A 228,680-nucleotide genomic window follows, 5' to 3' on the forward strand; every position below is an offset into this window, starting at 1 on the left:
CGCCGACCGACTCAACGCACTCATCACCCAAGCAGCAGCATGAACCCCGAATGTTGCACCAACCACTTGACTTCGAAGCGCGATAGATGTGCGGGTAACCCACGTTCGCCGGGGAGAGATGGTCCCGGCCAGTCATGTCGGTGGCTCTGCCTAGACTGGCGTCGTGCTCATCGGTTCGCACGTCCACGGTGACGACCCCCTGGCCGCGGCGGAAGCTGACGGCGCCGACGTGGTGCAGTTCTTCCTCGGCAACCCGCAGAGCTGGAAGAAACCCAAACCGCGAGACGACGCCGAGACGCTCAAGGCGTCCAGCGTTCCGCTCTACGTCCACGCGCCGTACCTGATCAACGTCGCGTCGGCCAACAACCGGGTGCGTATCCCGTCGCGCAAGATCCTGCAGGACACCTGCGACGCGGCGGCGGAGATCAACGCTACGGCGGTCATCGTGCACGGCGGTCACGCCGACGACAAAGACTGGGAAGCCGGTTTCGAACGCTGGGTCAAGGCGCTGGATTACCTCGAGACCGATGTGCCCGTCTACCTGGAGAACACCGCGGGCGGCGACCACGCGATGGCCCGCCACTTCGACGTCATCGCCCGGTTGTGGGACCACATCGGCGATAAGGGAATCGGCTTCTGCCTGGACACCTGCCACGCGTGGGCCGCGGGGGAGAAGCTGATCGACGCCGTCGACCGGATCAAAGCCATCACCGGACGCATCGATTTGGTGCACTGCAACGACTCGCGCGATGCGGCCGGGTCGGGCGCCGACCGGCACGCCAACTTCGGCACCGGCCAGATCGATCCGCAGTTGCTGGTCGCGGTGGTGCAGGCCGCCGGCGCACCCGTCATCTGCGAAACCGCAGACGAGGGTCGCAAAGACGACATCGCCTTCCTGCGCGAGCACATCACGACCTGATAACCGAACCGCAGTCGAACGCGCGGCAACTGCGGGGTGAACTAGATTCAACTAAGTGTCTGCGGTCGACGAGTCGTCAGTTGCGTCGCAGCGCGCCCCCGAGACAGCCCAGACGCGGGACCGCCGGCTCAAGTACGTGCGCAGGATCGCCGTCGCGATATGGGCTGCGGTCATCGTGTACCGCACAGTCACCGAGGGTTTCGCCTTCAACCGTGAGCTGGTGCTGCTCTACATCGCCACCGGCCTGCTGGCTGCGAGCATCGGTCAGGTCCGCCGCATGCTCTATGTCATTCGCGACTGGCTTCCGTTCGCGCTGATCCTGCTCGCCTACGACCTGAGCAGGGGCGCCGCGGACATGATCGGGCGACCGACGCTGTGGGATTGGCCCGTCGAGGCCGATCGCTGGCTTTTCTTCGGCACCGTGCCGACGGTGTGGCTTCAGGAGCAGCTCAAGCAGGGACAACCACCGTGGTGGGAAGTCGTCCTGAGCTGCGTCTACATGTCGTTTTTCATCCTGCCGTACGTGGTGGCCGGGGCGCTGTGGCTGCGTGATCGCGCGGAGTGGAAGGCGTTTGTGCGCCTGTTCGTCGGTTTGAACTTCGCGGGCTTGGCCATCTACGCGCTGGTTCCGGCAGCGCCGCCGTGGGCCGCGGCCCGCTGCACCCCTGCCGACGTCGAGGGCGGACCGGCGTACGCGCCCTGCATGTTCCGCTCGGCGCGAGGAGTGCCCGACGGCGGTGTGCTCGGGGCGATGCAATCCAGTCAGGACGGGGCGAATCCGTGGATCGAGCGGATTGTCGGACGCGGCTGGGGCAACCTGAACATGCATACCGCCAGCGCGCTGCTCGATGCCGGCCAGGCCAGTGTCAACCTGGTGGCGGCGATACCGTCCCTGCACGCCGGCATGACGGCAGCGGTCGCGGCCTTCCTGTGGCATCGCGTACACGGAGCGTGGCGTCCAGTGCTCGCGGCTTATGTGCTCCTGATGGCTTTCACGCTGGTATACACCGCCGAGCACTACGTCATCGACATCCTGCTCGGCTGGGCGCTGGCCGCCGCGGTCATCGTCGTCCTCCACCGTTACGGGAAGTGGCGACGAGCGAGGGCGTCGCGCGCTGTGGAGCGCTCCGTCGAGATGGTTCCGTTCTACGAGCGACCGGACGCCCCCGAGCCCTCGGCCGAGCCGGAGCCCGCGGCTGCGCCGGAGCCCGTGGCGAAGCCGGAGCCTGTAATGAAACCAGAGCGGCTCCGCCGAGACGTCGTCGCCGAACTCGACAGCCGCTGACCCATCCGCCGCGGCTAGAGAGGGGAGGCTCAAGCCATGAAAACCGACCTGCTGCTCACCTCTGTGGGCGTTCTCGGTGTCATCGTCGCCGCGCTGTCGGCGAAGATGCGCCGGCTGCCGGTCTCCGAACCTCTGCTGGGGCTCGCGGCGGGAGCGCTGATCGGCTCACAGCTGCTCGACGTGTTCCACACGGCGCCACTGACCACTGAGCATTCGCTGCTTCACGAGGTGAGCCGGGTGCTGCTTGCGGTGTCGGTGATGGCGGTGGCCCTGCGGTATCCGTTCGCCGACGTGAGGCGCTGCTGGCGTCCCGTGACAGTCCTGGTACTGGTGGCGATGCCGGTGATGGCGGTGGTGACCGCCGCGTTGGGCTGGCTCTTTCTGTCTATACCGGTCGCGACGGCGGCGTTGCTCGGTGCTGCGGTATGTCCTACCGACCCGGTGCTGGCCTCGAGCGTGGTAACCGGTGAGGACGCCGAACGAGACATCCCAGCCCGCAACCGCCAGTTGCTGTCCCTGGAGTCCGGTGCCAACGACGGGTTGGCGTTACCGCTCGTGTTGGCGGCTATTGCGCTGGCGGGAGGGACGGGGATCGGCGCGGCGGTTCTCGAGTCACTGTGGCAAGTCTTCGGCGCGGTCGCGATCGGCACGGCGTTGGGCTGGGCCGGCGGAAAGGCGCTCAAATTGGGCGACGAACACGGTGCCGCCGACCCGGCGCCGGCATTGTTCTTCACCGTCGTGTTGGCTCTCGGCATTCTTGGGGTTGGGGGACTTCTGCAGACGGACGGCATTCTCGCGGTCTTCGTCGGTGGGCTCGTCTTCAATGCGGTGGGCACCGGCAGAGAGCGGGCGGCGGAGGTGTCGATCGACGAGGCGGTCAACCGGTTCGCCGTGCTGCCGCTGTTCGTACTATTCGGGGCGACGCTACCGTGGCAGTCCTGGCTCGACCTGGGCTGGCGCGGGGTCGCCCTGGCGCTGGCCGTTCTGCTGCTGCGACGCATTCCCATCCTGCTGGTGCTGGGCCGTCCGCTGGGACTGAAGATTCGGGACTCGCTCTACCTGGGCTGGTTCGGCCCGGTCGGCGTGTCGGCGCTGTTCTATCTCACGCTGGAGGCCGACCGCATGGGTGTCGACGAGACGGTGCTGGCTGCCGGGTCGCTCGTGCTGGTGGTCAGCACGGTCGCCTTCGGGTTGAGCGGGGCGGGCGGGCGCAAACTCTATGCCGGGTCGGCAGAGTCCTCGCCTCGTCAGGACCAGCCCTCGGCGTGACCACCCGCTATTACGACTATTGTGCAGCTGTTCGTAGAAGTGTAATAGTGGTCTCATGCCAGATACGCATGTCGTCACCAACCAGGTCCCCCCGCTGGAGGACTACAACCCGGCGACCTCGCCCGTTCTCACCGAGGCGCTGATCCGCGAGGGCGGCGAATGGGGCCTCGACGAGGTCACTGAGTTGGGTGCGCTGTCGGGCTCGAGGCAGGCGCAGCGCTGGGGCGAGCTGGCCGACCGCAACCAGCCGATTCTGCGTACTCACGACCGCTACGGCCATCGCGTCGACGAGGTCGAATACGATCCCGCCTACCACTCGCTGATGAGCGTGGCCATCAAGCACGGCTTGCACGCCGCACCGTGGGCCGACGACCGGCCCGGAGCACACGTCGTGCGCGCCGCCAAGACCTCGGTGTGGACGCCCGAACCCGGTCACATCTGCCCGATTTCGATGACCTACGCCGTGGTGCCTGCACTGCGCCACAACCCCGAACTGGCGGCGGTGTACGAACCGCTGCTGGTCAGTCGCGAGTACGACCCCGATCTCAAGGTGCCCACCACCAAGGCCGGTATCACCGCAGGCATGTCGATGACCGAGAAGCAGGGCGGCTCCGATGTGCGGGCCGGCACCACCGAGGCGACCCCCAACGGCGACGGCAGCTACTTGCTGCGCGGGCACAAGTGGTTCACCTCGGCGCCGATGTGCGACATCTTCCTGGTGCTCGCCCAAGCGCCCGGCGGGCTCTCGTGTTTCCTGTTGCCGCGAGTTCTGCCCGACGGCAGCCGCAACCGGATGTTTCTTCAACGGCTCAAAGACAAGCTCGGCAACCACGCCAACGCGTCGTCGGAGGTGGAATACGACGGCGCGGTCGCCTGGCTCGTCGGCGAAGAGGGCCGCGGCGTGCCGACCATCATCGAGATGGTCAACCTGACACGTTTGGACTGCACGCTCGGCAGCGCGACAAGCATGCGCAACGGGCTGGCCCGCGCGATCCATCACACCCAGCACCGAAAGGCGTTCGGCGAGTATCTGATTGATCAGCCGCTGATGCGCAATGTGCTGGCCGACCTCGCGGTCGAGGCTGAGGCGGCCACGGTCCTGGCGATGCGCATGGCCGGCGCGACCGATGCCGCGGTGCGCGGCGACACCCGCGAGACTCTGCTGCGGCGCATCGGCCTGGCGGCCGGCAAGTACTGGGTGTGCAAACGCGCCACCCCGCACGCGGCCGAGGCGATGGAGTGCCTGGGCGGCAACGGTTATGTCGAGGAGTCGGGCATGCCGCGGCTGTACCGGGAAGCGCCGCTGATGGGCATCTGGGAGGGGTCTGGCAACGTCAGCGCGCTGGATACGTTGCGCGCCATGGCGACTCGCCCGGAGTGCATCGACGTGCTGTTCGACGAACTTGGTCGGACCGCGGGTGCGGATGCGCGACTCGATGCCCACGTCGAGGCCTTACGGCCGGCCCTGGGTGACCTCGAGACCATTCAGTACCGCGCCCGCAAGGTCGCCGAGGACATCAGCCTCGCGCTGCAGGGTTCGCTGTTGGTGCGCCACGGGCATCCCGCCGTCGCGGAGGCGTTCTTGGCCACCCGGATGGGTGGCGCCTGGGGCGGTGCGTTCGGAACCCTGCCCACCGGACTCGATCTCGCGCCGATCATCGAACGTGCTTTGGTCAAGGGATGACCCACGCGATCAGGCCGGTCGACTTCGACGACCTGAAGACGATGACCTACGAGGTCACGGACCGGGTCGCCCGCATCACGTTCAACCGGCCGGAGAAGGGCAACGCGATCGTCGCGGACACACCGCTGGAGTTGTCCGCGCTCGTGGAACGCGCCGACCTCGACCCGAACGTGCACGTGATTCTGGTTTCCGGTCGGGGCGAAGGGTTCTGCGCCGGATTCGATCTTTCCGCCTACGCCGAGGGATCGTCGTCTGCCGGTGGCGGTAGCCCCTACCGCGACACCGTACTGTCGGGCAGGACGCAGGCCGTCAACCACCTGCCGGATCAGCCGTGGGACCCGATGATCGACTACCAGATGATGAGTAGGTTCGTCCGCGGCTTCTCCAGCCTGATGCACTGTGACAAGCCGACGGTGGTCAAGATCCACGGTTACTGTGTCGCCGGCGGCACCGACATCGCGCTGCACGCCGATCAGGTGATCGCCGCTTCAGACGCCAAGATCGGCTACCCGCCGACCCGCGTGTGGGGGGTGCCCGCGGCCGGGATGTGGGCCCACCGGCTCGGCGATCAGCGCGCTAAACGTCTTCTGCTGACCGGGGATTCGATAACGGGTGCGCAGGCCGCCGAATGGGGGTTGGCGGTCGAGGCGCCGTCGCCCGAGGAGCTGGACGCGCGCACCGAACGGTTGGTGGAGCGGATCTCCCGCGTACCGATCAACCAGCTGATCATGGTCAAGCTGGCGATGAACTCCGCGCTGTATTCGCAGGGGACGGCCAACAGCGCGATGGTCTCCACCGTCTTCGACGGCATCGCCCGCCACACACCAGAAGGGCACGCATTCGTCGCGCAGTCACGCGAACACGGCTTCCGGGAAGCGGTCCGGCAGCGCGACGAGCCGTTCGGCGACCACGGCCGCCGGGCTTCGGAAGTCTGATGAAGTCGCTCTCGCGGATGACGGCCCGCTCCGTCGTGCTGAGCGTCCTGTTGGGGGCGCACCCGGCATGGGCGACCGCGAGCGAACTGGTCAAGCTCACAGCAGATTTCGGCATCAGGGAGTCGACGGTGCGGGTCGCGTTGACGCGGATGGTCGGCGCAGGCGATCTGGTTCGTTCCGAGGACGGCTACCGGTTGTCCGACCGCTTGCTGGCGCGGCAACGACGGCAGGACGACGCCATCAACCCCCGGACGCGGCCGTGGCGCGGTGACTGGACCACGGTGGTGATCACCAGCATCGGGTCCGACCCCCGCGCCAGGGCCGGTTTGCGAAGCACCTTGCAGGACGGCCGATTCGCCGAACTGCGCGAGGGGGTGTGGCTGCGACCGGACAACCTGGACACCGCGCTGCCAGCCGAGGTGATGCAACGAGTGCGGCTGTTGGTTTCCCGTGACGCCGAACCCGCCGAGTTGGTATGCCTGCTGTGGGATCTGCCGGCCTGGGCGCGGGAGGGCCAGTCGTTGCTCGACGAGATCGACTCGGCGCCCGAGGTTCCCGACCGGTTCGTCGCTGCGACCGCAATCGTGCGTCACCTGCTCACCGATCCGGTGTTGCCAGAAGAACTGCTGCCCGACGACTGGCCGGGCGCGGCGCTGCGCCAGGCCTACAACGACTTCGCCGCGGAGTTGTCTGCGCGGCGCGACAACACTGGATTGTCGCTCACGCGACGCGACCAATTGATGGAGGCGAGATGACGGGCGGAGTGCGGGTCGAGAAGAACGGCGCCGTGACGACGGTGATCATGAATCGACCCGAGGCGCGCAACGCCGTCAACGGTCCGGCCGCCGCCGGGCTGTACGCCGCTTTCGACGAGTTCGACAAGGACGACTCGGCTTCCGTCGCGGTGTTGTGGGGCGACAACGGAACGTTCTGTGCCGGAGCCGATTTGAAGGCATTCGGAACGCCCGATGCCAACCCGGTACACCGCACCGGCCCCGGTCCGATGGGTCCGAGTCGAATGGTGTTGTCCAAACCGGTGATCGCGGCGGTCAGCGGCTACGCTGTTGCCGGCGGTCTGGAGCTGGCGTTGTGGTGCGATATGCGCGTCGTCGAGGAGGACGCGATCATGGGGGTCTTCTGCCGGCGTTGGGGTGTCCCGCTGATCGACGGTGGGACCGTGCGGTTACCGCGGTTGATCGGCCACAGCCGGGCGATGGACCTCATCCTCACCGGCCGCGCTGTCGACGCGGCCGAGGCCTTGGCGATGGGTTTGGCCAACCGGGTGGTGCCCACCGGTGAAGCGCGACAGCGGGCGGAGCAACTCGCAGCGGAACTGGCCCAGCTGCCGCAGCAGTGCATGCGCGCCGATCGTCTGTCGGCTCTGAGCCAATGGGGCCGCTCGGAGCCCGAGGCGATGGACTTCGAGTTCGGCAGCATGTCGCGCGTCGCCGCCGAATCCCTTCAGGGGGCAGCCCGTTTCGCGGCCGGTGCGGGCAGGCACGGCGCCAACGCCTAGCGCAGCCTGCGGACCGTCGACCCGGCGCGAGCGACCGAAAAGTGCCGCAGATCCGCGGCGTGCCTTGTGCAGACACGGTCTCTCGCGCAGAAGAGAGCGGTTTCAGCCCTTGGTGATCGTGTTGTTGTTGCCGGTGTCGTTGATCTTCGGATCACCGTCTTTGTAGGTCACCGTGTTGTTGAGGCCGACGACGCTGATCTCCTTGTCGACCCGCTCGAAGCTGACTTTGTTGTCGGCGCCGCCGATGTTCACATTCGCACAGGTGCCCTTCACCGTGAGGGTGTTGTTCGACCCGCCGATGTTGAGCGATTTGCCGTCGGCGCAGTCGATGTCGGCGGTCGTGCCGAATGAGCCGTAGTTGATCGTGTTGCCGACCTCGACCTGGGCGCCGGACGTGCCCGCCGTCGCGGTGGGGGTGTTGGTGTCTGAGCTTTCGGATCCGCAGCCGGTGAACAGAAACGCGGCGGCGGCCGCACCGATGAGGGGATAGACGATGGAGGTGGCTCGCATGCTCATGCGGGTACCCGGTTGATGCGGTTGGTCATTCCCAGTTCACGTCCGCGGTCCAAGACGATCGGGTTGCCGTTCTTGTACAACACGGTCTGGTCCCACCCGTAGACCGTGATGTCGTTGATCACGTTGTCGGCGACGACGACATTGCCGTTGCCCTGCATCGTCACCGCCCAGCAGGTGCCCAGCGTGGTGATCTGATTGTTCGCGCCGTTGACGAGCAGCGTGGAGTTGGCGCAGTCGATCGTCTCGACGACACCGATACCGGTGATGGTGGTGTCGGTTCCCTGATGGCGACCGACGACGCTGTTGTCGGCACACTCCCGCGCCAACGGGTTGCAGACCACCGGTTCCGCCTGCGCCACGGGAGCGGCAAGGATCAGCGGGAACACCACGGCGGATGCCGTCAGTGACCGAGTCACAGCTGTCCACATCATGGAGGAAGCGTACGTCGCGACCGGCGAGATCCACAGACGTTCACCCGAGTCGCTATTAACGGTCGCGCTGGGTAGCGTGAGCGGCGATGCGTTGGCGGTTTCCGATTGCTGTCGCGGCGGTCGTGGTGATGGTGACGGTGGCGGGGTGTGCTGAGACCGTCAACGGAACCGCGCAGCGAGCCACGCCGGCCGTACCGGATCCCGAACGGAACTACGGTTACGTCGACGACCGCTGCGCCCTGCTCGACGACGACACCGTCCAGGAGATCCTGGGCGCCGACAGTGTCGTGCGGCCCTACAGCGGAGCGGTCTGCCAGTACGTGGCGTTCCGCGGCGACGTGACGATCGACGCGACGTTCTCCTGGTTCCAGACTGGAAACCTCGATCGCGAACGCGCGTTGGCCACCGAGCGCGGCGCGAAGATCACCGAGACCGTCGTGGAACGCCATCCGGCGTTCGTCGCGCGCCGCGACATCACGGGCGCGGCGTGCTCGGTCACCGCCGCAGCGGGCAGCGGGGTGCTGAGTTGGTGGGTGCAGTTTCGCGATCAGCGCGCCGGCGATCCGTGCCAGGAAGCGCAGGATCTCCTCTCGGCCACCCTGAAGTCGGAGATGTGACCCGTGCCCGCCCGCTGGACTCGCCGACTCGTCGCGCTCGCCGCCTGCGCCGCCGTGCTGACGGCCTGCGGATCGTCCGATGACGCGCCGGCCTCTCCGGCGCCTGCGAACCCGGACGGCGGATTCCGCAGCGTGGACTGCAACGGCATCACCGACGCCGACATCGCGGCGGCCGCCGGGACGGACGGGTTCACCAAGACGGTCGTCAGCGACGCGGGCTGCTTCTGGCAGGAGAACACCATGTTCGGCACCGTCGGCGCGGGGATGGGCATTTCGACCTGGTGGTACCGCGGCAGCGATATGGACACCGAGCGGTCGCTGGAACAACAGGCCGGTCGCACCTTGACCGAACTCTCCGTCGACGGCAACAAAGGGTTCAAGGCGTTCGACGGAAATGCGTGCAGCTTCTATGTCGCCAAGGGCGGCGACGTCATCACCTGGTCCATCCAGACCATGAACCCCGCGACGCTGCCCGATCTGTGCTCGATCACCGAACAACTCGCCGAGCTCAGTCAGGAGCGCGTCAACTGACTGCGAGGGAACTAGAGGTGTTAGTTTTCTCCGGGTATCAACTTGGACAGATGAGACGGCAGGGGGCGAAGCGCGCATGGCACAGCCCCCGAGCACGTCCACCAGGAAAGCCCCCCGGCTCAGTCGCGAGACGATCGTCAACGCCGCGCTGACCTTCCTGGATCGCGAAGGCTGGGATGCGCTGACCATCAACGCGCTCGCCACCCAGCTCGGCACCAAGGGCCCATCGCTCTACAACCATGTCAACAGCCTCGAGGACCTGCGCAGAACAGTGCGGATGCGCGTCGTCGGCGACCTCATCGGCATGCTCACCAACGTCGCGGAGGGCCGCACCCGCGACGATGCGGTGACCGCGATGGCCAGTGCTTACCGCAGCTATGCACATCACCATCCGGGACGGTATTCGGCCTTCACCAGGATGCCGCTCGGTGGCGACGACCCGGAGTTCACCGAAGCCACCCGGGCGGCCGCCGCACCCGTCATCGCGGTCCTGGGCTCCTACGGTCTCGAGGGTGAGAACGCGTTCTATGCGGCGTTGGAATTCTGGTCGGCGATGCACGGTTTCGTCCTGCTGGAGATGACCGGGGCGATGGACGGTATCGACACCGACGCGGTGTACAGCGATATGGTGATGCGATTGGCCTCCGGAATGGAGCGTCGTTAACCACATACGCCACAGGCATCCGGAGAATGTCATCTGACCTGCGGTTAGGGCACGATCGACGGGTTTGGAGCGCTGCCCCTGTCCTGGTATTGTGGACGATCGTGCCTGGCAGATAAGGCGCTTCGCGGGCCCGTGTACGAAAAGGACCTGCTAAGCGTGCCTGCACGCCGGGCCAATTCGCATGTCGCCATGCTCCGAGAATTGAGGCAATGCCTTCGAATTGCTTCGGACGGGCGCGTGCGACACACCCGGTCGCGGGGTACGTGCCCGGGGCAAAAGCGCAGTACACAGACTTGACCAGAACTTAAGAAGCAGCAACACAGAAAGCCGGTAGATGCCAACCATCCAGCAGCTGGTCCGCAAGGGTCGCCACGACAAGCCCGCCAAGGCGAAGACCGCGGCCCTCAAGGGCAGCCCGCAGCGCCGCGGAGTGTGCACCCGCGTGTACACGACCACCCCGAAGAAGCCGAACTCGGCGCTTCGGAAGGTCGCGCGCGTCAAGCTGACCAGCGCGGTTGAGGTCACCGCCTACATCCCGGGCGAGGGCCACAACCTGCAGGAGCACTCGATGGTGTTGGTGCGCGGCGGCCGCGTGAAGGACCTGCCCGGCGTGCGCTACAAGATCATTCGCGGCTCTCTGGACACCCAGGGCGTGAAGAACCGCAAGCAGGCGCGCAGCCGCTACGGCGCCAAGAAGGAGAAGAGCTGATGCCGCGCAAGGGACCGGCGCCCAAGCGTCCGTTGGTCAACGACCCGGTGTACGGGTCGCAGCTGGTGACTCAGCTGGTCAACAAGGTTCTGATGGACGGGAAGAAATCGTTGGCCGAGCGCATTGTTTATGGTGCGCTCGAACAGGCCCGCGACAAGACCGGCACCGATCCGGTGGTCACCCTCAAGCGCGCTCTGGACAACGTCAAGCCGGCACTCGAGGTTCGCAGCCGTCGCGTCGGCGGCGCCACCTACCAGGTTCCCGTGGAGGTGCGTCCGGACCGCTCGGTCACGCTGGCACTTCGTTGGCTGGTCAGCTTCTCCAAGGCCCGTCGCGAGAAGACGATGATCGAGCGTCTGGCGAACGAGATCCTCGACGCCAGCAATGGTCTGGGTGCCGCCGTCAAGCGGCGTGAGGACACCCACAAGATGGCCGAGGCAAACCGCGCGTTCGCGCACTACCGCTGGTGATGTGACGCCCCGGAGTCGCGGGCGCGACATGGCACAGAGCGGTGTCGCCGGGGCGAAATGACAACAGCAACTACCAAGCGAAAGAGAAGACTTCTGTGGCACAGAAGGACGTGCTTACCGACCTGAACAAGGTCCGCAACATCGGCATCATGGCGCACATCGATGCTGGTAAGACCACGACGACCGAACGCATCCTGTACTACACCGGTGTCAACTACAAGATCGGTGAGACGCACGACGGCGCTTCGACCACCGACTGGATGGAGCAGGAGCAGGAGCGCGGAATCACCATCACCTCCGCGGCTGTCACCTGTTTCTGGAATGACAACCAGATCAACATCATCGACACCCCGGGCCACGTCGACTTCACCGTCGAGGTGGAGCGCAGCCTGCGTGTGCTCGACGGCGCCGTCGCGGTGTTCGACGGTAAAGAGGGCGTGGAGCCGCAGTCCGAGCAGGTGTGGCGCCAGGCCGACAAGTACGACGTGCCGCGCATCTGCTTCGTCAACAAGATGGACAAGCTGGGCGCGGACTTCTACTTCACCGTGCGCACCATCGAGGAGCGCCTCGGCGCCACGCCGCTGGTGATTCAGCTGCCGATCGGCGCGGAGAACGACTTCATCGGCGTGGTCGACCTGGTCGAGATGCGCGCCAAGGTGTGGCGCGGCGAGACCGCCCTCGGGGAGAAGTACGAGGTCGAGGACATCCCCGCCGACTTGGCCGAGAAGGCCGAGGAGTACCGCACCAAGCTGCTCGAGGCGATCGCCGAGACCGACGAGGAGCTGCTGGACAAGTACGTCGGCGGCGAGGAGATCTCGGTCGACGAGATCAAGGCCGCGATCCGCAAGCTGACCGTCAACTCGGAGCTGTACCCGGTGCTGTGCGGCAGCGCGTTCAAGAACAAGGGTGTGCAGCCCATGCTCGACGCGGTCATCGACTACCTGCCGTCGCCGCTGGACGTCGAGTCCGTGCAGGGTCACGTGCCCGGCAAAGAAGACGAGGCCATCAGCCGCAAGCCGTCGACCGACGAGCCGTTCTCGGCGCTCGCGTTCAAGATCGCGGTGCACCCGTTCTTCGGCAAGCTGACCTACGTTCGCGTCTACTCCGGCACCGTCGAGTCCGGTTCGCAGGTCATCAACTCCACCAAGGGCAAGAAGGAGCGGCTGGGCAAGCTGTTTCAGATGCACGCCAACAAGGAGAACCCTGTTGAACGGGCCTCCGCGGGGCACATCTACGCGGTGATCGGTCTCAAGGACACCACCACCGGTGACACGCTGTCGGACGCCAACGAGCAGATTGTGCTCGAGTCGATGACGTTCCCGGACCCGGTCATCGAGGTGGCCATCGAGCCCAAGACCAAGAGCGACCAGGAGAAGCTCGGTACGGCGATCCAGAAGCTGGCCGAAGAGGACCCGACGTTCAAGGTCCACCTGGACCAGGAGACCGGCCAGACCGTCATCGGCGGGATGGGCGAGCTTCACCTCGACATCCTCGTCGACCGGATGAAGCGTGAGTTCAAGGTCGAGGCCAACGTCGGTAAGCCGCAGGTGGCCTACCGCGAGACCATCAAGCGCAAGGTCGAGAAGGTCGAGTTCACCCACAAGAAGCAGACGGGTGGTTCTGGCCAGTTCGCCAAGGTCATCATCGACCTCGAGCCGTTCACCGGCGAGGACGGGGCGACCTACGAGTTCGAGAACAAGGTCACCGGCGGCCGTATCCCTCGTGAGTACATCCCGTCGGTCGACGCCGGCGCCCAGGACGCCATGCAGTACGGCGTGCTGGCCGGCTACCCGCTGGTCAACCTCAAGGTCACGCTGCTCGACGGCGCCTACCACGAGGTGGACTCGTCGGAAATGGCCTTCAAGGTCGCAGGTTCGCAGGTGCTGAAGAAAGCGGCACAGGCTGCGCAGCCGGTGATCCTCGAGCCGATCATGGCGGTCGAAGTGACCACACCCGAGGACTACATGGGTGAAGTGATCGGTGACCTGAACTCCCGCCGTGGTCAGATCCAGGCCATGGAGGAGCGATCGGGTGCCCGCGTCGTCAAGGCGCTGGTACCGCTGTCGGAGATGTTCGGCTACGTCGGCGACCTTCGGTCGAAGACCCAGGGCCGGGCTAACTACTCCATGGTGTTCGACTCGTACGCCGAAGTTCCGGCGGCCGTGTCGAAGGAGATCATCGCGAAGGCGACCGGGCAGTAACCCCGGTTGGTTCGCGGCGAGAAACAACTGCAAAGATCAACACTGCTTTAGACAAGCACTAACAGTCCAGGAGGACCACACAGTGGCGAAGGCGAAGTTCGAGCGGACGAAGCCGCACGTCAACATCGGGACCATCGGTCACGTTGACCACGGCAAGACGACGCTGACCGCAGCAATCACCAAGGTGCTGCACGACAAGTTCCCGGAGTTGAACGAGTCGCGCGCATTCGACCAGATCGACAATGCGCCTGAGGAGCGTCAGCGCGGCATCACGATCAACATCTCCCACGTGGAGTACCAGACCGACAAGCGCCACTACGCGCACGTCGATGCCCCCGGTCACGCCGACTACATCAAGAACATGATCACCGGTGCCGCCCAGATGGACGGCGCGATCCTGGTGGTTGCGGCGACCGACGGCCCGATGCCGCAGACGCGTGAGCACGTGCTGCTCGCCCGTCAGGTCGGCGTGCCCTACATCCTGGTCGCGTTGAACAAGGCTGACGCGGTCGACGACGAGGAGCTCATCGAGCTCGTCGAGATGGAGGTCCGCGAACTGCTGGCCGCCCAGGACTTCGACGAGGAGGCCCCCGTCATCCGCGTGTCGGCGCTCAAGGCGCTCGAGGGCGACGAGAAGTGGGTCAAGTCGGTCGAGGAGCTCATGGAGGCCGTCGACGAGTCGATCCCGGACCCTGTCCGCGAGACCGACAAGCCGTTCCTGATGCCCGTCGAGGACGTCTTCACCATCACCGGCCGCGGCACCGTGGTCACCGGTCGCGTCGAGCGTGGCGTGATCAACGTCAACGAGGAAGTCGAGATCGTCGGCATCCGCCCCGACACCACCAAGACCACGGTCACCGGTGTCGAGATGTTCCGCAAGCTGCTCGACCAGGGCCAGGCCGGCGACAACGTCGGTCTGCTGCTGCGCGGCATCAAGCGTGAGGACGTCGAGCGCGGTCAGGTCGTCGTGAAGCCCGGCACCACCACGCCGCACACCGAGTTCGAGGGCCAGGTCTACATCCTGTCCAAGGACGAGGGCGGCCGGCACACGCCGTTCTTCAACAACTACCGTCCGCAGTTCTACTTCCGCACCACGGACGTGACCGGCGTCGTGACGCTGCCGGAGGGCACCGAGATGGTGATGCCCGGCGACAACACCGACATCTCGGTCAAGCTGATCCAGCCCGTCGCCATGGACGAGGGTCTGCGCTTCGCGATTCGCGAGGGCGGTCGTACCGTCGGTGCCGGCCGGGTCACCAAGATCGTCAAGTGATCTGAAGCCAGTCGCAAAGCGGCGCTCACCTTTCCGGTGGGCGCCGCTTTCGTTTGTGTGCTTCGCGAGACGTACAAGGGGGCTGCGATTCTTCGACGATCGCGACCCTTGTGTACGTCTCGCGAATGTGGGGAGTAACGGCGGCGGACGCGGCGACGATGTACTTCGCGTATGCCCTGGTCGGGGTGAAGAAGGGTAAGGGTTCATGTTCGGTCGTCTCACCACGCTCGTCAGCGCCGCCGCGATCGCGGGCGCCGCATTCGCAGGGCTTTCCACGGCTTCGGCTCAAGCCGCACCCGGGTGCCCCGATGTGCACTGGTTCGGCGCCGCGGGGTCCGGACAGCGTGACGGCGACCTGAGCTCGAATGCCGGAATGGGCGACGACATCTACCAGTCCTACCTCGACGTGCAGCAGCTGGTGACCGCCGACGGGCGGACGATGACGGCCGAGGCCGTCGCATACCCGGCGATCGCGGTGCCCGACGACGACGGCGGCGTCGGCGAGTGGCTCGGCTTCATGGGCAGCGTCGACACCGGCGCAGCCGCTCTCGAGTCGCAGTACACGGCGTTCATCCAGCGTTGCCCGGAGTCGAAGGTGGTGCTCGCCGGCTATTCGCAGGGCGCGATGGTGGTGCACCGCAATCTGCACGCCGCCGGGACGAACCCGAACGTGGTGGCCGCGTTGCTGATCGCCGACGGTGACCGCCTGCCCGCCGACCCGACCATCAACATCGGCTCGGTTACCAGCGTGCCCGGCGCAGGCAAGGGAGTCGCGCAGGACTGGCCGATTCTCGCCCACGCACCCAAGCCGCTTCCGCCGGCCATCGGCGCACGCACAATCAGCGTGTGTGAGCTCGGCGACGCGGTATGCGACTACGACCCCGACGCCGACGCCGTGTCGAAGGTCGCGACCCTCATCCACACCAGCTATACGAAGTCTTCCGGTGGATACCGCTGGACTCAGCCGCTGTACCAACTCATCGGCCCCGGCCCTGTCACACCTGATGCGCCCGAGGCCCTTCCGGTCATCCCGCTGGCCGCGGCGACACCGATGGCTGCGACGGCGCCGAGCGCGTAACCGATCGTCGGGCGGTCCACAGCACGACCGCGCCTGCGGCCAGGAGTAGCACTCCGAGCACGGCAAGTACGACGTCGATTGCACGTGCCGCTGGTATTCCGTTGCGCTGCAACATCTCCAGTACGGTCGACGACGCCGCGACACCGACACCGGCCAGCGATACCAATACCGTCAGCGTGACCCCGGCGGCCTCTCCGGCCCGTTCGGGACGCACCACCGCCTGCGTCGCGACAGTCGTGAACGCATAGACCAGTCCGAGAGTCAGACCGCACGCGCTGAGCGCGAGCAGATAGAGCGTCCACCCGCGGGATCCGGCGAGCGCGCAGAGGCTCAGGGCGGCGACGACCGTCGTCGCACCCATCACCAATAGTGGTGCGCGACGGGTGGCGAGCCTGCCGGCGAGCACGCCGCCGACGGCGGCACCCGCCGACGGGCCGAGGAAAACCAGCCCGGCGGTCAACGGGCCCAGTCCACGAACGTCCTGCAGGGACACGGTCGACAGGAAAATGGTCACCGCGTACGCGATGTTCGCGACCGCGCCGGCCATCACCAGAATCGCGAATCTCGCGTTGCGGACCAGCGACAGATCGACCAGCGGCCACCGGACTCTGTTCTCGACGACGACGAAGGCGGCCAGCGCAAGCAGTGATCCGGAGAACGCGATCAGCGTCGTCACCGACAGCCACCCCCAGCCGGGTGCGCGGTCAAAGGTCAAGGTGAACAATCCGATTCCGGTGCTGATGAGAGCCAGCCCGGCCACGTCGATGCGTCGTGGCGCCGATTCATCGAAAGACTCGGTGATGACACGGGCCCCGATCGCGAGCGACACCAGGGTCAGAGGCAGGTTGAGCCAGAAGATCCACCGCCAGCCGATGGTAGCGGTGAACAGCCCGCCGATAAGTGGGCCTGCCGCGTTCCCCAAAGCCGCTATGCCATAGGCCAATCCGATCGCGTGGCTGGCCTTGCCGCTCTGGTAGGCGTTGGTCAGCACGCTGACGGACACAGGGAAGATCAAGGCTGCGCCGATCCCTTGCGCCACCCGGAAGGCAATCAGCACGCCCGCAGACGGCGCCAGCGCACAGGCCACCGAAGCCGCCCCGAACAACGCGACGCCCGTCAGCAGCGCCCTTCGTCGGCCGAAGATGTCGCCGATACGGCCCGCGGGCACCATGAAGGCGCCCAGAGCGAGCATGTACACGCTGATGATCCACTGCAGGTCCGATGTGCTGGTGCCGAACTCGTCGGCCATCCGGGGAAGGGCGAGATTCATCGCGAAGTAGTCGATCTGCACACAGAACAGTGCCATCGCGACGGCCGTCAGGGTCCACCGCGACCGGGTGTCTGCTCCCGACGGCATCGCCCGACGATACGGCTCCCAGGCGGTCGATTGGCGTTAATCTGACACGCAGGCCGCGGACGACGGGAGCGTGACAGGCGATGTTGTGGCGTTACATCAAGGTCCAAGCCTTCGTGCTGCTGTGCGGGATCGTCGGGCCGATCTTCCTGGTGATCTACTTCGCCACGGGCAGCGACCCGATGCTGAAGTGGATGTTCTGGACGGGCTTGCTGATCACCGCCGCCGACGTGCTGATCGCGCTGGCGATCACCGCCGGGGGAGTCCGATCGGCCGCCAGGACCGCCGAACTCGAGCAGACGGGAGTGCTGGCACTCGCCCAAGTCACCGGTATTCACGAAACCGGAACGCGGATCAACGAACAACCGTTGGTGAAGTTGGACCTACAGATCGCCGGGCCCGGCATCGTGCCGTTCGCCAGCCAGGATCGGGTGATCGCCTCGATCGCGAGGCTGCCGATGATCACCAACCGGAAACTGGTCGCGCTGGTCGACCCGATGACGAGCGAGTATCAGATCGATTGGGAGCGAAGCGGCTTGGTCAGCGGGATGATGCCCGCCACTTTCACCATCGCCGAGGACAACCGGACATACGACCTGACGGGTCAAGCCGAGCCGCTGATGGAGATTCTGCAAATTCTCAAGGCCAACAACATCGGTCTCAACAACATGATCGATCTACGATCGAATCCCGCTGCGCGCCAACAGGTTCAGGAAGTGGTGCGCCGGGCAGCCGCTCACCAGGCGCCGGCCGCCGCGGCGCCGCCACCTGCCGCCGCACGGTCAGCGGCGGACTCCATCGCGCCCCCTCAACCGTCGACCGCGCAGCGCTTGCAGGAACTCGAGACACTGCGCGCGATGGGGTCGATCTCCGAGGACGAGTACTCGGCGAAGCGCCAGCAGATAATCGCCGACCTCTAGCCTCGGCCCGAAGTCACGCGGGCTTCTAGAACACGTTTCAGTTCGGCTGTTAGCCTGTCGGAGGGCTCTCACCTCCGGCGAGCGACCGCGAATGTCCGCGCCGGGGCGGCGTGTCGCGGACAGACACGGTCGCTCGCATGGGGCGGGTCCTGGAAGGAGCAGCGGTGACGGCGATCAACCGACCACTGGAAGGCCGAGTGGCCTTCATCACCGGGGCCGCACGCGGCCAGGGCCGGGCGCACGCGGTCCGTCTGGCCGGCGAAGGCGCCGACATCATCGCGATCGACATCTGCGCCCCGATATCGGAGTCCATCACCTACCCGATGGGGACCTCCGAAGAACTGGCCGAGACGGTGCGCGCGGTGGAGGCGACAGGCCGCAAAGTGCTCGCCCGCGAGGTCGACATTCGGGACCTGGCCGCGCTGCAGCAGGTCGTGGCCGACGGCGTCGAACAGTTCGGCAGGCTCGACATCCTGGTCGCCAACGCGGGTGTGCTCAGCTGGGGCCGCATCTGGGAGATGTCGGAAGAGCAGTGGGACACCGTCATCGACGTCAATCTGAACGGGACGTGGCGCACCATCCGGGCGACGCTGCCCGCGATGATCGCGGCGGGTAACGGCGGATCGGTCATCATCGTCAGTTCGTCGGCCGGGCTGAAGGCGACCCCGGGCAACGCGCATTACGCGGCGTCCAAGCACGGTCTGACCGCGCTCACCAACTCGTTGGCGATCGAGGCCGGCGAGTTCGGAATCCGGGTGAACTCGATCCATCCGTACTCCATCGAGACGCCGATGGTCGAGAAGGACGCGATGATGGCGATCTTCGCCAAGCATCCGAGCTATCTGCACAGCTTCGCGCCGATGCCGTACCACCCGCTCGACGAGGAGAACAAGGGTCTTCAGGGCTTCATGGAACCCGAGGAAGTGGCCGACGTCGTCGCGTGGCTCGCCGGTGACGGATCGAAAACGCTTTCCGGCAGCCAGATCGCCGTCGACCGCGGCGCGATGAAGCACTGAAGCTAGTTCGCTAGAACGGCCGCGAACTGGTCGACGGCCCAGTCGATCTCGTCGTCGGTGATCACCAGTGGAGGAGCGAACCGCAGGGTCGAACCATGGGTGTCCTTGACGAGGACGCCGTGGCACGCCAAGCGTACGCTGACATCTTTGGCCGTACCCGAGCCCGGATCGATGTCGACGCCGGCCCACAGACCCTTGCCGCGGACCGCGGTGACACCCCGGCCGATCAACTGCTGCAATCTCTGGTGCATGTGCGCGCCGAGTTCCGCTGAGCGGCACTGGAACTGGCCACGCTGCAACATCGCCACCACCGTGGAGCCGATCGCGGCGGCCAGCGGATTTCCACCGAACGTGGAGCCGTGCTCGCCGGGATGCAGTACACCGAGAATGCCGGAGTCGGCCACCACCGCCGACAATGGCAGCACGCCTCCGCCGAGCGCCTTTCCGAGTAGGTAGACGTCGGGAACCACGCCCCAGTGCTCACAGGCGAACGTCTTTCCGGTGCGGGCCAGGCCGGACTGGATCTCGTCGACGATCAGCAGGACGTTGCGCTGTGAGCACAGCGACCGCAGGCGCGGCAGGAAGTCGTCGGGCGGAACGATGATTCCCGCCTCACCCTGGATCGGTTCGATCAGCACGGCGACGGTGTTGTCGTCGATCGCATCGGTGAAGGCATCGGCGTCACCGAACGGCACGGCGCGGAATCCGGGGGTGTAGGGGCCGAAGCCGCGCCGGGCCGTCTCGTCGTCGGAGAAGCTGACGATGGTGGTGGTCCGTCCATGGAAGTTGTTGTGCGCTACCACAATATTTGCCGCATTGGCGGGCACGCCCTTGACGTCGGTGCCCCATTTGCGGGCCACCTTGATCCCACTCTCGACCGCTTCGGCACCGCTGTTCATCGGCAGCACCATGTTCTTGCCGCAGATCTCGGCCAGGGCCGCACAGAAGGGCGCGAGCCGGTCGGAGTGGAACGCGCGGCTGACCAATGTCACGGTGTCCAGTTGCGCGTGTGCGACCGCGGTGATCTCCGGATTGCGGTGGCCGAAGTTGACCGCCGAGTATGCGGCCAGGCAGTCCAGGTAGCGACGGCCCTGAACATCGGTGATCCACGCGCCCTCGGCGCTGGCGGCCACCACCGGTAGCGGGTCGTAGTTATGCGCCACACAGTGGTCGTCGATCGGGATCGCGGCACCCGTCGCTTCCAACGTGGTCACGAATGCACCTCCAACGTGCAGCATTTGATCGATCCGCCGCCCTTGAGCAGTTCGGAGAGGTCGACGCCGACGGGGTTGAACCCGGCGTCGCGCAGTTGGGCGGCAAAGCCGGTCGCCGCGGTCGGCAGCACGACGTTGCGCCCGTCGGACACCACGTTGAGGCCGAAGGCGTAGGCGTCGGAACTGGTCACCTCGATCGCGTCGGGGAACAGCGTTCGCAGGCTTACCCGCGAGGCGTTGCTGAACGCGGGCGGGTAGTACGCCACCGTGGTGTCGTCGAGCACCGCGAGGGCGGTATCGAGGTGGTAGAACCGAGGATCGACCAACTCGAAGCTGTACGTCGGTCGCCCGACCAACTGCGCGATCTCGCCGTGTGCACGTCGATCCGTCCGAAATCCGTATCCGGCCAACAGGATCGAACCGGCGACGAGAAGGTCGCCCTGACCTTCGTTGGTGTGGCGCGTCTGTACGGGTTCGTATCCATGGCGGACCATCCAATCGCCGTACGCAACCGCCTCGCCAGCGCGCTGCGGGTAGGCGAAGTTCGCGACCACCGCTGTAGCGCCGACCACCAGGCCGCCGTTGGCGGCGTACACCATGTCGGGCAGTCCGGAGACCGGCTCGACGAGGTCGACGACGTGCCCGAGTTCTCGGTACGTGCGCCTCAACGTCTCCCACTGGGTGAGGGCCAGCGCGGTGTCGACGGGCGTCTCGATGTCCATCCACGGGTTGATCGAGTACTCGACAGCGAAGTGTGTCGGCGCGGTCATGACGTAGTGGCGCGCTCGGGCTTCACGCCTGCGGTGGCGACCCGACCGCGAAGGCGTCGCGACACTGAAAGATGTCATGAATCAACGGTAGAGACGGTTTCTGCTGCAATCCATTGTTGTTCATTGCGTGTCTAGTAGTGATTTGTTGTGTACAGTCACGCCAAACGGCGTTTTATTGTGCGGAGGTGACCGTGGACCGCCTCGACGCGACCGACGAGCAGATCCTCGCGGCGCTGACCGATGACGCCCGCGCGACCTACGCCGAGATCGGGGAGCAGGTCAACCTGTCCGCGCCCGCGGTCAAACGCCGCGTCGACCGCATGCTCGACAACGGCGTCATCCGCGGCTTCACGACCGTTGTCGACCGGGCCGCCCTGGGCTGGACCACCGAGGCGTACGTGCAGGTCTTCCGTCACGGAACCATTGCCCCAGAACAATTGCGGGCGGCGTGGATCGACATCCCCGAAGTCATCAGCGCAGCCACCGTCACCGGCACCGCCGACGCGATCCTGCACATCGTGGCGCGCGACATGCGCCACCTCGAAGAAGCGTTGGAGCGCATCCGTTCGGCCGCCCACGTCGAGCGCAGCGAGAGCGTCGTCGTGTTGACCAACGTCATCGACCGCGATCGCGGCTGAGCGCCATTGCCCGGGGTGGCGGACCAAAGGCAGTAGGGATCGTGTAAGAAACTGCCCATGACCACATCAGCGGGCATCGTCATCGTCGGCGGCGGACTCGCGGCCGCCCGCACCGCCGAACAGTTGCGCCGGTCGGAATACAGCGGTCCGGTCACGATCGTCAGCGACGAGGACCATCTGCCCTACGATCGGCCTCCGCTGTCGAAGGAGGTGCTGCGCTCCGAGACCGACGACGTCAGCCTCAAGCCCGCGGAGTTCTACGAGGAGAACGACATCACCGTGCTGCTGGGCAACGGCGCGCGGTCCGTCGACACGGCCACCCAGACGTTGACGCTCGCCGACGGCACCGAACTGCCCTACGACGAACTCATCATCGCTACGGGCCTGGTGCCCAAGCGCATTCCGTCCTTCCCCGACCTCGCGGGGATCCACGTGCTGCGCAACTACGACGAGAGCGTGGCCCTCCGGCAGGAGGCCGGTTCGGCTCGTCGCGCCGTCGTCGTCGGAGCCGGGTTCATCGGCTGCGAGGTGGCGGCGAGCCTACGCAAGCTCGGCGTCGAGGTCGCGTTGGTGGAGCCGCAACCGGCGCCCCTGGCGTCGGTACTCGGCGAGCAGATCGGTGAGTTGGTGGCCCGGGTGCACCGCGCCGAGGGTGTCGACGTCCGCTGCGGCGTCGGCGTTTCGGAAGTGCGGGGCTCGGATCGCGTCGAGACGGTGGTGCTCAGCGACGGCACCGAACTCGAAGCGGATCTGGTGGTCGTCGGCATCGGATCGCGCCCGTCGACCGACTGGCTCGAAGGCAGCGGCCTCAAGCTCGACAACGGGGTGGTCTGCGACGACCACGGCCGCGCCAGCGCGCCGCATGTCTGGGCCATCGGTGACGTTGCGTCATGGCGACACAACCTCGGTCACCAAGTGCGCGTTGAGCATTGGAGCAACGTCGCCGACCAAGCGCGCGTCCTGGTGCCGGCGATGCTGGGGCAGGAGCCGCCGACCGCGGTCTCGGTGCCGTACTTCTGGAGCGACCAGTACGACGTCAAGATCCAATGCCTCGGCGAACCGGAAGCCGAAGACGTCGTCCACGTCGTCGAGGACGACGGTCGCAAGTTCCTCGCCTACTACGAGCGTGACGGCGTCGTGGCCGGAGTCGTCGGCGGTGGCATGCCGGGCAAGGTGATGAAGGTGCGCGCCAAGATCGCGGCGCGCGCACCCATCGCCGACCTCCTCGGCTGACCGGCCCTAGAGCTCGCCGAGGTAGAAGCGGGTGCTTTGGTCGTCGGTGCACAGCGCGGACTTCCCGTAGGACTGCTGCGACGGCTCGTCGATGACGGTGCCACCCGCCTCCCGCACGCGCGCCACCGCGGCATCGATGTCGTCGACCGTCCACATCGGCACGGTCACCGCATCGGTGGTGCCGCCTGCGACGCCGGACATCGGATGCGTCTCGCGCACCCCCCAGCCATCGTCGACGCGCCCCGGCTCGAATGTCCAGAACAGCACCCTGCTGTAGAACGCCTTGAACGCCGCGGAGTCCGGCACCTGATAGGTGATGTATGAAAGTTCCCCCGGCCCAGTGCCGTTGAGGGCTGGACGCGGTGTGCCCGGCGCCGGCCGGAAGACCGCGAACGCCATCCCGCTGGGGTCGGTGGCGTCGAGAACGGTCCCGAAGTCGAGTTCCTGGGTCCGGCCCACCGTGCCGCCGCCGTCGATGATCGACTGCCGCGCACCGTCGAGGTCGGTGACCGCGTAGCAGCAGAGCATGCCCTGCGGCCTGTCGACGCTGAAGATGCCGATCCGCTGGTCGGTGTTGGTCACCTGCTGGGTCACGGGGTCATAGGTCCAGCCGAGCACATGACCGTAGAACCGCGCCGCCGCCTCGGCATCTGGCACCCACACCGACACGTAGCCGACGTCACCGTGCTGGATCGGCACGGCCGCAGCCGTCACGGGCCCGGTGAGCATCCAGCGGTGACCGAACGGATCGACGATCGCTGCGCTGCGCGCGCCGTAGTTCTCGTACGGCTCGCGCTGCACCTCGGCGCCGTGCCTGCGAGCCCGTTCGAGCACCGCGTCCGTATCGGCGACACGCAGCATCAAGCTCACTGAAACAGACTGCCGTGCAGGAGCTCTCAGCCCGATCTCGGGATACTCGTCGGCCAGGTAGAGCGCGCCGTCGCCGATCGCCAACTCGGCATGGCCGATGCGGCCGTCATCCATCTCGAAGGGTTCACCGACCACCGTGGCGTCGAATGTGTCGACGTACCACGCGATCGCATCGCGAGCATTGCGGACCGTCAGGTATGGAAGTGCCGCCGACCGGGGGACCGTCGGCGCGACGGTCGGCTCGGACAGTTCGGCGATGGCGGTATCGGTTCCACTCATGACGACCTCCTCGGTTCGATTCGGTAGAGAAAGCGCCGACTCCAGTCGGGCGCGGAGCCCGGCGGCGAAAGCCGGGTCGGGGGCGACCGGAAGTTCGCCGCCGCGCAGCACGGCCAGCGGATCGTGGCTGTTGTTCACGACTGCCTCCCTTCCGGTTCCGGGTAGTGAGCGCGAAACGCCTTGCGGGCCCGCACCAGAAGCGCCTCTGTCGCGTGCACCGTGCGGCCGATGAGCTCGGCGCACTCGGGCACCGAGCAGTCGTCCATGTAGCGCAGTGCCAGAACCGTGCGGTGCTGCTCGGGCAGCTTGGCGAGCACACTCTCGGCGACGATGCGGTCGAGTTCGGCGTCCCAGTCGTCGGGCGGCTCGACGGGTTCGGGCAGCTCGGCGACCGGCGTGGTGAACCGGTCGTGGCGGCGCCGGTAGTGGTCGGCCAACTTGTGGCGCGCCACCCCGAGCAACCACGGCACGGTGATCGTTGGCGGAGCGGCTTTTCTCGCGGCGTCCATCGCCGCCAGAAAGGTTTCCGACGTCAGGTCTTCGGCGGTTCCACGGTCACCACAACGTCGGACGAAGTATCCGTACACCACCGGTAAGGATTCGTCGTACAGCGCGAGCAGCTCCCGTGGAGCGTCGGTGCCATTCGGTTCGGCGCTCACACCCATATCGTCGCCGTTGCGCGCCGAACTCCGACGGTTCCGGCGGAACTTTTTTGCGAGCGCCCACTGGTGTCCAGGCGACCAGGGGTGCAGGGGGGGTCAGCCCCGGTATCCGGGAGTCCACCGCACGTCGGTGATCCGCTGCGCCAGCTCGTCGGGATTGCGGCTGGGTGCGACGCCGTCGGCGACGGCTTGTGTCGCGACCGCCTGCGCAATGCGTAGGGCCACATCGGGGATGTCCGACCATGCGGGCAACAACGGTGCCCCGGCATCGGCGAGGGCGGGAGACGCGTCGCCGAGCGCCGCGGCCGCGGCCCGCATCATCTCGTCGGTCACCCGTGTCGCCTGCGCCGCGGTGACGGCCAGGCCCATCGCGGGGAAGATGTAGGCGTTGTTGCATTGGGCGATCGGCCGCTGCACCCCGTCGCGTTCCAGCGGCGCGAACGGCGAACCCGTCGCCACCAACGCGCGTCCGCCGGTCCAGGTGTCCAGTTCGGCTGGGTGGGCCTCGGCCCGGCTGGTCGGGTTCGACAGCGGAAAGATGATCGGGCGATCGACCTTGGCGGCCATCTCCCGCACGATGTCCTCAGTGAATGCCCCTGTGGCGGTCGACAATCCGAGCAACACGCCGGCATCGACGTGATGGATGACGTCGGCGAGCTGAGCCGGCCCGGACAAGCTCCAGCTCGCCACCCGCCCGGCGGGTTGGGCGAACGCCCGCTGGCCGGGGGACAGATCGCTGCGGTCGTCGGTGAGCAGACCGTTGATGTCGACCACCCAGATCTGTGTCGACGCTTGCTGAGCCGACAGGCCCTCGCTGACCATCTGACGGTGCACCATCTCGAGCACCCCGATGCCTGCCGAGCCGGCGCCCAGCATCACCACCTGCTGCTGTGACAGCGGGCGCCCCACCACCCCGGCCGCCCCGTGCAGCGCGCCCAACGTCACCGCGGCGGTGCCTTGAATGTCGTCGTTGAAAGTGAGCAGCTTGTCGCGATAGCGCTGCAGGATCGGCAGCGCGTGCGCGGTGGCGAAGTCCTCCCACTGCAGAAGGACGTCGGGCAGCTCGTCGCGCACCGTGGTGACGAAATCGTCGATGAACGAGTAATACTCGTCGTCACCGATGCGGCGGTGCCGCCAGCCGAGGTACTGCGGGTCCTCGAGCAGCTCGACGTTGTCGGTACCCACGTCCAGCAGCACGGGCAGCGTGCGGGCCGGGTCGATGCCGCCGATCAGCGTGTACAGCGAGAGCTTTCCGATGGGAATACCCATGCCGCCGATGCCCTGATCGCCCAGACCCAAGATGCGCTGCCCGTCGGTGACGACGATGACGTCGACCTCCCGTCGCGGGCGGTTGCGCAGCATTTCGCGCAGGAACTCGCGGTCAGGGTAGGAGACGAACAGCCCGCGCGGGCGCCGGTAGATCTCGCTGAAGCGCTGGCACGCCTCGCCGACGGTCGGTGTGTAGACGATCGGCATGGTTTCGGCGATATGGTCGCGCAGCACCCGGTAGAACAGTGTCTCGTTGCGGTCCTGCAGGTTTCGAAGATAGATGTGCCTGTCCAGCGGCTCGCGGCGCCTGCTGAACTCGCGCCATGAATGTTCGGTCTGCTGCTCGAGGCTCTTCTCGGCCGAAGGAAGCAGCCCCAGCAGCCCGAATCGGCGGCGTTCTGCGTGGCTGAAAGCCGTGCCCTTCGTCCACAGGGAGTCGTAGAGCAGATCGTGACCCGTCTTGTGCTCGGCGCTGCGCTCGGCCATCGGCGTCCTTTCGCGACCGCCCCAAGCTATCGCGGTGGCCGAGTGCGCCGAGGTGATTCAGCGATCGAGTGCCCACAGCCCGTCGGCCACGGTGTCGAACGCCGCACCGAGCGCCTGAGCCAGCGAAACCTTCTCGTCGGCCAGCCAGTGTTCGTACGCCGAGAGCGCGACGCCGAGCATCGTCCACGCCACCGTCTGCGGTATCAGGTCGCCTGCGGTGGCGTCGAGGCGTTTGGCGACGAACTCGGCGACCACGGCGCGCCAGCCGGCGTACATGGTCATCGAGTAGGCCTGCAGCGCGGCGGTCTCCAGGATCACCCGCATGCGCATCCGGTGGCGCGCCGTCTCGGCGGCATCGAAGCTGTTGAACGCCAGCAACGCGGTGCGCAGCGCCTCGCCGATGGGCACCTCAGGATCGAGATCGGCCAACAGGTTTCGCATGTGGGCCAGATGAGCGTCGAAATCGCCCCAGGGCAGGGCATTCTTGGACGGGTAATAGCGGAACAGCGTGCGCCGCGCGATTCCCGCGGCTTCGGCGATGTCGTCCACGCTGACGTCGTCGAACCCTTGCGTGGCAAAGAGGTCGATGGCCACGTTGCTGATGTGGTCCCACGTCGTCGAGCGCCGGCGGCCCACCCGGTGCTGGTCCGGCCCCATAGGGGGTCCCCTTTCCATTTAGGCACTCGATGCCATATTATTGCGACCTCGATCACAGTTGTCGAGAACCGGTGATATCGAAAGGCGCAGCCATGGAGGGCCAAATGGAACCGCAGCAGCAGGACCAGACCGACGAGCTGGTTACCGAGACGCTCGTCGAAGAGGTGTCGATCGACGGGATGTGCGGGGTCTACTGATCGTGACCTCGTCGTCGGCGGTGCCCGAGGAAGGCATCGCATTCGACCCGGAGCTCGGCTGGCGGCTGCACCACCAGGTGGCGGTGCGGCCGGAGCCGTTCGGGGCGCTGCTCTACCACTTCGGGACGCGCAAGCTCTCATTCCTGAAGAACCGGACCATCGTCGACGTCGTCAACACTCTGTCCGACCATCCCGACGTCCGATCCGCCTGCCGTGCCGTCGGTATCGACGACGCGCAGCAGGCGCCGTACCTGCAGGCACTCGGCGTGCTTGCTCGATCGAAAATGCTGGTGCCGCAATGACATCGACCGAAGCCGTACGTGTGCCCAAGCTGGTCGAGCAGTTCGAGCACGGACTCGACGCCCCGATCTGCCTGACCTGGGAACTGACCTACGCCTGCAACCTCGCGTGCGTGCACTGCCTGTCGTCGTCGGGTAAGCGCGACCCGCGCGAGCTGACCACTGCGCAGTGCAAGGACATCATCGACGAGCTCGAGCGCATGCAGGTCTTCTACGTCAACATCGGCGGCGGCGAGCCGACCGTGCGTTCGGACTTCTGGGAGCTGGTCGATTACGCCACCGCCCACCACGTCGGGGTGAAGTTCTCCACCAACGGTGTGCGCATCACGCCTGAGGTCGCGGCTCGACTGGCGGCCAGCGACTACGTCGACGTGCAGATCTCCCTCGACGGCGCGACCGCGGAGATCAACGACGCCGTCCGCGGGGCGGGCTCGTTCGCGATGGCGACCAGGGCCCTGCAGAACCTGGCCGACGCCGGTTTCAAGGACGCCAAGATCTCGGTGGTGGTGACCCGCCACAATGTCGACCAGCTCGACGACTTCGCCGCTCTCGCAGCGCAATACGGCGCAACGCTGCGGATCACACGGCTGCGGCCGTCGGGTCGGGGCGCCGATGTCTGGGACGACCTGCACCCCACCGCCGACCAGCAGGTCCAGCTCTACAACTGGCTGGTCGCCAAGGGTGACCGGGTGCTCACCGGCGACTCGTTCTTCCACCTCGCCGGGTTGGGTGAACCCGGCGCGCTCGCCGGGCTGAACCTGTGCGGGGCGGGCCGCGTCGTGTGTCTGATCGATCCCGTCGGCGACGTCTACGCGTGCCCGTTCGCCATTCATGACCGGTTCCACGCCGGAAACATCCTGTCCGACGGCGGTTTTCGGAATGTCTGGCAGAACGCGCCGCTCTTCCGTGAGCTGCGCGAACCGCAGTCGGCCGGTGCGTGCGGCAGTTGTGGGCACTATGACAGCTGCCGCGGCGGGTGCATGGCCGCCAAGTTCTTCACCGGGCTGCCGATGGACGGCCCGGACCCTGAGTGCGTGGAGGGCTACGGCGCTCCCGCCCTGGCTCAAGAACGGGTCAAGCCGAAGTCCAGCGTCGACCACTCGCGATCGGGTCCGGTGATGCTGAAGCTGCTCACGACGCCTCCCCGGCCCGATGTCGGCGCCGGGGCGCCTCCCCGGTCGAATGTCGGCGCCGGAGCGCCTCCGAAACGTCTCTGCAACGAAAGTCCGGTGTGATCATGGCCGACACCTGGTTCGAAACGGTCGCCGCCGCTCAAGAGCGTGCCAGGCGCCGGCTTCCCAAGCCGGTGTACTCGGCGCTCGTCGCCGCCAGCGAGAAGGGCGTGACGGTCTCCGACAACGTCGAGGCGTTCGCCGAGTTGGGCTTCGCGCCGCACGTCGTCGGTGCGACGGAGAAGCGCGATCTCGCGACCACCGTGATGGGACAAGAGATTTCGCTGCCGGTGCTGATCTCGCCGACAGGTGTGCAGGCGGTCCACCCGGACGGCGAGGTCGCGGTCGCACGCGCGGCCGCCGCGCGCGGCACCGCGATGGGCCTGTCGTCGTTCGCCAGCAAGCCGATCGAAGAGGTGATCGCGGCCAACCCCAAGCTCTTCTTCCAGGTGTACTGGCTGGGCGGGCGGGATGCGATCGCCGCCCGGGTCGAGCGCGCGCGGCAGGCGGGTGCGGTCGGTCTGATCGTCACCACGGACTGGAGCTTCTCGCACGGCCGCGACTGGGGCAGCCCGAAGATCCCCGAGCAGATGGACCTGCGCACCACGGTGCGCATGCTCCCGACGGGGCTGACCAAACCGCGCTGGATGTGGCAGTGGGGTAAGACCCTGCGGCCGCCGAACCTGCGGGTTCCCAATCAGGCCGCGCGAGGCGAGGAGGGCCCGCCGTTCTTCGCCGCGTACGGCGAGTGGATGGGCACCCCGCCGCCGACCTGGGAGGACATCGCCTGGCTACGCGAGCTGTGGGGCGGTCCTTTCATGCTCAAGGGCGTGATGCGCGTCGATGACGCGAAACGTGCTGTGGATGCCGGTGTTTCAGCGATCTCGGTGTCCAATCACGGCGGTAACAACCTGGACGGGACGCCGGCCTCGATTCGCGCCCTGCCGCCGATCGTCGAGGCGGTCGGTGACGACATCGAGGTGGTGCTCGACGGAGGTATCCGGCGAGGCAGCGACGTCGTGAAGGCGGTCGCGCTCGGTGCCCGCGCGGTCATGATCGGGCGGGCATACCTGTGGGGTCTGGCGGCCAACGGGCAGGCCGGTGTCGAGAACGTGCTCGACGTCCTGCGGGGAGGCATCGATTCTGCATTGATGGGGCTGGGTCGCGCCTCGGTACATGATCTTGGACCCGACGACGTCCTGGTCCCTCCCGGGTTCATCCGGGAGCTCGGCGTGCCCGGAGGTTCGGCCACCTGACGGCGAGCCCCGCGTTCGGGAACGTGCTGGTACAGGCGGGGCGCAGGGGACTGGGGGGACGACGCCGGCGCCGGCGGCGAGAAATTCGGTGAATCAATTGCTGCGCATGCTTCAACAATTGGCGCACGACAGGTGAATTCGGCCTACCATCGGCGGGTGCCGTCTGTCAGCTTGCTCGCGAATGCGACGTCGAAGCAGCTGCAGAGCAAGCCGTCAGCCCTCCTCGTGCCCGTCGGATCCACCGAGCAGCACGGCCCTCATCTCCCGCTGGACACCGACACCCGCATCGCGACGGCCGTTTGTGGGGCGGTTGCTGACCGGCTCGCCGAAACCGACGGCGTGAATTGGATGGTCGCCCCCGCCATCGGCTACGGCGCGAGCGGCGAGCACGAGGAGTTCAGCGGCACCGTTTCAATCGGGACATCCGCGCTGAGGCTGTTGCTGGTGGAGTACGGCCGGTCGGCATCCCGGTGGGCGTCACGGCTGGTCTTCGTCAACGGCCATGGCGGCAACGTCGAAGCGCTGGCCGCCGCGACCGCTTTGCTGCGCTACGAGGGCCGGGAGGCGGGATGGTGCTCGTGCACGGTGGCGGGTGCCGACGCGCACGCGGGCCATACCGAAACGTCTGTATTGCTACATATTTCGCCGCAGGACGTCCGTATCGACGAGCGGGTGCCCGGCAACACGGCGCCCCTTCGCGAGTTGATCCCCGAACTGCGGCGGGGCGGAGTGGCCGCGGTCAGTGAGGTCGGTGTGCTCGGCGATCCCACCACCGCGACCGTGGAGGACGGCGCCCGCATTTTTCCCGATATGGTCCAAACATGCCTTCGGCGGATCACGCGCTGGGCGCCCGACCGCGACGGGATGCTGACATGACGGGACCGCGACTGCCCGACGGTTTCGCCGTGCAGGTGGATCGCCGGGTGAAGGTGCTCGGCGACGGGTCGGCCCTACTCGGCGGCTCCCCGACCCGCCTCCTTCGTTTGGCGCCGGCGGCGCAGACCATGCTCAGCGGCGGCAGGCTCGAAGTGCACGACGCCGTCAGCGCCCAGTTGGCCCGGACCCTGCTCGACGCGACCGTCGCGCACCCCCGTCCCGCCAGCGGCCCTTCGCACCGGGACGTGACGGTCGTGATACCGGTGCGCGACAACGCTTCTGGCGTCCGCCGACTGCTCACCGCCGTGCGCGGTCTGCGGGCGGTGGTCGTCGACGACGGCTCTGAGACACCACTCGAGGCGTCCGACTTCGCCGACGTCCACGCCGGGGTACAGGTGGTGCGACACGAGCGCAGCCGCGGACCCGCGGCCGCCCGCAACACCGGTCTGGCCGCGTGCACGACCGACTTCGTGGCTTTCCTGGACAGCGACGTCGTACCACGGCGCGGCTGGCTGGAGGCGCTGCTGGGCCACTTCTGTGACCCCGCCGTGGCCCTGGTCGCACCGCGCATCGTCGGCCTCCGCGAGCCGGACAATGTGGTCGCCCGCTACGAAGCGGTGCGCTCCTCGTTGGACCTGGGTCTGCGGGAGGCCCCGGTCATGCCCTACGGCACGGTGTCCTATGTACCCAGTGCCGCGATCATCGGCCGGCGGGCCATGCTGGGGGAGGTCGGCGGCTTCGACGAGACGCTGACCTCCGGTGAGGATGTCGATCTGTGCTGGCGACTCATCGAATCCGGTGCGCGTCTACGCTACGAGCCCATCGCGCTGGTGGCGCACGACCATCGGACCCAACTGCGAGAGTGGTTCTCGCGCAGGTCTTTCTACGGCGAGGCCGCCGCACCGCTGTCGGTGCGTCATCCCGGTAAGACCGCTCCGCTGGTGATCTCGGGCTGGACGCTGGTGGCCTGGATGCTGATGGCGATGGGTTCGTCGATCGGATATCTGGCCTCGATCGTCGTCGCAACCATCACCGGCAGGCGCATAGCCAAGTCCCTGTCGAGTGTGGAGCCCGAACCCAAAGACGTCGCGGTCGTGGCCGCACACGGACTGTGGTCCGCAGCGATGCAGCTGGCATCGGCGATCTGCCGGCACTACTGGCCGGTCGCGCTCGTCGCGGCGCTCTTGTCCCGACGATGCCGGCAGGTCGTGCTCGTGGCCGCGGTGGTGGAAGGGGTCGTCGACTGGCTGACCCGCAGCCGGAACACCGAAGACGACACCCAACGGGTCGGCCTGCTCACCTATATCGCCCTCAAGCGCCTCGACGACATCGCCTACGGGGCAGGTCTGTGGACGGGTGTTGTCCGTGAGCGTCATCTCGGTGCGCTCAAGCCCCAGATCCGGACCTGAGACGACCCTGCCGCGTGCGCAGTGCTCCAATTGCTCCTCGCCGCAGTGACGTCCTGATCGTCGGTGCCGGCAGCGCCGGATCTGTTCTGGCCGAGCGGCTCTCCGCCGACCCGGCATGCACCGTCACCGTCGTCGAATCGGGTCCAGGGCCTTCCGACCCTCGGGTCTCGGCGCAGATCAACGACGGACTGCGGCTGCCCATCGGCACTGCGAGTTCAGTGGTGCGGCGCTACCCGACCACCTTGACCGTCGATCCGCTGCGTCATGCGATGCTCATGCGCGGCGAGGTGGTCGGAGGATCGGGCGCCGTCAACGGCGGCTACTTCTGCCGTGGGCTTCCGTCGGATTTCGACGACTGGCGCCTGCCCGGCTGGGCATGGTCGGATGTGCTCCCGCACTTCCGGGCCATCGAAACCGACCTCGACTTCGATAATGCGATACACGGCTCGGAAGGGCCGATACGAATTCAGCGTGTTGCCGAATTCGACGGCTGCACAGCATCATTCGTGGCGGCGGCCACCGACGCCGGGCATCCGTGGGTAGTCGATCTGAACGGTTCGACCGTCGAGGCGCCGGTGGGGGCCGGAGTGGGCGCGGTGCCGCTGAACATCCACCAGGGTGCCCGCATGGGTCCCGGTGGGGCCTTCCTGCAACCGGCTTTGGACCGTGCGAACCTCACCTTGCTCACCAATACCCGGGTGCACCGCATCCGCATCACCGCCGGGCACGCGGTCGGCGTGGAGTGTGCAAGCCAGGACGGTGCCACTTATCTCGAGGCGGACCGGATAGTGCTGTGCGCCGGAGCAATCGGGTCGGCACACCTTCTGATGCTCTCGGGCATCGGCCCACCCGAAACCCTCGAGCGGGTGGGAATACCGGTGGCGGCGAATCTGCCGGTGGGAGTGGTGATGTCGGACCACCCCGAGTGGGTGCTGCCGGTGAACTGGACGGAAACACACGGACTCCCACCTCTCGAGGCCGTGCTCACCACCGACGACTGGCTCGAAATCAGGCCGTACACAGCCGGTTTCGGAGCTATGGTGAGCGGTCAGCGCGACGATCCCGGCGACCATCCCCATATCGGGGTGACGTTGATGCGGCCGAAGTCACGAGGGGCCGTCAGGGTGGTGAGCGCCGACCCCGATGTGCCTCCGGTCATCGAGCACCGCTACGACAGCGAGCCCGACGACGTCGAGAAGCTGCGCGCCGGGGTCGCGTTGTCCCGCGAACTCGTCGGCGCAGCCGAGGTCGGGCCGGCATCATGGTCGACGTCGCAGCATCTCTCGGGGACTGCGCCGATGGGCGACGATGATGACGACGTCGCGGTGGTGGACCCGCGGTGCCGGGTGCGCGGGGTCGAGGGGCTCTGGCTCGTCGACGGGTCGGTGCTACCGGTGATCCCCAGCCGCGGCCCGCACGCCACCATCGTCATGGTCGGGCACCGAGCGGCCGAGTTCATCGTCTGACCGCGAGACGATCCTCTCGATGAAGCGAAACTGCCTTCCGTCTCGGCCAGGTGCCCACAGTGCGATGAACACCGCGGCAACCGCGCAAAGGCCCCCGAGGGCGATCAGGGAGATGTGCATGGCGTCCATGAACGCCAGCTGCGCGGCCTGTGACAGGTCGGCACCCTGTGGGCCCAGCCGTTCGGCCACCTCGAGCGCCTCGGCCAGCGAGTTCGACGCGGCCGTGCGGAGCGATTCGGGTAGGCCGCGCAAATAGGGCGCAAGGCTATCGCCGTACTGGGCGGCGAGCACCGAGCCCGCCACCGCGATGCCCAGTGCGGCGCCGATCTCGCGGGTGGAGTCGTTGACCGCCGACGCGACGCCCTGCTTCTCGTCCGGCACCGCACCCATGATCGCCGAAGTCGCTGGCGCCGTACACAAACCGATGCCCGTCGACATGACGAGTAGCGGCAGCGCGAGGTCCAGGTAAGGCGAGTCCACTTCGAGCGTTTGCATATAGAACAGCCCGCCCGCAATCAGCGCCAGGCCGGTGGAAAGGACGATCCGCAGACCCAGTCGTGGCAGATACCACGGTGTTGCAAGGCTGAGGACCAGAAGAGGGGCAACCAGCGGCGCCAATGCGAAAGCCGTCTGCAGGGGGGTGTAGCCGAGCAACAGCTGCATGTATTGCATCGAGACGAAGAAGAACCCGAAGTTCGCGAGGAAGAAGAACGTCACCACGATGGCACCGGTGGTGAAGTCGGCCTTGGCGAACAGCCGGACGTCGAGCAGTGGGTGCGCGCTGCGCAGTTCCCACACCGCGAAGACGGCCGCCATGACAACGCCGGCAGCCATGCACCCGTATACGAGGGGATGTGTCCAGCCGTGGGCGGGCGCCTCGAGCACGCCGTAGACGAACACCGCGACGGCCCCGCCGATCAGTACCGCTCCTGGCCAGTCGAGCGGTGTGGCTTGCTGATCGCGAGACGAGGCCACCGTGCAGGCCAGCCCGAACAGGCCCGCACCGGAGAGCGTGAACGCCCAGAAGATCGACTGCCACGACCAGAAGTGGAGTAGCACACCGGATCCCAGAAAGCCGACCACCGCACTCGAGCCCGCGACGCCCGCCCAGATGCCGACGGCCTTGTTGCGCTCGGCTTTCGGGTATGCGGCCGTCAACAGCGACAGGGTGGCGGGCATGACGAACGCCGCGCCCACACCGGCCACGGCGCGGGCGATGATCAATGCGAGTGGGCCGTCGAAGATCAACGGCGCCGCCGAGGCGAGCGTGAAGATACCGAGACCCGCGAGCAGAGCACCGCGGCGGCCGTACCGGTCGCCGATCGCGCCGGCAGGCAGCAACAGACACGCCAGCACCAGGGTGTAACCGTCGACCACCCACGTCAGCTGGGCCTGGGTGGCCGTGGTTTCCACCGCGATGTCGGGCAGGGCGGCGTTGAGGGCGACCATCGAGCTGATCACCAGGGCGACGCCCATGCAGGCGACGGTGAGTAGCCAGACGCGCGCACGGGAGGACAGGTCTGCGACGCTCGCGCCGATATCCTGGTCCGACCGGCTGAGGGTGTCGACCATACGTCGCTCTCTTCCGCAGTAGATTTTCGAGACTAACAGTCTCGGTGTGAGACCGATAGTCTTGTTCCCGGCGAGGAAGTGGGTTAAACGATGAGCGGGGCGAGTACCGACCCGAGGCCGGCCCGGTCCCGTGCCCGCCTGCTCGAGGCGGCTACGACGCTGCTGCGGGCAGGCGGCCCGAGTGCGGTCACCATCGACGCGGTCACGAGAACCGCCAACGTCGCGCGCGCCACGCTGTATCGCCACTTTCCGAGCGCCAACGACCTGATGGCGGCGGCGTTCTTGAGCCTGCTCAATCCGGCGCCGATGCCGCCCGCCGAGGGCAGCCTGCGCGACCGATTGATTGCGGTCGTCGTGGGATGGGCGGAGTCGATCGCCGAGGCGTCCGCAATGATCACCGCCATGACATGGATGGCCTCCGGTCCCGATGTGGGGACGTACTCCGAGGTGCAGCAGTCGGATTCGGATGCCGTGGGGACCCTGAGGTCACGCATCATCGCGCTGTATTCGGCGCCCTTCGACGCGATCCTCGACGGCGCTCAGGCGGCCGAGGAACTCGACGAGGTTGACCGGATCCAGACGATCGCACTTCTCATCGGCCCGTTGATTCTCGGGAAGCTGTCGACGGTGGCCGACTTCGACTACCGCGCGTGCGCGGAGGCCTCCGTCGACGGATATTTGGCCACCCACGCGAAGATGCCGAGCGAGATCACCTCAGCGAGTAGCGAATCGGAAGATGCTTGAGCCCTCCGACGAACACTGTCGCGGCTAGTTCGGGTTCCCCGGCCAGCTCGATCGAGTCCAGCCTCGGCAGCAGTTCGGTGAACAGGCTGTTCATCTCCATGCGCGCCAACGCGGCACCGAGACAGAAGTGCACGCCGTAGCCGAACGAGAGATGCTTGTTGGGATCGCGACCGACGTCGAATTTGAACGGTTCGTCGAAGATGTCTTCGTCGCGGTTCGCGGATGCGTAAGCGAGATAAACGGATTCACCCTTGGCGATCGGTACGCCACGGACCTCGGTGTCTTCGGCGGCGGTCCGCATGAACTCCTTGACCGGGGTGGTCCAGCGGATCATCTCCTCGACCGCGGTGCCCATCAATTCCGGTTGTGCCTGAAGCCGTGCGAGTTGGTCGGGGTTGTCGATCAGCGCGCGAAGACCGCCGGAGATCGCGTCCTTGGTGGTGTCGTGGCCTGCGGTGGCCACGATGACGTAGTACGACGCGGTGTCGACCTCGCTCAGCGGCTCACCGTTGATGGTTCCGTTGGCGATCGCCGATGCGAGATCATCGGTCGGGTTCGCCCGTCGTGAAGCGGTCAGTTCGCCGAAGTAGGCGAAGAATTCGACCACCGTCTGCAGTTTCTCCTCGGGGGTGGTCCCGCGCTGGTACTCCTCGTCGTCACCGCCGAAGATCTCCTGGGTGAGCTTGAGCATGCGCGGGAAGTCCTCCTCGGGCAGCCCGAGCAGCGAAAGGATCACATAGAGCGGGTAGTGCACCGCGATGTCCTCGACGAAGTCGCATTCGGGGCCGATGTCGCGCATCTTGTCGACGTAGCGCTTGGCCAGTTCGTCCACCCGAACCTTCAATTCGCGCATCGCCTTGGGGCGGAACCAATCCGCGCCGATCTTGCGGACATCGCGATGATGCGGGTCGTCCATGTGGATCAGCGTTCGCAGTCCCATGCCCGCTTCCAACTGTGCCCTTGCCAGGTCGTCGGCTTCGGCGGTCGCAAGCAGTGGCCGCGGCTCGCTCAGCCACAGGTTGTTGTCGCGTTCGATCGCCATGATGTCGGCGTGCTTGGTGATCGCGTAGAAGGGCCGGTACGGCGGGTGGTCCACATAGGGCACCGGGTTGTGGGCCCGCAGATGAGCAAAGGCGGCGTGCAGCCGATCGTCGTCGGCATACGCCTTGGGATCGGCGAAGACCTGCGCGGCTTCCTGTGATTTCTGGTCCATCGTCGGCGTGCTCATGAAGCTCCTCGGGAAAGACTTGACGGGTGTCAAGCACAGTCTATGTGACCGACACCACTTCACGCCGCGAGGTGGCTCCCATCACGCCGACGGGTTCGACTTCAGCGCAGCGAGTATCTGATCGGCAGGTGTTTGAGCCCACCGACGAAGATCGTCGCGATGAACTCCGGGTCGCCGGCCAACTCGATCGAATCCAGCCGTGGTACCAGCTCGGTGAAGAAGCTGTTGATCTCCATGCGTGCCAGAGCGGCGCCGAGACAGAAGTGCACGCCGTAACCGAATGACAGGTGCTTGTTGGGGTCACGGCCGACGTCGAAGCGGAAGGGCTCGTCGAAGATATCCTCGTCGCGGTTGGCCGAAACATAGGACAGCAGCACCGATTCGCCCTGCTTGATCGGTACACCGCGCACCTCGGTATCGGCCGTGGCGGTGCGCATGAACTCCTTGACCGGAGTGGTCCAGCGGATCATCTCCTCGACCGCGGTGCCCATCAGCTCCGGGTGGGCTTTCAGCCGGGCGAGCTGGTCCTGGTTCTCGATCAGCGCCAGCAGACCACCCGAGATCGCCGCGCTCGTGGTGTCGTGGCCTGCGCTGGCGACGATGACGTAATAGGACAGGCAGTCGACGTCGTTGAGATATTCGCCGTCGATCTTGGCATTGGCGATCGCCGAGGCCAGGTCGTCGGTGGGGTTGGTCCGGCGTTCAGCGGTCAGCGCGGTGAAGTAGCGGAAGAAGTCGGTGATGACCTCGTGCAGTTCCTGCGCGCTCTTACCACGGGTGAACTCGTCGTCGTCGCCGCCGAACATCTCCTGGGTGAGCTTGAGCATGCGGCCGAAGTCGGATTCGGGCAGCCCGAGCAGCGACAGGATCACGTAAAGCGGGAAGTTCACGGCGACCTCTTGGACGAAGTCGCATTCGGGACCCTTTTCGACCATCTTGTCCACATAGATCTTGGCCAGCTCGTCGACGCGGGCCTTCAACGCGCGCATCGCCTTGGGCCGGAACCAGTCCGCCCCGATCTTGCGGATGTCGCGGTGCAGCGGGTCGTCCATATGAATCAGAGTGCGCAGCCCGCCACCGGCGGCGAGGTTGGCCTGCGACAGATCGTCGGTGGCGGCCGTAACCAGCATCGGGCGCGGCGCATTGATCCAGAGCTCGTTGTCGCGCTCGATCGCCATGATGTCGGCGTGCTTGGTGACGGCCCAGAACGGCCGATAATCGGGCACGTCGACGTAGGACACCGGGGCGTTCTCGCGCAGGTGGGTCAATGCGGCGTGCAGGCCCGCCTCGTTGGTGTAGGCCTTCGGATCGGCCAGCACCTTGGCGGCGTCTGCGATGATCGGCGTGCTCATAGGTTCCCTCGCTCAGGGTCATTCTTGACAGCTGTCAAGTATGCACTCTAAGCGATGGTCCTGCGGGGGGACCACGACGCGTCAGTACGCTCGCGAGGTGGCGAGTGGAAGGCGCGGCCGACCTGTCCGGGGCGGTGTCTGTCGCGTGGCGGCGGCGCTCGTACTGCTGGCCGCCGCGGTCTCCGGTTGCGCCGAGGGCCAGACCGCCGCGGTGAAGGTGCCCGACGACCCCGGGGTGGTGCGAACCGCCGCGGGAGCGGTCCGCGGGACCGTCGCCGACGATCATCGGTACTTCGCTGGAATCCCTTACGCCGCACCGCCTCTCGGTGCGTTGCGCTGGCAGTCGCCCGCGCCGGTCGAGTCGTGGGCGGGATTCCGGGATGCGACTCGCCCCGGTGCGCGCTGCATCCAGGACACCAGCTCCGACGTCGACCGACGCCCGCCCAGCGAGGATTGCCTGACCCTCAACGTCTGGACGCCGCCGCCGTCGGACGAACCGCGGCCGGTGATGGTGTGGGTCCACGGTGGCAGCTTCCTGAACGGCAGCGGCGACATCTACCCCGCGCGGCGGTTGGCTGGTCGCGGCGTAGTCGTCGTCACTATCAACTATCGCCTCGGGGCGCTGGGCTTCCTCGCTCATCCCGCATGGGGTTCCGGCGGCGACGTCGGCAACTACGGCCTGGCCGACCAGCAGGCCGCGCTGCGATGGGTTCGCGACAACATCGCCGGGTTCGGCGGAGATCCGGACCGGGTCACGATCGCTGGCGAATCGGCGGGCGGGATGGCGGTGTGCGACCACCTCGTCGCGCCCGGGTCCCAGGGCTTGTTCAGCGCGGCGATCATCCAGAGCGCGCCATGTCAGGCGCAGTACGACCTGCCGGCCGCCCAGGAGGCCAGCACCGCGTACGCAGCCGATGTCGGATGCGCCGATCCGCGCGTCGCCGCGGACTGCTTACGGGCTCTGCCCGCCGATCGGTTGGCGGCCCCGCTGACGTACGCCCGGTTCGGGGCCGACCGCCTCAGTGGTCCGGTGGCGGGCACCGAGGCGCTACCCGAGAAGTCGTTCACCGCGATCACCGGCGGTAGGGCTGCCCGGGTGCCGGTGATGATCGGCACCACGCAAGACGAACACACGCTGTTCGCGGCGCTGCAGGCGTTGCGCGGTCGGTCATTCGATGCGGCGAGCTACCCGGAACTGCTGGCCGAGGCGTTCGGGTCGCACGCGTCCGCCGTGGCGGCGCGGTATCCGCCCGAACGGTACGGCGGAAACGTCGCACTGGCGTATTCGGCGGCGGTGACGGCGGCCGAATACGCCTGCGTGGCCGACCGGATGGCCGACGCCCTTTCCGACCAGCCCGTCTACGCCTACGAATTCGGGGACCGCGAGGCACCCGCACCCGAACCCCTGCTCGAGGCGCCGTTCCCGGTCGGGGCGGCGCATTCCCTGGAGCTTCGGTACCTGTTCGACGTCGGCGGTGCGCCACCGCTGGACCCTGCCCAACAGCGGTTGTCCGAGGAGATGGTCGACTACTGGGCGCGGTTCGTCGCGGCCGGCTCACCAGGACCCGGTTGGCCGGAGCTGACCAGCGGGCCCGCGGGTGAGCGGATGTGGCTGGAACCGGATGGCAGCCGCGTCATCACCGATTTCGAGCAGAAACACCAGTGCGCGTTCTGGGCCGGCCTGGGAAGCTGATCCCGGACCGGACGCGGACTCGACGGCACCGCTGCAGTCACGGGTACGGTGGCCCTACGGGCCCGGCGCCAGGGCCAGCGGGTATCTCGTGGCCAGGGATTTGGAGCGTGCCGTTTTCTAGGGCATACTGTTCGGGTTGCCTTGAGCCGGGACGGTGCCTGTTCGGACCGCGTGGCCGGGGCATACGACCGGCGCCCAACCGGGCGCATCCGGTGCCAATCTCGATCGCGAAGATTTTCGAGCGGACGAGTGCGTGTGCGGGCGACACACCCGACCGCGGGGGCCGGTGGACCACAGACAGAAGAACAGCGGCGGCATGCAGCGTGACTGCGCCGGTGAGGGCGGCCCGATTTCGGGCCCAGTATGAGTGAGGTAGGAGAAGCGTGGCGGGACAGAAGATCCGCATCAGGCTCAAGGCCTACGACCACGAGGCGATCGACGCCTCGGCGCGCAAGATCGTGGAAACGGTCACCAGAACCGGCGCCAGCGTGGTTGGTCCTGTGCCGCTGCCGACTGAGAAGAACGTGTACTGCGTCATCCGGTCCCCGCACAAGTACAAGGACTCGCGGGAGCACTTCGAGATGCGTACTCACAAGCGGCTGATCGACATCCTCGACCCCACGCCGAAGACCGTTGACGCCTTGATGCGCATCGATCTGCCGGCCAGCGTCGACGTCAACATCCAGTAGGAGAGACCAGAACATGGCTAGCGGTAATAAATCCGCCGCCCCGCGGCGAGGCATTCTGGGCACCAAACTGGGCATGACGCAGGTGTTCGACGAGAACAACCGGGTCGTGCCGGTGACGGTCGTCAAGGCCGGGCCCAATGTGGTGACGCGTATCCGTACGCCGGAGCGCGACGGCTACAGCGCGGTGCAGTTGGCCTACGGCGAGATCAGCCCGCGCAAGGTCAATAAGCCTGTCACGGGCCAATATTCGGCCGCCGGGGTCAACCCGCGCCGGCATCTGGCTGAGCTGCGGCTCGATGACGAGTCCGCCGCCGCCGAATACGAGGTGGGCCAGGAGCTGACCGCCGAGATCTTCGCCGACGGCAACTACGTCGACGTCACCGGCACCAGCAAGGGCAAGGGTTTCGCAGGCACGATGAAGCGGCACGGTTTTCGCGGTCAGGGCGCCAGCCACGGTGCACAGGCCGTGCACCGCCGCCCCGGTTCGATCGGTGGCTGCGCCACACCCGGCCGCGTGTTCAAGGGCACGCGCATGTCGGGCCGCATGGGCAACGACCGCGTGACGACGCTGAACCTGGTGGTGCACAAGGTCGATGCCGAGAACGGCGTGCTGTTGATCAAGGGCGCAATCCCCGGCCGTAACGGCGGGCTCGTGATGGTCCGCAGCGCAATCAAGAGGAGCGAGTAATGGCTCTCAAAGTTGATGTCCACACCCCGGCGGGGGCGAAAGACGGCTCCGTCGAGCTGCCCGCCGAGCTGTTCGACGTCGAGGTGAACATCGCGTTGATGCACCAGGTGGTCACCGCGCAGCTGGCCGCGGCGCGGCAGGGCACGCACTCCACCAAGTCGCGCGGTGAAGTTCGCGGCGGCGGCAAGAAGCCGTACCGGCAGAAGGGCACCGGCCGCGCGCGCCAGGGCTCGATTCGGGCGCCGCAGTTCACCGGCGGAGGCATCGTGCACGGCCCCAAGCCGCGCGACTACAGCGAGCGGACCCCGAAGAAGATGATTCGGGCCGCTCTGCGCGGTGCGCTGTCCGACCGGGCGCGCAACGACCGGATTCACGCGGTCACCGAGATCGTCGCGGGCCAGACGCCGTCGACCAAGAGCGCCAAGGCGTTCCTGGCCACACTCGTCGCCGACCGCAAGCTCGAGAAGAACAAGGTGCTCGTGGTGATCGGCCGCGCCGACGAGGTCAGCGCCAAGAGCGTGCGCAATCTCCCGGGCGTGCACGTGATCTCGCCCGACCAGCTGAACACGTACGACGTGCTGAACGCTGACGACGTGATCTTCAGCGTGGAGGCGCTCAACGCCTACATCAGCGCCAACCAGACTGCGAAAGAGGAGGTGTCGGCCTGATGGCGACCGTCACTGACCCCCGCGACATCATCCTGTCGCCGGTCATCTCCGAGAAGTCGTACGGGCTGATCGAGGACAACGTCTACACGTTCATCGTGCATCCCGACTCGAACAAAACGCAGATCAAGATCGCGATCGAGAAGATCTTCGGCGTCAAGGTCGACTCGGTGAACACCGCCAACCGGCAGGGCAAGCGCAAGCGCACCCGCACCGGATACGGGAAGCGCAAGAGCACCAAGCGCGCCATCGTCACGCTGGCCGCGGGTAGCAAGCCCATCGACCTGTTCGGAGCACCGGCTTGATTTCGTCAAGCCGGCGACGGAGGAAGACCTAGAGAATCATGGCAATTCGCAAGTACAAGCCGACGACCCCCGGTCGCCGCGGTGCCAGTGTCTCCGACTTCGCTGAGATCACTCGCGACCACCCGGAGAAGTCGCTGGTTCGACCGCTGCACGGCAAGGGCGGTCGAAACGCGCACGGCCGCATCACCACCCGGCACAAGGGCGGTGGACACAAGCGTGCCTACCGGGTGATCGACTTCCGTCGCCACGACAAGGACGGCGTCAACGCCAAGGTCGCGCACATCGAGTACGACCCCAACCGCACGGCCAACATCGCACTGCTGCACTACTTCGACGGGGAGAAGCGCTACATCATCGCCCCCGAAGGTCTCAAGCAGGGCACCGTCGTCGAGTCGGGTCCCAACGCCGACATCAAACCGGGTAACAACCTGCCGCTGCGCAACATCCCCGCGGGCACCCTGGTGCATGCGGTGGAACTGCGGCCAGGCGGCGGCGCCAAGCTCGCGCGCTCGGCCGGCGCCAGCATCCAGTTGCTGGGCAAGGAGGGCACCTATGCGTCGCTGCGTATGCCCTCGGGTGAGATCCGCCGCGTCGACGTGCGCTGCCGCGCCACCGTCGGCGAGGTGGGCAACGCCGAGCAGGCGAACATCAACTGGGGCAAGGCCGGCCGCATGCGGTGGAAGGGCAAGCGCCCCTCCGTCCGTGGCGTCGTGATGAACCCGGTCGATCACCCCCACGGCGGTGGTGAAGGCAAGACCTCCGGTGGTCGTCACCCGGTGAGCCCGTGGGGCAAGCCCGAAGGCCGCACCCGCAAGCCGAACAAAGCGAGCAACAAGCTCATCGTCCGTCGCCGGCGCACCGGCAAGAAGCGCTGAGAGTAGGCAGGTACAAGGAATATGCCACGCAGCCTGAAGAAGGGTCCGTTCGTCGACGACCATCTGTTGAAGAAGGTCGACGCGCAGAACGAGAAGAACACCAAGCAGGTCATCAAGACCTGGTCGCGTCGGTCGACCATCATCCCCGACTTCATCGGGCACACCTTTGCGGTGCATGACGGCCGCAAGCATGTCCCGGTGTTCGTCACCGAGGCGATGGTCGGGCACAAGCTCGGCGAGTTCGCCCCCACCCGCACCTTCAAGGGTCACATCAAGGATGACCGGAAGGCGAAGAGGCGCTAATGACTACAGCGATTGAATATCCGTCCGCGACGGCGAAGGCGCGCTTCGTGCGCGTATCGCCGACGAAGGCGCGCCGCGTCATCGACCTGGTGCGCGGTAAGTCGGTGTCCGAAGCGCTGGACATCCTGCGGTGGGCTCCGCAGGCGGCCAGCGAGCCGGTCGCCAAGGTCATCGCGAGCGCGGCGGCCAACGCGCAGAACAACGAGGGCCTCGACCCGTCCACTCTCGTGGTCGCGACCGTCTACGCCGACGAGGGGCCAACCGCCAAGCGCATCCGGCCACGCGCGCAGGGCCGTGCCTTCCGGATTCGCAAGCGCACCAGCCACATCACGGTGATCGTGGAGAGCAGAGTGAGCCAGGAGCAGCGTGGCGGCGGCCAGTCGGCCAGCGCGGCTCGTTCGCGTCGCGCTCAGGGCAGTAAGGCCAAGAGCGCTGAAGCGGCCAAGAAGGCTCCCGCCAACAAGACCGCAGAGCAGGCGCCCGCCAAGAAGGCGCCAGCCAAGAAGGCCGCACCCAAGAAGTCGGCCGAGGCGAAAGCCGCCACCAAGGCTGAGAAATCGACTGCTGAAGCGTCCGACGCGAAGGAGGGCTCGGAGTAGTGGGCCAGAAAATCAATCCCCACGGCTTCCGGCTCGGTATCACCACCGACTGGAAGTCCCGGTGGTACGCCGATAAGCAGTACAAGGATTACGTCAAGGAAGACGTCGCGATCCGACGGCTGCTGGCCACCGGCCTCGAGCGCGCCGGCATCGCCGACGTGGAGATCGAGCGCACCCGGGACCGCGTGCGTGTGGACATCCACACCGCACGCCCGGGCATCGTGATCGGCCGCCGTGGCACCGAAGCCGACCGTATTCGCGCCGACCTGGAGAAGCTGACCGGCAAGCAGGTGCAGCTGAACATCCTCGAGGTGAAGAATCCCGAATCGCAGGCGCAGTTGGTGGCCCAAGGCGTTGCCGAGCAGCTGTCCAACCGCGTGGCCTTCCGCCGCGCCATGCGCAAGGCGATCCAGTCCGCGATGCGGCAGCCCAACGTCAAGGGAATTCGCGTGCAGTGCTCGGGTCGCCTCGGTGGCGCCGAGATGAGCCGCTCGGAGTTCTACCGCGAAGGTCGCGTGCCGCTGCACACGTTGCGCGCCGACATCGACTACGGCCTGTACGAGGCCAAGACGACGTTCGGCCGTATCGGCGTGAAGGTGTGGATCTACAAGGGCGACATCGTCGGTGGCAAGCGTGAGCTGGCCGCCGCCGTGCCGGCCGGTGCGGATCGTCCGCGCCGCGAGCGTCCTTCTGGCACCCGGCCGCGTCGCAGCGGCGCGTCGGGCACCACCGCGACGAGCACCGAAGCCGGCCGTGCCGCTTCGGGCGGTTCCGAGAGCGGCACGGCTCCGGCCGGCAGCGTCGCGGACAACGCCGCGGCTTCGCAGACCGCAGCGGCGGCCGAGACGCCGACAGAAAATACGGAGAGCTGAATCATGTTGATTCCCCGCAAGGTCAAGCACCGTAAGCAACACCACCCGAGGCAGCGCGGCATCGCCAGCGGCGGCACCACGGTGAGCTTTGGTGACTACGGTATCCAGGCGCTCGAGCACGCCTACATCACCAACCGGCAGATCGAGTCCGCACGTATCGCGATCAACCGGCACATCAAGCGTGGCGGCAAGGTGTGGATCAACATCTTCCCGGACCGCCCGCTGACCAAGAAGCCGGCCGAAACCCGCATGGGTTCCGGTAAGGGTTCGCCCGAGTGGTGGGTGGCCAACGTCAAACCGGGCCGCGTGCTCTTCGAGTTGAGCTACCCCGATGAGGCGACCGCCCGGGCCGCGCTGACCCGTGCGATCCACAAGCTGCCGATCAAGGCACGCATCGTCACCCGAGAGGAGCACTTCTGATGGCAGTGGGAGTGACGCCGGGCGAACTGCGCGAGCTGACCGACGACGAATTGAAGGGTCGGCTGCGCGAGTCCAAGGAAGAGTTGTTCAACCTGCGCTTCCAGATGGCGACCGGCCAATTGTCGAACAACCGCCGGCTTCGCACGGTGCGTCAGGAAATCGCGCGCGTGTACACCGTGCTGCGCGAACGTGAGTTGGGTCTGGCCTCCGGACCCGTGGGTGAGGATTCGTAGAAATGGCAGACAACACTGCAAAAGGGCCCAAGTACACCCCGCGCAAGGACGAGGAGCGTGGCCGCCGCAAGACGGCCATCGGGTACGTGGTCTCGGACAAGATGCAGAAGACCATCGTGGTCGAGCTGGAAGATCGTAAGAGCCACCCGCTCTACGGCAAGATCATCCGCACCACCAAGAAGGTCAAGGCACACGACGAGGACGACAGCGCGGGCATCGGCGACCGGGTGTCGCTGATGGAGACGCGTCCGCTGTCGGCAACCAAGCGCTGGCGGCTCGTCGAGATTCTCGAGAAGGCCAAATAGGCCGAACCGCAAGGAAAACCCCCGAACACCGCATGTGTCTCGGGGGTTTTTCGCTTTGCGCTCAGTCCTCCGCGGGCCGCAGGACCGCCAGCACGGTCAGGACCAATATCTTGAAATCCAAAAGCAGGGACCAGTTGTCGATGTAGTAGTTGTCCCATTCGGCGCGGTCGGCAATTGAGGTCTGCCCCCGGAAACCGTGCACCTGGGCCCAACCCGTCATGCCCGCCTTCACCCGGTGGCGTTGGCCGTAGCGACGTACGTGCATCTCGAACAACTCGACGAACTCCGGCCGCTCGGGACGCGGGCCCACCAGGCTCATCTCTCCGCGTAGCACGTTGATCAGTTGGGGCAGTTCGTCCAGCGATGCCTTGCGCATGATGCGGCCGATGCGGGTGCGTCGATCCTCGCCCTCGACTCCGCCCGGCGCCGTACCCTTCTCGGGTTCGAAACCCGCCGCGGCCTTCTCGGGTTGGTGCATGGTGCGAAACTTCAAGCACCCGAACACCCTTCCGTCGCGTCCGATCCGCTCTTGACTGAAGAAGATCGGGCCCGGCGAGCTGAACTTCACCGCCATCGCGAGCACGAGCAGCAACGGCGAAATGAGCACAAGTCCGACCAGCGCAGCGACGCGGTCACCGCCATGCTTGACGGCGAATTGCCAACCTTTCGGATTGACGCGAGTCAGCACCATGAGCGGTACCCCGCCCATGTGCTCGATTCGGGTGCCGCTGCCCACCGAGTCCATCAATCGCGGCACCACGCGCACACGCAACCCGAGTTCCTGAGCCAATTGCGCGGTTCGCGACAGGTGTTCGTCGGGCAACTGCGACGGGGCGATGATGAGCTCCTCGGCCCGGGTGGCGCGCGCGGCGCTCTCGAGCTCGTTCGTACCGCCCAGATAAGGGACGTCGAACATCTCCACATCTGTGGGCCGCGTGTCGTCCAATACACCGACCGGACACATGCCGTAGTCCCGGATCTGACGCATGCGGGAAATGAGCTGATGGGCGACCGGACCGGCGCCGACGACCAGTGCCGGCCTGCCGACATCGAACCTCCTGCGCAGCCAGCGGTTCACCAACGACCGAGCCAGGCGCACCACGGGAATGAGAATGGCGGCGAACACCCAGATCTTCAGGACAAGCTCGCTCGGGCGGACGTACGGCGTGAGAACCTCTCCGACCGGCAGACGGGGCACCAGGAGCACCATCAGCGTCAACGTGGCCAGAGCGGCCACCGCGGTCGACGTTGCCACGGGCTCGAACTGGTCCAGGAAGCCCTCGTTCAGCTTCTGTCGGTACATCGACCGGGTGGTCATCACGATCAGCAGAATCGGGACGAAAAGCCACGAGAACAGGGCGATGTTGCGATCCTGCTCCATGTCGCCCGGGATCCACCAATGCGCCAGCGCCACCGCGGCCACCGCGGGGACGGCGTCGAGGACGACGGTGATCACGGAATACCAGGGATCGACGCGGAGAACTTCAACCCAGCGGGGTGTCGGATTCGGCGACGGAGCCGGCACGACCTTCAACCGCGGCACCGTCGGACGGCTACTAGGCTCGTGCTCCGAGACATCCGCCTTAAGCTGCATTTATCACTCTCTCGGACAAAACTGGCAACTATGTTAGATGCACTTCACCGACCTCAATGTCAAAAAGCGCACTTAGGGCAGCTGTCGGCAATGCGCGCTTGCGAGAGGGTGAAACCCGGGTTAGCTGAAGGTCTACTCTCAAGCGCTTGAAGTGGGAGGGGTGGCGAAAATCCGCTCCACGGTCAGTTGCGCCAAATCGCTCAGAATCTGGACGTGACCGGTACTCCACTGTCTCGGCTTGCTGTCCGACACGCACAGCGTGCCGATCGCGTGGCCGTCCTGATCGATCAAGGGGATGCCGAGGTACGCGGCCATCGCGCCGCCACGGGCCACCGGGTGGTTCATGAACACGGGGTCGGTTCGCGCATCTTCGATGACCAGCGCGGCTCCATCGGCCACGGTGTACTGACAGATGGATTGGTCGAAGGGCATCGCTCGCTCCTCGACGGAGAGCTTCCCCATCCCGGCGGTGCTCTTGTAGAACGTACGGTCGGCGTCGACCAGGCTCACCGCCGCGAACGGGGTCCCCAGCGCCTCTGCGGCCGCTCGAGTGATCCGGTCGTAGGCCGGGTCCGGAGGTGAGTCGAGCAAGCCGGTGGAACGCAGTGAGTTCAGTCGATCGGGGTCGTTTACCACTGTCGACACGTCCGGCATGGCATCGCTGTCCAGCACTCCTGATTCGGACAGGTGCGAAAGTAGTTCCTTCGCCGAGACGTTGGTGCGCATCTGGTCGGCGACCATTTGTGATGCGACCGCACGTGCGACGTAGGTTTCCACGTCAGTGCCGGCATTGCGTGCGCATTCTTCGAGTTGGCGGTTGAGCCACTCATCGAAGCGCCGAAACGAGCGAGTCACAATGCGAAACCGTATACGAATTGGCTGAACTGCACGTTTTGGTCGAATGGCAGAGGGAGTTTTCGGTCGCCGGCGTCGTCGCGCCCGCTAACCGATCCTGGTGGCGATGCCGTCGAGCAGTTGACCCAATCCGGAACGGAAGTCGGCGGAGGGGTCGTCGACGGTGTGGTCGAAGACACCCTCTTGCAGCGCCGCGGCGAGCGCCGGGAACTTCTCCGGGTCGAGCAGGCCCCGAAGAAGCGCCGGATAGCCCGGCCAATCGGTTCGACCAGCCTCGATGTCGACTGCCGCTGCGCCACGGACGAAATGCAGGACCGCCATGACCGCGGCGAACTTCTCGCGCTCGGTGAGCCCGGTTTCGGCGAGGGCGGCCAGCCCCGCGTCCAGCCACGCCACCTGGCCCGGATCGGCCGGCGGCCCGGCGGACACGGCCTGTAGCACCCACGGGTGGCGGTGGTAGACGTCCCACAATCCCGTCGCCCAATTCGTCAGTGCCTCAGCCCAATCGGCGGGCGTACCGGTTGGCGGACGACCGACCGCGTCAGCCGACATGAAGATCACGAGCGCGTCCTTGTTGGCGACATGCCGGTACAGCGACATCGTGCCGCACCCCAGACGCTCGGCGAGTCGGGCCATGGACAGAGCGTCGAGACCCTCAGCGTCGGCCAGTTCGACGGCTGCGCGCACAATGCGCTCCCGGCTCAGCCCAGTGGAGCGTGCGGGCTCGCGCGGCTCATGCCAGAGGAGCTTCAGTGCGCGCGGTAGGGATTCGCTCATCGATGGTCAGCCTAAGTCACTGGACATCGAACGCGTATGCCGTACGCTCTTTGCGTATGTCATACGCATTTCGGACTTCTCACCGGCGGGCGCTTGCACTCGCGGTCGTCGTGGCGTGCTTTCTGGGCTTCTCCGTACCGCCGTATCTGGCCGGCGGCACCCGGGTGCCCGCTACGTTCTGGCTGCACTACCCGCTGCTGGTGTTTCATGTGATGTTCGCGAGCGTCGCGATGGTCGCGGCAGTCGTGCAGATCTGGCCCGGGCTTCGTACGCGTCACCCCGCGCTGCATCGCCGTTGCGGACGCGTGTACGTCGTCGCTGCACTCCCGGCGGCCGTGTCGGCGATGGTGATCGGCGCGGTCACTCCGTTCGGACCACTTTTGGCCGTCAGCAACGTGACGTTGGGCGCGCTGTGGCTGTGGTTCACCGCGAGGGGCTATGTCGCGGCCCGGAGTCGCCGTATCTCCGACCACCGGCGGAACATGGTGCGCAGCGCGGTGCTGGCACTGTCTGTCATCACCAACCGAATCTGGACGCCTGTCATCTATGTCTCCTTTCAACCATTGCAGAACAACGTCTTTGGCGGCAATGCCGAACATTTCCAATGGTTTGTCGCCGGAGTCGGTGCATGGCTGGGGTGGACGGTTCCTCTCGGAGTCGTTCAGTGGTGGCTGACCAGACGGGCGGTGACGGCGTCGTCGTCGAATCGTCAGCTAACCGAGACACCCCACGTGTAATCTCCGGGCCACACTGCGACGCGACACCGGACAAGGCTGGGCATGGCAACCGAATTCAACGGCAAGATCGAACTCGATATCCGCGACTCGGAACCGGACTGGGGCCCGTACGCCGCACCGAACGCCCCCGAAGGCGCCCCCAACGTGCTCTACCTCGTCTGGGACGACATCGGTATCGCCACATGGGACTGCTTCGGCGGCCTCGTCGAGATGCCCACGATGAGCCGTATCGCCGAACGCGGCGTTCGACTGTCGCAGTTCCACACCACCGCGCTCTGCTCGCCGACCAGGGCGTCCCTGTTGACCGGTCGCAACCCGACGACCGTCGGCATGGCGACCATAGAGGAGTTCACCGAAGGCTTCCCCGGCTGCAACGGGCGGATCCCCTTCGACACCGCGCTACTGTCCGAAGTGCTGGCCGAACACGGATACAACACCTATTGCGTCGGCAAGTGGCATCTGACACCGCTCGAGGAGTCGAATCTGGCCTCCACCAAACGACATTGGCCCCTGTCGCGCGGCTTCGAGCGGTTCTACGGGTTCATGGGCGGCGAAACCGATCAGTGGTATCCGGAGCTGGTCTACGACAACCACCCCGTCGCGCCGCCGGCCGCACCGGAGGAGGGTTACCACCTGTCAAAGGACCTGGCGGACAAGACTATCGAGTTCATCCGCGATGCGAAGGTGATCGCACCGGACAAGCCGTGGTTCTCCTACGTCTGCCCAGGAGCCGGACACGCCCCGCATCACGTCTTCGCCGAGTGGGCCGACCGCTACGCCGGCAAGTTCGACATGGGCTACGAGCGATACCGCGAGATCGTGCTGGAGAACCAGAAGAATCTCGGCATCGTGCCCGCCGACACCGAGCTCTCGCCGATCAATCCGTACGGAGACGTCAAGGGGCCCAACGGTGAACCGTGGCCGACACAGGACACGGTGCGGCCGTGGGATGAGCTCGGCGACGACGAGAAGCGCCTGTTCGCGCGCATGGCCGAAGTGTTCGCCGGATTCCTGTCCTACACCGATGCGCAGATCGGTCGCATCATCGACTATCTGGAGGAGTCGGGTCAGCTCGACAACACGATCATCGTCGTCATCTCCGACAACGGCGCGAGCGGCGAAGGCGGCCCGAACGGATCGGTGAACGAGGTCAAGTTCTTCAACGGATACATCGACACCGTCGAGGACGGCCTTCGTCTCATCGACGACCTCGGCGGCCCGGAGACCTACAACCACTATCCGACCGGCTGGGCGATGGCGTTCAACGCGCCGTACAAACTCTTCAAGCGCTACGCCTCGCACGAAGGGGGGATCGCGGACCCCGCAATCATCTCCTGGCCCGTGGGGCTCGCCGCACACGGCGAGGTGCGAGACAGCTACATCAACGTCTGCGACGTCACACCGACGATCTATCAGCTCCTCGGTATCACCCCGCCGGACACGGTCAAAGGAGTGCCCCAGAAGCCGCTGGACGGGGTGAGTTTCGAGGCAGCGCTGCGGGATTCGTCGGCGGCAACCGACAAGCGCACGCAGTTCTACACGATGCTCGGCACACGGGGGATCTGGCACGACGGCTGGTTCGCCAACACCGTGCACGCCGCATCGCCGGCGGGTTGGTCGCATTTCGACAGCGATCGATGGGAGCTGTTCCACATCGAAGCCGACCGCAGTCAGTGCCATGATCTGGCCGCCGAAAACCCGGACAAACTCGAAGAACTCAAGGAGCTGTGGTTCGCCGAGGCCGACAAGTACAACGGGTTGCCGCTTGGTGACCTGAACATCTTCGACACCATTTCGCGGTGGCGGCCGGGGGTGGCGGGCCGGCGTGACTCGTACCGGTACTACCCGGGCGCCGCCGACGTCGGGATGGGAGCTGCGGTCGAGATACAGGGGCGGTCGTTCGCGGCCATGGCCGAGATGGCGATCGACACGTCGGGCGCCGAAGGCGTGATCTTCAAACATGGTGGCGCTCACGGCGGTCACGTGATGTTCGTGCAGGACGGGCGGCTTCACTACGTCTACAACTTCCTGGGCGAAGACGAGCAGCGAATGTCGTCGCCGGATGCAGTGCCGTTGGGGCGGCACTCGTTCGGGGTCGCGTATGTGCGCACCGGAACTGCCGAGGGCAGCCATACCCCGATCGGAGACGCGGCTTTGTATATCGATGACCAGCAGGTCGCGACGTTGCGCGAAATGCGTGTCCACCCGGGGACGTTCGGGCTCGCCGGCGCGAGTCTGAGCATCGGCAGGAACGCCGGATCCCCGGTTTCCCGTTCGTATACGCCGCCGTTCGCGTTCACCGGTGGCACGATCGTCGCGGTGAACATAGACGTCTCGGGTAAGCCGTATCTGGACCTGGAGCGGGAGTTCGCTCGCGCCTTCGCGAAGGACTGAATACACCGAGCGTGGGGGCGGGACGGGAGCCATGAAGTACGCCGTGGGGCAGGCGATCGCGCTGACGTGCCTGCTGACCGCGTGTGTCGACAACAGCGAAGGCGTACCGATCGCAGAAGAGGCCGTGGTCTCCGACACGACGATCTCCGCCACCTCGACACCGTCGTCGACCGCGTCGCCCGACCCGCAGCTTGATACCGCCCAGCCGGGCATCGTGCCGACGCCGCAAACCTCGGCGGTCGATCGCGCGTGCAACCTGCCGGACACGCCATCCCAGCAGGTGTTGGCCGCGGTGCCCGATCCGGCGGCGCCCAGGATCACGGTGGCTCTACCGGCGGGATGGTCCACGGCGGCGGGGCAGGGGGATGTCGCGCTGCGGTTGGCCGGACCGGACGGGATGTGGGCGACGGTCACCATTGCCGAGACGACGCTGCCGCCGGCCGAAGCGTTCGAACGCTATGCCGACGACGCCGTGGCGGCGGCCGATATCAGCACGCTGAGCGTGCTGCCGGCCGAACTGTGCGGCTACAGCGGTCAGAAGCTGCTCGGGTCGTGGGCGGGCTCGCCGGGACCCGCGGTGCAGTTCGGCGACCGGATCGCCCATATCCCGACGAGCACCGGCGACTACCTGGTGGCGGTGCACGTCGAAGCTCCCGCTCAGACGGCGGGCTTCGACCCGCTCGCCTCGCCGCTGCTGGGGGAGTTCGGCATCGTCGTTCCCTGAGCGATCATTCGTCGAGTCGACGCGAAACTGCTGGTGACCGGGCGCTCGGGGTCCCGCGAGCGTGCGAAAAGTGTCGAGAATCCGCGGCGGGTCGTCGACAAACACGCGCGCTCGCGATGCATGGGAGGGCGTGATCAGCGACGATTTGGCTTCCTGCAGGTCCTCCCATAGAATCAGGCGGTTGCCTTGGGCAGACCTCGGCCAGTCGCGTGCGGCGGGCCCCGCGTGCCTTTCGGTGACAGCAAGACCGCGTACGTCCAGGTCGGTATCTGGCGTGCATACAAAAACCAGGTCGAGGAGATCGAGTGATTCAGCAGGAATCGCGGCTCAAGGTCGCCGACAACACGGGCGCCAGGGAGATCCTGTGCATCCGCGTGCTCGGTGGCTCGTCGCGGCGCTATGCCGGCATCGGCGATGTCATCGTGGCGACCGTCAAGGAAGCCATTCCCGGCGGCAACGTCAAGCGTGGCGAGATCGTGAAGGCCGTCATCGTGCGCACCGTCAAGGAGCGTCGTCGCGCCGACGGAAGCTACATCAAGTTCGACGAGAACGCCGCCGTCATCATCAAGGCCGACAACGACCCGCGCGGTACCCGCATCTTCGGCCCGGTCGGCCGCGAACTGCGCGAGAAGCGCTTCATGAAGATCGTCTCGCTTGCTCCGGAGGTGTTGTAGATGAAGGTCCACAAGGGCGACACCGTGCTCGTCATCTCCGGCAAGGACAAGGGCGCCAAGGGCAAGGTGCTGGTCGCCTACCCGGCGCGCAACAAAGTCCTCGTCGAGGGCGTCAACCGGATCAAGAAGCACACGGCGGTGTCGAGCAACGAGCGCGGCGCACAGTCCGGCGGCATCGTCACCCAGGAGGCGCCGATCGACGTCTCCAACGTGATGGTCGTCGACTCCGACGGCAAGCCGACCCGCATCACGTACCGGGTTGACGAGGAGACCGGCAAGAAGGTCCGCATCGCCAAGACCAACGGCAAGGACATCAACTGACATGACCACCGTCGAAAACACCGCAAAGACCCTCCCGCGCCTCAAGCAGCGTTACCGCGAGGAGATCCGCGACACGCTGGCCAAGGAGTTCGGCTACGCGAACGTCATGCAGATCCCCGGCGTGGTCAAGGTCGTCGTCAACATGGGCGTCGGCGACGCCGCCCGTGACGCGAAGCTGATCAACGGCGCGGTCAACGATCTCGCACTGATCACCGGTCAGAAGCCGGAGGTGCGCCGGGCGCGTAAGTCCATCGCCCAGTTCAAGCTTCGCGAGGGCATGCCGATCGGCGCCCGCGTCACGCTGCGCGGCGACCGGATGTGGGAATTCCTCGACCGGTTGATCTCGATCGCGCTGCCGCGTATCCGCGACTTCCGCGGGCTGTCGCCCAAGCAGTTCGACGGCACCGGCAACTACACCTTCGGACTCACCGAGCAGTCGGTGTTCCACGAGATCGATGTGGACTCCATCGACCGCCCCCGTGGCATGGACATCACCGTCGTCACCTCGGCGACGACCGACGACGAAGGACGAGCGCTGCTGCGGGCGCTGGGCTTTCCGTTCAAGGAGAACTGAGTTATGGCAAAGAAGGCACTGGTCAACAAGGCCAACAAGAAGCCGAAGTTCGAGGTGCGCGCCTACACCCGCTGCCAGCGGTGCGGGCGCCCACGCGCCGTCTTCCGCAAGTTCGGCCTGTGCCGGATCTGCCTGCGCGAGATGGCGCACGCCGGCGAACTGCCCGGTGTGCAGAAGAGCAGCTGGTAATCCAGCCCGAACCGACCAGACCAACCAAACAGGTTGCGGTAGGCCCGGATACCGGGAACCACCGCGAGAAAGGTGAGACCGCTGTCATGACCGCGATGACGACGATTCTGAGCGCAGCGACGAAGAGGAGCAGCGCTCGATGACTATGACGGACCCGATCGCAGACTTCCTGACACGTCTGCGCAACGCCAATTCGGCGTACCACGACGAGGTGACACTGCCCCACTCCAAGCTCAAGGCCAACATCGCCGAGATCTTGAAGAAAGAGGGCTACATCGCCGACTACCGCACCGAGGATGCTCGGGTCGGCAAGTCGCTTGTCGTGCAACTGAAGTACGGCCCCAGCCGGGAGCGAAGCATCGCCGGCCTGCGCCGCGTGTCCAAGCCCGGCCTGCGGGTGTACGCGAAATCCACCAATCTGCCGCGGGTTCTCGGCGGCCTCGGCGTGGCGATCATCTCCACGTCGTCGGGGCTCCGGACCGACCGCCAGGCAGCCCAAGAGGGCGTGGGCGGCGAAGTCCTCGCGTACGTGTGGTAGGCGAGAGGGAGTAGAGCTCAAATGTCGCGTATTGGAAAGCAGCCGGTCCCGGTCCCCAGCGGGGTTGACGTGTCGATCGACGGGCAGAACGTGTCGGTGAAGGGGCCCAAGGGCACTCTCGAACTGGCGGTGGCCGACCCGATCCGGGTCGCCCGTGACGACGACGGCGCCATCGTGGTGTCGCGGCCCGACGACGAGCGGCGCAGCCGTTCGCTGCACGGTCTGTCGCGCACGCTGGTGGCGAACCTGATCACCGGTGTCACCGAGGGTTACACCACCAAGATGGAGATCTTCGGGGTCGGTTACCGCGTGCAGCTCAAGGGTTCCAACCTCGAGTTCGCGTTGGGCTACAGCCACCCGGTGGTCATCACCGCCCCCGAGGGGGTGACGTTCGCGGTGGAGACACCGACGAAGTTCTCGATCTCCGGCATCGACAAGCAGAAGGTCGGCCAGGTCGCGGCGAACATCCGCCGCCTGCGCAAGAGCGATCCCTACAAGGGCAAGGGCATCCGCTACGAGGGCGAGCAGATCCGTCGCAAGGTCGGAAAGACAGGTAAGTAAATGGCTTCGACAACAAATTCGGCAGCGCCGACGCGCAAGCCCGTGGGCCAGAACATCTCGCAGACCCGGCGGGTGGCGCGGCTGCGTCGGCACGCTCGCCTGCGCAAGAAGATCTCCGGCACGGCAGAGGTGCCGCGGTTGGTGGTCAACCGTTCGTCACGGCACATTCACGTGCAGCTGGTGAACGACCTCGAAGGCACCACGTTGGCCGCGGCGTCCTCGATCGAGGCCGATGTGCGGGCGGTCGACGGTGACAAGAAAGCCCACAGCGTGCGGGTCGGTCAGCTGATCGCCGAGCGCGCGAAGGCCGCAGGGATCGACAAGGTCGTGTTCGACCGCGGTGGGTACACCTACGGCGGACGGATCGCGGCGCTGGCCGATGCGGCGCGCGAAGGCGGGTTGGAATTCTGATGACTGAGCTCAACACAATGGGAAGGACTGCATGATGGCCGAACAGGCAACAGCCGGCGGCCCCCAGGACGGCCGCGGGTCGCGGGGCGACCGCGACGGACGTGGTCGCCGCGACGACCGTGGCGGTCGCGGCCGCGACGGCGGCGACAAGAGCAACTACCTCGAGCGCGTCGTCTCGATCAACCGCGTCTCCAAGGTGGTCAAGGGTGGCCGCCGGTTCAGCTTCACCGCGCTGGTGATCGTCGGCGACGGCAAGGGCATGGTCGGCGTCGGATACGGCAAGGCCAAGGAAGTTCCCGCCGCCATTGCCAAGGGCGTCGAAGAAGCACGCAAGAACTTCTTCCGGGTTCCGCTGATCGGCGGCACCATCACCCACCCGGTGCAGGGCGAAGCCGCCGCCGGTGTGGTGATGCTGCGTCCGGCCAGCCCCGGTACCGGTGTGATCGCCGGCGGTGCGGCTCGCGCGGTGCTGGAATGCGCCGGCGTGCACGACATCCTGGCCAAGTCGCTGGGCAGCGACAACGCGATCAACGTGGTGCACGCCACCGTTGCCGCGCTGAAGCTGCTGCAGCGTCCCGAAGAGGTCGCCGCCCGACGCGGGCTGCCGATTGAAGATGTGGCGCCTGCGGGCATGCTGCGGGCGCGCCGGGAGGCCGAGGCGCTTGCCGCGTCGGCAGCGCGTGAAGGGTCGTCGTAAATGGCAGAGCTGAAGATCACTCAGGTGCGCAGCACCATCGGTGCGCGCTGGAAGCAGCGGGAGAGCCTGCGGTCGTTGGGGCTGCGCAAGATCCGCCAGTCCGTCGTCCGTGAGGACAACGCGCAGACGCGTGGCCTGATCAGGACCGTGCATCACCTCGTCAGAGTTGAAGCAGTGGAGGTCGGCGATGAGCGCTCGCGCGAAGAGCGGAAGGCTAAAGCATGACACCTATCAAGCTGCATGACCTGAAACCGGCACCCGGTTCGAAGACCGCCAAGACCCGGGTGGGTCGCGGCGAGGGTTCGAAGGGCAAGACCGCGGGTCGCGGCACCAAGGGCACCAAGGCCCGCAAGAACGTCCCTGCGACGTTCGAGGGCGGTCAGATGCCGATCCACATGCGGCTGCCGAAGCTCAAGGGCTTCCGCAACCGCTTCCGCACCGAGTACGAGGTCGTCAACGTCGGCGACATCAACAAGCTGTTCCCGAAGGGCGGCGACGTCGGTGTGGACGAGCTGGTGGCCGCGGGCGCGGTGCGCAAGAACGCACTGGTCAAGGTGCTCGGCGACGGCAAGCTCACCGTCAAGGTGAACGTCACCGCGCACAAGTTCAGCGGCAGTGCGCGCGAGAAGATCTCCTCGGCGGGCGGTTCGGCGACCGAGCTGTAACCCCGCGTCGACCGGGAGCCCCTGCCGTGGAGGCGGGGGCTTTCGTGTCGGGCGGTCGTAACGTCGGGCGCCGTCCGCCGATATGGTGCGTAGGCGTGACACATCAGGAGCAGATATGACCTACCTCCGCCGGCTCACCGCCGTCGCTGGGGCCGCCGGTATCGCGTTGTTCGGCGGCGTGGCGACCGCCCACGCCCAGGACGATGATGCGAAGTTCGCCGATCACGTCGAGGCGCTGCAGATTCCGCTCGGTGAAACCGACCTGCCTGCGTTGGGTCAGGGTATCTGCGGCATGCTGACCGCGGGTCTGGACGGCACCGCCAACCCGGTTCCTGTCGTGCGCGGTGTGGTCAACCGCCTTACCGGCACCGGTATGGATCGCGGGCAGGCCGCGGGGCTGATGCGCGCGGCGGTTGCCGTCTACTGCCCGCAGCACGGCCGTTTCATTGGCCGCTGACCGGGCTTCATTCGAGTCGACGTGGGTCACTTCAGCTGCGGAATGACCTCTGCCGCCAGACGTTCCATCTGCTCGCGGTCTTCGGAGACGTTCTCGCAGACGGGGTTGAGCAGTACCATCTCGGCGCCTGCGTCGACGACATCGCGCAGCCCGCGGACCACGTCGGCGGGTGTGCCGGATACCGGGACCTCGTCGATGCCGGCCATACCGCCGTAGATGCGGCGCAGGCCGGCCAGTACCCGCTCCCTGGCACGCAAGGGGTCATCGTCGACGATCAGGTACACGCGCTTGCCGACGGTGAATTCCGCAGCATCCCTTGATTGTTCGGCGAGTTCGCGGCGAACGCATCTGACGGCTTCGGCGAACGCAGACGTGGTGGACGAACCTGCTCCCAGAAACGCGTCACCGTGGCGCACCGCCCTGGCGATGGCGCGAGGAGCGTTGGCGCCGAACCAGATCGGCGGGTGCGGTCGCTGGACGGGTTTGGGTTGGATCGGCAACCCGTCGACGTCACGAAACCGGCCGTGAAACGTCACCTTGGGTTCGTCGGACCAGGCCGCCTTCATCAACTCGAGCCCTTCGGTGAAGTTGCTGACGAACGTGGCGCGTTCGACGCCGAAGGCCGCGAACTTGCGGGTGCCGCCGCCAGGGGCCACCCCGAGGTCGAGCCGTCCGTGGCTGAGGTGGTCGACCGCCGTCACTGCCGAGGCCAGTTGAAGCGGTTCGTGCAGGGAGGTCACGAGGACGGCCACCCCCAGGCGGATCCACTCGGTGTGTGCCGCGGCCCATGCGAGCATCTCCAGCGGTGCGAGCAGCGGTGAGGGGCCGACCGTCTGCTCCAGCGTCCACGCGCCCGTGAAGCCCAGTGCTTCAGCCCGGATCAGGTAGTCGCGAGTGGCGCCGGCATCGAAGCGGCCCGCGACGCGCTGGGGGACGGAGATGTCGAATCGCACGGCACCACGGTAGACGCGCTCGCCGGGCCGAGGCGCTGCGCGACGTCGGTAGGCTCGCAGCATGTCCGTTTTCCTGCCCGGCATGTCCGGACTCCCCGGTCTCGACGACGTGCGCGCGCTGGCACGGCGCATCGACACTGCCCGCCACAACGGTGTCCCGAACGGATGCGTGCTCGAACTCGACCTGACGTCGGTGCCGAGCGAGACCGCTGGGTTCGACCCGCTGGCGTTGATCTCCGGGGCGGGCCGTCCGCTGCTGTTGCGGGAAGCCGTCGCGGCGATCCACCGGGCGGCCGAGGACGACCGGGTCGCGGGCCTGGTCGCTCGTGTACAGCTGCCCGCTGCGTCGCCGGGCGCGGTGCAGGAACTGCGTTCGGCCATCGCGGCGTTCAGCGACGTCAAGCCGTCGTTGGCGTGGGCCGAGACCTATCCCGGCACGCTGTCGTACTACCTGGCCTCAGCATTCCGCGAGGTGTGGATGCAGCCTGCGGGCACGGTGGGTCTGGTGGGTTTCGCGACGAACGCACTGTTCCTGCGCGGCGCGCTCGACAAGATCGGAGTCGAGCCTCAGTACATTTCTCGAGGCGAGTACAAGTCAGCCGTACATCGCTTCACGGAGGAGAAGTACACCGAAGCTGACCGCGAAGCGCTCAGTCGTGTCCTTGCAAGTCTGAAGATTGAGGTGTGGCAGGCAGTTTCAGAGTCGCGCCACATTCCCTTAGCTCAGATTGATGCGCTCGCCGACAAGGCACCGTTGCTGCGTGACGACGCGCTCGCGGGCAGGCTGATCGACCGCGTCGGTTTTCGTGACGAGGCTTACGCGCGCATCGCCGAACTCGTGGGTTCGCCAAAGCCTCATCATGCCGATTCCGACGAAGCGCCCCCGCGGCTGTACCTGTCACGGTATGCGCGCGCCACCGCTTCACGACCGATGCCGCCGATACCGGGTCGTAGGACCAAGCCAGCCATCGCCGTGGTCACTATCCATGGAGCGATCGTCAGCGGCCGAGAAGTCCCGCAACTGCTTCCTTTCGGGAGAACAAGCGTCGGGGCCGACAACATCGCGGCCGCGCTGCGAGAAGCGGCGGCCGCCGACGACGTGTCGGCAATCGTGCTTCGGGTCGACAGCCCGGGTGGCGCGCTCACCGCCTCAGAAAGCATTTGGCGTGAAGTCAATAGAGTCCGAGAAAGCGGCAGGCCTGTCGTCGCATCGATGGGCGCGGCGGCGGCATCGGGTGGTTATTACGTGTCGATGTGTGCCGACTCGATCGTCGCCAACCCCGGTACGATCACCGGCTCCATTGGTGTGTTCACGGGCAAGTTCATCGCCCGCGAGCTCAAGGAACGCCTCGGTCTGGGAATCGACTCGGTGCGCACTAATCCCAACGCCGATGCTTGGTCCATCGACCAGCCTTTCACCGAAGAGCAACGCGCGCGAGTAGAGGGTGAGGCTGACCTGGCCTACACCGACTTTGTCGAGCGAGTCGCCGCTGGCCGCGAAATGTCTGTCGAGGCTGTAGAGGCGGTCGCGCAGGGTCGGATATGGACAGGCGCCGACGCATTGGAGCACGGGCTGGTCGACGAACTCGGCGGGCTGCGTACTGCGATCGACCGGGCTAAGGTGCTGGCCGGGATGGATCCGGATGCTGACGTTCGCGTCGTCAACTACCCGGAATTTTCCCTGATGGACCTCTTCAGAAGCAGTCAGTCGTCTCGACCGGCTGCCGCGTCGGTGTCGGACGCAGTAGAGGCTCTCCTCAGCCGTTCGCTGTCCGGGATGTTAAATCGGGCTCAGCAATCTTTCACCGGTGTGCACGCGCTCTGGGTCGGCAACCACCGTTTCTAGGCGCTCGAAGCGTTCAACCGCTTACAGGCTCACGCGCGGGATGCCGGCGCTCGTCCACTCTGCATGTCACGGTCCTCCGGTTGATCTCTTTCTTGCGGAAACAGCTATCGCGCCTTCGTCATTTGTCCGCTCGCAGTGACGCGCTGGCGGCCGCCCAGGCGGTGACGCGCCATCCCAATCTGCCGGTCGCCGCCACGACGAGATCTTGAGTTAACTGAAGCAAGCGGTTGACCGACTGCGTTCGGAACGCACCACGGCAATCAAACCCAGCCGGCCGCTCACCGGAACAACCGCGGCGCAGCGAACGGGTCAGTGTTTGATCGCCGACAGGTAGCTCAGATCTTTGAAAAAGCCGATCGTGCTGTCCTCGTCGAAGGTGAACCCGTTGGCGGCGTAGGCATCCGGCATGTTCTGCGTCGTGACGTCCCAGCCGCGGGCGGTCAGATAGTCGACGACGTCGTTGCGCTCACCGTGATAGATGAGTTCACCCATCTCGATGTTCTGTCCGTAAGCCTGGAACTTCTCGGCGATCTCCCGGGCCCGCTCGTCGGAGAACATGCTGACATCGGGGATGTGCTCGGTGGCCACCCGGCTACCCGGTGCGCTCAGTTCATCGATCCGGTCGAACAGCAGATCCTGCGCTTCGGGTGGCAGGTAGATCAGCAGTCCCTCGGCGATCCAGGCCGTCGGTTGGGTCGGGTCGAAGCCATTGTCCAGCAGCGCTTTCGGCCAGTCTTCGCGCAGGTCGATCGCCACCACGCGCCGGTTCGCGGCCGGTTCGGCCCCCAGCGCCGAAAGGGTGTCGCTCTTGAACGCGATCACCTCCGGCTGGTCGAGCTCGAACACGGTCGTGCCCGTCGGCCACGGCAGGCGGTAGGCGCGGGCGTCGAGCCCAGCGGCCAAGATCACCGCCTGGCGGACATCACCGGCCACGGCGTCGGCGAACAGCCGGTCGAAATGGCGGGTGCGCACAGCCATTCCCTCGGCGGCGCGGCGGGTGTTGAAGCGAGGGTCGATGTCGTCCAGCGATATCTCGCCGTCGAGCGCCCGGATGAAGAAGTCGAGCCCGACCGCGCGCACCAGAGGTTCGGCGTACGGGTCGTCGATCAGGCCCTCGCGGTGGCTCAGTACGCGTTGTGCGGCGACCATGGTCGCGGTCGAGCCGACGCTGGATGCCAGATCCCAGGTGTCGTTGTCGGTACGGGCCATTCGTGCTCCTCAGTTGCGGGTTGCGATGATCGCGAGCGAATCGCGCATCGGGGCAAGCAGTTCCGTGTCGGGAAAGTCTCGGCCGTATTCGGCGAACACCTCTGGACGGCTTTTGGTGGACACCTGCCACCCGTGCTCGGTCAGATAATCGACGACGTGGCTGCGCTCGCCCTCGTAGAAGAGGTGCGAGATGTCGAGGTGGACGCCGTTCTCACCCCATTGCTTGCTGATCGCTTTACTGCGTTCACCGATTGTCGCAGCGGCGTCGGGATGATATTCGGTGGCGAGCCTGCTGCCCGGCGCGCTCAGCGTGCCAATGTCGTCGAACAACTTGTCCTGCGCTTCGGGCGGCAGGTAGACGAGCAGTCCTTCCGCGCTCCACGCTGTCGGTTGTGCCGGGTCGAAACCGCTGTCGCGCAACGCTTTCGGCCAATCATCGCGCAGGTCGATACCGACAGTGCGCAACTGGGCAGATGGGGAGGCCCCCAGCGAGGACATCGTGGCGGTCTTGAACTCGATCACTTGCGGCTGGTCGATCTCGTAGACGACGGTCCCGTCGGGCCACGGCAGCCGGTAGGACCGCGAGTCCAGACCCGACGCCAGGATCACCGCCTGCCGGTTGCCATCTCCGGTGGAGGTGAGGAAGAAGTCGTCGAAGAACCGTGTGCGCACGGCGATCATCCTGGCCATGAAGTCGGCACCGGCACCGTCGATGTCGTTGCCTTCGATGCCCCCGTCGACCAGGCCCGTGAAGAAGTCGATGCCGACCGCGCGCACCAGCGGCGCGGCGTACGGATCGTCGAAGAGCGGGTCATCTTCGCGGCTGGCGATCGCGCGGGCGGCGGCGACCATCGTGGCCGTGGTCCCCACGCTCGATGCAGGGTCCCAGCTGTCCGAATCCGTTCGGCTCATTTCTCGAGTATGCCGCTGAGGTACTGCATCTCACCGAATCTGGCGACGTCGTCGTCCTCGGGCAGCGGGGGCAGACCGTTCTCGGCCAGCAGCTCGCCGACCGTGCGACGGGTCAGGCGCCAGCCCCGCTCCTCGAGGTAGGCGCCGGCCTCATTGCGCTCCCCGATGTAGACGAGTTCGGAGAAGTCGAGTTCGAAGCCGTGTTCGCGCCACCGCTCCGCCGATTCCTGCATCCGGGCCAGCACCTTCTCGCGATCGGCGGGGTCGCTGCTGGAGGGGCCGCTCTCGACCGCGACCCGGCTGCCTGGGGCGCTCAACTCGGTGATCGTGTCGAGCAGCTTGTCCTGTGCCTCCGGCGGCAGGTATCCGAGCAGGCCCTCGGCGCTCCATGCGGTCGGCAGGGCCGGGTCGAAACCCGCGGCCTTCAACGCCGCGGGCCAGTCGAAGCGCAAGTCGATCGCCACCGCCCTGCGCAGCGCGGTCGGTTCGGCGCCGAGATCGGCCATTGCCCGGGCCTTGAACGCGATGACGTCGGGCTGGTCGATCTCGAAGACCGTCGTCCCGGCGGGCCATGCCAACCGGTAGGCGCGCGCGTCGAGCCCGGAGGCCAGGATCACCGCCTGCCGCACACCACTTTCGGCGGAGTCTGCGAAGAACTCGTCGAAGAACTTCGTCCGCACCGCCATGTTGTCGGTCATCCGGGCCATTCCGACCGTGGCCCCGTCCGAGGCGTCATCGTCGAGGTCCTCGAGCGTGAGTTCACCGCTGGCCAGGCGGGTGAAGAAGTCCACGCCCACCGCGCGCACCAACGGTTCGGCGTACGGATCGGAGATCAGCGCGTCGGCACCCGTGCTGGCGATCGCCCGCGCCGCCGCGACCATCGTCGCGGTCGCACCGACGCTGCTCGCGAGGTCCCAGGTGTCTCCCTCAAAACGTGGACCCGTACGTGCCATCTCAACTCCTGACGCTATTGATTAGTGGATATAACGAGATCGGTTCCACGGTATGTTCCCGTCCTGAGAAGTCGCTGTGAGGCGGGGCGATCAGCGGGATGCGGGCCAACGAAGCCCCAACTGTTATTCTCGTAGACTGTTTGACGGGTAACTCTGCAGGCTGCGCGCTTGGCGGGGGTCCGCACACGACTTAACCACGACGCTGGTCGAATCCAGCCCCATCCGCACGCCGCGATCAACAGGCCGGCTGCGCAGGAGGAAGAGTGCTTTCGGCTTTCATCTCATCACTGCGGACGGTCGACCTGAGGCGAAAGATCCTGTTCACCCTCGGCATCGTGATCCTCTACCGGGTCGGAGCCGCGATCCCGTCTCCGGGGGTGAACTACCCGAACGTGCAGGAGTGCATCGCGGAGGTCACCGGCGGTGAGTCCGGCCAGATCTACTCGCTGATCAACCTGTTCTCCGGCGGCGCGTTGCTGCAGTTGTCGGTGTTCGCCGTCGGTGTGATGCCTTACATCACCGCGAGCATCATCGTGCAGCTGCTGACCGTGGTGATCCCGCGTTTCGAGCAGCTGCGTAAGGAAGGCCAGTCCGGCCAGGCCAAGATGACGCAGTACACGCGCTATCTGGCCATTGCGCTGGCCATCCTGCAGAGCACCAGCATCGTGGCGCTGGCGGCCAACGGCGGCCTGCTTCAGGGCTGCTCGCTGGACATCATCCAGGGCCAGCACGAGGGTCTGAACATCTTCACCCTCGTGGTGATGGTGCTGGTGATGACCGCGGGCGCGGCGCTGGTGATGTGGATGGGCGAGCTGGTCACCGAGCGCGGCATCGGCAACGGCATGTCGCTGATCATCTTCGCGAGCATCGCGTCGGCGATCCCGGGTGAGGGTCAGACCATCCTCGAGAGCCGCGGCGGCCTGGTGTTCGCGCTGGTGTGCGCCGGTGCGCTGGCGATCATCGTCGGCGTGGTGTTCGTCGAGCAGGGCCAGCGCCGGATCCCTGTGCAGTACGCCAAGCGGATGGTCGGCCGCAAGATGTACGGCGGCACGTCGACGTACCTGCCGTTGAAGGTGAACCAGGCAGGCGTCATCCCGGTGATCTTCGCCTCGTCGCTGATCTACATCCCGCAGCTCATCACCCAGCTCATCCAGAGCGGAAGCTCGAATCCGAACAGCACCAACTGGTGGAACACGTTCGTCGCGAACTACCTGACAGATCCCAGCAGCCTGGCCTACATCGGCGTCTACTTCGCGCTGATCGTGTTCTTCACCTACTTCTACGTCTCCATCACGTTCAACCCCGATGAGCGGGCCGACGAGATGAAGAAGTTCGGCGGCTTCATCCCCGGCATCCGGCCAGGCAAGCCGACGGCGGACTACCTGCGTTATGTGCTGAGCCGGATCACCCTTCCAGGTTCGATCTACCTGGGTCTGATCGCCGTGCTGCCGAACCTGTTCCTCTCCGTGGGGAGCAGCGGGCCCGTGCAGAACCTGCCGTTCGGTGGTGTGGGCGTACTGATCCTCGTCGGCGTCGGATTGGATACCGTCAAACAGATCGAGAGCCAGCTGATGCAGCGTAATTACGAAGGGTTCCTGAAGTGAGAGTCGTTCTGCTCGGACCGCCCGGCGCCGGCAAGGGAACACAGGCCCAGAAGCTCTCCGAGAAGCTCGGAATTCCGCAGATCTCGACCGGCGACCTCTTCCGCAAGAACATCGGCGACGGCACCCCGCTGGGGCTGGAAGCCAAGAAATACCTCGACGCCGGCGACCTGGTGCCATCGGAGCTGACGAACAAGCTGGTCGAGGACCGCATCGAACAGCCGGACGCGGCCGACGGGTTCATCCTCGACGGCTACCCCCGCTCCGTGGAGCAGGCCAAGGCGCTGGACGACATGCTCAAGCGCCACGACACCAAGCTCGACGCGGTGCTGGAGTTCAAGGTCTCCGAGGACGAGCTGTTCAAGCGTCTCAAGTCCCGCGGCCGCGAAGACGACACCGAAGACGTGATCCGCAACCGCATGCAGGTCTATCGCGACGAGACCTACCCCCTGCTCGAGTACTACAGCGGCAACAACCTGCAGCAAGTCGACGCGGTCGGCGCCCTCGACGAGGTTTTCGCGCGCGCACTGCAGGCGCTCGGTAAGTAGCGGATATGGGCCTGATGGGCCTGCGCGGACGCAAGGTCGTACCGCAGCGCACCCCCGATGAACTCGACGCGATGGCCGTCGCGGGAGCCCTGGTGGCATCGGCGCTGGCCGCGGTCCGTCAGGCCGCCGCCCCCGGCGTGACCACAATGGCGCTCGACGAGGTCGCCGAGTCGGTGATTCGCGACGGCGGAGGTGTGCCCTCCTTCCTCGGCTACCACGGATATCCCGCGAGCATCTGCTCCTCGGTCAATGACCGTGTGGTGCACGGCATTCCGTCTGCGGCAGAAACCCTGGCGCCCGGGGACCTGGTGTCCATCGACTGCGGGGCGATCGTCGACGGCTGGCACGGTGACTCGGCCATCACGTTCGGTGTCGGGACGCTGATCCCGGTCGACGAGGCGTTGTCGCAGGCCACCAAGGAAGCCATGGAGGCAGGCGCGTCCGCGATGGTGCCCGGCAACCGGCTCACCGACGTTTCACACGCCATCGAGACCGCGGCGCGCGCCGCCGAGAAGCGATACGGCCGCAAGTTCTTCATCGTCGACGGTTATGGCGGCCACGGCATCGGACGGCAGATGCACATGGACCCGTTCCTGCCCAATGAGGGCGCGCCCGGACGCGGCCCCTATCTGGCGGTCGGTTCGGTGCTGGCCATCGAGCCGATGCTGACGCTGGGCACCACCAGGACCGTGATCCTCGAGGACGAGTGGACCGTCGTGACCGCAGACGGATCGCGGGCGGCCCACTGGGAGCACACCGTGGCCGTCACCGAGGACGGGCCGCAGATCCTCACCCAGTAGGCCGCCCGCCCGAAATCATCTAAGGGCGGTCAGCCCTCGCCCATACCCTGCACGGGTTCGGGTGCGGCGTCCCCGCGGACCGCCTTCTCGATCCGGGCGCCCAGATCGTCGTCGACGTTGCGCCAGTACTCCAGCGACCGGTCGAGCACCTCGCCGGTCACCCCGTCGAGGCTGCCCGCGATCGTCTCGACCGCCGCGGTGCGTTGCGCGTCGTTCCACACCGTGCGCACCATCGTGCCGGGCTGGCCGAAGTCGTCGTCCTCGGCGTGCAACGCGTAGGCCGAGCGCACCAGTTCGGCGTCTGCCTCCCAGCCGTCCTCGGCCGGGCCGGTGGTGTCCGACCACGGACGTCCGCCGCTGTTGGGCGCGTAAACCGGTGCCGCGCCGGAGTGGTGGTAGGTCATCTGGCCGTCGAACATGTAGGAGTTCATCGGCACCCCGTCGCGCGGCTGGTTCACCGGCAGCTGGTGGAAGTTGGTGCCGATCCGGTTGCGCTGCGCGTCGCTGTAGGCGAACGCGCGGCCGAGCAGCATCTTGTCCGGCGACAGGCCGATACCCGGCACCGTGTTACCCGGGGAGAACGCCGCCTGTTCGATCTGGGCGAAGAAGTTCTCCGGGTTGCGGTTGAGCGTGAAGCTGCCGACCGGAATCAGCGGGTAGTCCGCGTGCGGCCACACCTTGGTCAGGTCGAACGGGTTGAACCGGTAATCGGCCGCCTCGGCATACGGCATCACCTGCACCGAGAGCCGCCAGCTTGGGTGCTCTCCCCGGTTGATCGCATCGAAGAGGTCCCGGCGGTGGAAGTCGCTGTCCTCACCGGCCAGGGCGGCGGCCTCGTCGTTGGTGAGGAACTCCATGCCCTGGTCGGTGTGGAAGTGGTACTTCACCCAGAACTTCTCGCCTGCAGCGTTGACCCACATGTAGGTGTGCGAGCCGTAGCCGTTCATGTGGCGCCAGGTCCGTGGCAGGCCGCGCTCACCCATCAGGTAGGTCACCTGGTGGGCGGACTCGGGGTTCAAACTCCAGAAATCCCACTGCATCTGCGAGGACCGCAGGCCGGAGTCGGGCAGCCGCTTCTGGCTGCGGATGAAATGGGGGAACTTCATCGGGTCGCGGACGAAGAAGATCGGCGTGTTGTTGCCGACCAGGTCGTAGTTGCCTTCTGAGGTGTAGAACTTCAGCGAGTATCCGCGCACATCCCGCCAGGTGTCCGGGCTGCCCTGCTCACCGGCCACTGTCGAAAACCGAATCAGCAGATCGGTTTTCGCGCCCTTCTGGAACAGTGCGGCCTTGGTGAACTGCGAGACGTCCTCGGTGGCGGTGAACACCCCGAAGGCGCCGGAGCCCTTGGCGTGCGGGCTACGTTCGGGGACACGCTCACGGTTGAAGTGGGCCATCTGCTCCAGGAAATGCACGTCGTGCAGGACGAGTGGTCCGTTCGAGCCGACGCTGAGACTATTGCGGTCGCTGAAAGCCGGTGCGCCGGTGCCGGTGGTGGAGCCGAATTTCGAAGCGGTCATCAGAATCTCCATTCAAATGGGTTGTGTGCTGCCAATGCAGTCGGGGCATAGGCCCCAGAAAGTCACTTCGGCCTCGTCGATCGCGTAGCCGGTTGCACCGTCGGCATGTAGGCACGGGGCTCGCCCGGTGGCGCACTCGACGTCGTCGATGGCGCCGCACGATCGACAGACCACGTGGTGATGGTTGTCGCCGGTCTGCAGTTCGAAGCGGGCGCGTGAGCCGGCCGGTTCGACGCGGCGTAACAAGCCCGCGCCGGTGAGGGCGTAGAGCACGTCGTAAACCGCTTGTGTCGACAGCGATCCGATGCGCCGACGCGCTCCGGCGGCGATCTCTTCGACGTCGGCGTGCGGATGCTTCTGGACCTCGGCGAGCACCGCGAGTCGGGGTTTGGTGATTCGCAGCCCCGCGGCGCGCAGATCGTCGTGCCAACGACTCACGGACATGCGGCCCCTCCGAATACTTGAACCAGTCAAGTTTCTAGTCTGCCTCAATCCCTTGCATTATGCAAGTCTTGCAAAAAGCAATACCTAGGAGGTCAGCAGTGCTGAGTGGGTGCGCCCGCGTGCGACAATTTCGGCATGCACGCGCCCGGAATACCGACGTGACCAAGACACCAAAAGAAGAGCTGACGGCGTTCGAGGCGGCGGCCAGGGATTTGGTGGGCCTGGCGCTGCGAAGTGTCGAAGAGGTGGACGTCTCGCTGCCGCAGTTCCGGTTGCTCGCGGTGTTGCAACAGCGCGGCCGATCGACGTCGACGGAATGCGCCAAGGCGCTCGGCGTGGTCGGATCCACGGTGACGCGTCTGGCCGACCGACTGCATGCCTCTGGCCACCTGGTGCGCGGCTCGGATCCGTCGAACCGCAGCGTCGTCACCCTGGAGTTGACCGCTTCGGGCCGCAAACTGGTGCGGCAGGTCACCGCTCGTCGGCGCCGCGAACTGGCCCGGGTGCTCGACCACATCGACCCGGCCGAGCGGGCGGCGTGTGCGGCGGTGCTGCGCACCCTGCATGAGCGGTTCGCCGACAGCCAGGCAGGCGCCCGGCGCAACTCCGTCCCGCTGTGAGGATGCAGCGCCGATACTGAACCGGATGACCGCCAACCTCGTGTCTAGGGCGGAGGTTGATTTTGGACGACCCGGACGCGACCGTCATGCGGGTGCTCTATGCCGAGCACGCCGCCGCGATCTGGCGCTATGCGGTCCGGCTGACCGGCGATACGGCCCGGGCGGAGGATGTGGTGCAGGAGACGCTACTGCGGGCGTGGCGACACCCCGAGGTGACGGCCGACTCCTCGAGGTCGGCGCGGCCGTGGTTGTTCACCGTGGCCCGCAACCTCATCATCGACGAGACGCGCAGTGCCCGCTTCCGTAGCGAATCCGGCGCCGCCGACATGGAGACGACCGCGGACCGGGCCGGGCCCGACGAGGTGGAGGCTGCGTTGAACCGAATGATGCTCGGCGAAGCCGTCGGTGCGCTGTCCGATGAGCATCGCGCGGTCATCAGCCGCGCGTACTACCAGGGCTGGACCACGGCGCAGATCGCAGCCGACCTCCACATCGCCGAGGGCACGGTGAAGTCACGGCTGCACTACGGGGTACGAGCGCTCAAGCTCAAGTTGGAGGAGATGGGGGTGACACGGTGACGGCATTCGAACCCGTCCTCGGCCGGGCGGACGACGATCGGTACGCCACGTGGGACGCCGCCTACGTCCTGGGCTCGCTGACCGAACAGGACCGCCGCGAGTACGAGGCACATCTTGCGACCTGTGAGCGCTGCACGGCCGCGGTCGCCGAACTGCGCGACATCTCCACTCTGCTGAGCACGGTCGAACCCGCCGAGTTCGACGGCCGCCCACCCGCGCACCCAGAACCCCCGCCGGAACTGTTGAGCGGGTTGTTGGACAGGGTGCGCGCGCGACGTAGGCGGTCGCGGTGGATGACCTCGGCCGCCATCGGTCTGGCCGCCGCGGTGCTGGCGCTCGGCATCGCGATCGCGGTCCGTCCGGAGGCGTTCGGGTTGCAAACCGCTACACCGCCGCAGGCGTCGGGTCAGCAACTGGAGATGGCCAAGGTTTCCGAGACGCCGATCAACGCGACCATCTCGATGACGGGGTACGGCTGGGGCACTCGAATCGACATGGCATGCACCTACGGCGACTGGGGCCAACGCGATGCGCCGCCCCAGAACCTGGGGATGGTTGTGGTGGGACACGACGGCAGCCGCAACCAAGTGGCGACGTGGCTGGGGCTGTCGGGCGCTACCGCACTGCCGAGCGCCACCACGCCGATGCAGATGGACGAAATCGCTGCCGTGCAACTGGTTTCACCCGAATCCGGTGAAGTGCTTCTCGAGCGTTCGCTGTGAATGTTCTGAACCGATGAACTTCACGTGCCCGCGCACCGTGTAACTCGCTGAAGTCCGAAAGCAGGTGAGAGATGGGCCACCGAGTCGTCGACCACATCGTCGAGTACCTTGCGGTGATCGGCGTGCGGTTCATCTTCGGTGTCGACGGTGCCAACATCGAAGATCTCTACGACGCGGCGTATTTCCGTTCCGACATCGACGCCGTACTCGCCAAGCACGAGTTCTCCGCGGCCACCATGGCCGACGGATACAGCCGCGGCGGCTGCGGAATCGGCGTGGTGGCGGCAACGTCGGGTGGCGGCTGCTTGAACACCGTTCCCGCACTGGGGGAAGCGTTGGCCAGCCGAGTGCCGGTGCTGGCGTTGATCGGACAACCGCCGAGCGCACTCGACGGTCGAGGTGCGTTCCAGGACACCAGCGGACGCAACGGGGCACTCGATGCGCAGGCGCTGTTCTCGGCGGTGTCGGTGCACTGCCGGCGGATACTCACGCCCGCGGACATCGTGACCGCACTTCCCGCAGCGATCGAGGCCGCAGCTGTCCGGCGAGGGCCGTCGGTGCTGTTGCTACCCAAGGACATCCAGCAAGCCGAGGTGCCGGTCAACGGCGGCGCGGTGGTCGGTGGGCGCGCCGGTGTGGCACCGGCTGCCCCGCATGCGGTCGCACGTGCGCTTCGGAGAGCCGAGGGCCCCGTCACGATCATCGCCGGAGAACAGGTTGCCCGCGACGACGCGCGTGCCGAACTCGAGGCGCTGCGAGCGCTGCTGCGCGCCCGGGTGGCCACCGTGCCCGACGCGAAGGACGCCGCGGGCACACCGGGGATGGGATCGTCGTCGGCGCTGGGCGTGACCGGGGTGATGGGTCATCCGACCATCGCCTCGGCCGTGGCCGACAGTGGGGTGTGCCTCCTGGTGGGCACCAGGATGACGCTGACGGCGCGGGCCGGCCTCGAGAACGCCCTGGCCACGGTTCCCGTGTACTCGATCGGCTCCGCCCCACCGTATCTCGCGTGCACCCACGCGCACACCGACGATCTGCGCACCTCGCTACGGGCGCTCACCGACGCGCTGTCAGGTGCGGGCCGGCCTGCGCGCCTGCGGGTGCCCGACATGGTGACGCGGGACGAGTTGCGCCCGCCGCCCCATCACGGAACCGGCATCCGGTATCGCGACGCGATGGTCGCGCTCGACGCGACGCTGCCCGACGGGGTGGACATCGTGGTCGATGCGGGCAATATCGGGGCGGCGGCGATTCATCACCTGCCGGTGCGGCGCGACGGCCGGTTCGTCGTCGCGCTCGGCATGGGGGGCATGGGATACAGCTTCGGCGCGGGAATTGGAATGGCCTTCGGACGGGGCAGGCGGACGCTGGTGATAGCGGGCGACGGTAGTTTCCTCATGCACGGCATGGAGATTCACACCGCGCGCGAGTACGGGCTGCCGGTGACGTTCCTGCTGTTCGACAACCACGCGCACGCGATGTGCCTCACCCGCGAGCAGCTGTTCTACGGCGATCGCTACAGCTACAACCGGTTCGGGCCGAGCCGGTTGGGGGCCGGCCTTGGCGCGATGTTCCCGGGACTGCCCGCCGCCGACATCGAGGACGTCGCGTCACTGTCCGCCGCACTCACAGCCGCGCTCGAGGCCGACGGCCCCGCCGTCATCAGCATCGAATGTTGCGCCGACGAGGTCCCGCCGTTCGCGGCATTCCTCGACCGAGTCAACGTCAAACCGCCCGCCGCAGAGGAGACCCGCAACCATGTCCCTGCCCGCCCTTGACGACATCACCACCCATCGCGGCACTGGCGAGCCGCTCGACGGCCTCATCCGCGTCGAGACGTCACCGCGTGAGAAGGCCACCCCGATCATCATGGAGATGATGCGGTCGGTCTATCCGCACGACTCCGTCTACGGCGAGTACTGCACCGTCAACGAGTATGTCGACTGTCCACCCGGCGCGTTGTTCGAATACCTCTCCGACACAAGGTGTCTGGAGGAATGGACCTACAGCCTGCGCGGTTTCACCCCCACCGAGGAACCAGGGCTGTGGGTGGCGTACGACCGGCTGGGTTCGCAGACGCAGATCTTCACCCGCACGGTCGCCAACGATGCGGCCATGACGGTGGATTACCACTGCGCGTGGGATCAGGGCAGGCACCTGTGGATGATCTACCTGATGCGCGTCGTCGATGCCCAGGTCGTGTTCGACAAACCCGGTTCGGTGGTGCTGTGGACCAACTGTCATCACCCGTTCTACGACCGCAACCCGTACCCGGAGTCGGCCCCGCCCGAGCGACCCGTATGGGTGGGCGACTTCTGGGACATGTTCGGTCCCGGCCACCTGCTCGAACTGCGCAATCTCAAGGCGATCGCCGAATACCGGCACCGCAACGGCCTTCCCGTGACGCCCGATTGGATGAGGTGAGTTCGGTATGACCGTCAGCCTTCTGGACGTATCGACGTACCTGCCCGGTGAGCCGATCGGCGCCGAATACTATGCGCAGTTCGCTGAATCCGACGATCTGCGGGACAGCATGATGTTCCGCGCCCCCAGATTCCGCCATCACGTCGCGCCCGACGAGACCGCCGTCGACATGGTCGAGCGTGCGGCCGCCGGCCTGATCGAGCGTCACGGCCAGGACGCCGTGGCAGGCGCCGACGTCCTGATCACCCACACGCAGATGCCCGACGTCCCGTTCTACGGTGGCGGCGGCGCCATGGCGCACCGACTCGGTATGAAGCCGACATGGGTGCTCGATCTGCACAACGGCGGCTGCGCGGCGTTCGTGTTCGGGCTGCAGGTGGCGCGGCAGCTGCTGTCCTCCGGCGCGGGACGCACGGCGCTGGTCGCCGTCGCGCAGAACGCCGCCGGTCAGGTCTTCGACCAACCGCAGGTGCGGCGCAAGGCGCAGGCATCGGTGCCGGGCGACGGCGCGGCCGTCGGCCTGGTAGCGGTGTCGGAGCAGTCACCGATCCTCGACGTCGAATGTCGCACCTACGGCGAGTTCGCCGGCGATATGACGATCGCGTCCGACCCGCCGCGCAAGTGGTGGCAGCCGGGTCCGGGGGAGGGCTACATCGGTTTCACCGAAAGCAAGATCACCAAGGTGCTGGCGCGAGGCAACCGGCAGGTTCCCGAGGTGTCGTACGCGGTATGCGACCGCATCGGGATCAAGCCCCCCGATCTGAGTCTGCTCGTCACCAACCAGCCGAACCGGGTGTTCCTGCGCAACTGGCGAGAAGCGCTCGAAATCCCGCCCGAGCGTCACGTCGACACCTTCGACCAGTGCGGCAACCTGTTCGCCGCGGGCATACCGGTCAACCTCGATCGTGCGATCGACAGCGGGAGACTAAATCCGGGGGAGGTCGTGTTGATGGCGGCGTTCGCCCACGCCGGTGATTTCGCCGGGGCGGCCGCAGTGCGGTGGGGCGGCCGCGGTTGATGTCCGAACCGATGCACAGGGGAGCAGAGGCGCTCGGCGCGCTACCCACCTCGTTGGACCCGATGGCGCTGTCGCTCAACGAGAATCCCTTCCCGCCACTGCCGTCCGTGCGTTCGGCGCTGAGCGCCTCGATCGAGGCGGCCAACCGGTATCCGGAGTACCTGCCCGAGCGGCTGCGCTCGCTGATCGCCGGACACACGGGCCTGTGCGACGAGCAGGTCGTGGTCGGGGCCGGCGCCACCGGTGTGATCATGCAGGTGTTACATGCGGTGACGGATCCCGGCGATCGAATCGTCATGGCCACGCCGACGTTCGACGGATATCCGATCTTCGCGCAGATGGCGCGGCTGGAATCGGTCCCCGTTGCGCTGGACGCGCACGGTCACCACGATCTCGACGCGATGGCGTCGGCCGCGACCGGCGCCAGGGTCGTGGTGGTGTGCCGTCCGCACAACCCGACCGGCACAGTCGAGCACGCCGCCGAACTCGAGCGGTTCCTTCGGCGCCTGTCGCCGGAGACGGTGGTCCTTCTCGACGAGGCCTACGCGGAGTTCCTGGCACCGGAGTGCCGCATGGACGCCGTCGGATTGGTCGCGCGGCACCCCAATGTGGTGGTGCTGCGGACGTTTTCGAAGGCCTACGGGTTGGCCGGACTCCGCATCGGGTACGGCTTCTGCGCCCCACAGCTGGCCCGCAGGCTGTGGAGCATGCAACTGCCCTTTGGTGTCGCGATCACCGCACTCGTTGCGGTCGCGGCGTCGTTCGACGCGGAAGCCGAGCTGAGTCAACGCATCCGGATGATCACCGGCGAGCGTCGACACCTGCGCATGCGGCTGCGGTCCATGGGGGTGTACAGCACCGAGAGCAACGCCAACTTCGTCTACGTGCCGAACTGTGGCCGTAGTTGGGGGCAGATTTTCGAGACGAACGGAGTGCGTGTCCGGCAGTACGCCGACGGTGGCGTGCGCATCACCGTGGGAGACCGCAGATCCACCCGCGCCGTGGTGGCCGCGGTCGCCCAGGCCATGCGCTGAAATCTGCTGACCGCGCCGATCGATGCGGTATGAAGAGGCGTGGCCCCCCAACCGTCGCGGCAGGATGACCATGACCCGATCGCGCTCGCGCGAGCCAACTGGGAGCGCTGCGGGTGGGGCCAGGTCGCCGACGGCATGGTCGCCGTGACATCGGTGATGCGAGCCCACCAGATCCTGCTGGCCCGCGTCGAAAGCGCACTTCGACCCTACGATCTGAGCTTTTCGCGCTTCGAGTTGCTGAGGCTGTTGGCGTTCACCCGCAACGGCGCGCTGCCGATCACCAAGGCCTCCGATCGGCTGCAGGTGCACGTCACCAGCGTCACGCACGCGATCCGGCGACTGGAGGGCGACGGTCTCGTCGAGCGGATTCCCCATCCGACCGACGGGCGCACCACGCTGGTCCAGATCACCGACCTCGGCCGCTCGACGGTCGAGGACGCCACGGTGACGTTGAACAACGAGGTCTTCGCCGACATCGGAATGTCGAGCGCCGAGTCGCGGGCCCTGGCCGATTCGATCCAGACGCTGCGCCGCAACTCCGGGGACTTCTAGGTCCGGTCGGTGCTGGTCATGCCGCGTTCTGCCGCGTCACCCAGTCGCGGAAGGACAACAGCTCGGGGTTCAACGTCCGTACGAACGCCAGATCGCGCGCAGCGGTGAACCGTTCGGAGTCCTCGGCGTAGAACTGGAACATGTTGCCCATCTCGATAGCGCCGGGGAAGTCCATGGCGCGCAGCTCATTCCAGGACTGCGGTCGATAAGCCACCGGTTCTCCGTGCAGCCTCGAGAGTTCGGCGGCGAACTCCTCGCCGGTCAAGTGGTCACCGGCGATACTCACGGTCTGGCCGATGAACTCCGGACCTCGCTTGAAGATGCCGAGTGCGGTTCGGCCGATGTCGCCGACTGCGATCGCCGCCATCGGCCGGTCCGCCATCGGCAGCGTCAGCACCAGGTGCCCGTCGGGATCGCGGACCGGTTGCAGGTCGGAGAGGAACCCCTCGTAGAACCCGGCTGTCCGGAGAAACGTCGTGGGCACGCGGTGTTCGGCGAAGAGGGCGTCGGCCTCTGCCTTCGCGTCGAAGTGCGGCACCTTGTACCGTCCCTCGACCGTCGGCACCCGTGCGTCGTCGCCGAAGTGGTCCCGGGTGTCCTCCAACGTCGACCAGATGACGTGCGCCACGTCCGCTGACTTTGCCGCCCGCGCCGCCGTTTCGGCTTGGTACAGCTCCGATTCCGCCCTGGTGCGGACCGCTTCCTCTGCTGCCGTCCGCTCCGCCCAGTAATTGGTGACGACGAACGCCGCCTCGGCTCCGTCGAAGGCGCGCTGCATGCCCGTGACGTCGTACAGGTCGGCCTCGACGACTTCAGCGCCCGCTGCGGCAAGCCGCTTTGCCTGCGGGGACTTCCGGTTGCGCGTCACTGCGCGGACCGAGAACTTCCCGCTCGGATCGGCGAGGATCGCTCGGGCCAGTCCGCCGCCCTGTTTGCCGGTCGCTCCCACAACGGTGATCACATGCTGAGCCATGGTCATCTCCTTCTAGGTTGATACGTCAACCCAATCCAGGGTAGTCGATCGGGTTGATATGTCAACCCGATCCGGTAGGATCGTCGCCATGGCTGGTAAAGGGCGGCTGACCGAGGAAGAACTGGGCGCCTGGCGCGCATTCGTGACGATGCAGCACAGGCTCGAGCGTCACCTGGTGATGCATCTGCAGCGCGAGTTCGGGCTCTCAGACTCCGATTTCGAGATCTTGGTCAACCTGTCGGAGGCGCCCAAGGGGCGGATGCGCGCGTACGAGCTCGGCAAAGCCACCCACTGGGAGAAGACCCGGCTGTCACACCACCTGACCCGGATGCAGAAGCGCGGTCTGATCCGCAGGGAGGAGTCGACGGGTCGCTATCCCGACATCGTGCTGACCGACACCGGCCGCGCGGCGATCAAGGCGTCCGCGCCGGCCAACGCGGAACGGGTACGCGAACTGTTCGTCGACGTGCTCGGCCCGAAGCGCCTTGCGGCATTTCGCGAAGCGTCCGAAGACGTGATCGCCGCCATCGAGGAGCACCTGGCGAAGTCCTGCACCCTCGAGTGATGCGGGCCTACTCCAGCACGGTCGGCAGCGGAATCGTCGCCGTTACCGCCGTCCCCGCGCCGGGGCGGGACCGGATGTTGAGCCGACCGCCGACGATCTCGGCGCGCTCGGCCATCGACAGCAGGCCGTAGCCGCCCATGTCGTCGCCGCCCAGCGGATGTTCGAAGGTATCGAAACCCACTCCGTCGTCGATGATTTCGAGACGTGCGACGTCGCCGCTGTCACCGGGGTCGACGGCGAACGTCAGCCGGGCCGACGTGGCCTTGGCGTGTTTGACGACGTTCTGCAGGCACTCCTGGGCGATGCGGTACAGCGCGAGCTCGATGTGGTCGGGGAGGCGGCGCTCGGCCAGATCCACCTCGATGCCGATCTGCGGTATCGATCGGGCGAGGCTGGCCAGTCCGCCGGCCAGTCCGAGGTCGTCGAGAACCGGCGGGCGCAACCCGCTGATCGCCGCGCGGGCCTCCTGCAGTGTCAGGTCGACCAACTCGCGTGCCTTGCCGAGCTGTTCGGCGACGATCGCGGGTTCGTCGGAACGGGTCGCGGCGTCCAGCCGATAGGACAAGGTGACCAGCCGCTGGGAGATACCGTCGTGGATATCGCCTGCAAGCCTTCGTCGTTCGAGCTCCTGAGCCTCGATCACCTGCTCGACGAAATTCTCGTGGGCCCGTTCGCGGGCCACCAGCTGCCGGTGCAGCCGGGCCTGGTGCATGGCCCCTGCGATGAGCCTGCCTATCACCACGAGCAACTCGACGTCGCGCTCGGCGAAGTCGCGGCGCTCCACGGTGTGCACGTTCAACACGCCGACAAGGCCGCCGGGGTCGGTCTCCATCGGCACCGACACCATCGACGTGAAATCGCTGCCCCGCAACGACTGAAACGGCATGTAGCGCGGATCGGACTCCTTGTCCTGCGTGATCACCACCGGCTCTCGGTGGCTGGCGACCCAACCCGAGATGCCCTGACCCAGAGGCAGTCTGATCTTTCCTATCTCGGCGTCGAACGGCGGTGTGGCACCGGCCAGCGTGAGCGACCGGTCGCTGTCGTCGAGGACATGCACGAAGCACACGTCGCTGGCGGTGGCCGCAGTGATCATCCGCGCGGCCGCGGCGGCCAGCGGTTCGACACCGGGACCCTTGGACGCGGCCTGGATCAGCTCGCGCAGCAGGGCCAGCTCGCGGTCGGCGGCCAGCGCGTACTGGCTCAGCTCCCGCACCGCGTCCGACGGACCCGATTCCGTCGTCACTTGAAGATTCCCTCGCGCAGGGCCGTCGCGACGGCGCCGGTGCGGTCGCTGACCCCGAGCTTGCGGTAGATCGAACTGAGGTGGGTCTTGACCGTCTCGTCCCCGATGACCAGCTTGGCCGCGATCGCCCGGTTGGACAGCCCGTTGACGACGAGCGAGAGGATCTCACTCTCACGCTGGGTCAACCCCTGGCGCGCGCCGGGCCAGAACTCGTCGCGCTGAAGCCGCGCCGCGGTGTCGACGGCCCTGGCCGCCATGCCCGGGTCGATCGCGGTCTCGCCACGGTGGACGAACTCCAGCTGCCGCACCAGTTCGTCGCTGCTGATGCTCTTGAGCAGATATCCGGACGCCCCGACCCGAAGGGCCTGGAACAGGTATTGCTCGTCGTCGTAGACCGACAGCATGACGATCTTGCGGTCGGCGTTGCGTTCGCGCAGTTCGGCGCACAGGTCCAGGCCGCTGGCACCCTGCATCCGCACATCGCACAGCACGATGTCGGGATCGAGATCGTCGATGACCGCGGTTGCGCGTTCGGCGCCGACGGCCTGCCCGACGACCTGTACCCGGTCGGCGAACGCCGCCAGCATGGCCTTGAGGCCCTCGATGACCATTTCGTGGTCGTCGACCAGCACAAGACGTACCGGTGGGCTGCTCGGCATGCACCTACCTTAGAGGTGCCATTTCCCAGGTGAAGCATGTCGGCGGGGTGCGGCGGGCCGAAGCGGCACCGACGATCCCCCGATTGGGGGAGGACGTCGCGTGTGATGGGGGCCACGCTCTACATATGCCGACAACGCAGGAGACGACGTGGCGCGCGGGCCGATTCTGGTGGGACTGTTCCCCTCCTGGTGCGGCGCCGGGTTCCGGCTGTGCCGTGCGCGGTCTGGTGTTCGACCTCGACGCACTGACGGACATCGAATGCGACGGCCACCGGGTCGCCTACAACGCCGCCTTCGCGACGCACGGCCTGGATTTCCAGTGGTCGGTGCCGCGCTACCGACAGCTGCTCGCGCTCACCGATGAGCGCCAGAGGGTCGCCGCCGAGCTTCGCAAGCGGTGCGTGGCCAGCGAGGCCGACGTGCTCACCAAGCTGCTGGCCGACGAGATCTACACCACCAAGACGATGCTGTTCGACGAGCTGATCCTCGAGCGTGACCTGACGCCGCGCGCCGGCCTGGTCGACTTCGTGATGGACGCGGTCGGCTGCGGGGTTCAGGTGGCCGTCGTGGTGAACGGGCAGCGCGGCTGGGCCGAGCCGCTGGTGCGCCAGCTGGTCGGCGAGGGACTCGTCGAGGTCGTGGTCTCCGCCGAGGACGTCGTCAAGCCGATGCCCGACTCGGAGGCCCACCGCCACGCGCTGTGGGAACTCGGCGTGTCGGCCGACGAGGCGTTCGCGATCAGTGGTTCGGCATCCGGGCTGCGGGCGGCCACCACCGCAGGCATGCCCGCCCTGGTGATCACGGGGGAGGGGACCCCTGACATCCCGTCCGCGGTGGCGGTGCGCCCGGACTTCGGCGGCGCCAGCCCGCTGCGATTCGCCGATTGCCAGCGCCTGCACGCCAACTGGTCGCGCGGCCGCAAGCAGACGGCCGCCTAGCTGCTCGAACCGGGCGCGTCCGCGCGCCGGCCGGCGGTAGCGTCGACCCATGACCGAGATCCCCACGACCGAAGACGCGCTCGCCCGCCTCGACATGCCGCTGGTCGACGCGATGATGACCCAGCGTGCCGTGCGCCGCGTACTACCCGACCCCGTCGACGACGCCGTCGTGCTGAAGTGCATCGAGCTGGCGCTGCGAGCTCCCACCGGGTCGAACGGGCAGAACTGGGAGTTCATCGTGGTGAAGGACCAGGCCGTCAAGGATCAGCTCGGCAAGCGTTACCGCCAAGCCTGGTCGCTGTACGGCGGAATCGGCCGGCGTCTGGCGGCCGGCGACGAATCGATGCAAAAGATTCTGCGGGCGGTGCAGTGGCAGGTCGAGCACTTCAGTGAGATCCCGGTCCTCGTCGTACCGTGCCTGCGCGGCGGTTCACGGCTGCCCTACATGCCGTCGCCGTTCGTCGGCGAGTCGTCGTTCTTCGGGTCGATCTACCCCAGCGTGCAGAACCTGCTGCTGGCTGCGCGGGCGATGGGGCTCGGTGCGTCGCTAATCACCCTGCCGCTGTGGAGCGTGACATCGGCCCGGCGAACCCTGGGCCTGCCGCTGACCGTGACACCCATCTGCGTCGTGCCCCTGGGCTGGCCGCGTGGCCGGTACGGACCGACGACGCGCAAGCCGGTCGGACAGGTCGCCCACCTGGACACATACGGCGAGCGCGCCTGGGTCGACGCCGACGCTCGGTGACGCCGGGTCAATTGCCCCGCAGCGCCTCGATCACCGCGCTGAAGTCCTTGTCGGCATGGTCGGCGGCGAACTTCTTGTAGATCTCCGCGGCGTGGCTGCCCAGCGGGGCGTTCGAACCGGTCGACTCGACCGCGGCCATGGCCAGGCCGAGATCCTTGTTCATCAACGCGGTCGCGAAACCGGGTTTGAAGTCGTTGTTGGCCGGCGACGTCGGAACAGGTCCCGGGACAGGACAATTGGTGTGCACCGACCAGCAGTTGCCGGTGGCCCCGGTGATCACGTCGAACAGCGACTGCGCCGGCAGGCCCAGCTTCTCGGCGAGCACGAACGCCTCGCCGATCGCGATCTGCTGCACCGCGAGCACCATGTTGTTGCACAGTTTGGCGGCCTGGCCGGTACCGGAGGCGCCGCAGTGAATGATCTTGCCCGCCAACGGTTCGAGCACAGGCCGGGCACGTTCCACCGCTTCGTCCTCACCGCCGACCATGAACGCGAGCGTGCCCGCAGTGGCACCCTTCACCCCGCCCGACACCGGGGCGTCGAGTTGCGCCAAGCCACGCTCGAGGGCCTGCTGATGAATGCTGCGCGCGTCGTCGACAGAGATTGTGGAGGTGTCGATGAACAGCGCTTTGTCCTTGGCCGCGGGGAGCACTTCGGCGTAGCACGCTTTCACGATGTCGCCGTTGGGCAGCGAGGTGATCACGACCTCGGCCTCGCCGACCGCCTCAGCGCCGCTGTCGAAAACCGACACGCCCTTGTCGGCCGCGGCCGATTTCAGCGTCGGTTGGGGGTCGAACCCGCGGACCGTCTGGCCGGCGGCAACCAGGTTCGCCGCCATCGGCCCGCCCATGTTGCCCAGCCCCAAGAACGCGATCGTCGTCATCGATGACCTCTCCTAAGCGGACGTCCGCACCTTGGCGGCCTGCGACCGCCCGATGACCACCCGCATGATTTCGTTGGTTCCCTCGAGGATCCGGTGTACCCGCAGGTCCCGGACGATCTTCTCCAACCCGTACTCGTTGAGGTAGCCGTAGCCACCGTGCAACTGCAGTGCCTGGTCGGCGACCGTGTAGCAGGCATCGGTGACGTAGAGCTTGGCCATCGCGCACAGCTCGACCTTGTCGGGGTGGTTCTCGTCCAGCGCGGTCGCCGCGCGCCACAACAGGTTTCGCGAGGTCTCGAGCGCGGTGGACATCTCGGCCAGGGTGAACCGGATGGTGGGCTCGTCGAGAAGTGGGCCGCCGAACGCTTCGCGGTCTCGCACGTAGGCGGCGGCCTTGTCGTAGGCGGCCTGTGCACCGCCGAGCGAGCACGCCGCGATGTTGATCCGGCCGCCGTTGAGCCCGTTCATCGCGATCCCGAAGCCGGTGCCCTCGCCGTCGGCACCGCCCAACATCGCATCGGCGGGAACGCGGACGCCTTCGAAGATCACCTGGGCCGTCGGCTGGGCGTGCCAGCCCATCTTCTCTTCATCGGCCCCGAAAGTCAGTCCAGCAGCGTCCTTCTCGACGAGGAAGGTCGAGATACCCCGCGGGCCCTCCCCGCCGGTGCGCGCCATCACCACGTACACGTGCGAGGACCCGGCGCCGGAGATGAACTGCTTGACCCCGTCGAGGACGTAGTGGTCACCGTCCCGAACGGCCCTTGTGCGCAACGCACTCGCATCGGACCCCGCACCGGGCTCGGTCAGGCAGTAGCTGGCGATCGACTCCATCGACGCCAGCCGCGGCACCCAACTCTTGCGTTGTTCGGGCGTGCCGTAGGTGTCGACCATCCACGTGCACATGTTGTGGATGGACAGGAACGCCGCCACCGTCGGATCCGCCGTCGCGAGCTGCTCGAAGATCCGCACGCCGTCGAGCCTGCGCAACCCGCTGCCACCGACGTCCTCGTTGCAGTACACCGCCGCCATTCCGAGCTCGGCGGCCTCGCGCAGCACGTCGGTGGGGAAGTGGTGCGTGCGGTCCCACTCCAACGCGAACGGCGCGAGCCGCTTCTCGGCGAACGCGGCCGCCGTCTCGGCGATCACGCGCTCGTCGTCGTCGAGCCCGAAATAGTCCATGCTGCCGGTGTTCTCGTGCGCTACTTCATGGTCGGCAGGACGAACTCGGCGCCGTCCTTGATGCCCGACGGCCACCGCTGCGTGACGGTCTTCGTCTTGGTGTAGAACAGGATCGAATGTGGACCGTGCTGGTTGAGGTCCCCGAAACCGGACCGCTTCCAACCGCCGAAGGTGTGGTAGGCCACCGGAACCGGGATCGGCACGTTGACGCCCACCATGCCGACCTGCACGCGTGACACGAAGTCGCGAGCCGCGTCGCCGTCGCGCGTGAAGATCGCCACGCCGTTGCCGTACTCGTGCTCCGAGGGCAGCGCCAGCGCCTCCTCGTAGTCCTTTGCGCGCACAATGCACAGCACCGGCCCGAAGATCTCGTCGGTGTAGATCGACATGTCGGTGGTGACGTGGTCGAACAGGGTGGGGCCGATGAACCAGCCGTTTTCCAGGCTGTCGTCGCCGAATTGCAGTTCATCGCTGGCGCGTTCGCGGCCGTCGACGACGATCTCGGCACCCGCCTCGACGCCGGCGTCGATGTAGCCGCGCACCCGCTGCAGCGCCGCCTCGGTCACCAGCGGCCCGTAATCGGCCTTCGGGTCCAGGCTGTGGCCCACCCGCAGGTTGTTGATCCGCTCGACGAGCCGGGCGCGCAAGCGATCTGCGGTCTCATCGCCAACAGGAACCGCGACGCTGATCGCCATGCAGCGCTCGCCCGCACTGCCGTAGCCGGCGCCGATCAGCGCGTCGACGGCCTGGTCGAGGTCGGCATCGGGCATCACGATCATGTGGTTCTTCGCGCCGCCGAAGCACTGCGCGCGCTTACCGTTGGCCGTCGCGCCCGCGTAGATGTACTGCGCGATATCGGAGCTGCCGACGAAGCCGACGGCCTGGATCGCCGGGTGTTCGAGGATGGCGTCGACGGCTTCCTTGTCACCGTGCACAACCTGGAAGACGCCGGGGGGCAGGCCCGCCTCGAGGAACAGTTCGGCCAGCCGGACCGGCACCGACGGGTCCCGCTCGGACGGCTTGAGGATGAACGCGTTGCCGCACGCCAACGCGGGGCCGGCTTTCCACAGCGGGATCATCGCCGGGAAGTTGAACGGGGTGATGCCCGCGACGACGCCGAGCGGCTGGCGCAGCGAGTACACGTCGATACCCGGTCCCGCGCCCTCGGTGAACTCACCCTTGAGCAGGTGCGGGATGCCGACGCTGAACTCGATGACCTCGAGGCCGCGCTGGATGTCGCCGAGGGAGTCGGCGTGGGTCTTGCCGTGCTCGAGAGACAGCAGTTGGGCGAGCTCGTCAGCGTTCTGGTTGACCAGCTCGATGAACTTCATCAGCACGCGGGCCCGGCGTTGCGGGTTCCAGGCCGCCCACGACTTCTGGGCCTCGGCCGCACCCGTGACCGCCACGTCGACGTCGGCGGCCGATGCCATCACGACCTGCGCTTGCACCTCACCCGTACTGGGGTTGAAGACGTCGGCGGTGCGGCCCGACTGGCCATTGGTGCGCTTACCGTCGATGAAATGCGGAACCTGGGTGGTCATGAACGTGCCCCTCACTACTAGATAGTTGGATATCCTAGTAATGCGGTGGCGTGCGACGCAAGAGCGCCCCGGAGGCGTGTTTGGGCGGCCCGGTCAGTCCTTCAAACCGAGCGGCCCGGCCAGTTCGGTCAGCGTGGGGATCAACACGTCCCATCCGCCGAGCACCTGGATCGCGACATGATCGGCGCCGGACTCCAGGTGCTCGTTGAGTCGAGCGGCGATCGCGTCGGGTGTGCCGTGGGCGACGAGCGCGTCGATCAGCCGGTCGCTGCCGGGCTTGGCGACGTCGTCCTCGGTGAAGCCCAAACGCTTCCAGTTGTTCAGGTAGTTCGACAGGTTGAGGTAGAAATCGACTGTCTGCCTACCGATCTCGCGGGAGGCCTCGGCGTCCCTGGCCAGCACGACCTTGTGCTCGGGGGCGATGAACACCGTGGGCCCCAGCAGGTTTCGCGCTTCCCCAGTGTGCTGCGGGGTGGTCAGGTACGGATGCGCCCCGGCACTGCGCTGCGCTGCGAGCTTGAGCACCTTCGGCCCCAGCGCCGCGATCACCCGCCGGCTCGTCGGCACCTTCTTCGCATCCAGCGCGTCCAGGTACTCGACGAGCACGTCATACGGTTTGCGGTACTCCTCGGTGTGCTCGGGATGACCGATACCGATGCCCAGCAGGAAGCGGCCCGGATACGCGTCCTCAACGAGGTGGTAGGCGTCGGCGACCTCGCCGGCGGGCGCCGTCCACACGTTGATGATCCCGGTCGCGACCTGAAGGTTCTCAGTGCGCTCGAGGATCGGCTCGACGTATTCCAGGTTGCCGGCAGGCGATCCGCCGATCCACACCGCGCCGTAGCCGAGCTTCTCGATCTCCACGGCCTGTTCGGGTTTCGGAACGCCGAACGTCCATACGCCGTAGCGGCCGAAATTGGGCTTGAGCTCAGTCATACGGATCCCTTCGGTGGTGGCGTCACTTCAATCCGAGCGGACCCGCCAATTGAGCCAACGCGTCCACCAGCTTGTCCGGTCCGGTGAGCATCTGCACGGGCACGTGGTCGGCGCCCGCTTCGAGATGCTCGTTGAGCCGTTCGGCTATGGCGTCGACGGTGCCATACGCCACCACGGCATCGACAAGCCGGTCGCTGCCCGGCTTCGCGACCTCGTCGTCGGTGAATCCGAGACGCTTCCAGCTGTTGAGATAGTTCGTCAGGTTGAGATAGATGTCGAGCGCCTTGCGGCCGACCGCGCGGGCACTCTCGGCATCGGTGGTCGGCACCACTTTGTGTTCGGGTGCGATGAACGCATCCGGGCCGATCAGCTTGCGCGCCTCGGCGGTGTGTTCCGGCGTCGTCAGGTAGGGGTGCGGCCCGGCGGCGCGCTGCGCGGACAGCGTGAGCACCCGCGGACCGAGCGCGGCGACCACCCTTCTGTCCTTCGGCACCCCGTACTCGTCGAGCTTGTCGAGGTAGGCGACGAGCGCGTCGTACGGTTTCTGATATTCGGTGTGGGCTTCGGGGTGGCCGACGCCGATACCCAGCACAAATCGTCCCGGATGGGTCTTCTCGATGCGGTGGAAGGACTCGCTGAGGGGCTCGGCGGCCGCGGTCCAGATGTTGACGATGCCGGTCGCCAGTTTAAGAGTCTTCGTCGCCTCGAGAATCGGTTCCACCCAGGACAATTCGGCCGCAGGCGAACCGCCCGCCCAGATCGCCCCGTAGCCGAGGTCTTCGATGGCCCGCAGCTGCTCCGGGCTCAGCTTCTGCCACATCGAGTAATGGCCGAACGCGCCGTACCTGCCGAGATCGGGTTTCGTCATGGTCGCTCCAACTTCTCGGTGGCCAAGGGATATCCGGCTATCCGGCTGTGAGGGGAAGTTCCGCCGAGGTCGGCGCTTCGGGGGCCGGCGCAACCAACGGTAGATCGATGACGAACCGGGTGTCGCCGGGCGCGGACGTGACCTGGATGTCGCCGTGGTGCTTCTCGACGATGATGCGCCGGGCGAGATCGAGCCCCAGGCCGGTGCCCTGACCGAACGGCTTGGTCGTGAAGAACGGTGTGAAGATGCGGTCGATGTTCTTCTCGGCGATGCCTTGGCCGTCGTCGCAGATCTCGACGCGGACCATCTCGTCATCCTTGCGCGACGTGCGGATGGTCAACGTGCCCTCATAGTTCATCGCCTGGATGGCGTTGTCGATGATGTTGGTCCAGACCTCGTTGAGATCGCCTGGGTAGCACATCAATTGAGGCAGTGTGGTGTCCTTCTCCCACACCAGCGCGACCGGTTTGTCCTTACCTACCTTGTCGCCGAAGATGGTCTTGATCGTGCTGTGGATCAGCTCGTGGACGTTGGCGGCCTGATACTCGCTGCGGTCCATCTGCGAATACTGCTTGGCACCGGCCAGCAGCGCCGAGATCCGCTTGCTGGCGTCGGCGATCTCGTTCATCCGTAGTTCGGCGTCGATCGTGTACTTCAACCAGCCCAACGCGCTTTGCAGCGTCGCCGAGCAGTCGACGTCATCGATCGAGGCCTGCACACGTTCGAGCCAGTCGAGGTCCAGACCCGCCTCCACAAACGTCGGTGCGTAGTCCCAGGCGCTGGCGATGCCGCGGCCCTCCAGCCAGTCGCCGATGTGCTCTTCCCGGTCGGACAACTCGAGCGCAGTGAGTTCCTGCGCCTTGGACTTGGCGACCTGCTCGGCGACTTCGTCCTGGATCCGTACGAGCACCCGCAACGCTTCCGGGGTGAACTTGCCGTCGGCCAGCATCGCCAGCTTGTAGCGCATCTTGCCGACGCCTTCGCGAAGGTCGGCCACCGCGCGGGCGGCGGCTGCCGCCGGGTTGTTGAGCTGATGGGTCAGGCCGGCGGTGATCGTGCCCAGCGCCAGCAGCTTCTCGCGCTGGCCGAGGATCTGGCTCTGACGCCGGCCGCCGACGCGGTGCCCCTCGAGCAAGTGCACGGCCATCGGGAACTCCGCCTGCATGAACTTGGCGAACGCCTCGGCGTCGAGCACGAAGAAGCGCGACGGCCTCGTGACGCGGACCGAGGCTTCATAGAGGTGCTCCTCATCGGGGACGTAGGCCGACCACGCGCCGCAGTACACCCCGCGCTGGGACGTGCGATTGGTCTGAATGTCCACGCCGCCCGAGCGCTTCGACATCACCAGTTCACCGTCGAGCAGCACGTAGAAGCAGGTTGCCGGGTCGCCCTCGGTGCACACGGGACCGGGTTCGAACGTGGCGATATGGCCGTTGTCGCACAGCACCTGTAGTTGCCGGTCGGTGAGCGCCTCGAACAGGAACAGCGAGCGCAGTTCATCGGGTATGCACTGGTTCTCGTTGTCGCCCATCACGCCTCCGCCAGGTATCGGTGCACCAACATCACCGCCATCGACCCTTCGCCGACGGCGGCCGCCACCCTCTTGGCGGATTCGGAACGCACATCTCCTGTAACAAACACACCGGGCACACTTGTTTCCAGGTGATGCGGCGGACGGTCCAACGTCCAGCCGGCCACGTCGCGCAGATCGGGCCCGGCGAGGATGAATCCGTGGTCGTCGCGGGCGATACCGGCCTGTTCCACCCAGTCGGTGCGCGGTTCGGCCCCGATGAAGATGAACATGCGCCCGCACGTGTGTTCCTCGCGCTCGCCGGTGTTCAGGTTCTGCAGGCAGATGCGTTCCAGGTGGCCGTTGCCTTCGACCTTGTGCACGGCGGTGTGCGGGAGTTCGCGGATGTTGTCGGTCGCCCTGATCTGCTGGATCAGGTAGTAGGACATCGAATCCTCGAGGGTGCGGCGGCAGACGATGCTCACCTTCTTCGCGGTTCGCGACAGGAACATCGCGGCCTGTCCCGCGGAGTTGGCGCCGCCGATGACGAAGACCTCCTCGTCCTCGCACTCGGCGGCCACCGACGAGGTGGCTCCGTAGTAGACGCCCGCGCCGGTGAGATCGGCGCAGCCCTCGGCGGGCAGCTGGCGGTACTCCACGCCCATCGCCAGGATCACCGCCCGCGTCCCGATCGATCGGCCGTCGGACAGGTGGACGGTGCGGGCGTTGCCGTCGATCTCTAGCGCGCTGACCTCGGCCGCGGTGATGAGCTCGGCGGAGAACTTCTCGGCTTGTCTGCGGGCGCGCTCGGCGAGCTGAGACCCCGACACGCCGTCGGGAAAGCCGAGGTAATTCTCGATCCGCGAGCTCTGGCCGGCCTGCCCACCCGTGGCCGTGCGCTCGATGAGCACGGTCTTGAGGCCCTCGGAGGCGCCGTAGACCGCCGCGGCCAGACCCGCGGGGCCGCCGCCGATGACGACCAGATCGTAGAAGTCCTCCGAGGGCGTGATCGACAGGCCGAGCGTCGCGCCGAGTTCGGCGTCGTCCGGAGCGACGAGCGTCTCGCCCTGTTCGGTGACCACCACCGGAAGGGTCAGCCCGTCGAGGCCTGCGGCGTCGAGCAGCTTCCTGCCCTTGGGTTCGTCGGCTCGGAACCACGTGTAGTAGAGCCGGTTGCGGGCGAGGAACTCCCGGACTTCCGACGAGCGCACGTTCCACGGATGCCCGATGATCTTGGTGTGCGGGATCGCCCGATCTCCGGTCTCGCGCCAAGCCTCGATCAGCGCGTCGATCACCGGATAGAGCTTCTCCTGCGGGGGATCCCACGGTTTGAGCAGGTAGTGGTCGAGGTCGACGACGTTGATCGCGTCGATCGCGGCGTGCGTGTCGGCATATGCGGTCAGCAGCACGCGGCGGGCCATCGGGAAGATGTCCATCGCCTCTTCGAGGAACTCGATCCCGCTCATCTGCGGCATCCGGTAGTCGGCGACGAACACCGCGACAGTCTCACCACGCAGTTTGAGTTCATTGAGCGTCGCGAGCGCATCGGGGCCGTTCTCGGCGCGCACGACGCGGAACGCCTCGCCGTAGTGGCGGCGCAGATCGCGGGCCACGGCGCGCGACACCGCCGGATCGTCATCGACGCTCAAAATGACGGGTTTACGAGGCTGGGGCGAGGGGCCGGTCATCGCGTACAAGTATGCGCCCAACGTCCAGCCGATATCGGGGTCAGTCGCTCAGGTGCTCTGCGAAACCTCCCGGGGTCGACGAGAGCGCCTTCCTGACGGGTGCCGGTTGAGCGCTTCGGTGATTTCCCGCCTGCGGGTTCGCAGGGTGCGCTGTGCTATGCCCCGCATCATCTCTTCTGCTCCATCACGAAGTGCGGTATGTCGAACCAGGGATGCCCGACCGCGCTGCCGCTGCCGCGCACCACAAGGCGGTCCGTCCCACTTCTCGGCGGAGCGCGAAGGACCAACAGCCCGAGGCTTTCTCGCCCCGTTGCAGCCGCCCGAAGTCAGTCGGTGACACCAGCACGAGATGTGATCCGGGTTCACTGCCGTTGACCACTTCTCGTAGGGCCACCGGCCACCGGTGATGGCTAGGGACCGAAGTCACCTATGCGCCAGACGAAGCGGCAGAACGACGTGGTCGTGTATAAGGGCCGCCACATTTGTCCTGCACAGTGGTGAGCGCCACTTGGCGCTGGGCGGCCTGCACCGAATCCGGCTCAGCCTCAGCGCGATTGCACGCTTTGACAGGTGACCAATGGCACTACGGGTACGACGACCGCGTGGCTACTGTCGGAGATGTGGGAACAGACGACATCGGCATCGGCGCCGACAACGACGCACGGACTCCGCACCGCCCCACCGTGCCGCGGATACAGGCGCCGCTGCGCAATGCGGTGCAACCGCTGACGAGAACTGGCGGTTACTACGCGCGCTCGTGGCGCGACTACCTCCACGACGGCCGCGATCAGACGCCGACCGTGCGGCCGACGGTCGCGTTGGCCGCCGAGGCGTTCCGTGACGAAGTGGTGCTGCTCGGACTGCGAGCGCGGCGTCCGCTCAGCGATCCGCGGGCGTTCGAGCGGATCCACGGTGAAGTGGTGGCGGCGCTGGATTTCTACGGAGAGCGTGGATGCCTCGACGATCCGACGGCGTTCTTCGCAGCGCCGGGGCCGCCCAGCGATTTGGACGTCTCACCGGTGCGTCGCCGCAACCGCTCCTATTACCGGTTGCGCTGGAGCAGCGGGTACCGGCCGGACGCCGCCGAACCGGGCGCCGACCGCTGGCTGGGTTATGGCGCCGTCTCCCGCGGCTACGGTCTGCTGCTGCGCCACCCCGAACCGCGGCCGTGGCTGGTGTGTGTCCACGGCACCGAGATGGGGCGGGCAGCGATCGACCTGGCGATCTTCCGCGCCTGGTACCTGCACGAGGAGTTGGGTCTCAACGTCGTGATGCCGGTGCTGCCGATGCACGGTCCGCGCGCCAAGGGACTGCCGAAAGGTGCGGTGTTCCCCGGCGAGGACGTCCTCGACGACATCCACGCCACCGCGCAGGCGGTGTGGGACGTCCGCAGCCTGCTGTCGTGGATCCGCCGGCAGCAGCCAAAAGCGCCGATCGGCGTGTACGGCCTGTCGTTGGGCGGTTTCATCGCGGCGTTGGTGGCCAGCCTCGACGACGACCTGGAATGCGCGGTGCTGGGCGTGCCGGTCGCAGACCTGGTCGGGCTTTTGGCGCGGCACTCCGGCATGGACAGCGACGATCCGCGGATGGAGACGATCAGGCTGGCCGCCCCGCTGGGCCGGATGATCTCGCCGCTGTCGTTGCTGCCACAGGTCCCGATGGGCGGGCGCTTCATCTACGCGGGCATCGCCGACCAGGTGGTCCACCCTCGCGAGCAGATCGACCGGCTCTGGGAGCACTGGGGCCGTCCCGATATCCAGTGGTACCGCGGCGGGCACACCGGCTTCTTCAGGTCCCGGCCCGTGCACCGGTTCGTCACGGCCGCGCTGGTGCAATCGGGCCTGGTCCGCGGCAGTGACGCAGAACCGGACCGGCCCGAGACGGCGACGGGTTGACGGAGCCCTCCGTCGCGATTTTGGGCGCGGCCGGTGGGCGAGTACCATGGATCAACGGTGCGGTGATCGCGCCGACTCTTTGCGTGCCCTGTTCAGGAATTTCTGGCTACTGGCTCACGTTCTGTAGTCGGAGCAAATGCTGCGCCGCAAGCAGTATCCGCCGCTCGCGGCGGGAAGGCGCCAACGATCAGGACACGGAGGATCTCCGAAAAACAATGGCCAAGAAAGACGGTGCCATAGAGGTCGAGGGTCGAGTGGTCGAACCCCTGCCCAATGCGATGTTCCGCATTGAGCTGGAGAACGGACACAAGGTCCTTGCCCACATCAGCGGCAAGATGCGGCAGCACTACATCCGCATCCTGCCCGAGGACCGCGTCGTGGTGGAGCTGTCTCCCTACGACCTGTCCCGGGGCCGCATCGTTTACCGGTACAAGTAAAAAACAGACACTCCAGAAGAACAGGATCGAACGAGCCGTGAAGGTGAACCCGAGCGTCAAGCCCATTTGCGATAAGTGCAGGGTGATCCGCCGGCATGGGCGGGTCATGGTGATCTGCTCTGATCCACGCCACAAGCAGCGGCAGGGTTAGAACCCGCCGGCTGCCGACACAACTGAATGACGAAACCCCAGTACCACTGAGCTGCCCGGCGCGTCAGCGCCAAAAAGACGTATCAGCGCCGCTCGTCACGTCCGGCACGGAGGCCGGACCCCATATGAGGGAACGGACTGGGACAAGACCTCCGCATAGAAGAAGGAACACCGCCTGATGGCACGTCTCGTGGGCGTCGACCTCCCGCGCGATAAGCGCATGGAGATCGCCCTGACCTATATCTACGGCGTCGGCCGTACCCGCTCCCAAGAGATTCTGGACGCCACCGGCATCAGCCGGGATCTGCGCACCAAGGACCTGACCGATGATCAGGTGACCCAGCTGCGCGACTACATCGAAGCCAACCTCAAGGTGGAGGGCGATCTGCGCCGCGAGGTGCAGGCCGACATCCGCCGCAAGATCGAGATCGGCTGCTACCAGGGTCTGCGGCACCGCCGTGGACTTCCGGTGCGCGGCCAGCGGACCAAGACCAACGCGCGCACCCGCAAGGGTCCCAAGCGCACCATCGCCGGCAAGAAGAAGGCCAGGTAATCGACGATGCCACCCGCCAAAAAGACCGCGGCCGGCCCCAAGAAGGGGCAGAAGACCCGTCGCAGGGAAAAGAAGAACGTCCCGCACGGCGCCGCGCACATCAAGAGCACGTTCAACAACACGATCGTGACGATCACCGACCCGCAGGGCAACGTCATCGCCTGGGCGTCGTCGGGGCACGTGGGCTTCAAGGGCTCGCGTAAGTCCACACCGTTCGCCGCGCAGCTGGCCGCCGAGAACGCCGCCCGCAAGGCGCAGGAACACGGCGTGAAGAAGGTCGACGTGTTCGTCAAGGGCCCGGGCTCGGGCCGCGAGACCGCGATCCGGTCGCTGCAGGCCGCCGGCCTCGAGGTCGGCGCGATCGCCGATGTCACGCCGCAGCCGCACAACGGGTGCCGTCCGCCGAAGCGGCGCCGGGTCTAGTAGGACGAGGAGAAACAGACAATGGCTCGTTACACCGGACCCGCGACCCGCAAGTCCCGCCGCCTCGGCGTGGACCTGGTCGGCGGCGATCAGTCGTTCGAGAAGCGCCCTTACCCGCCCGGCCAGCATGGTCGCGCGCGGATCAAGGAAAGCGAATACCGCCTGCAGCTGCAGGAGAAGCAGAAGGCCCGCTTCTCCTACGGCGTGATGGAGAAGCAGTTCCGTCGCTACTACGAGGAGGCCAACCGGCTGCCCGGCAAGACCGGTGACAACCTGCTGCGCATCCTGGAGAGCCGGCTGGACAACGTCATCTACCGCGCAGGCCTGGCCCGCACCCGCCGGATGGCGCGGCAGTTGGTCAGCCACGGTCACTTCCTGGTCAACGGTGTCAAGGTCGACATCCCGAGCTACCGGGTGTCGCAGTACGACATCATCGACGTGAAGGAAAAGTCGCTGAACACCGATCCGTTCGTGATCGCACGGGAAACCGCGGGCGACCGCCCGATCCCGTCGTGGCTCCAGGTCGTCGGCGAGCGTCAGCGCATCCTGGTGCACCAGTTGCCGGAGCGCGCGCAGATCGACGTGCCGCTGTCCGAGCAGCTGATCGTCGAGCTGTACTCGAAGTAAGGCTTCCCGCCGCCCGGATGGCGGTAGGGATTTGCGGCATCAAATAGCGGGTGCCGTAGAGGAGGAAGAAACACATGCTGATTTCTCAGCGCCCCACACTGTCCGAAGATGTCAAGGCCGAGAACCGCTCCCAGTTCGTCATCGAGCCGCTGGAGCCGGGTTTCGGTTACACCCTTGGCAATTCGCTTCGGCGTACGCTGCTGTCGTCCATCCCGGGCGCGGCGGTCACCAGCATCCGCATCGACGGAGTGCTGCACGAGTTCACCACGGTGCCCGGAGTCAAGGAAGACGTCACCGACATCATCCTGAACCTCAAGGGCCTGGTCGTCTCGTCGGAAGAGGACGAGCCGGTCACCATGTACCTGCGCAAGCAGGGGCCGGGTGAGGTCACCGCGGGTGACATCGTTCCGCCCGCGGGCGTGACGGTGCACAACCCCGAGATGCACATCGCCACCCTCAACGACAAGGGCAAGCTCGAGGTGGAGCTCGTCGTCGAGCGCGGTCGCGGCTACGTGCCGGCCGTGCAGAACAAGGCCTCGGGCGCCGAAATCGGCCGCATCCCTGTCGATTCGATCTACTCGCCGGTGCTCAAGGTCACCTACAAGGTGGAGGCCACCCGCGTCGAGCAGCGCACCGACTTCGACAAGCTGATCCTCGACGTCGAGACCAAGAACTCGATCACGCCGCGTGACGCGCTCGCATCCGCGGGCAAGACGCTGGTCGAATTGTTCGGTCTGGCACGGGAACTCAACGTCGAGGCCGAAGGCATCGAGATCGGGCCCTCCCCGGCCGAGGCCGATCACATCGCCAGCTTCGCGCTCCCGATCGACGATCTGGACCTGACGGTGCGGTCGTACAACTGCCTCAAGCGCGAGGGTGTGCACACCGTGGGCGAACTGGTCGCACGCACGGAGTCCGATCTGCTGGACATTCGCAACTTCGGCCAGAAGTCCATCGACGAGGTGAAGATCAAGTTGCACCAGCTCGGCCTGTCGCTCAAGGACAGCCCGGCCTCGTTCGATCCGTCCGAGGTCGCCGGCTACGACGTCGCCACCGGCACCTGGAACAGCGATGCCGGCTACGACCTGGACGACAACCAGGACTACGCCGAAACCGAACAGCTCTAAACAACAGAGTCCGTCCCGGCCCTACCTGATACGGGGGTCGGCCCCACATAGGAGATAGTCGCAATGCCCAAGCCCACCAAGGGCCCTCGCCTCGGCGGGTCGTCCTCGCACCAGAAGGCGCTGCTGGCCAACCTGGCCACCTCGCTCTTCGAGCACGGCCGCATCAAGACCACCGAGCCGAAGGCACGGGCGTTGCGTCCCTATGCGGAAAAGCTCATCACGCACGCCAAGAAGGGCACGCTGCACAACCGGCGTGAGGTGATGAAGAAGATCCGCGACAAGGACATCGTGCACACGCTGTTCGCCGAGATCGGCCCGTTCTACGCCGACCGCGAGGGCGGCTACACCCGCATCATCAAGGTCGAGAACCGCAAGGGCGACAATGCCCCGATGGCGGTCATCGAGCTGGTGCGGGAGAAGACGGTGACCTCGGAAGCCAACCGTGCACGCCGGAGCCGCTCCGGCGGCGACGTCGGATCCGGTGCCGCGGGCGCGCAGAAGACCGAGCAGCCGGTCGCGGCCGCGTCGGCCCCGCAGGCCGCGGTCGTGCCCGAGGCCGCCGAGGGCCCCACCGAGGAGGAATCGGTCGAGGAGGCCAGGACCGAATCGAGCGAGGCCGAGTCGTCCGAGGGCGCTGAGGCCGAGGCTTCGGCCGACGAGCCTGCGCAGGTTGAGGCCGATAAGGATGACGACAAGTCCTGAGGACGTCATGAGCGAGCCCGCCATCGAATCCGGTGGCGGGCTCGTTCGTCTTCGGCTCGACATCGCCTACGACGGAACCGAGTTCGCCGGCTGGGCGGTCCAGACAGGACAGCGCACCGTGGCCGGTGTCCTCGAGGAGGCGCTGTCGACGGTGTTCCGCACCGCGGTGGTGGTGCGCGGGGCGGGTCGTACCGACGCCGGTGTGCACGCCACCGGTCAGGTCGCTCATGTCGATGTGCCCGAAGAGGCCCTGCCACACGCTTATCCGCGTGCGACGCGTCCCGGCGACAGCGAGTTCCTGCCGCTGGTGCGACGGCTCGGCCGGTTCCTGCCCCGAGATGTGCGCGTGCTCGACATCGAGCGTGCCGCCGCCGGTTTCGACGCCCGCTTCTCCGCGCTGCGCCGCCACTACGTCTATCGATTGTCGACGGCGCCATACGGTGTCGAACCGCACGAGGCGCGCTTTGTCACTGCCTGGCCGCGCCCGCTCGACGTGGACGCGATGACCGAGGCGTCACGGAAGCTACTGGGGCTGCACGACTTCGCCGCATTCTGTCGGCACCGCGACGGCGCCACCACCATCCGCGACCTGCAGCGCCTGGACTGGTCGCGTGAGGGGGCGCGCGTCACCGCGCATGTCAGCGCCGACGCCTTCTGCTGGTCCATGGTCCGGTCACTGGTCGGTGCGCTGCTGGCGGTCGGCGAACACCGCCGCGAACCCGACTGGTGCGCAAGTTTGTTGGCCGCCGATCGGCGGTCCAGCCAATTCGCGGCAGCGCCTGCCCAGGGGTTGACCCTCGTCGGCGTCGACTACCCGTCAGACGATCAGCTCGAAGCGCGCACGAAGGTCACCCGCGACCTGCGGGTGGTCGACTAGACCCGACTAGATCCGGGCCGCGATGAAGTCGGCCGCCTGGTTGACCATGCCCGCGTTCACATACGCTCGCGCCGCGTGGTCGGGCCAGTTGCCCTCCCAGGTCTTCGGCTCTGCGGGGTTGCAGATCGGATCGGCACCGTGGCACAACTCGATGGTGCGCTCGCCGTAGAGCGGGCTGAAGTTCGTGATCGGCCCGGCCCATGCGATGCCGTTGCCGAACAGTGCGACCGCGGCGATGTGGCGGTCCATTCCCGGAGGCAGCGGCTTGTCGAACCCGAACGCGGCGATGGGTGCGGCCAGCACGACGTCGGTCACCGCGGCGCCCAGCGAGTATCCGCCGAGTACCAGCCGGGTGTCTGGGCACCGTGCCGCCATGTCCTGGATCCGTGAACTCATGTCGTTGGCGCCGATGTCGATCTCGTAGTCGGCCGGATAGTTCACGGAATAGAGGTTGATGTTCTTGTCGGTCTTGTTGCGCAGCGCGCTGATGAGCGCGTTGCCGATCACGCCGGCACCGGGTGACTCGGTGCGACCGCGGGCGAAGATGAGCTCCGCTTGCGGGCAAGACTGCGCGGCGGCGACGGACAAAAGGCCATGGGTGCCCTGCGGGACGGGCGCGATCAGCCCCGCGACCGCGAGGACGACCGCCCCGATGAGCAGCATTCCCCGGCGCCCCAAGCAGCGAACAAGATCGTTTTGCACTCCGCCGATCCTATAGGAACTAATCAACGCCGACGAAGGTAATCCTCCGCGGTTGCCGCGACCTCAGACCAGACGCGCCACGAAATCCGCAGCCCGGTTCGCCATTCCGGCTCCGACGTAATCGCTGTGGGCGAACGGATTGCGGCCGCGGGAACAGATCGGGTCGCCGTCGGTGCACAGGTCGATCGCCCGTCCACCGAAAATCGGCGCCGAGGTGATCGGGTTGCCGAACTTGGTCGCCGGGTTGCCGAACACCGCGACGGCCGCGACGTTGGGCGCGACGTTCGGTGGCAGCACCGGGCCCAGCGCGCCGATCCGGTTCCCCAGCGGCGGGATGCCGGCGAGCATATCGACGACCGCAGCGCCCTGAGAGAACCCGCCGAGCACGATGCGCGAGTCCGGACATGACTGCGCGGTGTTGGTGACGAACGCCGCTGCGTCGGCGGCACCGTCGGCCGCCATCGCGAAGTCGTAGGTGGCCGGGTAGGTCACCCCGTAGGCCGACAGCGTGCGGTCCCCGACCTGCGGGCGCAGCGCGTCGACGAAGGCCTGGCCGACACGGCCGATGCCGGGAGGTTCACCGGTTCCGCGGGCGAACACCACCGTTACGTCTGAGCAGTCCTGCGCCGAAGCGAGGGGTGGCGCCAGAAGGGCGGGGGTCAATCCGGTTGCCGCGATGACGGCGGCGCCGGCGAACCGACGACGAAGGCGAGCGAAATCCACGGGACGAGATGATATCGCCGCGCGGGATCAGACCAGGCCGGCGACGAAGTTCGCGGCCTCCTGGACCAGTCCGGCGGTCACGTAGTCGTTGTGGGCGAACGGGTTACGCCCCCGGGAGCAGATCGGGTCGCCGTCCTTGCACAGGTCGATCGCGCGGCCGGAGAACACCGACTTGGTGATCGGGTTGTTGAATTTGGTCGCCGGGTTGCCGAACACCGCGACGGCGGCGACGTTGGGCACCAGGCTGCCGGGCAGCGGGGGAGCCGAACCGATCGAGCCGATCTTGTTGCCGAGCGGCGGAACACCCGCCAGCATGTCGACGACCGCGGCCCCCTGGGAGTACCCGCCGAGCACGATGCGGGTGCTCGGGCACTGCTGCGCCAGCATCGCGATGCGGTTCGTGGCGTCGGTCGCGCCGTCGGCGGCGGCCAGGAAGTCGTATGACGCGGGATAGTCGACCGCGTACGTGCTGATGGTGCGCCCTCCGGTCAGGCCGCGCAGCGCGTTGACGAACGCGGTGCCCGGCGTGCCCAGGCCGGGGGTGTCGTCGGTGCCGCGAGCGAAGATCACCTCGATATCGCTGCACGAGGACCTCGAGGATCCGTATCCGGGGCTGGTGGCCGCCGGCCCGGGGGTGGCGCCGGAACCGTATCCGGGGCTGACGGGGCCGGGTGGGGGGCCGGGCTGGGCGGCCGCCAGCGGGGCCGCGCCGCCGACGAGTGCGGCGACTGCGGCAACCGCGGCCGCCGCTCGGGCCGTCTCGCGCAGCAAAGTCACGCGGACATACTCACATACCAAGGGGTCTGCGGGCTAACAGTTCGCTCGCACGGACGACTCCCCGGGTGGGCCGTCCGGCCACGTCGTCTCGGCAACCGCTTCGGAACGGTCGCCTGCTCGTGCCAGCGCCAGGCCGCCCAGGACGATGGCACCTCCGACCGCCTGCGTGGGGGTGATCGCTTCGCCCAGCAGGATCCAGGCCGCCAGCACCGCGAACATCACCTCGGAAAGGCCGACCAGCGATGCGAAGCGTGGCCGCAGCCGGGCGATGCCCATGATGCCCAGCGTGTAGGCCACCGCGGTGGCGATGACGCCCAGGGCGATGACCGGCACGATCCACGAGGTGGTGTATCCGGCGATGACGGTGTCGGCGGCGGTGAACGTCAACGGCATGATCCCCGTCAGTCCGAGGAGCGTGACCGCGACCGAGCCGACGATCAGCCCCGCCGCGGCCAGTGTGACCGGGTTGATTCCGTCGCTGTGGCCCGGGTAGCCGGCGTTGGCCGACATCAGGAAATATCCGGCTGCGCAGACGGCGGCCGCCAGCCCCCAGCCCACGCCGACAACGTTGATGTGCGCGCCCGAGAACACGTCGAGCACCAGCATGATCCCGGCGATCGCCAGCCCGACACCGGCCAGGGTCAGGGTGGTCGGGCGACGGCGTGTGGTGGCCCAGACCCAGGCGACGACGATGACCGGCGAGGTGTACTCCAGCAGCAGCGCGACGCCGACGGACAGGTGCGCGACGGCGTTGTAGTAGAACAGCTGCGCACCCGCGATCGGGACGACGCCGTAGGCGAGAACCGTCGTCGGGTGGCGCAGCGCTTCGCGAACCCACCCGCGCCTGACGATGCTGGCGAAAATCGCCATCACCAGCGCGCCGCCCGCCAGCCGGGCGACGACCGCGGCGGTCGGACTCCAGCCCGCGGTCATCAGCGCCTTCGCGAAGGGGCCCGAAGAGCCGAACGCGACCGCCGAACCGACCGCCAGCATCAGCCCGATCCGGAAGTGGTCGGCAGCGGGCCGCGTGCCCGATGCCGTCACGGCCATGGTCGACCTCCGAGGGTATGTAAGGAGTAAAATAATCTACGCTCCTGACATTTAACGGCGAGAGGCGTCATGAGTCAAATGCTTTTCAGTCATGACACCGAGCTCACCTTGCGGGCCGCGTGTGAGCTCATCAACAGCGATCGCGTCGACGGTGAACGGCTGGGCGACATGGCGGCGTTGAACACCTATCTCGACAGCTTCGGCTGGACGGGCCGCCGTGACCGCGACGCCGAGGAACTCGAGTCGGTTCATCGGCTTCGCGACCGCCTGGGCAGGATCTGGGCGGTCGCCGAGGATGAGGAGAGCACAGTGGCTCAGGTCAACGCACTGCTCGCCGACACCAACGCCTCGCCGTGGCTGACTCGGCATCCGGAGATGCCGGAGTGGCACCTGCACCTCGCGTCGGTGGACGACCCGCTGTGGCAGCGGATGGGCGCGGAGATGGCGATGGCGCTGGCCGACCTGATCCGTATCGGCGAGCTGCGCCGCCTCAAGATGTGCGCGGCGTCAGACTGTGACGCGGTGCTGGTCGACATGTCCCGCAACCGGTCGGGCAAGTTCTGCGACACCGGCAATTGCGGCAACCGCCAACACGTGGCGGCGTACCGGGAGCGTCGAGCCATGGAGCACGGCCGAAAGCGGTGACGGTGTGGGCTCCCCGCAGGCCTTAGGCTTTCGGCGGGGGAGTGATGACGGGGCGATCGACCACCAGACTGCAGACCAGCGGACACCGCTTCTTGCTGCGGCGCATGCAGCATGCCCTCGTCCGCGGCGACGTGCAGATGCTCGACGATCCGATGCGCGCGCAGGCACTTTCGTTGTCGGTCGGCTCGGTTCTGGCAGTCATCGGGCTCGGGGTGGCCGCCGTCCTGGCGTTTCTCCAGCCCAGAGGCGGACTCGGTGACGCTCCGATCGTGATGGTGCGCGACACGGGCGCCCTCTACGTGCGGATCGACCACAATCTGCACCCGGTCCCCAACCTCGCTTCGGCCCGGCTGATCACCGCTTCGGCGGCCAAACCCCGGCTCGTCAGCGCGTCGGCCGTCGACCGGGCCTCGAGGGGTGCGTCGCTCGGCATCCCGGGCGCCCCTGACATGATCGGCGCGCCGCTGACGCAGGACAAGTCGGGATGGCTTGTGTGCGAGGGTGATTCGTCGATGGCGACGGTGCTGGTGGGGTCCGCCGACGAGAAGCGCGCCGCGGCGGCAAGCGTCCTGGTGAGCGCGGCGGGGGAAGGTGCGGCGACGACGTATCTGCTCTTTGATGGGCGGCGCGCGAAAGTGGATCTGCGTAATCCGGCCGTGGTGCGTGCGCTCGAACTCGACGGCGTTGCGCCACGGCCGGTCACCCGCACCTTGCTCAACACCGTGCCGGAGGTGCCCGAACTCGCGGCGCCCGCCATCCGCGGCGCCGGAGCGCCCGCGCCGGCGCCGCTGCACGGACTGCGGGTCGGCGCCGTGATCCGTGTGCCGCATGCCGAGTCGTCGCAGCACTACGTGGTACTGAGGACGGGAGTGCAGCGGATCGGCATCGTGGCGGCCGATCTCATCCGGTTCACCCAGCCGCAGGCCGCACACGAGATCGTCACTGTCGAGCCCGGCGCGATCGGCACCGTCCCTGTGGTTGACGAGCTACCCGTCGGACAGTTCCCCGAACGTGCCGGTGCCGCAACCGATCCGGTCGTATGCGCGCGGTGGCAGTGGTCAGCGGTCTCCGAATCGGTCGTCACGGGAACCCTCGCGGGCGACGCGATACCCGACAGCGTTGAGCTGCGGCCGGCGCAGCTGGCGCACGCCGACGCCGAAGGGCCCCGAATCGACGCCTTCGCGATGAGCGGGGGTCGCAGCGCGTACGTGCGCGCGGCGGGCGTGACTGGTGACGGTGCACGAAGTGGAACGCTTTTCCTGGTGAACGACGCCGGGGTGGTCTTCGGCATCCGGGATCAGGAGACGGCCGAGCGACTCGGGCTGACCGGCGATCCGCTGCCGGCGCCGTGGCCCTTGTTGGCGCGACTGCCGCGCGGGCCGGAGCTGAGTGTCGAGGCCGCGTCAGTCGCGAGCGGGGGAGTGGGGCCGACGTAACCGCCTCACCGACAACGTCATCGCGATGACGCCTACGACCGCCAGGCAGACGATGGCTCCGCGGGTGGCGGTCCGCGCCGCGTGTCCGTCCGGTGGTTGCTGTCGCGACAGCGACACCACCGTCGGGTGGCCGGGCTCGGTGGGGAAGGTGGCGCCGCCGGTGACCGCGGCAAGGGTGTCGACGACGCCATGACCGACGAGCGGATTCCAGCCGCCGGCCGGGTTCCGCGCGGTGTCTTCGATACGACGCATGACCTCCCGGGCGGTCAACTGCGGCGAACGTGACCGCAGCAGCGCAACGATCCCGCTGACAACGGGTGCGGCGTAACTGGTTCCCGCGAGCGGCTTCTCACCGGCGGATGTGGGTAGCGCGGCGACTAACCCGTCGCCAGCGCGATCCAGCGACACCACCCGCTCCCCGGGAGCGGCGACGTCGACCCAGGGACCCGCCAACGTGAACTCCGAAGGCGCACCGCTCGGTCCGACCGATCCGACCGTCAAGACGTAGTCGTCGTACCAGGCCGGGCTCACCACCGCTTTGACGTCGTCCCAGTCCGGTCGTCCCGGTCGGGCCGGATTCTGATGCTCACACTGTCCCGGCGCGCCGGCATTGCCCGCGGCGGCCACCACCACGACGTTCTTCACGTCGACCGCATACGCCAATGCGGCGCCCAGAGGTCCGTCGTCCAAAGCCGTGCCCACGGTGACACAGGCGACGGTCGAGACGTTGATCACGGTGGCGCCCATGTCCGCCGCGGTGCGGACCGCGCGAGCGAGGGTGTCCACGTCGCCGAAACCGGATGTTCCCCTGGCATCTTCGGCGCTGAACTTCGTGCTCGACTGGCGGATGGCGATGATCGTGGCCTCGGGTGCGATACCGCTGAACGCGTCGGCGGTAGCCGAATCCGGTGCGGCGCCGACGATCCCCGCGACGATCGTGCCGTGGCCGTCGCAATCGTCGGTGCCGTCGCCGCTGGACACGTAGTCGCCGCCGGGCACCAGGCGAGGCAACAGTCGGTGGCGCGAGACACCGGTGTCGATCACCGCGACGCTCTGACCGGCTCCTCTGGTGAGTTGCCAGACCGACCGCAGATCCAGCTCGCGCAGTTGGCCGCCGGGATCGCCGCCGGGGGTGGCCTTCTGTGCGATCGTGCATGGGTCCGTCTGCTCGGTGGGTTGCGGCGGTGCCGGCGATTGCGAGTGGGGAAGCAGCGAATCATCGACGCGCGGCGGTGTTATCGCGGCCGCCTCGGGGGTGACGATCAGCGGAGCCGAGGCGAATGCGGTGGCGACGATGATACGAATGAGCGGTGTCACGTCAGCGCCAGGTTGCGGACGAGGCCGAAGACGCCGGCGATCCAGCAGCCCAGCGGTACCACGGCCGCCAATGCCGCGTACTCGGTCAGTTCGGCAGCGCGGCGCGCCGCCAGGCCGGGTGTGAAGCGCAGGAGCGGGATCAGAAGTCCGGTGCCTGCCACAGCCGCCAGAGCCCCCAACCAGTGGGCGTGCTGCCGAAAGGCTACTGCGAGGACCACGAACGCCGCTGTGAGCGCGACGAAGCCGCTCGCTGCCAACGCGGCGCGGCGCGCGGTCCCGATATGAGTACGGGTGCGCAGTAACAGCGCGGCACCGACGACACCGTCGAACGCCGCAGCCGGCACGGAGAACTCGCGCGCCTCGAGGGAACCGAAGCCAACGGACACGGCGGCGATGGCCGCGGCGATCGATGCGCCGGCGGCCATCGCGGTCAGCAGGTCGTGGGCACGCGCCGCCTCGCTCTCCTCAACACAGTCGGGAAGACGATCCAAGTCGTCGTCGGGCGGGGCGGGGCCGATGCGGGTGAGCGCAATGGCCAGCCGCGGGGCCAGACTCAGCGTCGCCAGCGCCAGGGCCGCGAGCAACGCGCCCGAAGCCGTCCCACCGAGGCGCCATGCGACCGAGGCCGCCGAGGCCGCAGTGCACAGCAGTGACGTGGTGGCGATCGCGGCGAGCGGCACAAGACCACGACCGTTGAGGCGCAACGAGACCACCGCGGTGGCCAACGCCGCCGAGGAAGCAAGCAGCAGATGCGCGGCGAGCGGGCCGCCAGGTACCGCGACGGCACCCGTCACCGCCGCCGTCATCACCGCGATCACGCTTAATGTGGTGCACAGCAACGGTTCCGAGTGCGTACGCCCACTGATGGCGGCGGCGGTGACCGCGGCGCAGGTCAGTGTGGCGCCGATGAGAACCGGAAGCGTGCGGCCAGCTGGGCCGGCCGACCACAAGAGCGCGATACCGCCGATTCCCGCAGCGACCACGCTGCCGGTCACGCACAGTATGCGCGGAACACCACTGGTCGCGGGCTGCCGCCTGGTCACCGTGCGAGTGGCATCGCGGTCGGCGAAGACCGGGTCTGGAACGTCCTCGGCGCTGAGCCACAGCACCTCTCCGTCGCGGACCTGGTTGTCGGGCAACGTCAGTGACTCGTCCAGCGCCGATCCGTCGATTCGGTGTAGCCGCCACCGCTCTTGGGCCTCCCGGTGATCGGGCTGAACCAGCTCGACGATCGACGGGAGCATGTCGCCCAGGTAGGCCCGGCGGGGAAGCGCCAGATCCACAGTCTGGGCCGTATCCGCCCCATCGACGTGAATGCTCACTCGGCAGCCTGAACCAGCCATCGCATCCCCCCTACGGTGCCCGTGTGGTTACCGTAACGCCGCCGACGACGGGGCCTCGACACTTGTTTGGTCGGCTGTGGATGGAACCGAACGGATCCCGGCCGCGTCTCATCTCTCGATGAACTCATCTGCGAAAACACTCGGCGTCGTGGTGAAATCGCCGCCAGCGCTGCCGAAAGCGCCTTCGACCAACCCGGTCGCACGGCTGCTACCGCTGGCCATGCTCGTCGCAGCGGTCGGCATGATGGCCGTGTACTTCACCTCAGGCGCCAGCGCGAACCGGACGCCGATGTTCGCATTCTTTCCGGTGATGATGGTCATGTCGGTGCTCGGCACGATGCTGTACGGAGCCCGCGGCGGGGCGGACCGATCCGCCGAGATCGACCGCAATCGGCGGAGCTATCTGCGCTATCTCGACGGGCTCGACGATGAGGTGGTGGCGGCGGCCGTCGAGCAACGCCGCCAACAGTATTCGCGCCATCCGGCACCCGAGTCGCTGTGGGCGTCGGCGGGCAACCGGCGAACGGTGCGAGCGGACCGCGACGATGACGACTTCTGCTGCGTCCGGGTCGGCGTCGGTGCGCAGACGTTGTGCACCCCGTTGGTGGAGCCGGACCTCGGCGCGCTCGACGATCGGGATCCGGTGACGGTGTCCGCGGTGCGCACGCTGATCCGGCAGCGCTCGGTCGTGCCGCGATCACCGGCCACGGTCGCGCTCCGACAACATGGCGTCATCGCGGTGTGCGGCGATGACGATTCTGCACGCGGTCTTGTGCGAGCGATGGTGTGCCAACTCGCGACACATCACGACCCTCGCCAGGTGGCGATAACGGCGGTCACCGATCACGAGACGTGTCAGGACTGGGAGTGGCTCAAATGGCTGCCGCACCACGAGCATTCATCTCGCACTCGTGGTGGTCCTACCGGTAGGCACCTCGTGGTGGTCGCGGAGGGAAGCCGGACCGGCGAGGTCTTGACGGAGACGAGCGGCGTCACGGTCCTCGCGATCGGAGCCGACCCGGTTGAATCCGTGGCGTGTCTGCGTGTTGACGGCGAGCACCTGACCGTGCGCATCGGTGACCGCCGTGAGACGGTTTGCGAGCCGGACTCGCTGACCCTGACGCAGGCCACGATGTGTGCGCGACAGTTGGCGGCCCACGGGTCCGACGCCGCACCCGCCGGTGGAACGCACCGCATGTCGGCGGTCCGTGGCTGGCTCGACCTGATGGGCATCGACCAACCGAACCGGCTGACGCCCGAAAAGGTGTGGTCCCAAACCCGACAGGTGCGGCCGGTACCCATCGGCGTCGCGGACGACGGCACGCCGGTTCTGATCGACATCAACGAGGCCGCCCGCAACGGCATCGGCCCCCACGGTCTCTGCGTCGGCGCTACGGGATCCGGAAAATCCGAGCTACTGCGCACGCTGGTGCTCGGCATGATCACGACACACCCGCCAGAGGTGCTCAACTTCATCCTCGTCGACTTCAAGGGCGGAGCGACGTTTCTCGGCGTGGAACGGTCTCGACACGTGGCGGCCGTGATCACCAACCTGGCACGCGAAGCCCACCTCGTGGCCAGGATGAGCGACGCGCTGGCCGGGGAAATCCACCGCAGGCAGGAGTTACTCCGTGCGGCAGGCAATTTCGTCAACATCGCGGACTACGCCAGGGCTCGGTCAAATGACGCTCGCCTGCCGCCGCTGCCCGCGCTGTTCATCGTCGTCGACGAGTTCTCCGAGCTGCTCGCCCAGCACCCCGACTTCGCCGAGTTGTTCGTCGCAATCGGCAGGCTGGGCCGGTCGTTGGGCATCCACCTGCTGTTGGCCAGTCAGCGACTCGACGAGGGCAGGCTCCGCGGTCTGGACACCCACCTGTCGTATCGGATCTGCCTCAAGACGTTCTCCGCCGGCGAGTCCCGAGCCGTACTGGGTGTGCCCGATGCGCACACGCTGCCCGGCAGGCCCGGCGCGGCCCTGCTGAAGACGGCCGCCGGGGACCTGATCCGGTTCCAGACGGCGTTCGTCTCCGGACCCTGTCCTCGACCCAACGCCGAGGACGGGGGCGACATTGCGGTGCCGATGATCTTCACCGCCACACCGCCGACGGACCATGACGAGCACGCCGAACATGCACCGGCCCTCCTCGACGCGGTGTTGGATCGAGCCGCGGACCGAGGGACCGCCGCGCACCGGGTGTGGCTGGAGCCGCTCGCCGCGCCTCCGACGCTCGACCTGATCATGTCGACAGCGGCGAAGGATTCGCTCAGTGTCCCGATGGGTCTGGTGGACAGTCCGTTCGACCAACGCCGCGATCTGCTCGTCGCGCAGATGGCCGCGGGGAACGTCGCCATCGTCGGCGCTCCTCAGTCGGGCAAGTCGACGGCCCTGCAAACGCTGGTGCTGGCCCTCGCGGAGGCGCACAGCCCCGAAGACATCTCGCTGTACATAATCGATTTCGGGGGTGGGGCGCTCATGCGCCTCGCGGATCTGCCGCACGTCGGTGCGGTGTCCGGTCGAGCCGATACGGACCTGTGCCGTCGCACGGTCGCCGTCATCGAATCACTGATCCGGTCGAGGGAAAAGGTTTTCCGGACAATGGGAATCGGGTCGATGGCCGAGTATCGCACCCGTCGCGCCGCACAGGATCCCGCTGCGGCCGGCGACCCTCACGGTGACGTCTTCCTCGTCGTCGACGGTTGGGCTCACCTGCGTCGCGAGCTCGAACAGTTGGAGACGCCGATCACCGCGATAGCCGGGCAGGGACTCGCATTCGGCGTGCACGTGGTGATCACCGCCTCGCGGTGGCCCGAACTGCGGCCCGCGTTGAAGGATCAGATCGCGACGCGCATTGAACTGCGACTCGGCGATCCGGCCGAGTCGGAGATGGACCGCCGCCGCGCCCGGGCGCTGACCAACTGCCCTCCGGGGCGGGGTATCACCGCCGACGGGTGCGAGATGATGATCGCGCTGCCGCGCTTTGACGGTGTGCCCAGCACCGAGGGGCTCGGCGAGGCGTTGGCCGCAACCGTCGGGCGGCACCGACAGCGGTGGCGCGGCTGCCTCGCCCCGCGCATCCAGCTGCTTCCGGTGCTCGTGCGACATCCCGAACTGGTCGCGCGCTGCGTGCAACCGGCCGAGACGATGGTGCTCGGCCTCGACGAGCACGAGTTAGCCCCTGTGACTGTCGATTTCGCCGAGCAGATGAACATGCTGGTCCTCGGGGAAGGCGGCTGTGGCAAGACCTCTCTGCTGCGCGTGGTGTGTCAGGAGATCGTCCGGACTCACCGCGTCGACCAGGTGCGCCTCGAGATCGTAGATTTCCGGCGCTCTCTGCTCGGCGTCGTGGAAACCGAGCACCTCGCCGGGTACGCCGCATCACCGGTGGCTCTGGCGGCGAGGGTTCCCAAGCTCCTAGGGATGCTCGAGGCGCGCATGCCCGGCGAAGACGTGACACAACGGCAGTTGCGCGACCGATCGTGGTGGTCGGGGCCTGAAATCTTCCTCGTCGTCGACGATTACGACCTGGTGGCCGGATCGACGGGCAATCCGCTGACCCCGCTTGCCGACTTCCTGCCGCACGCCGCCGACCTCGGTCTGCATGTCATCGTCGCTCGCCGATCGGGAGGTGCCGCGCGGGCGATGTTCGACCCACTTCTCGCCAGGATGCGGGAGATCGGGTGCCTCGGCGTCATGATGAGCGCAAGCGCGGACGACGGTGTGCTGATGGGCTCGGTCCGCCCCTCATCGCTGCCGCCGGGGCGCGCCACGCTGATCACGCGCGGCGAAGGTGAACGCCTGATCCAGGTCGGCTGGGCGGAAACGCCATGAGCCGCACCGTCGTCGAGGTCGGACCGGCTTCGATACGCGGAGCCAATCCGCTTGATTCCGAACTGGTCTCGTCGGCGTTGGAGGCCATCGACGACGATTTCGCACTGGTCGGCGAGGAGGCGGTGCCCGCGCCCGAACTCTGGTCCCAGCTGATGGCAGCCGCGGCCGGCGGCGCCGACCATGTCGTCCTCGTCTGCCCGACGTGGTGGCCGAGCGCACGCATCGATCGCGTACGCGAAGCGACGACGGCGACCAGCGTCGAGGTGATCCGGCGCACCGCGGTGCTCCAGCGGCAGATAGGCACAACCGTCGTCGAGATCGCCGCGGAGTTGGTGGTTGTCACCCGTCCCGCCGCCACTGCCGTCGTCATCGCCAATGTCGACGACGAAGTGGCGAACAGGGTGCTCGCAGCGGTCGGGCCCGCTGGGCCGGCGCTGATCGACGCGCCGGCCGGCCTCGAACCGCTGACCGACGTGATCGCTGAACGGTTGCGCGGCAACGGTATCGAGGTCCGCGTCGCCCACGAAGACACAGTTCGTCGACCAGAAGCCGAACCTCCCGCGCGCGCTGCCGGCGCCGCCGAAAGCGATCCGAACCAGCCACGACGAGCTGCGGTGCTGACCATCGTCGTCGCCTCGACGATAGCGATATGTGGCGGGTTCGCCCTGCGTGGTGACGACGACCGGGAACCGAACTTCGCGTCAACCCTGTTGATGGAGGGGCGAGTTCAGGTGACGGTGCCCGCCGCGTGGTCGGTGCAGCACATCACATCCGGCCCCGGCTCGGCTCGCGCGCAGATCACCTCGCCGTCAGACGCCGACGTCGCGCTTCACCTCACCCAGTCCGTGGGCCCGCCGCAAGCGGACCTCGCACAGACTGCGGCCGCGTTGCGAAGCGCCCTGGCAGGTGAGCCCGACGACGTCTTCGTCGACTTCAACGCAGCCGGCACGCCGGCCGGACGAGCAGGCGTCACCTACCGGGAACTACGCCCGGACCATCACGTCGCATGGACCGTTCTGGTCGATGACGGTGTCCGCATCGCCATCGGCTGCCAGAGCGCACCGGGTCGCGAGTCCACGGTCCGCGAGGTCTGCGATCAGGCGATCAGATCCGCCCACGCGATTTCTTGAATCCAGTGGAACCGGACCGACACCCGGTGCGTCGTACCAGTCAGAACCGAAGCGAGCAACGAGAGGATTCCGATGACGACACCGCAAGGCGGTTCGCTCACCACCGATTTCGATCTGATGGCCGCGGTCGCCGGCCAGACCGACGCGCGCAACGAGGAGATCCGCGCGATGCTGCAGTCGTTCATCGGTCGGATGACCGCCGTGCCACCGTCGGTCTGGGGCGGCGTTGCGGCCGCCCGCTTCCGCGACGTCGTCGACCGATGGAATGCCGAGTCGCTGAAGCTGCATGCCTCGCTACAGAGGATCGCCGAGACCATCCGGCTCAACCAGCAGACCCTTCGGGAAGCCAACGAGAGCCATTCGCACCGCATCGACGCGGTGGCCAACAACCTGTAGAGGAGCCGTGATGGATCACGTGTTGTCGTACAACTTCGACGAGATCGAATACACCGTCAGGCAGGAGATCCACGCCACCTCTGCCCGGCTGAACGGCGCCCTCGAGGAGCTGCGTGCGCAGATCGCGCCGCTTCAGCAGGTGTGGACCCGCCAGGCGGCCGAGGCGTACCGGCTCGAACAGGCCCGGTGGGAACAAGCCGCAGGCGCGCTGAACGAGATTCTGTTCAGCCTCGGCAACGCGGTTCGCGACGGCGCCGACGACGTTGCCGCCACCGACCGCAGTGCCGCAGGAGCGTGGGGCGCCTGACTGAAAGAGACTTGTGCGGTCCGGCTGGAGGGGAGCCAACGGACCGCACGGTAAGCGCCACCGTGGTCGAGGAGAGCGGCCACGGTGGCGCAACACCGTCGACTACTCGCAGGCGATGCCGTCGCCGTCGCGGTCCAGGTGCTCGGCGTAGCCGTCCTGACCCTGCAGGATCGGTGTCACGCCGGCCTCGCGCGCAGCGGAGCAGTTCTTGTAGTAGGTGTCCGCAGACGCGGTGGCGGCGCCAGCGGCGGTTGCCGCGACGACGAATGCGGCAACGATCAAGCCACGAATCCTTTTCACTCCATTGAGATCTTGTGTTTCCGGATGTGAGACAGCCGGTTTGCTGTAACCCCCGCGACGACGCTAAGGGCCAGGAAACGGAAATGAATCAGGGGTTTCCCTATGTTTCGACACGTTTCTGGACGGCGTTGGCTTTTACCCTCGGGTTCGGGCCGATGCACCGTTTTGACCTGCGGCGACGCGCCCGGGTAAGCTGCCTCGTTGGCGTGCGGTAAGCACGGGTCCTCGGGTCAACGTCGGTCGCCGAGATCAACCCCACCGGATGCGCCTGACCGGCCCCCGGGCCACCGGGACAGAAACCCGATAGAGGAGAGGTAGCGCTGTGCCTACGTACACGCCGAAGGCGGGCGACACCACACGTTCGTGGTACGTCATCGACGCCACCGACGTGGTGCTCGGCCGGCTCGCCGTTGCAGCAGCCAATCTGCTGCGCGGCAAGCACAAGCCGACATACACGCCGAATGTCGATGGTGGCGATTTCGTCATCATCATCAACGCCGAGAAGATCGCCATCGCCGGTAACAAGGCGGACCGCACGTTTTTCTACCGCCACTCGGGTTACCCCGGCGGTCTGCGCAAGCGCTCGCTCGGTGAGGAGATGGAGAAGCACGCCGACCGCGTCGTCGAGCGGGCGATCCTCGGCATGATTCCCCACACCAAGCTGGGCCGTCAGGTGAAGAAGAAGCTGCGCGTCTATGTCGGGCCGGAGCATCCGCACACCGCCCAGCAGCCGATTCCATACGAGATCAAGCAGGTGGCGCAGTGACTCAGCCAGTTGAGACGACCGTTGACAACACCGAAGCCAACACTGATGCCGTGACCGAGGCGGCCGCCGAGGCGACGCCCCGGGAGCCGGTCTTCATCGACCGTCCGATCCAGACCGTCGGCCGCCGCAAAGAGGCCGTCGTCCGGGTTCGCCTGGTTCCGGGAACGGGCCAGTTCAACCTCGACGGCCGCAGCCTCGAGGACTATTTCCCGAACAAGGTCCACCAGCAGCTCATCAAGGCTCCGCTGGTCACCGTCGATCGGCTGGAGAGCTTCGACATCTACGCCCACCTCGACGGTGGCGGCCCCTCCGGTCAGGCAGGCGCGTTGCGTCTGGCGATCGCCAGGGCCCTGATTCTGGTGCAGCCCGAGGACCGGCCGGCACTGAAGAAGGCCGGCTTCCTGACCCGCGACCCGCGCGCCATCGAGCGCAAGAAGTACGGCCTGAAGAAGGCCCGCAAGGCGCCTCAGTACAGCAAGCGCTGATCGATTCGCAGAAACCGCCGGATGTGCACCGCACACCGGCGGTTTTTGTATTCAACACGCTGCGGTCTATCTCACAATCGCGGCGTTCCGGTTTCGTTGAACGGCCAGTCGTGAACCCACCGGGACTGGAGGCGGCGGCGCTGCACGCGCGGCAGACCGCAACTGCCACCGGTACGAGCCAGTCACCTCGTTGGGGGATCGGACCGTCGTCTCCTGACTGAGAAGGAGCAATTGATGAAGAACGCGAAGACACTGACCGCGGGCGCCGTGATGGGCGGATCGCTGCTCTTCACCGCCGGCCTGGGTATGGCCATGGCGCAGCCGGACACGGCTCAGGACAACCGCGTCAACGTTTCGATCGGTAACGCCGGCGTTTTGCACGACGTCGACGTGACCGCCGCGGCGCAGATCGCCGCCGACGTGTGCCACACCGACGTGAACTCGGTCAACGCGTTGGCGCAGGCCACCGACACCGAGGGCACCGAGAAGAGGGTGTGTACGAACAACCTCGGCACCGTCACTATCCAGCAGAACGGCCCCGGCCACTCGGAGAACGCACCGGGCCAGGCCGAGCAGCAGGAGGCAACGCCGACGTCCGAGGCGCCCACGACCTCGCCGACGGCCCCGACCGTTGAGAACAACGGCAGCTAAGACCGCACCCTCACCGCCCGCATCCGACCGGATGCGGGCGGTGAGTCGCGTCTGGGTACCGATTGGGCGACGGCACGACCCACGACACGCGCGGTTGGCCCTGAAGCGGCCATTTATGAGAAGTTTGTCGGCATGGCTCGACTGTTCGGCACCGACGGAGTGCGCGGCGTCGCCAACCGGGATCTGACCGCCGAACTGGCTCTGGCCCTCGGTTCGGCGGCGGCGCGACGGTTGGCCACCGCCGGTGGGCACGCCAGGCGGGTGGCCGTTGTCGGCCGCGATCCGCGGGCCAGCGGTGAAATGCTCGAGGCGGCCGTCATCGCGGGACTGACCAGCGAAGGCGTCGACGCGCTGCGCGTCGGCGTACTGCCGACCCCGGCCGTGGCCTATCTGACCAGCGCTTACGACGCGGACTTCGGCGCCATGATCAGCGCCTCGCACAACCCGATGCCCGACAACGGCATCAAGATCTTCGGCCCCGGCGGCCACAAGCTCGACGACGCCACCGAGGACCGGATCGAGGAACTGGTGCACCAGGGGCCCGGAGACCGGCCCACGGGCGCCCGGATCGGTCGGGTGGTGGACGCCGCGGACGCCCTCGACCGGTATCTGCGGCATGTCAGCAAGGCCGTCACGACCAGGTTGGACCAGCTCACCGTCGTCGTCGACTGCGCCAACGGTGCCGCCTCGGCCGCCGCACCGCAGGCCTACCGCGCCGCGGGCGCCAACGTCATCACGATCAATGCCGACCCCGACGGGCTGAACATCAACGAGCGCTGCGGCTCGACGCATATGGAGATCCTGCGATCCGCCGTGGTGTCGTATGGAGCCGACCTGGGCCTCGCACACGACGGCGACGCCGACCGGTGCCTCGCCGTCGACGCGCACGGGCGCGTGATCGACGGCGACGCGATCATGGTCATCCTCGCCCTCGCTCTGCAGGAGAGTGGAGAGCTGGCGTCGAACACCTTGGTGGCGACGGTGATGAGCAACCTCGGCCTGCACCTGGCGATGCGCGCGGCCGGGGTCGAGGTCCGCACGACGAGCGTGGGGGACCGTTATGTCCTCGAGGAACTGCGCGCGGGGGGATATTCGCTCGGGGGTGAACAGTCGGGCCACATCGTGATGCCGGCGTGGGGCACGACCGGCGACGGCATCGTCACCGGATTGCGGTTGATGTCGCGGATGGCGCAGACGCGCACCCCGCTCGCCGCGCTCGCCGAGCCGATGCGCACGCTGCCTCAGGTTCTGATCAACGTCGCGGTCGCGGACAAGGCGACCGTCGCCGACGCGCCGTCGGTCCGCACCGCCGTTGCCGAGGTGGAAGCCGAACTCGGCGACACGGGTCGAATCCTGCTGCGCCCGTCGGGAACCGAGCAAGTCGTGCGGGTGATGGTGGAAGCGGCCGACGAAGACACCGCCCGGCAGTTGGCCGTGCGGGTGGCCGAGCAGGTCAGCGCGCAACGCTGAGAGTGGAACCGGTCGCGGTCGCCGCGCGTCCAACCCATACATGGGAGGAACGGACGCGGCTCGCGTCGATGCCGCCGCCTTATTGAGCGTCGCACGGCAGTACCAGGGCGCGGCCGACGCCCTCGACGCCGCCGTGCGAACACATCTGAGCGGCCTGGCGTTCGACGGGGCGGGTGCAGGCCGATCGTATGCCGCGGGTGGTGACGCGGTGCGGTCGGCGGTCGACGACGTGGTGAATCAGTTGCGGCGATGGTCACGTGCCTCGGCCGAGATCGCCGTCGCGCTTCGCACCTGCATCGACCGGTACGCCGAAGCCGACGCGCGCGCTGCCGACCGGTTGGGCTGACATGGGCGAAACCTTCGACGCTGCAGCGCGATTGGCCGATGGCACACCCGGCGTCGGCGATGTCACGCAGTACGTTCTGGCATGCCAGAGCCTGGGCTACCGGCATCGAGATCTGACGACGCATCCCGGGCAGCTACACGATTGGTATGCAGCCGAGAACGGTATGGACCTGAGCGCTCTCGAAGCGGACTGTGCCGCACTGCAAGCCGCCGCGGCGGCGGCCGAGGATACGCTCGCACGCCAAGAAGCTCAGCGGGCCGCGCTGACGAACGCGTGGCAGGGTCTGGGCGCGAATGCCTCGCGAGAGTTCCTGCGCAGCCATGCCGAAGCGGCGACGGTCGCTGCGACGGCCGTCCGGACCGCGGCAGTCGCACTGGCCGATCTGCGTGAGCGGCTGTGGCGGGCGGTGGACGACAAAGTGTCGAAGGTGCTGGCCATCGGCGACAGCGTGCGCGCCAGACGCGCGGACTGGTTGGCGGCAGCGCACACTGTCACCACGGGCGCCGGCGATCGGGCGGTCGCCAGTGAGTTGGTGGACCAGGAGGTGAAGCCGTTCGTGGACACGGTGATCGGCGGCGAGTGGCTCGAGGCAATGCGGGCGGCCACCGACGCGATCAACGCGGCTTACGAGGCCGTGGCGGCAGAACTCGCATCCGAGGCGGGCGCGACGTTCGAGATTCCCGGCGACCTCGGACCGGTGTGGGCGCCGTCGGCGGCGGGTGTCGGCGAGACCCCGACGGCGGGTGTCGGCGAAACCGCGGCGCGAAGTGTCCCCGCAACCCCGGGGGCGGTGGTTGCGGCAAACCCGACTCCACCGGCTCCCGTCGTGCCGGCCGGATGGGGCGCATCCGTTCCGAGCCCACCACTTGCGCCGGCGCCACCCGCGCCGCCGGTCCCGACCGAACCTCCCGTCACGCAGCCGGCGGCCGCTTCGCCGGTGCCCTCGCTCGGCGGAGGAATGCCCGACTTCGGAGGCGGCCTAACGAGTTTCGGTCAGCAATTGGGGGATATGCTCGGCGGATTGCTGGGCGACGGTGCACTCGATGCCGCCATCGACGACGGGGAACTGGACGGCCTGCCAGAATCGGATCTCGGCGAAATCGACGACAATGAAACGACAGAGACTGACGAGGCGTCAGAGGCGAGCGAGGCTGGCGAGGACAGCGATGACGACGCGGCCGCGCCCGGCGAGGTCACCGATCCCGCGGCCGCCGAGCCGATGTGTCAACCCGCGCCGCCACCGGATTCCGATACCGCACCTCACGAAGAGCCGGCCGCGACGGTGCCTCCAGAACCGCCGACCGTGACTGAAGAACCACCGGCGGTGACGCCCGAGCCGTTGGCTGCGCCGCCGAAACCGCCGGACGCCGGCACCCCGTGCGAGATCGCCGCCGATGAGCTACCGCAGGTCGGCGAATGAGCGACGGCTAAGAACCGAACCCAGGGTCGGGGCCGTTGACCAGCAGCCGGACGCACTCGGCGGCGATCAACCGACTCCGGTGGTTCGTCCCGCAGTGGTCGCACCAGAAATGGACGGCACCGCTGTCGATCTCGTGACGCACGTCGCCCCTGGGCGTCATGGAGGTGCGCACACAGCGCTCGGACGTGATGGACGGTGGGTAGGTGATGGTTCCCATTGCCGCACCCCCTTCAGGAGTGAAACCCGGATACCCAAGGCTGCACGATGATCACCACATCTGTGGTCACGGTTGGGTAACCAAATTGATGACAATCCGGCGTTGCCGCAACGGAGAGGCGGTCCAGCTACTACTGAAAGTTTGCTGAGCAGAGCGACTTCGGGCGCTGCAGACGAATGCGCTGTAGCGTCCCTCTGGTGAAGTTGCGGCCGCGGGAGCTTCTGTTCTTCCTCATCCTGGGCGCGGGGGCGTCGCTCGTCGGCGACCACAGCCATGTCGTCACCGGCACCACCGAGTACTTCACCGATGCGGTGCCGTTCGTGTGGAGCAGCCCGATCTGGTTTCCGGTGCTCGTCGCGCTGGCAACGGTGTCACTGGCCGAACTTCGGCTGCGCCTACCGTCGCCGCGCGCCGACGTCACGGCGCGTCAAGGTCTCGCGGGTGTGGCCGCGGTGCTCGGCATCTACGTCATGACCGCACTGATCCACACCGCGCCCGTCGTTCCGGCGACCGCGCTGATCGTCACGCTCGCGACCATCACCTGGTGTGCGCTGGGCGACGGTCCCTCGATCGTCGGCGGCTTACTGGCCGCGGTCATCGGCCCCGTGGTCGAGATCGTGATCGCCAAAGCGGGCCTGTTCGCGTATCACGACGCCTGTGATGGTCTGTTCGGCGTCGCGCCGTGGCTGGTGCCGCTGTACTTCGCGTTCGGTGTGGTGGTCTCGTTACTGGCCGAGATCGCGGCCAGGAACTCGCCGCGCTAGGCGCGTGCCGGACGCCGCGACCGCGTCGGGCGCCGACGCCGTTGCTGGTGGCCCCTGGCCGACGACGGCTGGTGCGGCCGCGTGGGTTCGGGCCTGCTGGCGACGATCGGATCACCGAATGTCCGCTCGCCCGGGGCGATTTCGCTCAGGACCGGATGCGACGAGCCGCTGAAGCGGGTGATCGTCGGCTTCACGCCGGCCTTGCGGGTCAGCTGTCGTACGTCGGACACCTGCTCGTCGAGCATCAACGTCACCACGGTGCCGTCGGCTCCCGCGCGCGCCGTGCGGCCCGACCGATGCAGGTACGCCTTGTGCTCGACGGGCGGGTCGGCGTGCACGACGAGGCTCACGTCGTCGACGTGGATCCCGCGCGCGGCGATGTCGGTAGCGACCATCACGGTTGCCGAGCCGTCGGAGAATGCGGCGAGATTGCGGGTGCGCGCATTCTGGGACAGGTTGCCGTGCAACTCCACTGCCGACACACCGCGCGAGTTCAGCTGTCGGGCAAGGTTCTTCGCGCCGTGCTTGGTGCGCGCGAACACGATGGTCCGGCCGGGCGATGCGGCCAGGTCGGCCAACACACCGAGGCGGGCGGCCTTGTCGACGTGCAGCACATGGTGTTCCATCGCGGTCACCGGCGACTGCTCCGAATCGACACTGTGCACAACGGGATCGGTCAGGTACCGCTTCACCAGCACATCGACGCCGCCGTCGAGGGTGGCCGAGAACAGCATGCGCTGCCCGTTGCGAGGAGTCTTGTCCAGCAGGCGTTTCACCGGGGGAAGGAAGCCGAGGTCGGCCATGTGGTCGGCCTCGTCCAGCACGGTGATCTCGACGCCCGACAGGTCGGCATGGCGCGATTTGACGTGATCTTCGAGCCTGCCCGGGCAGGCGATGACAATGTCGACGCCTTGACGCAGCGCCTGGATCTGCGGGTTGGGACCCACACCACCGATGATCGTCACCGAGCGCAGGTTGGTGGCCGCCGCCAACGGTGCCAGCGACGCGCTGATCTGGGCGGCCAGTTCGCGCGTCGGCGCGAGGATGAGGGCACGCGGGCGGCCGGGCACGCGTTTGGCCGGGCTCGCAGTGAGTCTGGTCACCACAGGCAGCAGGAAGGCGTAGGTCTTCCCGGATCCGGTGCGGCCGCGGCCGAGGACATCGCGACCGGCCAGTGAGTCGGGCAGCGTCGCCGCCTGGATCGGGAAGGGTGACTCGACGCCGTCGGCGGCGAGAGTGTCGACGACGGCCTTCGGCAGGCCGAGGTCGGCGAAAGTGGGCACGGTTGTGCCACTGGGGATTTGCACAGACAAGTGGAAACTCCGAAAGTTCAGTGTGGTCGTCCTGCCCGGCGCGGATGATCCGCGGCGCTCGGTGTGACGATCGAACGGGGTCGATTATCGCCTTCGGCGATGCGGCAAGAGGCAGAACAGAAGATGCCGCTGTGCCCACTGTACAGGGGCATCGGCGATCGGCGTAATCGGCTAAGGCAGCAAGCCGTGCAGCTCCTCGACGAATCCGACGATTTCACTGCGGTCGGCGGAAAGCGGCTGCAGCAGAAGCGTCGTCGCACCGGCTTCGGCGAATGCGGCCAGTCGCTCCTTGACGTACCCACGTGGTCCGACCAGCGACACGCTGCGCACCAGTTCGTCCGGCACCGCCGCGATCGCCTCGGTCTTCTTGCCCGCTAGGTAGAGGTCCTGGATGGTGTTGGCGACCTCGCCGTACCCGTAGCGGGTGGCCAGGTTGTGGTAGAAATTGCGGCCGCGCGCGCCCATACCGCCGATGTACAACGCCAACTGCGGCTTCACCCAGGACAGCCGGTCATCGACGTCCTCGCCGATGGCCAGGGGAGCGCTGACCATGACGTCGAGTGGGCCCATCGAGGGGTCACGTTTGGCGAACCCGGCGCGCAGCGCCTCACCCCACACGGCGTCGGCCTGTTCAGGGAAGAAGAACACCGGCTGCCATCCCTCGGCGATCTCCGCGGTGAGTTCGACGTTCTTCGGCCCCAGGGCGGCGATTGTGATCGGAATACGTTCGCGTACAGGGTGATTGATCAACTGCAACGGCTTGCCCAGGCCGGTGCCCCGGGCCCCGGGTCCCTCGCTGGGCAGCGGAATCTGATAGTGCTTTCCGTCGAACTGCACACGCTCGCGACGCCACACCTGCCTGCAGATCTCAACCACTTCGCGGGTGCGCCCCAGCGGCGCGTCGAACGGCACGCCGTGAAAGCCCTCCATCACCTGCGGGCCGGACGTACCGATGCCGAGCCGGAAACGGCCGCCGGAGACATAGTCGAGACCCGCGGCCGTCATCCCCAACAACGTCGGCGTGCGGATGTAGATCGGCACCACGCCCGTCCCGAGTTCCATGCGCGTCGTCCTGGCCGCCAGGAAACCGAGCTGGCTGATCGCGTCGTAGGAGTACGCCTCGGCCACCAAGGCGAGATCGACGCCGACCTTCTCGAGCTCGACGACCTGATCGACGGCCTGGAGAAACCCGTCGGTGTAGTTGAGGAAGATCCCGGTGCGCATCATCGAGTTATACACCCAACCGGTTGGTTGGTCACCCTCAGGGCTTCAGCAGCGCGACGACCTTGTTCTCCAGGTCCACTGGGTCTTCGGCGAACGGGTCGACGTTCGGGGCCTTCGGCAGGGCGATGTCGGGATCGGCGAAGTCGCGGTAGGTCTTGTCGCCGGTCAGGGTGTGCAGCAGGTAGCCGGTGATCAGCGCCCGCACCACCTTCTGGGTGCTGCGGTCGGCTCCTGGCAGGCCGACGGCGCGGGCCAGCCGACGACCCTCGATCAGCCCGCCCGGCTTGGCCCCGTTGACCGTGCGCAGCGTGGCTTTGTTCCACGTCCGGGCCAGCTCGACCGCATTGGAGCGCAGCGTCATCGGGTCACCCGGACCGCTGAGCACCAGGCCGGGGACCTGCAGCGCCGCCGCGGGCTCCTCGGCGGGTGGTGACGTGACTGTGGGGAAAATCGCAACGACGGCTTTCGGCTTGACCGGCATCCCCGCCGCGGTGAACACGGCTGCGGACCCGCCGAACCCGTGCCCGACGACGCCGAGCTTGTTGGGATGCACGCTGATCTCCCCCGGTCCCAGCCGGACCCCGGTGATGATGTCGAGCGTCGTGCCCAGGTCATAGGCGAAGTTCAGCGCCGACGGCGCCAATCCCGTCTCGGTCGCCGGCGCCGCCGCGACGATGCCCCAGGACGCCAGATGCTCCAGCGTGCCGGAATAGCGGTCGGCTGCGGCAAGCCAATCGTGACCGAACGCCACGCCGGGCAGGCTGAAACCGGAATCCGGGGTGAACACGACACCGGGAAGCCCGGCAAACGCCAGGTCACCTCGCAGAACGCGGTGCGGACCGCGGCGGGTCAGGGCCTTGAAGAGGTTCTTCGTGCTGGCCACCAGACGACCGTAGCCGACGGGGTTCTGAGCCGCTCTTGCACTACCCTGAATGGCTATGTGCGGAATCGTCGGCTACGTCGGGCAGCGCCCTGCCTGCGAGATCGTCGTCGACGCACTGCGCCGGATGGAGTACCGAGGCTACGACTCGTCGGGTGTGGCTCTGCTCGACGGACACGGCGGGCTCACGGTCCGTCGCCGGGCCGGGCGACTGGCCAACCTCGAAGCCGCGCTGGCCGACACCGACGCGTCCAGCCTCGGGGGCAACACCGGCCTGGGGCACACCCGGTGGGCCACCCACGGCAGGCCCACCGACCGCAACGCCCACCCGCACCGTGACGCCGCGGGCAAGATCGCCGTCGTCCACAACGGGATCATCGAGAACTACGCCGCCTTGCGGGCCGAACTCGAGAAGACCGGGGTGGAGTTCGCCAGCGACACCGACACCGAGGTCGCGGTGCACCTGGTCTCCTGGCAGTACCACCACGGCCCCACCGCCGGAGATTTCCCGGCGTCCGTGCTCGCGGTGCTGCGGCGCCTCGAAGGACACTTCACGCTGGTGTTCGCCAATGCCGACGATCCGGGCACGATCGTGGCGGCGCGCCGCTCCACGCCCCTGGTGGTCGGCGTCGGCGACGGCGAGATGTTCGTCGGCTCGGATGTGGCCGCGTTCATCGAGCACACCCGCGACGCGGTGGAGCTTGGCCAGGACCAGGCGGTGGTCGTGACCGCCGACGGATACCGCATCACCGACTTCGACGGTGTGGACGACGGTGCGAACGCGCGGTCGTTCCATATCGACTGGGACATGTCGGCCGCCGAAAAGGGCGGCTACGAGTACTTCATGCTCAAAGAGATCGCCGAGCAGCCCGCCGCGGTTTCCGACACGCTGTTGGGCCACTTCGTCGACAACCGCATCGTCCTGGACGAGCAGCGGTTGTCCGATCAGGAACTGCGTGAGGTCGACAAGGTCTTCGTGGTGGCATGTGGCACCGCTTACCACTCCGGGCTGCTGGCCAAGTACGCGATCGAGCACTGGACGAGGCTGCCCGTCGAGGCCGAGCTCGCCAGCGAATTCCGTTACCGCGACCCGGTTCTGGACAGCCATACCCTGGTGGTGGCGATCTCGCAGTCCGGCGAGACCGCCGACACCCTGGAGGCCGTGCGGCACGCCAAGGAGCAGAAGGCCAAGGTGCTGGCGATCTGCAACACCAACGGCAGCCAGATCCCGCGCGAATGCGATGCGGTGCTCTACACCCGTGCCGGACCCGAGATCGGGGTGGCGTCCACAAAGACGTTCCTCGCCCAGATCGCGGCCAATTACCTTGTCGGACTTGCGCTCGCGCAGGCGCGCGGCACGAAGTACCCCGACGAGGTGGAGCGCGAATACCGCGAGCTGGAGGCCATGCCCGAGCTGGTCGCCCGGGTGCTGGAGATCGTCGAACCGGTCAGGGCGTTGGCCCACCGCTTCGCCCAGTCGCAGACGGTGCTGTTTCTCGGCAGGCACGTCGGTTACCCGGTCGCGCTCGAAGGTGCGCTCAAGCTCAAGGAGCTGGCGTACATGCACGCCGAGGGCTTCGCGGCGGGTGAGCTCAAACACGGTCCGATCGCGCTGATCGAGGACGACCTCCCGGTCATCGTCGTGATGCCTTCACTGAAGAACGCGCCGATGTTGCACGCCAAGCTGCTGTCGAACATCCGCGAGATCCAGGCGCGCGGCGCGATCACCATCGTGATCGCCGAAGAGGGCGACGACACGGTCCGTCCCTATGCCGATCACCTGATCGAGATCCCGGCGGTGTCAACACTTCTCCAGCCGCTGCTGTCGACGATCCCGCTGCAGGTGTTCGCCGCGGGGGTGGCGCAGGCGCGCGGCTATGACGTCGACAAGCCCCGTAACCTGGCCAAGTCCGTCACCGTCGAGTAGTGGCGGGCCGGGTTGGGGACTTCAAGGGCGATCGGGCTCGCCGCCACTTCCTCGAGGTCTACCAAACCGCGATGGCAGAGCTGCCCGAGGCTGCCGAAATGCACGATGTGGCAACGTCATTCGGGTTCGTGCGGGTGTACCGGTTCGCCGGGCCGCCCGATCTGACGCCCGTCGTACTGCTCCCCGGCCGCAACGCTTCGGTCCCGATGTGGCGGGGCAACATCCCCCTGCTGCAACGGCATCGGCCGGTGATCGGGATCGACCTGCTCGGGGAGGCGGGGCTGTCGGTACAGGAGAAGCCGATCACCGGACCCGACGACGAGGCGCAATGGCTCGACGAGGCGTTCGCGGGCGCCGGGCTGGACCGAGTGCATCTGATGGGAGTGTCGATCGGTGGATGGACGGCGACCAACTACGCCGCCCGCCGCTCCGGCCGAGCCGCCTCGTTGGTGCTACTCGATCCCGTGTTCACCTTCGCCCCGGTCGCATTCAAGGCTGTACTGGCCTCGCCAGCGTTGTTCCTCCCCGGTGTGCCCGAGAAATTGCGCAGGCGCGTGCTCCGCTGGATCTCCGGCGGCGCCGACATCGACGAGGCGGCAACCGAAGCGGCACTGATCTCCTCCGGCTCAACCGATTACACCGTGCGCAAGGCGATGCCGAGGATGATCACCGACGAACAGCTGCGCGAACTGGATATACCGGTGCTGGCCCTGCTCGGGGGGCGCAGCGTGATGCACGACGCCGACCGGGCGGCGCAGCGGGCGCGACGCCTGCTTCCGCGGGGCCGGGTCGAAGTGTGGCCCGGTGCCTCGCATGCGATCAACGATGAGTACGCGGTCGAGATCGCCGAACAGGCAGTCGATTTCTGGGCCGACGCAGACGGTCGAAACTGAGCCTCGCGGCACTGTTTGCCACTAACGTGAGCAGGGATGCGGCACTACGACACCGCGGACCAGATTCGCGAGGCTGAAGCGCCGCTATTGGCGTCCCTGCCCGACGGTGCCCTGATGCGCCGCGCCGCCAACGGTCTTGCCGTCGCGATCGCGCGCGAACTGGTGCTACGCACCGGCGGAATCTCCGGGCGACGCATCTGTGCCGTGGTCGGTTCGGGCGACAACGGCGGCGATGCGCTGTGGGCGGCGACATTCCTCCGCAGGCGCGGCGCCGGTTCCGCCGCCATCCTGCTCAATCCGGACCGCACCCACCGCAAGGCACTGGCGGCGTTCAGCGCCGCCGGTGGGCGTGTCGTCGGATCGATTCCGGCGGACACCGCTCTGGTGATCGACGGCGTGGTGGGAATCTCCGGGTCCGGGCCGCTCCGGCCGAATGCCGCCGAGGTGTTCGCCGCCGTCGACGAAGCGGGCATTCCGGTGGTGGCCGTCGACATCCCCAGCGGCATGGACGTGCAGACCGGGGCCACCGACGGGCCCCATGTGCGGGCCGCGTTGACCGTGACATTCGGCGGTCTCAAACCCGTTCACGCACTGGGAGAATGCGGTCATGTCGAGTTGATCGACATCGGTCTGCAGTTGCCGGCGTCCGACATGATGTCGTTCGACGCCGTCGATGTAGCCGCTCGCTGGCCGGTGCCCGGTCCGACCGACGACAAATACACCCAGGGGGTCACCGGGATCCTCGCCGGCTCGGCCACCTACCCCGGCGCCGCGGTGCTGTGCACAGGTGCGGCCGTCGCGGCGACGTCGGGCATGGTCCGGTACGCCGGATCCGCCGGGCGGCAGGTTCTTTCGCAGTGGCCGGAGGTGATCGCCGCGCCGAACGCCAGCGCGTCGGGGCGGGTGCAAGCCTGGGCCGTGGGGCCCGGCCTGGGTACCGACGACACCGGCGCGGCTGCCCTGTGGTTCGCGTTGGACAGCGGGCTGCCGGTGGTCGTCGACGCCGACGGGCTGACGATCCTGGCCGCGCACCCCGATCTGGTCGACGGCCGTCAGGCCCCGACCGTGTTGACGCCGCACGCCGGTGAGTTCGCGCGCCTGGCCGGTTCGGCGCCCGGCGACGATCGGGTCGGCGCCGCCCGCAGGCTGGCCGACCGGTTGGGCGTCACCGTGCTGCTGAAGGGCAACGTGACGGTCATCGCCGAACCCGGCGGCCCGGTATACCTCAACCCCGCAGGCCAATCGTGGGCCGCCACAGCGGGTTCCGGCGATGTGCTGACCGGCGTCATCGGCGCGTTGCTTGCCGCGGGCTTACCCGCCGGCGAGGCGGCCGCCGCCGCCGCGTTCGTCCACGCCCGCGCCGCGAACCTCGCTGCTTCCGATCCAGGACCGCATCCCGCCCCGACTTCGGCGTCGCGCATCCTCGCTCACGTCCGAACCGCCCTAGCCAGTCTGTAAGCCAGTTTGTAACGAGAGGAAATCCCATGTCGCCCACGCGTCCTCACGCGCCGCAGGTTGCCCCCGCCTACACCGGGCGGCTGGCGATGGCGCCGGTGCCGTCGCTGCGGTTGCCCGACGATGCGATGGATCCCGATGCCGCGTACCGGTTCATCCACGACGAACTGATGCTCGACGGCAGTTCCCGGCTGAACCTGGCCACGTTCGTCACGACGTGGATGGACCCGCAGGCCGAACGGCTGATGGCCGAGACGTTCGACAAGAACATGATCGACAAGGACGAGTACCCGGCGACCGCCGCGATCGAGCAGCGGTGCGTGTGCATGGTGGCCGATCTGTTCCACGCCGAAGGGCTGCGCGACGACGACCCGTCGAGTGCGATCGGTGTTTCGACCATCGGTTCCAGCGAGGCGGTGATGCTGGCCGGGCTCGCGATGAAGTGGCGGTGGCGAGACCGCGTCGGCGACAAGTGGAAGGCTCGCACACCGAACCTGGTGATGGGCGCCAATGTCCAGGTGGTCTGGGAGAAGTTCTGCCGCTACTTCGACGTCGAGGCGCGATACCTGCCGATGGCCGAGGACCGCTACGTCATCACACCCGAACAGGTGCTCGAGAACATCGACGAGGACACCATCGGTGTGGTGGCGATTCTCGGCACCACCTACACCGGGGAGCTGGAACCCATCGGTGAGATCTGCGCGGCGCTCGACAAACTCGCCGCGGACGGCGGCCTGGATATCCCGGTCCACGTGGATGCCGCCAGCGGCGGCTTCGTGGTGCCGTTCCTGCATCCGGATCTGGAATGGGACTTCCGGCTTCCGCGTGTGGTGTCGATCAACGTCAGCGGCCACAAGTACGGCCTGACCTATCCCGGGATCGGCTTCGTGGTGTGGCGCAGTGCCGAGTACCTGCCCGAGGGCCTGGTCTTTCACGTGAACTATCTCGGCGGCGACATGCCAACGTTCACGTTGAACTTCTCCCGGCCCGGCAACCAGGTCGTCGGGCAGTACTACAACTTCCTGCGGCTCGGCCGTGGGGGATATTCACAAGTGATGCAGTCGCTTTCGCAGACAGCGCGGTGGCTTGGTGACCAACTGCGCGAAAGCGAACACTTCGAGGTCGTCGCGGACGGATCGGCGATCCCGGTGGTGAGTTTCAAGCTCGCCGGCGATTTCGGTTACACGGAGTTCGACATCTCGCAGGGCCTGCGCGCGTTCGGCTGGCAGGTACCGGCCTACACGATGCCGGAAGGCGCCACCGATGTCACGATGCTGCGCATCGTGGTGCGGGAGGGGTTCTCGGCGGACCTGGCCCGAGCGCTGCACGACGACATGGTCACCGTGCTCTCCCAGCTAGACGAGCTCAAACCGCGCGGCCACTTCAACCAGTTCCGGCCGTTCGCCCACTGACCGTCGGGCCTCCGCCCGTCGTCTGGGACAATCGGCCGTGGTGAAACGACGATGCACACGACCGAGCTGACGACGCCGACCGCGACCGCGGCCCCACAGGCGGTGGTCGACCTCGACGCGATCGCCCACAATGTGCGGCTGCTGCGCGACCTCGCGGGCACCGCGCAGGTGATGGTCGTCGTCAAGGCCGACGGATACGGACACGGCGCCACCCAGGTGAGCCGGGTCGCGCTCGCCGCGGGCGCCACCGAACTCGGGGTGGCGACCGTCGCCGAGGCGTTGGCGCTGCGCGGGGACGGCATCACCGCTCCGGTGCTGGCCTGGCTGCATCCGCCGGGCACCGACTTCGCGCCCGCGCTGGCCGCCGACGTGCAGATCGCGGTGTCGTCGGTGCGCCAGCTCGACGACCTGCTCGACGCCGTCGCACGGAGCGGGCGCAGTGCCTCGGTGACCGTCAAGGTCGACACCGGGCTGAGCCGCAACGGCGTCGGTCGTGACGACTACCCGGCGATGATCGCGGCCGTCAAGCGGGCGCAGGCCGACGGAGCGATCAGCGTACGGGGGCTGATGTCGCACCTCGTGCACGGTGACCGGCCCGACGATCCGCTCAACGGCATACAGGCGCAGCGGCTCACCGAGATGCGGACCTACGCGGCCGAACAGGGCGTGCAGTTCGAGATCACCCACCTGAGCAACAGCCCGGCCGCGATGACACGGCCAGATCTGGGCATGGACCTGGTGCGCGTCGGTATCGCGGTGTACGGCCAGACCCCGATACCCGAGCGCGGGGACATGGGCCTGCGTCCGGCGATGACCTTGAAATGCCCTGTGGCGCTGGTCCGTTCGCTGCGCGCGGGCGACGGCGTGTCCTACGGGCACACCTGGGTCGCCGATCGTGACACCGCCGTGGCGCTCTTGCCCGTCGGGTACGCCGACGGGGTGTTCCGCCCGCTGAGCAACCGCATCGACGTGATGATCAACGGCAGGCGGTGCCGCAACGTCGGCCGGATCTGCATGGACCAGTTCGTCGTGGACCTCGGACCGGAAGGCGGGGCCGCAGAAGGTGACGACGCGATCCTCTTCGGGCCGGGCACCCACGGTGAGCCGACGACCCAGGAGTGGGCCGACCTGCTCGGCACCATCAACTACGAGGTCGTGACCAGCCCGCGTGGCCGCTTTGTGCGGACCTACACCGGATCGATGGACAAGACATCTTGATGGACAACGAGATTCCGATTCCGCGCCGCCGCCGCAACGCGAACGGGCGCTGGCTCGCGGGCGCAGCCGGCCTGACCGCGGTCGGCAGCGCGGCGGGAATGTCGGCGGCGCGCTCGCTGCGGCGTCGACTCGACACCGTGGACCACTACAAGGACGAGGATTTCGAACTCCTCGACGCCGACCGCAGCTCCGTCGTCACCACACCCGACGGCGTGTCGCTGGCGGTCCGCGAGGTCGGCCCGCAAGACGCGCCGCTGACGGTGGTGTTCGCGCACGGATTCTGTCTGCGCATGGGCGCCTTCTACTTTCAGCGCGTCAGGCTCACCGAGCAGTGGGGACCCCAGGTCCGGATGGTGTTCTACGACCAGCGCGGACACGGTCAGTCCGACGAGGCGCCGCCGGAGACCTATACGGTGGCCCAGCTCGGGCAGGATCTCGAGGCTGTGCTGGCGGTCGTGGTTCCGCGTGGCCCTGTGGTGCTGGTCGGCCACTCGATGGGCGGGATGACCGTACTGTCGCACGCGCGCCAGTTCCCGCACCACTATCCGAAGCGGATCGTCGGCGCCGCGATCATCGCCTCTGCCGCCGAAGGGGTTTCGCGCTCGCCGCTCGGTGAGATCCTGAAGAACCCGGCACTGGAGGCGGCCCGATTCGCGGTCCGGTACGCGCCCAAGATGGTGCACCGAACCCGCGGCGCCGCGAAGTCGGTGATCGCGCCGATCCTGCGCGCCGCGTCCTACGGCGACGAGAAGATCAGCCCGAGCGTCGTGGCGTTCTCGGAACGGATGATGCACGACACTCCGATCGCGACGCTCGTCGAATTCCTGCACGCGCTCGAGGTGCACAACGAGATCGACGGCCTGACCACGCTGGCCAAGGTGCCGACCCTGATCGCGTGCGGCGACCGCGACCTGCTGACGCCGATGGAGTACTCGCAGGCCATGGCCGCGGTTCTGCCGAAGGCGCAAGTGGTGATCGTCGGCGGCGCTGGACATCTCGTCCAACTCGAACAACCCGAGGCGATCAACGAGGCACTGGTCCGACTCGTCGAACGCGCGACACCGTCCAAGCTCGTCGCGTTGACGAGGCGGGTGCGCGAGAAGGTCCGCCACAATGGGTGAACGCAGCTCGGGCACGGCCGAACTGTCGACCGCAGAGGACACCGTCGCGCTCGGCGCCGAACTCGGTAGACAACTGCACGCGGGCGACGTCGTCGTCCTCTCAGGACCGCTCGGCGCGGGAAAGACGGTGCTGGCCAAGGGTATTGCTCAGGCGATGGAGGTGGAGGGCCCGGTGATCTCACCGACCTTCGTGCTGGCACGCGTACACCGGGCGCGCCGATCGGGTGCGCCGGCCATGATCCACGTCGACGTGTATCGCCTCCTCGACCACCCGTCGGTCGACCTGCTCGCCGAACTCGACTCGCTGGACCTGGACACCGATCTCGACGACGCCGTCGTGGTCGTCGAATGGGGTGAGGGGCTGGCCGAACGGCTCTCCGACAGCCACCTCGACGTGCGGCTCGAGCGTGCCCGCGACACCGAGGTCCGCACCGCGGTGTGGGAGTGGAGCAAGGCGTGAACGTACTGGCCATCGACACCGCGACACCCGCGGTGACGGCGGGCGCGGTCCGTCTCGACGGAGTGCAGGTGCTCGCCGAGCGGGTGACGGTCGACGCTCGGGCGCACGCCGAGCAGCTCACCCCGAATGCAGTGGCGGCGCTGGCCGACGCGGCGCTCGGTGTCGACGAATTGGACGCGGTGGTCGTCGGGTGCGGCCCGGGACCGTTCACCGGCCTGCGCGTCGGGATGGCGACCGCCGCCGCTTACGGGCACGCGCTGGGCGTCCCGGTCCACGGCGTCTGCAGCCTGGATGCGATCGGTGTGGACACCGTCGGCGACGTGCTCGTGGTGACGGACGCGCGCCGTCGAGAGGTCTACTGGGCACGCTACCGCGACGGGGTGCGTACCGACGGACCCGCCGTCTGCGCAGCCGCGGACGTGCCACCAGGCGCCACGGCTGTCGCCGGGTCACCCGAGCACGCGGCGCTGTTCGACCTGCCGCGTCAGGCCCCGGTGTATCCGACCGCGTCGGGGTTGGTGCGCGTAGTGGCGGACTGGAACGCCGAACCTGCCCCACTCGTCCCGCTGTATTTACGCCGGCCCGACGCCAAACCGTCGGTGGCCAAGCGATGAGCATCGAGTACGGGCCGTTGAAGCCGTCGGATGCGGCCAGATGCGCCGAGCTGGAGGCCCAGCTGTTCGACGGCGACGATCCGTGGCCCGAGCGCGCCTTCCTCGCCGAACTCGCCGCCAAGCACATCCGCTACGTCGCCGCACGCGATCAGGACAAGCTCGTCGGATACGCCGGTATCGCCCGCCTCGGCCGAAAGAAGCCCTACGAATACGAGATCCACACCATCGGCGTAGACCCCGCCTACCGGGGCCAGGGGATCGGCAAGCGCATGCTGGCCGAGTTGCTCGACCACGCCTCGGGCGGGTGCGTGTTCCTCGAGGTTCGCACCGACAACGAAGCGGCGATCAAGATGTACGAGAGCTTCGGCTTCACCAATGTGGGGCTGCGCAAACGCTATTACCGGGCCAGCGGCGCCGACGCCTATACGATGCGGCGAGACCCGACATGACGATCATCCTGGCCATCGAGAGCTCCTGCGACGAAACCGGCGTCGGCATCGCCGAATTGGGCGCCGACGGTTCAGTGCGGCTGCTGGCCGACGAGGTCGCGTCCAGCGTCGACGAACACGCCCGGTTCGGCGGCGTCGTTCCTGAGATCGCGTCCCGCGCGCACCTGGAGGCGCTGGGCCCGACGATGCGCCGCGCGCTGCAGGCGGCCGGCGTGACCAGACCCGACGTCGTCGCCGCGACGATCGGGCCGGGCCTGGCGGGTGCCCTGCTGGTGGGAGTGGCTGCGGCCAAGGCCTATTCGGCGGCGTGGCAGGTCCCGTTCTACGCCGTCAACCACCTGGGCGGGCACCTGGCCGCCGACGTCTACGACCACGGCCCGCTGCCGGAGAGCATCGGTCTGCTTGTCTCGGGCGGGCACACCAACCTGCTGCACGTGCGATCACTCGGCGAGCCGATCGTCGAACTCGGCAGCACCGTCGACGACGCCGCAGGGGAGGCCTACGACAAGGTGGCGCGCCTGCTGGGCCTGGGCTATCCCGGCGGCAAAGTGCTCGACGAACTGGCCCGCGAGGGCGACCGGGACGCGATCGTGTTCCCGAGGGGCATGACTGGCCCGCGCGACGATCCGTACGCGTTCAGCTTCTCGGGGCTCAAGACCGCAGTTGCCCGCTACGTCGAGAGTCACCCGGAAGCGTCGACGGCGGATGTCGCGGCCGGCTTCCAGGAGGCCGTCGCCGACGTGCTGACGCTCAAGGCGGTGCGGGCATGCACGACCCTGGGGGTCGACACACTGCTCATCGCCGGCGGCGTGGCGGCGAACTCGCGGCTGCGCGAGCTGGCTGAGGAGCGATGCGCCGCCAACGGGCTGACGCTGCGCATTCCGCGACCACGCCTGTGCACCGACAACGGCGCGATGATCGCCTCGTTCGCGGCGCACCTGATCGCTGCGGGGGCCCGGCCGTCACCGCTGGACGCGGCCAGCGATCCGGGTCTGCCCGTCGTGCAGGCACAAGTGGCCTGATCTTGTCGATACCCGGCCTTGAGTGCTAGCACTCTCGTGTATAGAGTGCTAGGTGGCACGCGGCCAATCCCTGCGCCGGCACCCGCGACGACGGTGCGTGGGCACGGACGCATGCCGAACACCTGGTAAATGAGAGATCCGGAAACCCGGATCGACACCCTAACTAGTGGAGGGCTCCATCGTGGCGAGCGTGAACATCAAGCCACTCGAGGACAAGATCCTCGTTCAGGCCAACGAGGCCGAGACCACGACCGCATCCGGTCTGGTCATCCCCGACACCGCCAAGGAAAAGCCGCAGGAAGGCACCGTCGTCGCAGTTGGCCCCGGCCGCTGGGACGAGGACGGCGAGAAGCGCATCCCGCTGGACGTCTCCGAGGGCGACACCGTTATCTACAGCAAGTACGGCGGCACCGAGATCAAGTACAACGGCGAGGAGTACCTGATCCTCTCGGCACGCGACGTGCTGGCCGTCGTCAACAAGTAAGCACCCGTGTTCCGCCCCGGGAATCCCCGTCCACACGGGTGATTTCCGGGGCGGCATGCGTATATAGCGAATTGCGACTCAAAGAAAGACACTTATGAGTAAGCAGATTGAGTTCAACGAAACCGCGCGCCGCGCAATGGAAGCCGGCGTGGACAAGCTGGCTGACGCGGTGCGGGTGACCCTTGGGCCGCGCGGCAAGAACGTCGTGCTGGCGAAGTCGTGGGGCGGGCCGACCATCACAAACGACGGTGTGACGATCGCCCGTGAGATCGACCTGGAGGACCCGTTCGAGAACCTCGGGGCGCAGCTGCTCAAGTCGGTCGCCACCAAGACCAACGACGTCACGGGCGACGGCACCACCACCGCCACCGTGCTGGCCCAGGCATTGGTCAAGGGCGGGCTGCGCAACGTCGCGGCCGGTGCCAACCCGATCGCGCTCGGCGCGGGCATCGCCAAGGCCGCCGACGCGGTGTCGGAGGCCTTGTTGGCCGCGGCCACGCCGGTGTCGGAGAAGAACGCCATCGCCCAGGTCGCGACGGTCTCGTCTCGCGACGAGAAGGTCGGCGAGCTGGTCGGTGAGGCGATGACCAAGGTCGGCGCCGACGGCGTCGTCTCCGTCGAGGAGTCCTCGACGCTGGAGACTTACCTGGAGATGACCGACGGCGTCGGCTTCGACAAGGGCTACCTCTCGGCGTATTTCGTCACCGACTTCGACGCCCAGGAGGCGGTGCTCGAGGACGCGCTGGTGCTGCTGCACCGGGAGAAGATCAGCTCGCTGCCCGACCTGCTTCCGCTCCTGGAGAAGGTCGCCGAGGCCGGTAAGCCGCTGTTGATCGTCGCCGAAGATGTTGAGGGCGAACCGCTCTCGACGCTGGTGGTCAACGCCATCCGTAAGACGCTGAAGGCCGTTGCGGTCAAGGCGCCGTTCTTCGGCGACCGCCGCAAGGCGTTCCTCGACGACCTCGCCGTCGTCACCGGCGGCCAAGTCGTCAACCCGGATGTCGGCCTGGTGCTGCGCGAGGTGGGTCTCGAGGTGCTGGGCACCGCTCGGCGCGTCGTGGTGGACAAGGACAGCACCACCATCGTCGAAGGTGGCGGCACCAAGGAGGCCATCGAGGCGCGAAAGGCGCAGCTGCGCTCCGAGATCGAGGCCTCCGATTCGGACTGGGATCGCGAGAAGCTCGAGGAGCGGCTGGCCAAGCTGGCCGGCGGCGTTGCCGTCATCCAGGTGGGTGCCGCGACCGAGACCGATCTGAAGAAGCGCAAGGAAGCAGTGGAGGACGCCGTCGCGGCGGCCAAGGCCGCTGTCGAGGAGGGTGTCATCGCCGGTGGCGGTGCGGCGCTGCTCCAGACGCGCGGCGCGCTGGAGAAGCTGCGCGACAGCCTGTCCGGTGACGAGCGCCTCGGTGTCGAGTTGTTCGCCGCCGCGCTTGCCTCCCCGCTGTACTGGATCGCCACCAATGCCGGCCTGGACGGCGCGGTTGTGGTGAACAAGGTCTCCGAATTGCCTGCGGGACAAGGCTTCAACGCCGCGACCCTCACCTTCGGTGATTTGGCGGCCGACGGCGTCGTCGACCCGGTCAAGGTCACGCGGTTGGCGGTGCTGAACGCGGCGTCGGTGGCCCGCATGGTGCTGACCACCGAGACCGCCGTCGTCGACAAGCCGGAGGAACCGGAGGACGACGGTCACGGCCACGGCCATCACCACCATCACTGAGTAGCGGCACGGAAACACCCCTGGTCCAGTTGGGCCGGGGGTGTTCTCGTGCGCGGCGCGGGCATCACATCGCCACAGCGACGAATCCCGTCGCCGCCACGCACAGCGCAAGCATGCCCGTCGCGTTGATGAACAAGTTGCGGCCGAGATCCCTGGCCCCAATGTGCATCGTGATCGCCACGACGAAGTAACAGGTGAGGGCCACACACGTCAGGAATGCCAACGGCGGGACCCAGATACCGATGATCAAGCCTGCCGCCGCGGCCAGCTTCAGCGGAGGAAGGATCCACCAGAGTCGCCGCGGAAACCGCACATCCTGCAGGCACTTCCGAATGAAGCCCACCGGTGCCACGCACAGGGCGGCATCGACGACCTGAACGAACGCAAGTGCGGCGAGCGGCCACCACGGATCGACCATGGTCGATGCTCCTTCACTGTCGACAACACGGCTACTTCCTATAGACGACCGAGTCGTCCGATGTGTGACAGCTGGACTCCCGACGTGAGAGCACACCCTTGGACGGTGCGGACCCGAATTTCGGAGTCGTGGTGCGGCCCTTGGTCCCCGAGACCGTCCGTCGCCTCGGCGTCGCCGTCTCCGCGAGCGCCTCGCGAGCCGCGCGGGCGTTCCTCGAGCAGATCGCTCCCCTCCGCCCCGACTAAGCCCGCGTTTTGGCAAAGATCAGAACCCGGTATAACCTGGTCGGCGTGAACATCGTGACGCGCGCCGGCTATTGGCGCTTTATCGAGGCTCCGGGCGGAGCCGATAAAGCGCAGCGCTAAGCGACGCATCCACCCGGAGCCCAGGCAGTGACCACCAGGTCGCTGCCTTTCGTCATTCAAGGGCCCTGGGCTTTCACCGGGCGCCCACAATCTCTCCAGAAAGGCACCCGAACATGAATCTGGCGCAGACCGCCACCCCGCCCGCCACCTCGGACCGGCGGGTCCGCGGTTTCAGCGAGATCCCCAGCCCGCACGAGGTGCTCACCGAGTTCCCGCTGGGAGCCCGCCGCGCCGAGCGAGTGGTGCGGGACCGGGAGGAGATCGCCGACATCCTCGCTGGCCGCGACGACCGGCTGCTGGTCGTCGTGGGACCGTGTTCGGTGCACGATCCGTCAGCGGCACTCGATTACGCCAGCCGGCTGGTCAAGGTGGCCGACAAGCTCAGCGACCGCCTCAAGGTCGTGATGCGGGTGTACTTCGAGAAGCCACGCACCACGATCGGGTGGAAGGGCCTGATCAACGATCCCGGCATGGACGGCACCTTCGACGTGGCGCGCGGTCTGCGTATCGCCCGTCACCTGCTGCTCGACATCGTCGACATCGGCTTACCGGTCGGATGTGAGTTCCTCGAACCGACCAGCCCGCAGTACATCGCTGACGCAGTCGCGTGGGGTGCGATCGGCGCCAGGACCACCGAATCCCAGGTGCACCGTCAACTGGCATCGGGGTTGTCGATGCCGGTCGGCTTCAAGAACGGCACCGACGGCAACATCCAGGTCGCCGTCGACGGGGTCAAGGCCGCCGCCGCACCGCACGTCTTCTTCGGCATGGACGACCTCGGGCGCGGCGCGTTGGTCAACACCGCGGGCAACGAGGACTGTCACGTCATCCTGCGTGGCGGCACCAATGGGCCGAACTGCGACGCCGAAGCCATCCGGACGACCGCGGCCAAGCTGACCGCGGCCGGATTGCCCGGCCGCGTCGTAATCGACTGCAGCCACGCCAATTCCGGAAAGGACCACGTCCGCCAGGCCCAGGTCGCCGCGGACGTCGCGCAGCTGGTGCGCGACGGCTTACCGGTCAGCGGGGTGATGCTCGAGAGCTTCCTCGTCGCCGGTGCGCAGGCTCCCGAAGCCCGTCCCCTGACCTACGGGCAGTCGGTGACCGACAAGTGCATGGACTGGGCGACAACCGATTCGGTGCTGCACACGCTTGCCGACCGCGGGTAGGCGCCCCCGCCCGTCAGGAGGCGCGTCGGATACCGCGCTTCAGCAACAGTTCGCGCTCCGACTCGGACAGCCCGCCCCAGATGCCGTAGGGCTCACCGACGGCGAGGGCGTGTGCGCGGCACTGAGCGATCACCGGGCACTTACGGCACATCTCCTTGGCGCGCATCTCGCGTTGCGCGCGGGCGCGGCCGCGCTCCCCGTCGGGATGAAAGAACATGGAGGAATCTTCGCCTCGACAGAGCCCGGCCATCTGCCAGTCCCAAATGTCAGCATTGGGTCCGGGCAGTTGCTGCGGTTGTGGCATTGGAAACCCCTCTCTGCACATCCATTTCGGAAACGAACGGATGAGTGAGTTCAAAACCGATTCGAGCTCAAGTCGCCGATGACCACTCGTGGAGACAAAGTATGGGCGCTCACGAAATCCCGTCAATAGCCCGCACATGTGCTTATTGACATAACCGCAGGCCCAGAATTTACCTCACGTTCATCATTGCGACGCACAGGCAACGAGAACGGTGCTAAACGAACCCCACGAGGTGAACCGCGGACCGTGTTTTTCCAGTTCGCGTCAATTACCCATTCGTGGGCAAACTCCGCCGGCTTACACGGAAGTAACATTGCGAGCACCAATTGTTAACCCGTGGCCGGGCCAATTGATACCGTCGCGCCTCGATGTCCGCAGAGACCGTTCTGGCCGCAGCCGCATTCGGTGACGATCCCGGCCGTTGGCCGTTGCCTGCCGGCGCCACTGCGCGCGAATTGTGGTTGCGCGCCGTCGCGGCGGGCGGACAGGGCCGCTACGCCAGCGCGCGGGTCGATCTGGCGAAGCTGTTCGGCAGCTCGGGGCCCGAGCGGGCGTTGGCGCACAGCACCGAGGCGTCGTTCCTGCGTCAGCTCGGCTGGCACACCCGGGCGCGACGGTGGGACGGCCGGGCATTGGCGCTTGCCGGATCGGATGCCGAAGCGGCCGCGGACGCCTTGATCGGTCTGGCCGCCGACGCGCTGGGTGTCGGCCGGTTCGAGGCGTCGGCGCGCGCGCTGGACCGTGCGGCCGACCTGATCTGTGATCCGGCGCCATCGAGGCTGCGGGTTCGGCTGGGTTGGGTGTCGGCCGAACTGGCGATGGCACGCGGGCGCGGCGAGGCCGCGGTGGGTCACGCCGCGCGCGCCGTCGACGACGCCGCGGCCTTCGGCTCGGTACGCCACGAGGTGAAGTCGTCGGTCGTGCTCGCCGCCGCGCGGTGCAGCGCGGGTGATGTGGCCGCCGCCCGGGCGGTCGCCGACGCCGCACTCGATCAGACGCAACGCTTCGGAATGGTTCCGCTGCAATGGGCGTTGGCCTGCTTGCTGGCCGACATCGGCAGCGACGCGCATCGCACAGTCGACATGGTGGCGATCCGCGATCGTTGTGCCGATACAGTGCGTCGGCGGGGCGGCGTGTGGTCGGTGCGGTAACCGGGTCAACACGGAAGTGAAAGTTATTGTTTAGCTGACCGGCCTACCGGATCCGGTCCCGTTCGTAACGTTGGAGAGATCGCCCACGATGACATTTTCGGGAGAACGTCTCGATGCTGTCGTTGCTGAGGCTGTGGCAGGGAACCGGGACGCACTCCGGGAGGTGCTGGAGACCATCCGTCCGATCGTTGTTCGGTACTGCCGGGCAAGGGTGGGGGCGACGGAGCGCAGCGGCCTCTCAGCCGACGACGTTGCCCAGGAGGTTTGCTTGGCCGCCATCACGGCGCTGCCGCGTTACAAGGATCAGGGACGACCGTTCCTGGCCTTCGTGTACGGCATTGCCGCCCACAAGGTTGCTGACGCGCATCGCGCAGCAGCCAGGAATCGATCCGACCCGACCGATGTCGTGCCGGAGCGGTTCTCGCTGGACGCCGGACCCGAGCAGATGGCGCTCGATGCCGAGGCGTCGGCACGGATGAAGAAGCTTCTGGCGGTGCTTCCCGAGAAGCAGCGCGAGATCCTGATCTTGCGCGTCGTCGTCGGGATGAGCGCCGAGGAGACCGCAGAGGCGGTCGGCAGCACGCCGGGCGCCGTCCGCGTCGCCCAGCACCGTGCGCTGGCGCGACTCAAGTCCGAGATCGTCGCGACGGGGCGTGACTATGCCTGACTTCGGACGCTGGACTTCCAACGGGGGCGACCCCTCGCTCAACGAGATCAACCGCACCGATCGGTTCCTCGATGCGCTGGCCACACAGCAGTCGGTGTACTCGACCGATCCCAGTGAGGCGGAACTGGCTCAGCTGCTGTCGGGCTGGCGCGACGAGGTCCGCACCGCACCGCTGACAGCCACGGTCACGCCGCGCGACGCAGTGCTGGCGCTCGACCGGGCCGCGGCCTCGCGCCGCCGCACGCGCACGTCCTTGGCGGTCGTGGGGTCCGCCGCGGCCGCGGTGTTGTGCATCGGCGGCTTCGGTGCGGTGGTCGCCGGTTCCGCGCCGGGCGACGCGCTCTACGGCCTGCGGACCATGCTGTTCGGCGAGCAACACGACACCCGCGACGACGCGGTCGTTCTGGCCGCACAGACGCAGATGGCCGAGGTGCAGCAGCTGATCGATCAGGGTCAGTGGCAAGCCGCCCAGGACAAGCTCGAGACGTTGACGACGACCGTGGCGACAGTGAACGACACTGTGCGCAAAGAAGAGTTGGTCACTCAGTGGCAAGAGCTGACGGTCAAGGTCGAGGCCCAGGACCCGGCGGCCACCCTTCCGCCGAATGCGCCGCCGCCGACCTTCCCCGAAGTCGTGGTGCTTCCGAGCGACGGCGCCACCTCGTCGGAGACCACTGCGCCGACGGGCACGTCTGAGACGTCACCGCCGACCACCCCCTCGACGTCCGCGCCGACGACACCGTCGACGCCCCCGTCTGGGACGACGTCACCGTCACCGTCGCCATCGACGACGGCTGCCCCGGGCATCCCGCCGCCCACGGTGAGCGCCACCCCGCAGCCCACGTCGGCTCCGAACTCGCCGACGGCGCTGCCCACACCGACAGCGCAACCGACACCGTCGGCGACGCCACGGCCGACGCCGACGGCGGACACGCCGCTACCGACTCCGAGCACCCGGGTTCAGGTTCCGACGCCGACGTCTTTACCTTCGGTGGTCGAGCAGCAGGAGGATGAGGTGACGTCGGCCGCGCCGACGTCGCAGCAACCGACCGTGGAGGCACCCGCGCTGAGGACGGCGGTCACAACGGTGATGGTCCCGGACGCGGTTGAGGAGCCGAGCTAGTCAGCGATAACCGTCGGACTCCGACGTCGCCTCGTTGAGCGAGGCATCGGCGTAGCCGCGGCAGTAATCCCACGTCACGTAGGCATCGGGTTCGGGATCATAGGCGGGCTCGTGCGGGCGTACCGTACCGTCGACCAGCAGTTGCAGCAGGTTGGCGCGCAGCATGTCCCAGTCGTGATAGTGGTCCTGCTGGCATTCGTCGCAGCACACCACAAGTCCGCGGATGCCCCTGTGCGCCAGAAGTGCCTCGTACACCGCCAGATCGGCGAGATCGGCCTCGACCGCCGTCCGCTCCTGCGGGTCCAGCGGCTGGCCCGGCTCGAGCGCGTCGAGGGCAGCCGAAGGGTCGCACGGGTCATCGGCGAACGGGTCCGGTGGCAAACCCGGAGGCAGGTGGTCACGCACGAGTCCACACTACGCAGCGGGGCGGGGATAACGCTAGCCGTCACGCCCACGTCGTCGACCTATCAATAGTTACGTGCGTCATGGCACGTGAGACCGGGATGCCGGCCTCCAGCCGATAGGATGGTTTCTTAGCTCGACGACAGTGTTCGGCTGCGTTTGTATCTGGAGGCCCCCACCATGTCGATCGCCGAAAGCAGCATCCCCATCGCGGTGCCGGTGTCCACCGGTGGGGATGACCCGACGAAAGTCGCCATGCTCGGCTTGACCTTCGACGACGTGCTGCTGCTGCCCGCCGCCTCCGATGTGGTGCCCGCGACCGCCGACACCTCGAGCCAGCTGACCAGAAAGATCCGGCTCAAGGTGCCGCTGGTGAGTTCGGCGATGGACACCGTCACCGAGTCGCGCATGGCGATCGCGATGGCCCGCGCCGGCGGGATGGGCGTGCTGCACCGCAACCTCCCGGTGGCCGAGCAGGCCGGTCAGGTCGAGACGGTCAAACGTTCCGAGGCCGGGATGGTCACCGACCCGGTCACCTGCTCGCCGGACAACACGCTCGCCGAGGTCGACGCGATGTGCGCGCGGTTCCGGATCTCCGGGTTGCCCGTCGTCGACGACACCGGTGAGCTCGTCGGCATCATCACCAACCGCGACATGCGTTTCGAGGTGGATCAGTCCAAGCCGGTCTCCGAGGTCATGACCAAGGCCCCGCTGATCACCGCCCGGGAGGGCGTGTCCGCCGAGGCGGCGCTAGGACTGTTGCGCCGCAACAAGATCGAGAAGCTTCCCATCGTCGACGGGCACGGCAAGCTGACCGGCCTGATCACCGTCAAGGATTTCGTCAAGACCGAGCAGTTCCCGTTGTCGACCAAGGACAAGGACGGCAGGCTGCTCGTCGGTGCGGCCGTCGGCGTCGGTGACGACGCCTGGACGCGGGCGATGACGTTGGTGGACGCGGGCGTCGACGTGCTGGTGGTGGACACCGCGCACGCGCACAACCGCGGGGTGCTGGACATGGTGAGCCGGATCAAGGCCGCCGTGGGCGACCGGGTCGAGGTGATCGGCGGCAACGTCGCGACGCGGGCGGCCGCAGCCGCGCTGGTGCAAGCCGGCGCCGACGCCGTAAAGGTCGGGGTCGGACCCGGTTCGATCTGCACCACCCGTGTGGTCGCGGGAGTCGGAGCACCGCAGATCACCGCGATCTTGGAAGCCGTAGCGGCCTGTCGTCCGTATGGTGTGCCGGTCATCGCCGACGGCGGACTGCAGTACTCGGGCGACATCGCCAAGGCCCTGGCGGCGGGCGCGTCGACCGCGATGCTGGGCTCGTTGCTCGCGGGCACCGCCGAGTCGCCCGGCGAGCTGATCTTCGTCAACGGCAAGCAGTTCAAGAGCTATCGCGGCATGGGTTCGCTCGGCGCCATGCAGGGCCGCGGCGCTGCCGGGGCGTTGCGCGGCTCCTACTCCAAGGACCGCTACTTCCAGGACGACGTGCTCAGCGAGGACAAGCTGGTGCCCGAGGGGATCGAGGGCCGGGTACCGTTCCGCGGTCCGCTGGCGACGGTGATCCACCAACTGACCGGCGGGCTGCGCGCGGCCATGGGGTACACCGGGTCGGCGACGATCGAGCAGTTGCAGCAGGCCCAGTTCGTGCAGATCACCGCGGCGGGGCTCAAGGAGAGCCACCCGCATGACATCACGATGACGGTCGAGGCGCCGAACTACTACAACCGCTGACGAGCGCTTGCGCGAGGAACAGAACGTACTGACAGGAGAAACTGGCCATGCGAGACATGGTTGAGCTCGGCATGGGCAGAACGGCCCGCCGCACCTACGAACTCGACGACGTCAACATCGTGCCGTCGCGGCGCACCCGGTCGTCGCAGGATGTGTCGACGGCCTGGCAACTGGACGCCTACCGGTTCGAGATCCCGGTGGTGGCCCACCCCACCGATGCGCTGGTGTCTCCGGAGTTCGCCATCGAGATCGGTCGGCTCGGCGGACTCGGCGTGCTCAACGGCGAGGGGCTCATCGGCCGGCACGCCGACGTCGAAGCCAAGATCGCGCAGGTGATCGAGGCGGCGGAGAAGGAACCGGAGCCCTCGGCCGCGATCAGACTGCTGCAGCAGTTCCACGCGGCCCCGCTGGACCCGGATCTGCTCGGCGCATCCGTAGCGCGCATCCGCGAGGCCGGCGTGACGACCGCGGTGCGCGTCAGCCCGCAGAACGCCCGCGCACTCACGCCGACACTGCTCGCCGCGGGAATCGACCTGTTGGTCATCCAGGGCACGATCATCTCCGCCGAGCGGGTGGCCTCCAACGGGGAACCGCTGAACCTCAAGACCTTCATCTCCGAACTCGACGTGCCCGTCGTCGCGGGCGGCGTCCTCGACCACCGCACCGCGCTGCATCTGATGCGCACCGGCGCGGCCGGCGTCATCGTCGGCTATGGCTCGACCAGCGGCGTGACCACCAGTGACGAGGTGCTCGGGATCAGCGTCCCGATGGCCACCGCCATCGCCGACGCCGCCGCCGCGCGCCGCGAGTACCTCGACGAGACCGGCGGACGCTACGTCCACGTCCTGGCCGACGGCGACATGCACACCTCCGGCGATCTAGCGAAAGCCATCGCGTGCGGTGCGGACGCGGTGGTGCTCGGAACTCCGCTGGCGACCTCGGCCGAAGCGCTGGGCGCAGGCTGGTACTGGCCGGCCGCCGCCGCGCATCCGTCGCTGCCACGGGGTGCGTTCCTGCAAGTCGCGATGGGCGAGCGCCCATCGTTGCAACAGGTCCTTACTGGTCCCTCCGACGATCCGTTCGGCTCGTTGAACCTGGTCGGCGGGCTGCGGCGCTCGATGGCCAAGGCCGGTTACTGCGACCTCAAGGAATTCCAGAAGGTCGGCCTGACCGTCGGGAGCTGAGTCTTCGCGCCTACCCTGGACGAGGTGTTCTTCTTCCTCTTCAGCTACGGCACCAAACAGAAGCATCTCGGTGCCGGGGAGGTTCGGACCTGCCCGCGCTGCCACAACACCACCCAGTGGTCGCGGATTCGCGAGTTCAAGCAGTTCTCGCTGTTCTTCATTCCGGTGGCGCGTTGGAACCGTCGCCAATTCGAGGTGTGCGGCATCTGCGGCACCGCGGTCGCGGTCTGACCGACGTGGAAAGTTACCCCGCGGTAACGTCATACTGGGTGTATGGAACCTGACTACGACGTCCTGGTGATCGGTTCGGGGTTCGGCGGCAGCGTCACGGCGCTGCGGCTCACCGAGAAGGGCTACCGCGTCGGTGTGCTCGAGGCCGGCAGGCGCTTCGAAGACGAGGACTTCGCCAGGAGCTCGTGGAACCTGCGCAAGTTCCTGTGGGCGCCGCAGTTGGGCATGTACGGCATCCAGCGGATTCACCTGCTGCGCAACGTGATGATCCTGGCAGGCGCGGGTGTCGGAGGCGGCTCGTTGAACTACGCCAACACGCTCTACGTACCGCCGGACCCGTTCTTCAACGACCCGCAGTGGAAGGACATCACCGACTGGCGCGCGGAGCTCATGCCGCACTACGACCAGGCTCAGCGCATGCTCGGCGTCGTCACCAACCCCACGTTCACCGATGCCGACCGCGTGGTCAAGCAGGTCGCCGAGGAGATGGGTGTGGGCGACTCGTTCGTGCCGACGCCCGTGGGCGTCTTCTTCGGCCCGGACGGCACCAAAGCGCCCGGCGAGACCGTGCCCGACCCGTACTTCGGCGGCGCCGGACCGGCGCGCAAGGGGTGCATCGAGGTCGGCGAATGTATGACCGGCTGCCGCCATAACGCCAAGAACACGCTGGTCAAGAATTATCTGTACCTGGCCGAGAAGTTCGGCACGACGATCCACCCGATGACCACCGTCACCGGCTTCGAGCAGCGCCCGGACGGGCTCTGGAATGTGCACACCGTCCGGACCGGTCGCTGGGTTCGCAAGCAGAAGCGCACCTTCACCGCGTCACACGTCGTGCTGGCGGCCGGCACCTGGGGCACGCAGCGGTTGCTGTTCAAGATGCGCGACAAGGGCATGTTGCCGAACCTGTCCGACAAGCTCGGTGTGCTGACCCGCACCAACTCCGAATCCATCGTCGGCGCCGGACGATTCGAGGTGACCGACGACCTCGACCTGACGCACGGCGTGGCGATCACCTCGTCGTTCCACCCCACCTCCGACACCCACATCGAGCCGGTGCGCTACGGCAAGGGCTCCAACGCCATGGGCCTGCTGCAGACGCTGATGACCGACGGCGACGGCCCCGAAGGCACCGACACGCCGCGGTGGAAACAGCTGTTCCTCAACGCGCGCAAGGATCCTCGCGGCACGATCCGCCTGCTCAACGTCCGGCGGTGGAGCGAACGCACGTTGATCGCACTGGTCATGCAGCACCTCGACAATTCGATCACCACGTTCACCAAGCGCAACAGGCTCGGTATCAGGCGCTACCTGAGCAAACAGGGCCACGGGGCGCCCAACCCGACGTGGATTCCCGTCGGGAATCGGGTCACCCGCCGTATCGCCGAAAAGATCGACGGCGTCGCGGGCGGCACCTGGGGCGAGTTGTTCAACATCCCCCTCACCGCGCACTTCCTCGGCGGCGCCGCCATCGGTGACGACGCGCAGCACGGCGTCATCGATCCGTATCACCGGGTGTACGGCTATCCGACGCTCTCGGTGCACGATGGTGCGTCGATCTCGGCGAATCTCGGTGTCAATCCGTCACTTTCGATCACCGCCCAGGCTGAGCGCGCGGCCTCGCTGTGGCCGAACAAGGGTGAGTCCGACCTGCGGCCGGAACAGGGGCAGCCGTACCGCCGCTTGGCGCCCGTCGCTCCGCAGACCCCGGTCGTCCCGGCCCACGCACCCGCTGCGCTGCGCTGGTTGCCGATCCCACCCGTCACCTCGGCTGGTTGAGAATCGGCCGATTCGGGTAACTAACTCCCGCTATCGCGACGGCACATCTTGCGAGTGAGGGGAGTCGCCGATGCGGACCGCTTATCACGAGCAACTGACCGCACTGAGCGCCCAGCTCGGCGAGATGTGCGGGTTGGCGGTCAGTGCGCTCGAGCGGGCGACGGAAGCCCTGCTGGACGCGGATCTCTCGCTCGCCGAGCAGGTCATCGCCGACCACGAGCACATCATCGAGCTCAACCGACGGGCCGAGGAGGCGGCGCTGCGGATCCTCGCGCTGCAACAACCGGTCGCCAGTGACCTGCGCAGGGTCGTCGGCTCCATCCACATCGCCGCGGACATCGACCGGATGGGCGCGCTGGCGGCCCACGTGGCCGGCATCTCGCGGCTGCGGCACCCGGATTGCGCGCTGCCTGCCGACGTGCGGGCGAGCTTCGCCGAGATGGGTGCGCGCGCGGTGCAACTGGCGAAGACGGCACAGGAGGTGCTGCTGTCGCGCGATCCCGACAAGGCAGCACGGCTGCGCGATGAGGACGACGCCGTCGACGCCGAGCACCGGCACCTGTTCACGCTGTTGATCGACCACAAGTGGCAGGACGGGGTGTGCTCGGCCGTCGATGTGGCGCTGCTGGGGCGCTACTACGAGCGGTTCGCCGACCACGCCGTCGAGATCGGCAAGCGCGTGGTGTTCGAGGCGACCGGCGGTCTGCCCGGTCACAAGCAGATCGGGTAGCAGGACCTAGGTCGGGCGCCGGCGCACCGGCTCGCGCCCCGGCGGTTGTTGAGGCGTCGGCAGTAGCGGCCGGCAATGGCGAACCGGAACGGTTGTGGGCTCCCGGGAATCCAGGTGCAGGTCTTCGCCGCCGTGGCGGATCAGCAGTTCGCCCTCCGGGCCGTCACGCAGCGTATAGGCGACCTCGTCGTGATCGGCATCGACAGTGAGGCGAAAGTTCCTCCACCTCAACCGAAATCGAAGGCGAGAGATCCCGTCGGGCAGTCGGGGGTTGAGCTCGAGTACCCCTTCATCGTCACGGAGCCCGCCGAATCCCGCCACCATCGCGGCCCATGCACCGCCGAGCGACGCCATGTGCAGGCCATCGCGGGTGTTGTGGTGGAGATCGCGCAGATCGATCATCGCCGCCTCGTAGGCGTAGTCATGGGCGAGTTCGAGATGACCGACGTCGGCGCACATCACCGCCTGTGTACACGCCGACAGCGACGAATCCCGTGTGGTGCGTCGTTCGTAATAGTCGACGTTGCGGGCCTTTTGTTCGGCGGTGAACGCATGGCCCTGCCAGTGCATCGCCAACACCAGGTCCGCTTGTTTGATCACCTGCGCCGGGTAGAGCCGAACATACGGCTCGTTCATCAGCAGTGGATAGATCGTGTTGGCGTGAAAGTCCCACTCGCGCAACGTCGTGAAACCGTCACACTGCTGATGCACGCCCAGCTCCTCGTCGAACGGGATGTGGACCGTGTCGGCGGCGTGGCGCCACACCGCCATCTCTTCGGTGGTGACCCCAGCTGTCTGGGCGGCGTCGACATTGCGCGCACACGCCTCTGCGGCCGCCCGAAGGTTGGCCGCCGCCATCAGGTTGGTGAACACGTTGTCGCGCACGATGGCCGTGTACTCGTCGGGTCCGGTCACCCCGTCGACGTGCCACACCCCGTGACGGTCGTGGTGACCGAGTGACGCCCACAGCCGCGCGGTCTCGATGAGCACCGTCAGACCACATTCCTCTTCGAGCGAATGGTCCCCTGTGACAATGCGGTAGCGCTCGAACGCCATTGCGATGTCGGCGTTGACGTGGAAGGCCGCGGTGCCCGCCGGCCAGTAAGCCGAGCACTCCTCGCCGCGGATGGTGCGCCACGGGTATGCGGCGCCGTCGAGGTCCAGCAGCGTCGCCCGCTCCTTGGCCAGCGGGAGAATCGAAGCGCGCCAACGCAATGCGTCGGCAGCCGCCGAGGGCTGGGTGTAGGTCAGCAGCGGCAGGACGAAACCCTCGGTGTCCCAGAAGGCGTGGCCGTCATAACCCGTTCCGGTGAGACCCTTGCCGGGGATCGCGCGGCGCTCGGCGCGCGCGCTGGCCTGCAGGACGTGGAAGAGGGCGAACCGTACCGCTTGCTGGCAGTCGGGGTCGCCCTCCACCTCGACGTCCGCACCGTCCCAGAAATCGTCGAGGTAGGCCCACTGGGCATCAAGCAACCCCTGCCAGCCGGTGTAGCGCGCGCTGCTGAGCGCCGCCGCCGCCTGGTCGCGCAGTGCCGGGCGCGACCGCAGGCTGGACCAGCCGTAGGCGAGGTACTTGACGATGCGGAGACGCTGGCCGGGGCGCAGCCCGCAGATGACCGTCGTGTTGGCCCAGTCCTTGCCGGCGCCGGTGTCCACCTCGACACGACCGGGAACCTCGATGTCGTGGTCCATGGCCGCGGCCATCATCAGATTGCTTCCACGGGTGCGGTGCAGCAGGATCGCGCCGTGTTCGGAGTGCTCGTGCTGCACCGGCTCCAACGGTCTTTCCAGGACGGCCGATACCCGCGGGTCCTTCGTCGACGGCGGCAACTCCTCGTTGGCCACCAGTTCCGATTGCGCCGTGACACGGACGAATTCGTCCTGCGCCTCGACGATGTACTCGATGGCCGCGACGCTGCGTTGGGTCAGTGAAACGATCCGCGTGGAAGTGATTCTGATCCGCTTACCTGCCGGTGAACACCAGCAGGCGGTGCGTCTGAGCGTGCCCGTCCGAAAATCGAGAACTCGTTCGTGGTCGAGCAGTTCGCCGTAACGCACGTCGAACGGTTCGTCGTCGACCAACAGGCGCATCAACTTGCCGTTGGTGACGTTGACGACCGTCTGCCCGTCCTCAGGCCAGCCGTATCCTGCCTCGGCGTACGGAAGGGGGCGAACCTCGTAGAACGAATTGAGATAGGTGCCGGGCAAAGCGTGTGGTTCGCCTTCGTCGAGATTTCCACGCATGCCGATGTGGCCGTTGGACAGCGCGAACAACGACTCCGACTGTGCGAGCATGTCGAGGTCGAGCGATTGCTCGCGGATCTGCCACGGTTCGACGGGGTAGACGTCGTCGTGCAGGCTCACGTGAGCAGGTCCGCCAGGTCGGTGACCACGATGTCGGCCCCGTTGTGCCGCAACGCTTCTGCGTGGCCTACCCGATCGACGCCGATAACCAGGCCGAATCCTCCGGCCCGTCCTGCCGCCACCCCGGAGATCGCGTCTTCGTACACAGCACCCTGTTCGGGTGTCACGCCGAGAAGCTCGGCTGCGCGCAGGAACGAATCGGGCGCGGGTTTTCCTGCGATGTTCTCTTCGCGCAGCACGACACCGTCCACGCGGTGTTGGACGAATTCGGCCAGCCCAGTCATGTCGAGCACCTCGCGGGTGTTGGCGCTGGACGACACCACCGCGATGCCCAGGCCCGCTGCCGAGGCCGCCTCCAGATAGCGGCGTGAGCCCTCGAACACCTCGACGCCGTCGGTGCGCAGGATCTGTTGGAACAAGTCGTTCTTCGCATTACCCAGCCCGTGAACCGTCTCTTGCGGTGGCCGATCGTCGGGATCGCCTTCGGGCAACTCGATGCCCCGGCTGGACAGAAACGACCGCACCCCGTCTTCGCGCTTCTTGCCGTCGACATAGGTGAGGTAGTCACTTTGCACGTCGAACGGTGTGAACGCCTCGCCGGTGAGCTCCGCTCGTCGGCGGAGGAAGTCGTCGAACATCGCCTTCCATGCTTTCTTGTGCACGCTCGCGGTGTCTGTCAACACGCCGTCGAGGTCGAACAATGCGGCGCGGATCCCAGCGGGCAGACCTAGTCTTTCGGTTTCAGGCACAAACCACCCGTTCCCGTCATCGCGCGCAGACATACCTGCGCGTCGATGAACTTACTGCAGCTTTGAAATTGACGCACTCAGCAAACAATTGCCTTATATTGAGCGAGCTTGTCGGTTCGACAGGGTGCTACTCGAGAAAAGGGACCCCATGACCTATCCGCCTCAGCCTCCGCCACCGCCGCCGCAGGGTTATGGTCCACCGCCCAGTGGCTACCCGGCACAGCAGCCCGACAGCAATCTCGTGTGGGGCATCCTCGTTACGGTGTTGTGCTGCTTGCCATTTGGAATCGTGTCGATCATCAACGCCGCCAAAGTGAACGGCTTGTGGGCGCAGGGCCAGTACGCGCAGGCGCAGAAGGCGTCCGACGATGCCAAGAAGTGGGCGATCTGGGGCGCGATCGCCGGCGCGATCGTCATCGTCATCTACCTCATCATCGGCCTGGCGGGCGGCGGGCTGGCATACATGTGACGCGCGTGCGCTCGCTCGCCGCGCCGTTGGCGGTCGCCACCGTCGCGGCGGGCGGGTGCGCGGCGATCTGGTTGGCGGATCCGACGGTTCCCGGGGGGATACTGCCCGTCTGCCCGACCAAGGCGCTGCTCGGCATCGACTGCCCCGGGTGCGGGAGCCTGCGGATGATCTACTCGCTGCTTCATCTCGACGTCGCCGCGGCGGTCCGGTTCAACGCACTCGGCGTGCTCGCGCTGGTGTTCCTGCTGTGGGCGTACGGGACCTGGATTTACGGGTGTATCGCAGGCGCGCGGGTGCGCAGTTGGCAGCACCTGCGGTGGTCGGCGCCGGTGGCGGTGGTGCTGACCATGGCGTGGTTCGTCGTGCGCAACTTGCCGTTTGAGCCGTTCACCGCGCTGCAGGTGTGACGTCGTCGCAGTGATCAGACACGCAGCCGGATTGCGGTCCGGTTTCGATGCCCCGTGTCGAGACATTTGGGCCCCGATCGCGCCACAATTAAACCGCCGCTACGGATCGAGAGACTGAGACGCGTCGACCGTCGGAGGCCTGTCTCGGCCCCTGTCCTCGGCGCCGGAATCGGCGCCGGCCGACGGGGCGCACAAGACGACGGTGTCCGTCGATCGGACGACCTGATTCGACGACTTCCCTGCACATCAGATGGCAAAATGCACACCCACCATAAGTAAGCGCCCATCGAGTCGGAAGGCCATCGGGTGAGCGCCCCGCAGACCTGTTTGTCTCTCGCCGACGGTTCAAAGGTGCGACTGGGGTCAGTGCTGGCGAAGGCCGGCGAGGGGACGATCTATCGCCTCGCAGACCGGGCAGACATCGCGGCCAAGGTTTTCCACCGCGACCTGGTCGGCCTTCACGAAAAGCTCGCAAAAGTTACCGCGATGGCCGGTACGGTGCCCGAAGGTGCCGTGCAGACCGACGGGTTCGTGGTGCTGGCATGGCCGCAGAAGGTGCTGCACAGCGGCGGCGCACCCGTCGGGTTCGTGATGCCGCGCATCAACACAGCACAGGCGGTGGAGATCCACTCGTTGAGCAACCCATCCAACCGGGCCAACCCATTGCCGACTGCGCCGCAGTGGCCAGCGGAGGCGACGTGGGCGCACCTGGTCACCGCCGCCGCGAACCTGTGTCTGGCCGTCGATGTGGTGCATCATGTCGATGCTGTGATCGGCGATTTCCAAGAGCGAAACATATTGGTGTCTAACACCGTCCGCGTCACCCTCGTTGATTGCGATTCGATGCAGTTCACGGGGCCCGATGGACGTCAGTATCTATCGCCATTGGGTCGGCCGGAATTCACGGCGCCGGAGCTGGCCAAGGTCGACCTGCGGCACACCGCCCGTGACAAGACGTCTGACCTGTTCGCGCTTGGGTTACACATCCATCTGCTGATCATGGCGGGCAACCATCCGTTCCTGAGAGGAATCTGGACCGGTGCGGGGGACCAGCCGGATGCGCTGACACTCGCCCACCAGGGAAACTGGGCGGGCGGTCCGGGGTCACTGTTACTTACTCATCCGTTGGCGCCACCGGCCAATTTCCTGCCCAATGAGATTCAGGAGCTTTTCACCCGTGCGTTCACCCTGGGTGCCCGCGATCCAGGCGCGCGACCCACTGCTGACGAATGGCGGCAGGCGCTGTCGCGCATTCAGATCATTAGCTGCGCTCGTCAACCTCGTCATCAGATCCCGGCGGGGACCGATATCTGCCCGTGGTGCGATATCGAGGCGGCCCGCAACGCCCGCAAGACTGCGGGGCGTAGCGCTCGGCTCGAACAGACAATCATGCCGGCGCTCGGACAGCAGCTTTCCCCGCCCATGGCGACGGCCGCTTCGGCCCCGGCCTCTGTGTCCAGCGGCGGCAGCAGCAACCGGTTGCTGTTGTGGGGGCTACTGGTGTTGCTCGTGGTCGTAGGTGTGACCGCCGTGCTGAGCAATGTTCTTCCAGGCGACAACCAAACTGCGACGCCAAGCCACGGCGTCACCACCACATCGAGGCACCCGCCGATTCCGAAGGGGGATTGGCGCACTACGCCCATCGTTGAGTTCCCGTCAGGGCTTCCCGCTCCCCGGCAGCTATGGAAGATGACGATTGCCGGCACCTGTGACGAGGGGGGAAGCTGCGGGCTAAACAACGCAACGCCCCCTATACGGCGGCAGATCGACTGGTCCCTACCGACCTGCAGGACGGATACTCGGTGACGGTTGTCTGTCAGACGACCGGTGACATGCGGTCCAACACCGGAGTCGGGAACAGTAATATCTGGTACCGACTGGACAACGGGGCTTACATCCCGTCGGTTTATACGACGACTTCGCCGCCCGGAATTCAGCAGTGCTGAAGGCGATACGCGTGGGCACAGCGATCGTTGCCACGATTGCTTCATTGAACACCGGCTGTGATTCAGGATCAGACACACCGGACGCAAAACCAGTTGACCCACCGCAAGCGTCGTCTACCGCGTCGCCGGTTTCAACCGCGTCGGAGGCCGTGAAGCTCGCGGTGATTGGTGCGCAGGACTGGGAGGTGGTGGGCGTCTCGGTGCAGGGTCGGCCGATTCGGGCCCGATCTTTCGGTCACGGCCCCCGCACCGTGTTTTTTATCGGTAGGATTCACGGCGACGAAACCGAGGGCGTCTACACGACAAAGCAGTTGCCCGGTGCATTCGAGGCTGCGGACCTCGGTGATGATGTGACGTTGACGATTCTGGAAGACGCCAATCCCGACGGTCGAGCTGCGAGCAGTCGTGGTAACGCCAACGGCGTTGACGTCAACCGCAACTTTCCCGCGAGCAACTTCGACACCGGAAACCCAGAGTACGGCGAGACTCCGTTGAGCCAGCCGGAATCCAAGACGCTGGTTGACGTCATCGACCGAAGTCGCCCAGACCTGGTGATAGTTTCACACGCATGGGCCGGGGATCAGTTCATAAACTTCGACGGCCCCGCTCGTGGACTAGCGGAACGCTTTTCGGCATCTAGTGGTTTTCCAGTTCAGGCGTCATCCGCGTTCGCTTCGACACCAGGCTCGTTGGGTCCTACATTGGGCGTGACCGCAGAATACCGGTCCTTACTATTGAGGTGCTGAAAGGATCTGATCCGAGGGCGGTCTGGGAGAGGTTGAAGCCTGCGCTGCTCCAGGCGATCGGCGGTTGAGGAGTACGCGAGTACGCTCACCGCGCACGTGTTGCCGGCGACGAAGGGCATCGTCCTGTCGAAGAGCAACTCTCTAGCGGATGACCCGATCACTTGAAGTCCACTGACCGTTGGTGAACCGATGCGTGACTTCGATCGTCGCGTACGGCGAGTGGCCGAGGTCGGCGGTTGGTTCTACGGAATCTGGATATATCAATTTTTCCTCGGTGAGAATTGCCGAGGCATCAACGCGCACCTGATCAATAAAGCGGGCTTCTCCATAGGTTTCACCGCGTACCGGTGAATTGCCCGGCATGATCGTTTCGCCAACGGGCTGGGGCGTCGGGGCTGAAAAGTCGAACACGCGCAGAAATTTCATCATCGATGAACGTCCGGCGCAGCACATGTCAAACGTGGAGCCGAAGCAGACGAAACTAACAACCGCATCTTCAGTTCCGTCCCCATCGGCGTCGAGCCATCCGAGCAACGTGGCATCCTTGATCGATGCGCCCGCGAATTCACCGGACGAGGTTCGTGCTTCGCCCCGACCCTCCGTGAGGGTGATCGGAACGGTGTTCTCCCAACCATAGGAACCATTTCCGCATGTCCCAGCCGGGAGGGTCATGCTCCGGATGGTGTCGTCATTGACACCGGATGGCCTGGTCGGATTAGCGCTCGCGCGTGGTTTGCATCGGCAGAGGGCGATGGTTCTGATGGTGCCGGATAGCTTGTCGCCGATCCGGGTGTAGCCGTCGACGGTCATCTTGTATGCGTGGTCCGAGTTGGGGTCAGCGTCGAAGATGACAGTAGTCGTGCCGTCGCTGTTGGGCGTTGCGCTCAGGGGTTCTCCGTAGAAGTTGCCGGCTTCGGTGACGGGGTCACCGACAGTGACACCGTCGATGGTATGGCCGTGGTTGTGGGGGCTGATGGATTCCAATGTGCCGTCGTTGAATCCAAAGTCGCAGTCGATCCAAGTGACCGTGACCGACCCGGTGTCGGCGACATCGGGAAAGTCGGCGTGTTTGGCTCGGATGTCGTCGACGGTGGTGCCGAGGGCGATGTCGCCGAAGCCGGTGGCGGACAACGATGTGTTGGCTTGGTCGATGTCCTGGGTGGCCAGTAGGCGGGCGGCGAGTTGGTCGGCGTTGGCGGCTTGGATGAAGATGCCGCCGGTGGCTTCGGCGATGCAGCGAAGTTGGTCGGCGGCGGGGCCCTCGACTTTGAAACCGACGGTGGAGATGGTCAACCCGGGGTGGGTCTGTTTGAGATGGGCGGCGGTGTCACACGGTGGCGTGTCGCACGTTTCCTCACCGTCGGAGACCAGCACGATCGCTTGGGGGGTCTCATCGGCGGGCAATTGGTGGGCAGCGGCGGTCAGGGCCAGGCTGATCGGGGTGTAGCCCGAGGGTGTGATGGGATCGATCGCGGCGTTAATCTTGTCGCGGTCGAGCGGTCCGAGCGGGATGAGGGTGGTGACATCGCGACAGCCGGCGGGTTTGTCCTCGGGGGCCGAGTCCGTTGTGGTGCCGTAGGTTTGCAGACCGATCGTCGAGCTCTCGGGCATTGCGCCTATGAGTCCGTGGGCGGCGTTCTTGGCGGCATCGATGCGTGGTCCGGGTGCATCGGCTTGGGTCATCGATCCCGACCCGTCGAGGATCAACACCGTCGGCACCGAAGTGGGTGGCGGTGGGGATGATTCCGACGGGAAGGTCAGCAGCGGTCGCGTATCGCACCCCGCCGACAACACTGCGCAACTGACCGCAATGAGCGCCCACCGCCATTTCTTGGCGGGATACGCGCTTCGACGGCTGTGCTTCATCCTGCTCCAAGCGATCGACGCGGCGGCGGGTTCGCACCCGACCCATTCGGTTACGGTTGTGCTCCGTTAGCGGACCCCGGTGTTTCTTGCCCAGTCGGCGATCAGTTCGTGCTCGAAGTGTTCTTGGCGTATCCGAAGGTCGGTGTACACCAACAGTTGCAGCGTGCGCACGTATGCAATCAGTAACGCGAACGCCACGACGAAGAAGAGCACGATGCCGACCGGTCCAAGGAGGAAGGGAAGGACAAACGACGGAAGCATGAGCAGCGGCACGACGCATAGCGCCCACAACAGGTGAATCGCGAGAACCCGTCCCCAGCTGCTCTTGACGAGTTCCATGGACCGCCTGAACGAATCCGCAACGCCCCGCCGTTCGGTGACCACCACTATCGGAGCGAGGCTGAACATGATGCCCACAGCGAAGTTCGCCGCTAACAACACGCAATAGAGGACGATGCCCAGGGCGAAGGACGCCGACATGATCGCGGCGAAGACGATTCCGTAGAGCAGCAGATCGACGAGAAGGAAGATTCCGTAGAACGCGAGGGTCAGCCGGAGAACAGGGAATATCCGTTGCCGGGCGAGGCTGAACACCGGAGTCAGTCGGATGCGTTCACCCCGCACCGCTTTGTCGGTTGCCAGGACGCTCAAGGCGATGAGCATGGCGTCGAGCGGCAGTGCGACGGCGAACATCACCAATATGAAGATTCCGTACAGGACGAACAGGGATCCGAATCCCATTGTGTTGAAGAGCGTTTCACCAGTCGACATCATTATCTGGAGCACCACCAAACCGACCACGCTGAACGCAACTCCGGCCGCGAGTAGGACAACCAGTGGGATTCCCACCAGGGTGGGCCAGTTCTTGGTCACCAACTTGAATGCGCCGCCGAACAGCTCGGGAAATGTCATCGGCCGGAACGGAATATAGGCAACGGGAGGCGCGCCGACTGGTCTTGGCGTCGCCTGGGTCAACCGTGCCCGGACGAGCAGGTCCTCGATGTCTGCTGGCCACCGCGTGTGCCGTTGGGTGAAGAACCAGGCGGCATAGGCGCAGGCTCCAGCAACCAGAATCCACCCGAAGCCAGAAAGGAACGTGCACAACGCTGAGAGCCCTGCAAGAACCCACATCGCATGCGCAGGTTGCAGATTCAAACCCTGACCCGGGCCCGGGTGGGATCCGGGCGGTACCGTGCCCGAGGTCGGGTACCGCACATGCGTTGGCGGTGGCGGTGAAAGGGGATAGGCAGCTTGCTGCGGTGGCGGTGTGCGCCCCCACTGTGGTGGGGGCGGCGGAATCACCCTTCCGCCCGGCTGTGGTGTCACGGAACCCGCGTCGTTGGCCCTCGTGCTCGACCAGTTTGCCGAATGGCCCCACGGCGGTTCGGGCTGAACGGATTCGGCCCAGGGCCGCTCGACCGTCGGCTCGGATGCGGCAGGTCCGCTCGGCCCTTTGCGGCTGATGCGCGGCGGCGGTGTCAAACCGTAATGCTCACTGGTCTGCCGTAGGTACTCCTGATGGGGATTCTCGTTCGCGTTCGTCAACGGGGGATCCTGACCTTTCCGATGATGTCCAGTTTGGATATTCACGCCCGGGCGAAGAGTCGCCGCACCCGCTCGGGCTCCCAGGTGTCCACGGGGCCACCGTCGACGGATCCCGCGACGAATCCCTTCCGCAGCGCGATGGTGTTCTCGGCGGCGGGGCCGAACCGGATGACACACACCCACGCGCCGTCGACATCACTGTCGTCGAAAAGATTTCCGTGGTAAGCAGATTCGGCCAGCACCAGGACGGCGTCTGCCGCCTCTTGGTCCGTCACCATTCTCAGCGTGTGAACGCCCGCCGCGGTCGAGGTATCCAGAACCCAACCGTCATTGCTACGTCCGGCGGTCACTGCGGCGCCAGCCAACACGGAATGATCAGAACTCGGCGCAATGTAGGCGCCCACCCGTTCGGATGCGTCGAGGAAAGCTGCGACGTCCCGGGCGATCAGCTCATGGGGCCGCACGCCCGGCGTCTCGGCGTTACCGCCGGCCAACCGGCGCACCAGCAGCGAACGCATTCCGCGCACCCCGGCACGGGTCAGTTCTTCCGTGGTCGGTTCGACGGTCGTCAGGCTCAGCGGCCACGGCCTGCCGTCGGCAGCGCACAATGCGACAATCTCGTCATCGGTGAGCAGCGCGGTATCTTCCATTGAAACCTCTCCGTCAGGGCCACAAGTTCGATATCAATTTCGGTATGTATCCGAGCACCGCGTCTTTGGCGGCATTGAACGCCCCACCTGGATCTGAGGCGATGTAGTTGCCGGTGATCTGCAGGGTGGACGCGCTGAAGTCGGCCTTCGACACTTCATAGGCGACGTCGCCCCATTGGGAGACCGCCACGCCGGTCAAGTAGCCGAACTGGCCCGGAACAGCGTCTTTGAGAAAGCCGCCGCCCAGGTCGGTCAACGCACGGGTCGCTTCGACGATCTTGTCCTCTGGGCTGAGGTTGGTGTCGCCGGCGAGGCCGATCGCATCGAGCAGCGGCAGCACCGGACCCAGCTCGGGGACCAGTTCCCCGAGAGCGAGGCCGTTGCTGATCGGCCACAACGCATTTGCGCCGAGGAAATCCCTGATGTTCACGAACGGTGCCAGCGGGTCATTGAAGAGATGAGGGAACGGCTGCCAACCGGACACCGCGCTGGCGGGGAGCGGCGAAACCGTACCGCCGCCAACACCTCCCACGCCATCGCCCGACCCGGCGCTCGCCTCTTCCTGCTCATTGGCGTTGCGGTCGACCTCCGACGCAGCGGCGCGTAACGCGTTCACCACACCGCGCATCATGATCACTGACTGATCCTGCCATTGCGAGCGGAATCGCAACGCATCCTGACCCTGCCACGGAGTCGACGACAGCCGCGCATTGACCTCTCCGGTCATGCCCTCCAGGCGATCGGCCGCTTGGGTCAAAGTGCGCGCGAGTGCGCGCAGCTGGCCGATGTCAGCTCCGACCATTCCCATGTCTTTTGCCTCTCGGCGAACCGTCGCACTCAGGTTTGATGCTGGGTCCATCAGATCAGGTTTGCGCGTGACTTGCTGTCGTTCTTCCGACCGACACCGGCGCATTGTCGGCGCACAGTGCGCTTCGCCCTCCCATGACTCACGCACGGTGAACGTGCGCAATCAGAGGATTCAAGCAAAGACCGCATGTGCATCCCCAGATATGGCGGTCATCGGTTTTTGTGGGAGCCGCTAGCGCATTTGGTAACTGACCTCTGGGTAGCTCACCTGACTTCTACAATCCAGTTAATATTTGCCGGGTGGCGCTGTAACGTGAGGCAATAGTGTGGTTCGGGGAGGGGGCCCTGCGATGAACCTGGACGAGCAGTCCCGGTCCATCACCATCGCGATCATCGATGATCACGATGTGGTGCACGCAGGTATTGAGGCCTGGTGTGCCGATGCTGATACGGAGATACGGGTCGTCGCGAACTACTCGCGACCAGACGATTTCCTGGCTGACGTGTCCCGCGCAGCAGTGGGCGTTGTCATACTCGCCTTACAGTTCGACGGGCTGAAGCCTGATTTCGACAGCGTGCGAAGGCTGTGTGAGAACGGTGAGACGGTGATCGTCTACTCCAATCTCAGTGCGGATGAGGTGATTCTGACCTGCCTCGACATCGGAGCCGTCACCTACTTGGTGAAATCGGAAGGCAAGCGGCATCTGATCGATGCCATCTGTGAGGCGCGCAGCGCATCGCCGTACGTCGGGCCGCGGATGGGCCGGGCGTTGCTCAACGACAGCACGCTGGGCCGGGTCAAACTCTCCGACCGCGAACGTGAGGTGCTCGTCGCGTGGTTTCAGACCGAGAGCAAGGAACTCGTCGGGAAGCGGCTCTATATCGCCCCGACCACTGTCCGAACGCATCTGCAGCGGGCCCGGGCCAAGTACGCCCTGGTCGGTCGATCGGCACCAACAAAATCCGCCCTGCTGGCGCGCGCTATCGAGGATGGCATCCTCAGCGCCAACGACCTTTGACCACGCGGCGGTCAGGGCACGCTGGGCGGCGTCGTCACCGGCCTGTACTCCGAGCTGGTCGACGAACCCGAGTCCGATCCGCCTGACGACGAACCCGAGTCCGATCCGCCTGACGACGAACCCGAACTGTCAGGTGGTGAGACCGGTTGGGGCGCGACGACCGGCGGCGGTGCGGGTGCCTCGACCACCGGTGCGGGGGCAGGCGCAGGAGCGGGCGCTTCGACGATCGGTGCGGGGGCATCGACCACGGGTGCTGGTGCCGGAGCAGGTGCGGGCTCCTCCTCGACCGCTGGTGCCGGAGCGGGTGCGGGCTCCTCCTCGACGGCTGGCGGCGGTGGAGGCGCCTGAACGGCGGGAGATGGCGGCTTCGGCGGCGCCGGTGCTGCGCTCGAGGTGACCTGTCGCGGTGAGCTTGGCGTCGGCTCGTCGGACCTCGGAGTTGGGACAGCACTCGACGGCGTCGGCTCGGGCTTCGATGCACGTGTCGTCGGCGTGCTCGACGGTTCCGGTGGGCTCGCGGGGGTGCCGCCGTCGGACTGGTCAGCAGGCGTTCGTCCTTCCGAAGTCCCACGCGACTCATCCGAATTCGTGTCAGATTCGTCAAAGCCTCCCGGTCTCGAGACCGCCGGATCGTCGGAACCATCCGGACCATCCGGATTGGCTGTGTCCTCAGTCTGATCCAGGGGCTGAGTCAGAACACAACTCGCGTTGAGGGGCTCGCCAGAACACTCCGCCGGTTTCTCGATCTCGTCCTCGTCGGTGGTGGGAACGATGAAGCCTCTTTGTTCAAGGCATTTCAGCGTGCCGGACCTGTTCGGGTAGCAGCTTGTCGCAGCAAGAAAGCAGAGCGGGTCGTCGGCGCCGCAACGGCTGAGTCCCGTAGGCAGGTTGATGGTCAGATTGTCGGGAAGGTCGGGAAGGTTGGGCAGCCAGTCGCTCACCTTGAACCCATTGAGCGGGTTGACGGGCATGGGATTTGGGACACCCGCTGGAACGGCGCCGGCGCCACCGCTGCTGGGCACAACAGGACCGGCACCGGTACTTCCCGAACTCGGCGAATAGGCGCCGGTGCCCGTCGGGGCGCCCCCTGCGTACCCGGTATGCGCCCCGGTTTGCGGGGCGGTCGCCGAAATCGGAACGACGGGGGGCAGATATTCGGTCAGGTCTTCGACCGGTTCGGGCGCTTGCCCTGGCATCGGCGGCAGGTACTTCCCAGGTACGGCCTCGGCGTCGCGCACCGTCTGCTCGCTCGCGGTCGGAGCAATACTGATGGCCACCCCTACCGCCAGTACCGCGAAGCCCACAATCACGGCGGCGGCGACAGTGCTGCCCAGTAGCAGGATGCGAGGCCGGCCGGTAGCGGCCGGCGCATCGAATTCGTCGGGGTCGTCGGTGTGCACGCCGGTCGGGTGGACGTATCGCAACGGCGACATCGGCGTCTGCAGTGGCGCGTCGCCCTCGTCGTACTCGCCAGCGACACCGAGCGGCATAGACCCGCTGTCTTCGGCCATCGAATAGGCAAGGTGCTCGCCCATCACCGGGCTTGGTGCGGTGAAATACTGATCGGGTGCCGCGGCATTCGGCACGCCGCCTGCCAGAGCGGCACCGCGGGACAGCAGATACGCGGTGCCGGAGGCGGTATGCATGGGGATCGGCGAACTGGTGGCCAATCGGTCGATCAGCGCAGCGCTGTCGGTCGCCGTGCTGATCACATAGAGCCGTTGCGCTCCACCGGGCTCCTCACGCAACCGTTCGATCATCGCGGTGCAGGCGGCGTCGGGACCGCCGGGCGCAATCTCTTCGGCGTCGACCAGGCTGGTAGTGGTCGCATCGGGTCCGACGACCGACAGCGCGGCCGCGGTCTCGTCGACCAGTATGAGAGCGGAAGTGTGCTGACCCGTGCTGTTGGCCGCGCTGCGGACGTAGGCCCTCGCTGCATCGGAGGCCGAGACGACCGATACGTTCCCGACGCCGGATTCCGATAGGGCGCCGCGCAATCGGCCGGCCAGCGCCTCGTCGGACCACACGATGTTCGTCGCCGTCAACCGGTAGCCGTCGGTGCTGAGCGTCCTGTTGGTGTCGACGATGGTGCGCAAAAGTTCTCCGGTGGAGCCGCCGGCGACACTGACGTCGAACTGGTCGAGGACCGACTCCGGATTGGTCGCGTCGACAAGTGCAAGGCGCGCAGTGGATTCTGTCACGGCAACCCCGAGGACAAGCTGCATCTACTTCCCCTGGCTAAGTCCGGGCACGCCTCGGCGCGTGGGCTTTGTCCCCGGATCGTTGATCCCGGCAGCGAGCCCCGGTCGGGCAGACCTTATCGCAGATAGCGCAACCCCGGTCGCCAAACCGGAACTGCGATTAGACGCTGCAGGCCTTGCTCTGGTTAACATCGTGCGAGCATCATCACACCGACCGGGCCGCCGCTGCGTCGGACGTCCGGTCGACAGAGCATCAAATGGCACCCTCGCTCAGCTACCGACGAGCAAGCGGAGGGTCAGCACCACCCCGGTCAGGCAGAGATATGCCGACCCGATGAAGACCGCCGCGATCGCAAGCCCCTCGCCGCGTTCACCGGAGCCCTTGCATCGCCGTCGCGCCGCCAGCGCGGTCGGAATGGTGACCGGGGCCGCCAACGGGCCAAGGAAGACCGCGAGGACGAACGACACGACGGCCAACCTGTTGATCGGCTCACCGGTTGCGGTAACGAACGGACTCGGTGGTGAGGCGGGGCGCGGTGGGGCCGGCGCGGCACCGCGCCCGCTCACCGGGTGCGCTGGCACGCCGCCGACGGTGTGGCCGGCGGCGAACCGGCTCGGGGGTAAGCGGCGATCAGGCATGGCTGCGTCCCGGATGGGAAGTCATGCGCGCTCCTTCGTGACCGGCACTGCGCTCGAAGTGGGCGCCTTGACGTCGACACATGCCACCGCCGGACTCGTGCATTGTGGGGGCAAGCTAGCGTCGGCGTCAATCATCCGTACGGCGAACGCAGCTGCAATTAGCGGTCGGCCGGTTCGTCCGGACCGGAGGTCGACCATCGCAATCATCCGCCGGGATTCACGCGAACAAGGCGACCCAGCTACCGGCGACCCGATGGCGCGATGTCGTACGAACAAACCACGCAGATTGCGATAACCATTTTGTAGGGTCCAGTAGGTCGGCGGCGGATGGAGCAAACATGGTGCAAGGAGCACTCGATCCAGCCGGTGACCGCTGTCACCACTGCGGTTCCGCCCTACGGATGAACGCTCCCTTCTGCGGCTCATGCGGGCAGGCGGTGCTGAATCGCAGTATTCAGCCCGCGACGCAGGTGACTGCACCGCGGCCGATTGCGCCGCTACCACCGGCCGGCCAATCGGACCGGATCGTGGGCGCCGGTCGCGGGGTGCGGTGCGCAAGCTATCTGCTGGACCTGGCGGTAATGCTCAGTCCTGCACTGCCGTTGGCGATCGCCGCGGCCATCCTGGGCGTCCCCGAGATCGTGTATATCGTGGTGCCGATCGCCTTTGTAGCGGTTTGGGCCTGGATGCAGATATGGCAGGGCTACACGGGTATGACGTACGGCCGATCGATGTTGGGGCTGCGGCTGACTCGGGTCTCCGACCACAAGCCGCCGGGACTAACGGCGTGCGTTACCCGTAGCGGGGTTTTCGCGGCCACCGCGGGTCTGGCCGCGCTGCCCGTGGTCGCCAGTGACGTACCCCGCGACGGGTGGCACGACAAACTCACCGAGCTCACGGTTATCGATACCGTGCAGGGCGGCAACCCGCTTGGGCGTAAACAGGAACCGGTTTTCCGACGCTCGCCGGACCGCGGCCTGAACAAGGTGGCGGCACCTCTGCCCGTGAACATGTCGAGGCGTGGATAGTGCAACTGAAGTTCATCCTGCGCCGGGACGACGGCAGCCGTGCACAAGTTGCCGTCACCGCGGATGCCACCGCCTCCGTCTCGGACCTAGCGACGGCGCTGGCCACCGGTGATCCTGATTACCGGCCGGCACGGGTACAGGGGTCCCTGACCCTCAAACTCGAGCAGTCGGCGTTTGACAACGGCACCAAAGGCCGTGTGCTGGACCCGGTCCGGAGCCTCATCGAATCCGGCATGAGGTCAGGATCGACGGTGAGCATCACCGCGGCACCGGCCGGCGTACCCCGATCCCGTCGGGGCCGTTCGGTCGCCGTCCTCCGTGTCCTCGACGGACCCGACGTCGGACGCGAATTCTCATTGCCGCGGGGTAATTCCGTGATCGGTCGCGGAGCCCGCAGCGACGTCCAGCTGAACGATCACGGGGTTGCCGAGGTCCACGCAGCGGTCAGCGTCGGGGAGAGCATCGAGATCTCGAACCTGGCAGGACCGACAGGCGTGCTGATCGGCGGACGCCCCGTCCAGCGAGCGACCGTCGGCTCGTCCGACGTGGTTAAAGTCGCGGGCACCTCGGTGGCGATCCTGCAAACCGTCCGGCCCGGCGCGGTTCAGTCCGACAGCGTCGCAATAGAATTCAACAGGTCGCCGCGCGTCGTAGCTCGTTTCGAGAAGCGCACATTCGTAGCGCCGAAGGCGCCGCAGCTGCCCGAGCCTGCGCATTTTCCGATCGTGTCGATGGTCCTGCCGCTGGTGCTCGGACTGGGCATGTTCGCGGTTACACGCAGTCTGCTGGCGGTAGTGTTCATCGCCCTCAGTCCGCTGCTGATGCTCGGCATGTATTTCGACACCAAGTTCCAGTCGAAAAAGAAGTACGAGGCCGACGTCCGCCGGTTCGCCGATGCCCAACGCCAGCTTGCCGCCGACCTGACCGCCGCCCAGCAGGTGGAACGCGCCGTTCGGCGTGGCGAAACACCCGCTCTGGGTGAGGTCGTCGAGGCCATTCACCGTCTCGGGCCGCTGTTGTGGACACACCGGCCTGAACATCCTGAATTCCTCACGGCCAGAATCGGTCTGGGCGACGCTTTGTCGAGGTGCCAGGTCGAGCTGTCCCGCGACAACGACGCCGAACCGAAGTATCTGCAGCAGCTGGTGCAGCTGCGCGACGAGTTCGCGCAGGTCAGTGACGTCCCCCTGGTCGCTGACCTGCGTGAGTCCGGAGCGTTCGGTGTGTGCGGACCGCGCGGCATTGCTGACGGGGTCGCCCGCGGCATCATCATGCAGCTGATCGCGTTGCATTCACCGGCCGAACTCACCATCACCGCATTCGCCTCGCAGCAGTCGCGCACATCGTGGGAGTGGTTGGAATGGCTGCCACATGCCGGATCGGCGTACAGCCCTTTGTCAGGGAACCACTTGACCGACAGTGAGAACGGCGGAATAGCCCTGCTGTCGCGGCTCGAGGATCTGGTGAAGGTGCGCGCTGGCGCCGAGAATTCCGGCCCTGCTCCGACATTCGGGGTCATCACATCCGACGCTGACACCGATACCCGGGCACCGATCGTGCTGCCGGCGGTCATCGTGCTGGTCGACGACACCGCACCGATCGACCGATCCCGGCTGACCCGGCTGGCCGAACGCGGCGCGTCCGTCGGCGTGCACGTGATCTGGGTTGCCACCCAGATCACCAGCCTGCCCGCCGCATGCCGCACCTTCGTGTTGATCGAGAACGAGCAGTCCGGGTCCACGGTGGGTGAGGTGCGCGCGGGCGCGCACAGATTCCCGGTCGCCTGTGACGCGATCGACGTCGCGGATGCTCGGCAGGTCGCATTGCTTCTCGCTCCGGTGGTCGATGTGGGCGCGGCGGTGGACGACGACACCGATCTCCCGCGCTCGGTGTCGTACCTGAGTTTGTCAGGCACCGGGGTTGCGTCTGACCCCGCTACGGTGGCCCGGCTGTGGATGTCCAATGATTCGGTGACACCGCGTGATGGCTCGGCCAAGAAGGCGTCTAATAAGCCCGCGCCGTTGGCCGCGCTCGTGGGTTCAACAGGGCTGCAAGATTTCTACCTCGATCTGCGTGAACACGGGCCGCATGCGTTGGTCGGTGGTACCACGGGGTCTGGCAAGAGCGAGTTCCTGCAGTCGTGGATGTTGGGAATGGCCACGGCCAACAGCCCTGACCGGCTTACCTTCCTGCTGGTCGACTACAAGGGCGGAACCGCGTTCGCCGAGTGTGCTCAACTGCCCCACACGGTGGGTTTGGTCACCGACCTGTCACCGCATCTGGTGCGGCGCGCACTCACCTCATTGGGCGCCGAAATCAAACGGCGCGAAGAACTGCTGAACCTGAAACGCGCCAAAGACCTCGTTTCCCTTGAACAGATGGGCGATCCGGAAACCCCGCCGGCCCTGGTGATCATTGTCGACGAGTTCGCCGCCCTGGCCACCGAGGTGCCCGAGTTCGTGGACGGTGTCATCGATGTGGCGCAACGCGGACGGTCGTTGGGCCTTCATCTCATCCTGGCCACCCAGCGGCCGGCTGGCGTCATCAAGGACAATCTACGCGCCAATACGAATCTGCGGATTGCGCTTCGCCTCAACGATGTCGACGATTCAGTCGATGTGGTCGGTGATCCGCTGGCAGCTCACTTCGCGCCCGAGATTCCGGGCCGCGCCGTGGCCAAGACCGGACCCGGGCGGCTGACCACCTTCCAGGCCGGCTACGTCGGTGGGTGGACCGGTGATCAGCCCGACACTGCGCCAATCGACATCTGGGAGTTCGTGTTCGGACGTCGCCGGCCATGGAACACTCAGGTAGCCAACGGTTCGCGGGCGACCGCCGGACCGACGGATATCGCGCGGATCGTCAACAACGTCCGGGCCGCATCCGACCAGATGCGCATCCGTACACCTCGCAAGCCGTGGCTGCCCCCGCTGCAGCCCACCTACGCTCTGGAGTCGATATCGGCACCGTCCGGCCATCTGGTCATCGGACGATTGGATCTGCCTGAGCGGCAGCAACAACCCACGGCCACCTACGAGCCCGACCAGGGCAATCTCGCGATCGTCGGGACCAGCGGCTCTGGCAAATCGACCGCCCTTCGTACCTTGGCGATCTCGGCGGCGCTGGCGTCGGACGGACCAACCCACATCTACGGGTTTGATTTCGCATCGGGAAGCCTGCGAATGCTGGAGCCGCTTCCGCATGTGGCGGCGATCATCGACGGCGAGGACGACGAGCGCATCGGTCGGGTGTTGCGGCGGTTGGTCACCATTCTCGACGAGCGGTCACGAAGGTTCAGCCGCGCCAACGTGTCCAACCTGACCGGATACCGGCAGAGCGTCGACCCCGAGGAACCTCGAATCCTGCTGCTGGTCGACGGCATCGGTGCATTCCGGGAAACGTACGAACTCATCGGCCATTCCACGCATTTCGCATTGTTCAACCAGATCGTCAGTGACGGCCGCCGGCTGGGGATGCATGTGGTCCTCACCGGTGAACGTCCCGGGGCGCTGTCGACGTCACTGGCGTCTATGATGCAACGTCGGCTCGTCCTGCGACTGGCTTCGGATGACGACTACATGCTGACCGGTGAGCCGCATGACATCCTGTCGGTGAACTCTCCGCCGGGCCGGGGCATCATGGGTGGCCACGAAGTGCAGGTGGCGGTGTTCGGCGGCGACGACAACGTGGCGGCACAGGCACGCGCTATCACTGAACTGGCGGCGCGGATGCGTGCACAGGGTTTCACCGCACCCGAACCCGTGGTGCGGCTCTCGGAGCACGTCGACCTGGACACCTTGCCTGTCACGGTCGGCGGGGCGCCGTCGATCGGCATCGCCGACGAGACCCTGGCACCCGTAGGAATCCTCCCGCAGGGTCTGCTGATGCTGACCGGCCCGCCCGGCAGCGGGCGCACGACTGCGCTCGTCAGCTTGGCGCAGGCGGTGCGACGAGCCAACACCGGCTTCCGGATCGTGCACCTCGCCCCGGCGCATTCAGCGATCGCCAAACAGGACGTGTTCACCGAAAGCGCGGTCGGGAGCCAGGCCGTCGTAGACCTGCTCGGCAGCTTGACGTCAAGGTTGGGCTTCGGGGTCGACCTGATGATGGTGATCGAATCCATCACGGAGTTCACCAACTCCGAGGTTGAAACCGATCTGTCGGCGCTGTTGAAGTCGCTGGCGGGCACGCCTGCCTTCGTGGTCGGCGAAGCGGAAGTGTCGACCTGGGGGCAGGCGTGGACACTGGCGCAGCCGTTCAAGTCCGGTCGCCGCGGTCTACTACTGGCACCGAGCGGAGTGGAATCGGATTCTCTGCTGAGCACGCCCATCGGCGTGATCCGGCGGCATGACTTCCCGCCCGGACGGGGCGTGTTGATCGAGAAGGGCAAGGGGGTGTGGGTCCAAGTCGCGCAGCCCGTTTATCGAATCGGAAATCAGTAATCACACAACGAAAGTAGGAACATCATGGCAATGGTCGGTGCAGATGTAGAACAGCTCAACCAGCTGGCTGCCCAACTCAACAACAAGGCCAACGACATCCAGAACGTCATCTCCCAGCTGACATCGGCCATCAACTCGGTCGATTGGAAAGGCAACGATGCCAACCGGTTCAGGTCGGACTGGCAGGGTCAGTACGTGGGACAACTCAAGTCGGTGGTGAGCGCGCTGCAGACGGCGTCGCAGAACGCCAAGCGCAATGCGCAGGAGCAGCAGAGCGCGTCCGGAGCGTAACCGTACGCAATGGGCATGAGCCGAGCCGACGCCGCGCCACTGGCACCAATGCAGTGGCGCGGCTTCCGGACGCGATAACCGTTGTCGACGAACGACTCCGGTACCGGATGGGTCGATCCGAACCAGTCCGCCGCCACCGATCCAAGCACCAGCCGGGTGCTGATCATGTCGGCTGTGGCGCTCACCTTCGTGGTGCTGCTCGCCCTCGTCGGTGTCGTACTTGCAAAGCGAGCCGGGTTGTTCGGCGGTGATGCGGACGGCCCCCAGGTGGGGCTAATTGCGGCCAATGTGGTGGGGGAGCACCCCTTCATGCCGTCGGCCGTGGTGTCGCCTGTCGAGGTCGCCGACACAGTTGCCGGTGACATCGCGTCGTTCAGGACGCAGCTGCCACGGTCAGCGGATCGCGGTGCACGCCTGGTGCAGGGGACCCAGGCCGGGCTTTATGGCGGCACGGAGCAAGTGAGCGTGTGCGATGTGCCTGCTGTCGCGAACTACCTTGACGCCCATCCCGAACGGTCGGCACCGTGGGCGCAGGCGATCGGCATTGCCGCACAGAAGATTCCGTATTATCTCAACACGTTGACCCCAGTGGTACTGACCGTCGACACCTGGGTGACGTCGTTTTTCTTCGTTGAGGGCCGCGCAGAATCCGCACAGGCGGTATTGCAGACAGGCAACGCGGTTCTCATCGATCAGGTTGGTGTGCCCCGCGTGCACTGCGCGACCGGTGCTCCGCTCACACCTCCGGCGAATGTCGATCTGTCCACCTTGACGATCGAGGGTGAGGCATGGCCGGATTTCGCGCCACAGAACGTGGTCGCGGTGGCCTACGCCGGCAGCGGGGCCAACCATCCGGTCCTCAGCGAGTTCAAGCTGCGCGATCTGACCACCGGTGAGGCCATTACCCGTCCGGCCGGCGGCACCATCGCGATCGGTCCGGACCCGTCGGGTTGGACGCCCGACCCGGCGGCGATGAATGTGCCGCCAAGGGAAGGCATGAACTGAACATGAAACTCGGGAGTGCAAACGTCGATCAGTTATGCAGCCTCGCCAACCGTGAATCAAAGTAGTGTGAAAGGCGCACTGCTCAGGTCGAGGGCCAGCGGTCGGGTTTGCTAGTTGAACGACGCTCTTCGTGACAAGTGATGGAGGACCGATGGCCCGACCTACTCCCGCTCCAGGCGATCCGTCCAATCGTTCCATCCTTACTGTCATCGTCGTACTGCTTGCCGTGATCGCGGCGTGCGCTGCGATTGGCGCGGGAGTATGGGTCTATAGCTGGTGGAGGGCGCAAACCGCAATCGGGTCCTTAACTGCGCAGCCTGACTTCACTGGAACCTGGGTCAGAAGCGCCAACGATTCAGACGACCGGGACGCGAGATTGATCATTACAAACGATAATCCGATAAAGGGGACGATCCGAGTTTCCTTTGAGTCACACAGCAAAACATGCGAAGCCAAGTGGACTGAGTCCACCCGTGAGTTTGGGTCGGTATACGTAGACGCAGTCGTTACGTCAGGTGACTGCGTCGATAACGAATGGAAAGTGTCGGTTGCCGGCAACACGTTAACCGCGGTGCAGGCGTGGTCCGAGAGCGGCGAAGCCGCGCCGACTCTTGTGTTACATCGCAAATAGGTGGGGTGGCCACCCACTCGCCGCCGTCCTACTCCGTCAGCATCCCGCGTCACGAGGGAATGCACTGGACGTGATGTGGTTCTGGTGATTAGGGCAGTGGCCCCAGGCTCCCGAAGGTCGATGTCCCGCTGAGCAGCGCCCACACGATGAACGAAGCCAGCGCCACCACCACGACAACGATGACCGCGAGCGTGGTCAGATACGTGCGGGCGCTGAGTCCGAATATGGTGTTCTGCTGCTGCGCTTTCGGAGTCTGACGCCCTGCCTGTGGCCGCGACAGCGGCGGTGCGGTCGAGGCCGACAAACTGTTGCGCTGCGGTGCCCCGGCGGGCCGGGACCATGCCTGGCGTTGCCGGCGGGCGGCGCGCTCGTCGTCGATGGCGCACCACGGGCACACCCGGCAGCCGACCGGAACTTGGTGCGTCTCACGCGAGCAGATGGCCACCTCGATTCGCATCAAGGCGTTGCGCCACTCGGTAGCCGTCGGCCGACGTGCGGGTTCCCTTGCGCCGGCGGTGAAAGCGCGAACGAAGAGCTGCTGGACATCGGATGGCAGGAAGGTCACCGGAGGAGCGACCGTATGGGTGCGCAGCCGCGAGTCGGGCCCGCCCGCCCAGTCGCCGGAGCGGGCCAGGGACAAGGCGTCGGGCTGCGGGCCCTGGCCGACCCACTGACCACGCAGGAAGGGATGGTTTCCCGCCATCAGCAACTGGTGGATGTGCACGGCGAGCGCGAACAGGTCCGACGGCTTGTCACGGGCCCGCTCGCGCAGATTCATCCCGGCGAGTTCGGGCGCGGTGAACTCGGGTCGCCCCACCGGACAGAGGAACTGACGTCCGCTGCGGTTGATGAATTGCATTGAGTCACAGTCGACAAGGGTCACCCTTGTCGTGTCCGACACCAGTATGTTGCGCTCCTGGAAGTCGCCGATCACCGCTTCGACGCGGTGGACCGCTTCCACCGCGAGGCAGAGATTGGCGGCCACGTTGACAAGGTGTCCCCAGGTCGCATGTCGTATCCATTGCGGGTCCGATGGCATCGGGGCCATCCGGTCGGAAGGATTGCTCACCGTATGCAGTTCGACCGCGTTGCTGGTGTCGATCCTCGGCATCACAAAGCCGACGGACCCCAAATCGCTTTGCAGCAGCTGCGTTGGCCAAGCCAGCACGATGAAGCCATCGGGCTGCACCGCCCCGGGCGGGGGTGATTCGATCATCGCCGCGACCTTGTTCAGTTTATCGGCGAGTCCCTTGAGGCCGGCATGAAACACCTTGGCGGCCAGGTCAGGTCGGCCGGCAACGCCGTACACCGTGCCCTCCCCGGTGGCGCTTGCCAGCGGAGCGCCCAAGCGGATCGGTTCCCCAGTGGGTAGCCACAGCGTGGAGGTGGTCATCGCCGCTCCGGCCGCGATGCGCCGATACGCTCGGGACGGCGCGATGCCACCGTGGTGGTTCGGGTCGGGCGCGACGAGGGGTAGAAATCATCTGTCACCCACCGCAACGCCGACAGAACCATGGTTTTGTCGTCGCCGGTCTGGTCGTCGGCGATCCCGCGCAGCAGCGCGGCGAAGTGCGCCGAACTGGTGCCTGCCCGCACCTGTTGCCAGGACCCGCGGAAAAACGGTTCGTATGCGCTGCCGGTGGCAATGTCGGTGATCTTGTAGCTCATGCCGTCGGTGCTCAACGCAAATGCTGTGACACCGCGGAGCGTTTCGGTCCGAAACGATGCGCCGAAGGCGTTCTCCGACTGCAGGAACCAGGTGCAGTTCGCATACTGGTCCTTGGATTCGATGAGTCGCGTGCTGATCCCGCGGTCGGTCTCGACTGCGATGACACCGTCACCGATCTGGCCGCACACGGCGTGCTGTCGGTTGGCCACCACCACGCTCAAGGTGGTCGATAGCAGTGGCAGGTCTAGCTTCATCGTGCGGGCGCGTGCGCATACGTGCTGCAATGCCTGCTCGAACAGCCAGCGCATCTGGGCGGTGTGTCCGCTCGAATCGGCGGCGAAGTCGCGGCGAAACTGACCGCGCAGCGCATTGCGCAAAACGCTCTGACACGCCGTGTAGGAGCCCCAGGCGGAGGTCCCGCTGACCGATCCCGCCCCGTCTGCGACAGCGGCGACCACGAAGTCGCCTGCGACGCCGTAACAGTAGGCGTCATCGCAGCCCTGCCCCCGTTCGCGGTGCAGCTCACCGGTCACCGATGCGCCGCACACGGCCCATTCCCAATAGCCCGGATGTGTCTCGGGCGCAGCTGTCACGCGCTGGTCCAACCGGTCACCGACGGCAGGCGAATGTGATCACCCATACTGCCGAGAGCTTCATCGGAGTGGGCGTGTTCTGACGAGTTCGAGACGTTCGTCAACGACGCGGACAACCATTCAAACAGCGCCTCGAACTTGAGGCCTTCGAGCGGGGCGGGACTGCGTTGGGTGGACAGCCGGCTCAGCTGCGGATAGTTCACGCGTGGGCCCAGCCCGACTGCGAACACGGTTACTCCGCGTGAGCTTTCGGCCTGGTTGAGTCGAGCGACAGCGGCATCGAAGCCGTCGATATTGGCTTTGCCGTCGGTGAGGATCAGAATCCACGGGCGGTAGTATTGCAGTCCGGCCGTTTTGTATGCGTGTTTGCGGTCTTCGATGATGTCGAGCGCCAAATGGATGCCGGCCGCGAGGTTGGTGGTGCCTGCCGCGGTGAAACGTGCGGGTTGCAGTGTCCGCGCCTCCTGCATCGGCACCAGAACGGTGGCGGCCGTTCCGAAGGTGACGACGGCTACCTCCACCCGCTTGCTTGCCAGTGACTCGTTGTGCAAGTAGTGCGTAAAGGCGGCGAACCCCCGTTCAAGGGCGGCGATCGGTTCACCATCCATCGACCCCGACACGTCGATCAGCGCCACACAGGCGACCCTCGGGTCGGGGTTTGCGTCGTTGAGTTCGACCGCCCATCCCCACTCGGACACCAGCGAACCTCTTTCGCTCTTGACGGGAGTGACCGGTAGATCTTCTCACCGTCTCCAGGCCACTCGTTACTGAACCCGAAACCAGTCGAGCGTGGGCGCTGGTCGTGTACGTCGAACGTACGAAGCTTGCGGTGGACCGACATCGGCCAGGTACAACTGCTGGTGGTGTCGGTCAGTCAGACGATATTTTCCATTTGAGCTGCGTCGTACCGTGCCTGGTGATGTTAACTGGGCGCAGTAAACGGCGGACCCCCGTCGATGGACTCTCAGAAGGTGACCCGTGACAAACGTGCGCACCGAGACATACATCGACTCGAGCCGCGTGTCGCGATGGAATGCGGGCAGAGACATAGCCGCGGCGCTGTTGCTGGGCATCGCGCTGGTGCTGCCCTGGAACCTCTCGTTCGGCGTCGGTGTCCCCGGCAGCAGCACGGTGTTGTTCGCGCTGGTGGTGCTAGCGACGTTGTTGGCGTGGGCGGCGTTGATCGCCGGCTACATCGGCCGGCGTGGGAAGCGCTCAGTTTCACCACCGACGGCCAGTCCGTCGAGAACCAGGTTTGGCCTCGCTCTGCCCTATCTGGTGGTGGCGGCGGGATTCGTGGCATTCGCATTCGTACAGGCAATGCGGTTCGGCGGCACCGGCGACGTACCGCCGGGCATCGGACCGGGGCTGCTTGCAGGTCTTGCCGGTGCATTGTTCGTCGCGCAGCCGCCGGTGAGTGGCGGTGGCCGGCCTGGCCGCTGGTTCGGCGTTGCCCGGGTGATCGGCGTCGCGGCAGCATTGCTTGCCTCCGTTGCGGTGCTGGGGAACCTGTACTGGCGGACCCGGTACCCGGTGCAGGCTCTCGCTGAGGGGGCCTACGGCGGGCAGAACATTGCGGTGATCGCGACGGCCGTTGTGTACGGCGCTGTCGCCTGGGTAGCGGTGCTGGTGGGGCTGCGGTGGACGTTCACGGACCGGCCATCATCCCGGTTGGCCACCGTCGCACTGGGGGCATCGACGTTCCTCGGCGCCGCTGTGGTCTGGATGCTGGGGGTCGGGCGCGATATCGACGCCTTCCACGGCATCGCTCAGACCACGTCGACTGCCGCGGTGGGGTTTGAGGGATATGTGGCCTGGGTGGCGATCGGAGCCATAATCGCACCGTGGGCCCTGCGTGCCGCGACGCCATCACATGCGGCAGTCGGTGACTGGCGCGAGGCGGTACGGAAGTGCCTGGCGCTCCTCGCTATTTGGTGTGCCGGATCAGCGCTGCTGAGGGTCTTCGACCTGATCGTCGCAGCCAGTCTCGAGTTGCCGTATTCTGCGTACGACAGCATCGCGCTGCTGGTCTTCGACGTCGTCGCCGGTGCCGCGGCGATGTGGATCCGGTTCAACATCAACGGCGGCGCACTGCATCCGGTTGTGCTGTCGGCGGCTGCCGCCGTGCTGTTTGTGCTGACGATCTGCCGCGTCGTCGTGGGCGTCGGGCTGGCCCCCCGGATCCTGTATTCGGCTGAGCCGGAAGCACTTCGGGATGCGGTGTACGGCAACATGCTGGAGCACCAGATCACCAGCACATTCGATGTCGTGTTGTGCTGGCTCGCGTTGGCGGTGGTCGCCACGTCGGTCGTGGTGTTCCAGCGCGGCGGGCTGCGCCGCAAGGCACGGGCTATGGGCCCGGCAGGGCCGGCCGCACCGACTGTCGAGGCAGCCACCGCGGCGGTGTCGGCCGTCGAGCCGTCCACTCAGCGTCTCGCCCAGGCGGATGTCTCGGCGCCCACCGCAGCGGTCCCGACCGCGGCAACCCCCACCGCGACGGTACCGGCGACTGCACCGAAAATCGCTCGTGATTCACAGGATTCAACCGAGGGGGTTGGCACAGGCACTGGGCGAAAGTTGAGCGCCAGCCGGGTGCTGGAGGAATCGACGCGGCGTTTCGCTGCCGGTACGACGTACACCGGAACCGGGCCACCCAGGCAGCCTCCCGAAAGCTGAGTCTCGGATGTGCCGGCGGGTTGGATTCACGACTGCACACTGAATTCGCACACGTGCTTCCGCTCGGATCTGACCTCGCGATCCTTGGAGTCCTGGTCATCTGGGGATGACGCGTTGATCGCCTTCTGTTGGCTGTGGGGCCCATTGTTGATTATGTGAATAGAACGCGAAGAGGATCGATCCTATCGAAGCACTGCTGTGTCGGACGATGATATGAATCATGGCACTGCGGCTGCGGTGGAGCGCTCGAATACGGTTAGGTGTAGCAGCACCATCCGGTTTCCGGATTGGTCCGTAGGCGAAGGGATCGGCCGCTGATGGAAGAGCCGCACTGCGGGCAGGGGTATTCCGCGCTACCGCCGAGCAAGTTCGGTGCCGGCTACACGGTCGGGGACGGTGTCGCCGAGCCGTCACCGCCCGCATACGACAATCCGATGCCTTATCCACCGCAGGGGCACGAGCCTCCTCCGCCCGACTACGGCAACCAGGTGCAATACCCGCCGCCTCCGCCGGAACCGCCGGCGCCCAGTGCCGGGCCGTATTCCCCGATGCCGGGGCAGTACCCGGTGGTCGTCGCACCTGTCGGGTACCTGCCGGCGGCCAAGACCAACTCGATGGCCATCGCCGCGTTGGTGAGCTCCCTGGTATTGGCTCCGTTGGGCATCGTTTTCGGCCACATCGCTCTTTCCCAGATCAAGCGGTCAGGCGAAGACGGCAGAGGACTGGCTATCGCGGGGTTGGTGATCGGCTATATCTTCACGGCGATCCTGCTGCTATGGGTCCTCTTCTGGGCAATTGTGGTCGGAGCAGCGGTCAACGAAATCAACCAGTACGAGAGTGAATACTCCACATACTCGATGGCCGTGGCATCGCCTGTTTTCGGCTGACGATGGATGACTGCAGCGCTTTCGGTGCCGGCGACCGAGTGGGGTACCGAGGCGGGGCGGATGCCGTCATCCACATCGACTAGCTGGCAGCTTCTCGTATTAGCATCGGTTGCAATCGTTTCGGCGAGTTGCTCGCTCCATGTTGACGGCAAGACGAGCGTGGACATCCAGTCGCCATCAGCGCGATCGTCGTCGCCTTCCCCGGTCGCGCGGCCCCCCGGACTTACGTCGCTTCCCGAGCCCCCGACGGTCGACGTATTGTCCGCGAGCTTCGATGAGATGATTGGCTCCCTACCACCAGGAGAGGTCAGCGTCGCTCTGTTCAACGGACAAGAGGCCAGTTTGTTCGGTACCTGGAAGAGCGGGGCAGCGTGGTCAACGATCAAGGTTCCGTTAGCGATCGCCGCGATCAGAGTCGACCAGAGCTCGGCGGAGCCCCTGATGCAACGAGCGATCTCGCAATCCGACAACACCGCCGCGGACCGCATGTGGAACATGATCGGTGACTCTCAGACGGCTGCCGACGCGATGGAAAGAATCTTGCGTGAGGGCGGCGATACCGAAGTCACCGTTCAATCGCAACAAGTTCGTCCGCCGTACAGCCCCTACGGGCAGACCGATTGGCCGGCGGATCAAGCCGCGCTGTTCGCGTTCCGATTGCCGTGTATTGAAGGGGCGGGCCTCGTTGTTGAGCAGATGCACGCCCTCGGGGGCAATCAGCAGTGGGGCATGGCGTCGTTCGCCGATGTGGCGGCCAAGGGCGGTTGGGGGCCAGGACCCGATGGCGGATATCTCGTCCGCCAGATCGCACTCGTCACCAACCACAGCGGCACCTTCGGCGTCTCATTGGCGGCCAAACCCGCTGACGGCAGCTTCGATACCGGCACGGCCATGCTCGACAGTCTGGGTGCGTGGGTCGATCACCGGCGCGATGAGATCCCTGGTGGTCACTGCTGACATAAGGCCCTCGGCCAGGCTCTCGGAAAAAAATCGCCGATACGCGTACGGTCCGGGATTCGGCGCTCAGAATCGGCGTCTGGTGTCGGACATTGATACGAACTGCGGCACCAAAATCAGGTGGACGTGGTCGAATGCGGTTAGCTATTCGAAAATCGTCGTTCTTGGCGGCGGTGATGTCGGGTGTCTCCGTTCTCGGCTGACGTAGGGGAGTGTGGTGTTGCGGCTCGAAAGTGGCGCAGTGGTCGAGCTGGGTGTGGTGTTGGCGCGTGCGGGTGAGGGCACTATCTATGAGGTGGTTGGCCACGGTGATTGGGTGGTCAAGATTTTTCACCCGGGGTTGAAGGATCTCGGGGCCAAACGCGCGAAGGTGGCGGCGATGATTGCCTGTCCGCCCGAGGGGGTGCGTCAGGCCGATGGGTTTGTGGTGTTGACGTGGCCGCTGCACACGGTGACCGGCGATGATGGGGCGTTCGGGTATGTGATGCCGCGGGTGGATACCTCGAATGCGGTGGAGATTCATACGGTTAGCAATCCGTCGAACCGGGCCAATCCGTTGCCGTCGGCGCCGCAGTGGACACCGCATGTGACGTGGCACCATCTGGTTAATATCGCCGCGAATTTGTGTTTGGCGGTGGAGACGGTGCATCGGGTGGATGCGGTGATCGGGGATTTTCAGGAGCGCAATATTTTGGTCAATGACACCACTCGGGTGTCGTTGGTCGATTGTGATTCGATGCAGTTCACCGATGAGTTCGGTCACCAGTTCCTGTGTGGTGTGGGGCGCGCGGAGTTCACTGCCCCGGAGTTGGCGGGGTTGGATCTGTCGACGACGGCGCGGCAGAAGCCCTCGGATCTTTTCGCGTTGGCGGTTCACGTGCATCTGTTGTTGATGGCGGGGAATCATCCGTTTCTTCGGGGGCGCTGGACCGGTGGTGGTGAGCAGCCGGATGCCTTGACGTTGGCGAGGTCTGGGCAGTGGGCTGGTGGGCCGGGGTCGGCGTTGCACACCCATGCGTTGGCGCCGTCGGTGGATTTTCTTCCCGACGACATTCAGCGGTTGTTCGTGCGGGCTTTTACCGATGGGGCGCGTGATCCTTCGCGTCGTCCGTCTGCGGCGGAGTGGCGTGAGCATCTGCAGCGCGTGCGGGTGGGTTCGTGTGCGCGTGGGCATCAGATTCCTGTCGGGGCCAAGCGCTGCCCGTGGTGTGGGATCGAGGACATCCGTGCGGTGCGCCGCGGAGCTCGCACCACGACAACCATGGCGCCGCAGACCCCGATGCCGGTGACTGCGCCCCCAGCCCCGGCGAACACCCCGGCCGGAACGGTCGGTAACCGCAAGTGGCTGGCGGTAGCGGGCGCCGCAGCCGCGGTCATCGCCGTCCTTCTCGTCCTGATCGTGACCCTAGGACAGTCCGACACCGATCGGTCGTCGTCGACAGCGGGCTCCGGCTCCGGCTCCGCCGCGACTGCAGGAGACTGTGTACCGAGCTTCGGTGGGGCGTCGCTGCGGTTGACCGCGGCAGGTCTAGAGGCATCTGTTCCGATCAGCGCGAATTGCGATTCCGCACTGGAACTTTCCGGGCCGAACGTCGTCGTGACCGTCTCCGACGGGACCAAAGATGTGGCTGCGGGACGGTTCGACCTCGCCGCTGCACCGATCATCGTCGACGGTGTGGACGGTGCCGACCAACGCCTGATCTTTCCGCCAGGCATGTATTGGCGAACACCAGAATTGGTGCCTTCAGGTGTCACCGTCGACATGACCGGTTTCAGCTCAGAAGTGACGAGTAGGGCCTCGGGGTCAGGCGCGGTGACCGCCGCTCAGCCGATGCCTCCGATGCATGGAGACGTGCAAAGTGTCGCGGGGGCGGCGTTGACTGAACTGTCCGATTCGGATTATCCGGCGGTGAAGGCCAGCATGGCGAACCATTGGGTTCCCCAGATCAGTTCCAAACAGGTCGGGCTGTTCACCGACGGTATCACCTACCAGAACGCCGATATTCTGCGGAACCATCTGAGCTTGCGTCAGCAATACGACAGTGTCCGGTTGGTGTCTTCCAATCACTGGACTGTGTTCAAGGGGCCGAACTGGTGGGTGACGATGGTGGATGCCCCGTCGAGCGACGCGGCGATGGCCAACGGCTGGTGCGATGCGAAGGGCATCGATTCCTGGAACTGTCTGGCCAAGTTTCTCAGCGACACTGTCGGCCCGGAGGGGACGACAGCCATCCGGTGAACGCCGATCTCAGCGGGTGCAGGCCAAGCTCGGATCTTTGGTCACCGCCATCGTTCGCACCGCGTCATCGACACGCGCGGGGTCCAATTCACTTCTCTTGACCGCAGATTCCAGGTGGTCGAGCACTGCCGGAACTTCGTCTGTGCTGATCCACAATGCGGTGTCGGCGCCGGCTTGCAGTGCTTTGAGCACCGCGTCGGGCACGCTGTAGTGCTGACTGATGGCGCCCATGCTGGACAGGTCGTCGGTGAACACCGGCCCGTCGAACGGCGGACCACCGTAGTTCCCCTGTCGCAACAGCGAGTACGCGTCGCGTGACAAACTGGCCGGTTCGGTCCCGGTCAATCCGGGAACCTGCATGTGCCCGAGCATCACAGCGACAGGATGCTGCGTCGTCAACGTCTGATACGGGATGAGATCTGCCGTCATCAGCTGATCGAGAGACGGTGTAGTGACACCGTTTACGTGCGAGTCGCCGGACGCGCTCCCATGGCCGGGAAAGTGCTTGAGCACGGGCAGCAGTCCGGCCTCGCGGAGACCGTTCGCATACGCGCCGGCGTACTCGGTCACCACAGCGGGGTCAGCACCGAACGAGCGGTCACCGATCACGGTGTCGTCGGCCGCATCGGTCAGGTCGACAACCGGCGCGAAGTCGATCGTGATGCCGTACCGGCGCATCCTCTGCCCGCGTTCGAACGTCTTGCCGTACACCTGCTGTGCAGACAGACCCGAAGCCACCAACTGGCGGGGCGAATCCTGCCACCCCAGAAGCGAGCTCAGCCGCTGCACGCGCCCGCCCTCTTCATCGACGCTGACCGCCAGCGGAAGGGTCCGCTGCTCAGTCTGCAGGCTGCGCAGCTCACCGGATTCGAGCATGGTCAGGTCGGTCCAACTGCCGATGAAGATGCCGCCCACTCGGTGGTCCTTGACGACGGCGCGGGCGTCTTCGATGCCGGTCACGCCCACCATGAGCGTTTGAGCCAGCTTGTCGCGCAAGGACAGAGATGCCACGGTGTCATTGAGCTTCTGACAGCTTGACGCGGGCGGCACGGCTGCCTGAGAGGTGGGTGCGGTTGCGGGGGCTGCTGTGGGGGATGATGGTGGATTGTCCCGACTGAACAGGACCGCTGCGACGGTCAGCACCACCGTGACCACCACCGCCGCGATGGCGGGTTTCAGCACCGATCGGCCAGTCGGACTTTGCTGGGCTACGTCCGGCCGCGGCGATATCGGCGCGGCTTCACTCGCGGTCTGCCGGGACCGAGTCGCGGGGGCCGTTGGCCGTCTGCTGTTATCGGGTGAGCGAAGAGCGGCGACGAACTCACCGCACGACGCGAACCGGGCGGCCGGGTCGGCGTGGAATGCGCGGGCGAAGACGCCCTCGAGTCCGTCGACGGTGACCGAGGGACTCCGCAGCGGCTGGCTATCGAAGTGGCGGTGCCCGGAGGAGGTGGTGCGGAACGGGCGCGCTCCGGTGAGTAAATGAAACACCGTGGCGGCGAATGCGAACTGGTCGCTGCGACTGGTCGGCGCCGAACCTGCAAGCGCTTCCGGCGCTGCGTACGGGTCATTCTTCGCATAGGTGCCCGGCACCCGGTGACAGAAGTCGGTGAGCGCGATCCGGTAATCCTTCGAGAAGGGTTTGGACAACGGGATATTGGTGGGTCTCACCCCACCGTGCATGATTCCATGGGCTGAGGTCGCATCGAGGGACTCGGCGACGTGATCAGCGATCACGCAGAGGCTTCGGTGCGGTATTCCTGAAGCGAAGCGTTGCCGGAGGAGGTCTTGGGCCGTCACTGTGGCGATCAAATCGGTGGTGACCCACAACTGTCCGTCGCCCTCGCCGAAGTTGAGGACGGACGCAGTCGCGGGCGGCTTGAGTCGCATCAGCGCGTCGTTGGTACGGCGGAACAGTTGTCGAAATCCGGGATCGGCAGAGGGCGTCGCATCCAAGATCTTGATCCGCACGGTGCGACCGGACTTCATATGGACGGCCCGATAACTCGCTCCACCGTCGCCCGATCCGAGGAATTCGGCGATCGTGAACTCCGCGTAGCGGGCGCCACTGCTCAACGGCATGGAATCAGTCCTGGTGAATTGTGCATGGTGGCTGTTGCATTGTCGCGGACCGCCGACGTTTCACCGGGTGGGCCTTTCGGTGGTGGTATGCGTGAGCGCGGATGTCTGCGTTCACGTTGCTCGTCCCATTCTCGGGGAGTGACTCCGAATCTGGACGGTGTTCCGTGTCGGTCGATGGGACGAAATTGCGACGAAAGGGCTAGTTACTCGCCTCTAGGGTGGCTATAAAGGTGGTCTGGCTAGAACGACCGCTCCGCCGGAGATAGGACTACGACATGGCGATCAGTGGAGCTGATGTTGAGCAGCTACGTAGCGCGGCAACCCGGCTGCAGAACGGCGCGAACGCCTTGCAGGAGTCATCGAGGTTCCTCAGCGGCTTGATCAACAACGCCACCATATGGCGCGGTGCAGACGCCGAACGATTCCGCTCGCAGTGGACCAGTGTGTCAGTGCCAGGCATCACGCGAGCGGCCGATGCCCTCCGGCAGGGAGCGGAGGAGTTGCGCCGCAACGCGAATGAACAGGAAACCGCCAGCGGCGGTGGTGCCAATGGCGGGATCGGCACTCACGTCGGCGGACCGGCAAGCACACCTTCCTCAAGTTCCGACGGTGCTGCGTCCAACAATTCCGCGGCCGGGGGCAACTCGGAGAACGCCCGTGCGGCGACAGCCTTCGTCGACAAGTGGCAAGGCAAGATGATCGACCCCGATCGGTCCTATGGTGCGCAGTGCTTCGACGTCTTCCGCCAGTACAGCAATGAGGTGGTGGGAGCTCGACCGGGCATCGCGACCACCAGCATTGCGGCAGCAGACATCTACAACCACTACGACCGCAACGGGGTTTCCGAGTTCTACGACCGCATTCCCTTCGGTAAGGGTGACCCCCAGCCCGGTGACATCATCGTCTACGGCGGCAACAGCTACAACGCGGGCTACGGCCACGTCGCACTGATCACGGATGTCAACGGCGACAAGTACTCTGTGCTCGAGCAGAACTATGGGTGGCAGGACGGCATCAGCGGCAATGATCCGGCCAAGGTGCGTCCACATACGTTCTCGAACAAGGCCGATGGACCGATCCTCGGGTACCTGCGGCCGAAGTGATCGACCTCTTGACTCCTGGATGAACGACGCGTCGCCCGTCTTGTCAAATCGGCGCGAACCTCTCGCGGCTGGCGAAGAAGCCTCGGCCCGTGTGCAAATGGCGACACGTCACACCGGTGACCTCGGACAGGCAGCCATACTGGCCAACGATGAGCGCGGTGCCGTACGGCAGCACATTGGCCCGATACGGGGTCGCGATCCCGCCGATGCACAGCCCGTCCTGGGCGCCGGCGCTTGTGAGTTCGACGTATCGCGTCGCCCATGACAGATCGCAATCGGCTGGTCGCGGTGGCGGCGACGACGTGCGTTTGCTGATCTCGCACCGCAGGGGACCGTCGCCGGTGGACTCCCATGTGCAGGTGATGTTGCCACTCGGTGTATCGAAGTTGGCCGATCCCGGGAACCGCTGCAATGGACCGGACTCATTGATAAAACTGGCCATGTCATAGCCGTCCGGATCGGCCTGTCGTGCACCGGCGAACCGCTCCGAAGGAGCCGGTGGTGGCAGTGCGGTCACGGTCAACGGATGCGTTGTCCATGCCTCGGTCTCCGCGCGGTCGGCTGAGGTCGCGGACGGCGACCTGGGTTCTGGCGCAGTCGAGTTCGCGCACGCGGAGATAGTTCCGAGCAGGACGACGACGATCGATGCGCACGTCGCTACTTGACGGATTTTGCCCATGAGCGCCCCCCGTCCCTACCGTCGATACTTGGTCGTGCTGCCCGAGTTGTTGGTGTTGCTGATCACCTTGGCGTAACACTCATCGACGGGAATCGCTCGCGCATCGCACCAGCCGTTGGCCGAATCCGCATCGGAGAACGTCACTCCGGCCACAGTCACCCACCATCCGGCCAGATCGAAGGTGCGCCATTCGTCGCTCCACACCAGGCGCACCTCGGGATATTGCCCCCGCATCCGCAGATGCTGCTGCAGAATCTCACACGGCGACCACGTCACCATCCGGCCGTCCACATCGGGCGCGACGAGACCCGGTCGCTTGGAGGACAATTGGGCCACCCACCGATCCACCAACTGGGACTGGACAAACGGCCGGTCGGCGTCGACCTGTGTTCGTAATGCAGCCAAGGCGTCCTCATCGCTGCCGCAACCAGATACTGGCCCGCCCGGCTGATCCGGACGACTTCTGACCTCTGCTTGTCCGGTGGCGCTCTCGGCGCTCTGCGGCCCGTTGCTCGTCCCCTCGTCTTCGCAGTCGACCAACTCGGCACCGGATGCCTTTGACTGCGTGATGATCTCGCCGGACCCGGTGGGCTGGCCGGAATGCTCACCGAGGGTGTTCGGATGGCGCGAGAACATCCCTGGGCCGAATTCCAGTTGCAGCGTGGTGGGTTCGCTTCCTTCGCCGCCGACGACCAACGGATCCTGCGAGAAGTCGAAGACACCCGTGCAGATCAGGCCGCTGTTGTCTCGGATCGTGACGCGGAGCCGGTCGGTCGAGACTATGTCGCCGCCCGGGCAACGCGCCTTCACTTCCATCTTCACGAGCAGCGAGCCATTTTCGGCGCGGTACTCCACGGGTCGCATCTCCGGAGTGCGACCGCATTTGGTGATGAGGCCGCCCGATTCGTCGGCTTCGGAGGATGACGAAGCGCCGATACGACCTGGCGCGACAGAGGGACCACCCGTCGGCGGATAGAACGTGATGGATTCGCTTACGGCGTGGGCGAATCCCGATCCAGCGTTAGCGACCCTTCCTGCATCGTCGATGCGGCTCAGCGTCCACAGATCCTCACCGGTGGCGAGATCAATGGCGACGAGGTCACCGTCGGACGCAACCATGATGCGTTGTCCGTCAGACAGTTCGACATCGTACACTCGGTGGCGGCTAGTCCAGAGTTCCTCGCCGGTCTTCAGATCGAACGCCGCGAGTTGGCCGCCATCCAGACCGCCGAGCACCGTGTCACCGACAATGGTGCGCAAGTTGAGGTCTGTTCCCGAGGCGGTCCACATCTCTTCGCCGGTACGAAAGTTGTACGCGGTCCGACCGACGATGTACGGCAGTTCGGCCGATGGCTCCACCAGCCACGGATTAGCGACGTGAGCGTTGCCGTCGACCGTGTGTAGAACCTGCCCCTTGATGTTCATGATCGACGTGGTGACGGCGTCAGGATCTTGTGGACCACACCTTCGCCCGGTGAATCCCTGTGCGCCAAACACATTGAGGTCGGCGACCTCCCGTGCCACCAGCGGATCGCCCTCGGAGGTGCTGGCCACGACCACCCCGCCATCATTTCCGGTGTACACGACATCGCCGTTCACCCCGTCGAGGAGTGTGTCGCCCGAAGCCGGGCATCCTGCGCTCTCGGTCGATGTCGATGGATACTCTCGGCGCCAGTCGGCCTCGAGGTCGACGACGGTGCCGCGTGTGATGATCCGGACCATCTGATCGTGATCGAAAGCCATTGTGTACACGGCCGAGTCGTGAACTTCGACCGTCCGCACGTACTTGGACACCGCAATCTGATGGTCGATGTTGCCATCAGACATTCGAACGAAGGAGACCTTCGGCGTCGGACCCGAGTCAGTGCCGAACACCGCTTCTTTACCGACGCACGGCAACAAACCGTCGATCGTCGCGGTGGCACAGACGGGCTTGAATCCCACGTCGTCAGAAGTCCACCGGATCTGGCCTGACTCGGCGTCGACCGCTACGAGCGTCGCCCCGCGGTCGGTCTGCGGCAGGATCGCCGACGTGACGAGGGTGTCGTCGAGGTCGATGAACCCCGGCGTCTGATACTGATTCGACGTGGGATCGGGACGGACGAACTCCGCTCGGTCAAAGACCGTGTCGCCGTCCAGACGCCAACCGACCGCGGGCTTTTCCGGAAAGGTGCCCCGCAGTTGCCCGGCGACTGGACCGCCACTGCCGTCGTCGCCGCCTGTCAGCCGGTCGATCAACAGGTAGCTGCCGCCGAGGACCGCACCGACGACGAGCACGATCACCGCGATGAGCGCGATCGGTCGGCCATCCCGTGACGCGGGCTGCGGGGCATTCTCTGCTTCTGGACCCGCGGTCCAGTCTTCGGTCCAGAACTGCCATCCGGGCGGCGCCGGCGGCCAGGACGGATCCGGCACCCAGTCCGGGGGAGGATTCCACCCGTGCGGGACCTGCCAGCCGGGCGGCGGATTGAAGCCCATGGGCGGATGCTCCCACATTTGCGACGTAATGAATGTCGACCGTTCGGAGCATTCTCGTGCGCCGTCCACCGGTGGACGCAATGGAGCGGTCAGTTGCGGCGCACGCCGCTTTCGTCGGCTGGAGATGAGAAAGGCTGTGGATTGGCTAGTACTGGAAACCGCCACACGCTGGGCAGATGCGCACTATCCTCAGACCGCGAACACCCCACCATCACGCCGATGTCGTCCGAAGGGTGGACTGTTTGCGCCTGTCTCGCGTGAAAGTATTCAGGTTTGCTGGTCGTCGGACACGTGGCGCCAGGATCACGCCATCGGAAGTAGTGCTGGAGGGATTGGATTGAGTCCATCGGACTGGGCGCTTGAGCTCAATGACGAGAACCCGGACCCGCGAGTTTCCTGCGTGGTGCTGGCCGACGTGTCGGGGTCGATGCAGGGTGCGCCGATCCAGGCTCTCGAGCGCGGATATGCGGCGTTCACGCATTACCTCAACAACGATGTCCTTGCCAGCAAGCGCGTCGAGGTCGCCGTAGTCACGTTCGGCACGGTGGCCACCGTGCTGGTGCCGATGCAGGAGGCCCGGATGCTGCAGCCTACGCGGTTCACGGCGTCGGGCCGCACCAATATGGCCGCCGGCGTGCACCTGGCGCTCGACATCATCGAAGACCGCAAGGCTGCCTACAAGGCAGCGGGCCTGCAGTACTACCGGCCGTGGATTCTGCTTCTGACCGATGGCCAAGCCAATTCGGAGGGCTTCGACGCTGCGGTGCAACGGCTCAACGCTACCGAGGCGGCGCGCGGAGTGACCATCTTTGCCGTCGGCGCTGGTCCGTACGTGGACTGGCAGCAGTTGAGCAGGATGTCGCTGGAGCGCAGCCCCGCCCCGCTGGAAGGGTTGAAGTACGAGGAGCTGTTCGAATGGCTTTCGGCTTCGCTGAGCAACGTGTCGAACTCGACGGAGTTTGCCCGCTCGGACGAAGGCCTGGCCAACATGGGACAACAAATTGCTCTTCCGCCGCTGAGCGGGTGGGCCAGCGTGTGACAGCCCCCGACCAGGGCAGCGGCCGCCCCCGTGTTCGGGAGTGGGCTGTGTGCGGAGCCTCGGTCGCCGGCAGCGAGCATGTGCGACGAGGCCTGGGCTGTGACGACGCCTTCTCGTACGGCCATGTCGGTGATTTCATCGTGGCGGCCGTCGCCGACGGCGCGGGGTCGGTCTCGGGGACGTCCGCCTGGGGTTCCTACACCGCGTGCCAAGCGGTCCTGGAACTGGCGATGGACCCTGACTTCATCGGGAAGTTCAAGGTCGCATCCGCATCTGACGCCGACGCGATCATGCGGTGGCTGTTCCTCGGCGCCCGTGCAAAGGTGACCAACCAGGCCGAAACGATGGACCTGCCGGTCGCGCTCCTGTCGACAACCTTGTGTGTAGCGATCGCGGTGCCAAACCTGTTGGTAATGGCGCAGATCGGCGACGGCATCATCGCGTTGGAAAGTGACGACGGTATCGGCACCCACCTCATCGAGGAGAAGGACGAGTACGCCAACGCCACTTGGTTCATACAAAGCGACGAAGCATTCGAGAAGTCGTTCCGCGCGGCTGGCTATCTTGGAGCGACGGCATTCGCGCTGAGTACCGACGGAATGAGCTACAAGATCACCGATATCGGCACCGGGCAGCCATTCGAGCCGTTCTTCAAAGGTGCCTGGCAGAAAGTGCGCACCGGAGCCAGCGGCGCCGACTTCTCCTCGCTGCTGCGCGGTATCGAAGACGATCAGACCGGTGACGACAAGACGATGGTCCTCGCGGCGATGAATTGGGTCGACGACGCGTATTACCCGGCCGCGCAACCGGTGATCCGCATCGAAGTGAGTTCACCACCTCCGCCGCCGGTGCCTGTGCGTGAACCGCGGGACGAGGCGCTGAGGGCGCCACGGCCACCGGAAGCCGACGTAGCGCCCGTCCCACAGCCCAGGCTGCCCGCCGGGGAAGCGCCGAGTGAAGCGCAGTCGTCGGCTGACGAAGACACCGCGCCGGTGTCGCACCGACGCAGGTGGACCCGGCGCGCCAAGGATCAGGCGGCAGCCTCATCACGACTGCCGAAATCGAGCCGATGACAACGTCGCTCAGCACCAATGGTGCACCGATTCGTCTCGGCGCCGTGCTGGCCAGGGCCGGCGAAGGTGTGATTCACGAGGTAGTCGACCGCCCGGACGTGGTGGCCAAGGTTTTTCATCGGGATCTGAAGGACCTGGCGGCCAAGATCGCGAAGGTCGGCGCCATGATCGAAACCCCGCCGGACGGCATCGTCCAGTCCGACGGCTTCGTGGTGCTCACGTGGCCCACGGCGCTGCTGGATGAACGTGACGGCGCCGTCGGATACCTGATGCCGCGAATCGACACATCCGACGCCGTCGAGATACACACCCTGAGTAACCCCGCCAACCGGGCGAATCCGCTTCCGTCAGCGCCGGTTTGGACACCGAATGTGACGTGGTCGCACCTGGTCAACGTTGCCGCAAACCTGTGTCTGGCGGTGGAGACCGTGCATCGGGTCGACGCCGTCATCGGGGACTTCCAGGAGCGCAATATTCTCGTCAACGACACTACCAGGGTGACGCTCGTCGACTGCGATTCGATGCAGTTCACCGACGCATCGGGTCGGCAGTATCTCTGTGGTGTCGCAAGGCCCGAATTCACGGCGCCTGAGTTGGCGCGGGTAAACCTGGCCGTAACGGCACGGGAGAAGCCGTCGGACCTCTTCGCTTTGGCGGTGCACATCCATCTTCTATTGATGGCAGGCAATCATCCGTTCCTCAGAGGAAAGTGGACGGGTGGCGGCGATCAACCGGATGCGTTGACGTTGGCGATATCCGGGCAATGGGCGGGTGGGCCACGCTCTGCATTGCACACTCATGCACTGGCCCCGCCGATCACCTTCCTGCCCTACGACATTGAACGGTCGTTCGTCCGCGCTTTCACCGAAGGTGCTCGCGATCCCGAAGCTCGGCCGACCGCCACCGAGTGGCGCAACGCATTGTCCGGCATCCAGATCGGCACCTGCGCCCGCGGGCATCAGATTCCCGTCGAGGCCGATCCCTGTCCATGGTGTGTGATCGAGGACCAGCGCGCCGTTCGTCGCGCGAGGGCTTCACATCCTCCAGTCGGATCGCTGCCCGACCAAGTCATCTATCCGGCGTTCACACCGGACCCGCCCGCCCCCACGCCGGTGATGCCCGCGTATGCCGCTTCCGCGCCCAGCCAGGCGCCGCACCCAAAGGCGCCGCCTCCACCTGCCGCCGGTGGGCGAAGGAATTATCGACCGGTGGTGCTCGGTGTGCTCGGCGGGGCTGCCGCGGTACTCGCCGCGACACTGTTGATCTTTGCAATATATGGCGATTCGTCGTCGAGCAGCGGAGCGGCATCAGTGGGCGCCCAGCCGACGACAGATGTCGAGACGACGACGGAGACCACAACCGCCACGCCGACGACGACGGCGGTCGCCATACCGCCGGCCAACGCGAGGCCGTGCGGCAGCCCGGGGCCGGGTAAGTACACCCAGGCCGCGGTCGGGACGCTGGTCACGTCATGCCCGTTCGCGATCAGCGTCCGCGATGCCGTCAACGCCACCGACCGGCCGGGGCCTAGTGTCGTGAACGCTTACAGCCCAGTGACCAAAAAGTGGTATCCGATGACCTGCCTCATGGAGGATGTACTGACATGCCGGGGTGGTGAGGATGCGGTTGTATATCTGTACTGAACGCGTGTGGAACGAGTCGGAAGGTTCCTGATGACGAATGACAACGAGCCGACGTGGGGTGCCGGCCTGCCGGGCGCGTCGCCAAGCGAGCCGACGATTCCGAATCAGCGCTCAATGCCGGTGACCGGTAGTGGCTCGTCCAGGCCGACGACGCCCCACAGTGACTACCACCAGCAGGCGGCGCAGCGTTATGGCAGCCAATCGGTCCCTCAACAGCCCCCGGTGATGCCTTACCCGGCTGCGTATCCCGTCGTCTCACCGACCGGATACCCCGTCGTTCCGCCGATGGCCCTCCCTGCTGTTCCGACCGCACCGCTCGTCGGTGGCGGGCAACCGCACCCCGTCTACCCGCCGGTAGCACGGGATTCATTCATCATCCGGCTGATGGAAAAAGGTGTTCAAGGCGGGTTGTTCCGCCAGCCGTGGTTCCACGATATGCGGCAGCGCAACGCAAACGCGTTCGTCTACATCAGTTTCGTAGTGGGGTTTGTGGCCAGCATCGCGCTCTCGTTGATCCCGTCGAGCTTCGTGGTCACGGTGTTCACCACTTTCTTGTGGGTTGCGATCGGTTACCTGTACTTGGCGCTGGGCACGAAACTCGGCCACCAGTTCCTGTTGTTCGGGATCTGCCTCGTCGGCGGGTTGGTGATGGCGTTTCGTGTGCTGTCGGCGATCGTCGGGTTGGCAGGGTCGGGGTATTACTATGAAGACCCTGCCGTGCTGATGGTCGTCCTGCTGGTCAATCTCGTCGGCGTTGCAGCAGCCGTTTATGTCGGAATTCAAGTTCACCGCGGCATTCAGCGGATGTCTCAGCCATGAAAAGTGCGGGCTGGCGACACAACTGGCGCGGTGTCCGGTGACGGATAATCCGGGTGGTGAAGGTCCGGTCTTGCCGCCGAGTCGTTTTGGTGCCGGATTCAGCGTCGGCGCGGAGGACATTCCCCAGAGTTACCCGGCTTTTCCGGCTCCAGAGCCGCCCCCTCCGTCAGGCGTTCGATATCCGGCCCCGCCGCCGCCCGCTATGCCGGGGCAATATCCATCCCAAAATCAATACCAGAGTCCATACCAACCACTCGTGAATCCGTACCCCGTGGTGATGCCCGTCGCCTACGTCCCGGCGCGCGGAACAAACGGCATGGCGGTGGCCTCGTTCATCTGCTCGTTGGTGCTGTGTCCGCTCTTCTTTCTGGGCATCATTTTTGGGCATATCGCCCTGTCCCAGATCGCGCGCACCGGCGAAGATGGCCGCGGTCTTGCGATCGCCGGCTTGGTGATCAGCTACGTCTGTGCGGCGTTCGTGGTGTTGTGGTTCCTCGTGCCATTCTTCGGATTCGCACTGCTGTAGAACGAGCTCTACGGCACAGTTGCTTTGTCGCCACACTGTCGGTCACTACCGACTGCACCTACCGGGCTTGACCTCGCCAGGAAGTCAATAGGTCGCCGGCGCCGCATACGCGGTGGCGCGTTGACACCACCGGTTCGCCGAACCTGACATCGCCAGCAACAGAACCACGATGGCAAGCACAAAGGGTAGTGCGACCTGCGGCAGGTACGTCGTGGCGAAAGCATCGCCGAGCTTGGCCCCGGCGCTCACCGACCTGACCACGAGGATCGTCTCGTAGCCGTTGACGGCGACCGTCAGCAAGCTGCCCAGTATCACCATCACCCGACCCATCGAGCTCCGAGTCAGCAGCAGTATTCCGCCGAGGAGCAGCAGCGGGACCACGACGCAGCGGGCGATGACCGCGGCGACTGACCCGTAGTACCAGCCATCCGCCCCTCTGGCAGAGAGTTGGCCGAGCGTGCTGAACATGTACTTGACGGCTTCCCAGCCGTCAATGACGACCCAGCCGTACCATGCTGCGCCGATCAGACTCAGGATCGCTGCCGTGATAGCTGCACCACCCGAATTGCCGGGCGTTACCGATGCCAGGGCCCGAGCCCCGGCAGAGAAGGGGTTCGAATATGAACTGGCGGTGGGGAATTGCGGTGGCGCCACAGGGTCCGGGATCTGATACGCGCTGGAGTACGGATCGGGTAAGGGCGCCTGATAGGCGGCCGTCTGCCCGTAGGGGTCCGGGGCGATTGGATATGCCGATGGCGCCGCTGGCGGCGGCGGCGGTGACGGTGGTGGAGTGTGCGTCTGGCGTAGGGCGTGGGGCTGGCCCGGTTCACCGTAGGTGGTGCCGGCTCCGAATTTGCTCGGCGGCAACTGACTGGACATGTCTCCCCTTCGTCACGCGTCGTCTGACGTCGCTCGATTGCAGGCCCTGAGATGCGCCAACGTATCACGTTGCGGTAGGCGGCGCGGCCCGTTCCTGGCTATGTCGGCCGAACGAATGACGTGTTAGCTGCAATCCTGACGACAACCAAGTCAGCCAGTCGGAGGAGAAATCCGGAGCGAACGTTTCCAGTGATGGCGCAGAGCTGTCGGCTGGCAAATCGCGCTAGTGCGCAGACGTGCTGCGCGCGCCGCTGACGAGGTCGGTGTCTTGAAGGATCTGCGGCTTCCTTGGCGAAACTGCCCTATCGTGACGACCATGCCTGCGCCCGAATTCGAGGAACCTACGAAGCTCTTCAGCCGACGCAGCGCACTTTGGCTCACCGGCGCGGCGGGGCTGGGCTTCGTCACCAGCGCCTGCGCGAGCGGCGGGACCGAGACGACCGCTGCAGGGCCGACAGCTTCTTCCGCGCCGCCGGTAACGGCAGCGCCACCACCGCCCAGCGCCGCGCCCGCACCCGCGCCGACGGCGGTCCCGGCCACCATGCTGTGCCGGGAATCGTGGGGGGCGCTGCCACCGCTGCCCGGCGGCCGGCCACACACCATCACCCGCATGACGATCCACCACACCGCGGTGTACCTGGGCGACAACAGCAATGCACCCGGACGGTTGCGTCAACACCAGGCCTTCCACCAGAACCAGCGGGGCTGGATCGATATCGCCTATCACGTCAGTGTCGACCGCAACGGAAACATCTACCAGCTACGCACACCCGAGATCGCCGGTGACACTGCGACAAACTACGACCCAGCGGGACACTTTTTGGTTCTGTGTGAAGGGAACTTCGACGAAGAAGACGTCAGCGAGGCTCAGCTGCATGGCGCTGCACTCGCTTTCGCGTGGGCCGCCGACCGATTCAACGTCTCCAGCGAAACGCTGCGGGGCCATCGCGACGCCTCGCCGGACACCGCGTGTCCGGGCGAGCATCTGTACAGCTATGTCACCTCAGGTGAATTGAAACGCCGTGTCGACGAGCTGCTCGCAGCGGGCGGGGTTGATTTGCGACAGGTCTGCGGTCCCGAAGCCGCCGGGGTGGTCGCGGCGATCGAGGCAGGCACACAGCCGCCTCCGCCGTGACGGTCAGCACGGGATGATGTACTTCGGGTCGGTGGTGGTGTCGAGCCATTTCCCATATGCGCCGCCGCCAGCCCGCCGCACTGCGGCACAGACATCGGCTTGGGTACGGCCTGCCGGACGGTACACGGCGTAGATCGGGGTTCCGTTGTCGCTCATCTGACGCAGCGAGGGGCATGAATGGTCGGTGCGCAGGTAAGACGCGCCTGGAAATCTGTTCAGGGCGCTTTGAATTTCCGCGTCATACCTTCCCGGTGTCACTGCGTTGCTCAGAACTACGATTCCCATACCGTCGCAATTGGGTTGGCTGATCGGAGTGTTCACATTGAGCGCAACGCGCGACGCATCAGGACGAGGGACCGCAGTTCGACTGGTTGTCGTGGTCATCCGGCCGCTGGCCCTTGGAGAATCGGCGGTAGTCGACGACCAGGCTGTGCGTGTAGTTGTCGGCGTCGCAGTGGTATCGCCGGTCGAATTGGTGACGATGGCGACGAGCCCGACGGCCAGCGCCGTCGCGCCGACTCCGGCGGCGGCAAGCAGCGGTGCGCGTCGGTTGCGCCTTCCCGTGACCGAGGGGGGAGGGGTGGTAGCGTAAGTTGTTGTACCACTGCGATATCCGGCGCGGTCAGTCGCGGGCGTGGCACTCCCGACCTGGTAGGCGGTTTGAGACGCCCGATTGCCGGCCCACTGATTTCTGCGAACAGTACGTTCATCGTCGATAATGCACCATGGGCACCGCGACGTCTCGATCGGAACTTGATGTCCACGAGGGCAATTGGTTACCCGGACGGCGAGCAACGCCTGCCGCCACTCCGCAGCCGTCGGACGGGCATCGGGGTTGCCGGCGCCGTCGGTGAACGCCCGAATGAAGAGTGCCTGTAGCTGGCCCGGCAAAAAGTCCACCGGTGGCGCGAGCGGATGCGAGTGCAGTGCCGATCCCGGGCCGCCGGCCCACTGCCCTGTCTTGGCCAAGGTCAAAGCATCTGGCTGCTCACCGCCGCCCATCCAGGTGCCACGCTGGAAAGGATGATTTCCGCCCATCAAGAGCTGATGGATGTGTACGGCCAGCGCGAAAAGATCCGAGGGTTTGCGTCGAGCGGTCGTTGCCAGATTCTGGCCGGCGAGTTCTGGAGCGGTGAATTCGGGACGACCTACGCCGCAAAGGAATTGATTACCGCTGTCATCGGTGAACTGCATTGAATCACAGTCGACCAGGGTGACCCGCGTGGTGTCATTGACCAGGATGTTGCGTTCCTGGAAGTCGCCGATGACCGCGTCGACCTTATGCACCGTTTCCACGGCCAGGCACAGATTCGCGGCGACACTCACCAGGTGAAACCAAGTGATATGCGGTGTCCACTGGGGCGCCGAGGGTAGCGGGTTCATTCTGCCGGACGGATTGCTCACTGCGTGGATCTCGACGGCGTTGGATGTGTCGACACGGGACATCATGTAGCCGGAGCTGCCGTCACCGTCGACGACATGCAGCGGCCATGTGAGTACCACGAAGCCATCAGACTGCATCGCGTTGTCCGGCGGAGACGCCACCATGGCCGCCACCTTGGCGCGCTTGGCGTCCAGGTCCTTGAGACCAGGATGAAAAATCTTGGCCACCCGGTCCGGCCGGTCGGCAATCTCGTAGATGGTGCCTTCGCCGGCACGCGCCAGCACTGCACCCAGTGTCACGACGGAACCGTCATCGACGCGCAGCATTAACGTCACCATATTCCTTCGGCACTACCGGCACGCATCCCTTGCACCCATAGCTTGCTGCTACGTACAGTTTCGCAGGTTGGGCTTGAGGCGGGGACATGGCGGAATCGCGTTGGAGTGAAGGCGGGCGGTGTCGTACGAAACGAGGGCGTTGAACCCACCGGATATGTTCGTTCAGCAGATCTTCCACCCATCTGCATTTAGCAGAATTTCTTCTGTTGTCGTTGTAGTTTCGCTGCTATCGCGATGCTGCCTAGTCAAGTCCGCGGTGGCCTCGTTGCCGTTGACCACCACGTTATCGACAGTCATCGTCGCGGCGTCTTGGCGTCTTGGCGTCTTGGCTCGATCTCCTCGCGTCGCCAACTTCTACGCGGTTCACAGTAGGACTCTGCATAAGCGTTGGAGCCGCCCCTGTTCCAAGCATCGACACTTTCCTGGACTACCGCTCGGGTTTGGTCCTCATCAGTCGATCCAGCGGGCTGGCCGGAGCACCCCTGGACTGTCATCAAGGTGACGGCCAGAACCGTAAAGAAGCTATGTGCGGAACGGCCTTTCGGGACGGTCGCGGCACTGAAAACATCGGGAACTCCTTTCGGTCCGATACGTTGGTGCGCTCGAAGAGTGCCACTTGTTTCAGGCGGCGGAAGTAGGTTGCTGGCCGAACTGCCGGTGATAGTTCGATGTGACCGGCGGCGGGGCAGAAAGTCAAGGCGACTACGAGTTTACTTTGAACGGGAGTTCGGCATGGTAGTTGCCACCGTCCTCCGGGGCTATGTCGAGTACGTATGTGTAGTCGCCAGGAGTGTAGAGTTTGAATTTCCAGTTACCGCCATATGCGCAGCCGCCGAGTCGTTGGGCGCGTTCAACCACCACATTGCCCTGATCGTCAAGGACTTTCGCGTTTTCGTGGCAGTAATCTGCGAGACCCTTTCCGTCTGTGGTCTCCCACCTCAGAATGAGGCTGACATACCAACGCCCATTGTCGGTCAACTTGTGTCCAAGCGCGAAGTGATTCGGTCCGATCTCGGTACCGGAGTCGTCTGCATTGTGAGGCTTGACGATGATCGGTTGGAGGGTCGAGGCTTGTGCATGCGCTTGGGACGCAAGCGGAAGTGTCATGATTACTGCGAGCGCTGCGGCGGCGTAGCGAGCTGCTACCGGATGCGATCCCAACCCGCGCGCATTGGGGCGTCTTGCAAACAAAGTGTTCCTCCTGGCCTCTGGGGTGCCGGTGAAGCCGTTGGACGAACGGTAGCCATCCCGCCCAGAGTGGATGCCACATTCTTGGTATTTCGTACCATCGGCGGACAGCTCGTGTGCCGGTAGCATAGGCGGTCGGCTCGTCCCCGGCCGCGTGTGCTGGTTTGACAGCATCGACATGTGAGACTGGTCGCGTCCTCGGGGCCAACTAGACTGACCGGGTGACATCAGGATCTCCCCGACCCGTACTGGTTGTCGATTTCGGAGCGCAGTATGCGCAGCTGATCGCCCGACGGGTCCGCGAGGCGAGGGTGTATTCCGAGGTGATCCCGCACACCGCCAGTGTCGAGGAGATCAAGGCGCGCGACCCTCAGGCCATTGTGCTGTCCGGAGGGCCTGCGAGTGTCTACGAGGACGGCGCCCCGCAACTGAACGCGGAGCTGTTCGACCTCGACGTTCCGGTGTTCGGAATCTGCTACGGGTTTCAGGCGATGGCGCAGGTGCTCGGCGGTACCGTCGCGCGGACGGGAACCCGTGAATACGGCCGCACGGAGCTGAAAGTCACTGGGGGAGAGCTTCATTCGGACCTGCCGGCTACCCAGCCGGTATGGATGAGCCACGGCGACGCGGTCACCGAGGCGCCCGACGGCTTCGAGGTGGTGGCCGCCAGCAGCGGTGCCCCGGTCGCGGCGTTCGAGCATCGCGGCCGCCGGCTGGCGGGTGTGCAGTACCACCCGGAAGTCATGCACACCCCGCACGGCCAGCAGATCCTGAACCGCTTCCTGCACGAGTTCGCGGGGATCGACTCGACATGGACGCCTGCCAACATCGCCGACGCGCTCGTCGAGCAGGTCCGTGAGCAGATCGGTGAGGGACGGGCGATCTGCGGGCTGTCAGGAGGCGTGGACTCCGCGGTGGCCGCGGCGCTCGTGCAACGCGCCATCGGGGACCGGTTGACCTGTGTGTTCGTCGACCACGGGTTGCTGCGGGCGGGGGAGCGGGCCCAGGTGCAGCGCGACTTCGTCGCCGCCACGCACGCCAACCTGGTCACCGTCGACGTCGCCGACCGGTTTCTCGAGGCGTTGTCCGGTGTGACGAATCCCGAAGGCAAGCGCAAGATCATCGGACGGGAGTTCATCCGGGCGTTCGAAGGGGCGGTGCGGGGGCTTGTCGAGGGCGGCGGTCCGGACGTCGAATTCCTGGTGCAGGGCACTCTGTATCCCGACGTCGTCGAGTCCGGCGGAGGGTCGGGTACCGCCAACATCAAGAGCCACCACAACGTCGGAGGCCTGCCCGACGACCTAAAGTTCAAGCTCGTCGAACCGCTGCGGTTGCTGTTCAAAGACGAGGTCCGGGCGGTGGGTCGCGAGCTCGGCCTGCCCGAGGAAATCGTTGCGCGGCAGCCCTTTCCGGGGCCGGGGCTGGGTATCCGGATCGTCGGCGAGGTCACTGCCGCACGGCTGGAGACGCTGCGTCGCGCCGATGCGATCGCGCGCGAGGAACTGACCTCCGCCGGGCTCGACAACCAGATCTGGCAGTGCCCCGTCGTCCTGCTCGCCGATATCCGTTCCGTGGGTGTGCAAGGTGATGGCCGGACCTACGGGCATCCGATCGTGTTGCGCCCGGTGTCCAGCGAGGACGCCATGACGGCCGACTGGACACGCGTGCCGTATGAGGTGCTCGAACGCATATCGACCCGCATCACCAACGAGGTGGCCGAAGTGAACCGGGTCGTGCTCGACGTGACGAGCAAACCGCCCGGCACCATCGAGTGGGAGTAATTCTCAGGACTCGTCCGTGGTTCGGGCGTCCTTGTCGATGACGTCGCCCAGGATCTGACCGACCAGCGACTCGATCGTCGACTCGATCGAGAACGCCAAGGTCGCCGATACCGCGGATACCGCCTGCGTGCGGAAGCGCACGAGCGTGGTGACGAGTTCGGCGATCTCGGTATCGGGTGGCAGCGCGGCGCCCGGATTGATGCGGTGCAGCACCTCCTCCACGCCCGCCTGCACCAGGATTGCGCTGATCTCGTCGAGCAGCGGAGCGATGCGTTCGTGCAGGTCGATCAGTTTGTCGGTGGCTACGCCGTATTGCCGGATGTCGTTGAAGGCCTCGATGAGCCTGGGCCGAACGATGACGGCCTCCCCGTCTTCCAGCCTGATCACCCCGAGTCCGACCATCCGGTCGAAACCGGAGTCGTCGTCCACCAGTCGCCTGGCATCGACGACGCTCATGCGTTCGGGCTTCTCGGTCGCCCAACTGCCCGCGATCGCGGACTCCAGTCCGAGGATTTCGCCGACACCCTTGCCCTGTTCCCAGGCCGACAGCATCTCGCGCACATGGGAGATGTTGTAGCCGCGGTCCAGCAGTGACGTGATGAGCCGCAACCGGGTCAGATGGGTGTCGTTGAACAGCGCGATGCGGCCCACCCGCAGCGGTGGATGCAGAAGGCCACGGTCGCGGTACACCCGGATGTTGCGAGTGGTGGTGCCCGCCAGCCGGGCAAGCTCCTCGATGCGGTATTCACCGGACTCGCCGACGCCGTGGGGCTGCACGGCGGCGGCGAACAGTTGCGAGACGGCCGTCTCGACGACGTCGCGGGAACCACGGCGCACGCGTTGGGGTGCGCGCCGAAGGCCGTTGAGAATGGCCGAGATCGGTCCCGCTTGTGGTCGCGGCTGTCGTGATGTCACATCAGGCCGCGACCGCGAGGTAGTCGTCCAATCGGAAGTCCCGCATCTGTCGAAGATACTGGGTCGCAAATCCCGGGTACATCGACGCGTTGAACCCGTCGGCCGTCAGGTACCAACTGTTGCAGCCCGACATCCAGGTGGTCTTGGTCAGCCGCTTCTGGATGCGTTCGTTGTAGCGCTGCTGAACGTCCTCGCGCACATCCAGATAGCGCACGCCCTCGCGGAGAACGGTGGTGATCGCTCGCACCGTGTAGTCGAGTTGGCCCTCGACGTAGACCAGGAGCGAGTTGTGTCCCGGTCCGGAGTTCGGGCCCGTCATGAAGAACAGGTTCGGGTACCCGTGTGCGTTGACGCCCTTGTAGGCCTGAGCCCCACCTGCCCAATCGTCGTTCAGCGAGCGGCCACCGACCCCGGTCACTTCGAACGGCGGTCCGGTCAGGTGAACGTCGTAGCCGGTGGCGAAAACCACACAGTCGAGGTGATGTTCGATGCCGTCGCTGGTGCGGATGCCGACCGGGCTCATGGTAGCGATCGGCCAGTCGATCAGCTTGCAGTTGTCGCGCTGCAGCGCCGGGAAGTAGTCGCTGGACATCAACATCCGCTTGCAGCCCGGGGTGAAATCCGGGGTGAGCTGACGGCGCAGCCACCGGTCTTTGACCTGCAGCCGAAGATGTGCCTTGCCCAGCCTGGCGACCAGCCCGGTGAGCGGGGTGTCCCACACCAGCGCGGTCGCGGTCAGCTCGTGACCCCAGAACAACGCCTGGCGTGCGATCTCGTGCAGCGCAGGAACTTTCGCGAACAGAGCCTGCGCCGCGGCGGGTGTGGCGATGTCCAGTCGCGGCAGCACCCAGCCCGGTGTGCGCTGGAAGACCTTCACGAAGTCGGCGCGCTTGACCAGTTCGGGCACGATCTGCACCGCACTCGCACCCGTGCCGACGACGGCGACCCGCTTGCCGGCAAAGTCGTAGTCGTGATCCCACCGCGCGCTGTGGATCTTGTGCCCGGCGTAGCTGTCCAGGCCGCGGATGTCGGGCCACTTGTGGTCGGCCAGCGGCCCGGATGCCAGGACCACGGTGCGCGCCCGAAAAGGCCCGCGTCCCTTCGCGTCGACCGTCCACACACCTTCGGCCTCGTCGAAGTGCAGCCCATTCACTTCGACTCCGAACCGGATGCGGCGACGAAGCCCGAAATCGTCGACCATGTCCTCGATGTGGGCGCGGATCTCGTCGCCCGGCGAGTACGACCGTGACCACCTGGGGTTCCTGGCGAACGAGAACGAGTACAGCAGCGACGGAATGTCGCATGCCGCACCAGGGTAGGTGTTGTCGCGCCAGGTGCCGCCGACCCGGTCGCTGCGCTCGAGGACGACGAAGTCTTCGACGCCGGCCTCGGAGAGCCTGATCGCCGCGCCGATGCCGGTGAACCCGGCGCCGACGATCACCACGTCGTGGCTGCTCATGTCAGGCCGCCGGCTCGTGGGTGACCTCTCTGACCCAACTGGGCACCGACGGCAGCAACGGTCGCGGATACCGGTCGGAAAGCCACACCATCGAATTGGCAAGTAGATGGTAGGGATGCCGCGGGTTGGTGACGACGCCGGCGTAGCGTCTTAGGAAGCGGTACGTCGGCACCCGGTTGGTGTGCTCACCGCGATCGCCGAGTTCCTTGAACCTCTTCACCGCCCGGTACAACCGCTCCGGCTCCATACCCATCGCGACGATCTCGTTGCGGATCCGGTTGATCAGCGGTGCACCCATCACCGCGCCGATGATCAGGCCCGGAGTGGCGTTATGGCCGACGAAGTCGATCAGCAGCCGGCGTATCTGGGCGTGTCCGATCATGTCGAGCACCTCGAAGTCGACCACGAGATGGCGGGACTCGTCGTTGTTGATCTTCTCGAAGACCTTGTGGCAGACCGGATCATGCACCTCATCGAGCAGGAACTTCAGCAGTGCGCCGTCAAGGGCGACCTCGAGCATCGGGATGACCGTGCCGAGCAGCGACAGCGGCATGTCGTCGGCCCAGCGGTCAAGCCAGTCGATGGCCAGGCGGATGTTGACGTTGGGTTCGGGCACCTCACCGTCTTCGAGCATGCCCCAGCGCTTCATCAGTGCCAGTTCGGCATTGGCGTGTCGTTGCTCCTCGGCGTGAAAGTAGCGGTAGATCTCCGCGATCGTCGGGGTCGGCGCCTTCTTGGCCAGCGCCGCGAACCCGCGCGCCCCGATGTTCTCGATCCAGCACAGGTCGGCCATGAACGCCTTCAGTTGCGGGCGCTGCTCGTCGGTGATCAGCTCGGCACCCGGTGCGTCCCAGTCGATGTCGGCCAACGCCCACTGCCGGTCCTTGATCTTGACCAGCATCGCGTCCATGTCGATTGCCATTACGCCTCCTAGAGGGTGATGCGGTTGGTCAAGCCGACGGCTCGCGTATACGCCGTCGGGGTGAATCGTTTGATGCCCCAGCCGATTCGGGCGTCCGGCTGCGGCATGCAATACAGCCCGCCGCGGTCGAGGGTGTCCAGGCAGGCGCGGGCCACCCGGTCCGCGGAGAAGCCGGTCCAGCGCATTAGCCGGTCGGCCATTTGGGTGGACTTGGCCGAGATGCGCCCGAATTCGACGATATTGGTCTTGACGAACGTCGGGCACAGCGCGGTGACATGCACGCCCGTGCCGCTCAACTCGGCGGCCAGGGTCTCCGAAAGCGACAGCACCCCGGCCTTGCTGACGTTGTAGGCCGCCATCCCCGGCGCCGCACCAAAGGCTGCGGCCGAGGCGACGTTGATGATTCCGCCGTAGCGTGCTTCGCGCAGGATCGGGGCGAATACGTGGCAGCCGTGGATCGGGCCCCACAGGTTGATGTCGAGCACCCAGCACCAGTCGTCCAGGGTGGTCTCGCCGATCGGCAGCCCACCCGCACCGACCCCCGCGTTGTTGATGACCACCGTCGGCGGACCGCCGAACCAGCATCGTGCGGCCTCGGCCAATGCGACGACGTCATCGATCCGGCTGACGTCGCAACGCATCGAGGTGGCTTGCCCGCCACGGTTTTCGATCTTCTCGGCGGTGGAGCGGGCCGACGCCTCGTCGATGTCGCTGCACACCACCCGGCCACCGCGCTTGGCGAGTTCGACGGCGAAGGCGGCGCCGATACCGCTGCCCGCGCCGGTGATGACGGCTGCTGCGTAGCGGCTGCGCTTGGGTCCGAAGATCATCTCGTCACCCGCCGGCCGGCTCTTCGTTGAGCACTGTCTCAGTGCAACACCGATTGGTGACATTTGTCAATGTCATCAATTGGTGATGTCGGAGAATCCGCGGGCCGCCGAGCGCACGGTTGTTCGCGGTCCCACTCGAAGTTTGCGTAAACAGCCGTGCGCTCGATGAACCGACCTTGGACGCCCGAAGCCGCTTGACGCTTGTCGGTGGCTGGGTGTTTACTCGAGATATCGAACATACATTCGAACAACTGGTGAGTCAGACGATGCGGGAGGTGCTGTTGTGACAGCGGCCGTAAGCCTGAACCAGCGTCAGCTTACCCGCGCTGAACAGGTGGAACACCTGCGTCGCAAGATTGCGGCGGTGTCCAGCAAGGTGGGCGATGGCCGTCGAGGCGTGGTCGCTGCAGTCGAGCCGCTTCCGGCCTCAGAAAGTTTGCTGCCGGTACCCGAAACCCTTGCCGAACTGGCGCAGTTGCCGCGCGGGACGGTGGCGGTGGTCTCGGGGGCCAGGTCGCTGCCGCTGAGCATGGTCGCGGCGGTGACGGCGGAGGGCGGGCACGCCGCAATCGTCGGCCAACCCGACGTCGGCCTGCTGGCGGCCGTGGAGATGGGCGCCGACCTGAGCCGGATCGCGGTAATCCCAGAACCAGGCGCCGATCCGGTCGAGGTCGCGGCCGTGCTGATGGACGGTATGGATCTGGTGGTGCTCGGCCTGGGCGGGCGGTCGGTGCCGGCCACCCGCGCGCGGGCGGTGGTGGCTCGGGCCCGCCAGAAGGGCTGCACGCTGCTGGTCACCGGTGGTGACTGGCAGGGTGCGTCGGCCCGGTTGGAGGCCTCGGTATGCGGCTATGAGATCACCGGGCAGGGGCGACCGGGCTTCGGCCGCATCGGCCGGGTCCGGTTGGCCACCCGGGCATGGGGGCGGTCGTTCGGTTCCGTCCGCGCGGTAGGCGGATGAGTGGCCCGCTCGTCCCGCGACTCGTCACGGTCGCGCGTTCTGGCCATCTGGTGCATGGACTGGCCGGCCGTCGCCGCGGCGGCCGCAGCCGACCTGCCGCCGACCGCCCCGATCGCGGTGACGCTGGCCAACCGGGTCATCGCCTGTTCGGCATCGGCCCGATCGGCGGGAGTACGACGCGGGCTGCGTCGCCGGGAAGCCCAAGCCCGGTGCCCGGAACTGCATGTGGTCACCGCCGATCCGGCGCGCGATGCCCGCCACTTCGAAAACGTCACGATCGCGGTGGACGACTTGGTGCCGCGCGCCGAGGTGTTGCGGCCGGGCCTGCTGGTGCTGCCGGTCCGGGGCGCGGCCCGTTACTTCGGGTCCGAACAGGCCGCCGCTGAGCGGTTGGTCGACGCGGTGGCCGCCGCCGGCGTCGAATGTCAGGTGGGGGTCGCCGACCAGTTGCCCACTGCGGTCTTCGCTGCGCGGGCGGGGCGGATCGTCGAGCCCGGACAGGATGCGCTGTTCCTGTCGGCGCTGTCGATCCGCCAGTTGGCCACCGAGCCCAGCCTGGCCGCCCCCGGCCGGGAAGACCTGGCGGACCTGCTGTGGCGCATGGGGATTCGCAACATCGGACAGTTCGCCGCGCTGTCCCGCAGCGATGTGGCCTCGCGGTTCGGGGCCGACGCGGTGGCCGCGCACCAGTTCGCCTGCGGCGAGCCCACCCGTGGTCCGTCAGGCCGGGATCCCGATCCCGACCTCGACGCCGTCATGGACTGTGATCCGCCGATCGACCGGGTGGACGCCGCCGCTTTCGCCGGACGGTCGCTGGCCGCCGACCTGCACCGCACCCTGGCCGCGTCCGGTGTGGGATGCACCCGGCTGGCCATCCGTGCCCGCACTGCCAATGGTGAAGAGCTGGAACGAGTTTGGCGTTGTGCCGAACCGCTGACCGAGGATGCCACCGCCGACCGGGTGCGCTGGCAGCTTGACGGCTGGCTGAACAGGCGCAATCCCAAAGACCGGCCCACCGCGCCCATCACGGTGATCCGGTTGCGCCCAGTGGAGGTGGTGTCGGCCGAGGCGCTGCAGCTGCCGCTGTGGGGCGGAGTGGGTGAAGAGGATCGACTGCGCGCCCGTCGTGCGCTGGTGCGCGTGCAGGGTCTGCTGGGGCCGGAGGCGGTGCAGGTCCCGGTGCTCAGCGGCGGTCGAGGCCCTGCCGAGCGCATCACGTTCACCCCGCTGGGGGATGAGCAGGTGCCGCGGGCCGATCCGTGTCAGCCTTGGCCGGGCCAGCTGCCCGAACCGTCGCCGACCGTGCTGCTCGACGATCCGGTCGAGTTGTTCGACGCCGACGGTCGTCCGGTGCGAGTGACGGCTCGTGGCCTGTTCTCCACCGATCCCGCGCGGTTGGACGCGCCGGGCAAGGCCGTCAAGGCGGGCAGATTGACCTGGTGGGCAGGACCATGGCCGGTCGACGAACGATGGTGGGATCCGGAAGGCCGCAAAGCCGGCCGCACCGCCCGCGCACAGGTGTTGCTCGACGACGAGTCCTCACGCGAAGCCCGACCGGGGCAGGCCTTGCTGCTGTGCTACCGGCAGCGACGGTGGTACGTCGAAGGGATTTATGAATGACGACCGCGCGATGGGGTACCCGTGCGTCGATGACCGCCATACCGCCCGACCCAGAACCGTCCAACACGCCGGACCTCGAACCCGGTGGTGGAGTGCCGCCGGGGTCGACGCCGCCCGACTCCGACCAGGTCTCCGGTGTGGGCGCCGTCGAGTCCCGGCCGCGGCACCGGTGGACACCGACAGCCGTCGTCAGTGTCATCGCGCTCGCGATCTTTCTGCTGTTGTTCCTGGCGGTCGTGGTCTCGGTGATCCTCTAACCGTTCAGCGCTCGCGCGAGCGCGCCGACGCGCGCGATGAACCGGTCGAAGAACGCTCCCGGGTCGACGTCAACACCGATGAGCGCGTTGGGTTCCCGGCCCCACCGGTTGCTCCAGTCGGCGATGGTCATGCCGCGGGTCAGTGTGCCCGTCAACTCGACGTCGACGGTGGTCGGCCGGTAGGTGACGAGGTCGGGGTCCAGCGCCACCGCCGCGGCCAGCGGGTCGTGCAGATGAGCCAGATAACCCTCGCCCTGGTCGAAATGAAACTCGAAGTAGAACCGCATCGCGTCCTCCAACACCGCGATCAGCGGGTTGGCCGACGCCGACCGGGTGCCGCGGTCGTCGGACACACTCATCGCCACCGACTCCGCTCCGGCCTCGTCTGCGAGCCGGTTCAACAGGGCGGGTGTCAGCGCGATGTGTTCGGTCAGGTTCAGCCCCAACACGATTGGGAGGTGCGAGGGTTTCTCGGCTCCCCACGCCGCCGTCCATCCGGTGAACACCTCGGCGGCTGCTTCCGGGTCCACGCTGATGTTCCATTCGGCGACCGGGGTCGTGTTACCGCGGTAGTCGAACGCGCCGCCCATGATGACCAGCCGGCGCAGCAGCGTGGGAAGGGCGGGTTCGGCGCGAAGCGCCAGCGCGAGATTGGTCAGCGGGCCGACGGCGATCGCGATCAGATCGCCGGGATGGGCGTGAGCGGCACGCACCCACGCCTCGGCGGCGTCGTACTCGGTGAGCCGGCGCTCGGAGGCGGGTAACTGCGCGTACCCCATCCCCTCAGGACCGTGGGTGTCCTCGGCGGTGCGCAGCGGCGAGCTGACGGGCTGCTCGGACCCTTTCGACACGGGGATGTCCGGCATCCGGCACATGTCCAACAGACCGAGGTTGTTGCGACAAACCTGTTGTACCGGAACATTTCCCGCTGTCGATGCGATACCGACCACCTCGCCGTCGTCACTGGCGAACAGGTATGCCAGCGCCATCGCGTCGTCAACGCCGGTGTCGACGTCGACGAAGACTGGCTGTTTCACCTGGCCAACGATAGGGACAGGCGGTTACCAGTGCACACCCGGTACCAGGCGCACCGCGGACTTCACCGGCCGCGGAACTCGCACGGTGCGGACGGGTCGCTTCGGGCGACGGGTGGTGAGCGAGGCCGACGGGGCTGTCGGCACGCCGCGGGCCGCAGCCGAATCCGGATACCCGAGGTAGAGCTGGTGAAGGATCCGCCGCGAGAGTTTCGGCGTGAAGTAGTTGCCGAAGTCGGCGAGCGTGCCCAGCGGGGTGTCGATCCTGGCCGGCTTGTCGATCAGCGCGCGCACCACCATCGCCGCGGCGTGCTCGTCGCTGATGGCCGGAACCGGATTGAGCCGGCGCGACGGCACGATCATCGGCGTACGCACCAACGGCATATGGATGGTGGTGAATGTGATGTGGTCGGACAGCGTCTCGGTCGCGACAACATCGGCGAACGCGTCGAGCGCGGCCTTCGTCGGAAGGTAGGAACTGTATTTCGGGTTGCGCGCCTGCACACCGGCGCTGGACACGTTGACGACGTGGCCGAATCGCCGCTCACGCCAATGCGGGAGCAGCGCAAGGACCATCCGCACCGCGCCGAAGTAGTTGACGGCCATCACCCGCTCATAGTCGTGCAGGCGGTCGGTGGAGGCGATCACCGAGCGGCGAATCGATCGGCCCGCGTTGTTCACCAAGTAATCGACGTGGCCGAACCGGCCCAGGATGTCCTTGACGGTGCTCTCTACCGATGTCGAGTCGGTGACGTCGCAGGTGAACGCATGCGCCTGACCGCCGTCGGCCCGGATTTCGGCCACGAGGTCGTCGAGGGCATCGGCGTTGCGCGCCAACGCGAATACTGTCGCACCACGTTCGGCGATCGCCAGGGACGAAGCCCGGCCGATCCCGCTCGATGCGCCGGTGACGATCACGTGCCTCCCGACCAGCGGGCCGCGGGGATGGTCGCGACGCGCCCGGTCGGGATCGAGATGTTCGGCCCAGTAGCGCCACAGCGCAGGCGCGTAATCGGCGAAGTCGGGAACCGTGATTCCTGTGCCGCGCAACGCTTCCGAGGCGCGGTCGGCAGTGAACGTCGGCATCAGCCCGACTACGTCGAGGATCTCGGCGGGCAGGCCGATCTGGGTGAGCGCCATGTTGCGGATCACCTTGGCGCGGCCGGAGGCCCTCAGGAGCGGTGTCGCGGTGGAGCGGGGCAGGGACGCCCGCAGCGGCGGAAGCCCGGCCGTCTTCGCCACACCGCGGTAGATGCCGTGCAACCCAACGGATTTCGGTGCGGTCAGATGGAACGCCTCGCCGTCTCGGTCGGGCAGGTGCGTCAGCGCGACGAGCGCGTCGGCGACGTAGTCGACCGGGACGAGGTTGGTGCGGCCGGCGTCGGGCAGGGCGATCGGCGCGATCGACGGTAACTTGGCCAATTTCGCGAGCACCGGGAAGAGGTAGTAGGGGCCGTCGACCTTGTCCATCTCGCCGGTCTTCGAATCGCCCACGACGACGGCAGGCCGGTACACGCGGTACCGCAAACCGGGGGTCGTGCGGACAATCTGCTCGGCCTCGAACTTGGTGCGGTGATACGGCGTGGGCAGGTTCTGGCCGACGTCGAAGTCGTCCTCGGTGAACTCGCCGCGGAACGTGCCTGCGACCGCGATCGACGACACATGGTGCAGCGTCGCGTCGAGCCGCAAGGTCAGGTCGACCACCGCGCGGGTGCCGTCGACGTTGGCCGCACGTTGATCGGCGTCGGAGGCGGTGATGTCGTAGACCGCGCCGCAGTGCACGACGTGATCGACGGCGCCGATGTCGGTGAGGTCGTCGGGCGTGAGTCCAAGGTGCGGTTCGCCGAGGTCGCCGATCAGGGGTTTCACGCGTTCACCCCAGGTCGTGGCCAATCGCTCGAACCGCGACAGCGAAGTGCGTCTGACGAGCACCAGCACCTCGGCGTCGCTGCTGTGGGCCAACAACCGCGTCACGACCCGCCGGCCGATAAACCCGGTACCGCCGGTAACGACATACCGCATGCGAGCAATCGTGGACCCCCGCGGGCGAGACGTCAATGCGGATATCGTTCGAGGTATGCCTCTCGACCCCAACGCCATCGGCGCCAAGACCGACCCGCAACTGTTCGAATGGACCGACCGCGACACGCTGCTTTACGCGCTGGGCGTCGGCGCGGGTACCGCTGATCTGGCGTTCACCACCGAGAACAGTCACGGCATCGAGCAACAGGTGCTGCCGACCTATGCGGTGATCGCCTGCCTGCCGTTCGCGGCGGTCGGCCTGGTCGGCTCGTTCAACTTCGCGATGCTGCTGCACGGGTCGCAGGGAATCCGGCTGCACGAACCGCTGAAACCGGCGGGCAAGCTCAGCGTCGTAGCCGAGGTCGCCGACATCCAGGACAAGGGTGAGGGCAAGAACGGGATCGTCATGCTCAAGGCGACGGGTACCGACCCCGACACGTCGAACGTCGTCGCCGAGACCTTCACCACCGCCGTCATCCGCGGTGAGGGCGGCTTCGGTGGGCAACCGGGGCAGCGGCCCGCCGCTCCGGAGATACCCGACCGCGAGCCCGACGCGCGAATTGCCTTGCCCACGCGCGAAGATCAAGCGTTGATCTACCGGCTGTCGGGTGATCGCAACCCGCTGCACAGCGATCCGTGGTTCGCGCGGGAACTCGCCGGCTTCCCGAAGCCGATCCTGCACGGACTGTGCAGCTACGGCGTGGCGGGTCGGGCGCTGGTCGCTGAACTCGGTGGCGGCGACGCGACGAAGGTCAGCGCGATCGACGCCAGGTTCACCTCGCCGGTGTTCCCGGGGGAGACGCTGACCACCTCGATCTGGCGGACCGAGGCGGGCCGGGCGGTGTTTCGCACGGAAGCGGCCGAACCCGACGGGTCGAACTCGCGGCTTGTTCTCGAGGACGGTGCTGCCGAGTATCGCGACTGACGCGCATTTGGTCGATCCACGGGCGTGCGCCGCTTCAGATTGAAAGGATGACCGACCATGAGGCTCGTCGTTGGATATCTGGCCACGCCCGGCGGCGCGGATGCGCTGGCGCTCGGCGTGCGGTTCGCTCGAACGCTCGGCGCCGACCTCGACCTGTGCATGGTGCTGCCGCCGGACCGGGTGACGCCGTCGATCAAGCCGGTCGGCGACTTCGAGAAGCACCTCGTCGCGCAGGCCGAACAGTGGTTGGAGGAGGCTCGCGCATCGGTGCCCGACGACATCATCGTGCGCAGCCACGTCCGCGTCGACGACTCGCCCGCTGATGCGCTGATCCAGGAAGCGGCGCGCGTCGAGGCCGACATGATCGTCGTTGGCGGATCGGGTGGCCTCGTCGCCAGCTACTCCCTGGGATCGACGGTCAACGCGCTGTTGCACTCGGCTCCGCTACCGGTGGCCGTCGCACCCCGGGGTACGAGGCATTCGCCCGTCGACCGCACACGCGAAGTGACCTGTGCGATTGGCGAGCGTGAAGGCGCAGATGTGTTGTTGGACATCGCTGTTCAATACAGTCGGGTGGCGGGCGCGCCGCTGCGTCTGGTTTCCCTGGTGGCCCTGGACCCCACGTTCGGGGCGCTGCGCGGCGACGGTGACGCGGTACGGGAGCATGCTCTCGCTCATGCGCGCCACGTCCTTGAGTTGGCGAAATCCGAGCTGCCGCAGGATTTTCCGGTGACCTCGATGATCGTAGAAGGTCGGACGATCGAGGAGGCGGTGGGCAAGCTGGACTGGCAAGACGGAGACCTGATCATGGTCGGGTCGAGCCGGCTCAGCGCGCCGCGGCGACTGTTCCTCGGATCGAAGGCGGCCAAGATGTTGCGGGTGCTCGATGTCCCCATGGTGGTAGTGCCGCGCGAACAACTCGGCCCCGAGGACTTGCCCTAGAACGGCGGTGGTTTGTTGCGCTCGTCGGCGTAGGGCTGGTTGCGCTGACGCTCCGCTTCGATGGCGTCGGCCCGGCTCTGCTCGCGGGTTCGCTTGCGGCGGGGCATCTTCAAGCACCGAACCGCGTCGTCGAGTAGGTCGACGCTGGGGTCGACGACCGCGGGGGCGGTCGGCCGGCACAGCGACGGGAACAGCAGCCTGCTGCCGGGATGGGTCGTGTACTTCTGCCCGGTGGGTGAGAGCCAATCCACGGTGCCGTCCGGATGCTGTCGGTCCCGCCATCCTAGGAACGTCTTACAGAGATGATGAGTTCGGCACAGGCATTTGAGGTTTGACGCCTGTGTGGCACCCCGTGGATGGGGGATGGTGTGGTCGATGTCGCACTGGGTGGCCGGCTTGTCGCAGTTCGGGAAACGGCAGGTTAGATCGCGGCAGCGGACGAACCATGCCAGTGCCGTCGAGGGAACTCGGCGCTTCTCCGGAGCGGCATCCCCGGGATGTCTCACGGGTCGACGCCTGGCGACGGCCAGCTTGGCGGCCACGATCGGTGCCGGCACCACCCCGCGACCTATCACGTAGCCCGGCCCCGTCGCGGCAGGACCGACCAGCGTGGGATCGTCGGGCTCGACCGCCTCGACTGGCTTGTCCCCGTCCAATTCGGCTGGGGTCTCATCATTTAGCGTGTCCTCGCTCGCCACGACGTGCACCACCAGGTTGCTGGCTGTGAGACCCGCGGCGGGGCACTCGTTCGAACCGCACGCACACGGCAGCGCTTTGGCGCCGCTGACCGCCGCGGCCAGGGCGTCGCCGCGGCGCTGCTCTTGAGTGCGGGGATCGTTTTCGCACACCGTCGCGGCGAAAGCATCGAGGCGTTGGTCGATCAACTCGCCGTCGTGGGCGTAAACCGTCGCCTCGATGTAGGCAACACCCGTGCCGTTGCCGCTGTCCCTGACATCGACGTAGCGGCTGCGCGAGCTGTTTTCGGCGCGGCGCACCGCGGCGGGATCGAAGCGGTCGACCCAGTAGTCGATCTTGGTGTGCAACTTCATCAACGACAGCGTCGTCCACTCCTCGACGTTCCCGGCGATTGCCGCGTCGACTCCAGTCAGCGCGTCGCCGTCTTGGACCAAACGGGTACGCGACACGATTGCCGCGACCTCGCGGTACGAGATGGCGCCGGTCATGAACACCGCGTTGACGCCGGGGAAGCGGTCACGCAGGGCGACCGCGATCGCCAGCTGGGACGCGGCTAATCCCAGCGACACATGCTGGGTTGGGGCGATCTCGGCGGCGACGGCAGCGTAGTTGTCCAGGATCCATTGGTCGCGCTCGGCCGAGCCGTCGGCGGCGTACATCCGATCCAACACATCGGCCGCCGCCGAGAGCCGGCGCGCGCAGGCGGCGTTCTCGATGCGCGCCCACGCACCGGCCGCTCCGGCACCGCTAGTGCCATCGGCCGCTTCGACCAGCTGTTCGAACATACTAGCGAATTTAGCCACGGGGGCAGACGCGGATCGGCCGCCGGCGCACTCCGGCGCCCAACCTGTGGATGAATCTGGTCTTGGGGATAACGCGCGCTCGCAAGACTTGCGCGTAGGTGGATTCGTTGCCTCGCGTAACCGGGCGCGCTGCGCCAACGTCGACCCGATCCGCTAGGCGTACGCGCGCATTTCTGATGAGTCAACGCGGTATCGAACGAAGGCAGCTGTTCGAACACAAGTTCGATACACTGCAACCATGGGCTGGCATACCGGACCGCCGAGCTGGGTGGAAATGGAGCGGGTGCTCAACGGCAAACCGCGTCGCGCCGGCGCGTGGCCTTCCCCCGCGAGCGGGGAATATGGCCCGGACGAGCAGATCGGCGACGGCGGCGACAGCCCGGCTTGGTCCAGTAGGCGAGGGGAGTACCAGCCACTCGATGTCGAGCGACCCACGTCGACGGTTCCCTACGCCGAACTGCACGCGCATTCGGCCTACAGCTTCCTCGACGGCGCCAGCACGCCGGAGGAACTGGTCGAGGAGGCGGCCCGACTGGACCTGCGGGCGATCGCGCTGACCGACCACGACGGCCTCTACGGCGTGGTGCGCTTCGCCGAAGCCGCCAGAGAACTGGAGATGTCGACGGTCTTCGGCGCCGAACTGTCCCTCGGCGGGGGCAACCGGACCGAAGACCCCGATCCGCCCGGCCCGCACCTGCTGGTGCTCGCGCGCGGTCCCGAGGGCTACCGGCGGTTGTCACGCGAACTCGCCAAGGCGCACCTGGCCGGCGGCGAGAAGGGCAAGCTGCACTACGACTACGACGCGCTGACTGAGGCCGCAGGCGGACACTGGCACATCCTCACCGGCTGCCGTAAAGGGCATGTCCGACAGGCGCTTTCAAAAGGCGGTCCGCAGGCCGCCGCCACCGCGCTGGCTGACCTGGTCGACCGCTTCGGCCGCGACCGGGTCAGCGTCGAGCTCACCCACCACGGGCACCCCTGCGACGGCGAACGCAACGCCGCCCTCGCCGAGCTCGCGCCCCGGTTCGGTCTGAGCGTGGTCGCCACCACCGCCGCACATTTCGCCGAACCGTCACGGGGTCGGCTGGCCATGGCGATGGGGGCGATCCGCGCCCGGCACTCGATGGACGAGGCCGCCGGTTACCTTGCCCCGCTGGGCGGTTCGCATCTGCGGTCGGGTGAGGAGATGGCCCGGCTGTTCGCCGACCGGCCTGAGGTGGTGACGGCCGCGGCCGACCTCGGTGAGCAGTGCGCGTTCGGACTTGCGCTGATCGCACCGCAGTTACCGCCGTTCGACGTCCCCGACGGCCACACCGAGGACAGCTGGCTGCGTCATCTGGTGATGGAGGGCGCGCACCGGAGATACGGCCCACCGCAACGGGCGCCGCGCGCATACGCGCAGATCGAACATGAGCTGAAAGTCATTGAGCAGCTGACCTTTCCCGGGTACTTCCTGGTGGTCCACGACATCACCCGGTTCTGCAGGGAGAACGGCATCCTGGCCCAGGGCAGGGGATCGGCGGCCAATTCCGCGGTCTGCTACGCGCTCGGCGTTACCAACGTGGACCCGGTCGCCAACGAATTGCTGTTCGAACGCTTCCTGTCCCCCGCGCGCGACGGCCCACCCGACATCGACATCGATATCGAATCGGACCTGCGGGAGAAGGCTATTCAGTACGTCTACGACCGCTACGGCCGCGACTACGCCGCGCAGGTCGCCAACGTCATCACCTACCGGGGTCGCAGCGCGGTACGCGATATGGCCCGCGCACTGGGCTTCTCGCAAGGTCAGCAGGACGCCTGGAGCAAGCAGCTCGGCCAGTGGGGCAACCTCGCCGAGGCGCCGCACACTGAAGACATTCCCGAGCAGGTCATCGATCTGGCCAAGCAGATCTCCAACCTGCCCCGCCACATGGGCATCCACTCCGGCGGCATGGTCATCTGCGATCGGCCCATCGCCGACGTGTGCCCGGTCGAGTGGGCGCGGATGGAGAACCGCAGCGTCCTGCAGTGGGACAAAGACGATTGCGCGGCAATAGGTTTGGTGAAGTTCGACATGCTCGGCCTCGGCATGCTCTCGGCGCTGCACTATTGCATCGACCTGGTGCGCGAGCACAAGGGTATCGACGTCGACCTGGCGAAACTGGACCTGTCCGAGCCCGCCGTGTACGAGATGCTGCAGAAAGCGGACTCCGTCGGGGTGTTCCAGGTGGAGTCGCGCGCCCAGATGGCCACCCTGCCGCGGCTCAAGCCTCGCGTGTTCTACGACCTGGTCGTCGAGGTGGCGCTGATCCGGCCCGGCCCCATCCAGGGCGGGTCGGTGCATCCGTACATCAAGCGTCGCAACGGCGAAGAGCCCGTCACCTACGACCACCCGTCGATGGAGCCGGCGTTGCACAAGACGCTGGGGGTGCCGCTGTTCCAGGAACAACTCATGCAGCTGGCGGTGGACTGCGCGGGTTTCACCGCCGCCGAGGCCGACCAGCTGCGCCGCGCGATGGGGTCCAAGCGGTCGACCGAACGGATGCGCCGACTGCGGAGCAGGTTCTACGACGGTATGCGCCAGCGCCACGGCATCACCGGCGAGATCGCTGACCGCATCTACGAGAAACTGGAGGCTTTCGCGAACTTCGGTTTCCCCGAGAGTCATTCGCTCAGCTTCGCGTCGCTGGTGTTCTACTCCTCGTGGTTCAAACTGCATCACCCCGCCGCGTTCTGCGCCGCGCTGCTGCGCGCGCAGCCGATGGGCTTCTACTCACCGCAAACCCTGGTGGCCGACGCCCGCCGGCACGGTGTCACCGTGCGCGGGCCGGACGTCAACGCCAGCCTGGCGCACCCGACCCTCGAGAACGCCGGCACCGAGGTGCGGATGGGCCTCGGCGCGGTCCGCCACATCGGCGACGACCTGGCCGAACAGCTCGTCGAGGAACGAAAGACCAACGGCGCGTTCACTTCACTGTTGGATCTGACGCAGCGAGTGCAGCTGTCCGTGCCGCAGACCGAGGCGCTGGCCACCGCCGGGGCCCTGGGCTGCTTCGATATCGCCCGACGCGAAGGGTTGTGGGCGGCGGGCGCGGCCGCCAGCCAACGACCCGACCGGCTGCCGGGTGTGGGCGCCTCGTCGCACATTCCCTCGCTGCCGGGTATGACCGAACTCGAGTTGGCCGCCTCCGACGTGTGGGCGACCGGTGTCTCACCGGACAGTTATCCGACGCAGTTCCTCCGAGAGGATCTCGACGACCTCGGTGTCATCCCGGCAGGAATGCTGCTCGACGTGCCGGACGGCACCCGCGTGCTGGTGGCCGGGGCGGTGACGCACCGGCAGCGGCCGGCGACCGCGCAAGGGGCGACCTTCCTCAACCTCGAGGACGAGACCGGAATGGTCAACGTCATCTGCTCGCGCGGGGTGTGGGCGCGACACCGCAAGCTGGCGCAAACGGCTCCGGCACTGCTGATCCGCGGTCAGGTGCAGAACGCGACTGGCGCCGTCACCGTCGTCGCCGAGCGGATGGGCAAGCTCACCTTGGCGATCGGCTCGAAGTCTCGCGACTTCCGCTAGCCCGCTACGGTTGAGCGGTGCGGCGACCCGTCTACCTCCTCGTCGGTGCGGGCACCGCACTGATCGCCTGCTGCTACGGCTTCGGGCGGTTCTCCTACGGACTGTTCGGCCCGGTGTTCGGCGAGACCTTCCGCCTGAGCCCCACCATCGCCGGCGTGATCGGTGCGGGCAGCTACATCGGCTACTGCGCGGCGATCACCGCCAGCCTGCTGCTGACCGACCGCATCGGCCCGCGACGGGTCGCGGTCGCCGCCGGAGTCGTTGCCACACTGGGGATCTCCATCATCGCGCTCGCGCCCTCGACGTGGGTGCTCGCAGTAGGTGTGCTGGTCGCCGGCTGTAGCACCGGCATCGTCTCGCCGCCGCTGGCCGCCGCGGTCACCCAACACGTGCCGGCGAACACGGCCGAACGCGCCCAGACCGTCGTCAACGGCGGCACCGGAATCGGTGTGGTGCTGTCGGCGCCGATCGCGCTGCTGTTGCTGAGCCACTGGCGCGCGGCGTGGGTGGTGTACGCGTTGGTCTCGGCGGCGGTGACCGTCTGGGTGTTCCTCGCCGTGCCGGCCGACTCGCAGCGCGCGGCGAAACGGGTCGATCCGCTCTGGCGCACAGGTACTTTCGGCTTGCTGCTGGCAGCCTTGCTGACGGGCGTCGGCAGCGTCGCGGTGTGGACCTTCGGCCGCGACCTGATCACCACCGTCGGCGGGGCGGACGCCACCCGCTCGTCGTTGCTGTGGATCGTCATCGGCGCGGCGGGCATCGCCGGGGCGCTCGCCGGTGATGTGGTGCAGCGGATCGGACTGCAGTGGGCATGGGTGTGCGCGACCGTCGCGATGGCCTCGGCGACGGCGCTGTTGGCGGCCGCCCCGTGGAACCTCGGCGTCATGATCGCGGCCGCCACGCTGTTCGGCGGGGCCTACATCGCGTTGACGGGTTTGGCGCTGCTGTGGAGCGCCCGCTTGTATCCCGACAGCACCTCGTCCGGAGTCGGCCTGTCGTTCTTCACGCTCGCGGCCGGTCAAGCCCTGGGGGCGCCCGTGGCTGGTGCGCTCATCGACCTGGCCGGCGGACGGGCCGCGTTCCTGGCGATCGCCGCGGTCGGCCTGTGTGCGCTTGCGGTGCGGCCCGTGAACACAGCGCCGGTGCCCGCAGCGCGCTAACCCTCGGTGGGCGTGGTCCAGACCTTGTCGACGCTGATCCTCAGCCGCGTGTCGTAGGCGGCGAGAAACTCGTCGCTGAAACCGAGGCTGGCCGCCAACTCGGCGTATTTCGCGCGATACCGCTCGTCGTGCAGCGGATTCGCGCCCTCGGCATCGACGGTCGCGGGTCCGCCGACGACGATGATCCCGCTACCGTTTCCATCGGAGTCCAGATTGAGGCTGACCCGTGGATGCGCCCGTATATGCCTGACTTTCGCGGCACTCGGTTCGGTGTAGACGATCATGTCAGTCCCGTCGAAGTAGAACCACACCAATTTCGGGACGGGTTGTCCGGACTTGGCCACCGTGGTCAACCAGCCGTGCTTCTCCGACGAGAGCCGGTCGATGACTTCCTGGGTGAATTTGACTGCCATGAAGCGAATGTAGTCTCGAAAAATGACCTTGAACCTCTCCGCCGACGAAGTCCTCACCACCACCCGTTCGGTGCGCAAGCGGCTCGATTTCGAGAAGCCGGTGCCGCGTGAGGTGTTGCTGGAGTGCCTCGAGCTCGCCATCCAGGCGCCGACCGGATCGAACAGTCAAGCGTGGCAGTGGGTGTTCGTCGACGACGCCGAGAAGAAGACGGCGCTCGCCGAGATTTATCGCAACAGCTGGAAGTTGTACCGCACGATGCCCGAACCCGAATACGCAGAGGGCGACAGCCGCGGGGAGCGGCGCCAGGCCGTGGTGTCGTCGGCCGAATACCTCGCCGAGAACATGGAAAAGGCGCCCTGGCTGCTGATCCCGTGCCTCGAGGGACGATGCGACGGTGTGCCCGGCGCCGTCAGCGCCAGCTTCTGGGGTTCACTGCTGCCCGCCGCGTGGAGCTACATGCTGGCGTTGCGCACGCGCGGTCTGGGCTCGGCGTGGACGACGCTGCACCTGTTGGGTGAGGGCGAGAAGCAGGCCGCCGACGTCCTGGGCATCCCGCACGACCAGTACAGCCAAGGCGGGCTGTTCCCGATCGCTTACACCAAGGGCACCGACTTCCGCCCGGCCAAGCGCCTGCCCGTCGAGCAGATCGCGCACTTCAACTCCTGGTGATGCTCAGGTCGCGCCGCTGAATCCGTGCTGGCGCCACGCCTCGTACACCGCGACGGCGGCGGCATTCGACAAGTTCAGCGAGCGCCTGCCGGCCAGCATCGGAATCCGCACCTGCGCGGTGATGTGCGGATCGGCCAGCGTCGCCTTGTCGAGGCCGGAGGGTTCGGGACCGAACATCAGCACGTCACCCGGCCGGTACTCGATGTCGGTGAACGACGTCGTCGCGTGGGCGGTGAACGCATAGACCCGCTCAGGCGCCATCGCGGACCATGCCGCGGCCAGATCGGGATGGACGGTCACCGACGCCAGGTCGTGATAGTCCAGGCCGGCCCGCCGCAACTTCGGCTCGGACAGGTCGAAGCCCAACGGTTCCACCAGGTGCAGTTCGCAGCCGGTGCCCGCCACCATCCGGATCGCGTTACCCGTGTTTGGCGCGATGCACGGTGAGTAGAACATCAATCTGAACAACTGGCACCTCTGGGTGGAGAGCGCTTTCGGGGCGAAGGGATAATGCTCGCATGGTCGCGAAGAGCCTCTGGATGCAGAAGGTGGCGGCCGACCCCGGCCATTCCCACTGGTATATCGAGCGATTCCGCGCCATGGCGCGGGCCGGTGACGACCTGGCGGGTGAGGCGCGCCTGATCGACGCGATGGCTCCGCGCGGCGCCCACATCCTCGATGCGGGATGCGGACCCGGCCGCCTGGGCGGCTACCTCGCCGCCGCCGGTCACCGCGTCGTCGGCGTCGACGTCGACCCCGCGCTGATCGAGGCGGCCGAACAGGACCATCCGGGCCCACAGTGGCTCGTCGGCGACCTCGCCGAACTCGACCTGCCCGCACGGGGCATCACCGAGAAATTCGACGTCATCCTGTCGGCGGGCAACGTCATGACGTTCCTGGCGCCGAGCACCCGTGGCGAGGTGCTCACCCGGCTGCGCGCCCATCTCAAGGCCGACGGGCGGGCGGTGATCGGCTTCGGCGCCGGTCGCGACTACGCGTTCGCCGACTTCTTCGACGACGCCTCGAACGCCGGTCTCGCGCCGGATCTGCTGTTGTCCACGTGGGATGTGCGGCCGTTCGCCGACGACTCCGACTTCCTCGTCGCGATCCTTCGCCCGGCGTAGGCGGGCGCTGCTGCCGGGGTGACATCACGATCGGGTCCCGGTATTTGCTCGGTATCCTCACACCGCTTTTCACCTGCGGTTTTGAACTCTGTCTGTTCAGTAAGAATGGTGGATTCGGCCGCACATCGCTGGCATACTCGTCCAATTGCCAGGGCCGGAACAGGCCCGCCGGGGTGGGCAGATCAGTAGAAAATCAGTGGGAAGTCTCATGAATGACGCGCCATCGCTGACGATGAAGCCGCCGGCCCTGCGAACGGGCCTGCGCCGATGAGCGTGTTCTCCCCGCGCGAACCCGAGCCTCCGGTCAAACGGCCGTCGCGGTGGGCCTTGTCCAACTGGCCGGTCCGGTGGAAAGTGCTCGCGATCGTCCTGGTGCCGTTGATCGTGGCCGCAACGTTCGCCGGCCTGCGCATCCACGGCGACGTGACCGCGGAGACCGATCTACGCCGCGCCGCCGAACGCGCCGAAATGGTGCCCGCGATCGAGCGCTACATGGAGGCGTTGGAAGCGGCGATGCTGGCCACCTCGGCCGACGGTGACATGCAGGCGGCCCTGAGCCGATTCGACAGCAGCCGCCGTGAACTCCAGCTCCGGATGGAGGCCACCGACGTCGCTCCGGACGTCCGCCAGGGCATCACCACCATGATCGACGACGGTCAGGCGCTGATGGACAGGGTCACCTCGAACAGCGTCGGACTGCGCGACAGCATCCAGGCCTACGCGCTGTTGCTGCTGCCCGCCGAGGATGCGGTGACCGGCTCGGTCCGCGTCGACGACGAACGCATCCGCGCGGAGACCGTCGGGCTGGCCCGGGCGATCGGGGCGCGCGGCCAGATGACGATGCAGACGCTCGCGCTGACCCGCGGTGCCGAGTTGCCCGAGCCCGAGTTGCGGACCGCCGTGATCGCACTTGCCGGCACCGAGCCGTCGACGTTGTTCGGTATGAGCCAGGTGCTCGGGGTGGGATCGCCCGAGGCCAAGACGCTGCAGGCCGAGTTCGTCAAGCGGATGGCGCTGATGACCGACCCGGCGGTGCCGCTGGTCAACAACCCCGAACTGCTGGGGTCGGTGGCCGCAACCGATCAGATCGCGTCCCAGATCATCGAGCGGACCACCGGGGCGGTCACGTCGGCCGTGCGGGATCGAGCCGACGCTCAGCGCACCACCTTGATCCGCGATGCGGTCATCGTCGGTGTGGCGATGCTGGTCGCGCTGATCATCGTGGTCCTGGTGGCGCGCACCCTGGTGCGACCGCTGCGGCGTCTGCGCGACAGCGCGCTCAAGGTCGCCCACGAAGACCTCGGCGCAGAAATCGAGCGGGTGCGTGCCGGTGGTGACGCCTCGCAGATCACCCCGATCCCGGTGCACACGACCGAGGAGGTGGGCCAGGTCGCCCATGCCGTCGACGAACTGCACGAGCAGGCCGTCTTCCTCGCCGCCGAACAGTCGCGGTTGCAGCTGCAGATCGGGGACATGTTCGAGACGCTCTCACGGCGCAGCCGCTCGCTGGTCGACCAGCAGTTGGCGTTGATCGACCGGCTGGAGCGCAACGAGGAGGACCCCGAGCGGCTCGAGAGCCTGTTCCGGCTGGACCATCTGGCCGCCCGGATGCGACGTAACGGCGCGAACCTTCTGGTGCTGTCCGGCGCGAGGGTTCCTCGCGAGCAGGCCGAGCCGGTTCCGGTCTCCGCGGTGATCAACGCCGCGGCCTCCGAGGTCGAGGACTACACCCGGGTCGTCACCGCGACCGTTCCCGACAGTGAGGTCGTCGGCGCCGTCGCCGGTGACCTGGTCCACCTGCTCGCCGAACTGCTCGACAACGCGCTGCGCTACTCGCCGCCGATTTCACAGGTGCGGGTGTCGGCCGTGCACACCGCCAACGGCGGACTGGTCATCGAGGTGAGTGACATCGGGCTCGGGATGACCGAGTCGGATCTGCGGGTGGCCAACTCCCGTCTGCAGTCAGGCGGACAGGTCGACCCCTACACCGCGCGGCACATGGGGTTGTTCGTCGTGGGGCGCCTCGCCGCGCAGCACGGGCTGGTGGTCCGGTTGCGGTCCACGATCGGTGGCGAGCCGGATTCGGGCACCACCGCGGGTGTGTACGTGCCGAGCGAGTTGTTGAGGCGACCCGGGGAGCCGCACCAGTTCAGCGAGCCCGAGTACGCCACGCCCGCCGACGCCCATTCGGGGATCGCGACGGCGCTGGCGCTCGACGAGCCGAGGCACGCCAACGGCCACTCTGATGCGCCGATTGCGGTCCTGCCGCAGCGCAACCCCGGCGCCAGCGGTATCGCGGCCACCCCGGACGAAGAAGTCGGGGAGCCGGAACCGGCCGGCCGGCCGTCGGACACCTCGAGCTTCTTCGCGGCGCGAACCCAAGCGGCGGAAACGGCCGATGCCGACGACTCGATCTACCAGAGCATGCTCTCGGAGTGGCTGGTCGACCCGACCGAACTCGCCAACAGCGAGGACCTGAACTGGGAATCGGTCTGGGACCACGGCTGGTCGGCCGCAGCCGCCGCCGACGAGGCCCCGGTCACCGAAGTCACCGACGACGGGCTTCCGGTGCGCACCCCGGGTGCCCGCCTCGTGCCGGGCGCCGCACAGACCGGCGAGGTAGCATCGGCGGCTGAGTTGGGCGCGCAACCGGAAGCCTCGCAACGCGATCCTGACGCCGTTCGCGCCAGCATCAGCAGCCACTTCGGCGGGGTGCACGCCGGCCGCTCGCACGCACGAGAGACCAGAGGAACCGATACCGAATGACGTACCCGGCCCGTTCGACGCAGCGCGACTCGCTCGACTGGCTGGTCTCCAAATTCGCCCGCGAAGTGTCGGGGGTGACGCACGCGGTGCTGGTGTCCGCCGACGGGCTGCTGATGGCGGCCAGCGAGCACATCCCGACCGAGCGGGCCGACCAACTCGCGGCCGTGGCCTCCGGACTGGCGAGCCTGTCCACGGGTGCGGCACAACTCTTCGACGGCGGTCACGTGCTGCAGTCGGTGGTCGAGATGGAGAACGGCTACCTGCTGTTGATGCGCGTCGGCGACGGCTCGAACCTGGCCACCCTGGCGGCACGCAACTGCGACATCGGCCAGATCGGTTACGAGATGGCGGTATTGGTCGAACGGGTGGGCACCGTCGTCCAGTCGGCGCGACGGCGCGCACCCCAACATTCGTGAGCGGCCGATGGACCAGTGGGAGGGTGACGTCGCGGCCGAGCCGAGCCTGGTCCGGCCGTACATCCTGACCGCGGGCCGCACCGACTCCCGCATCTCGCTGCCGATGGAAGCGCCGATCGAGACGGTTCAATCGGCCAAGCCGCCGCGCTGGCCGGGTAACGACGTGCGCGGGCAGATCGTGGCGATATGCGTCGACCGCCCGTCGGTTACCGAGATCGCTGTGAAGTTATCGTTGCCGCTCGGCGTGGCGCGGGTGCTCATCGGCGATCTCGTGACGCAGGGTTATGTGGCGGTCGGCAGCACCCTGGGCGAGTCGACCGACATCGACGAAAGACGTGAGTTGATAGGAAGGACACTGCGTGGCCTCAAGGCACTTTGAGGAGACCGCCTCCACGAAGATCGTCATCTCGGGTGGCTTCGGCGCCGGGAAGACGACGTTCGTCGGCGCGGTCTCCGAGATCATGCCGCTGCGGACCGAGGCCTTGGTGACCACCGCCTCGGCGGGCGTCGACGGACTCGAAGCCACGCCCCAGAAGAACACGACGACGGTGGCGATGGACTTCGGTCGCATCACCTTGGCCGATGACCTGGTGTTGTACCTGTTCGGCACGCCCGGTCAGCGCCGGTTCTGGTTCATGTGGGACGACCTCGTCCGCGGCGCGATCGGAGCCATCATCCTGGTCGACGTGCGGCGTCTACAGGACAGCTTCGCCGCGGTCGACTTCTTCGAGGCGCGCAACCTGCCGTTCCTCGTTGCGATCAACCAGTTCGACAGCGCGCCAAGGCATCCCGCTGCCGCGGTACGCAAGGCGTTGGCGCTTGGCGAGCACGTTCCGGTGATCACCGTCGACGCGCGTGACCGGCAGTCCGCCAAGGCGGCGTTGATCGCGATCACCGAATACGCTCTGGCGAACCTGACCTCCCTGCCCGGTTGACCGAGTGCGCCGCGACGAAACACTGTGGAGCGACAAGCACTACACCGGCCGCGACTTCCGCGACGACGACCTCAGCAGGCTACGCACCAAACGCGTGGTGTTCGACGAATGTGATTTCCGCGGCGTCGACCTCACCGAATCCGAACATGCCGGTTCGGCGTTTCGGAACTGCCGGTTCGAGCGAGCAACCCTGCACCACAGCGTATTCCGGCAGTGCAGCATGCTCGGATCGGTATTCACCGGAAGCCGCCTTCGGCCGATGACGCTGGTCGACGTCGACCTGACACTGGCCGTCCTCGGCGGATGTGATCTGCGGGGTGTGGATCTCACCCGATGCCGGTTGCGCGAGGCAGGCCTCGTCGACGCCGATCTGCGCAAGGCGGTGTTGCGCGGCGCGGATCTGAGCGGGGCGCGGGTGCAGAACCTGCGACTCGACGAGGCCGACCTTCGCGGCGCGAGGACCGACCCGTCACTGTGGACCACCGCCGGCCTCACCGGCGTGAAAATCGACGTCGACCAAGCGCTTGCGTTCGCCGCCGCGCACGGCCTGAATATCCACGGGGCATGATCGCCATCACGCACGGATATCGGCGCGCTAAGCGCTGCTCAGCCGAATCCGCCAGCGCACGAACGCCGTGTAGCCGATGGAGATCAGCGCCAGCATGGCGATGTCGAACAGCCATGTGCCCGCGCTGTGGTCCCAGTGTCGGTCGTTGGGCGTCAATGGGCCGGGCACCAACCGGATCAGGTCGATCGTCGAGGCCGAAGCCGCGAAACCCCAACGGGCAGGGGTGAACCAGGACATCTGGTCGAGCACGATCCGGTCTGTCACCGGGATCATGCCGCCCGAGAACACCAGCTGGGACATGATCGCCACCACCAGCAGCGGCATGATCTGTTCGTTGGACCTGGCCAACGCCGAGAGCGCCAGGCCCACCATCGCCGCGGCCACCGTCGTCACCGCGATGTCGACGAACAGCTCGATGCTGCGGTTGCCGATAAATGCACCGCTGTCGACGGCACCGGGACCCCAACCCTTGCCGATGATCGCGATCGCCGTCACGATCGCCGACTGGACGACCGCGAACAGGGTGAACACGAACACCTTCGCCAAAAGGTATGCGGTCGTTGACAATCCGACGGCCTGCTCACGGCGGAAGATCGCCCGTTCGCCGATCAGCGCCCGGATGGTCAGCGCGGTGCCCATGAAAATGGCGCCGACGTTGAGCATGACCAGGATCTGGCCCGGCTCGTTGGGTGCCGGGCCGCCCTGTATCGCAGGCACGGGCACGCCGAACCCGACATCACCGGGCACCGAGAGCGACAGCACGCCCATGATGAACGGCAGCAGCATCAGGAACGCGAAGTAGCCGCGGTCGGATACCACCAGCCGCACCTGTCGGCGCGCGATCGTCGAGAACTGTCGCCGCACGCTCGTGCTCGTCGGGCTGCCCAGATCGGACGGCTCCTCGGTCGGCGGTGGCGGTGGCGGAGGCCCGTGCTTGGACAGGAAGCGCTCGTTGGCGGCCTCGGGGTCGCTGGCCACCGAGCTGAAGATGTCGGCCCAGTTGGTGGTGCCCATCGACGGGCCGATCTGGCTGGGCGGGCCGTAGAACGCGGTCTTTCCGCCGGGCGCCAGCAGCAGCACCTGATCGCAGACGTCGAGATAGGTCAGCGAGTGCGTGACGACCAGCACGACGCGACCGGCGTCGGCCAGTTGCCGCAGCATCGTCATCACCTGGCGGTCCAGTGCGGGGTCCAGACCCGAGGTCGGCTCGTCGAGGATCAGCAGCGACGGGCCGGTCAACAGTTCGAGCGCAACCGAAGCGCGCTTGCGCTGGCCGCCGGAGAGCTTGTCGACGCGGGTCTCCAGATGGTTGGTCATCTCGAGTTCCTCGAGCACCTGCATGACGACCTGTTCCCGGTCGGCCTTCGTGGTGTCCGGCGGCAGGCGCAGTTCCGCGGCGTACATCAGCGCCTGACGCACGGTCAGCTGACCGTGCACGACGTCGTCCTGGGGAACCATCCCGATCCGGGAGCGCAGCGACGCGTATTCGGCGTGCACGTTGTGGCCCTCGAAGGTCACCGTGCCCGTCGTCGGATGGGTGTAGCCGGCGACCAACCGCGCGAACGTCGACTTACCGGCGCCCGACGGGCCGATGATCGCAGTCAGCGTTCCCGGCCGCGCGGCGATCGAGATGTTGTCCAGCAGCGTTTTGTTGTTCTCGATCGTCCACGTGACACCGTGTACTTCCAGACCGCCGGTGCGGGTCGCGGCCTCGCTCTCGCTGCGGCGGACCAGCGTGCCGCCGGAGAAGACGAGGTCGATGTTGCCGATGGTGACCGTGTCACCGTCGCGAAGTAGCGCGGACTCCACGCGTGCACCGTTGACGAACGTGCCGTTGATGCTGCGGTTGTCGATGATCTCGGTACCGGCCGCCGTCGGCACCAGCGTGGCGTGGTGGCGCGAGGCCAGCACGTCGGGTACGACGATGTCGTTGCCGGTGGCTCGACCGATCTTGACTGCGCCGGGGACGTTGTCCGGCGGCCTGGTTCCCGGCCGCAGGATCTTGAGCATGCTCGTGGCGAGGTTGCCCTCGCTGGAGCGCGGCGCCGCGGTCGGTCCCATCATCGTCGCCGACTCGAGCGCCGGGGACGATATCACCTGACGCACCGGCTGTTGAGGGCTCGTATAGGCCGCGGGCTGCGGCGTGCTGGGATGCCGGGGCGGGGGAGGCGCACTCGGGTAGGTCGGTTGCGGACGCGCCTGACCCGGCGGCGGACCGTATGGCCGCGTGGTGTGCGGAGCCGAGTGTGGACCCGAAACCGGCGGGGGCGGCGGCGCGGTGGGGTAGGTGCCCGTCGGTCGCTGGTTGGCGATCGGCACCGCCACGGTCGGCGTCCGGCCCACCGCGCCCTGATGGCGGCCGATCTCGAAAGTCAGTCGCGGACCGTCTGGATTGCCGATGTTGATCGTCTGACCGTCGTGGATGTCGACCGCGGGAACTCTGCGGTTGTTGACGAACATCCCGTTGAGGCTGCCGTTGTCGATCGCCACCCAGCGGCCCTGGTCAAAGCGCAACACCAGATGCGCACGGGAGATCAACGGATGGGCGATGCGAACGTCGGCGCGCAGATCGCGGCCGATGACGACGTCATTGCCCGCCGCGAAGGTTCGGGTCGATCCGTCGTACCGAACGGTCAGCGCGGGCGGGGCGGGTCGGCTCATCGTCGCCAACTCTAACGGTAGGCATGTGCGACCCGGTGCTCCGACCACGGAAGTTTGCCGGTCGTACGGCGAGTCGCGCGCTTATGGCGACGAAACGTGGTCACCATAGGTCATGGTGTCTCGGGCGCCTTTCCTGGTCTTCGGCATTGGCGGGCTCTGTGTCGTCGCGGCGTTCCTGGCGCCGACGGTCGATGCGCAAGGCGCTATAGCGATCGACGCCCGTGGGTTCGTCGACTCAAAAGCCCGTTGCGAGGCGCCATGGCAGCCAGCGGCTTTGGGCCGCACCCAGTTTGCGCTCGTCGCGATCTGCGAGCGGGGCAGCAGCTATGAGTACCGCGGGGTGCGGATGAGTGACGGTCTGGTGCTGACCGCGCCTGCCGTCGAAAACAGTGACGGCGTCTTCACCGTCGAGAACGAGGGCGCCACTTATACGTTCTCGCCCAAGGAACTCGTCGTCACCGCCGGAGACCAGGTGCTGGTGACCGAACCGATGGTGGCCTACGTCGAACCGCGGCCCGCCGGCGACGGCTGATAGTTGTCCGGCGCCCCGGTCAGCACACAGCGGGTGTGGCTGTAGATCGTCGGCATGCACTTGTTGCAGTGATCGCAGATCGACTGCACCGAGCTGTCGGCCTGGATGCGGTTGATCAGGTCCGGTTCGGCCAGCAACGCGCGTCCCATCGCCACGAAGTCGAAGCCCTCGGCCATCGCGAGGTCCATCGACTCTCGGTTGGTGATGCCGCCCAACAGGATCAGCGGCATCTTCAATTCGGCGCGGAACTTCTGGGCGTGGCGCAACAGGAATGCGTCGCGGTAGGGGTACTGGCGCAGGAACTTCTTGCCGGTCATCCGGATGCCCCACCGGATCGGCGGCTTGAACGCGTTCGCGAACTCCTTGATCGGCGCGTCGCCGTGGAACAGGTACATCGGGTTGACCAGCGAACTGCCCGCCGTCAGCTCGATGGCGTCCAGCCCGCCGTCCTCCTCGAGCCATTTCGCGGTCTGCAGCGACTCCTCGATCGGGATGCCGCCACGCACACCGTCGGTCATGGTCAGCTTCGCGGTCACCGCGATCGGGGCACCCTCCTTCTCCACCGCGCGCCGCACCGCCATGACGACGCCGCGGGCCACTTTGGCGCGGTTCTGAAGCGAGCCGCCGAACTCGTCGGTGCGGCGGTTGAGCAGTGGACTGAGGAACGAGCTGGCCAGGTAGTTGTGGCCGAGATGGATCTCGACCGCGTCGAAACCGGATTCGATCGCCAGGCGCGCGGCGTTGGCGTGCGCCTCGGTGACATCGCGGATGTCCTCACGCGTGGCCTTCTTGGCGAACCGCATCGACAGCGGGTTGAAGAAGCGGATCGGCGCCAGCGCCTTGGCCTTGTTGGTCCGCGCATTCGCCACTGGGCCGGCATGGCCGATCTGTGCGCTGATCGCCGCGCCCTCGGCATGGACCGCTTCGGTCAGCCGCTTCAGCCCTGGCACCGCCTCGGGGCGCATCCAGATCTGCCAGCCGTCGGTGCGCCCGCCGGGAGCGACCGCGCAGTAGGCGACCGTCGTCATCCCGACTCCGCCGGCGGCGGGCAGCCGGTGGAAGTTGATCAGTTCGTCGGTGACGAGCGCGTTCGGCGTCGACGCCTCGAACGTCGCCGCCTTGATGATCCGATTGCGCAGCGTCACCGGGCCGAGCTTGGCCGGGGTGAACACATTGGGCTGAGTGTTCATGGTCTCAGAGCATGCCAGACTGTGACGCGTGGGTGCGATCACACTGGACGGCAAGGCCACGCGCGACGAGATCTTCGTCGACCTCACCGAACGGGTCGCGGCGCTGACCGCGGCGGGACGTACGCCGGGGCTGGGCACGGTGCTCGTCGGCGACGACCCCGGCTCGCAGGCCTACGTGCGCGGTAAGCACTCCGACTGCGCGAAGGTCGGCATCAACTCGATCCGCCGCGACCTGCCCGCCGACATCAGCCAGGCCACGCTCGACGAGACGATCGACGAGCTCAACGCCAACCCCGAGTGCACCGGTTACATCGTCCAGTTGCCGCTGCCCAAGCACCTCAACGAAAACGCCGCCCTGGAGCGCGTCGACCCGGGCAAGGACGCAGACGGTCTGCATCCGACGAACCTCGGCAGGCTGGTTCTCAACGAACCGGCCCCGCTGCCGTGCACTCCGCGCGGGATCGTGCACCTGCTGCGCCGCTACGAGGTGGAGATCGCCGGCGCGCAGGTCGTCGTCATCGGCCGCGGTGTGACGGTCGGCCGCCCGCTCGGACTGCTGCTAACGCGTCGTTCGGAGAACGCGACGGTGACATTGTGCCACACCGCGACTCGCCATCTCCCGGAGCTGGCCCGAGAGGCCGACATCATCATCGCCGCGGCGGGCATGCCGCACATGGTGACCGCTGAGATGGTGCGACCCGGCGCTGCGGTCGTCGACGTTGGCGTCAGCCGCGACGAGAACGGCAAGCTCGTCGGTGACGTCCACCCCGACGTCTGGGATGTCGCCGGCCACGTCTCGCCCAATCCGGGTGGCGTCGGCCCGCTGACGCGGGCGTTCCTTTTGACGAACGTGGTCGAGCGCGCGGAGGCACTGGCGGCGACGTGACACCAAAGGAGTTCGCGCGCAAGGTTTTCGCGAGTCAGTGGCCGTTCTGGTCGGTCGGGCTGATCTTCGCCGCCGCGTTCGTCCTGGTGGTCGCGGGCTATTGGCGACGCGGCGCGCTGGTGATGGCGATCGGGGTCGGTGTGGCTGCAGCGCTGCGGCTGATGCTGAGCGACGAACGGGCGGGGCTGCTGGCGGTGCGGAGCCGAGGCGTCGATTTCGTCACCACCGCGACCGTCAGCGCGACGATGCTCTATGTCGCCTGGACCATCGACCCGCTGGGCACCAGCTAACGCCACAATCGCCGAGACTTACGCTTTGGCGGGTTTTCCTCGACCATTTCCGCCAATACGTCGATCTCGGCGCGGCTGTCAGGCCAGCGTCGCCCGGATGCACACCGTGACGTACGGCAGCGCCAGCCCGGTGGAGTTGGCCAGCGCCGGGTGGGTCGACAGCAGCTCGCGCACGCGGTCCAGGGTCCTGGTGCGCACCTGCTCCGGTGAGGTGATGCAGTAGCTGCGCGACGCCACCAGGTCGATAAGCGCCTGGGGGGTCAGGTAACTGGTCCACTCGACCTGATGACGTTCGACATCGGTGAACGGTTCGGGCAGCGACACGGTGTTGCTGAACGGATCGTGTTCGTGACCGATGATGCGGCCGAGGTCTTTGACCCAGCCGAGTCGCTCGTCGCGGGTGTTCCACACCAGGCCCAGCCGACCGCCGGGGCGCAGTACGCGGGCGACCTCCTTCACCGCGATGTCGGGATCGAACCAGTGCCAGGCCTGGGCCACCAGCACCGCGTCCACGCTGTCGTCGGGCAGCGGGATCTCCTCGGCCGTGCCGAGCAGCGCGGGCGTCTCGGGAAGCGAACGACTCAGCAGGTCAAGCATTTCGGGAATCGGATCGACGGCGACGACGTCGAGGCCGCGCTCGACGAGGCGCGTGGTCAACTTGCCCGTGCCCGCCCCGAGGTCGAGCACCTTGGCGGCGGCCGACGGCAGCAACCAGTCGATCGCCTCGGGCGGATACGACGGCCTACCGCGTTCGTAGGCCGCGGCTTCCGCGCCGAACGACAGCGAGCGATGTTGTTCCGGCCCGCTCACCGAGATGCCAGCTCCAGCGTTCGGCGGATCAGCTTGTTGACCGCGTCGGTCTCCACCAGGAAGCCGTCGTGCCCGTAGATCGACTCGACGACATCGATTCCGGCGCAGCCGGGCAGCAATTCGGCCAGCTCCTCCTGCAGCCGAAGCGGATAGAGCCGGTCGGAGGTGATGCCGCCGACCACGGCAGGCACACCACAGCCACGCAGCGCGGCCTCGACGCCACCGCGGTTCCGTCCGACGTCATGGCTGGACAGCGCCTCGGTGAGGGCCACATACGTGCCCGCGTCGAACCGCGACACCAGCTTTCGGCCCTGATGCTCCAGATAGCTCTGCACGGCGTAGCGGCCGCCCACGCCGGGGTCCTCGTCGTCCTGCGGATCGTTGGCGAACCGGGTATCGAGCTCGAGTTCGCCGCGATAGGTCAGGTGGGCGAACCGGCGGGCGATCTCCATGCCGAGATCGGGGGACAGGCCGGTGCCGTAGTAGTCGCCGTTCTGCCAGTTCGGATCGGCCTTGATCGCGGCGACCTGCGAGCTCTGCGTGCCGATCTGGTCTGCGGTGGCACGCGCGCCGACGGCCAGCACCAGCCCCGAGCGCACCCTGTCCGGATGGCCGACCATCCACTCGAGCGCGCGGGCGCCACCCAGCGAGCCGCCCATGACCGCGGCGACCTCGGTGATCCCGAACGCCTCCAGCGCGGCGATGTCGGCGCGCACCTGGTCGCGGACGGAGACGACCGGGAAACGCGAACCCCACGCCTTGCCGTCGGGATGCGGTGAGCTCGGGCCGGTGGAGCCGCGGCAGCCGCCGAGCACGTTGGTCGCCACCGCGCACCAGCGGTCGGTGTCGATGGGTCCGCCGGGTCCCGCGACGCCATCCCACCAGCCGGGGGTCGGGTGGTCGGGTCCTGCCGGACCGGTGATGTGCGAATCGCCGGTCAGCGCGTGCAGCACGACGACGACGTTGTCGCGCTCGGGCGACAACTCGCCCCAGCGCTGCACGGCGATCGACACGTCGTCGATGACCGCGCCGTTCTCCAGCGTCAGCGGGCCGATGTCGACCACGCCGATCTCGCCTTCCGCGGGCAGATTCAGGAGTGGCACCTCGACTTCCAGGTCGGAGAGGGTCATCAGAACGCCGCCGTGGTGTTCGGATCGGACTTGCCTGCGGAGCTGAACGGCTTGGCCGCGGCGAAGCCCTGCTCGAGATCGGCCAGGATGTCGTCGATGCCCTCGATGCCGACCGCCAGCCGCACCAGCCCTGGCGTGACGCCGGTGGCCAACTGCTCTTCCGGCGAGAGCTGTGCGTGTGTGGTGGAAGCCGGATGGATCACCAGCGAGCGAACGTCGCCGATGTTGGCGACGTGGCTGTGCAGGGTCAGCGAGTTGACGAAGGCCTTCCCGGCGTCGACCCCGCCCGACAGTTCGAACGCGAGCACCGCACCGGTCCCCTTGGGCGCCAACTTCTTTCCGAGCTCATACCACGGCGACGATGGCAACCCGGCGTAGTTCACCGAGATGACGTCCTCGTGTGCCGACAGGTATTCGGCGACCTTCTGTGCGTTCTCGACGTGCCGCTCGACACGCAGGCTCAACGTCTCCAGTCCCTGGGACACCAGGAACGCGTTGAAAGGCGACGCCGCCGAACCCAGGTCGCGCAGCAGCTGCACGCGTGCCTTCAGCGCGAACGCGGGCGGGCCGAGTTCGGCGAATACGACGCCGTGGTAGCTGGGGTCGGGTTCGGTGAAGCCGGGGAACTTTCCGTTGGTCCAGTCGAACGTGCCGCCGTCGACGATGACACCGGCGATCGCGGTCCCGTGCCCGCCGAGGTACTTGGTTGCCGAGTGCACGACGATGTCGGCGCCGTGGCTCAACGGTTGAATCAGATACGGCGTGGCGATCGTGTTGTCGACGATCAGCGGTACCCCGGCGTCGTGGGCGACACCCGAGACGCCCGGGATGTCGAGCACGTCGATCTTCGGATTGGAGATCGTCTCGGCGAAGAACGCCTTGGTGTTTGGCCGCACCGCAGCGCCCCAGGAGTCGAGGTCGTCGGCGTCTTCGACGAAGCTGACCTCGATGCCCAGCTTCGGCAGCGAGTAGTGGAACAGGTTGTAGGTGCCGCCGTACAGCCGTGGGCTGGACACGATGTGGTCACCCGTGTCGGCGAGGTTGAGAATCGCGAACGTCGATGCGGCCTGACCGGAGGCCAGGAACAGTGCGGCGACACCGCCCTCGAGCGCGGCGATGCGCTGCTCGACGGCGTCCTGGGTCGGGTTCATGATCCGCGTGTAGATGTTGCCCGGCTCGGCGAGGCCGAACAGTGCGGCGGCGTGATCGGTGCTGTCGAACGTGTACGACGTGGTCTGGTAGATGGGCAGCGCCCGCGCGTTCGTCGCGCTGTCGGGGGTCTGTCCGGCGTGGACCTGTTTGGTTTCGAACGCCCACCGCGCGGTCGGGTCATCGTGTTCGGTGCTCATAGCTTCTCCTGTTGTGAGGGGCCGAAAAGGGGCATTTCACGCACTCAGCGGTAACTGCGCACGCCGGACCTCCACTGTCTTCTCTGGGGGCCCGTCACAACGGACCCGCGCTTGCCGGTAACCGCTTGTCAGCGGGTACTCAACCTGGTCATCACCCGGGGCACCCCACCGCGGTTGGAGGGTTGCCGACCAGCAAGCCGGGGCTTGTCGCTGGCACTCATGACCGATGAGAAG

The 228,680-nt window shown here is 66.6% G+C and carries 225 protein-coding genes, 1 pseudogene and 1 riboswitch; of the genes and pseudogenes, 149 read left to right on the plus strand and 77 right to left on the minus strand.

The window, feature by feature from the left end:
- The first annotated feature begins 163 nt into the window (after positions 1-163).
- The 7 genes from A5759_RS02425 to A5759_RS02455 are packed head-to-tail and all read left to right on the plus strand — an operon-like array spanning position 164 to position 7,608.
- On the plus strand, positions 164-919 hold the full coding sequence (locus A5759_RS02425) for a deoxyribonuclease IV (RefSeq protein WP_068193358.1): 756 nt from the start codon (positions 164-166) through the stop codon (positions 917-919).
- Between the two features lie 55 nt (positions 920-974).
- Complete coding sequence (locus tag A5759_RS02430; RefSeq protein WP_082961932.1) at positions 975-2,204, plus strand: phosphatase PAP2 family protein; 1,230 nt, start codon at positions 975-977, stop codon at positions 2,202-2,204.
- Between the two features lie 36 nt (positions 2,205-2,240).
- On the plus strand, positions 2,241-3,473 hold the full coding sequence (locus A5759_RS02435) for a sodium:proton antiporter (protein WP_068193360.1): 1,233 nt from the start codon (positions 2,241-2,243) through the stop codon (positions 3,471-3,473).
- A 55-nt stretch (positions 3,474-3,528) separates the two neighbouring features.
- A complete protein-coding gene (locus tag A5759_RS02440) occupies positions 3,529-5,157 on the plus strand; it encodes an acyl-CoA dehydrogenase family protein (RefSeq protein WP_068193362.1) in 1,629 nt (542 codons plus the stop codon).
- Positions 5,154-6,092: a crotonase/enoyl-CoA hydratase family protein gene (locus tag A5759_RS02445; RefSeq protein ID WP_068193364.1), complete on the plus strand. Its 939-nt coding sequence runs from the start codon at positions 5,154-5,156 to the stop codon at positions 6,090-6,092. Before A5759_RS02440 ends, A5759_RS02445 begins: the two co-directional genes overlap by 4 nt.
- Positions 6,092-6,847 carry a PaaX family transcriptional regulator C-terminal domain-containing protein gene (locus A5759_RS02450; protein ID WP_068193366.1) on the plus strand — a complete coding sequence of 252 codons (756 nt, stop codon included), beginning with the start codon at positions 6,092-6,094 and terminating at the stop codon, positions 6,845-6,847. Before A5759_RS02445 ends, A5759_RS02450 begins: the two co-directional genes overlap by 1 nt.
- The gene (locus A5759_RS02455; protein ID WP_068193370.1) at positions 6,844-7,608 is read left to right on the plus strand and encodes a crotonase/enoyl-CoA hydratase family protein; all 765 of its coding nucleotides are present in this window, start codon (positions 6,844-6,846) and stop codon (positions 7,606-7,608) included. The genes A5759_RS02450 and A5759_RS02455 overlap by 4 nt, the downstream gene beginning before the upstream one ends.
- Before the next feature lie 102 nt (positions 7,609-7,710).
- On the opposite strand, the gene A5759_RS02460 is transcribed toward A5759_RS02455, so the two are convergent.
- A complete protein-coding gene (locus A5759_RS02460; protein WP_068193372.1) occupies positions 7,711-8,118 on the minus strand; it encodes a DUF3060 domain-containing protein in 408 nt (135 codons plus the stop codon).
- Between the two features lie 2 nt (positions 8,119-8,120).
- A complete protein-coding gene (locus A5759_RS02465; protein WP_066849557.1) occupies positions 8,121-8,555 on the minus strand; it encodes a DUF3060 domain-containing protein in 435 nt (144 codons plus the stop codon).
- A gap of 86 nt (positions 8,556-8,641) precedes the next feature.
- Between A5759_RS02465 and A5759_RS02470 the strand changes: the two genes are divergently transcribed.
- The 8 genes from A5759_RS02470 to A5759_RS02505 all read left to right on the plus strand — a co-directional run bounded on the left by A5759_RS02470 (position 8,642) and on the right by A5759_RS02505 (position 16,098).
- The gene (locus A5759_RS02470) at positions 8,642-9,172 is read left to right on the plus strand and encodes a DUF3558 domain-containing protein (RefSeq protein WP_197505932.1); all 531 of its coding nucleotides are present in this window, start codon (positions 8,642-8,644) and stop codon (positions 9,170-9,172) included.
- Positions 9,173-9,175: 3 nt separating this feature from the next.
- The gene (locus A5759_RS02475; RefSeq protein WP_068193375.1) at positions 9,176-9,703 is read left to right on the plus strand and encodes a DUF3558 family protein; all 528 of its coding nucleotides are present in this window, start codon (positions 9,176-9,178) and stop codon (positions 9,701-9,703) included.
- A gap of 76 nt (positions 9,704-9,779) precedes the next feature.
- The gene (locus tag A5759_RS02480) at positions 9,780-10,367 is read left to right on the plus strand and encodes a TetR/AcrR family transcriptional regulator (RefSeq protein WP_064427262.1); all 588 of its coding nucleotides are present in this window, start codon (positions 9,780-9,782) and stop codon (positions 10,365-10,367) included.
- Between the two features lie 334 nt (positions 10,368-10,701).
- On the plus strand, positions 10,702-11,076 hold the full coding sequence (rpsL, locus tag A5759_RS02485) for a 30S ribosomal protein S12 (RefSeq protein WP_064345572.1): 375 nt from the start codon (positions 10,702-10,704) through the stop codon (positions 11,074-11,076).
- Entirely contained in the window at positions 11,076-11,546 is a 471-nt protein-coding gene (gene rpsG / locus A5759_RS02490; protein WP_064400139.1) for a 30S ribosomal protein S7, read from the plus strand. Before rpsL ends, rpsG begins: the two co-directional genes overlap by 1 nt.
- A 95-nt stretch (positions 11,547-11,641) precedes the next feature.
- Entirely contained in the window at positions 11,642-13,747 is a 2,106-nt protein-coding gene (gene fusA, locus A5759_RS02495) for an elongation factor G (RefSeq protein ID WP_082961933.1), read from the plus strand.
- Between the two features lie 82 nt (positions 13,748-13,829).
- The gene (gene tuf, locus A5759_RS02500; protein ID WP_064400138.1) at positions 13,830-15,020 is read left to right on the plus strand and encodes an elongation factor Tu; all 1,191 of its coding nucleotides are present in this window, start codon (positions 13,830-13,832) and stop codon (positions 15,018-15,020) included.
- Positions 15,021-15,225: 205 nt separating this feature from the next.
- A complete protein-coding gene (locus A5759_RS02505) occupies positions 15,226-16,098 on the plus strand; it encodes a cutinase family protein (protein WP_068193378.1) in 873 nt (290 codons plus the stop codon).
- On the opposite strand, the gene A5759_RS02510 is transcribed toward A5759_RS02505, so the two are convergent.
- Complete coding sequence (locus A5759_RS02510) at positions 16,046-17,455, minus strand: MFS transporter (protein ID WP_068193381.1); 1,410 nt, start codon at positions 17,453-17,455, stop codon at positions 16,046-16,048. The two genes, A5759_RS02505 and A5759_RS02510, sit on opposite strands and share 53 nt — an antisense overlap.
- An 80-nt stretch (positions 17,456-17,535) precedes the next feature.
- Between A5759_RS02510 and A5759_RS02515 the strand changes: the two genes are divergently transcribed.
- Both A5759_RS02515 and A5759_RS02520 read left to right on the plus strand, forming a co-directional pair.
- Positions 17,536-18,372: an SHOCT domain-containing protein gene (locus A5759_RS02515; protein WP_068193383.1), complete on the plus strand. Its 837-nt coding sequence runs from the start codon at positions 17,536-17,538 to the stop codon at positions 18,370-18,372.
- A 137-nt stretch (positions 18,373-18,509) separates the two neighbouring features.
- Positions 18,510-19,388, plus strand: a complete 879-nt coding sequence (locus tag A5759_RS02520) for a mycofactocin-coupled SDR family oxidoreductase (RefSeq protein ID WP_068193386.1) — start codon at positions 18,510-18,512, stop codon at positions 19,386-19,388.
- Positions 19,389-19,390: 2 nt separating this feature from the next.
- On the opposite strand, the gene rocD is transcribed toward A5759_RS02520, so the two are convergent.
- Both rocD and ddaH read right to left on the minus strand, forming a co-directional pair.
- Positions 19,391-20,626 carry an ornithine--oxo-acid transaminase gene (gene rocD / locus A5759_RS02525; RefSeq protein WP_082961934.1) on the minus strand — a complete coding sequence of 412 codons (1,236 nt, stop codon included), beginning with the start codon at positions 20,624-20,626 and terminating at the stop codon, positions 19,391-19,393.
- Positions 20,599-21,450, minus strand: coding sequence for a dimethylargininase (ddaH, locus tag A5759_RS02530; protein ID WP_068193393.1), 852 nt, complete (start codon positions 21,448-21,450; stop codon positions 20,599-20,601). The genes rocD and ddaH overlap by 28 nt, the downstream gene beginning before the upstream one ends.
- A gap of 113 nt (positions 21,451-21,563) precedes the next feature.
- On the opposite strand from ddaH, the gene A5759_RS02535 reads away from it, so the two are divergent.
- Positions 21,564-22,010 carry an Lrp/AsnC family transcriptional regulator gene (locus A5759_RS02535; RefSeq protein WP_068193895.1) on the plus strand — a complete coding sequence of 149 codons (447 nt, stop codon included), beginning with the start codon at positions 21,564-21,566 and terminating at the stop codon, positions 22,008-22,010.
- Positions 22,011-22,067: 57 nt separating this feature from the next.
- On the plus strand, positions 22,068-23,243 hold the full coding sequence (locus A5759_RS02540) for an NAD(P)/FAD-dependent oxidoreductase (RefSeq protein ID WP_068193397.1): 1,176 nt from the start codon (positions 22,068-22,070) through the stop codon (positions 23,241-23,243).
- A gap of 6 nt (positions 23,244-23,249) precedes the next feature.
- Here the strand turns inward: A5759_RS02540 and A5759_RS02545 are convergent, their stop codons facing one another.
- The 4 genes from A5759_RS02545 to mftR form a co-directional block, all read right to left on the minus strand.
- Positions 23,250-24,530 carry a VOC family protein gene (locus A5759_RS02545; RefSeq protein WP_068193401.1) on the minus strand — a complete coding sequence of 427 codons (1,281 nt, stop codon included), beginning with the start codon at positions 24,528-24,530 and terminating at the stop codon, positions 23,250-23,252.
- Positions 24,527-25,051 (minus strand): RNA polymerase sigma factor, encoded by a 525-nt coding sequence (locus tag A5759_RS02550; protein ID WP_068193898.1) that lies wholly within the window; start codon positions 25,049-25,051, stop codon positions 24,527-24,529. Before A5759_RS02550 ends, A5759_RS02545 begins: the two co-directional genes overlap by 4 nt.
- 99 nt (positions 25,052-25,150) lie before the next feature.
- Positions 25,151-26,809 carry an NAD-dependent malic enzyme gene (locus A5759_RS02555; RefSeq protein WP_068193404.1) on the minus strand — a complete coding sequence of 553 codons (1,659 nt, stop codon included), beginning with the start codon at positions 26,807-26,809 and terminating at the stop codon, positions 25,151-25,153.
- A 57-nt stretch (positions 26,810-26,866) separates the two neighbouring features.
- On the minus strand, positions 26,867-27,466 hold the full coding sequence (gene mftR / locus A5759_RS02560) for a mycofactocin system transcriptional regulator (RefSeq protein ID WP_068193407.1): 600 nt from the start codon (positions 27,464-27,466) through the stop codon (positions 26,867-26,869).
- Between the two features lie 104 nt (positions 27,467-27,570).
- Here mftR and mftA point away from each other — a divergent pair, with 104 nt between their 5' ends.
- The 7 genes from mftA to mftG all read left to right on the plus strand — a co-directional run bounded on the left by mftA (position 27,571) and on the right by mftG (position 34,141).
- Complete coding sequence (mftA, locus tag A5759_RS25480) at positions 27,571-27,663, plus strand: mycofactocin precursor MftA (protein ID WP_082693978.1); 93 nt, start codon at positions 27,571-27,573, stop codon at positions 27,661-27,663.
- Positions 27,648-27,965 (plus strand): mycofactocin biosynthesis chaperone MftB, encoded by a 318-nt coding sequence (gene mftB, locus A5759_RS02570; RefSeq protein WP_064400128.1) that lies wholly within the window; start codon positions 27,648-27,650, stop codon positions 27,963-27,965. Before mftA ends, mftB begins: the two co-directional genes overlap by 16 nt.
- Positions 27,962-29,197, plus strand: coding sequence for a mycofactocin radical SAM maturase (gene mftC, locus A5759_RS02575; protein WP_068193413.1), 1,236 nt, complete (start codon positions 27,962-27,964; stop codon positions 29,195-29,197). Before mftB ends, mftC begins: the two co-directional genes overlap by 4 nt.
- Positions 29,198-29,199: 2 nt before the next feature.
- On the plus strand, positions 29,200-30,390 hold the full coding sequence (mftD, locus tag A5759_RS02580) for a pre-mycofactocin synthase MftD (protein ID WP_068193901.1): 1,191 nt from the start codon (positions 29,200-29,202) through the stop codon (positions 30,388-30,390).
- 132 nt (positions 30,391-30,522) lie between these two features.
- Positions 30,523-31,266, plus strand: a complete 744-nt coding sequence (gene mftE / locus A5759_RS02585; protein ID WP_068193416.1) for a mycofactocin biosynthesis peptidyl-dipeptidase MftE — start codon at positions 30,523-30,525, stop codon at positions 31,264-31,266.
- Positions 31,263-32,675 carry a mycofactocin biosynthesis glycosyltransferase MftF gene (mftF, locus tag A5759_RS02590; RefSeq protein WP_068193419.1) on the plus strand — a complete coding sequence of 471 codons (1,413 nt, stop codon included), beginning with the start codon at positions 31,263-31,265 and terminating at the stop codon, positions 32,673-32,675. The genes mftE and mftF overlap by 4 nt, the downstream gene beginning before the upstream one ends.
- A gap of 14 nt (positions 32,676-32,689) precedes the next feature.
- Positions 32,690-34,141: a mycofactocin system GMC family oxidoreductase MftG gene (gene mftG, locus A5759_RS02595; RefSeq protein ID WP_231984515.1), complete on the plus strand. Its 1,452-nt coding sequence runs from the start codon at positions 32,690-32,692 to the stop codon at positions 34,139-34,141.
- On the opposite strand, the gene A5759_RS02600 is transcribed toward mftG, so the two are convergent.
- Positions 34,064-35,713 carry an MFS transporter gene (locus A5759_RS02600; protein ID WP_068193422.1) on the minus strand — a complete coding sequence of 550 codons (1,650 nt, stop codon included), beginning with the start codon at positions 35,711-35,713 and terminating at the stop codon, positions 34,064-34,066. The genes mftG and A5759_RS02600 overlap by 78 nt on opposite strands.
- A 90-nt stretch (positions 35,714-35,803) precedes the next feature.
- Here A5759_RS02600 and A5759_RS02605 point away from each other — a divergent pair, with 90 nt between their 5' ends.
- On the plus strand, positions 35,804-36,457 hold the full coding sequence (locus tag A5759_RS02605) for a TetR/AcrR family transcriptional regulator (RefSeq protein ID WP_068193426.1): 654 nt from the start codon (positions 35,804-35,806) through the stop codon (positions 36,455-36,457).
- On the opposite strand, the gene A5759_RS02610 is transcribed toward A5759_RS02605, so the two are convergent.
- Both A5759_RS02610 and A5759_RS02615 read right to left on the minus strand, forming a co-directional pair.
- Positions 36,423-37,685, minus strand: coding sequence for a cytochrome P450 (locus A5759_RS02610; RefSeq protein ID WP_068193430.1), 1,263 nt, complete (start codon positions 37,683-37,685; stop codon positions 36,423-36,425). The genes A5759_RS02605 and A5759_RS02610 overlap by 35 nt on opposite strands.
- Before the next feature lie 101 nt (positions 37,686-37,786).
- On the minus strand, positions 37,787-39,037 hold the full coding sequence (locus A5759_RS02615) for a cytochrome P450 (RefSeq protein WP_068193433.1): 1,251 nt from the start codon (positions 39,035-39,037) through the stop codon (positions 37,787-37,789).
- A 40-nt stretch (positions 39,038-39,077) separates the two neighbouring features.
- Between A5759_RS02615 and A5759_RS02620 the strand changes: the two genes are divergently transcribed.
- The 12 genes from A5759_RS02620 to rpsQ all read left to right on the plus strand — a co-directional run bounded on the left by A5759_RS02620 (position 39,078) and on the right by rpsQ (position 46,684).
- Positions 39,078-40,730, plus strand: coding sequence for a carboxylesterase family protein (locus A5759_RS02620; RefSeq protein WP_082961935.1), 1,653 nt, complete (start codon positions 39,078-39,080; stop codon positions 40,728-40,730).
- 383 nt (positions 40,731-41,113) lie between these two features.
- The gene (gene rpsJ, locus A5759_RS02625) at positions 41,114-41,419 is read left to right on the plus strand and encodes a 30S ribosomal protein S10 (protein ID WP_003883485.1); all 306 of its coding nucleotides are present in this window, start codon (positions 41,114-41,116) and stop codon (positions 41,417-41,419) included.
- Between the two features lie 13 nt (positions 41,420-41,432).
- Positions 41,433-42,107, plus strand: coding sequence for a 50S ribosomal protein L3 (gene rplC / locus A5759_RS02630; RefSeq protein ID WP_064400120.1), 675 nt, complete (start codon positions 41,433-41,435; stop codon positions 42,105-42,107).
- On the plus strand, positions 42,107-42,775 hold the full coding sequence (gene rplD / locus A5759_RS02635; RefSeq protein ID WP_064400119.1) for a 50S ribosomal protein L4: 669 nt from the start codon (positions 42,107-42,109) through the stop codon (positions 42,773-42,775). The genes rplC and rplD overlap by 1 nt, the downstream gene beginning before the upstream one ends.
- Positions 42,775-43,077, plus strand: coding sequence for a 50S ribosomal protein L23 (gene rplW, locus A5759_RS02640; RefSeq protein ID WP_064400118.1), 303 nt, complete (start codon positions 42,775-42,777; stop codon positions 43,075-43,077). The genes rplD and rplW overlap by 1 nt, the downstream gene beginning before the upstream one ends.
- A gap of 38 nt (positions 43,078-43,115) precedes the next feature.
- Complete coding sequence (rplB, locus tag A5759_RS02645; RefSeq protein WP_064419510.1) at positions 43,116-43,952, plus strand: 50S ribosomal protein L2; 837 nt, start codon at positions 43,116-43,118, stop codon at positions 43,950-43,952.
- A gap of 21 nt (positions 43,953-43,973) precedes the next feature.
- Positions 43,974-44,255 (plus strand): 30S ribosomal protein S19, encoded by a 282-nt coding sequence (rpsS, locus tag A5759_RS02650; RefSeq protein WP_007167837.1) that lies wholly within the window; start codon positions 43,974-43,976, stop codon positions 44,253-44,255.
- Positions 44,255-44,854: a 50S ribosomal protein L22 gene (gene rplV, locus A5759_RS02655; RefSeq protein ID WP_068193439.1), complete on the plus strand. Its 600-nt coding sequence runs from the start codon at positions 44,255-44,257 to the stop codon at positions 44,852-44,854. Before rpsS ends, rplV begins: the two co-directional genes overlap by 1 nt.
- The gene (gene rpsC, locus A5759_RS02660; protein ID WP_064419508.1) at positions 44,854-45,726 is read left to right on the plus strand and encodes a 30S ribosomal protein S3; all 873 of its coding nucleotides are present in this window, start codon (positions 44,854-44,856) and stop codon (positions 45,724-45,726) included. The genes rplV and rpsC overlap by 1 nt, the downstream gene beginning before the upstream one ends.
- Before the next feature lie 3 nt (positions 45,727-45,729).
- A complete protein-coding gene (rplP, locus tag A5759_RS02665) occupies positions 45,730-46,146 on the plus strand; it encodes a 50S ribosomal protein L16 (RefSeq protein WP_059101353.1) in 417 nt (138 codons plus the stop codon).
- Positions 46,146-46,379: a 50S ribosomal protein L29 gene (gene rpmC, locus A5759_RS02670; protein WP_064419507.1), complete on the plus strand. Its 234-nt coding sequence runs from the start codon at positions 46,146-46,148 to the stop codon at positions 46,377-46,379. Before rplP ends, rpmC begins: the two co-directional genes overlap by 1 nt.
- 2 nt (positions 46,380-46,381) lie before the next feature.
- Complete coding sequence (gene rpsQ / locus A5759_RS02675; protein WP_064419506.1) at positions 46,382-46,684, plus strand: 30S ribosomal protein S17; 303 nt, start codon at positions 46,382-46,384, stop codon at positions 46,682-46,684.
- A gap of 61 nt (positions 46,685-46,745) precedes the next feature.
- Here rpsQ and A5759_RS02680 read toward each other — a convergent pair whose 3' ends face one another.
- From A5759_RS02680 to A5759_RS02690, 3 genes are all read right to left on the minus strand, one after another.
- A complete protein-coding gene (locus A5759_RS02680; protein WP_082961936.1) occupies positions 46,746-48,278 on the minus strand; it encodes a sugar transferase in 1,533 nt (510 codons plus the stop codon).
- Positions 48,279-48,416: 138 nt separating this feature from the next.
- Complete coding sequence (locus tag A5759_RS02685; RefSeq protein ID WP_068193441.1) at positions 48,417-49,133, minus strand: GAF domain-containing protein; 717 nt, start codon at positions 49,131-49,133, stop codon at positions 48,417-48,419.
- Positions 49,134-49,220: 87 nt separating this feature from the next.
- Positions 49,221-49,910, minus strand: coding sequence for a TetR/AcrR family transcriptional regulator (locus tag A5759_RS02690; RefSeq protein ID WP_068193444.1), 690 nt, complete (start codon positions 49,908-49,910; stop codon positions 49,221-49,223).
- A 56-nt stretch (positions 49,911-49,966) separates the two neighbouring features.
- Between A5759_RS02690 and A5759_RS02695 the strand changes: the two genes are divergently transcribed.
- The 14 genes from A5759_RS02695 (at position 49,967) to A5759_RS02760 (ending at position 58,852) form a co-directional block, all read left to right on the plus strand.
- Positions 49,967-50,647: a DUF2306 domain-containing protein gene (locus tag A5759_RS02695; RefSeq protein ID WP_068193447.1), complete on the plus strand. Its 681-nt coding sequence runs from the start codon at positions 49,967-49,969 to the stop codon at positions 50,645-50,647.
- A 42-nt stretch (positions 50,648-50,689) separates the two neighbouring features.
- Positions 50,690-53,041, plus strand: a complete 2,352-nt coding sequence (locus tag A5759_RS02700) for an arylsulfatase (protein ID WP_068193450.1) — start codon at positions 50,690-50,692, stop codon at positions 53,039-53,041.
- 31 nt (positions 53,042-53,072) lie between these two features.
- Positions 53,073-53,765, plus strand: coding sequence for a hypothetical protein (locus tag A5759_RS02705; RefSeq protein WP_068193453.1), 693 nt, complete (start codon positions 53,073-53,075; stop codon positions 53,763-53,765).
- Between the two features lie 305 nt (positions 53,766-54,070).
- Positions 54,071-54,439, plus strand: coding sequence for a 50S ribosomal protein L14 (gene rplN / locus A5759_RS02710; RefSeq protein ID WP_064400107.1), 369 nt, complete (start codon positions 54,071-54,073; stop codon positions 54,437-54,439).
- Positions 54,440-54,760 (plus strand): 50S ribosomal protein L24, encoded by a 321-nt coding sequence (gene rplX / locus A5759_RS02715; RefSeq protein WP_064345605.1) that lies wholly within the window; start codon positions 54,440-54,442, stop codon positions 54,758-54,760.
- A gap of 1 nt (position 54,761) precedes the next feature.
- The gene (gene rplE / locus A5759_RS02720; RefSeq protein ID WP_066849468.1) at positions 54,762-55,334 is read left to right on the plus strand and encodes a 50S ribosomal protein L5; all 573 of its coding nucleotides are present in this window, start codon (positions 54,762-54,764) and stop codon (positions 55,332-55,334) included.
- Between the two features lie 3 nt (positions 55,335-55,337).
- Positions 55,338-55,523 carry a type Z 30S ribosomal protein S14 gene (locus A5759_RS02725; protein WP_064400527.1) on the plus strand — a complete coding sequence of 62 codons (186 nt, stop codon included), beginning with the start codon at positions 55,338-55,340 and terminating at the stop codon, positions 55,521-55,523.
- Positions 55,524-55,662: 139 nt separating this feature from the next.
- Entirely contained in the window at positions 55,663-56,061 is a 399-nt protein-coding gene (rpsH, locus tag A5759_RS02730) for a 30S ribosomal protein S8 (protein ID WP_064345607.1), read from the plus strand.
- A 21-nt stretch (positions 56,062-56,082) separates the two neighbouring features.
- A complete protein-coding gene (gene rplF / locus A5759_RS02735; protein WP_066849466.1) occupies positions 56,083-56,622 on the plus strand; it encodes a 50S ribosomal protein L6 in 540 nt (179 codons plus the stop codon).
- Positions 56,623-57,033: a 50S ribosomal protein L18 gene (gene rplR, locus A5759_RS02740; RefSeq protein WP_064345609.1), complete on the plus strand. Its 411-nt coding sequence runs from the start codon at positions 56,623-56,625 to the stop codon at positions 57,031-57,033.
- Between the two features lie 34 nt (positions 57,034-57,067).
- A complete protein-coding gene (rpsE, locus tag A5759_RS02745; RefSeq protein WP_064423144.1) occupies positions 57,068-57,730 on the plus strand; it encodes a 30S ribosomal protein S5 in 663 nt (220 codons plus the stop codon).
- Positions 57,731-57,955, plus strand: coding sequence for a 50S ribosomal protein L30 (gene rpmD, locus A5759_RS02750; RefSeq protein WP_068193456.1), 225 nt, complete (start codon positions 57,731-57,733; stop codon positions 57,953-57,955). It abuts the gene before it with no gap.
- A complete protein-coding gene (rplO, locus tag A5759_RS02755) occupies positions 57,952-58,395 on the plus strand; it encodes a 50S ribosomal protein L15 (protein ID WP_064419497.1) in 444 nt (147 codons plus the stop codon). The genes rpmD and rplO overlap by 4 nt, the downstream gene beginning before the upstream one ends.
- 115 nt (positions 58,396-58,510) lie before the next feature.
- A complete protein-coding gene (locus A5759_RS02760) occupies positions 58,511-58,852 on the plus strand; it encodes a DUF732 domain-containing protein (protein WP_068193459.1) in 342 nt (113 codons plus the stop codon).
- Positions 58,853-58,878: 26 nt separating this feature from the next.
- On the opposite strand, the gene A5759_RS02765 is transcribed toward A5759_RS02760, so the two are convergent.
- Positions 58,879-59,805 (minus strand): LLM class flavin-dependent oxidoreductase, encoded by a 927-nt coding sequence (locus A5759_RS02765; RefSeq protein ID WP_068193908.1) that lies wholly within the window; start codon positions 59,803-59,805, stop codon positions 58,879-58,881.
- Positions 59,806-59,866: 61 nt separating this feature from the next.
- Between A5759_RS02765 and sppA the strand changes: the two genes are divergently transcribed.
- The gene (gene sppA, locus A5759_RS02770) at positions 59,867-61,651 is read left to right on the plus strand and encodes a signal peptide peptidase SppA (RefSeq protein WP_068193462.1); all 1,785 of its coding nucleotides are present in this window, start codon (positions 59,867-59,869) and stop codon (positions 61,649-61,651) included.
- Between the two features lie 309 nt (positions 61,652-61,960).
- On the opposite strand, the gene A5759_RS02775 is transcribed toward sppA, so the two are convergent.
- Genes A5759_RS02775 through A5759_RS02785 form a run of 3 tightly spaced genes read right to left on the minus strand, consistent with a single transcriptional unit; the run spans position 61,961 to position 64,725 of the window.
- Entirely contained in the window at positions 61,961-62,860 is a 900-nt protein-coding gene (locus tag A5759_RS02775; protein WP_068193466.1) for a class I SAM-dependent methyltransferase, read from the minus strand.
- Positions 62,861-62,869: 9 nt separating this feature from the next.
- Positions 62,870-63,772: a class I SAM-dependent methyltransferase gene (locus A5759_RS02780; protein ID WP_068193467.1), complete on the minus strand. Its 903-nt coding sequence runs from the start codon at positions 63,770-63,772 to the stop codon at positions 62,870-62,872.
- Positions 63,769-64,725: a class I SAM-dependent methyltransferase gene (locus A5759_RS02785; protein WP_068193471.1), complete on the minus strand. Its 957-nt coding sequence runs from the start codon at positions 64,723-64,725 to the stop codon at positions 63,769-63,771. The genes A5759_RS02780 and A5759_RS02785 overlap by 4 nt, the downstream gene beginning before the upstream one ends.
- A 263-nt stretch (positions 64,726-64,988) precedes the next feature.
- On the opposite strand from A5759_RS02785, the gene secY reads away from it, so the two are divergent.
- Genes secY through map form a run of 3 tightly spaced genes read left to right on the plus strand, consistent with a single transcriptional unit; the run spans position 64,989 to position 67,674 of the window.
- Positions 64,989-66,329, plus strand: a complete 1,341-nt coding sequence (gene secY / locus A5759_RS02790; RefSeq protein ID WP_066849450.1) for a preprotein translocase subunit SecY — start codon at positions 64,989-64,991, stop codon at positions 66,327-66,329.
- Positions 66,326-66,874, plus strand: a complete 549-nt coding sequence (locus tag A5759_RS02795) for an adenylate kinase (RefSeq protein WP_068193476.1) — start codon at positions 66,326-66,328, stop codon at positions 66,872-66,874. Before secY ends, A5759_RS02795 begins: the two co-directional genes overlap by 4 nt.
- Before the next feature lie 5 nt (positions 66,875-66,879).
- Entirely contained in the window at positions 66,880-67,674 is a 795-nt protein-coding gene (map, locus tag A5759_RS02800) for a type I methionyl aminopeptidase (RefSeq protein WP_068193479.1), read from the plus strand.
- A gap of 29 nt (positions 67,675-67,703) precedes the next feature.
- On the opposite strand, the gene A5759_RS02805 is transcribed toward map, so the two are convergent.
- Complete coding sequence (locus A5759_RS02805) at positions 67,704-69,194, minus strand: catalase (RefSeq protein ID WP_068193912.1); 1,491 nt, start codon at positions 69,192-69,194, stop codon at positions 67,704-67,706.
- Between the two features lie 12 nt (positions 69,195-69,206).
- Positions 69,207-69,638: a Fur family transcriptional regulator gene (locus A5759_RS02810; protein ID WP_068193483.1), complete on the minus strand. Its 432-nt coding sequence runs from the start codon at positions 69,636-69,638 to the stop codon at positions 69,207-69,209.
- A 158-nt stretch (positions 69,639-69,796) separates the two neighbouring features.
- Between A5759_RS02810 and A5759_RS02815 the strand changes: the two genes are divergently transcribed.
- The 8 genes from A5759_RS02815 (at position 69,797) to A5759_RS02850 (ending at position 76,586) form a co-directional block, all read left to right on the plus strand.
- Positions 69,797-70,258 carry a MarR family winged helix-turn-helix transcriptional regulator gene (locus A5759_RS02815; protein WP_068193486.1) on the plus strand — a complete coding sequence of 154 codons (462 nt, stop codon included), beginning with the start codon at positions 69,797-69,799 and terminating at the stop codon, positions 70,256-70,258.
- Between the two features lie 62 nt (positions 70,259-70,320).
- Complete coding sequence (locus A5759_RS02820; RefSeq protein ID WP_066849436.1) at positions 70,321-70,836, plus strand: sigma-70 family RNA polymerase sigma factor; 516 nt, start codon at positions 70,321-70,323, stop codon at positions 70,834-70,836.
- Positions 70,833-71,558, plus strand: coding sequence for an anti-sigma factor (locus A5759_RS02825; RefSeq protein ID WP_068193490.1), 726 nt, complete (start codon positions 70,833-70,835; stop codon positions 71,556-71,558). The genes A5759_RS02820 and A5759_RS02825 overlap by 4 nt, the downstream gene beginning before the upstream one ends.
- Positions 71,559-71,629: 71 nt before the next feature.
- Positions 71,630-73,336 (plus strand): thiamine pyrophosphate-binding protein, encoded by a 1,707-nt coding sequence (locus A5759_RS02830; protein ID WP_068193492.1) that lies wholly within the window; start codon positions 71,630-71,632, stop codon positions 73,334-73,336.
- Positions 73,317-73,982, plus strand: coding sequence for a hypothetical protein (locus A5759_RS02835; RefSeq protein WP_066849429.1), 666 nt, complete (start codon positions 73,317-73,319; stop codon positions 73,980-73,982). The genes A5759_RS02830 and A5759_RS02835 overlap by 20 nt, the downstream gene beginning before the upstream one ends.
- A gap of 7 nt (positions 73,983-73,989) precedes the next feature.
- Positions 73,990-75,000, plus strand: a complete 1,011-nt coding sequence (locus A5759_RS02840) for a 3-oxoacyl-ACP synthase III family protein (protein WP_068193496.1) — start codon at positions 73,990-73,992, stop codon at positions 74,998-75,000.
- Positions 75,000-76,034, plus strand: coding sequence for a histidinol-phosphate transaminase (locus A5759_RS02845; protein WP_068193915.1), 1,035 nt, complete (start codon positions 75,000-75,002; stop codon positions 76,032-76,034). The genes A5759_RS02840 and A5759_RS02845 overlap by 1 nt, the downstream gene beginning before the upstream one ends.
- Before the next feature lie 39 nt (positions 76,035-76,073).
- The gene (locus A5759_RS02850) at positions 76,074-76,586 is read left to right on the plus strand and encodes a MarR family transcriptional regulator (protein ID WP_068193500.1); all 513 of its coding nucleotides are present in this window, start codon (positions 76,074-76,076) and stop codon (positions 76,584-76,586) included.
- Positions 76,587-76,602: 16 nt separating this feature from the next.
- Here A5759_RS02850 and A5759_RS02855 read toward each other — a convergent pair whose 3' ends face one another.
- Positions 76,603-77,559 (minus strand): NmrA/HSCARG family protein, encoded by a 957-nt coding sequence (locus tag A5759_RS02855; protein ID WP_231984518.1) that lies wholly within the window; start codon positions 77,557-77,559, stop codon positions 76,603-76,605.
- Positions 77,560-77,647: 88 nt separating this feature from the next.
- Between A5759_RS02855 and A5759_RS02860 the strand changes: the two genes are divergently transcribed.
- Positions 77,648-78,124 carry a MarR family winged helix-turn-helix transcriptional regulator gene (locus A5759_RS02860; RefSeq protein WP_068193508.1) on the plus strand — a complete coding sequence of 159 codons (477 nt, stop codon included), beginning with the start codon at positions 77,648-77,650 and terminating at the stop codon, positions 78,122-78,124.
- 7 nt (positions 78,125-78,131) lie between these two features.
- Here A5759_RS02860 and A5759_RS02865 read toward each other — a convergent pair whose 3' ends face one another.
- The gene (locus A5759_RS02865) at positions 78,132-79,370 is read right to left on the minus strand and encodes a GAF domain-containing sensor histidine kinase (RefSeq protein WP_064400081.1); all 1,239 of its coding nucleotides are present in this window, start codon (positions 79,368-79,370) and stop codon (positions 78,132-78,134) included.
- Entirely contained in the window at positions 79,367-80,029 is a 663-nt protein-coding gene (locus A5759_RS02870) for a response regulator transcription factor (protein WP_064400080.1), read from the minus strand. The genes A5759_RS02865 and A5759_RS02870 overlap by 4 nt, the downstream gene beginning before the upstream one ends.
- Before the next feature lie 125 nt (positions 80,030-80,154).
- Between A5759_RS02870 and A5759_RS02875 the strand changes: the two genes are divergently transcribed.
- Entirely contained in the window at positions 80,155-80,967 is an 813-nt protein-coding gene (locus A5759_RS02875; protein ID WP_064400079.1) for an HAD family hydrolase, read from the plus strand.
- A 49-nt stretch (positions 80,968-81,016) separates the two neighbouring features.
- On the plus strand, positions 81,017-81,712 hold the full coding sequence (locus A5759_RS02880; RefSeq protein ID WP_064400078.1) for a nitroreductase family protein: 696 nt from the start codon (positions 81,017-81,019) through the stop codon (positions 81,710-81,712).
- A 7-nt stretch (positions 81,713-81,719) separates the two neighbouring features.
- Here the strand turns inward: A5759_RS02880 and mmsB are convergent, their stop codons facing one another.
- From mmsB to A5759_RS02915, 7 genes are all read right to left on the minus strand, one after another.
- Positions 81,720-82,595: a 3-hydroxyisobutyrate dehydrogenase gene (gene mmsB / locus A5759_RS02885; protein WP_068193512.1), complete on the minus strand. Its 876-nt coding sequence runs from the start codon at positions 82,593-82,595 to the stop codon at positions 81,720-81,722.
- A 12-nt stretch (positions 82,596-82,607) separates the two neighbouring features.
- Positions 82,608-83,774: an acyl-CoA dehydrogenase family protein gene (locus A5759_RS02890; RefSeq protein WP_068193515.1), complete on the minus strand. Its 1,167-nt coding sequence runs from the start codon at positions 83,772-83,774 to the stop codon at positions 82,608-82,610.
- Between the two features lie 20 nt (positions 83,775-83,794).
- A complete protein-coding gene (locus tag A5759_RS02895) occupies positions 83,795-85,315 on the minus strand; it encodes a CoA-acylating methylmalonate-semialdehyde dehydrogenase (RefSeq protein WP_068193917.1) in 1,521 nt (506 codons plus the stop codon).
- A 93-nt stretch (positions 85,316-85,408) separates the two neighbouring features.
- On the minus strand, positions 85,409-86,251 hold the full coding sequence (locus A5759_RS02900; protein WP_068193517.1) for an LLM class F420-dependent oxidoreductase: 843 nt from the start codon (positions 86,249-86,251) through the stop codon (positions 85,409-85,411).
- 22 nt (positions 86,252-86,273) lie between these two features.
- Positions 86,274-87,119 carry an LLM class F420-dependent oxidoreductase gene (locus A5759_RS02905; protein ID WP_068193520.1) on the minus strand — a complete coding sequence of 282 codons (846 nt, stop codon included), beginning with the start codon at positions 87,117-87,119 and terminating at the stop codon, positions 86,274-86,276.
- A gap of 37 nt (positions 87,120-87,156) precedes the next feature.
- Positions 87,157-88,650: an ATP-binding protein gene (locus A5759_RS02910; RefSeq protein ID WP_068193522.1), complete on the minus strand. Its 1,494-nt coding sequence runs from the start codon at positions 88,648-88,650 to the stop codon at positions 87,157-87,159.
- Positions 88,650-90,317, minus strand: a complete 1,668-nt coding sequence (locus tag A5759_RS02915; RefSeq protein WP_068193525.1) for an FAD-dependent oxidoreductase — start codon at positions 90,315-90,317, stop codon at positions 88,650-88,652. Before A5759_RS02915 ends, A5759_RS02910 begins: the two co-directional genes overlap by 1 nt.
- A gap of 716 nt (positions 90,318-91,033) precedes the next feature.
- On the opposite strand from A5759_RS02915, the gene A5759_RS02920 reads away from it, so the two are divergent.
- The 9 genes from A5759_RS02920 (at position 91,034) to truA (ending at position 97,108) form a co-directional block, all read left to right on the plus strand.
- A complete protein-coding gene (locus A5759_RS02920; protein WP_369816162.1) occupies positions 91,034-92,212 on the plus strand; it encodes an alpha/beta hydrolase family protein in 1,179 nt (392 codons plus the stop codon).
- Between the two features lie 215 nt (positions 92,213-92,427).
- The gene (gene infA, locus A5759_RS02925) at positions 92,428-92,649 is read left to right on the plus strand and encodes a translation initiation factor IF-1 (protein ID WP_003418601.1); all 222 of its coding nucleotides are present in this window, start codon (positions 92,428-92,430) and stop codon (positions 92,647-92,649) included.
- A gap of 37 nt (positions 92,650-92,686) precedes the next feature.
- Positions 92,687-92,800: a 50S ribosomal protein L36 gene (gene rpmJ / locus A5759_RS25485; protein WP_003879483.1), complete on the plus strand. Its 114-nt coding sequence runs from the start codon at positions 92,687-92,689 to the stop codon at positions 92,798-92,800.
- Positions 92,801-92,977: 177 nt separating this feature from the next.
- Positions 92,978-93,352: a 30S ribosomal protein S13 gene (gene rpsM, locus A5759_RS02930; RefSeq protein ID WP_064345640.1), complete on the plus strand. Its 375-nt coding sequence runs from the start codon at positions 92,978-92,980 to the stop codon at positions 93,350-93,352.
- Positions 93,353-93,358: 6 nt separating this feature from the next.
- The gene (gene rpsK, locus A5759_RS02935) at positions 93,359-93,775 is read left to right on the plus strand and encodes a 30S ribosomal protein S11 (protein WP_064345641.1); all 417 of its coding nucleotides are present in this window, start codon (positions 93,359-93,361) and stop codon (positions 93,773-93,775) included.
- Positions 93,776-93,796: 21 nt separating this feature from the next.
- Positions 93,797-94,402: a 30S ribosomal protein S4 gene (gene rpsD / locus A5759_RS02940; protein ID WP_064399046.1), complete on the plus strand. Its 606-nt coding sequence runs from the start codon at positions 93,797-93,799 to the stop codon at positions 94,400-94,402.
- Positions 94,403-94,476: 74 nt separating this feature from the next.
- Positions 94,477-95,529, plus strand: a complete 1,053-nt coding sequence (locus tag A5759_RS02945) for a DNA-directed RNA polymerase subunit alpha (RefSeq protein ID WP_064399044.1) — start codon at positions 94,477-94,479, stop codon at positions 95,527-95,529.
- A gap of 63 nt (positions 95,530-95,592) precedes the next feature.
- Positions 95,593-96,231 (plus strand): 50S ribosomal protein L17, encoded by a 639-nt coding sequence (gene rplQ / locus A5759_RS02950; protein ID WP_068193527.1) that lies wholly within the window; start codon positions 95,593-95,595, stop codon positions 96,229-96,231.
- A gap of 7 nt (positions 96,232-96,238) precedes the next feature.
- Complete coding sequence (gene truA, locus A5759_RS02955) at positions 96,239-97,108, plus strand: tRNA pseudouridine(38-40) synthase TruA (RefSeq protein WP_068193531.1); 870 nt, start codon at positions 96,239-96,241, stop codon at positions 97,106-97,108.
- Between the two features lie 6 nt (positions 97,109-97,114).
- Here truA and A5759_RS02960 read toward each other — a convergent pair whose 3' ends face one another.
- The 4 genes from A5759_RS02960 to A5759_RS02975 all read right to left on the minus strand — a co-directional run bounded on the left by A5759_RS02960 (position 97,115) and on the right by A5759_RS02975 (position 100,360).
- Entirely contained in the window at positions 97,115-97,771 is a 657-nt protein-coding gene (locus A5759_RS02960) for a cutinase family protein (RefSeq protein WP_068193535.1), read from the minus strand.
- 102 nt (positions 97,772-97,873) lie between these two features.
- Positions 97,874-98,533 (minus strand): cutinase family protein, encoded by a 660-nt coding sequence (locus A5759_RS02965; protein ID WP_068193538.1) that lies wholly within the window; start codon positions 98,531-98,533, stop codon positions 97,874-97,876.
- Between the two features lie 27 nt (positions 98,534-98,560).
- Positions 98,561-99,310, minus strand: a complete 750-nt coding sequence (locus A5759_RS02970; RefSeq protein ID WP_369816160.1) for a cutinase family protein — start codon at positions 99,308-99,310, stop codon at positions 98,561-98,563.
- A gap of 33 nt (positions 99,311-99,343) precedes the next feature.
- The gene (locus A5759_RS02975) at positions 99,344-100,360 is read right to left on the minus strand and encodes a DMT family transporter (protein WP_068193541.1); all 1,017 of its coding nucleotides are present in this window, start codon (positions 100,358-100,360) and stop codon (positions 99,344-99,346) included.
- 78 nt (positions 100,361-100,438) lie between these two features.
- On the opposite strand from A5759_RS02975, the gene A5759_RS02980 reads away from it, so the two are divergent.
- The gene (locus A5759_RS02980; protein WP_068193544.1) at positions 100,439-101,005 is read left to right on the plus strand and encodes a CGNR zinc finger domain-containing protein; all 567 of its coding nucleotides are present in this window, start codon (positions 100,439-100,441) and stop codon (positions 101,003-101,005) included.
- 44 nt (positions 101,006-101,049) lie between these two features.
- The gene (eccB, locus tag A5759_RS02985; RefSeq protein ID WP_068193547.1) at positions 101,050-102,441 is read left to right on the plus strand and encodes a type VII secretion protein EccB; all 1,392 of its coding nucleotides are present in this window, start codon (positions 101,050-101,052) and stop codon (positions 102,439-102,441) included.
- On the opposite strand, the gene mycP is transcribed toward eccB, so the two are convergent.
- Complete coding sequence (mycP, locus tag A5759_RS02990; protein WP_068193549.1) at positions 102,409-103,758, minus strand: type VII secretion-associated serine protease mycosin; 1,350 nt, start codon at positions 103,756-103,758, stop codon at positions 102,409-102,411. The genes eccB and mycP overlap by 33 nt on opposite strands.
- Positions 103,755-105,101 carry a type VII secretion integral membrane protein EccD gene (eccD, locus tag A5759_RS02995; protein WP_082961938.1) on the minus strand — a complete coding sequence of 449 codons (1,347 nt, stop codon included), beginning with the start codon at positions 105,099-105,101 and terminating at the stop codon, positions 103,755-103,757. The genes mycP and eccD overlap by 4 nt, the downstream gene beginning before the upstream one ends.
- Before the next feature lie 118 nt (positions 105,102-105,219).
- Here eccD and eccCa point away from each other — a divergent pair, with 118 nt between their 5' ends.
- From eccCa to A5759_RS03015, 4 genes are all read left to right on the plus strand, one after another.
- The gene (gene eccCa, locus A5759_RS03000; RefSeq protein ID WP_068193927.1) at positions 105,220-108,930 is read left to right on the plus strand and encodes a type VII secretion protein EccCa; all 3,711 of its coding nucleotides are present in this window, start codon (positions 105,220-105,222) and stop codon (positions 108,928-108,930) included.
- Positions 108,927-110,060 (plus strand): type VII secretion-associated protein, encoded by a 1,134-nt coding sequence (locus A5759_RS03005; RefSeq protein WP_068193557.1) that lies wholly within the window; start codon positions 108,927-108,929, stop codon positions 110,058-110,060. Before eccCa ends, A5759_RS03005 begins: the two co-directional genes overlap by 4 nt.
- 72 nt (positions 110,061-110,132) lie before the next feature.
- Positions 110,133-110,456 (plus strand): WXG100 family type VII secretion target, encoded by a 324-nt coding sequence (locus tag A5759_RS03010; protein WP_064426603.1) that lies wholly within the window; start codon positions 110,133-110,135, stop codon positions 110,454-110,456.
- Between the two features lie 10 nt (positions 110,457-110,466).
- A complete protein-coding gene (locus tag A5759_RS03015; protein ID WP_066810521.1) occupies positions 110,467-110,763 on the plus strand; it encodes a WXG100 family type VII secretion target in 297 nt (98 codons plus the stop codon).
- A 102-nt stretch (positions 110,764-110,865) separates the two neighbouring features.
- Here A5759_RS03015 and A5759_RS03020 read toward each other — a convergent pair whose 3' ends face one another.
- On the minus strand, positions 110,866-111,045 hold the full coding sequence (locus A5759_RS03020; protein ID WP_197505934.1) for an excalibur calcium-binding domain-containing protein: 180 nt from the start codon (positions 111,043-111,045) through the stop codon (positions 110,866-110,868).
- A gap of 340 nt (positions 111,046-111,385) precedes the next feature.
- Between A5759_RS03020 and rplM the strand changes: the two genes are divergently transcribed.
- The 6 genes from rplM to A5759_RS03050 all read left to right on the plus strand — a co-directional run bounded on the left by rplM (position 111,386) and on the right by A5759_RS03050 (position 116,201).
- The gene (gene rplM, locus A5759_RS03025; protein ID WP_064394308.1) at positions 111,386-111,829 is read left to right on the plus strand and encodes a 50S ribosomal protein L13; all 444 of its coding nucleotides are present in this window, start codon (positions 111,386-111,388) and stop codon (positions 111,827-111,829) included.
- A gap of 50 nt (positions 111,830-111,879) precedes the next feature.
- On the plus strand, positions 111,880-112,314 hold the full coding sequence (gene rpsI, locus A5759_RS03030; RefSeq protein WP_231984531.1) for a 30S ribosomal protein S9: 435 nt from the start codon (positions 111,880-111,882) through the stop codon (positions 112,312-112,314).
- Between the two features lie 234 nt (positions 112,315-112,548).
- Positions 112,549-112,965: a hypothetical protein gene (locus tag A5759_RS03035; protein WP_068193560.1), complete on the plus strand. Its 417-nt coding sequence runs from the start codon at positions 112,549-112,551 to the stop codon at positions 112,963-112,965.
- 132 nt (positions 112,966-113,097) lie between these two features.
- Complete coding sequence (gene glmM / locus A5759_RS03040) at positions 113,098-114,435, plus strand: phosphoglucosamine mutase (protein ID WP_066849349.1); 1,338 nt, start codon at positions 113,098-113,100, stop codon at positions 114,433-114,435.
- A 40-nt stretch (positions 114,436-114,475) separates the two neighbouring features.
- Entirely contained in the window at positions 114,476-114,781 is a 306-nt protein-coding gene (locus tag A5759_RS03045) for a type VII secretion target (RefSeq protein WP_066810512.1), read from the plus strand.
- 1 nt (position 114,782) lies between these two features.
- Positions 114,783-116,201, plus strand: coding sequence for a hypothetical protein (locus A5759_RS03050; RefSeq protein ID WP_068193563.1), 1,419 nt, complete (start codon positions 114,783-114,785; stop codon positions 116,199-116,201).
- 7 nt (positions 116,202-116,208) lie between these two features.
- Here the strand turns inward: A5759_RS03050 and A5759_RS03055 are convergent, their stop codons facing one another.
- A complete protein-coding gene (locus tag A5759_RS03055; RefSeq protein WP_068193566.1) occupies positions 116,209-116,418 on the minus strand; it encodes a hypothetical protein in 210 nt (69 codons plus the stop codon).
- A 197-nt stretch (positions 116,419-116,615) separates the two neighbouring features.
- Here A5759_RS03055 and A5759_RS03060 point away from each other — a divergent pair, with 197 nt between their 5' ends.
- On the plus strand, positions 116,616-117,182 hold the full coding sequence (locus A5759_RS03060) for a hypothetical protein (RefSeq protein ID WP_068193568.1): 567 nt from the start codon (positions 116,616-116,618) through the stop codon (positions 117,180-117,182).
- On the opposite strand, the gene A5759_RS03065 is transcribed toward A5759_RS03060, so the two are convergent.
- The 3 genes from A5759_RS03065 to A5759_RS03075 form a co-directional block, all read right to left on the minus strand.
- Positions 117,179-118,465 carry a DEAD/DEAH box helicase gene (locus tag A5759_RS03065; protein ID WP_068193571.1) on the minus strand — a complete coding sequence of 429 codons (1,287 nt, stop codon included), beginning with the start codon at positions 118,463-118,465 and terminating at the stop codon, positions 117,179-117,181. The two genes, A5759_RS03060 and A5759_RS03065, sit on opposite strands and share 4 nt — an antisense overlap.
- A gap of 201 nt (positions 118,466-118,666) precedes the next feature.
- The gene (locus tag A5759_RS03070; protein ID WP_068193573.1) at positions 118,667-119,719 is read right to left on the minus strand and encodes an LLM class F420-dependent oxidoreductase; all 1,053 of its coding nucleotides are present in this window, start codon (positions 119,717-119,719) and stop codon (positions 118,667-118,669) included.
- Between the two features lie 37 nt (positions 119,720-119,756).
- Positions 119,757-120,602, minus strand: coding sequence for a dienelactone hydrolase family protein (locus A5759_RS03075; RefSeq protein WP_068193576.1), 846 nt, complete (start codon positions 120,600-120,602; stop codon positions 119,757-119,759).
- Between the two features lie 55 nt (positions 120,603-120,657).
- On the opposite strand from A5759_RS03075, the gene glmS reads away from it, so the two are divergent.
- From glmS to groL, 12 genes are all read left to right on the plus strand, one after another.
- Complete coding sequence (gene glmS, locus A5759_RS03080; protein ID WP_068193582.1) at positions 120,658-122,526, plus strand: glutamine--fructose-6-phosphate transaminase (isomerizing); 1,869 nt, start codon at positions 120,658-120,660, stop codon at positions 122,524-122,526.
- Positions 122,526-123,419: an alpha/beta fold hydrolase gene (locus A5759_RS03085; RefSeq protein WP_068193585.1), complete on the plus strand. Its 894-nt coding sequence runs from the start codon at positions 122,526-122,528 to the stop codon at positions 123,417-123,419. The genes glmS and A5759_RS03085 overlap by 1 nt, the downstream gene beginning before the upstream one ends.
- Before the next feature lie 36 nt (positions 123,420-123,455).
- Positions 123,456-124,877: a bifunctional ADP-dependent NAD(P)H-hydrate dehydratase/NAD(P)H-hydrate epimerase gene (locus tag A5759_RS03090; protein WP_068193589.1), complete on the plus strand. Its 1,422-nt coding sequence runs from the start codon at positions 123,456-123,458 to the stop codon at positions 124,875-124,877.
- A gap of 26 nt (positions 124,878-124,903) precedes the next feature.
- The gene (locus A5759_RS03095; protein WP_068193592.1) at positions 124,904-126,286 is read left to right on the plus strand and encodes a glutamate decarboxylase; all 1,383 of its coding nucleotides are present in this window, start codon (positions 124,904-124,906) and stop codon (positions 126,284-126,286) included.
- Positions 126,287-126,337: 51 nt separating this feature from the next.
- Positions 126,338-127,504, plus strand: coding sequence for an alanine racemase (gene alr / locus A5759_RS03100; protein ID WP_068193595.1), 1,167 nt, complete (start codon positions 126,338-126,340; stop codon positions 127,502-127,504).
- Positions 127,504-128,625: an alpha/beta fold hydrolase gene (locus A5759_RS03105; protein ID WP_156616780.1), complete on the plus strand. Its 1,122-nt coding sequence runs from the start codon at positions 127,504-127,506 to the stop codon at positions 128,623-128,625. Before alr ends, A5759_RS03105 begins: the two co-directional genes overlap by 1 nt.
- Positions 128,618-129,085, plus strand: coding sequence for a tRNA (adenosine(37)-N6)-threonylcarbamoyltransferase complex ATPase subunit type 1 TsaE (tsaE, locus tag A5759_RS03110; RefSeq protein WP_068193601.1), 468 nt, complete (start codon positions 128,618-128,620; stop codon positions 129,083-129,085). Before A5759_RS03105 ends, tsaE begins: the two co-directional genes overlap by 8 nt.
- Complete coding sequence (tsaB, locus tag A5759_RS03115; RefSeq protein WP_197505935.1) at positions 129,064-129,699, plus strand: tRNA (adenosine(37)-N6)-threonylcarbamoyltransferase complex dimerization subunit type 1 TsaB; 636 nt, start codon at positions 129,064-129,066, stop codon at positions 129,697-129,699. Before tsaE ends, tsaB begins: the two co-directional genes overlap by 22 nt.
- Positions 129,696-130,148: a ribosomal protein S18-alanine N-acetyltransferase gene (rimI, locus tag A5759_RS03120; RefSeq protein ID WP_066849315.1), complete on the plus strand. Its 453-nt coding sequence runs from the start codon at positions 129,696-129,698 to the stop codon at positions 130,146-130,148. The genes tsaB and rimI overlap by 4 nt, the downstream gene beginning before the upstream one ends.
- Complete coding sequence (gene tsaD, locus A5759_RS03125; RefSeq protein ID WP_068193605.1) at positions 130,145-131,170, plus strand: tRNA (adenosine(37)-N6)-threonylcarbamoyltransferase complex transferase subunit TsaD; 1,026 nt, start codon at positions 130,145-130,147, stop codon at positions 131,168-131,170. The genes rimI and tsaD overlap by 4 nt, the downstream gene beginning before the upstream one ends.
- A gap of 181 nt (positions 131,171-131,351) precedes the next feature.
- Complete coding sequence (gene groES / locus A5759_RS03130) at positions 131,352-131,654, plus strand: co-chaperone GroES (protein WP_046754122.1); 303 nt, start codon at positions 131,352-131,354, stop codon at positions 131,652-131,654.
- A 94-nt stretch (positions 131,655-131,748) separates the two neighbouring features.
- The gene (groL, locus tag A5759_RS03135; RefSeq protein ID WP_068193607.1) at positions 131,749-133,371 is read left to right on the plus strand and encodes a chaperonin GroEL; all 1,623 of its coding nucleotides are present in this window, start codon (positions 131,749-131,751) and stop codon (positions 133,369-133,371) included.
- Between the two features lie 64 nt (positions 133,372-133,435).
- Here groL and A5759_RS03140 read toward each other — a convergent pair whose 3' ends face one another.
- Positions 133,436-133,789 carry a DoxX family protein gene (locus A5759_RS03140; protein WP_068193610.1) on the minus strand — a complete coding sequence of 118 codons (354 nt, stop codon included), beginning with the start codon at positions 133,787-133,789 and terminating at the stop codon, positions 133,436-133,438.
- Positions 133,790-134,267: 478 nt separating this feature from the next.
- Here A5759_RS03140 and A5759_RS03145 point away from each other — a divergent pair, with 478 nt between their 5' ends.
- A complete protein-coding gene (locus A5759_RS03145; protein WP_068193612.1) occupies positions 134,268-135,323 on the plus strand; it encodes a 3-deoxy-7-phosphoheptulonate synthase in 1,056 nt (351 codons plus the stop codon).
- A 13-nt stretch (positions 135,324-135,336) separates the two neighbouring features.
- On the opposite strand, the gene A5759_RS03150 is transcribed toward A5759_RS03145, so the two are convergent.
- The gene (locus tag A5759_RS03150) at positions 135,337-135,627 is read right to left on the minus strand and encodes a WhiB family transcriptional regulator (RefSeq protein WP_064419454.1); all 291 of its coding nucleotides are present in this window, start codon (positions 135,625-135,627) and stop codon (positions 135,337-135,339) included.
- A 368-nt stretch (positions 135,628-135,995) separates the two neighbouring features.
- On the opposite strand from A5759_RS03150, the gene A5759_RS03155 reads away from it, so the two are divergent.
- The 3 genes from A5759_RS03155 (at position 135,996) to A5759_RS03165 (ending at position 138,568) form a co-directional block, all read left to right on the plus strand.
- On the plus strand, positions 135,996-136,778 hold the full coding sequence (locus tag A5759_RS03155) for a hypothetical protein (protein ID WP_068193615.1): 783 nt from the start codon (positions 135,996-135,998) through the stop codon (positions 136,776-136,778).
- Between the two features lie 88 nt (positions 136,779-136,866).
- Positions 136,867-137,445, plus strand: coding sequence for a sigma-70 family RNA polymerase sigma factor (locus tag A5759_RS03160; RefSeq protein WP_068193617.1), 579 nt, complete (start codon positions 136,867-136,869; stop codon positions 137,443-137,445).
- Positions 137,438-138,568: an anti-sigma-D factor RsdA gene (locus A5759_RS03165; protein ID WP_068193620.1), complete on the plus strand. Its 1,131-nt coding sequence runs from the start codon at positions 137,438-137,440 to the stop codon at positions 138,566-138,568. The genes A5759_RS03160 and A5759_RS03165 overlap by 8 nt, the downstream gene beginning before the upstream one ends.
- Here the strand turns inward: A5759_RS03165 and A5759_RS03170 are convergent, their stop codons facing one another.
- Complete coding sequence (locus A5759_RS03170; protein WP_064345682.1) at positions 138,569-138,973, minus strand: DUF5319 domain-containing protein; 405 nt, start codon at positions 138,971-138,973, stop codon at positions 138,569-138,571. It abuts the gene before it with no gap.
- A gap of 177 nt (positions 138,974-139,150) precedes the next feature.
- Here A5759_RS03170 and guaB point away from each other — a divergent pair, with 177 nt between their 5' ends.
- From guaB to phoU, 5 genes are all read left to right on the plus strand, one after another.
- On the plus strand, positions 139,151-140,704 hold the full coding sequence (gene guaB, locus A5759_RS03175; RefSeq protein WP_068193623.1) for an IMP dehydrogenase: 1,554 nt from the start codon (positions 139,151-139,153) through the stop codon (positions 140,702-140,704).
- Positions 140,705-140,760: 56 nt separating this feature from the next.
- Entirely contained in the window at positions 140,761-141,888 is a 1,128-nt protein-coding gene (locus tag A5759_RS03180) for a GuaB3 family IMP dehydrogenase-related protein (RefSeq protein ID WP_197505940.1), read from the plus strand.
- 24 nt (positions 141,889-141,912) lie between these two features.
- The gene (locus tag A5759_RS03185; protein ID WP_066849288.1) at positions 141,913-142,119 is read left to right on the plus strand and encodes a zinc-ribbon domain-containing protein; all 207 of its coding nucleotides are present in this window, start codon (positions 141,913-141,915) and stop codon (positions 142,117-142,119) included.
- Positions 142,120-142,161: 42 nt separating this feature from the next.
- Positions 142,162-143,898 (plus strand): GMC oxidoreductase, encoded by a 1,737-nt coding sequence (locus A5759_RS03190; protein WP_068193626.1) that lies wholly within the window; start codon positions 142,162-142,164, stop codon positions 143,896-143,898.
- A 70-nt stretch (positions 143,899-143,968) separates the two neighbouring features.
- Positions 143,969-144,628 carry a phosphate signaling complex protein PhoU gene (gene phoU / locus A5759_RS03195; protein WP_068193630.1) on the plus strand — a complete coding sequence of 220 codons (660 nt, stop codon included), beginning with the start codon at positions 143,969-143,971 and terminating at the stop codon, positions 144,626-144,628.
- A gap of 6 nt (positions 144,629-144,634) precedes the next feature.
- Here phoU and A5759_RS03200 read toward each other — a convergent pair whose 3' ends face one another.
- Positions 144,635-146,986: a glycoside hydrolase family 65 protein gene (locus A5759_RS03200; RefSeq protein ID WP_066849796.1), complete on the minus strand. Its 2,352-nt coding sequence runs from the start codon at positions 146,984-146,986 to the stop codon at positions 144,635-144,637.
- Positions 146,987-146,988: 2 nt separating this feature from the next.
- A complete protein-coding gene (locus A5759_RS03205; protein WP_231984519.1) occupies positions 146,989-147,741 on the minus strand; it encodes a beta-phosphoglucomutase family hydrolase in 753 nt (250 codons plus the stop codon).
- A 148-nt stretch (positions 147,742-147,889) separates the two neighbouring features.
- On the opposite strand from A5759_RS03205, the gene A5759_RS03210 reads away from it, so the two are divergent.
- From A5759_RS03210 to A5759_RS25490, 4 genes are all read left to right on the plus strand, one after another.
- The gene (locus A5759_RS03210; protein ID WP_068193636.1) at positions 147,890-148,210 is read left to right on the plus strand and encodes a CD225/dispanin family protein; all 321 of its coding nucleotides are present in this window, start codon (positions 147,890-147,892) and stop codon (positions 148,208-148,210) included.
- Complete coding sequence (locus tag A5759_RS03215) at positions 148,207-148,617, plus strand: DUF2752 domain-containing protein (protein ID WP_068193639.1); 411 nt, start codon at positions 148,207-148,209, stop codon at positions 148,615-148,617. Before A5759_RS03210 ends, A5759_RS03215 begins: the two co-directional genes overlap by 4 nt.
- Before the next feature lie 306 nt (positions 148,618-148,923).
- Positions 148,924-150,423, plus strand: a complete 1,500-nt coding sequence (locus A5759_RS03220; protein WP_156616781.1) for a hypothetical protein — start codon at positions 148,924-148,926, stop codon at positions 150,421-150,423.
- Between the two features lie 151 nt (positions 150,424-150,574).
- Positions 150,575-151,309 carry a M14 family zinc carboxypeptidase gene (locus tag A5759_RS25490; protein ID WP_197505936.1) on the plus strand — a complete coding sequence of 245 codons (735 nt, stop codon included), beginning with the start codon at positions 150,575-150,577 and terminating at the stop codon, positions 151,307-151,309.
- A 141-nt stretch (positions 151,310-151,450) separates the two neighbouring features.
- Here the strand turns inward: A5759_RS25490 and A5759_RS03225 are convergent, their stop codons facing one another.
- From A5759_RS03225 to A5759_RS03245, 4 genes are all read right to left on the minus strand, one after another.
- Positions 151,451-153,019 (minus strand): VWA domain-containing protein, encoded by a 1,569-nt coding sequence (locus tag A5759_RS03225; RefSeq protein ID WP_231984520.1) that lies wholly within the window; start codon positions 153,017-153,019, stop codon positions 151,451-151,453.
- A gap of 222 nt (positions 153,020-153,241) precedes the next feature.
- Positions 153,242-154,150, minus strand: a complete 909-nt coding sequence (locus tag A5759_RS03235; RefSeq protein ID WP_156616782.1) for a hypothetical protein — start codon at positions 154,148-154,150, stop codon at positions 153,242-153,244.
- A gap of 611 nt (positions 154,151-154,761) precedes the next feature.
- Entirely contained in the window at positions 154,762-155,370 is a 609-nt protein-coding gene (locus tag A5759_RS03240) for a hypothetical protein (protein ID WP_068193652.1), read from the minus strand.
- Positions 155,371-155,383: 13 nt separating this feature from the next.
- Complete coding sequence (locus tag A5759_RS03245) at positions 155,384-156,340, minus strand: WXG100 family type VII secretion target (RefSeq protein ID WP_156616783.1); 957 nt, start codon at positions 156,338-156,340, stop codon at positions 155,384-155,386.
- Between the two features lie 187 nt (positions 156,341-156,527).
- On the opposite strand from A5759_RS03245, the gene A5759_RS03250 reads away from it, so the two are divergent.
- A complete protein-coding gene (locus A5759_RS03250) occupies positions 156,528-157,196 on the plus strand; it encodes a response regulator (RefSeq protein ID WP_068193660.1) in 669 nt (222 codons plus the stop codon).
- Between the two features lie 11 nt (positions 157,197-157,207).
- Here the strand turns inward: A5759_RS03250 and A5759_RS03255 are convergent, their stop codons facing one another.
- Together A5759_RS03255 and A5759_RS25805 are read right to left on the minus strand one after the other, a co-directional pair.
- Entirely contained in the window at positions 157,208-159,397 is a 2,190-nt protein-coding gene (locus A5759_RS03255) for a hypothetical protein (RefSeq protein WP_156616784.1), read from the minus strand.
- Between the two features lie 270 nt (positions 159,398-159,667).
- The gene (locus tag A5759_RS25805; RefSeq protein WP_156616785.1) at positions 159,668-160,036 is read right to left on the minus strand and encodes a DUF4190 domain-containing protein; all 369 of its coding nucleotides are present in this window, start codon (positions 160,034-160,036) and stop codon (positions 159,668-159,670) included.
- 527 nt (positions 160,037-160,563) lie between these two features.
- On the opposite strand from A5759_RS25805, the gene A5759_RS03265 reads away from it, so the two are divergent.
- The 4 genes from A5759_RS03265 (at position 160,564) to A5759_RS03280 (ending at position 166,802) form a co-directional block, all read left to right on the plus strand.
- Entirely contained in the window at positions 160,564-161,064 is a 501-nt protein-coding gene (locus A5759_RS03265; protein WP_231984521.1) for an RDD family protein, read from the plus strand.
- The gene (locus A5759_RS03270) at positions 161,064-165,506 is read left to right on the plus strand and encodes an FtsK/SpoIIIE domain-containing protein (protein WP_068193670.1); all 4,443 of its coding nucleotides are present in this window, start codon (positions 161,064-161,066) and stop codon (positions 165,504-165,506) included. The genes A5759_RS03265 and A5759_RS03270 overlap by 1 nt, the downstream gene beginning before the upstream one ends.
- Positions 165,507-165,530: 24 nt before the next feature.
- Positions 165,531-165,797, plus strand: coding sequence for a WXG100 family type VII secretion target (locus A5759_RS03275; protein WP_068193678.1), 267 nt, complete (start codon positions 165,531-165,533; stop codon positions 165,795-165,797).
- Positions 165,798-165,878: 81 nt separating this feature from the next.
- Complete coding sequence (locus A5759_RS03280; RefSeq protein ID WP_068193681.1) at positions 165,879-166,802, plus strand: DUF6777 domain-containing protein; 924 nt, start codon at positions 165,879-165,881, stop codon at positions 166,800-166,802.
- Between the two features lie 719 nt (positions 166,803-167,521).
- Here A5759_RS03280 and A5759_RS03285 read toward each other — a convergent pair.
- Genes A5759_RS03285 through A5759_RS03295 form a run of 3 tightly spaced genes read right to left on the minus strand, consistent with a single transcriptional unit; the run spans position 167,522 to position 170,330 of the window.
- A complete protein-coding gene (locus tag A5759_RS03285) occupies positions 167,522-168,826 on the minus strand; it encodes a hypothetical protein (RefSeq protein ID WP_068193686.1) in 1,305 nt (434 codons plus the stop codon).
- On the minus strand, positions 168,823-169,695 hold the full coding sequence (locus A5759_RS03290; RefSeq protein WP_068193689.1) for a PP2C family serine/threonine-protein phosphatase: 873 nt from the start codon (positions 169,693-169,695) through the stop codon (positions 168,823-168,825). The genes A5759_RS03285 and A5759_RS03290 overlap by 4 nt, the downstream gene beginning before the upstream one ends.
- Positions 169,692-170,330 (minus strand): VWA domain-containing protein, encoded by a 639-nt coding sequence (locus A5759_RS03295; protein ID WP_231984522.1) that lies wholly within the window; start codon positions 170,328-170,330, stop codon positions 169,692-169,694. Before A5759_RS03295 ends, A5759_RS03290 begins: the two co-directional genes overlap by 4 nt.
- A gap of 343 nt (positions 170,331-170,673) precedes the next feature.
- On the opposite strand from A5759_RS03295, the gene A5759_RS03300 reads away from it, so the two are divergent.
- The 4 genes from A5759_RS03300 (at position 170,674) to A5759_RS26270 (ending at position 176,454) form a co-directional block, all read left to right on the plus strand.
- Positions 170,674-172,371: a hypothetical protein gene (locus tag A5759_RS03300; RefSeq protein ID WP_068193694.1), complete on the plus strand. Its 1,698-nt coding sequence runs from the start codon at positions 170,674-170,676 to the stop codon at positions 172,369-172,371.
- 317 nt (positions 172,372-172,688) lie between these two features.
- The gene (locus A5759_RS26265; RefSeq protein ID WP_068193696.1) at positions 172,689-173,258 is read left to right on the plus strand and encodes a DUF4190 domain-containing protein; all 570 of its coding nucleotides are present in this window, start codon (positions 172,689-172,691) and stop codon (positions 173,256-173,258) included.
- A gap of 258 nt (positions 173,259-173,516) precedes the next feature.
- Positions 173,517-174,215, plus strand: a complete 699-nt coding sequence (locus tag A5759_RS03310; protein WP_156616786.1) for a hypothetical protein — start codon at positions 173,517-173,519, stop codon at positions 174,213-174,215.
- 241 nt (positions 174,216-174,456) lie between these two features.
- On the plus strand, positions 174,457-176,454 hold the full coding sequence (locus A5759_RS26270) for a hypothetical protein (RefSeq protein WP_068193700.1): 1,998 nt from the start codon (positions 174,457-174,459) through the stop codon (positions 176,452-176,454).
- Positions 176,455-176,463: 9 nt separating this feature from the next.
- On the opposite strand, the gene A5759_RS26275 is transcribed toward A5759_RS26270, so the two are convergent.
- Together A5759_RS26275 and A5759_RS26280 are read right to left on the minus strand one after the other, a co-directional pair.
- On the minus strand, positions 176,464-177,621 hold the full coding sequence (locus tag A5759_RS26275) for a glycoside hydrolase family 3 N-terminal domain-containing protein (protein ID WP_068193942.1): 1,158 nt from the start codon (positions 177,619-177,621) through the stop codon (positions 176,464-176,466).
- 111 nt (positions 177,622-177,732) lie between these two features.
- A pseudogene (locus A5759_RS26280) lies at positions 177,733-178,536 on the minus strand (serine/threonine-protein kinase); the annotation flags it as partial.
- Between the two features lie 275 nt (positions 178,537-178,811).
- Here A5759_RS26280 and A5759_RS03325 point away from each other — a divergent pair.
- Positions 178,812-179,639: a CHAP domain-containing protein gene (locus tag A5759_RS03325; protein ID WP_068193703.1), complete on the plus strand. Its 828-nt coding sequence runs from the start codon at positions 178,812-178,814 to the stop codon at positions 179,637-179,639.
- Between the two features lie 43 nt (positions 179,640-179,682).
- Here A5759_RS03325 and A5759_RS03330 read toward each other — a convergent pair whose 3' ends face one another.
- Both A5759_RS03330 and A5759_RS03335 read right to left on the minus strand, forming a co-directional pair.
- Positions 179,683-180,156 (minus strand): DUF6636 domain-containing protein, encoded by a 474-nt coding sequence (locus tag A5759_RS03330; protein WP_156616787.1) that lies wholly within the window; start codon positions 180,154-180,156, stop codon positions 179,683-179,685.
- Between the two features lie 177 nt (positions 180,157-180,333).
- Positions 180,334-182,796, minus strand: a complete 2,463-nt coding sequence (locus tag A5759_RS03335; RefSeq protein ID WP_197505937.1) for a PQQ-binding-like beta-propeller repeat protein — start codon at positions 182,794-182,796, stop codon at positions 180,334-180,336.
- Between the two features lie 400 nt (positions 182,797-183,196).
- Here A5759_RS03335 and A5759_RS03340 point away from each other — a divergent pair, with 400 nt between their 5' ends.
- The 5 genes from A5759_RS03340 (at position 183,197) to A5759_RS25810 (ending at position 187,896) form a co-directional block, all read left to right on the plus strand.
- Complete coding sequence (locus A5759_RS03340) at positions 183,197-183,835, plus strand: VWA domain-containing protein (RefSeq protein WP_231984523.1); 639 nt, start codon at positions 183,197-183,199, stop codon at positions 183,833-183,835.
- Positions 183,836-183,882: 47 nt separating this feature from the next.
- Entirely contained in the window at positions 183,883-184,908 is a 1,026-nt protein-coding gene (locus A5759_RS03345; protein WP_068193710.1) for a PP2C family serine/threonine-protein phosphatase, read from the plus strand.
- Positions 184,905-186,551 (plus strand): hypothetical protein, encoded by a 1,647-nt coding sequence (locus A5759_RS03350; RefSeq protein WP_068193950.1) that lies wholly within the window; start codon positions 184,905-184,907, stop codon positions 186,549-186,551. The genes A5759_RS03345 and A5759_RS03350 overlap by 4 nt, the downstream gene beginning before the upstream one ends.
- A gap of 114 nt (positions 186,552-186,665) precedes the next feature.
- The gene (locus A5759_RS03355; RefSeq protein WP_156616789.1) at positions 186,666-187,370 is read left to right on the plus strand and encodes a hypothetical protein; all 705 of its coding nucleotides are present in this window, start codon (positions 186,666-186,668) and stop codon (positions 187,368-187,370) included.
- 256 nt (positions 187,371-187,626) lie between these two features.
- Entirely contained in the window at positions 187,627-187,896 is a 270-nt protein-coding gene (locus tag A5759_RS25810; RefSeq protein ID WP_068193716.1) for a DUF4190 domain-containing protein, read from the plus strand.
- Positions 187,897-187,980: 84 nt separating this feature from the next.
- On the opposite strand, the gene A5759_RS25815 is transcribed toward A5759_RS25810, so the two are convergent.
- The gene (locus A5759_RS25815; protein ID WP_156616790.1) at positions 187,981-188,775 is read right to left on the minus strand and encodes a hypothetical protein; all 795 of its coding nucleotides are present in this window, start codon (positions 188,773-188,775) and stop codon (positions 187,981-187,983) included.
- A 316-nt stretch (positions 188,776-189,091) separates the two neighbouring features.
- On the opposite strand from A5759_RS25815, the gene A5759_RS03370 reads away from it, so the two are divergent.
- Entirely contained in the window at positions 189,092-189,910 is an 819-nt protein-coding gene (locus A5759_RS03370) for a peptidoglycan recognition family protein (protein WP_231984524.1), read from the plus strand.
- A 3-nt stretch (positions 189,911-189,913) separates the two neighbouring features.
- On the opposite strand, the gene A5759_RS03375 is transcribed toward A5759_RS03370, so the two are convergent.
- Together A5759_RS03375 and A5759_RS03380 are read right to left on the minus strand one after the other, a co-directional pair.
- Positions 189,914-191,620 carry a protein kinase gene (locus tag A5759_RS03375; protein WP_068193722.1) on the minus strand — a complete coding sequence of 569 codons (1,707 nt, stop codon included), beginning with the start codon at positions 191,618-191,620 and terminating at the stop codon, positions 189,914-189,916.
- A 714-nt stretch (positions 191,621-192,334) separates the two neighbouring features.
- Positions 192,335-192,739 (minus strand): hypothetical protein, encoded by a 405-nt coding sequence (locus tag A5759_RS03380; RefSeq protein WP_068193724.1) that lies wholly within the window; start codon positions 192,737-192,739, stop codon positions 192,335-192,337.
- Between the two features lie 302 nt (positions 192,740-193,041).
- Between A5759_RS03380 and guaA the strand changes: the two genes are divergently transcribed.
- Entirely contained in the window at positions 193,042-194,601 is a 1,560-nt protein-coding gene (gene guaA / locus A5759_RS03385; RefSeq protein ID WP_068193726.1) for a glutamine-hydrolyzing GMP synthase, read from the plus strand.
- A 3-nt stretch (positions 194,602-194,604) separates the two neighbouring features.
- Here the strand turns inward: guaA and A5759_RS03390 are convergent, their stop codons facing one another.
- Genes A5759_RS03390 through A5759_RS03405 form a run of 4 tightly spaced genes read right to left on the minus strand, consistent with a single transcriptional unit; the run spans position 194,605 to position 198,727 of the window.
- Positions 194,605-195,516, minus strand: a complete 912-nt coding sequence (locus A5759_RS03390; RefSeq protein ID WP_068193729.1) for a MerR family transcriptional regulator — start codon at positions 195,514-195,516, stop codon at positions 194,605-194,607.
- Between the two features lies 1 nt (position 195,517).
- Positions 195,518-196,975, minus strand: coding sequence for an NAD(P)/FAD-dependent oxidoreductase (locus A5759_RS03395; protein WP_068193733.1), 1,458 nt, complete (start codon positions 196,973-196,975; stop codon positions 195,518-195,520).
- Between the two features lies 1 nt (position 196,976).
- Complete coding sequence (locus A5759_RS03400; protein ID WP_066849263.1) at positions 196,977-197,897, minus strand: reductase; 921 nt, start codon at positions 197,895-197,897, stop codon at positions 196,977-196,979.
- An 8-nt stretch (positions 197,898-197,905) separates the two neighbouring features.
- Positions 197,906-198,727 (minus strand): SDR family NAD(P)-dependent oxidoreductase, encoded by an 822-nt coding sequence (locus A5759_RS03405; protein WP_156616792.1) that lies wholly within the window; start codon positions 198,725-198,727, stop codon positions 197,906-197,908.
- A gap of 283 nt (positions 198,728-199,010) precedes the next feature.
- On the opposite strand from A5759_RS03405, the gene A5759_RS03410 reads away from it, so the two are divergent.
- From A5759_RS03410 to A5759_RS03420, 3 genes are read left to right on the plus strand one after another with little or no spacing between them, the layout of a single operon-like run.
- Entirely contained in the window at positions 199,011-199,688 is a 678-nt protein-coding gene (locus A5759_RS03410) for a hypothetical protein (protein ID WP_068193735.1), read from the plus strand.
- Positions 199,689-199,742: 54 nt separating this feature from the next.
- Positions 199,743-201,308, plus strand: coding sequence for a DNA polymerase Y family protein (locus A5759_RS03415; protein ID WP_197505938.1), 1,566 nt, complete (start codon positions 199,743-199,745; stop codon positions 201,306-201,308).
- Positions 201,309-201,337: 29 nt separating this feature from the next.
- The gene (locus A5759_RS03420; RefSeq protein ID WP_066849790.1) at positions 201,338-201,565 is read left to right on the plus strand and encodes a DUF6480 family protein; all 228 of its coding nucleotides are present in this window, start codon (positions 201,338-201,340) and stop codon (positions 201,563-201,565) included.
- On the opposite strand, the gene A5759_RS03425 is transcribed toward A5759_RS03420, so the two are convergent.
- Positions 201,562-202,602, minus strand: a complete 1,041-nt coding sequence (locus tag A5759_RS03425) for a nucleoside hydrolase (RefSeq protein ID WP_156616793.1) — start codon at positions 202,600-202,602, stop codon at positions 201,562-201,564. The two genes, A5759_RS03420 and A5759_RS03425, sit on opposite strands and share 4 nt — an antisense overlap.
- Positions 202,603-202,626: 24 nt before the next feature.
- Positions 202,627-204,621 (minus strand): SDR family oxidoreductase, encoded by a 1,995-nt coding sequence (locus tag A5759_RS03430; protein WP_068193740.1) that lies wholly within the window; start codon positions 204,619-204,621, stop codon positions 202,627-202,629.
- Positions 204,622-204,676: 55 nt separating this feature from the next.
- Between A5759_RS03430 and A5759_RS03435 the strand changes: the two genes are divergently transcribed.
- Complete coding sequence (locus tag A5759_RS03435; RefSeq protein WP_068193743.1) at positions 204,677-205,546, plus strand: MaoC family dehydratase; 870 nt, start codon at positions 204,677-204,679, stop codon at positions 205,544-205,546.
- Between the two features lie 57 nt (positions 205,547-205,603).
- Complete coding sequence (locus A5759_RS03440) at positions 205,604-206,488, plus strand: universal stress protein (RefSeq protein ID WP_068193747.1); 885 nt, start codon at positions 205,604-205,606, stop codon at positions 206,486-206,488.
- Here A5759_RS03440 and A5759_RS03445 read toward each other — a convergent pair.
- Positions 206,485-207,969: an HNH endonuclease signature motif containing protein gene (locus A5759_RS03445; RefSeq protein WP_068193750.1), complete on the minus strand. Its 1,485-nt coding sequence runs from the start codon at positions 207,967-207,969 to the stop codon at positions 206,485-206,487. The two genes, A5759_RS03440 and A5759_RS03445, sit on opposite strands and share 4 nt — an antisense overlap.
- Before the next feature lie 256 nt (positions 207,970-208,225).
- On the opposite strand from A5759_RS03445, the gene A5759_RS03450 reads away from it, so the two are divergent.
- A complete protein-coding gene (locus tag A5759_RS03450) occupies positions 208,226-211,546 on the plus strand; it encodes an error-prone DNA polymerase (protein ID WP_068193752.1) in 3,321 nt (1,106 codons plus the stop codon).
- Positions 211,547-211,563: 17 nt separating this feature from the next.
- A complete protein-coding gene (locus A5759_RS03455) occupies positions 211,564-212,706 on the plus strand; it encodes an MFS transporter (RefSeq protein ID WP_066849245.1) in 1,143 nt (380 codons plus the stop codon).
- Here A5759_RS03455 and A5759_RS03460 read toward each other — a convergent pair.
- Positions 212,703-213,119, minus strand: coding sequence for a TIGR03667 family PPOX class F420-dependent oxidoreductase (locus A5759_RS03460; protein ID WP_066849242.1), 417 nt, complete (start codon positions 213,117-213,119; stop codon positions 212,703-212,705). The genes A5759_RS03455 and A5759_RS03460 overlap by 4 nt on opposite strands.
- Positions 213,120-213,141: 22 nt before the next feature.
- On the opposite strand from A5759_RS03460, the gene A5759_RS03465 reads away from it, so the two are divergent.
- Positions 213,142-213,789, plus strand: a complete 648-nt coding sequence (locus tag A5759_RS03465) for a nitroreductase family protein (protein WP_068193755.1) — start codon at positions 213,142-213,144, stop codon at positions 213,787-213,789.
- A 3-nt stretch (positions 213,790-213,792) separates the two neighbouring features.
- Here the strand turns inward: A5759_RS03465 and A5759_RS03470 are convergent, their stop codons facing one another.
- Positions 213,793-214,257 (minus strand): tRNA (cytidine(34)-2'-O)-methyltransferase, encoded by a 465-nt coding sequence (locus A5759_RS03470; protein WP_068193757.1) that lies wholly within the window; start codon positions 214,255-214,257, stop codon positions 213,793-213,795.
- 50 nt (positions 214,258-214,307) lie between these two features.
- On the opposite strand from A5759_RS03470, the gene A5759_RS03475 reads away from it, so the two are divergent.
- From A5759_RS03475 to A5759_RS03500, 6 genes are all read left to right on the plus strand, one after another.
- The gene (locus A5759_RS03475; RefSeq protein ID WP_068193759.1) at positions 214,308-214,913 is read left to right on the plus strand and encodes a bifunctional 2-polyprenyl-6-hydroxyphenol methylase/3-demethylubiquinol 3-O-methyltransferase UbiG; all 606 of its coding nucleotides are present in this window, start codon (positions 214,308-214,310) and stop codon (positions 214,911-214,913) included.
- A gap of 267 nt (positions 214,914-215,180) precedes the next feature.
- Positions 215,181-217,679 carry an ATP-binding protein gene (locus A5759_RS03480; RefSeq protein WP_068193762.1) on the plus strand — a complete coding sequence of 833 codons (2,499 nt, stop codon included), beginning with the start codon at positions 215,181-215,183 and terminating at the stop codon, positions 217,677-217,679.
- Positions 217,676-218,095 (plus strand): roadblock/LC7 domain-containing protein, encoded by a 420-nt coding sequence (locus tag A5759_RS03485; RefSeq protein ID WP_064345702.1) that lies wholly within the window; start codon positions 217,676-217,678, stop codon positions 218,093-218,095. The genes A5759_RS03480 and A5759_RS03485 overlap by 4 nt, the downstream gene beginning before the upstream one ends.
- 7 nt (positions 218,096-218,102) lie before the next feature.
- Positions 218,103-218,474, plus strand: a complete 372-nt coding sequence (locus A5759_RS03490) for a DUF742 domain-containing protein (RefSeq protein ID WP_068193766.1) — start codon at positions 218,103-218,105, stop codon at positions 218,472-218,474.
- On the plus strand, positions 218,455-219,030 hold the full coding sequence (locus A5759_RS03495) for an ATP/GTP-binding protein (protein ID WP_066849228.1): 576 nt from the start codon (positions 218,455-218,457) through the stop codon (positions 219,028-219,030). The genes A5759_RS03490 and A5759_RS03495 overlap by 20 nt, the downstream gene beginning before the upstream one ends.
- Before the next feature lie 4 nt (positions 219,031-219,034).
- The gene (locus A5759_RS03500; protein ID WP_068193770.1) at positions 219,035-219,598 is read left to right on the plus strand and encodes a pentapeptide repeat-containing protein; all 564 of its coding nucleotides are present in this window, start codon (positions 219,035-219,037) and stop codon (positions 219,596-219,598) included.
- A 27-nt stretch (positions 219,599-219,625) separates the two neighbouring features.
- Here the strand turns inward: A5759_RS03500 and A5759_RS03505 are convergent, their stop codons facing one another.
- Entirely contained in the window at positions 219,626-222,259 is a 2,634-nt protein-coding gene (locus A5759_RS03505; RefSeq protein ID WP_068193772.1) for an FHA domain-containing protein, read from the minus strand.
- 115 nt (positions 222,260-222,374) lie between these two features.
- Between A5759_RS03505 and A5759_RS03510 the strand changes: the two genes are divergently transcribed.
- A complete protein-coding gene (locus A5759_RS03510; RefSeq protein WP_156616794.1) occupies positions 222,375-222,791 on the plus strand; it encodes a hypothetical protein in 417 nt (138 codons plus the stop codon).
- Here the strand turns inward: A5759_RS03510 and A5759_RS03515 are convergent.
- The gene (locus A5759_RS03515) at positions 222,758-223,981 is read right to left on the minus strand and encodes an NADH:flavin oxidoreductase (RefSeq protein WP_068193779.1); all 1,224 of its coding nucleotides are present in this window, start codon (positions 223,979-223,981) and stop codon (positions 222,758-222,760) included. The genes A5759_RS03510 and A5759_RS03515 overlap by 34 nt on opposite strands.
- A gap of 28 nt (positions 223,982-224,009) precedes the next feature.
- On the opposite strand from A5759_RS03515, the gene A5759_RS03520 reads away from it, so the two are divergent.
- Both A5759_RS03520 and A5759_RS03525 read left to right on the plus strand, forming a co-directional pair.
- Positions 224,010-224,867 carry a bifunctional methylenetetrahydrofolate dehydrogenase/methenyltetrahydrofolate cyclohydrolase gene (locus A5759_RS03520; RefSeq protein ID WP_064394250.1) on the plus strand — a complete coding sequence of 286 codons (858 nt, stop codon included), beginning with the start codon at positions 224,010-224,012 and terminating at the stop codon, positions 224,865-224,867.
- A complete protein-coding gene (locus A5759_RS03525; RefSeq protein ID WP_064394249.1) occupies positions 224,864-225,157 on the plus strand; it encodes a DUF3017 domain-containing protein in 294 nt (97 codons plus the stop codon). Before A5759_RS03520 ends, A5759_RS03525 begins: the two co-directional genes overlap by 4 nt.
- Before the next feature lie 78 nt (positions 225,158-225,235).
- On the opposite strand, the gene A5759_RS03530 is transcribed toward A5759_RS03525, so the two are convergent.
- The 3 genes from A5759_RS03530 to A5759_RS03540 are packed head-to-tail and all read right to left on the minus strand — an operon-like array spanning position 225,236 to position 228,446.
- Entirely contained in the window at positions 225,236-225,967 is a 732-nt protein-coding gene (locus A5759_RS03530; protein WP_197505939.1) for a class I SAM-dependent methyltransferase, read from the minus strand.
- Positions 225,964-227,097: a homoserine O-acetyltransferase gene (locus A5759_RS03535; RefSeq protein WP_068193784.1), complete on the minus strand. Its 1,134-nt coding sequence runs from the start codon at positions 227,095-227,097 to the stop codon at positions 225,964-225,966. Before A5759_RS03535 ends, A5759_RS03530 begins: the two co-directional genes overlap by 4 nt.
- A complete protein-coding gene (locus A5759_RS03540; RefSeq protein ID WP_068193788.1) occupies positions 227,097-228,446 on the minus strand; it encodes a bifunctional o-acetylhomoserine/o-acetylserine sulfhydrylase in 1,350 nt (449 codons plus the stop codon). Before A5759_RS03540 ends, A5759_RS03535 begins: the two co-directional genes overlap by 1 nt.
- Positions 228,447-228,548: 102 nt before the next feature.
- Positions 228,549-228,671: riboswitch (SAM riboswitch) on the minus strand.
- Between the last annotated feature and the right edge of the window lie 9 nt (positions 228,672-228,680).

Origin of the sequence: Mycobacterium sp. 852014-52144_SCH5372336 (assembly GCF_001665615.1) — a bacterium.
GTDB lineage: Bacteria > Actinomycetota > Actinomycetes > Mycobacteriales > Mycobacteriaceae > Mycobacterium > Mycobacterium neumannii_A.

What these genes read in the sequence shown, in the direction of transcription:
- A5759_RS02705 (WP_068193453.1), top strand. Translation starts at nt 53,073, where the DNA reads ATGAAGTACGCCGTGGGGCAGGCGATCGCGCTGACGTGCCTGCTGACC.
- A5759_RS03250 (WP_068193660.1), top strand. Translation starts at nt 156,528, where the DNA reads ATGAACCTGGACGAGCAGTCCCGGTCCATCACCATCGCGATCATCGAT.
- rplR (WP_064345609.1), top strand. Translation starts at nt 56,623, where the DNA reads ATGGCTTCGACAACAAATTCGGCAGCGCCGACGCGCAAGCCCGTGGGC.
- rpsS (WP_007167837.1), top strand. Translation starts at nt 43,974, where the DNA reads ATGCCACGCAGCCTGAAGAAGGGTCCGTTCGTCGACGACCATCTGTTG.
- A5759_RS02870 (WP_064400080.1), bottom strand. Translation starts at nt 80,029, where the DNA reads ATGCCGAGCAGCCCACCGGTACGTCTTGTGCTGGTCGACGACCACGAA.
- A5759_RS02600 (WP_068193422.1), bottom strand. Translation starts at nt 35,713, where the DNA reads ATGGTCGACACCCTCAGCCGGTCGGACCAGGATATCGGCGCGAGCGTC.
- A5759_RS26265 (WP_068193696.1), top strand. Translation starts at nt 172,689, where the DNA reads ATGGAAGAGCCGCACTGCGGGCAGGGGTATTCCGCGCTACCGCCGAGC.
- A5759_RS02890 (WP_068193515.1), bottom strand. Translation starts at nt 83,774, where the DNA reads ATGGACTATTTCGGGCTCGACGACGACGAGCGCGTGATCGCCGAGACG.
- A5759_RS03035 (WP_068193560.1), top strand. Translation starts at nt 112,549, where the DNA reads ATGAAGAACGCGAAGACACTGACCGCGGGCGCCGTGATGGGCGGATCG.
- eccCa (WP_068193927.1), top strand. Translation starts at nt 105,220, where the DNA reads ATGAACTCATCTGCGAAAACACTCGGCGTCGTGGTGAAATCGCCGCCA.
- mftF (WP_068193419.1), top strand. Translation starts at nt 31,263, where the DNA reads ATGACGGGACCGCGACTGCCCGACGGTTTCGCCGTGCAGGTGGATCGC.
- rplB (WP_064419510.1), top strand. Translation starts at nt 43,116, where the DNA reads ATGGCAATTCGCAAGTACAAGCCGACGACCCCCGGTCGCCGCGGTGCC.
- A5759_RS02610 (WP_068193430.1), bottom strand. Translation starts at nt 37,685, where the DNA reads ATGAGCACGCCGACGATGGACCAGAAATCACAGGAAGCCGCGCAGGTC.
- rocD (WP_082961934.1), bottom strand. Translation starts at nt 20,626, where the DNA reads ATGCTGCACGTTGGAGGTGCATTCGTGACCACGTTGGAAGCGACGGGT.
- A5759_RS02760 (WP_068193459.1), top strand. Translation starts at nt 58,511, where the DNA reads ATGACCTACCTCCGCCGGCTCACCGCCGTCGCTGGGGCCGCCGGTATC.
- A5759_RS02540 (WP_068193397.1), top strand. Translation starts at nt 22,068, where the DNA reads ATGACCACATCAGCGGGCATCGTCATCGTCGGCGGCGGACTCGCGGCC.
- A5759_RS03285 (WP_068193686.1), bottom strand. Translation starts at nt 168,826, where the DNA reads ATGACCACCTCCACGCTGTGGCTACCCACTGGGGAACCGATCCGCTTG.
- A5759_RS25805 (WP_156616785.1), bottom strand. Translation starts at nt 160,036, where the DNA reads ATGCCTGATCGCCGCTTACCCCCGAGCCGGTTCGCCGCCGGCCACACC.
- A5759_RS02835 (WP_066849429.1), top strand. Translation starts at nt 73,317, where the DNA reads ATGTCCCTGCCCGCCCTTGACGACATCACCACCCATCGCGGCACTGGC.
- rplE (WP_066849468.1), top strand. Translation starts at nt 54,762, where the DNA reads ATGACCACCGTCGAAAACACCGCAAAGACCCTCCCGCGCCTCAAGCAG.
- A5759_RS03450 (WP_068193752.1), top strand. Translation starts at nt 208,226, where the DNA reads ATGGGCTGGCATACCGGACCGCCGAGCTGGGTGGAAATGGAGCGGGTG.
- A5759_RS02480 (WP_064427262.1), top strand. Translation starts at nt 9,780, where the DNA reads ATGGCACAGCCCCCGAGCACGTCCACCAGGAAAGCCCCCCGGCTCAGT.
- A5759_RS02775 (WP_068193466.1), bottom strand. Translation starts at nt 62,860, where the DNA reads ATGGCCCGTACCGACAACGACACCTGGGATCTGGCATCCAGCGTCGGC.
- sppA (WP_068193462.1), top strand. Translation starts at nt 59,867, where the DNA reads ATGTCCGTTTTCCTGCCCGGCATGTCCGGACTCCCCGGTCTCGACGAC.
- rpsL (WP_064345572.1), top strand. Translation starts at nt 10,702, where the DNA reads ATGCCAACCATCCAGCAGCTGGTCCGCAAGGGTCGCCACGACAAGCCC.
- A5759_RS03355 (WP_156616789.1), top strand. Translation starts at nt 186,666, where the DNA reads ATGCCGGTGACCGGTAGTGGCTCGTCCAGGCCGACGACGCCCCACAGT.
- rpsM (WP_064345640.1), top strand. Translation starts at nt 92,978, where the DNA reads ATGGCACGTCTCGTGGGCGTCGACCTCCCGCGCGATAAGCGCATGGAG.
- A5759_RS02695 (WP_068193447.1), top strand. Translation starts at nt 49,967, where the DNA reads ATGTCATACGCATTTCGGACTTCTCACCGGCGGGCGCTTGCACTCGCG.
- A5759_RS03540 (WP_068193788.1), bottom strand. Translation starts at nt 228,446, where the DNA reads ATGAGCACCGAACACGATGACCCGACCGCGCGGTGGGCGTTCGAAACC.
- A5759_RS02810 (WP_068193483.1), bottom strand. Translation starts at nt 69,638, where the DNA reads ATGTCCGTGAGTCGTTGGCACGACGATCTGCGCGCCGCGGGGCTGCGA.
- rpmC (WP_064419507.1), top strand. Translation starts at nt 46,146, where the DNA reads ATGGCAGTGGGAGTGACGCCGGGCGAACTGCGCGAGCTGACCGACGAC.
- A5759_RS03325 (WP_068193703.1), top strand. Translation starts at nt 178,812, where the DNA reads ATGGCGATCAGTGGAGCTGATGTTGAGCAGCTACGTAGCGCGGCAACC.
- A5759_RS02515 (WP_068193383.1), top strand. Translation starts at nt 17,536, where the DNA reads ATGTTGTGGCGTTACATCAAGGTCCAAGCCTTCGTGCTGCTGTGCGGG.
- A5759_RS03015 (WP_066810521.1), top strand. Translation starts at nt 110,467, where the DNA reads ATGGATCACGTGTTGTCGTACAACTTCGACGAGATCGAATACACCGTC.
- A5759_RS03515 (WP_068193779.1), bottom strand. Translation starts at nt 223,981, where the DNA reads ATGAACACTCAGCCCAATGTGTTCACCCCGGCCAAGCTCGGCCCGGTG.
- rplF (WP_066849466.1), top strand. Translation starts at nt 56,083, where the DNA reads ATGTCGCGTATTGGAAAGCAGCCGGTCCCGGTCCCCAGCGGGGTTGAC.
- A5759_RS03160 (WP_068193617.1), top strand. Translation starts at nt 136,867, where the DNA reads ATGACATTTTCGGGAGAACGTCTCGATGCTGTCGTTGCTGAGGCTGTG.
- A5759_RS02440 (WP_068193362.1), top strand. Translation starts at nt 3,529, where the DNA reads ATGCCAGATACGCATGTCGTCACCAACCAGGTCCCCCCGCTGGAGGAC.
- A5759_RS03240 (WP_068193652.1), bottom strand. Translation starts at nt 155,370, where the DNA reads ATGGAAGATACCGCGCTGCTCACCGATGACGAGATTGTCGCATTGTGC.
- A5759_RS02605 (WP_068193426.1), top strand. Translation starts at nt 35,804, where the DNA reads ATGAGCGGGGCGAGTACCGACCCGAGGCCGGCCCGGTCCCGTGCCCGC.
- A5759_RS03145 (WP_068193612.1), top strand. Translation starts at nt 134,268, where the DNA reads ATGAATCTGGCGCAGACCGCCACCCCGCCCGCCACCTCGGACCGGCGG.
- rplQ (WP_068193527.1), top strand. Translation starts at nt 95,593, where the DNA reads ATGCCCAAGCCCACCAAGGGCCCTCGCCTCGGCGGGTCGTCCTCGCAC.
- phoU (WP_068193630.1), top strand. Translation starts at nt 143,969, where the DNA reads ATGCGGACCGCTTATCACGAGCAACTGACCGCACTGAGCGCCCAGCTC.
- A5759_RS02880 (WP_064400078.1), top strand. Translation starts at nt 81,017, where the DNA reads ATGACCGAGATCCCCACGACCGAAGACGCGCTCGCCCGCCTCGACATG.
- A5759_RS03485 (WP_064345702.1), top strand. Translation starts at nt 217,676, where the DNA reads ATGACGTACCCGGCCCGTTCGACGCAGCGCGACTCGCTCGACTGGCTG.
- A5759_RS02855 (WP_231984518.1), bottom strand. Translation starts at nt 77,559, where the DNA reads ATGGCTCAGCATGTGATCACCGTTGTGGGAGCGACCGGCAAACAGGGC.
- guaB (WP_068193623.1), top strand. Translation starts at nt 139,151, where the DNA reads ATGTCGATCGCCGAAAGCAGCATCCCCATCGCGGTGCCGGTGTCCACC.
- A5759_RS02520 (WP_068193386.1), top strand. Translation starts at nt 18,510, where the DNA reads ATGGGGCGGGTCCTGGAAGGAGCAGCGGTGACGGCGATCAACCGACCA.
- A5759_RS02915 (WP_068193525.1), bottom strand. Translation starts at nt 90,317, where the DNA reads ATGACCGGCCCCTCGCCCCAGCCTCGTAAACCCGTCATTTTGAGCGTC.
- rplV (WP_068193439.1), top strand. Translation starts at nt 44,255, where the DNA reads ATGACTACAGCGATTGAATATCCGTCCGCGACGGCGAAGGCGCGCTTC.
- infA (WP_003418601.1), top strand. Translation starts at nt 92,428, where the DNA reads ATGGCCAAGAAAGACGGTGCCATAGAGGTCGAGGGTCGAGTGGTCGAA.
- A5759_RS02785 (WP_068193471.1), bottom strand. Translation starts at nt 64,725, where the DNA reads ATGGCACGTACGGGTCCACGTTTTGAGGGAGACACCTGGGACCTCGCG.
- A5759_RS02510 (WP_068193381.1), bottom strand. Translation starts at nt 17,455, where the DNA reads ATGCCGTCGGGAGCAGACACCCGGTCGCGGTGGACCCTGACGGCCGTC.
- rpsE (WP_064423144.1), top strand. Translation starts at nt 57,068, where the DNA reads ATGGCCGAACAGGCAACAGCCGGCGGCCCCCAGGACGGCCGCGGGTCG.
- A5759_RS03335 (WP_197505937.1), bottom strand. Translation starts at nt 182,796, where the DNA reads ATGGGCTTCAATCCGCCGCCCGGCTGGCAGGTCCCGCACGGGTGGAAT.
- A5759_RS03465 (WP_068193755.1), top strand. Translation starts at nt 213,142, where the DNA reads ATGACCTTGAACCTCTCCGCCGACGAAGTCCTCACCACCACCCGTTCG.
- A5759_RS02700 (WP_068193450.1), top strand. Translation starts at nt 50,690, where the DNA reads ATGGCAACCGAATTCAACGGCAAGATCGAACTCGATATCCGCGACTCG.
- A5759_RS03505 (WP_068193772.1), bottom strand. Translation starts at nt 222,259, where the DNA reads ATGAGCCGACCCGCCCCGCCCGCGCTGACCGTTCGGTACGACGGATCG.
- rplW (WP_064400118.1), top strand. Translation starts at nt 42,775, where the DNA reads ATGGCGACCGTCACTGACCCCCGCGACATCATCCTGTCGCCGGTCATC.
- A5759_RS03440 (WP_068193747.1), top strand. Translation starts at nt 205,604, where the DNA reads ATGAGGCTCGTCGTTGGATATCTGGCCACGCCCGGCGGCGCGGATGCG.
- A5759_RS03370 (WP_231984524.1), top strand. Translation starts at nt 189,092, where the DNA reads ATGCCTGCGCCCGAATTCGAGGAACCTACGAAGCTCTTCAGCCGACGC.
- A5759_RS03105 (WP_156616780.1), top strand. Translation starts at nt 127,504, where the DNA reads ATGGACAACGAGATTCCGATTCCGCGCCGCCGCCGCAACGCGAACGGG.
- A5759_RS03380 (WP_068193724.1), bottom strand. Translation starts at nt 192,739, where the DNA reads ATGACACTTCCGCTTGCGTCCCAAGCGCATGCACAAGCCTCGACCCTC.
- A5759_RS03375 (WP_068193722.1), bottom strand. Translation starts at nt 191,620, where the DNA reads ATGCTGCGCGTCGATGACGGTTCCGTCGTGACACTGGGTGCAGTGCTG.
- glmS (WP_068193582.1), top strand. Translation starts at nt 120,658, where the DNA reads ATGTGCGGAATCGTCGGCTACGTCGGGCAGCGCCCTGCCTGCGAGATC.
- A5759_RS03490 (WP_068193766.1), top strand. Translation starts at nt 218,103, where the DNA reads ATGGACCAGTGGGAGGGTGACGTCGCGGCCGAGCCGAGCCTGGTCCGG.
- A5759_RS03150 (WP_064419454.1), bottom strand. Translation starts at nt 135,627, where the DNA reads ATGCCACAACCGCAGCAACTGCCCGGACCCAATGCTGACATTTGGGAC.
- A5759_RS03090 (WP_068193589.1), top strand. Translation starts at nt 123,456, where the DNA reads ATGCGGCACTACGACACCGCGGACCAGATTCGCGAGGCTGAAGCGCCG.
- A5759_RS02680 (WP_082961936.1), bottom strand. Translation starts at nt 48,278, where the DNA reads ATGCAGCTTAAGGCGGATGTCTCGGAGCACGAGCCTAGTAGCCGTCCG.
- ddaH (WP_068193393.1), bottom strand. Translation starts at nt 21,450, where the DNA reads ATGACATCTTTCAGTGTCGCGACGCCTTCGCGGTCGGGTCGCCACCGC.
- A5759_RS02555 (WP_068193404.1), bottom strand. Translation starts at nt 26,809, where the DNA reads ATGGCCGAGCGCAGCGCCGAGCACAAGACGGGTCACGATCTGCTCTAC.
- groL (WP_068193607.1), top strand. Translation starts at nt 131,749, where the DNA reads ATGAGTAAGCAGATTGAGTTCAACGAAACCGCGCGCCGCGCAATGGAA.
- A5759_RS02840 (WP_068193496.1), top strand. Translation starts at nt 73,990, where the DNA reads ATGACCGTCAGCCTTCTGGACGTATCGACGTACCTGCCCGGTGAGCCG.
- mftR (WP_068193407.1), bottom strand. Translation starts at nt 27,466, where the DNA reads ATGGGGCCGGACCAGCACCGGGTGGGCCGCCGGCGCTCGACGACGTGG.
- A5759_RS03140 (WP_068193610.1), bottom strand. Translation starts at nt 133,789, where the DNA reads ATGGTCGATCCGTGGTGGCCGCTCGCCGCACTTGCGTTCGTTCAGGTC.
- mmsB (WP_068193512.1), bottom strand. Translation starts at nt 82,595, where the DNA reads ATGACGACGATCGCGTTCTTGGGGCTGGGCAACATGGGCGGGCCGATG.
- A5759_RS03190 (WP_068193626.1), top strand. Translation starts at nt 142,162, where the DNA reads ATGGAACCTGACTACGACGTCCTGGTGATCGGTTCGGGGTTCGGCGGC.
- A5759_RS03480 (WP_068193762.1), top strand. Translation starts at nt 215,181, where the DNA reads ATGAGCGTGTTCTCCCCGCGCGAACCCGAGCCTCCGGTCAAACGGCCG.
- rpmD (WP_068193456.1), top strand. Translation starts at nt 57,731, where the DNA reads ATGGCAGAGCTGAAGATCACTCAGGTGCGCAGCACCATCGGTGCGCGC.
- A5759_RS02620 (WP_082961935.1), top strand. Translation starts at nt 39,078, where the DNA reads ATGCACTCTAAGCGATGGTCCTGCGGGGGGACCACGACGCGTCAGTAC.
- rpsQ (WP_064419506.1), top strand. Translation starts at nt 46,382, where the DNA reads ATGGCAGACAACACTGCAAAAGGGCCCAAGTACACCCCGCGCAAGGAC.
- A5759_RS02460 (WP_068193372.1), bottom strand. Translation starts at nt 8,118, where the DNA reads ATGCGAGCCACCTCCATCGTCTATCCCCTCATCGGTGCGGCCGCCGCC.
- A5759_RS02505 (WP_068193378.1), top strand. Translation starts at nt 15,226, where the DNA reads ATGTTCGGTCGTCTCACCACGCTCGTCAGCGCCGCCGCGATCGCGGGC.
- A5759_RS03095 (WP_068193592.1), top strand. Translation starts at nt 124,904, where the DNA reads ATGTCGCCCACGCGTCCTCACGCGCCGCAGGTTGCCCCCGCCTACACC.
- A5759_RS03460 (WP_066849242.1), bottom strand. Translation starts at nt 213,119, where the DNA reads ATGGCAGTCAAATTCACCCAGGAAGTCATCGACCGGCTCTCGTCGGAG.
- A5759_RS03415 (WP_197505938.1), top strand. Translation starts at nt 199,743, where the DNA reads ATGGACTGGCCGGCCGTCGCCGCGGCGGCCGCAGCCGACCTGCCGCCG.
- A5759_RS02615 (WP_068193433.1), bottom strand. Translation starts at nt 39,037, where the DNA reads ATGAGCACGCCGATCATCGCAGACGCCGCCAAGGTGCTGGCCGATCCG.
- A5759_RS03350 (WP_068193950.1), top strand. Translation starts at nt 184,905, where the DNA reads ATGACAACGTCGCTCAGCACCAATGGTGCACCGATTCGTCTCGGCGCC.
- map (WP_068193479.1), top strand. Translation starts at nt 66,880, where the DNA reads ATGGGCCTGATGGGCCTGCGCGGACGCAAGGTCGTACCGCAGCGCACC.
- A5759_RS02805 (WP_068193912.1), bottom strand. Translation starts at nt 69,194, where the DNA reads ATGACCGCTTCGAAATTCGGCTCCACCACCGGCACCGGCGCACCGGCT.
- A5759_RS03010 (WP_064426603.1), top strand. Translation starts at nt 110,133, where the DNA reads ATGACGACACCGCAAGGCGGTTCGCTCACCACCGATTTCGATCTGATG.
- A5759_RS02435 (WP_068193360.1), top strand. Translation starts at nt 2,241, where the DNA reads ATGAAAACCGACCTGCTGCTCACCTCTGTGGGCGTTCTCGGTGTCATC.
- rplP (WP_059101353.1), top strand. Translation starts at nt 45,730, where the DNA reads ATGTTGATTCCCCGCAAGGTCAAGCACCGTAAGCAACACCACCCGAGG.
- A5759_RS02960 (WP_068193535.1), bottom strand. Translation starts at nt 97,771, where the DNA reads ATGCTGCTCATCGGGGCGGTCGTCCTCGCGGTCGCGGGGCTGATCGCG.
- glmM (WP_066849349.1), top strand. Translation starts at nt 113,098, where the DNA reads ATGGCTCGACTGTTCGGCACCGACGGAGTGCGCGGCGTCGCCAACCGG.
- A5759_RS02875 (WP_064400079.1), top strand. Translation starts at nt 80,155, where the DNA reads ATGCCGACAACGCAGGAGACGACGTGGCGCGCGGGCCGATTCTGGTGG.
- alr (WP_068193595.1), top strand. Translation starts at nt 126,338, where the DNA reads ATGCACACGACCGAGCTGACGACGCCGACCGCGACCGCGGCCCCACAG.
- rplC (WP_064400120.1), top strand. Translation starts at nt 41,433, where the DNA reads ATGGCTAGCGGTAATAAATCCGCCGCCCCGCGGCGAGGCATTCTGGGC.
- A5759_RS03050 (WP_068193563.1), top strand. Translation starts at nt 114,783, where the DNA reads ATGGGCGAAACCTTCGACGCTGCAGCGCGATTGGCCGATGGCACACCC.
- eccD (WP_082961938.1), bottom strand. Translation starts at nt 105,101, where the DNA reads ATGGCTGGTTCAGGCTGCCGAGTGAGCATTCACGTCGATGGGGCGGAT.
- A5759_RS03535 (WP_068193784.1), bottom strand. Translation starts at nt 227,097, where the DNA reads ATGACCCTCTCCGACCTGGAAGTCGAGGTGCCACTCCTGAATCTGCCC.
- mftA (WP_082693978.1), top strand. Translation starts at nt 27,571, where the DNA reads ATGGAACCGCAGCAGCAGGACCAGACCGACGAGCTGGTTACCGAGACG.
- rplO (WP_064419497.1), top strand. Translation starts at nt 57,952, where the DNA reads ATGACACCTATCAAGCTGCATGACCTGAAACCGGCACCCGGTTCGAAG.
- A5759_RS03005 (WP_068193557.1), top strand. Translation starts at nt 108,927, where the DNA reads ATGAGCCGCACCGTCGTCGAGGTCGGACCGGCTTCGATACGCGGAGCC.
- A5759_RS02690 (WP_068193444.1), bottom strand. Translation starts at nt 49,910, where the DNA reads ATGAGCGAATCCCTACCGCGCGCACTGAAGCTCCTCTGGCATGAGCCG.
- mftC (WP_068193413.1), top strand. Translation starts at nt 27,962, where the DNA reads ATGACATCGACCGAAGCCGTACGTGTGCCCAAGCTGGTCGAGCAGTTC.
- A5759_RS03275 (WP_068193678.1), top strand. Translation starts at nt 165,531, where the DNA reads ATGGCAATGGTCGGTGCAGATGTAGAACAGCTCAACCAGCTGGCTGCC.
- A5759_RS02465 (WP_066849557.1), bottom strand. Translation starts at nt 8,555, where the DNA reads ATGATGTGGACAGCTGTGACTCGGTCACTGACGGCATCCGCCGTGGTG.
- A5759_RS03045 (WP_066810512.1), top strand. Translation starts at nt 114,476, where the DNA reads ATGGGAGGAACGGACGCGGCTCGCGTCGATGCCGCCGCCTTATTGAGC.
- A5759_RS03435 (WP_068193743.1), top strand. Translation starts at nt 204,677, where the DNA reads ATGCCTCTCGACCCCAACGCCATCGGCGCCAAGACCGACCCGCAACTG.
- rimI (WP_066849315.1), top strand. Translation starts at nt 129,696, where the DNA reads ATGAGCATCGAGTACGGGCCGTTGAAGCCGTCGGATGCGGCCAGATGC.
- A5759_RS02900 (WP_068193517.1), bottom strand. Translation starts at nt 86,251, where the DNA reads ATGACTGAGCTCAAGCCCAATTTCGGCCGCTACGGCGTATGGACGTTC.
- A5759_RS25815 (WP_156616790.1), bottom strand. Translation starts at nt 188,775, where the DNA reads ATGTCCAGTCAGTTGCCGCCGAGCAAATTCGGAGCCGGCACCACCTAC.
- A5759_RS02975 (WP_068193541.1), bottom strand. Translation starts at nt 100,360, where the DNA reads ATGGCCGTGACGGCATCGGGCACGCGGCCCGCTGCCGACCACTTCCGG.
- A5759_RS02725 (WP_064400527.1), top strand. Translation starts at nt 55,338, where the DNA reads ATGGCAAAGAAGGCACTGGTCAACAAGGCCAACAAGAAGCCGAAGTTC.
- A5759_RS02980 (WP_068193544.1), top strand. Translation starts at nt 100,439, where the DNA reads ATGCTTTTCAGTCATGACACCGAGCTCACCTTGCGGGCCGCGTGTGAG.
- tsaE (WP_068193601.1), top strand. Translation starts at nt 128,618, where the DNA reads ATGGGTGAACGCAGCTCGGGCACGGCCGAACTGTCGACCGCAGAGGAC.
- A5759_RS02845 (WP_068193915.1), top strand. Translation starts at nt 75,000, where the DNA reads ATGTCCGAACCGATGCACAGGGGAGCAGAGGCGCTCGGCGCGCTACCC.
- A5759_RS03405 (WP_156616792.1), bottom strand. Translation starts at nt 198,727, where the DNA reads ATGATCTTCGGACCCAAGCGCAGCCGCTACGCAGCAGCCGTCATCACC.
- A5759_RS03165 (WP_068193620.1), top strand. Translation starts at nt 137,438, where the DNA reads ATGCCTGACTTCGGACGCTGGACTTCCAACGGGGGCGACCCCTCGCTC.
- A5759_RS03055 (WP_068193566.1), bottom strand. Translation starts at nt 116,418, where the DNA reads ATGGGAACCATCACCTACCCACCGTCCATCACGTCCGAGCGCTGTGTG.
- A5759_RS03155 (WP_068193615.1), top strand. Translation starts at nt 135,996, where the DNA reads ATGTCCGCAGAGACCGTTCTGGCCGCAGCCGCATTCGGTGACGATCCC.
- A5759_RS02450 (WP_068193366.1), top strand. Translation starts at nt 6,092, where the DNA reads ATGAAGTCGCTCTCGCGGATGACGGCCCGCTCCGTCGTGCTGAGCGTC.
- rpsK (WP_064345641.1), top strand. Translation starts at nt 93,359, where the DNA reads ATGCCACCCGCCAAAAAGACCGCGGCCGGCCCCAAGAAGGGGCAGAAG.
- A5759_RS02830 (WP_068193492.1), top strand. Translation starts at nt 71,630, where the DNA reads ATGGGCCACCGAGTCGTCGACCACATCGTCGAGTACCTTGCGGTGATC.
- A5759_RS02945 (WP_064399044.1), top strand. Translation starts at nt 94,477, where the DNA reads ATGCTGATTTCTCAGCGCCCCACACTGTCCGAAGATGTCAAGGCCGAG.
- tsaD (WP_068193605.1), top strand. Translation starts at nt 130,145, where the DNA reads ATGACGATCATCCTGGCCATCGAGAGCTCCTGCGACGAAACCGGCGTC.
- A5759_RS02895 (WP_068193917.1), bottom strand. Translation starts at nt 85,315, where the DNA reads ATGACCACCCAGGTTCCGCATTTCATCGACGGTAAGCGCACCAATGGC.
- A5759_RS03475 (WP_068193759.1), top strand. Translation starts at nt 214,308, where the DNA reads ATGGTCGCGAAGAGCCTCTGGATGCAGAAGGTGGCGGCCGACCCCGGC.
- A5759_RS03420 (WP_066849790.1), top strand. Translation starts at nt 201,338, where the DNA reads ATGACCGCCATACCGCCCGACCCAGAACCGTCCAACACGCCGGACCTC.
- A5759_RS02445 (WP_068193364.1), top strand. Translation starts at nt 5,154, where the DNA reads ATGACCCACGCGATCAGGCCGGTCGACTTCGACGACCTGAAGACGATG.
- mftD (WP_068193901.1), top strand. Translation starts at nt 29,200, where the DNA reads ATGGCCGACACCTGGTTCGAAACGGTCGCCGCCGCTCAAGAGCGTGCC.
- truA (WP_068193531.1), top strand. Translation starts at nt 96,239, where the DNA reads ATGAGCGAGCCCGCCATCGAATCCGGTGGCGGGCTCGTTCGTCTTCGG.
- rpsH (WP_064345607.1), top strand. Translation starts at nt 55,663, where the DNA reads ATGACTATGACGGACCCGATCGCAGACTTCCTGACACGTCTGCGCAAC.
- A5759_RS02780 (WP_068193467.1), bottom strand. Translation starts at nt 63,772, where the DNA reads ATGAGCCGAACGGATTCGGACAGCTGGGACCCTGCATCGAGCGTGGGG.
- A5759_RS03180 (WP_197505940.1), top strand. Translation starts at nt 140,761, where the DNA reads ATGGTTGAGCTCGGCATGGGCAGAACGGCCCGCCGCACCTACGAACTC.
- A5759_RS03395 (WP_068193733.1), bottom strand. Translation starts at nt 196,975, where the DNA reads ATGAGCAGCCACGACGTGGTGATCGTCGGCGCCGGGTTCACCGGCATC.
- rpsG (WP_064400139.1), top strand. Translation starts at nt 11,076, where the DNA reads ATGCCGCGCAAGGGACCGGCGCCCAAGCGTCCGTTGGTCAACGACCCG.
- A5759_RS02455 (WP_068193370.1), top strand. Translation starts at nt 6,844, where the DNA reads ATGACGGGCGGAGTGCGGGTCGAGAAGAACGGCGCCGTGACGACGGTG.
- A5759_RS03445 (WP_068193750.1), bottom strand. Translation starts at nt 207,969, where the DNA reads ATGTTCGAACAGCTGGTCGAAGCGGCCGATGGCACTAGCGGTGCCGGA.
- A5759_RS02905 (WP_068193520.1), bottom strand. Translation starts at nt 87,119, where the DNA reads ATGACGAAACCCGATCTCGGCAGGTACGGCGCGTTCGGCCATTACTCG.
- rplD (WP_064400119.1), top strand. Translation starts at nt 42,107, where the DNA reads ATGGCTCTCAAAGTTGATGTCCACACCCCGGCGGGGGCGAAAGACGGC.
- rplX (WP_064345605.1), top strand. Translation starts at nt 54,440, where the DNA reads ATGAAGGTCCACAAGGGCGACACCGTGCTCGTCATCTCCGGCAAGGAC.
- A5759_RS02470 (WP_197505932.1), top strand. Translation starts at nt 8,642, where the DNA reads ATGCGTTGGCGGTTTCCGATTGCTGTCGCGGCGGTCGTGGTGATGGTG.
- A5759_RS03430 (WP_068193740.1), bottom strand. Translation starts at nt 204,621, where the DNA reads ATGCGGTATGTCGTTACCGGCGGTACCGGGTTTATCGGCCGGCGGGTC.
- A5759_RS02910 (WP_068193522.1), bottom strand. Translation starts at nt 88,650, where the DNA reads ATGGGCGACAACGAGAACCAGTGCATACCCGATGAACTGCGCTCGCTG.
- rpsD (WP_064399046.1), top strand. Translation starts at nt 93,797, where the DNA reads ATGGCTCGTTACACCGGACCCGCGACCCGCAAGTCCCGCCGCCTCGGC.
- A5759_RS03210 (WP_068193636.1), top strand. Translation starts at nt 147,890, where the DNA reads ATGACCTATCCGCCTCAGCCTCCGCCACCGCCGCCGCAGGGTTATGGT.
- A5759_RS02860 (WP_068193508.1), top strand. Translation starts at nt 77,648, where the DNA reads ATGGCTGGTAAAGGGCGGCTGACCGAGGAAGAACTGGGCGCCTGGCGC.
- A5759_RS03400 (WP_066849263.1), bottom strand. Translation starts at nt 197,897, where the DNA reads ATGGCAATCGACATGGACGCGATGCTGGTCAAGATCAAGGACCGGCAG.
- eccB (WP_068193547.1), top strand. Translation starts at nt 101,050, where the DNA reads ATGACGGGGCGATCGACCACCAGACTGCAGACCAGCGGACACCGCTTC.
- A5759_RS03070 (WP_068193573.1), bottom strand. Translation starts at nt 119,719, where the DNA reads ATGCGCACCGGGATCTTCCTCAACTACACCGACGGGTTTCTCCAGGCC.